Consider the following 173,057-nt stretch of genomic DNA (forward strand, 5'->3'; position numbering starts at 1 on the left):
CCTAACGCAGTGCATAATAGAAAAGGCCAGCTTCGAGAGCTGGCCTAATAACTGTCAACCTATCTTAGGACGGGTCATGTAGTTTATGGATAGTGACTGAAGTAATGAATTATGTGCATGTTTGAACGCTGAGGGCTGTGCTCGGCAGCTATTTGATTTCATTGCACTTTCCATATTAATTTTGAAAAGTATCAATGCAATATAGAATGGGAAACAGGCAATAAAAAAGGCGCTTGAAAGCGCCTTAGTCGTAACTTAATTGGGTTCTAAACAAACATTTGCTTGAAAGCAGCCCATTGTTCATTGAACTGCTCGGTTGGCTTACGCGTAAATCCACTGCGGATAAAGCCATTAATACGGCCATCGGTGTAGCAAATCATCATGTTGGCGATAATCGCTTCATCTGCAGAAAGGGTTTTACCTTCGCGTAGCTTGCGCTCTCTTAGCACTTGTTTAAGCTGCGTTTCTAAACGCTCGAAAAGCTTTGCTATGCGCGCGCGCAACCGGTCTTGTTCACCCATTAAGGCATCACCATTTAATATTCGAGTAATACCCGGGTTCTTCTCAGCAAAGCCCAAAATAAGATGAAGAATAAGCTGACAACGCGTAAGCGAGTCTTTCTCTTCATTCACAATCTTATTGATGCGCGTGAAAAGTGTTTCTTCAATAAACTCGATAAGCCCTTCAAACATTCGCGCTTTACTTGGAAAGTGACGGTAAAGTGCCGCTTCAGACACTCCCACTTTTTCCGCTAATTTAGCAGTAGTGATACGTTGACCTGGGCTGGTTTCTAACATTCCAGCAAGTGCTTGCAGAATTTGAGCTCTGCGATTTGTTTTTTTGACAGCAGGCATGACGAAAGTATTTCCTCCGCTACCGAGTTATAGCAACTCGGGCTCCATGTTAAGTTGGCTTACACCAAAGCGTTTATATTTATCGTTTTTATTATCGACACTTAATAAGCATCTGTTAGTTTTTATTGTTTAAAGCGTAACGCTCTGCAATAAGTGCAAGTAATTGACCCGCTAACTCGCTTTTACTGGTTGCAGGTAATCGTTTATCACCATCTTGCCATATTACGTGCAGTGCATTTTTATCACTGTTAAACCCCAGACCCTCGGCAGTAATATCGTTAGCCGCAATCATGTCTAGCTTCTTTTTGGCTAGCTTCGAGCGCGCATAATCTTCTACATTTTGGCTTTCGGCCGCAAAGCCCACACAAAATGGTCTGTCTTGGCTGGTGGATATAGTTGCTAGAATATCAGGGTTTTTAACAAAAGTAAGTGTTAACTCATCACCGGTTTTCTTAATTTTATTGTCGGCAACGCTCACGGCCTTGTAATCTGCTACAGCAGCCGTACTAATAAATATATCTGTGGAGGCTCTAAGCGTTTGACAAGTATTAAGCATTTCCTCTGCGGTTGTGACATTAATACGGTCACAGCGTTCGGGCGTTTCAAGCGACACAGGACCTGCCACTAAGGTTACATTTGCCCCCGCGAGTGCTGCTGCCTGAGCGATGGCAAACCCCATCTTTCCTGAGCTGTGATTTGAAATATATCGTACAGGGTCCAAAGGCTCTCTAGTTGGTCCCGCTGTTATCGTAATATTCTTTCCCGATAACGCCATTAGCGACGAAGAAAGGGATAAAGCGTTTCTCTCTGCGTCATTTATTACATTGGCAATATCAACAGGCTCAACCATTCGACCTGAACCCACATCGCCACAGGCTTGTTCACCACTTGCTGGGCCAATAAAGGTTACGCCATGTTCTTTTAAAATATCGATGTTGCGCTCTGTTGCTACCGCTTTCCACATTTGCTGATTCATGGCAGGAGCAATAAAGAGTTTCGCTGTTGTTGCAAGGTACAGTGTAGTCAGCAAATCATCTGCCATACCGTGAGCAAGCTTGGCAATAGTGTTCGCAGTTGCGGGAGCGATAAGTAAGATATCGGCCCATTTTGCCAATTCAATATGCCCCATAGCGGCTTCGGCAGCAGGGTCAAGCAGCTGGCGATGCACTGGATTTCCTGACACGGCCTGAAGTGATAATGAACTAACAAACTCTGCAGCAGAGTCTGTTAGAACCACACGCACGTTTGCGCCTAACGCAGTAAGCTTGCGCACAAGATCAGGTGCTTTATAAGCGGCAATCCCGCCAGTAACACCTAGCAAAATATTTTTGTTAGCAATAGACATAGAAGAACACAAAATCTCGAAATTAGCGTTAGCCTACCATGGTGACAAAAAATCGGATAGCTGAACGAAAGTAGGTCTTGTTTCGACAGTGGCATGTAAACAGTGCCTACAGGTGTCAAAAATCAATAATAAACCCGCCTTTTATACAGTCGTTTCTTTGTCACCATTCATCTATAAACAACCTTTTATAGAATAGTCGGGCTAGATGAATGTCGATAAAAGTATGGCCAAAGAATGAAAGGCCAAGAGAAAAATTATTGCAGCACGGGGCTGAAAGCTTAAGTGATGCTGAACTCATCGCTGTCTTGCTGGGAAAAGGTGTGAAAGGAAAAAGCGCTGTGTCTGTTGCACATGAACTTCTCAACGAGCTAGGCTGCTTACGGGGTGTGGTAACAGCAACGAAAGAACGGTTTGCCAAAATAACGGGAGTTGGACCGTGCAAGTATGCGCAGTTTCAGGCGGGCTTTGAAATATTTAAACGCAATTTGGAAATAAAGCTGAAGCGTCAGGACGTTTTTAATAATGTAGATGATACTAAACGTTATCTACAGGCAAAGCTAAGAGACTGTGAACGTGAGAAGTTCGCGCTTTTAATGCTTGATAGCCAACATCAGCTTATTGCTTTTCGCACTATGTTTAACGGTACGATAAACAGTGCAGCGGTCTATCCAAGAGAATTGATCAAACAAGTAATGATCGATAATGCAGCCGCGATCATTTTGGTTCATAATCATCCTTCAGGCGTTGCTGAGCCTAGTCATGCGGATATAAGATTAACCGCAGAGATCAAAAGCGCAATGGCGTCGATCGATGTGCCAGTTTTAGATCATTTTGTGGTTGGTGATAAAGAAACTGTTTCATTCGCACAGCGAGGCTTGTTAAGATAAGAAATCTAAGTCATTTGTCGATTATAATCTAGTCAAATGGTTGAAAATGATTTAGCATAGGATTTAGTGGGTTATTTTATTAAAGGACTGTTATGAAGAAGTCAATCATTGCATTATTTGCAGCTGCAACTATGGTTGCAGGCGTTAACGCACAAGACGGTGAAGGTGGTAGTGGTACTACTGGCATCGGCGGCGTAAGCGGCGGTATGATCGCGTCTGGTGTTGTTGTTGCGGGTATCGTTGCAGGTGTTGTAAACAACAACTCTGCTGATGCACCAGGAAATGGCGGCACTACTCCAGGTCAACCTACTTGTGAAGGTGACGACCAAATCGTTGATGGTGTGTGCGTAGGTACAACCGAAACTGTTACTGTAACTACCTCTGGTTCTGTAACAAAAACCATCACCGTACCTGTTACATTTACTTACGCACCGACCGTACAGTAAATTTAAGAGTATTCGAAAAAGCCGCTTTTTTTAGCGGCTTTTTTTATTTTTATAGCAAAGTTCATTTGTTTTTAGTTTTTGTCGGCGCATTTTAATGAAACTACACACTTTATTTGCCCTTTCGGGTGTTGTTTGCCTTTTTCTTTCCGGATGTTCCACCACGTCACTAGCGTATTACAACACGCTGAAGCTCGCGCTAAAAGATAGAACAGTTAGTTATACCGTTGAAGAGATTGCTGCTAGTAAAGCTGATCTTATGCAAATTAAAGCGGGCGGAAGAGATGCAGCCTCGCTTGCCCTTGCGTATATCGATGGTGAAAAGTACCGGTGGGTATCTGGTGATAAAGTCATCTTCACCATGCACCATGGCATTATCGTTAAAACTGAAGGTTTGGATCACGACCTATACTACACGGGAAATCTTCAGCACAACCCGCTTGCCACCAACAATGTTCTGCCATTCAATTGGAAACGCAAAGTTGATATTGCTTCCATAGGTTACGGTGTGCCGGTTGACTCATCTTGGCGAATAGAAGGGGAAGAAACTCGCGAATATTTAGGTTTTTCTGTTCCGGTAATTAAGGTTATCGAAACCGTAGAATTTTCTGAATACACGCCATTTATCGACGTAGGGTTGTCGTGGGAAAACACGTATTTCTTGCACAAATACTCGAAGGAACTTCTGGCCTCAAAGCAGCAGTTCAGCCCTGAAGGAGACGTTTACGATATGGTTTATTTAAGCCGAGTAGTACGTGAGATGAAGACACAAGGAGCAACGCAATAATGAAGTATATCTATACGCTTTTTATTGCCCTAGGCCTTACTGCAGCTACCAAGTTATATGCAAATGATAACCTTGTTAGTGTCATGATAAACAAGCAAACCTATCAGTTCGACAGGCCGATACGACTATCAAGCGTACTGTCCATTGTCGCTGATAATGGTGATTGGTACTGGCCTTCAGCTTCAGCTTTTGATTTAGCTAACCCTAAAGCTGAAGAAGAGAAAGAGATAGCGCTATCTCAAATTAGCGGGCTGCTCAATCAATTTGATGCCGATTCTGAAACACATAAAGCCCTTCAAAATCTCTATGATCAGGTAAGCTCATGGACGGTGTCTACACGCATAGACATGCCAATTTCCTACAATCGAGCAAGGTTGTTTTTTGAAGACAACCCTATGTTTCAGCCAGGTAAATACTGGATTCGACTAAATGGAAGACCTGACGTTGTGCATTTCTCTGGCGCTGTTGTAAAGCCTGGTGCGTACAAGCATCAAAGCGATACGTCGGTTTATACGGCTGTTCACACGGTGAAAAAAGCGGTTGATGCCGACAGAAGTCATGTCTACGTAATTGATCCAATGGGAAATATTGAAGAAAAGGGTATTGCTTATTGGAATTTAGATTTTGGGCAGCTTATGCCGGGCAGCCAAGTCTATGTTCCTATCTCATCAGAACTCTTTAGCAATAAACTTAAGCAATTAAATGAGCGCGTAGCCGCTTTAGCAGTACATAGGGTTTTACCTCAATGAGTGCGCCACTACTTTCTAAGAAAAAAACACTCGCGCTTGTAATTGGCAGCGCGCTTTCTTCTACCGCTTTTGCTGATACTCAAGTTCGCGTTACTCCTTCGCAGATGGTGCAGGGCGGAAATGGTCTTATTCAAACACCAACGGCTCGTATGCGAGACGAAGGTGGAATGGCCATTAACTATACCGACAACGGCGAATATCGCTTCTGGTCTGTTAACATTCAGCTTTACGATTGGATGGAAGCAACAGCCCGTTACACTGACGTGCGTACAAGACTTTATAGTCAAGTTGAATCATTCAGTGGTGATCAAACGCTGAAAGATAAAGGCTTAGACGTTAAATTCAGATTATGGAAAGAAAGCTACTATTTGCCAGATATCAGTGTCGGCTTCAGAGATTTTGGTGGAACAGGCTTTTTTGAAAGTGAATACGTCAATGCCAGTAAATCTATCGGTCCATTCGACTTTCACCTTGGCTTAGGCTGGGGATATCTTGGTACAGCCGATGACATCAGCAACCCGTTTTGCGAGCTTAAAGACAGCTTCTGTGAACGCCCAGGGGGCTTCTCTGGCCGCGGTGGTAAGGTAGACTACGACCAGTTTTTTAAAGGAACAACCGCATTTTTCGGTGGTGTGGAATACCAAACACCATGGGAGCCGCTAACGCTAAAGCTTGAGTTCGAAGGGAATGACTATTCTCGTGACAGAGCTGGACAGCTAGAGCAAGATTCTCGTTGGAATGTTGGTGCAGTGTATCGTTATAAAGACTTCGATTTCACGTTGAACTATCAACGAGGTAATACCGTTGGTTTCGGCGTTACGTATCGCTTTAATATGAATACGGCTTCGCAAATAAAGTTCGATGAACCACCTAAGAACCTGATGGGAAGAAAGGTGCCACAAGACGTGAAAGATGTTGATAAATCCCGTCTTTACAACGACCTTTACCGGTCGGGGGGCTTTGTACTGTCTGATGCTGAAATTAAAGAGGACAGCGCTACGTTTTACGGTACACAGGTTGCCTATCGTGACCAGGATGAAGCCATTGAGCGAATTGGTCGCGTGGCGGCCTCAGAGCTTCCAGATTCCGTAAAAACCTATCATGTAGTAGACAATCGCGCAGGTCTTCCTTTAGTAGACACGCAGGTGGATGCCGAGGCCTTTATTGCAGCAGCGCGTTACGAATCTGTTGACGCAGATATCACTGAAACCTACGTCAGAACATCACCCTCAAAAGAAGTGCTCGACGCCTATGATCCTGCCAATACATCTGGCTTCTACTACAGCGCAGATTTCTTCTTTACCCAATCATTCGGTAACCCAGAAGATTTCTATCTGTATCAAACCGGATTATTGCTAAACGGCGGTTATGCCTTTAACGAAAACTTCGCAATCATGAGCAGTGCCAGGGTTACGCTTCTAGATAACTTCGACAAGTTTAACTACTTGGTAGATAACGAAGAAGTGTCGCTACCTCGCGTGCGTACTCGAGTTCGTGAATATGTGTCAGCAAACGATGTATGGCTAGATACAACATTCTTACATTACAAAGACACCATTGCAGAAGACCTTTATGCTCAAGCGTACGCGGGTTATCTAGAAACCATGTTTGCTGGTGTAGGCGGTGAAATACTGTATCGTCCCGTTGATAGTAATCTAGCTTACGGACTTGATATCGCTTACGTAAAACAGCGCGATCCTTACAGTCAAACAGGTCTGGAAGACTACACAGCGGTCACTGGACACGCTAGTGTCTATTGGCAGCCAGAATTCTTAGACGACACGCAAATTACCGTAAGTGCTGGACAATTCTTAGCCAAAGATAAAGGCGTGAATATCGATTATGCGAAGCGTTTCGATAGCGGTATCATAGTTGGTGCATATGCGGCATTCACTGATGTATCGTCAGAAGAATACGGCGAGGGAAGCTTCACCAAAGGCTTCTACATTTCCATACCTACAGATCTGTTCTTGTTAGAACCTACCAAAGGTCGCGGATTATTCCCATGGGTGCCGATTTCTCGTGATGGCGGTCAAATGCTGCGTCGACCCACTCGTTTGATTGACATGACTGAAATAAGGTCACCATTTTTTGATTAAATAGTAATACGCCGCGTTCGCGTGGCGTTTATTCTCGTACGGGTATCTTAGATGCTGCAATGCGAATATAAAATTAAAGCGTAGATTGCGTATTTATTCATAGCCTAACCGCTTAGGGAAAAGTACAATACGGGCCGTGAAAAATGAGAGCTGGTAGTTTTTCGAGCAAAAAAAAGCCAAAAAGTAACCTTTTTGTACTTTCTTATTGAAATGATCCTGCCTTTGCTGTATAAAATGCGCCCTCTAATTTATAGTAATACGTCATTTGACCCAACCACTGTTTGAGCGCTTGGGATTAACTGACGCGACAGTTATCGTTGTTCTGGAGACAAATACAATGTCAAGAGTATGCCAAGTAACAGGTAAGCGTCCAACGGTTGGTAATAACCGTTCACACGCAAGAAATGCGACTCGTCGTCGCTTTTTGCCAAACCTTCAAACACACCGTTTTTGGGTTGAGAGCGAAAACCGTTTTGTAAAACTACGTTTGTCTGCAAAAGGCATGCGTATCATCGACAAGAAAGGTATTGATTCAGTACTAACTGACATCCGTACCCGTGGTGAGAAAATCTAAGGAAGCCGACAATGCGTGATAAAATTAAACTAGTTTCTTCAGCAGGTACAGGTTTCTTCTACACTACTGATAAAAACAAGCGTAACATGCCTGGCAAAATGGAGATCAAAAAGTATGATCCCGTTGTGCGTAAGCACGTTATGTTCAAAGAGGCCAAAATCAAGTAATTAGCTTGCTTTTGTCTCCACGAAAACCCAGCCCTTGCTGGGTTTTTTGCTTTTTGAAGAAGATATTTCTACTTCATCACGTCACGATCCCACCAGATCCCATATTCGACTGTCCACGATCCCTTGAGTTTGTCTTGCGATCACTGCTTTCTCCCACTTACTTTTTTCCAGCAGGTCCTAGGTTTTCTTTGAATTGAATTAGCTTATATATTGGCTAGGTATTACTATATTCCTAATTTCAGGACTCATATTTAACGGGAAGTCAGGTGGCTAGAATTTCTCAGCGAGCAATGAATAACGTGGTCATTATTGCTATGCTTATCATGATTGCATTGTTTAACTTAGACAGTCTTGTACCTAAGAAGGACGTTGTTCAATCTCGCAGCCTGCTACCTGAAGACGCTTATGTGTTAAAAATAGAGCACGATGGCCATAGCTTAGAGCGAGTTGGACAGCAGTGGCGCCAGTCAGGTCAAAATACAGTCCTCGCCATCAAGCCGGATGTTCAGTTTTCCCATTGGCAGCGGGCAAGGCTTGAGCCGGCCACTGACGTACCCGAAGCGATTACCAACGTACAGCCTTACATCGTCGTAGTATGGCTCGCAGGCAATAATAACGGCAATGTTTACGCCATCTATCCGAATACATCACCTGTTGTGATCAAATTTGAAAACAATTGGTACACATTAACCAACACCGAACTTGATAATCTTTTACCTTGGATACTGTAAATGCCTGAACTACCAGAAGTTGAAGTAAGCCGTTTGGGCGTTTCTCCACATCTTATTGGCAATACCATTACGCAGGTGGTGGTGCGTGAGCGAAGAATGCGCTGGCCCATTCCACAAGAGGTAGCGAACGTTGAAGGTCAGAGCGTTATTGCTGTAAAACGCCGCGCTAAATATCTACTTATTGAAACAGCTAAAGGCACGTTAATTTTACATTTAGGTATGTCGGGTAAATTACGCGTTATCGATGCGTCGACACCAATTATTAAGCATGACCACGTAGACATTGTTTTAAACACAGGTAAGTGCTTACGTTTTAACGACCCACGGCGCTTTGGCGCAGTGTTATTTCAGGCTCCTGATATGCAAATAGCCATGCTTAATAATTTGGGCCCAGAACCGCTTACAGACGACTTTGACGATAAGCTCTTATTTAAACTATCGCGCAATCGAAAAGGCCCCGTTAAAAACTTCATTATGGATAACGCCATTGTGGTAGGTGTAGGAAACATCTACGCGAACGAAGCACTGTTTTTAGCTGGTATAGACCCGCGAAGAGCCGCAGGCAACATCAGCGCTGCTCGCTATCAGTCGCTAACTGCAACCATTAAGCAAGTATTGGCCAAAGCCATTGAACAAGGTGGCACAACATTAAAAGACTTTGCGCAAACCGACGGTAAGCCTGGGTATTTTGCACAGCACTTGAATGTGTATGGGAGAAAAGGCGAGCCTTGTGAAGTGTGTGGCAAAGCCATTGAAAGTAAAGTTATTGGGCAGCGAAATACCTTTTTCTGTACTCACTGCCAACGCTAATACACTTACTATTGGTGCTTAATCTTTCTTACTCAGCCTGTCTTTTAAAGCATTCTCAACTACTGGGTGGCAAAAGCCACTCACTGCACCGCGGTGAAGAGCGACTTCTTTTACTAGGGTGGACGAGATAAATGAATTCTCCTCAGCAGGAGTAAGAAAGACACTTTCTAGCTTTGGGTTTAAACGGCGATTCATATTTGCGAGTTGAAACTCGTATTCGAAATCAGAAACTGCGCGTAAACCACGAATGAGAATTGTGGCATTTTGTTCGTCAGCAAAATCAGCCAATAAACCAGTAAACCCCACTACTTCAACATTTGGTAAGTCAGCAGTGACTTTTTTTATCATTTCTACGCGCTCTTCTAACGTAAACAGTGGCTTTTTACTTGGGTTAGAAGCAATCGCTACAATCACATGAGAAAATAACTGAGATGCGCGTTCAATAAGGTCGGCATGACCGTTAGTGATCGGGTCGAAAGTACCAGGGTAAAGTGCTCTAGTGTGCATAAAGTCGAATCTTTTCGTTGTAGAGGGTTTATGTGTTCAACGTGGCTAATGTAACACATTATTAGCTTATACCAATCCGCTTACCACATGTGCTTTTATTACTTCACTGCCTCGCGGTAACCATTCATACACGCTGACCAGTCGCTCTCTTGCCAGTGAAAGACAGGGTTCTTCGCTTTCTCTTTATGTAAAGAACGCAGCAGACGGTCTAAATTACCTTGTTTCCAGCTGTTACCTTGACGCTGCTCGCAGCGATCGAAATCAATAAGCCAAATTTGCTTATCGCTATCAATCATGATGTTTCGAACGTTGGCATCATGATGGTACACCTGACAATTGTGCATAGCTGCTAGCGCTCGGCCAACCTCATACCACTCATCTTTATCCAGTGGTTTATCGCACAGTGCGTGGTGTAAATCTTTGCTATTTGGAATACTTAAAGTAATTAAATCGCCGCGGTAAATTAGGCCTCGGCGGTGTATACGCGCCGCAACAGGAACAGGCACAAGAAGACCTTGTGCTCGCATATATTCGAGCAGCCTGAACTCTTCAAACGGGCGAGAACGCTCAACACCAATAAACATATATTGGTCGCTCAGTACTTTGCCCACCAAGCCACCACGTTTGAAATGGCGTAAAACCCAGCGCTGACCCTCATGCTCAATGAAAATGGTTGTACCACGTCCCTTGGCTTGACCTGTTATTTTGTCTTGAAGCTGCCAAAAGTCGGGGGTAAACATCTCCGCGTTGGGATGACTGACTAAAGTGTCGTCGAAAATAAAGTGGTGCCCAGCACCTATGTCTCGTCGTATTGTCGCCATGTCGCCCACAACTTATGGTAAATTCTTTATTCTAATGATTTATTTTAGTTTTTCAGCAACGACCGCGTTTCAGAGGTAAAAAAGTCTGTTTACGCGCTCATAGTTTTTACGTACTAAGATTATTTGTTGAAATAATGAATCTAATTCAACGTCTTAAGTATAAAAACCTAAGTCGTTATGCTCATACGCGAGTATCGTTGACCATATTCATCATTTTGGAATGAGCATGTTAAATTGCGGCGGCCCGGAGAGTTCTATCTGAAAAATAAGCATTTATTTGGCGCGAATAGGTAATACTCGAGCAAATAGGCTTCACCTAGCGCATGCCAAAAGATACGAACAATAGGAAAAAATACTGTTGATAGACCAGGGCACCATTACAAGCTAATTGTCGCTTAATTTACTTAATTGTAAGGTAAAACTATCAACTATTATCTACACTTAGCGTTGCGAAGTGTTCCTTTGAAATAACAGGGAGTCGTTACTGAATGAAAAAGCCCGCTTTGCGATGGCTATCCACTGTTCTTGCTTATACTCAATTTAGACTGGTGCTATTACTGAATATTGCACTGTTTTCAGGCGTGCCTGCAGCACACGCAGCAGAACTAAACGTCATGGTTAATGAGAGTGTCATGGTTTCAGAGCTAAACCGCTCTGAGCTTCGCCAGATATTTACCGGCCATCGTCAATATTGGAGCGATGGTACTAAAATCACGGTATTTGTATTGCAAGATAACGATGAGCTCCACAAGCAGTTTTGTCGTGAAGTACTTCAGATGTTCCCTTATCAATTATCTCGTCTATGGGATCAAATCACCTATTCTGGGCAGGGCGTTACACCCGTTAGGGTCACGTCTTACCAAGCGTTGATAGAGGCGTTAGAAAGTACCACAGGCGCTATCGGCTATGTTGAACATACCGAAATTGTGAAATTAAGACGCGTAGAGGTAGGAACAGAATGAATAAATACATCGCTCTCGCGTTTGGCATGATAAGCATGCCTGTCCTTGCTTCACAAGGAGATTTTTCGTGGCATGGTTATGTCTCTCAAGGCGTTACTCAGTCACATGGAAGTAACTTTATAACTGACGATAACGCAATAACAGGTGAGCTGACCGAAGTTGGGCTAAATGGTTACTATCGAATAGCGGAAAACATCTCTGTTGCCGGGCAAATTAATTATTTAGACGGCGGGAATCGTTTTGAGCAGGGCGCTCGTTTAGATTATTTGTTTATCGACTGGAAATTGCCTGACTTGCCCGGTAAATGGCAAGGACAAGTCCACATTGGTCGCTTCAAAAACCGCCACTGGCTGTACTCAGTGACCAGAGATGTGCCACAAACACGTTACACGTCTGTTCTTCCCCAGTCTGTGTACTTTGACGGATTTCGCGACGTTGCTTTGGGAAGCAACGGTATCCAAACCAGTTTCTCACACTATGGTACTCAGAATATCTGGGAATTAAACTGGAGTTACGGCCGCTCTAATATTAACGACTCCCAGCGAGATTTTTTACTCGGCGACGAAGCAAAAGGCGACATCAAGCAAGACTTTGTTCATCAAGCCAGCGTATTCTGGCAACCGGCTACCATGACATGGAAACTAGGTGCCAGTTGGTTGAATTCTGATTTCAGATACACACCTTCTCAGAATGACAACCGTATTGCAGGTAATGCAGACATAGAGCGTATTATGCTGTCTGCGCAATACTTTGCAGAAAACTGGGAAGTGTCGGCTGAGCTAATTCGAGAAGTCCAGGATAGCAAAGGGCTATTCTTCCCTGGTTTTGCCTTTAAACGCACGGGCGAGGGCGGTTTTGTTCAGTTTAGGTATTTGTTTAATAACAATGTAAGTGGTCTTATTGGCTACGACACATACATTAACGACAGGTCAGATCGAGACGGAAGGCAATTAGAGGCGATGACAGGCGGCGTGATCCCCGCCTACTTTGGCTACCAAGATACATATACCCTAGGCTTGCGTTGGGACATTGCACCGAAGTGGCGACTTCAAGGTGAGTATCATTGGGTTGAAGGTGCGACAAGGGTAGTGAGCTTACTGAACTTAGATGTGGCGTCTCATGCCGATAAGCACTGGGAAATGTGGTCAGTGCAATTGATGTATTGGTTTTAAGGGCATTAGATGAAGGTTCAGGTATCTTTCACCACTAAAACCATCACAATTTTGTTGGCTATGGTATTAACTGTGGCTGTGGTTATATCAACGGTTCTTATTCAGGAGTCTGACGCTCGAATTCTGCTCCAGCAAAGGGAAAACCAAGTTAGTAATCAACGACGGGTTCAGCTTTTTGAAGACATTCTGCACGGCAGAATGATCACGCTTATTGATATCATCAGCCATAAGAGTGGAGGCAACGCAGATAGCCTTGAATCGCTACAACAAACGCTTAGCGGTCTTAGTGAATACCTGACCCTTAACTTTCAAGTTGAATCGCTGTATTTGTTTGACGAACACGGCGTTGTTGGCAACCCGCTACAGCCAGTAAATAAAACCATTGAAAAGCTAGTGAATACCACTCGCGCGTCGTTTGAAAGCCGCTCACTATTGTCCTGTGACTCGGTATGCACACACTACATTTCAATTCCAATCATGGCAAACGGTGAAACTCTGCCCGTCATCGTTGTGTCCACGTCGATGAGAGAACTGCTATACCTGTTTAGTCGCGCTACCGATGTGCACAAAGTTGCTGTTGTCCAGCACAAAGAAACCTCATCTGAGCTGTCAGAATTAAGGGTGGCAAGCCAAGTGTCTGCGGCTAATCGACAGTATTTACAATCTCTATTTGATGCGTTACCCGATAATTGGCGAATTGACGATTTAGTTATTAGAGGCATGAACGTTGCGCTGGAAAATCAGCAGTTGCTGGTTAGTTTATTGCCTTTTAATCACGCATCAGGTGATCATCCTTACTTGCTTATTGTGCAAGACGTGTCGGCCATGGTGCGTCAAAACGAACAATACCAGTACATAGTTATTTCTAGCGCTGTTGCGCTATTTTTTATCTTCTCTTCGCTGCTTTACCTTTTCCTAAATCAATACAGAATACGCTTGTTAGATGTAAGCGAACGTTTGCCTATGCTGGCCGAACACAAGTTTAGCGAGTTTTACACCATTGCAGCTAAACGAAGGAAGTCGCCTATTTTCAAATTCACAGATGAATTGGACGTTGTTGAAGACGCGGCAAATAATCTGGCGCGCCAGCTAGAAAGCTTTGACGGACAAATGGCTATTAACACAGCGAAGCTTGAAAAAATGGCGATGTTCGATGTGTTAACCGGACTTCCCAACCGTAATATGCTGACTTTTCAAATAGAAAAGCAGCTAGCTAGTTCAATTCGCGACGATAGGTTAGTGGCACTGATGTTCATGGACCTTGATGACTTTAAAAAGGTTAACGACAGTCACGGTCATGACGTCGGCGATAAACTCTTAAAAGCTGCTGCTATGCGTATTTCTAAGCCGATTAGAGAGTCGGATATTGCATCTCGATTTGGCGGTGATGAGTTTGTTATTTTACTTTCAAATATCGAAAGCAAAAAGCACGTAGATACGGTAGCCAAAAAGCTGATAGAAGAGTTTAAAGAGCCAATCATTGTAGATGGCGTAACCTTTTACGTTTCCATCAGTATTGGTATTGCTATCACCAACCACTCTCGCGCCACGCCAGTAGAACTGCTAAGGCATGCGGATATTGCGATGTACGAAGCCAAAGCCAAAAAAGGGGCGGAGTATCGCGTGTATGACGCCACCATGAATCTTAAAGTAATGCAGAAGGTTGAGCTGGAGTCAGAGGCGCGTGAAGCCCTCAGAGACAATCAGTTTAGCTTAGCGCTTCAGCCCCAAGTTGAGATGCACACCGGAAGGCTGGTGGGCTTTGAAGCGCTATTGCGTTGGCATCACCCTAAAAAGGGTAATATTTCCCCGGCAGATTTCATACCGCTTCTAGAAAACACGTCATTCATGCTTGAGCTTGATTACTGGGTAATTACGCGCTCAACTTATTTAATTAGAGAGCTTAAAAATAGCGGCTACCCCGACGTGAAGATGGCGATTAATTTGTCAGCGGGTCAGTTCTTAGACCCGAGTTTGCCTGAATTCTTGCAGCAGCAAATTATCAAAAATGACATAGCGCCCGACCAAGTTTGCTTAGAGTTAACCGAAACGGTATTGGTATCAGACATCAAGCGTGCAACCACCATCATGCAAAATATTCGCGACATGGGGTGCATGCTGGCTATCGACGATTTCGGCACGGGCTATTCGTCGTTGAGTTATCTTAAATCGTTACCCGCCGACTACATCAAGATTGACCGCTCTTTTGTGGCGAATATCGCTAGCAGTGCTGACGATAGAAATATTGTTCACTCTACGATTTCTATGGTGCGCAACATGGGAATGCAAGTGGTGGCAGAAGGAATTGAAACCAGTGAACAGTACGAGTTGCTGTGTCATTTCGACTGCAACCTGGGTCAAGGCTACCTTATCAGCAAACCTATTCCCGAGGTTAACATTTGGGACGTGTTAAGCGACAAAGTAGAGTTTGGTTTTTGGAAAGAATCCGCCTAGGGCTACTTTACCGTTTCAAAAGGTGCACGCTTCATCAATGTAGTGTGCTGAATAATTTACAAACTTAGTCGACAAACCCATTAAATACAGCGCAAGGGTGTGTACCCTTTACCGCGCTTTCATTAAACTAACGGTTTTAATATACCTACACTCGGAGAATGGCATGTCTGCGGCATTTATTTCTCATTTGCAATCGCAAATTGAAGCCACGAAAGAAGATGGTTTGTACAAAAAAGAGCGTGTTATCACGTCGCAACAACAAGCGGATATTGGTGTTGCTAACGGCGAGCACGTTATTAACTTTTGTGCCAACAACTACCTTGGTCTTGCAAACAATGAAAGCTTGATTGAAGCAGCAAAGAAAGGCCTGGATAGCCATGGTTTTGGTGTAGCATCTGTACGATTCATTTGCGGTACACAAGACATTCACAAGCAGCTGGAAGCCTCTATCAGCGACTTCCTCGGTACAGAAGACACCATTTTGTACCCATCGTGCTTCGACGCGAATGGCGGTTTATTTGAAACGCTATTAGGCCCTGAAGATGCCATTATTTCTGATGCGTTAAACCACGCCAGTATCATTGACGGTGTGCGCCTATGTAAAGCTAAGCGTTATCGCTACGCCAATAACGATATGGCAGCATTAGAAGAGCAGTTGAAGCAAGCTGACGCCGATGGCGCACGTTTCAAAATTATTGCCACCGACGGTGTGTTTTCAATGGACGGCGTGATTGCCGACTTAGCCTCTATTTGCGACCTGGCCGACAAGTATGACGCCATGGTAATGGTAGACGATTGTCACGCAACGGGCTTCCTTGGCGAAAACGGCAAAGGCAGCCATGAGTATTGTGGCGTTATGGGTCGTGTAGACATCATCACCGGTACTCTAGGTAAAGCACTAGGCGGCGCGTCTGGCGGTTACACCTCGGGTAAAAAAGAAGTCGTAGAGTGGTTGCGTCAACGCTCGCGTCCTTATCTTTTCTCAAACTCGGTTGCGCCACCTATCGTTTCAGCATCGCTCAAAGTGTTTGAAATGATGAAAGAAGGCGACGAGCTTCGCGCTAATCTATGGCGCAACGCCAATCACTTCCGTACGCGTATGGAAGAAGCGGGCTTCACATTAGCTGGTAAAGATCACGCTATTATTCCTGTTATGCTAGGCGATGCCCGTTTAGCTAGCGAAATGGCAGACAAGATGCTTGAGAAAGGCATCTATGTTATCGGTTTCTCTTACCCTGTTGTGCCGAAAGGTCAGGCCCGTATCCGTACGCAAATGTCAGCAGGTCATAGCCTTGAACATGTTGATAAAGCGGTAGATGCATTTATTGAAGTCGGCCGTGAATTGGGAGTAATTTCATGAAGTCGCTAGTTAAAGCGAAAGCAGAAAAAGGCATTTGGCTACAAGACACGCCAGAGCCTGAAGTAGGACACAATGACCTACTGATTAAAATTCGCAAAACCGCCATTTGCGGCACCGACATGCACATTTACAACTGGGACGAATGGTCACAGAAAACCATTCCGGTACCTATGGTTGTAGGCCACGAGTATGTGGGTGAAGTCGTTGGTATGGGTCAAGAAGTGAAAGGGTTTAAGGTTGGCGACCGTGTTTCGGGCGAAGGCCATATTACTTGTGGCCATTGCCGTAACTGTCGTGCAGGTCGCGTACATTTGTGTCGCAACACTGAAGGCGTAGGCGTAAACCGCCCGGGCGCTTTTGCTGAATACTTGGTAATTCCTGCATTTAACGCGTTTAAAATTCCAGACAATATTAGTGACGACCTTGCGTCTATCTTTGACCCGTTTGGCAACGCTGTTCACACTGCACTAAGTTTCGACTTGGTGGGTGAAGACGTGCTGATAACAGGTGCTGGCCCAATAGGTATTATGGCTGCTGCAGTTGCAAAGCACGTAGGTGCTCGTCATGTCGTGGTTACCGACATCAATCCTTACCGTCTTGAGCTTGCTAAAAAAATGGGTGCAACCCGCGCCGTTGACGTAAGCAAGGAAGACTTGAAAGACGTAATGAACGAACTTGGTATGACAGAGGGCTTCGATGTGGGTCTGGAAATGTCTGGTGTGCCGGTGGCTTTCAGAGACATGCTGAACAAAATGAACCATGGCGGCAAAATTGCCATGCTGGGAATACCTCCACAAGATGTTGCCATCGATTGGAACCAGGTTATTTTCAAAGGCTTGGTGATAAAAGGTATCTACGGCCGTGAAATGTTCGAAACATGGTACAAAATGGCGAGCTTGCTGCAGAGCGGCTTAGATCTATCGCCTATCATCACACACACCTTTTCTATTGATGACTTTCAGAAAGGGTTTGATACCATGGGGTCTGGACACTCAGGTAAAGTTATTCTGGACTGGCAATAATGACAACATTCTCACACATTAGCGTAAACGACGTTGCAAACTTTCAAGGTGACGTAACCATTGTGGATATTCGCGATCCTCAATCGTTTGCTAATGGACACATGCCTAACGCAGCGCAGCTGAACAACGACAACTTTGCAGCGTTTATCGACCAAACGCCCAAAGATATCCCAGTGGTTGTAGTGTGCTACCACGGCGTAAGCAGCCAGCAGGCGGCCCAAGTGATTGCACAGCAAGGCTTTGAAACCGTTTATAGTATGGACGGTGGCTTCGAAGCATGGCGACTGGCAAATCCGGTAGTCACGGCATAGCGATTTGATAAAGGTGCACAATGTGCACCTTTATTTTTTGCAGCTACTGCAGTATTTCAGTATAAAGAGGTTATATACTGCGCCCTTGGTATATGTCATATCGCATTCATATTCTTCTGTTTCGGGGTAACAACTAGCTTATGGCTCATCCTTTAATTGCGTTCAATCAGCAAAGTCCTGCACATCTTCTCGCCAATTTTTTAACCAGTCAGCACATTCAGGCCGCTGTAGTACAGCACGATAAAGAGTTCGTGGTGGTATTAGATAATCACGACCATCTCGACCGCGCAAAAGTTATTGCAGATGGCTTTTTGGCAAACCCTACCGATCCGAAGTACCAGCAAGCAGCATGGGATAATGGCAAGAACGTACGGCTGGCGCCTTCGGGTAATGGCTTTTCCATGGGTAATATCATTGCCGATGCTGTGAAAGCGCCTTTTACCTCGGTGGTATTTATTCTGTGTGTTGCGGTTTATTTACTGTCGTTGTTTGGGCTGTTTGCCCCTATCGCACAGCATTTATTGATGCAGCCATTTTCCATTTTGTCGCAAAATCACGAATGGTGGCGATTACTAGGCCCTGCGTTCATTCATTTTTCGGCGCTACACATTATATTTAACCTACTGTGGTGGGGCATGTTGGGAGCTAAAATTGAACGCATCCTTGGCATGAGCATGCTGCTTATAGTGTTCTTAGTGTCGGCCACTATTTCGAACGCCGCACAAGCCCTATTTAGTGACCCTGTGCAAGGCAATCTGTTCTTGTTTGGCGGCTTGTCTGGTGTAGTGTATGCCGTAATGGGCTTTGTGTGGTGGCTAGGCTGGTTGCGACCAAGTTGGGGCTTGTCGCTGCCAAATTCAATTGTAGGCTTTATGTTGGTGTGGTTGGTACTAGGTTATGCCGATATTTTGTGGGTAAACATGGCGAATGCTGCGCATACAGCGGGGCTTATTTCTGGATGTTTGCTCGCCGGAGCCTTAAGTCTTGGGTCGGGTAAACGCTAGTGGCGTTTTATGTAGCTAAAAGGCGTACGTTAGCCTTTTAGCCCGTTATCTACTTTTAACCGCCCTGGTATAAGTATTTGGTGAAGATAACGTTCTTCACCACTTCGCCGCCCGTCTCTTGCTTCATGTGCTCTTGCAACGCTTTAAGAATAGCGCGGCGAATATCTTCACGACCAGTTAGTGATTTAACTTTCTCTGCCGGTTGCTGGCCGAATATTTCAATGGCAGTAGAGCGCAGCAACGGCATATGGTGTTCAGCAATTTCAAGCTGATTAACATCGTGGATCATCAATTCAACTGACACGCGTACATAGCCAAGCTTTTGTGCGCTATCGCTAATGTAGTTGGTAACAATCTCTGGCTCTAAGCCCAAATAAGCATAGTTGGCCTTGTCTTGCGCCACTGCTGCGTTACAACCAAGAACGAAAAAACTAACCGCAAATACGCGTAAAACTAAAGACTTAAGCATAGTGAAGTCCGAAACACCAAAGTAGTAAATTCACTTGGTAGTGTAGCAAAACTCTGATTAAACACACTACTGCAAAAGTTTAACCGAGTGAAAATAATTGAACATGACGTGTTATCATACTAACAGATTCATTATTCGGGCTTTTCGTGTGAGTTTTAATGCCACTTTTCCAGTGGGTTTGGCGGTTGACTGGCAAGCACCTTCTGGCATCACAATTCCTAATGCACAGCTAAAAAACTGGCTGTTAGACACTGGGTCGTTAACCGAGCGAGTGCAGTCTTTAAGCAACCACTTTTCTCTAGAGCTTATTGGCCAGCACGAGCAGATTCCTCACGACAATGAACTGTCGTTGTTACTCGACAACGGTGAAACCCATTATCAAGCGCGAGAAATTCTCCTATGTGGCGATCATAAGCCGTGGGTGTTTGCACGTTCTATCATCCCTCAAGCCTTTGTTGACAGCGAACTTTCAGATCTTGGTCGAGAGCCTTTAGGAAAACGTTTGTTTAACGATAAGCGCTTTACACGCTCAGCGTTTCAACTGTGTACAGTGCCAGCTTCGCAGTTTGGTATTAACAGCAATCAAACCTTGTGGGGCCGGCGCTCGTTGTTTACGTTAGGCAACTACAGCATGATAGTAGCAGAGGTATTTCTTCCGTCCTCACCGGCCTATAGCCGCTCTGCTAAAAACGAAAAGGAAAGCGAAAAGCAATTATGAAGCACAATTGGAACGCCTATGCGCGACTTATGCGCCTTGATAAACCAGTCGGTATTTACTTGCTGCTGTGGCCTACGCTGTGGGCGCTTCTTATGGCTGCACAAGGTTTACCGCCTTTAGGCATTACGCTCATTTTTGTGGCTGGCGTAGTTGTCATGCGTTCAGCCGGGTGTGTGATTAACGATTATGCAGACAGAAAAGTAGACGGTAGCGTAAAGCGAACTGCCCAGCGTCCTCTTGCAACCGGAGAAGTATCGGCTAAACAAGCGCTACAACTTTTTGCAGCGCTTATCGCTTTAGCATTTGTCTTAGTGTTATTCCTTAACTGGCAAACCATTGCGTTGTCGGTGGTAGCCTTACTCTTGGCAGCAAGCTACCCCTTCATGAAGCGTTACACCAATTTACCGCAGGTGGTATTGGGTGCCGCGTTCGGTTGGGCCATTCCTATGGCATTTATGGCTGTGATAGAAACAGTTCCAGCTTACGGCTGGTGGTTGTTTATTGCTAACTTATTATGGACGGTAGCTTACGACACCATGTACGCCATGGTAGACCGCGATGACGACCTACAAATAGGCATCAAGTCTACGGCCATATTGTTCGGCAAAAACGACGTGCTCATAGTCATGCTGCTACAGGCCGCTGCCCTTGCCATTTTGTGGTGTATAGGCTGTGCTATTAACGCAACTTGGCCTTACTACTTAGCCGTGCTGTTTTCGGCTCTGCTATGCGTGCGCCAGTATCAGCTTATTAAACGCCGTCAGCGTGAAGGCTGCTTCACCGCGTTTATTGAAAATCACTATATTGGTTTAGCCATCACGCTAGGAACGGCACTGCATTTTTATTTGGTGTAACAGTAAAAGTAACTAGCCCAATACAAACCATTGTTTATGGTATTCAGCCACAAAAAAAGCGCCATAAAGGCGCTTTTTGAGTTTCTAAAAGCTTTGAACGCCTACTTTTCCGCTAGCTTCACTTCAAGTTCAGCAATGCGGCTTTCCATAGCGTCTAGCTTTTCACGAGTGCGAATAAGCACTTGGCTTTGAATATCGAACTCTTCGCGAGTCACTAAATCAAGCTTAGACAGCTGCGACTGCAATACCGCCTTTACTCGACCTTCGGCTTCTTCAGCCATGTTTTTAACGCCAGGTGGAACGGCATCAGCAATTTGTTTCGCTAAATCTTCGAGTTTCTTCGGATCCAACATGGAATTCCCTTATAATGCGCAGCTCAAATTATGAAAGCTATTCTATCGGTATCGACACGACATGCAATGAAAACTGTGTCGCGCCAAAAATGTACGTTGTTCTAGGTATTAAATGAAACTAAATGAAGCTCAAGAGTCTGCCGTAACCTTTGTGTCTGGCCCATGTTTGGTGCTGGCTGGGGCGGGTAGTGGTAAAACGCGCGTAATTACCAATAAGATTGCTCATTTAGTTAGAAACTGCGATATGCCAGCTCGCTACATTGCAGCGGTAACCTTTACCAACAAAGCAGCACGTGAAATGAAAGAACGTGTAGCGCAGACCTTGGGCAAGCCAGAGGCGCGCGGGCTAAAAGTATCGACCTTCCACACCATGGGCTTAACCATTATTAAAGCGCATGTGAAAGATCTTGGCTTAAAGCCAGGTTTCTCGTTATTCGACGATAAAGACTCGTTCGCGTTGCTTAACGATTTGACGTCCGACACCCTCGATGGCGATAAAGATCAGCTTCAGCTTTTACAAAGCTGTATCTCGAACTGGAAAAACGACCTTATCTTGCCCGATGCTTTATTAAAATCAGCTACCAGCACGGGCGAACGAGAGTTTGCAGAAGCCTACAAGCGTTACCAAGACAACCTTAAGGCATATAACGCGCTAGACTTCGACGACCTAATTTTATTACCTACATTGCTTTTAAAAAGTAGCGAAGCAATAAGAGCCAAATGGCAGAGCAAAATTCGCTACTTGCTGGTGGATGAGTACCAAGATACCAATACCAGTCAGTACGAGTTGGTAAAGCTATTAGTAGGTGAGCGTGCGCGCTTTACCGTGGTGGGCGACGATGACCAGTCTATCTATTCATGGCGTGGCGCTAAGCCACAGAATTTGCACCTATTACAGCAAGACTTTCCGCGCTTAAACGTCATTAAGCTACAGCAAAATTACCGCTCGTCAGGTCGTATTCTGCATTGCGCGAATATTCTTATTCAGAACAATCCGCATTTGTTCGATAAAACCCTGTTCTCAGAGCTGCAGTACGGCGAGCCGCTAAAAGTAATAGAGGCGAAGAACGAAGAGCATGAAGGTGAGCGCGTGGTGGCAGAACTGCTGGCGCATAAGTTCATGAACCGCACCCAGTTTAAAGACTACGCCATTTTGTATCGCGGGAATCATCAAAGTCGTATTTTCGAAAAGCTGTTAATGAGTAACCGCATTCCGTACAAAATTAGCGGCGGTATGTCGTTCTTTGGCCGTGCCGAGGTGAAGGACATCATGGCTTATTTAAGGCTGTTGGTGAACCAAGATGACGATAACGCTTTGCTGCGCATTATTAACACGCCAGGGCGCGGTATAGGCCGCGCTACGCTAGAAAAACTGGGTAACTTTGCAAATAGCTTGGGTGTGTCTATGTTCGAAGCGGCGACGCACCCTAACTTAAACAGCGTGTTGCCAGACAAAGCTTTTCATTCGGTTTCTACCTTTGCCCGCTGGGTAGTGGAGTTGTCGGACAATGCAGAGCGTGGCAACACCGCTGACGCAGTGCGCACCATGATCCGCACTATGGGCTACGAAGAATGGCTATATGAAACCAGCGCCAGCCCCAAAGCCGCCGAAATGGCCATGGCCAACGTAAGTACCTTATTCGGTTGGGTTAACGATATGCTGGAAGGTAATGACCTAGACCAACCCATGACCTTAACCGAAGTGGTGAACCGTCTGATATTGCGCGACATGATGGAGCGCGGCGAAGACGACGGGGAAGGGGATCAAGTTCAATTAATGACGCTACACGCTTCAAAAGGTTTGGAATTTCCTATTGTATTTTTAGTGGGCATGGAAGAAGGCTTATTGCCGCACCAAAGCAGCATTGACGAAGACAACGTAGAAGAAGAACGCCGACTTGCTTATGTGGGAATTACTCGCGCCCAGCGCGAGCTTATATTCAGCCTTGCTAAAGAGCGTCGACAATTTGGTGAAGTGATTAACCCAGAGCCAAGCCGCTTTTTATTCGAACTGCCGCCAGACGATGTACAGTGGGAAAATCAGAAACCGAAGGCGACAAAAGAAGAGCGCCAGCAAAAGGCACAGGTGGGAATTGCTAACCTACGAGATATACTAGGGAAAAAGTAGCCTGCTAATTAAGGCGAGCTTACGCTAGCAAGTAAGTACTAACTATCAGCTTGCTAGCGACGTCATATCCAGCACTTTGGCGTGCTTCAATACTTTGCCTTGGCCATAAATGCATTCAATTTCGTTAAGTGCATCTAGCTGCGCCTGTGAGTCTACGCCTTCAGCAATAACCTGAAACTTCAAATGTTCTGAAATAAGCATGACAGACTGAATAAGCTTTAAGTTTCGTTGAGAGCGAGGCAGTGACTTAACAAAGCGATGATCAATTTTGATGAAGTCGAAGGGGTAGGCAAACAAATAACTCAATGAAGCCAATCCGCTTCCAAAGTTATCCAGCACCAAAGTTACGCCCGCACGTTTTAACTTCTTAATAGCAGGAAGAATGAACTGAGAGCGGCGATTTAAGTCGTTTTCATCAAACTCAAATACCAGCTGGCTAGGCGTAATACCTGATGTTTCAATCACATTAATCATCTGGTTCACCATAGAAGCCTGTAGCAGATGATTAATTGAAACGTTAACCGCTATTTTATTTATCGGGTCGTCGGTGTTTTTATAGTGGTTTAATAGCTCGCAGGCTTTGGTTAGCTGGAACAGGTCTAAATCTAGCGTAAGGCCACTATGTTCTGCCACTTGTCTAAACTGCTCTCTGGCAATCTTGCCGTAGGCAGGGTGCGACCAGCGAATATACATCTCTTTATACAGCGTGCTGTCGTCATTAAGCTTTATAACGGGTTGTAAGAAGTAATCGAATTCTTCTTCACGCAGTGCACGCCTGAATTCATTTTCAAGCTCAAGTTCTTCAATAAGCCTGTCGCGCATGCTCTTGTCGAACATAACAAAGCGTCCGCGGCCTAGCGTTTTCGCCTGATACATGGCTGCATCGGCATCACGAAGCACTTCATCAGCGGCGCGATAGTAGGTTTCTAAGTGCGCAATACCAATACTTGCACCTGAATACATCTCTCGACCATCAAGCAAGAACGGCTCAGAAATAGATGAAATTATACGGCTAGCCACTTCCTCTACGTCTGCTTCATCTTCAAAGTTATCAAGCAGTACAACAAACTCATCGCCGCCTAAGCGCGCTAACAGGTCGTGACCACGAATACACAGCGCAATACGTCTAGCTACTTCAATTAAGAACTCATCGCCGGCATGATGACCTAGGGTATCGTTAATAACTTTAAAACGGTCTAGGTCGATAAACAGCACCGCAAACATGTTTTCGCTGTAACGCTGCTTACTGGCTATAGCCAGCTCTAGGCGACTAGTGAACATGGCGCGGTTAGGCAAATCAGTTAACGAGTCGTGATGCGCGTCGTGAATAAGCTTAAGCTCAATCTCTTTACGCTCTTCAATTTGTTGCTTTAAGAACTTATTAGCACGGTTTAGCTCGGCTGTGCGTTCTTTAACGCGCTCCTCAAGCTCAACGTTATAGCGCTGCATCGACTCGGTATTGCGCTTACGCTCAATGGCTACCGCAATATGGTGTGATACAAAGCGCAAAAGCTCTTGGTCGCGAGAATTATATTTAGCGTGTTTACCGTAAGTTTGTACGGCAATAACACCTGCAATTTCTCCATCTACAACAAGCGGCGAACCTAACCACGAGTTCGCACTATTTAGCATAGTTTGCGCAACCGACACATCTAAATCGCCAGACTCTGCAAGCTCCAATACTCTAGGTGGGTTAACCAGCTCAGCTTGCCCCGTTCGCAATACGAATTCAGTTAGACCAAGCCCTAAAGGCCTTGAACTTATGTTCTTTTCTTGTGCGTCACTAAAATACGGGAATGCGAGTAGCTCTTTTTCCTTATCAAGAATGGCAATGTAACAGTTAGGTGCGCTAATTAGCCTGGCTAAAATTTCGTGCAGACTGGAGTAAAACACATCCATATCGCCTTCAAGGTTAGCGGCCAGCTCAGATATCTCGAATAAAGCTTGCTGTAGCGACTCTACTTTTTGGCGCTCTAATATTTCTTCTTGAAGGTCGTCGTTAATTTTTCGCAGTTGGCGGGTGCGTTCGCGGATGGTGCGTTCAGTGAGCTCACGGTTTTTTACTCTATCAACCGTGGTAACAATGTGTTGAGAAACGAACAGCAGTACTTCTAAATCTTCTTGCGTATAGTGCACTCCCTCATCATAAGTTTGCACTACCATGGCACCTATGACTTGGCTTCCCCGTTTAAGGGGCACGCCCAGCAGCTCAAACGGTTGCGAGCCAACTAGCTTTATATCATGCTGAGAGGCAAAGTTTTCTTCATCGTCACGTTTGTAAAATAGATGATCGCCGGTTTTGAGAATGTAACCGGTCATGCCGTCCATTAACGATTCAGCGGGGAGCTGGCGAACGGTTTGTTCGTCGAATTCGTCAATGAAGTAAGCGAAATCGACAACGTTACTGTCGGGTTCGTAAAAGGCGACAAAGAAATTATCGGCATTCATAAAATCGGCAATGATTTCATGAATAGCGGAATAAAGGCGATTAAGGTGACTTACAGAACTGGCAAGTTCAGAAATGTCGAAAAGCGCCTTCTGAACACGTTCAGCGCGCTTGTACTTGTCAGTGAGTTGCTGAAGCTGCGGTATAAGTTCGCGCAGTTCTTCTTCCGTCAACTCATGTTGCGTCGAATCTTGTGACATTCCGCTCGCCAGTAAAAAAGTAACGTTTCCCCAAAGAGTTAAATTACCCGATTAGAGGGTAAAACGCTACTTTTTCCATCAACTTGTTACGATTTAGCGGGTATTAGATACCTTCAATCATGTACTCGATTGCAGCTTTAATTTCGTCATCAGAACAGTTACCGCATGTACCACGAGGAGGCATAGCGTTAATACCGTTCAATGCGTTTTGCCATACGCCATCAAGACCGCGCTCATCTAGACGTGGTTGCCAGTCTGCTGCAACGTGAACTTTAGGAGCTCCTAAAACGCCTGCTGAGTGACATGCAACACATGCAGAGTTGTAAACGTCTTCACCAGACTTTGCACCGCCAGCTGCGCCAGCACTTCCTTCAGCTGCTGCGCCTGCAACGTGTACCTGACCTACCGGCTTAATGCGATCGGCAATTTCATCGTTACTCATTTCTTGTGCTTGTGCTGCAAAAACAGTTAGCGCAGTGGCAGCAACAGTTAACCAAGTCTTTAATTTCACATCTGTCTCCAGGCAATGATGAATTTGTTTAAAATATAACTGGCCAGATTATAACGGTTAATTGGGGTTGAACAACTATTTGAAGCCAATTACCCATAAAAAGTAAGGATTTTTAACACTTGTTCCAAGCCACCTAAAGAGATTTTAATAAATGAGTTGAAGCCAACCCATCGCGTAAGTATTATTACGCCCCGTTTGCAGCGTACATTTAACTGCGTATTTTTCCTTTGCGAACGTACATGGTTATTACAACCGTAGCACGATCCGCCCTTAGCTCAGCTGGATAGAGCGCGGCCCTCCGGAGGCCGAGGTCAGAGGTTCGAATCCTCTAGGGCGGGCCATTTCCTTTTCTAGTGACCTATGAAGGAATAATCTCCTTCAGCCTTTCTATATCAGAATCGAGCACGCCTACCTTAGACGTGGCTGCAACTCTAACGTCCAATCCAATGCAACATCAAAGTCATTCCAACGCATAGCAAAGTCGTTATACTGTTTTTCACTAGTTCATTTTTAAGCGTATCAACGTGCCAATAATGTCGCCGCAGTCTATTCAACGCCCAAGTTTTACTCAGTCACTACTTTGTTTTGGTGTTATTGTCGCACTAATAGCAGGCGGATTATTTGGCCTGGGCATTAGCCTGCATGCATTACTATTTCTGTGTTTGCTATGGGCTGGTATTAATGCTTTTAGCTTGGGGTACAAGTACCTGCAAATCCGCGATTTAATGACCAGCGCGTTAACCCGAGCCATGCCAGCAATCTATATTTTTATTCTCATTGGTATGGTTATCGCCAGCTTTATGCAAAGCGGCACTATCTCAACGCTAATTTATTACGGTTTAAGTTGGCTAAACCCCAGTATCTTCCTTGCGGTGGGATTAATTTTATGTGCGATAATGTCGGTAGCTACAGGCACATCGTGGGGTACGGTGGGCACTATGGGTGTAGTGCTGATGGGTATTGGCGCTGCCATGAACATACCACTCCCCATTGTGGCAGGCATGGTGGTATGTGGTGCGACGTTTGGCGATAAAATGTCCCCGGTGTCTGATACCACCAACCTCGCATCCATGAGCGCGGGTACCAACCTGTATCGACATATGTATGCCATGCTGCTAACTACACTGCCTAGCTTTCTTCTAACTTTTGTAATTTTCTTGGTAATTGGCTTTAGCTACGCAAACCAAAGCTTAAATGTAGACGAAATAATTGAAATAAAAGCAGCACTTGCCAGTCACTATAATCTTGCACCCTATATAACACTGTTACCGCTGGTGTTGCTTACGGTAATGAGCATCAAGAAAGTGCCGGCTGAAGTAACCATGTCGTGCAGTGTTTTGCTGGCCGTCATCATCGCCATTTTCTATCAAGATACTAATACCATTAGCGTGCTCAACGCGTTGTGGGAAAACACCCCGCAAAATACGGGTATCGCAAATTTAGATGCCTTACTAGGACGAGGCGGTATTAGCAGTATGAGCTGGACGTTGCTCCTCGCCTTAATGGCAATCGCATTGGGCGGCATACTGCATGGTGCAGGCTTTCTAGCTGCGTTACTGACAGGCATTATTGAACGGGTAAAACGCACGGCAACCCTAATTGCCGTGACCATTGCGTCTGGTTTTCTAGGCAATGTGGCCATGGGCGAGGCCTATATCTCTATCATTTTGAATTGCCAGCTGTTTAAACCGAAATATGAACAGCAGAACCTTGACCCCGCTGTGCTATCTCGGTCGGTAGAAGAAGGTGCCACTATGACCACCGGCCTTATTCCATGGACAACGGCTGGTGCGTTTTACTCTGCCACACTGGGCGTTGACGTGCTCGATTACGTGCCCTATGCGTTTTTCAACTATCTAAACGGCGTTATTGCGGTATCTATGGCCGCATTGGGCATGGGCATGCTAACAACCAAAGCACGAATGAATAAACACACATCGCTTTGAAGTAACCCATTAGCGAACACAATTCTGATAAACTGTTTTTTAAGATCGCCCGTTTAAAGCCAAACGTATAAGGCATCTATAAAAACAAAACAAAGGATCGTGTATGAGTAGTAATACCCGAGATGCGGCCTCCTCCAAGGCCATTATTAAACAGGAAGGCGCGTTTAGCGTAATCGACAAGCCCACTTTTTTTGGCTCTCTTTTTCTTCTTCTCTCTGTCACCATTCCTCTAATTATTTGGCCGGACCAAGGCGCACAGTGGGTGGCAGCTGCAAAAGACTTCGTAACCAGTAAACTTGGTGTTTTATATCTCTTGCTTGGCGTTGGCGCCGGTGGGTTCATGGTTTACATCATGTTCAGCGACATCGGGCAAATAAAACTAGGCGACCCGGAAGAGAAACCCGAGTTCTCGCCAGTATCATGGGCTGCCATGCTGTTTTGTGCAGGCATAGGCGCGTCTATTTTGTATTGGTCCATGATTGAATGGGTGTACTACTACCAAGCGCCACCGTTTCACATAGAAGGTGAAACCCCCGAAGCCGCAAAATGGGCTGCAGCCTACGGTATCTTCCACTGGGGCCCGCTTGCCTGGGCAATTTACCTCATTCCCGCCGTACCTATTGCTTACTTCTACTATGTGCGCAATCACAGCGTACTTAAAATCTCTGAAGCCCTTATGCCGGTTATTGGCGAGAAAATGGCTCACGGCTGGCTGGGTAAAATTATCGATATCAGCTTTATCTTCGGAATGTTAGGCGGCGGGGCGACCACGTTAGGTTTGGCTGCGCCTATGATCAACGAAGGGGTGCACGAACTATTCGGCGTGCCTAAATCACTTACCACCCAAGTTCTGGTGCTAGTAACCTGTACAGCTATCTTTGGCTACAGCGCGTATGTAGGTTTAAAGAAGGGCATTAAGCTGCTGTCAGACATTAACTTTTGGCTGGCCATAGGATTGCTACTATTTATATTTGTTGTGGGACCTACGTTGTTTATGGCCAATACCGGCCTAGATGCTTTGGGCCGAGTACTTAGCAACATTATTAAAATGGCTACCTGGCTAGAGCCTTTTGCCGAATTTAATGGCTTTCAAAACACGCATTTCCCTCAAGACTGGACCATATTCTACTGGGCATGGTGGCTGGTATTTGCACCAAGCGTAGGGCTTTTTATCGCGCGTATTTCAAGGGGGCGTACCATTCGTACTATGGTGGCGGGCTCCATGTTCTTCGGCACCATGGGCTGCTTTTTATTCTTCATGGTAATGGGGAATTATGGCTTGTATTTGCAGCTTTCGGGTGAACTAGACGTGGTGAGTATTCTTAATCAAGAAAGCCCCACGGCCGCGATTTTCGCCATGCTACACACGCTGCCATTGGACTACATAGTCATTTTCGTATTCACCTTGTTAGCGCTAATATTTACCGCAACTACCTTCGACTCCATTTCTTACATTCTGGCAGCTGTAGTGCAAAAAGAAGTAGACGAAGAGCCATTGCGCTGGAATCGTTTGTTCTGGGCATTCGCGTTATCGTTTATGCCTATAGTACTTATGTTTGTAGGTGGATTAGAAACGCTTCAAACGGCGTCGATAATAGGGGGCGTTCCGCTATTAGCTGTGGCCTTAATGTTATGTATTGCCATAGTGCGGGCGGCCAATTACGACATGCGTTACCAGCCCGATTACTCGGTAAAAGAAATCAATATAGGGGAATTCCCCGACGACGACCCGTGGAGCGAAGAAGGCACATGGGATATTGATGAAGAGGGCGAAGAGAGTGATGGCGAAACGCCTATTGCCGCAAAGCCTAAACAAAGACCGCCAAAAGGCCACGTTGAGGGCGACCCGCACAGCAGACCGTCGCGGTTGTAGCTTTTATCGTAACTGAATGAAACAAACGCCGCACACAGGCGGCGTTTGTAGGCGTTTGTATTAGCTGAGCACAATTAGCGTACCCTACAAAAGCGATTGTGGTACCGTAATAATCGTTTGCATCCTTTCAACTTTACGTATGTAGCAGTATGTCAGTAAAGAATTATCAAAAATTCTATCAGCCCTTAAATGCAGTACATGCGGCTGACTTCAATCGCTGTATTTTCTGCGGCTGCGAAGCTGCACGGCAAGACTTTATTCCACCCATAAAATTCATTCACGACTGGCAAGACGGACATCTACAGGCCGACTTTATTTCTGTGCCTTCATGCAACGAATGCACTGATCTTTTAAAAAATGAAAACAACGCCACGCTAGAACCCAGAATAACCGTGTTAAAAAAGCGGTTGGCGGAAAAGTACAAAAAGGCCATTCGGGTGTTTAACCACTGGAGTATGGAAGAAATTGAAGAAATGGACGCGGCATTTCAAATAAGCCTAAAAGGCGGCATGCGATTAGGCAAAGAAGCCCTTTCCCGTCTTCAATTTGGTGGGTTCGACTATGAAGTAAACGGCAGCATAACGCGGGTCGCAAAACCACAATGCGAGGTTTTTAAAGTGCTCGACGAAGAGTTTAGCAGTTTTAGAGAAGCACTAGCCTTTGCCAGCGCTACCTACAAAATAAAGAAAAGCCGACTAAGCCAGCTTTATTTCGATAATGACGAAAGCTTTGATAGGGCGATTGAGGCTTTTCATGGGTTGGTTGAGGGTAACCCATAAAGCGCTGATTGGCAGCTTTGCACTTTGGAGTCAGAGGTTCGAATACTATCGAGCCCTCCATTTTTTAGGTTTGGCCGTTAATCCCCAAAAGCAAAGTCGTTCAAAGGTCTAGTATGTGTTGAAAGGGCGCAACCATCATTCTTGCCCGTTTTTTAAAAAATACAATTCAGAAAACCCCATTTTTACAAATTCGGTATCTCTGAAGTTTCTTACGGTTTTTTTGTCTTTACTGATAGCGGAAAGTTGCTGTTCAGTTTGCAGGAACTGGGAAAGATCTATTCCCTCAGCTTCGGCCACGGCTTCATGCATATTTTGATGGCGGCTGTAAGAAAAGTTTATCTCTTTTGCCACACCTTTAAACTTATAACGTACTTTATGGGCCATGTTCTACTCAAGTTGGTCGATGTAATTCAAAAACTGTTTAACCGGTATTATAAACTCAATTAGCGCCAATGATTAGCGTGTTAAAAAAAGCGGGTGGCAAAACCGTAGCGTGAGGTGTCCGATGAAGAATTTAGTCGCTTTAAAGAAGCGCTAGCCTTTTCCAGTGCGACATACAAAATAAAGAAAAGCCGGCTGAGCCAGCTTTATTTCGATAATGACGAATGCCTTGATAGGGCGATTGAGGTTAACCAATGAAAAGCTGAGCAATGGCTTTTCACTCCGGAGGCAAAGGTCATAGGTTCGGTGTAAAAGTCCCTTTATTATCTAGTTAACTGAGAACCCTTTCTTTTTGCATTCATAACGTTGTTTTTTTAGGTTTCGAAGTTGGTTTTTTAGTTGCTCGCCTTCTCTCGTACTGTAACCAGCGCGCATTTTTGAGTTAATGTTGTCGATACGTTGCTCTATGCCTGCGCATCGATATTTAGAGGGGGTAAAGTCAGAGTCAGCCAACGAATATGTAGCTGTTAGTAGTAATGGAAGTAAAGTATACGCCTTTTTCATTATCATCCTTGAAAGCTATATGGGGAGCAATTTTATTGGGCTACTGCGCTATCGTAGCTACGTTTATATCGATATCCTATTGCTTGATATTTTCAGATTGGAGAATAGTTGTCAGGGTTTTTATCTTATAACTATGTATCGAAATTCAAACCTATTCTGCTAACTAAAACTTTGTTTCTTAAATGATGTTGTAGTCTGATTACACGTCTAGGTATATGACGGTGTTGAAGGACTAGCATGGTGAACAGGTATGGAATTGGCGCAAAGTTTTTTATAGTCGCTAGTGTGATAGTTGTTAATAGTATGGGAGTTTTATACTTCGCGCGTGATAGCGTTAATCTACCCCAATTCCTTCATTTCGCTTTCGAGCTTATAGAAGTTAAACTTCAGGGAAAAAGTAATCAAGAAAGCTCTGCATTTAAAACTTTACGTTCAAAATCAGAAGTTTCTATTGGTCAAAATAGTTTAGAGCCTGAGGCAAGTTCTGAAGTCAGATATACACAAAGTACTTCTCGAATAGGTGAGCATGCAGCTCCACACACTCATAAATGTTTAGACAAGATAAAACCACCCGAGAGAAAGATCATTTATACATGGACAGATGGGAAAGGCGTTAAGCATATAAGTGACTCTCCTAGGAAGCTGAACAGTAATACTTCAGTACAAGTAGCCAAAATAATTAACCCAGAGGCTATTTCGCTTAACTTTCTCTCGCATAATTTACCGTTTGACGTTCAGCGCGCGGTACGAGGAAAAGTACAAGAAGCATTAGATGCTTTTGCGCCAGTTACACCTACAGAATCAATGGTTCCTGTTGTAGCTAACATAAGGAGTTTTAGTGATAAAGGTGAGTATGAAAAATACAGTAAGCGTTTTAATCTTTCTACACCCACAAACACAGGCTTTTATTCTTCTGGCAGAAATGAATCTGCCATTTTAATTCGGGATAATAAGGAAACGCTCCAAACTATAACGCATGAGGTAATGCATACCATTAATCGATATTGGTATGGCCAAGTGGCGAAATGGTTGAATGAAGGAATGGCGGAATATTCAGAAACCCCGGGAAGTTTGACTAACAGCGCATGGGTTAATCATTTTAAAAGTAATCAGCCGCTAGCATTGACGACACTCTTTGAAGGGACGGAGAGCAGTTGGCGCAAAGATCCGCATCAATTCTATGCTTCTAGTTGGGCTTTCGTTGCTTTTCTAATGAGCGACAACCAAGACTTTATGAGCCGACTTTTGCTGTTAGAAAGCGAAAATGGCTGTGAAGAGATTTCCATGAGCGATATTCAGCGATTATATGGTAGAGATATCGGAGCACTGAACGGTGATTTTCGACGCTGGCTTAGAAGTAAGTTTCAATAAACTATTTTCCAATGTTATCGCCAATCCTCCAACTGCTGCAATGCCTTAATACGGTCACGTTGCAGAGCGAACGCTTCAAACACGTCATCAAAGTTTGCGTTATTTGGCTTAAGGTTAGGTAGGGCCAAGTTTGCTTGACTGAAAAACTCAGTTTTATTGTTTTGCCAGCCTTGTTTCCACCACGAAATAATTAGGTCGCGAGAGTTGGCAAGCTTCAGTCCTGTGGGTAATTTATCGGATTTGCGAGCGTTTATGCCCGATTGGGTCGGTAGTAAATTCCAAAGGTCGTTATTGGGCCATCTCGCAAAAGGAAATGCATGATCGATAGCGTAGCTAGAAAGTTTTAGGCGCTTTCCAGACCAGCAGCATGCAACGCCTTCATTAGAAAGTAACTCATTAACCCGTTTTCGAATTTTAGAAGTAGAGCGTTCTGGGTCTTCCCACCGAAGGGCATTAAGATAATCGACTTTAGTAAACGGCCTTTGTTTGTTTAAACCATAACCTGCCATTAAAGACGACCACTCGTTAATCAAAGTCGGCTCTATCCACACGCTAAACTGAGTTAATGAATCCCAAATATGCACGGGCACATAGAACTTTCCTAACGAAGACAAAAACTCGAAGTCTAGTAACAAATCGTTTTTAGGTTTTCGAGTTTGATTAAGCTCTACATGAAAAACACCTATATCAGTGCCAGGCAACGTGGTGTGCTTAGCGGGCATGTTTTTTACAGTAGAAGCGATGTCTTTTAGAGTTCGGTAAATCGCTTGCACCGTTGCACTATCTGAATAGTGCGCACCAATATAAAAATCATTACTAGAAAATGCTATAATTTGCTGCCAACCGTCAGTTTTAATAAACCCCAACCCTCTACTAGAGTTGCTGTTTTGTTGCATTTCGAACTTATCAATTAACGGTTTATAAAGCTTCAACCAATAAAGAGCTACTAATCCAACAGGCAGAATAACGTGTTCGTTAGTTTGTTCTATAACCGCGCCCGGATGGCCTTCGGCTATTCTGAGTAGTGTCCGTAAAAGTGCAACCTTGTATGTTGAGGATTTACTGTCGTTTATTACGATGTTTCTAATTAAAGGAAATGCGCCTGTACCGTTATCGGGAAGTGTAAGCAAAACCGTTTGCCATTGAACGTCAGCGCGGCCTAGCTCATCGTTTGACTTTTCAGGAGTAAGCAGTCGATAGGAAAGCCCGAATTGACTTGCAAACTTAGCCAGTTCATCTGCTGAAACAGGGTACATAGTGCGTTCGTCAGCGCAACTGCCATGGCGTAAAGATATAACTAGTTTACCGCTGGGTTTCAGTAAAGAGGATAGCTTTCTAAAAGAGCGCTCTCGCTCCGACGGCGTGATATGCATCCAAACTGCACTTAGCAGGATCAGGTCAAACTTTGTTTGTAAGCGAAAAACTTCGGTCAGTTCAGGTAATGAATCGGATAGCCAGTGAATAGGGTTTGCAACAGTATATTCTTGTGCAATTTCTCGAATACCTACAGCTGGTTCCACAGCAACTACACTAAGGCCTTTCGCAGCTAGATAGCGAGCATCCCGACCGGAGCCTGCACCCACATCAAGTACCATTCCTTCTTTAGGTATAGCCTTTAGCCAGTCTTTGTGAACAGTCTCAAAAGGAACACTGTCGTATTGTTTCACTAATGCTGATGCATTGGCCGAGTAGTACGTTATATTAGTCGTCAAACCTTTAACTTATTCGCAAGTCCATTAAGAACCTCTACTTCTAATTCATTTGTATAGCAAACACAAGCTAACCTTTTCAGCTCAAGTGTATTGGAAAGACGACCTTTACCATTTTGTAAAATCTCTTTTTAGAAACTTAAATAGCAATAATTATCATTTAAATTAGCTTTAATTTATCTTATACTCCCCCGCCGTAAAGTTCTTAACCCTTCATAACCAAATAACAGAGAAAACCATGAAACTAAGCAGTTTATTTGCACTAACGCCTATCGCGTTTGCTTTGTCGGTAAATGCGCAAACAACTCAAAGCGATACAGTAGAAGTTAAAGAAGCAGACGTAGAAAAAATTCGTATTGTAGGTGTTCGCCAAAACCGTGTTAGCCGCGGTGCAACTGGCTTAACCATGGAAATCAGTGAAACGCCTCAGTCTATCAGTATTCTTTCTGAAGACCTTATGCAGTCGTTCGGTGCGTTCAACATTAATGACGCACTAAAGCTAGCACCAGGTATCAATGTAGAAGAGTGGGAAACTAACCGTACTAACTACACCGCACGTGGTTTTGAAATTAAAAACACCCAGATTGATGGTGTAGGCCTGCCTAACGACTGGGGTATTGTTACCGGATCGGTTGAAGCTTACGGCTACGAAGAAATTGAAGTTATTCGTGGTGCGAACGGCCTGCTTACTGGTGTAGGTAACGCGTCAGGCACCATCAACTATGTGCGCAAGCGTCCTACTAACGAAGAAGGCGGCGAAGTGGGTGCAAGCATTGGCTCTTACAACTTCAAGCGCGTTCAAGGCGATTACTCTATGCTGCTTACAGAAGACGGCAGCTGGGCGGCGCGTGTAGTAGGTAGCTTTGAAGATAAAGAGTCTCACCTAGATGGTTTAGAAAACGATCGCGGCTTTGTATACGGCGTTATTGACGGTCAGCTAACGGATAACGCAACGATAACCTTCGGTTTGTCATATCAAGATGCCAATACCGACGGCAACACGTGGGGCGGGCTAGTATTTAACTATACCGACGGTACGCAAGCTGAGTGGGATATTAATGACACCACTACGCAAGAATGGACCAAGTGGGATACTGAAACCACTAACGCCTTTGTTGAACTAGACTATGAGTTCGACAACGATTGGCAATTGCTGCTTAGCTATAACTTCCGTGGTTACGAAGATGAAAGTAAGCTGTTTTATGCTTACGGTGCCATTGATAAAGAGACTGGCCTAGGCTTAGTTGGATGGCCAGGTCGTTACGATTCTGAAATTGACTCTCACCTGTTAGAAGGCCGTGTATTCGGTGATTTCGAGCTGTTTGGTCGCAGCCATGAAGTTAACTTTGGTGTAAGTCACGCTACTAGCGACGACGTGTCTTTTGTTCATGCGTTTGACTACGCTACTACTCCTGCATACGGCCCAACACCAGCATTCCCGTACGGCTTGGATGCGATTGCTGAGCCTGAGTGGTTAGGTGTGTCTGAGTACTCAAATATTGAGCAAACACTAACGCGTTACTTCGGCTCTGCTCGATTCAGCGTAACTGACGCAATGCACATCATTGCTGGTTTTAACGCGATCGACTTCGAACGTACTGGCCAAAACGCGGGCGCGGTTATCGATAACTCAGAAAGCGAAGCCAGCCCTTATGTTGGTGCCACTTACGCGGTGACAGAAGATGTTAATGCTTACGTGAGCTACTCTGACGTGTACCAGCCACAAGAACAGTATGACGTAAACGGCCAATACCTTGACCCAACTAAAGGTAAGAACTTTGAAGCGGGCTTCAAGGCACAGTGGTTCGACGACAGACTACTAACAACTTTCGCTTACTTCACCGCTGAACAAGATAACTTGGCAGCATATGCAGGTACTAACCCTGAAACTCTTCAGTACTATTACAAAGGTGTATCAGTAGAGTCTGACGGTTTTGAAATTGAGCTAGCGGGTCAGTTAACTGATGATCTACGCATTAACGCGTCTTACACCAACATTGATGTAGAAGACGAGCAAGGTAACGACGCTAACTTATGGGCACCACGTGATGTAGTGACGTTCCAACTAGGTTACACCGTACCGCAAGCGCCAGAAATTGAAGTAGGTTTTGGTGGTAGATGGCAGTCTGAAATTAGCAACGTAGACTACAACGTTAAGCAGGGCGCTTACTTCTTAGGCAACCTTTATGCTTCACATGCGTTTACAGAAGATTTCACCGTTCGCATGAACATCAACAATATCTTCGACAAGAAGTACATTAACAGCCTACATACGGTTGGTTACTACGGTGCGGGGATCAACGCTCAGTTGAGTGCATCATATACGTTCTAATATGAACCAAAACATGAATGACAAAAATGCGGCTTAGGCCGCATTTTTTGTTTGTGATCCTTCTTTAATGAAACAGTTTTCCTAGACTCTTAATTTAAATTTTTATTAATTGATTAAAATTGCACCAGTTGCTATTGTTTTAAAACGTTCAGAAGATGGAGTTTCAAATGAATAAACACTTAAACAAAGTGTTCCCAAATGCCATTAAGTTGACAGTACTAACGTTAGGTATTTTTCTTGGCGGCCACCTCGCCGCACATACCGATAAACAAAACTACGAAACAATTGACGTAGTGGGTGAGAAAACTTCTCCCCAACTGAAGCGTGCATTCGACAAGCAGCGTTTCGAGTTCCTAGAGTTGTATAACAGCATTAATGAGGTCGCAAAGTTCGACGTAATCTGTAAATACCACAAGCCAATTGGAAGCCAAATTGCCCGTAAAAGTTGCGAACCGCGCTATGTGAAAGACTTTCGTTCAATGATGATGCAAGTCTCGTCTACTGGCCCGGGAATTGATTTGAACCGCTTACCCAGTGATGATCATATTCGCTTTCTTACTAACGACACGAGAGAAGAGGCATTCGAGCACGTTGCAGCGTTGATTGCCACCCATCCAGAATTATTTGATAGCTTTACTAAACTAGACGCTATTCACCAGCGCATTGAGCAGCGCGAAGAAGGCAACTAGCGCTGTCCAGTTTAGCTGTTTAACCTATAAAAAATGCGGCTTAATGAAGCCGCATTTTTCTTTTCAATTATAACTACTGATATTTCTTAAGCTCTAGTCGTGACACCATGCCTTTATGCACTTCGTCAGGGCCATCAGCTAAGCGAAGGGCTCTTGCACCAGCGGCAAATCGCGCTAGTGGGAAGTCGCTACACATACCCGCACCGCCGTGAATTTGTAGTGCCATATCCACCACGCTTTGTAGCATATTCGGCACCACCACTTTAATGGCAGATATTTCGGTCATAGCGTGCTTTACGCCTAAGTTGTCAATTTTCCAAGCGGCGTGGAGCGTGAGTAAACGCGCTTGCTCAATAGCCATGCGAGCATCGGCCACGCGTTCTAAGTTGCCACCTAAGCGTATGATTGGTTTACCAAACGCAACCCGTTCGTGACCGCGTTTAAGAGCAAGCTCTAGCGCTTTTTCTGCCATGCCGATAGCGCGCATGCAGTGGTGAATACGGCCTGGGCCCAAACGCCCTTGTGCAATAGCAAAGCCTTTGCCTAAACCCATAATTAGGTTGTCTTTGCTCACTCGCACATTATCGAAATGCATTTCCCCGTGGCCGTAAGGCGCATCGTAATCGCCGTAGGCATCTAGCATGCGCTTAATGGTAATTCCCGGTGTATCAAGCGGCACTACGACCATACTGTGGCGACTGTGCTTGTCGTTATCGGGGTTAGATAAGCCCATGAATATAGTTATAGCAGCATTAGGATGGCCTAACCCTGTCGACCACCACTTTTTACCGTTAATGACTACGTTATCGCCATCTTCAATAATGGTGGCAGCCATATTGGTGGCGTCAGACGAAGCAACATCAGGCTCTGTCATACCAAACACTGAGCGTATTTCACCTGCCAGCAATGGTTTAAGCCATTTCTCTTTTTGGGCGCCGCTGCCGAAGTGATACAGCACTTCCATATTGCCGGTATCAGGCGCATTACAGTTAAAAATCTCTGGTGCAAAGAGGTATTTTCCCATGCGCTCTGCCATAGGCGCATATTCAAGCGTGGTAAGGCCCTGGCCTAGCTCGGCATCGGGTAAAAACAGGTTGGCTAATCCTGCTTCACGCGCTTTAGCTTTAAGCGCTTCAGTACCAGGGTGCAGCTTCCAGCTTTTCCAGTCGCCGTGATTATTCTCTTTGTGGTGAAAGTCGTAAACTTCATCTTCAATTGGCGCTATATGCTCGGCTATAAAATTATCGAGCTTCTCTAGTAAGGCTTTGGTTTTGTCGTTATGTGAAAAATCCATAGGGCACCTTTTAACATTCGTTGAATTTGTACTAAATAAATATAGAGAGTATTTGCTTCACATCTCGCACTTCGGTCGCCGCAAGTTAAAATGTAGGGGCTGTCTCTAAAGCGTGCGATAACTGTTTGTTAAACGCATAGTAGAGAAAGTTGTTTAGTGAATGAAATGAAATATAATCCTTAAATGGTGTGAATTTCATTCATGGTAGTGGCAATGTTCGAAAACAGACAATTCGAGAAGTTGGATCTAAACCTGCTAAAGGTTTTTGAAGCGCTTTGGCAGCATAGGAATATGACCCGCGTAGCTGAAGCGCTTCACATTACGCCATCGGCCGTTAGCCATGCCATGCGCAGGTTTAGGGATATTTTGGGCGACCCACTTTTTGTTAAAGAAAAACAAAGCATGTTGCCTACTGCGGCCTGCGAACGGTTAGCGCCCGCTATTCTTAAAGCCCTAAGCGATATCCGAAAAGCATTAGGGGAGTTTACCGACTTCGACCCGTTACATAGCCATCAGCGCTTTGTTATTGCCATGCAAGAGTCTCTTGAATTAGGCGTTTTACCTGTTCTGCTTTCAACCCTTGAAAAACAAGCTCCTAACGTTGAAATAGTAAGCACTCGCTTACATCGAGATGTAATGTTGGCAGACTTAACAAATCGAAACCTCCACCTTGTTATTGATATTGGTCGCGCTGTTGCTGCGCCCATCTCTCACTCTCTATTGCGTCGCGACACCTACAAGGTGCTTATGAATAAGCAAAACCCGTTGGCACAAAATATAGATAAGAAGAAGTATGTGGCGGCACGCCATATAACGGTGTCGAACCGGGCAAAAGGGGCGTCGGTAGAAGAAATTGCGCTGCAGCAGCTAGGTATAAGCCGTCCTTCATTATGGCGTTGCCAAAACTATCGCGCCGCGGCAGATGTGGTGGCTAGCACTAACGCTTTGTTAACTTTGCCAGGCTCTGTGGCTGATGCGGTAAGCGATGATAACCTGATTAGCACCAAGCTGCCGTATCAGCTACCTGCGTTGGAAACACACCTTTACTGGCATAGCCAGCAGGAAGGCGAGCCCGGGCTAATGTGGTTACGCAATTTAATGCTACACTTGTTCGCTGAATCTGGTCTTACCAGATAGGTTCTGATAGGATTCAGCGCTATAGGCATTATCACGCAGCCCACACTTTGCCAGCGATTAGCGGGGTTTAGTGCTAGCGTACATGAGGTATGTCAGATACCGTGGTTGGCGCGTGTTTTGGTGAAAAGGAAGCAGTAATGAATATTCACACACTTGCAGGCTACATACAGCATATTTATCTTGTTGAAGACAGCAAGGGGTTGCTATTGCTTGATGGCTGTAGCCGCGCCGATGTAGACAACGTGTGTCGATACATTACGCAAACCTTAGGTCGTCCGTTAAGTGACTTAAAGCTGATTGTGGTTACACACATGCACCCAGATCACGCCGGAGGCGCCATTAAACTACGTGAACGTACTGGTGCGCAGGTGGCATCTCATCCCAAAGCGATTAATTGGTATGCTGGGTTTGCTGGGCGTACTGCTCACGGCATAGATTTGTTGCTAACCTGGTGGGTGGCCAATCGTATTGGCAAGCCAAGAATGCCTATTTGGTACAATCCAATACTAGCGCCAGATATGACGCTTGCCGACAATCAGTTACTGCCCGGTTTTCCTGACTGGCAGGTTATGTACACGCCGGGTCATACCGACCACGATTTAACGCTAAAGCACATTCCCACGCAGCAGGCTTACATTGCCGATGTATTGGTACAGGTGAAAGGTGAACTAGTACCGCCATATCCGTTATGTCACCCAAACCAATACCGCGAAAGCTTAAAGAAGCTGGCCCAGTCACATATTGATACATTCTTTTGTGCTCACGTTCCGCCCACCAAAAAATCGGATATCGATTTTGAACACGTTATTGAAAACGCGCCGCGAAAACCTAAGAATCACTGGCATTCCAGTAAAAATCGCATAAAGAAAAAGCTATTCAATAAGACTCGCGAGCATTAGTTTATTAGCCGTCGTTAGCGTTACTTATTTACGAAGCGGCGTGTTTAGCTGGCACTGCCCTTGCTTTTCCCCCTTAATAACCACATTAATCCTATAGGCATATCTATAATAACGAGAGGGCAATAATGTATAGGCCGCACTCTCTGGATATTATTTTTAAAGGTTTAGGTTTAAGGGAATAGGAACTGCAAAGGCAGAATACAAACAAAATAATGCAAAAAAATATCGCTACGCTTTTTGACAAGACTCGGGCAATGGCGTCGCTAACTGGCGACAAACTTAGCAGTGTGTTTAACAAAGAAACCCACCGATTCACCATTACCGGGCTAAGTCGAAGCGGTAAATCTATGCTGTTCACCAGCCTTATCACTATGCTGAAAAGCCGTAGTGAAGAGGGCTATGCGTGTTTACCTTTGCTACGTTATTTGCCGCCATCCCAAGTGCTTGATATGCGCATAGAGCCCATTGAAGGCTACAAACCGTTCCCGCATATACATAACATTGCTGATCTTGAAAACGGCCAGTGGCCTAAAGCCACCGAAGAAGCATTCGGTTTTAAGCTGGTGGTGCGTTTAAAAGAAACCGCCTCATTGAAGCGTCATGTATTGCCTCATAGCGATGTGGTGTTTGAGTTTATCGATTACCCTGGAGAATGGGTGACCGACATTCCCATGCTAAGTAAAACCTATGCTCATTGGTCAGACTCTGCGTGGGCTCAGCTTAGCAGTGGGCCGCAGCAGTATTTTGCCAACCAGTGGAAAGCGTTTGTTAATCAGTTTGATTTTGAGCAAGAGCCAACCGAACAGCGTATTCAGCTGCTGGTTAATGCCTATCGCGATTATTTAGTAGAAGCGAAGGCCAACGGCATCTCGCTTCTTCAACCGGGCAGTTTTTTATTGGAATCGAGCGACTTCGATTGGCAGGCCTTTGGTTTTGCGCCGCTTCCGTCTAGCATCACCAGCGATGTATCACATCCTTGGTTTAAAATATTCGACAAGCACTTTGCTAAATTCCAAAGTGGGTGGTTAACGCCGCTAAAGCAGTCCATTTTCAAGGAAACCGACAAACAAATTATTCTAGTCGATTTGTTTGAAGGGCTTAACCACAGCAGACAGCATTTGTATCAGTTAAAAGAAACTCTGAGTCATTTGGCCGACACCTTTGTGTACGGGCAAAGCACGTGGTTTTCACGCAATGTGCTGAAAAAAGAACAAATAGGCAGAGTGGCGTTTGTTGCCACTAAGTCTGATCTTGTGCCTGTAAGTCAGCGCGCTAACTTACTTAATTTACTTACCCAAATTACCGAAGGAGCCAGAGCACGGTTCGATGGTAAACCCATACAATTCGAGCATTTTTTAGTGTCTAGCATGCAAGTAACCGACGAAGGTAGTAACGACGATGCTATTCGTTATAAAGACACTGATGGCCGCTATGTAGAATCTACGTTCGAACCTATTCCCAGCACACTGAAAGAGATGGAAGAGGGCAGCCATTTTCCAGTACCTGATGTGAGTGTGCCTAGTGATTTTAAGGCGCGTATTTTAGCGGGTAAGGGCGTAGATAGATTGCTTCAGTTTTTACTGGGCAAAGGAGAGTAAGAATGAGCGATAAACCTTATACATTTGACGAAAGCCCAGAAGAAACAAGCCAGTCTACGCTAAGACGCGATGCAATTTACGGCGATGCCGGTGAGGAAGATCAGCATAATGCGGTGACTGGATATGGTAAACCTAATAACGACAATGAAAGTGATGCGGTAACAAAACCGCAGTACAAAACCAAAGTTAAAACACAAACCTTAGACATAGCGCAGCCTGAAACCAAACTTCCGCAACAAGTTACCGAGGATGTATGGGAAGTGGATACTAAAAAAGGTGGCCTGTCGTTAGGTGCGGCAACATTAGGGTTTGGCGTTGTTTCATTAATTGGCTTTTTCGTTTTTGAAGCTTATACCACCCTTGCGGCAAACGTTTCTGAGCACCCCATCGGTACAGGTGTACTAGGCGCGCTATTAGTTGGGTTTGTTAGCTGCTTTAGCTTTTTGAGTTTTAAAGAGTGGCGAGGCTACAAGCAAGTAAATACGGCGATGGAAGATGCAAGCGTTATCCGAGACTTGCTGGCTAGCAAGGGAGCAGAGCCTTCAGCGAAACAAAAGCCTTCAGCGCAAACAGAAGCATCGCCACAGAAAATTGATCGCGTGCTAAGCCAGCACGGCAAACGCTTTTCGCGGGGCTCTTACGCAGCGCATTGTTTCGACCGTTATAAGCAGCAGCTTCAAGATGACATGACAGGCTCAGAAAGATTAGGCCTGTACGAAGACACGGTACTAAAACCGGTTCAGGAAAAGGCGCACAAGGTGCTGAATAAAGAGTCGGTGACCGCCGGAAGCCTTGCGTTTATAAGCCCAAATAATCTTATTCAAACTTTTGCTGTGGTATGGATTAGCTTTCGTACCATTCGTCGTATGGCCCGCGTGTATGGACTAAGGCCAAGTACAGCAGGGAACTGGAAGTTGCTTAAAGTGTTGGCGCAAAACATTGCGGCGCAAGGCGTGTTTGACTTAGCTACCGACGAAGTTGCCAATCAAATTGGCGGCAGCTTGTCGGCGAAGTTTATGGAAAATTCTGCTGAAGCGATTGCTGCAGGTGCGCTCAACGCCCGTTTAGGGCGAGCGTTGATCAAGTTACTTAAATAGCGCGTCTTGCCTGCTTGTTAGGCTGCGGTAGTGATTTTGCGCAGCCTAGTGGCACCAGCCGAGCTCTAGCGTGAAACCCTTAGGTTATTGTATTAACGTTATAGTGCCTTTTTGGTGGGCACCACCACGTTAGCAAAGATTAATCCCGCCACTAGCGACATAAAAATAAGAAATACTTCCTGTCCCAAATGGTCTGCCTTCACAAAGTCTTGGCCCGTCATAAACGAGTTCAAGCCAATATAGGTCTTAGACCCCGGCACCAGCACTATAAGTCCGTGCATAGCCACAATGGTCGCGGGTTGGTTAGCAATGCGGGTGAACGCATTAGCAAAAATGCCTAACGCAAATGCACCCACGAATGCACCTAGCCCAGGGCTCATGTAGTCAGAGCTCCATGCGGTAGCACTGTAGGCAATAAATGCTGCTGCCAATGCCCATGGAATGTGTTTAATACGCGTTCTGAATATCGCAACTAGGGCAATACACAGCAAGAATACCGCTAGCCAAGTAGCCCAGTAAGGCAGCGACTCTGCAGGGGTATACACGTTTTCACCAAACGCACTAAAGCCCACTGACACACCCAAAAAAGCACCGAAATATAGCTTAAACAGCTGCATGATGGCGTCCATAGTACGAGCCGTGCCCGACACCATATTTCGCGATGAAAGCTCGGCAAGGCCCATTGTCAGCGCTAGTCCGGGTACAAATACAATCACCGATGAAAGCACAACCAGCGGAATGTTAATGCCCGGGTCAACGTATTGACCAATAGCACAGGCAAGAATGCCGCCAACGAACGCGGTGACAGGCTCTAGCATCAAGTTTACGCGTTTAGACTGCTGTGCCCATAAGGTCCAAAGATAAGCCACAATACCCAAGGCACCCGACCAGCCAATTTCACTCCAGCTCGCACCCATTAGCATAGCAAACGCGCCGGTGGCCATAGCAAAGGCAACGCCTGTAACCCATTTACCATAAGGGCTGCCCATGGCATCTATTTCATTTAAGCGCTTGTCAGCTTCACTTAAGGTTAATTTGCCCGACAGCAGTTCACTGGCCAATTCATCGGTGAGCGACAACGCGTTCATGTCTAGTTCACCAGGAAGCAAACGCGCAGCGTGGTTATATTCGTCTTCGTGACGGTCACTCCAGATAACAAAAGTCAGTGAAGTTGGCGTTGAAATAAATGAAGCGTGTACGCCTAAATACTTAGCGACTTCACCTAGGTAAGCTTCAAGACGGAACGCAGGGGTACCGTACTTGTGCAGCATTTTGCCTAGCTTCACTATAAATCTACGAATTTGAATAAATTCAACGGTATCCAACGCACTGCCCTTTAGTTTTGATAAATCTAATATGAGATAAATGAGACAAAAAAGCCAGACGCATAGGTAAAGTGTCTGGCTAAAATTTGGGCGGATTGTACGGAGGGTTTTGCACGAAAGCAAAACAAATTTTCTCTTATTTTCCCTTACAAAAACTAATCGATTAATCCATTAAAAGTGCGCTCTTTTAGCGCGAGTCTCCAAACGAAAAATACAGGTATTTTTGCGCTTAAACACGTTCTGTAAACGGCATCCAGTCTTTCCATACGGGCTCCAATCCTTTCATTGAAAGTGCGCTCACGACATCTGATACAGATCGGTTGTCGTCAATATCGAATTGATTTAACGCTTTCGATGGGGCGCTGTAACCGCCAGGCTGTGTTTGCGAGGCTGCACTCATAGACGTTATGCCAAGCGGCATTACGCCATCCCGAAATACCGCCGACTCTCGGGTAGACAGCGAGAGTTCTGCTTGCGGGTTAAAAATGCGGTGGGCGCATATTAGCTGCAGCAGATCTCGCTCGTTAGGGAGTTTACTGTTGGTGTGGGCATTGCCCCCGGTGCTGTTACCTTCACAGCTACGAAGGCGCGGAAAAGCAATGGATACACGGCTTTGCCAGTAGTGTTGCTGTATTAACTTGCCGTGAAGGGCGGTCATGGCGCTATCAACCCGCCAGTCGCCTAAACCCAGTAGTGCGCCAATGCCTATTTTATCAATGCCGGCTTTTCCTATGCGATCGGAGGCTTCTAAGCGCCATAAAAAGTCCTGTTTTTTACCTCGAGTGTGGTAATTAGTGTAGTGCTGCGGTGAGTAGGTTTCTTGATACACTAACACTGCGTCTAAGCCCAGGTGCTTCAAGGTTTCATATTGCTCACGCTTTAAAGGTTGTACCTCCATCATAAGGTAGCTCACCTTTTCGCGAATGGCGCTTAGTGTTTGCTCAAAATATTCCATCCCCACTTTGGTTTCATGTTCGCCAGTAACCAGCAATACCTGTGAAAAGCCTAAATCTTTGATGGCTTCAATTTCGGTCAATACTTCGCTTATAGACAGGGTTTTGCGCTTTATTTTGTTGCTCATGGTAAAGCCGCAATAGGTACATTCGTTGGCACACAAGTTTGACAAATACAAAGGCACAAACAGCTGCATGGTATTGCCAAAGCGATGGCGAGTCATTGCTTTAGCGCGATAGGCCATGGCTTCTAAGTACTTAGCGCCAGCGGGAGAGATCAGTGCCATGAAGTCGTCTAAAGAAAGTGTATCTTTACCTAGCGCTCGTTCTACGTCGCCTGCTGTTTTGCTGTTTATCGACATAGCCACATGCGACAAGTCTTGCTGCATTAATGCCTGCGCTACCTTCATACCGCCGGCTCCAAAAAGGCGGTAAGCGGGCTAGAGGCTTGGGCAAAACTGCTGGTAGCACCAAGTCCAGCTTCAAAGGCTTTTCGCCCCGTTTCTACGGCGCTTGCGAAAGCTGCTGCCATAGCAACTGGGTCCTTAGCCGTGGCGATGGCCGTATTTACCAGTACCGCGTCTACTCCCAGTTCCATGGCCGCCATAGCTTCGCTTGGCTTACCAATGCCTGCATCTACAATGACGGGTATCGACGCTTGCTCAACAATAATTTGCAAAAAGGGTTTGGTTTGTAAACCCTGATTACTGCCAATAGGCGCGCCCAATGGCATAACGGCAGCGCAGCCTACCTCTTCTAAGCGTTTACATAAAACGGGGTCTGCTCCGCAGTAAGGCAAAACGTGAAACCCTTTTTTAACCAGTGCCTCTGCGGCAAGCAGGGTTTCGATGGGGTCGGGCAACAAGTAGCGTTGGTCTGGATGAATTTCCAGCTTCACCCAAGGGCTACCTAATGCTTCATAAGCAAGTTCAGCGGCGAATATGGCTTCTTTAGCGTTCTTAGCTCCCGACGTATTCGGCAAAAGCGTAACGCCCAATGCTTTTAATGCCGAAAGCGTTTCATCTTGTGAGCTATGGCTGGCGACACGCTTCATTGCCAAGGTCACCATGCTGCTCTTGGCTGCCTGTACCGCGCTTTTCATGGTGTCTGGGTTACTAAATTTGCCAGTGCCAGTTAACAGGCGGGAAGGGAAGGTGTGATTTGCGAGTGTTAGCATTTTAGCCTCCTGCCACTAGGGTAAATATATCCACGGTATCGTTGTTACTTAAATACGTCGTCGGCCATTCTTGCTTGCTGATAATGGCGGCATTCTTGGCAACGGCAGTGCCTTCGTCTTTCAATTGTTTAAGGGCAATTAATTCACTAAGTGATATAGGAGAAATCACGCTCATTGGTTGATTGTTCACGTTAATGTTAATTTGGGTCATTGGCATACCTCACAAGAAGAAGAGGGGGAAAGCTTGAAACTTTGCAGCGTGCCTTGGCCTGCATGGGCGTTTACGTAGTGGCCCCATTTAATATCGGCATCGAAGCCTCTTGCCAGAAATAACAAGGCTTGGGTAGCTTGGTGGCATGCTGCCATGCCTACTACGGGGCCCAGTACACCTTTGCTAACGCAATCTTCGCGTACGGCAACATTATTCACTAAACACTCGTAGCAACCGCAGGTGGCTGAGTTTTGAGGCAAGTTCAGCGCTTGCCAGGTAAGCCCACTGGCTGCGGCAATAAAAAGCGGAATAGAGGCGCGAAATGACGCCAGGTTTATCTGTCTTCGTACCGTCAGGTTGTCGGTACAATCCAGTACGCAGGTGGCTGATGCAATCAAGGTTGGTAAGTTGTTACTATCAGCAAATAAGCTTTTAAACTGTATGTTTAAATGCGAGTTCACTTTACGCAACTCATTGTAAAGCGACTTGGCTTTAAGCTCGCCTAGGTGCATTTCGTTGTAGCTTATCTGGCGCTGCAAATTACTAATGTCGACGGTGTCACCATCTATAAGTGTAATGTTGCCCACGCCTGCGCCTGCTAAATAGCGCGCGGTTAAGCTGCCCAATCCACCTAAGCCAACGATAACAGCGTGTGCACTCGCCAAATTAAGCTGTCCGTCGTGATCGATGCAATCGAGTAAAAGTTGTCTGCTGTAGCGACGTATATCCTGATGCGCTAACTGCTGGCCCACTGAGTGACTAAGTGAATGAGTAGCTGAATGACTAAGCAAACCCAGCCTCCTGAACCAATGCTTGGTAGGCTTTTAGCGGGTGTGCTGCCTGAGTGATTGCACTTACCACAGCAATGCCGTTAACGCCGGTTTTAGCTACATCGCCTATGCGCGATAAGTTAATACCACCAATAGCAACGGTGGGAATGCCATCGCAAAGCTGCACATACTTTTCTAAACGTGCTACACCTTGGGGCTTCGAAGGCATGTCTTTGGTATTGGTGGGGAAGATATGACCAAGGGCAATGTAAGTCGGGTTTAAAGCGCGAACACGTTGAATTTCAGCGAAGCCGTGCGTCGATATTCCAAGCCGTAAACCCGCACTGCGGATGGCGTTTAGGTCTGCGGTGTCGATATCCTCTTGCCCCAAGTGCACACCGTAAGCCCCGAGTTCTATGGCCAGCTCCCAATAGTCATTAATGAATAATTGGCAGTCGGTGTGTTTCACCAATTCTATTGCCTCTTTTATTTGCTGACGAATGTCTTCTTGGGAGCCTTGCTTAACCCGCAGCTGCATGATTTTTACGCCCGTTGGCCAGAGGCGGGCTATCCATTGCACACTATCCACTACAGGGTAGATGCCTAAATGAGTATGAGTAAGTGCAGGAAAATGAGCTTCTTTACAAGACGAGGCTTCAAGAAGGGTATCCTTATCCCGCTCTTTTTCATTAGCAGTGGCGCCACGTTGCTGAAAGGTCACCAGCGGAAAGCTCTCTGGTTTTGCGGGAAAGCCGTTGGTTCGTGCAAAGTAGGCGGTTAATTCGTTACTTATGGCGTTTGCGTTAGCCGCTGCGCATTGCTTTGGTAGTGTATGGTTGCGAACTTCGCTGACGTAAGCATTAGCAAGAGTAAGTGCGTCTTCAATGCAGTAGTCGTGCACAATGAATGCCGCTAATGCGCTGGCTAACATGCAGCCTGTGCCGCGAAGGTTGCCGTTAGCGTATTTCGGCTGGCTAAAACGAAGAGTGTGAGAGGCGCAAACAAAAATATCGCTCACGTTTTTTTGCCAGTGGGCGTGACCGCCCTTAACGTAAACGCTCTTTGCGCCTTTACCCCTTAGCCGATTGATTGCAGTTAGCAAGCTCGCTTCATCGACAACAGGCAAATGGGTGAGCCACGCAAGCTCATCGATATTTGGCGTAACGATATCTACCGTATTCAACAGTTCGTCAACTACGCTTTCGCTTAACTCACTCAGCACGCCACCTGACGAGGTAGACAGCACAGGGTCCCATACAACGAAGGGGCGAGGGTTAGATGTTTTTTGAATACGTGCACACAACAACAGCGCTTGCTCATCATTAGCAATAGCGCCAATTTTAATAGCGCGTGGTGGGGTATCTTCAAACAGCACCTGCCACTGTTGATTCAATGCCGACGCGCACATGCTTTCCTTACTAAGCATGATTGAGTTGGACTGCACGGTAAGCTGTGTAGTGAGCACACAAGCATGGATGTTCAGATCGGCCAATGTAATGGCGTCGCGGGTAACGCCCGCACCACCGCTACAGTCAACACCTCCCACACACCACACCACAGGAAGTGCAGTGGTGAGGTTGTTGGATGCAGGGCTTATGGACGCTTTCGCCATCATGGTAGCTCTACCTTGCTATCTGCAGTGTGATAAAGCTCTGCGCCAGACTGGTTGAATGCCTGGGCCATCTCTTTCATACCTTTTTCTTTCTCAAACTTTTGCTGCTCTGCTTGTTTAGCCACATCGCGCACTTCCTGAGAAATTTTCATACTGCAAAATTTAGGGCCGCACATAGAGCAGAAATGCGCAACTTTGCCAGACGCCTGCGGCAAGGTTTCATCGTGATAAGCGCGCGCGGTATGAGGGTCGAGAGCTAAATTGAACTGGTCTTCCCATCTGAATTCAAAGCGAGCTTTCGACATGGCGTTGTCGCGAATTTGTGCACCTGGGTGGCCTTTTGCCAAGTCGGCAGCGTGGGCTGCAATTTTGTAGGTGATCAGCCCCTGTTTAACGTCTTCTTTGTTAGGTAGGCCTAAATGCTCTTTAGGTGTTACATAGCACAGCATTGCGCAGCCATACCAACCAATCATGGCGGCACCTATACCTGAAGTGAAGTGATCATAGCCAGGAGCGATATCGGTGGTGAGGGGGCCAAGGGTATAAAACGGTGCTTCGTGGCAGTGCTTAAGCTGCTCTTCCATGTTCGCTTTAATCATATGCATTGGCACATGTCCCGGGCCTTCAATCATTACCTGAACATCGTACTCCCATGCAATTTTCGTCAGCTCTCCAAGGGTACGTAATTCAGAGAATTGCGCGTCGTCGTTAGCGTCAGCTACGCTACCAGGGCGCAGGCCATCACCTAGCGACAGCGCAACATCGTACTTAGCGCAAATTTCGCAAATATCGTGAAAGTGCTCATACAGAAAGCTTTGTTGGTGGTGGCTTAAGCACCACTTTGCCATTATCGAACCGCCGCGCGATACAATGCCGGTTACCCGCTTTGCGGTAAGGTGTACGTACTCAAGCAGCACGCCAGCGTGAATGGTGAAGTAGTCTACGCCTTGTTCGGCTTGCTCAATTAGGGTGTCTTTAAACATGTCCCACGTTAGATCTTCGGCTACACCGTTTACTTTTTCTAGCGCTTGATAAATGGGGACGGTGCCAAGAGGAACTGGACTGTTTCGCAGCAGCCACTCTCGGGTTTCGTGAATGTTTCTGCCGGTAGATAAATCCATGATGGTATCGGCGCCCCAGCGCGTTGACCACACCAGCTTTTCTACCTCTTCTTCAATAGACGAGGTTACTGCTGAATTACCAATGTTTGCGTTAATCTTTACTAGAAAGTTACGCCCTATAATCATTGGTTCTAACTCGGGGTGATTGATGTTGCATGGAATAATGGCGCGGCCTGCGGCCACTTCCTGGCGTACAAATTCAGGCGTGATGGTATCGGGTAAATTCGCACCAAAGTGTTCGCCTTTGTGCTGCTGCGTCAGTTCGGCATCTTTAATGGCTTGGCGCCCCATATTCTCGCGAATGGCAATGTATTCCATTTCAGGGGTAATGATGCCCTGCCTTGCGTAGTGAAGCTGGGTAACGTTTTTGCCTGCTTTTGCTTTTAGTGGTTTGCGGCTGCGAATAAAGCGGAAGTCTTCGGTAAATATGTCGTTTTCACGCTCTTTTGCAAAGCTTGACGAAACGCCCTCTAATTCAAGGGTATCGCTACGCTCTTCAATCCACTTTTGGCGAAGCGGAGCTAGGCCTTTGTGCACATCTATGTTTTCTTGTGGGTCGCCGTAGGGGCCTGAAGTGTCGTAAACAGGAATTGGCGGATTTGGTTCTAAAATAGGGTTGTCTTCTGTTCCACCCACTAAACTGTCGTGTTGGTGAATAAGGCGCATGGCCACACGAATATCGTCACGGCTGCCACACTCGTAGTGGCGTGTTGAATTTGGGTAAGCTTCGCCCGCAAGTTCATTAATGAATTGTTGTGCTTGTTGGCGCTGTTCGCGTCTGTTCGACATAGCATTTTACCTTGTAAATTTAGGTTCTAAAAATGCTTGTCAGGAGTGAAGGAGAATACAAAGTGTAAGTGTAGAAGGGGATAATCCCGTTACTTTAGCGAGATTGTTGGTAAAGGTTCTGGTGATTGCAGCCCTTTACACCGTTGATGATGACTTGGCGATAAACTTAAACAGTTTACCTTGAGTGACGAGCAGCACCGTAATGGGTGTGTTTGTATCATCAACAGCAAAACAACTTCGCTTCACAACGCTAAATCACGATTTAACATTGTGCACATTGTATTTTCTTGTTCCCTTCGCAGGTATTAGCCTGATCAGGTTCTACGGATCCCACTTTCGCGGTCTCAGCTTACTGGATTAACAGTGAAGCACTCCGACAAGTTGTTTAAGTCAATTCGGGTTGTGGTTGAAACAACCCGAATTGAGAATTCCTTTTTACTATATCTTCAATTTTACGGGTAATACAAGTACTACCAGAAAGCTAAATGAATATTCATCTAGCTTGCTAGCTGCTGACCTTCCTTGTAAAGCTGAAGTGCAGTGGCTGTGTCGTGCTTGCGTTCGCTAATTGCAGACAGCAGCAATAAGTCTTCTTTGCGCGACTTCATTTTAGTGGCTTTAAGCAGGGCTTTTTCCGCCAACACATCATCGCCGGAATTGAATGCAACTTGGCCTAGCGTGGAGTATAGCGACACGTTTTCTTCGTCTTGCTTTATCCAGCTTTCAAGCAGTCGTAGTGATGGCGATGCATCAGGAATATTAAGCTGCGTGAACAGCGGAAACAGGGCGCTATTCGGGCCACGTTTTTGCCATTCAACTAGCAAATTCTGTGCGTCGGCATGCATACCTTGGTCAAGCAACTGTTGAATGTAGGCCGCGCGGTAAGCATCGTCGTGACGAAGCTTACGAGGTAGGGTTTCCCAATACGATTTAAGCTCGACAGCGCCTTGTTTGCTGGCAATTTCGGCAAACTTACCCTTGGCGATGCGCTGGCTCCATGTAGTGTAGTCTGCTTTGGGCAATGCTTTACGCCAGCCTGACAAATTCTCTTGAAGTACTTGCCATTTACCTAGCTTGGCAAGAATTTGCGCTTTTAACTGCACAACTTGCTTGTTTTCACGCTCTTGCTCGTCAAGCTCGTTAAGTTTCTCTAATGCCGCATCGTATTTTTCTTCAGCCATATCAATACGCGCGTGCATGACCGTTGCGGCTACTTTCGCTTTTGGAAAGTCAGTTGCCTGAACAAGGAAATAACGGGCTTTGGCTAAATCGTTATTGGCAAAAGCAATTTGCGCTGACGCCAAATAGTTAACGCCTTCGAAATCGCCGTTGGTGGTTTTGCTTAGCGCCTTTTGAGCCGTATCAAAATCACCTGCAGCCATTGCGTGTAAGCCGTCGTAAAACGCACGCTTACGTTTGCGCTCACCTAAGGTGCCGAACCATTTATGTGAACCTGTGATCAGGCTTAACGCCCACAATACCAGTCGAGATAGTACGTACCAGGCAATGACGGCACCTATCACTAAAATACAAAAGCTAATCACCGTCATTTCAACAGCGGTGTTACCCAGTGATATTAGTACGTAGCCCTTATCGCCTAACAACATTGGGCCAACAATTAGTGCAACAACGAATGCGGCTAATACCGCAAGGGCAATAGCTAACCATTTCATAGTGCACTTGCTCCTTGTCCGAACACCTGCTTAACGCGGCTATCCAATAAACGCTCTAGCGGTTTTTGTGACGCTAGCTCTGTAGGTATTGGGCGCGATACATCGGTAGCAATGAGGTTTTGTAGTGCATCTACAAAACCCGTTACCTGGCTTTTTTCGGTGTCGAACTTTTCAATAATTAACGTTTGAGCGTATTGAAGCGACTGGTTGTAAAGCCCTGCATCGCCCTGAAGCGCGGCGGTTTGCGCGTGCATAAGCTGCAGACGAAGCTGCTCTTTTGCTAGGAACTGGGCTTCTAGTGAAAGCACCGGTTCAACCGGGCCCTCAATAGTTTTTATAGTAAGAAAATCGTTCACCAGTGAACGCCACACCTTTGCAAGGTTCTCTTGCCAGTCGTCAGCAGACTCCGATAAGGTTGTGTCTTCTGCATTGGCGTCTTCTGGTTTTTCGAAGGTATCAAGTGGCAATTTGTCAATTTGAGCAATCATACCCGTAAGCGCGAGAGCGATGGAACTTTGTGATACAGGGTTGAGCTGTTGTAAGGTTTGAATATCTTCTGCAAGGTTTGCGCGAACCGGAAGTACCGATGGGTCGGCCAATGACTTTAAGCGTTTATCTGCGTTAACTAGCAGCAAAATTGCTGTGCGTACGTCGTTTTCTAACCAAAGCTTTCTGCCTGCCATGCGAACTAAGTAATCAGCTTCAGCAATGAGCCAGTCTGCCGGGCGGCGACCTTCCATATTATTTAGTTGTTCAAGAGTCGATTCAGCTTGCAGCGTCAGCTTTTCGTTTTGCGCTTTTAACTCGGCTACCGTGCTTTCTAACGTCTGGTTGGTGCGAGCTACTTTGTCGATAGAGGCAACAAGACCAGCGCGCTCACGCTCAATAGTGTTTAGCTGAGAGGTCGTCGTTTGAAGTGCAGATTCAGAGTCCTTGCTTGCCGACTGTTGCTGCATGTAATACCAGTAACCTGCGCCAGCCATACCAAGCACAATAAGGAAAAGGATGATTACAACAAACCACAGTAGACCATTTCCCGACGATTTCTTTTTAGCAGCACCCGATGGTGTTGATTCACTGTGCGTGGCAGAAGATTCGATAACGTCTTTTTTAGCTTCCACTTTCACGAGTTCCTCTTTTTGTGGGCTACTTTCATTGTTGTTGGCCATTCAATACTCCCAGTTATCCTTTACCCAGGCGATGAGTGCCTGATCGGTGGCTCGCTGACAAACCGCTACCTCTTTAATGCCTTGGCTAGTAAGGGTTTTGGCAATTCGGTCGCTCACTGTTAACCATTTAATAGATTTAAGTGCTTGGCCAAATTGCGCAATTAGTTGCAGTGCCATTGCTTCGCTTGTAGCGATAATGCCGCTAACTTCGCCCATTTTCCACCGTTTTGTGTAAATTGGGCTTGTAAGTTGCTCTCTCTTATAAACGCAAAAGCTATTCACTAAAATACCTTTTTCGTCTAATCCAGTGGCTATGGCGTCGCGCCCACCTTCACCCTTAATGATAACGACATGCTGACAGTTTGCCTCATTAAGTTGGTGCATTGCCAGTATACCTTCGGATGTATGGGCTTCGGGAATAGCAACCTGCGCCGATGAAAACGCCTGAAGTCCCGCTTGTAATTTTCGTGCAGTGGCATCGCCCACAGCTATGATCAATGGTAATTCGTTAGCCGTTTCGCGTAAGCCTTCAATAACGGTGTCTACAGCATATACGCTGGTAACAACAATTGCGTTTACTGCATTTGACGCTAAAAATTCTGCAGCAGCTTTTCTTTCAGACGAAATATCAATGATGTTAGACGTGGCAACGCCTACCGCGTCAATTCCGGCTTTTTCAAAGGCAGAAGCACTTGCTTTTAACTTTGGCAGTGGGCGTGTAAACAGCAACATACTATCGAATTTTCATCCTTTTATTTTACTGCGTAAACCTGCACGCATTCGACAAACTATAACTTAGTTATAAAGCGCCTTTAAGATTTCACCGGCACCTTGCTCAAGAAGGGATTCCGCTACTTCAACACCAATATCTGCGGCTTTTTCTCGCGACGCTGTAGCAGAAGCAAAGAGCAGTTCTGAACCATCTGGCTTACCAACCATGCCGGTTAGTGTCAGCACATCGCCATCAAGCGTGGCAAAGCTACCAATAGGTACTTGGCAGCCGCCTTCCAATCTCTCGTTCATGGCGCGTTCCGCAGTAACGCGTGTATTGGTGTCCGTATGGTTCAGCGCCTGTAGCAACTTAATTAGCTCTTCATCGTCGTTACGGCACTCAATACCTACGGCACCTTGTCCAACGGCGGGTAGTGAAATATCAGCGGGTAACGGCATGCGAATACGAGATTCCATTTCAAGGCGAATAAGGCCAGCAGAAGCTAAGATAATGGCGTCGTACTCATCTGCGTCTAGCTTGGCTAGACGAGTATTCACGTTTCCGCGCAGGTCCTTGATGATAAGGTCAGGGCGATACTTGCGAATTTGGCACTGTCTGCGAAGGCTAGACGTACCTACTACTGCGCCCTGGGGTAGGGCATCTAAACTGTCGTGGTTATTTGAAACAAAAGCGTCGAACGGGTTTTCTCGCTCACAAATAGCGTGAAGGCCAAAACCTTCAGGAAATTCAACCGGTACGTCTTTCATAGAGTGCACGGCAATATCGGCACGGCCTTCAAGCATGGCAATTTCAAGCTCTTTTATGAAAAGTCCTTTACCACCAATTTTCGCCAGAGGTGTATCTAAAATTTTGTCGCCCTGCGTGCTCATAGGCACAAGCTCAACGGTCATTGACGGATAATGCTCCAACAATTTTGCCTTCACATACTCTGCTTGCCAAAGCGCTAAAGCACTTTTTCTAGTAGCAATTCGAACGGTGCGGGTAGTGTTGAGGTGACTCATGGCTATTCCAAACTATATTAAAAGAAACTAAAACGATGTATCACAAAACGTCATACGATATACCCCGTAGTATACGCATTTTCTGTATTAATGTTTGAAATTAGGCGCAGTTTTCTCCTTGGTTATTATTAGACATTCAGTCTATGCTGAAAGGAATAATGGTCAATTAGTTTTAAATGCGGAGATAAGTCTTTTTATGGACAGTTCGTCGTTGCGTCAATTACTTAGAAGTGCTCAGCAAGATGAAGCGGAAGCAAAACGAAGGCGCTTAACGCTATATTTCATATCTTATGTTGGTGGCACCATTATGGCGTTTATGGCGTGGATCAACATGGGCACAAACAACCCATTGCTCGTTGGAACGCTGGCGGGGTCAGCTGCTTTTGTGTACGCCAATGTGGCGTTATCCCATATGTTCCCTCGCGTCGATGTCTTCTATTATTTAGCAGGCTTAGTGGTAGCATTTACCATAAACGGCTTGGTTTATACCGGCGGGCTCAATAACACTGGGCTTTATTTTATTTTTCCCCTGCTTTTTATTCAGATAGTTGTTGTGCGTTTCAAGCCCGCCATGGTTTACGTAGCAGTAACCATGGGTATCGCTATTTTTATGCTCTACAATCAAGAAAAAATAGTGGCTGAGTACCCAGCAGAGCATGTTTCCCGCTTCTTAATCGCTACGTTCTGTTTTATTTGCGTCGCCTTTATAGGTGAAAATTTCTGGCATCAAAGCAGAAAAGAAATGCTGCGTGAAAATTTAGAGCGCATGCGTCAGGCTAATACCGATCCGCTTACAAAACTTCCTAACCGGCGATTCCTTGAGGCTGTTTTTTTTGAACGCGCAATGCAAGATCCCGGTGCTCATTTCCCTTTAAGTGCGGTGGTGGTAGATATTGACCATTTCAAAACAATCAACGATACCTATGGCCACGATATTGGTGACGAAGTGCTTATACATATCACTCGCCTAATGAAAGAAGCAGTAAGAACTACTGACGTGGTGGCAAGAACCGGTGGTGAAGAGTTTTTGGTCTTATTCCCTCATGCGACGTTGAGCCAAGCGGTAAAATTAGCAGAAAAAATGAGGAAGGTGGTTGAAGCTAACCCGTTTGTAGAAGGTGATGTTAATCACTCGATAACCGCAAGCTTTGGTGTAGCCACAGCGCTTACTGATACAAACTTGCACGCTTGTTTGAAGCAGGCCGATGACAACCTTTACAAAGCTAAAAATGCGGGGCGCAACAGAGTCGTCGAATAGTTTTGGAATAAACGTGAAATAAAGAAGAGACGGAAGGCGCGACTTTTTAATCGACAGACGTGTACCCACTCACGCTAAGAAGAAAGCTGGCTTTTGTTGCTGCACCAGCTTTTTCTTTTGTTTAAATACCAGAGGCTGTTGATCTTTATTATATGAACGTAATTTGCAGCAAGGGCCAACAGGCTCTTAAGGCATTACCCTAGAACTTTTTGAAGCCACGCACTTATGTCGTTAAGCTCTTGCATACAAACATTGTGCTGCATGGTGTAAGTCTGCCACGTGGCATTAAAGCCACTTTCGCTCAGCGTTTTGAACGCAGCATTGCCCATAAATACCGGCACCACTTCGTCTTGCTCACCATGTGCCATCATAATTGGCGTTTCGCGGTTTGTGTCTTTTGCTTCGCTTCCAAGAAGTGATGGCTCGCACATATAAGTAGATAGAGCGATAACACCTGCAAATTTATTGGCATATCTAGGTGCTAAGTGCAGAGCAATAACACCGCCTTGAGAAAATCCTGCAAGTACAATACGTTCGCTAGGAATGCCACTTTCAATTTGTGCTTCGATAAGCGCTTCTACCTGAGCAGCCGACTCTTTTACACCCTCTAAGTCCGCACGGCTTTCAAAATCTAACGATTTGATATCGTACCAAGCGCGCATTCTCATGCCGCCATTGATAGTCACAGGGCGTTCTGGAGCGTGAGGAAAGAGAAATTTAACCGCCATTGATTCGGGCAGTTTTAGCTCGGGCACAATAGGCGCAAAACCATGGCCTGAATCGCCAAGACCGTGAAGCCAGATAACGCAGGCATCAGGCGTAGTGGATGGGTTTATCTCTACGCACGGCAGAAGTTGCTGAGTCATGCTTTATTTCCTAGTTTTGGGGTCAGAGTACATTTAGGGCCAGAAAAAGTACTCTGACCCCATTAATTTTTGCTGTGGTAACCCATCGGCATAAGCTTGATGAGAGTGAACCAAGTTTTCACTATGCAATGAAAGGTACGGCACAACCGCTTAATATGCTATCATTGCCACTTGAAATCACCACATTTTGAAAGAATTTTAATACCCTATGGCTTCACTACTCGGCAACTTATTCATTCTTGCAGCTCCTTCTGGAGCAGGAAAATCAAGCCTTATAAAGGCGCTAATGGAAAAGTATGAAAGCAATACAGCTACGCCAATGCAGGTGTCTGTATCTCATACAACACGTCAACCTCGTCCGGGTGAAGTCGACGGTGTGCACTACCATTTTGTGAGTCGAGAGCAGTTTGAAGCGCTGATTGAACAGGGTGTGTTTTTTGAATACGCAGAAGTATTTGGCAATTATTACGGCACATCCCGCGTGACGATTGAACAAACTTTGCACCGTGGTATTGACGTATTTTTAGATATCGATTGGCAGGGCGCGCGCCAAGTCAAAAAGCTTATGCCAGACACATGCGGTATTTTCATTCTTCCGCCTTCACTCGACGTGCTAGAGCAGCGTTTAAATAATCGCGGTCAAGACAGTGAAGAAGTCATTGCAGGGCGTATGGCGCAAGCTGTAGCTGAAATGTCTCATTTTAATGAATTTGATAGTGTAATTATCAACGACGACTTTGCGACTGCGTTAAACGATTTGGAAGCCATCGTTACAGCACAGCGACTTCGCACGGGAAAACAACAAATGCGCCATCAAGTGCTATTGGACGAACTGCTCGGTAGCGCGTAAGCTTAACTTAACAATACGTGTTTTGTTTTAGCATCGAACGATCGCTGCATAAATTGCATGATCTGACTGCTTCAAATTCAAACAAAACGCTAGGATCGCGCCACGTATCTGTGTATACTACGCGGCCGTTTTTTGAATAACTTGCTCAACCTAATTTTCGGAGAAATACATGGCTCGCGTAACTGTAGAAGATGCCGTAGATAAAATTGGTAACCGCTTTGACCTAGTGCTTGTTGCTGCACGCCGTGCACGTCAAATTGCCACTGAAGGCAAAGATCCTATGGTTGACGTTCAAAACGATAAGCCAACTGTTACAGCACTTCGTGAAATTGAAGAAGGTTTGGTAACGGCTGCTACGCTTGAACAAGCAGAACTTCAAGCTCAAGAGCAGCAAGAACATGCTGAATTTACATCAGTAGCAAACATCCTATCTGATCAATAAAACCTCTTTTTAACGGTTTTATCGGTATTTTAGCGCCAGTGCTTTGAAAAAAGCACTGGCGCTTTACTTTTGGCGTATTGGCTTCTTGCACAATTAAACGTATTCTTAGGGTTGTAACGTTAGATAAGGGTCACGCTTCACTGTGTATTTGTTTGAAGGTTTAAAGCAGAAAGTTTTAGAGTACTTACCAGCCGACCGCGTTCAGTTGGTACAAGAATCTTTTGTGCTTGCGCAAGAAGCGCATGACGGACAAATGCGTTCAAGCGGCGATCCGTACATTACTCACCCAGTTGCCGTCGCCGGTATTTTGGCTGACATGCACCTTGATCACGAAACGATCATGGCAGCACTCCTTCACGACGTTATTGAAGATACCCATTACAGCAAAGAAGACTTAGCCGAAGCTTTTGGCGATACCGTTGCTGAACTGGTAGAAGGGGTAAGTAAGCTAGATAAACTCGCGTTTAGCACTAAACAGGAAGCGCAGGCGGAGAACTTCCGTAAAATGATGATGGCCATGGTGCAAGACATCAGGGTTATTCTTATCAAGCTTGCTGATCGCACGCACAACATGCGCACACTCGGGTCATTACGACCGGACAAGCGCCGCCGCATTGCGCTAGAAACGCTAGAAATCTATGCGCCAATTGCCCACCGCTTGGGTATTCACGATATTAAAAATGAGCTTGAAGATTTAGGCTTTCAGGCCATGTATCCAATGCGCCATCGCGCACTAAAGTCTGCTGTGCGCCAGGCCCGCGGTAATCGTAAAGAGATTATCGAAAACATTCGCGAAGAGCTGAACACTCGTTTAGACGCCTATCAAATTGAGTCGAATGTACTGGGTCGCGAAAAACACTTGTATTCCATTTACCGCAAAATGAAAAACAAAGAACTGATGTTCAATGAGGTAATGGATATTTATGCGTTTCGCATCGTTGTTCAATCGGTAGATAACTGTTATCGCGCCCTTGGTGCTATGCATGGGCTGTACAAGCCTATTGAAAACCGTTTTAAAGATTATATCGCTATCCCTCGAACCAACGGCTATCAGTCGTTGCATACGTCATTAATTGGCCCGCACGGCATTCCTGTGGAAATTCAAATTCGAACCCAGGAAATGGACCAAATGGCAGATAAAGGGGTAGCGGCGCACTGGCTTTACAAAGAACCTGGCGATAATGGCACCACTGCACAGCTTCGAGCGCGCAAGTGGATGCAAAGCCTGCTTGAGCTTCAGCAGTCGGCCAGCTCATCCTTTGAATTCATCGAATCGGTAAAAACCGATCTGTTCCCTGATGAAATTTACGTATTTACTCCAGACGGGCGAATTATTGAATTACCGACTGGTGCGACCGCTGTCGACTTTGCCTACGCCGTACACTCTGATGTAGGTAATACCTGTGTAGGTGTGCGCGTAGAGCGCAGAAACTTCAGCTTAAGTAAGCCGCTTGAAAACGGTCAAACCGTGGAAATTATTACCTCGCCGAAAGCGAAGCCAAATGCGAACTGGCTAAACTTTGTGGTGAGCGCTCGTGCGCGTACCCGTATTCGCCAGTATCTGCGTAAACAGCATTCTCAAGAAGCGGTGAACATGGGTAACCGTCTACTTCGTCATGCGTTAGGCAGCGTTAAACTAGACGATATTCCAAACGAAGATATCGAACGTGTGGTGGCCGAAACTAAGCATGCTAATTTTGACGATTTGCTAGTAGATATCGGGCTTGGTAACGAGCTAAGCGCAATTGTAGCGCGCCGTTTATTGGGTGAAAGCACAACAGACTTATCAGACAAGAAAGGTAATGTGGCTATTCGCGGCACAGAAGGCCTGCTTGTTCACTATTCTCGTTGTTGCCATCCTATTCCAGACGATGAAATTGTAGCGGTTTTAAGCCCCGGTCGCGGTATGACTATTCACCAAATTGGGTGTAACAATATTCGCAAGCTTACGCGAGAAGAACCTCAGCGCGTGCTGCCCATGCAGTGGGACGACAACCCGCAAGGCGAATTTAAAGCGTCACTGCGTATAGAGTTGTTTAACCATCAGGGCACACTGGCAACTTTAACGAACACCATTTCAGGGTGCGATTCCAATATCATTGGTCTGCAAACTGAAGAGAAAGAGAGTAATATCTACTTTATTGACCTTGAACTTACCACGCACAACCGTGTGCACTTGGCTCGCGTAATGAAGAAAATACGTACCATGCCGGAAGTTCAAAGAGTGTCTCGTCATAGTCAATCACGACACTAATTACTACACTATTTAGGAACTACTATGTCTAAGTCTATTATTCAGACCGATAAGGCACCTGCTGCTATTGGTACTTACAGCCAAGCGGTTAAAGCAGGTACTACCGTTTATCTTTCAGGTCAAATTCCTCTTGTTGCTGAAACTATGGAAATGGTTTCTGACGACTTTGAAGCGCAAGCTGTACAAGTTTTTGAGAACATTAAAGCGGTGTGTGACGCTGCGGGCGGCACTACAAATGACTTAGTGAAGGTGAACATCTTCCTTATCGACCTAGGTCACTTTGCAACGGTTAATGAGATCATGAGCCGTTACTTTACCAAACCTTACCCAGCGCGCGCAGCCGTTCAGGTGTCTGCATTGCCTAAAGGTGCACAAATTGAAATTGATGGTGTAATGGAACTGCCGGAGTAAGCCATGTCACCTGAGCGTTACCAGCGCATAAGACAAGTGCTGGAAAGAAGGCAAACTGATCTTACGGTTTGCCTTGAAAATGTACACAAGCCGCATAACGTATCTGCAGTAGTGAGAACCTGTGATGCAGTGGGTATTCATCGCGTTCACACCGTGTGGGAAAAGAAATACCAGTTTCGTCGCGGCACCGCTATGGGAAGCCAACAATGGGTGCGTCAAACCAATCACGATAATATCAACGACGCGATGGCTGAATTAAAAGGCCAAGGTATGCAGGTGCTGGTAACCCACTTATCTGATACCGCTGTCGATTTTCGTGATATTGATTACACCAAGCCTACGGCTATTTTGTTTGGTCAAGAGAAATACGGTGCCTCTGATGAGGCGAAAGCCGTTGCCGATCACGACATTGTTATTCCTATGATGGGCATGGTGCAGTCGTTGAACGTATCGGTAGCCGCAGCGCTAGTACTTTACGAAGCCCAGCGCCAACGTACTATTGCAGGTATGTATAACACCCAGCAGTTACCAGAAGAAGAGTGCCAAGCATTGGCCTTTCAAAATGGTTACCCGCGTTTGTATAAACTTTGCCAACGCAAAGGTTTGCCTTTGCCTGCTATTAACGCCATTGGTGAAGTGGATGCCGACGATAGCTGGTGGAAAGAAATGCAGATCACAAAAGCAGAAGCAAACGCGCTAGAGGCCGACTAGGGCCTAACCTATTGGTAGCACTTTTAGTTTTGCTCGTACTTGTATAGGGGCCAGCGTAAAAAACTGGCCTAAAGCGTACTCGCCAACCCCTCAACAATCCTTTACACTTCTTTTCCTATAACATGTTGAATAACACCAGCTTGTGCCAATTCAAAGGTTAAATAGTTAATGTTCCAAAAGAAGGATATCGCTTGATGCAAGCACTGGCCACTACACCCATTACTGCGCTTAAAGGCGTAGGCGCAAAGGTGGCAGAAAAGCTTAACAAAATAGGTTTGTTTACCCTTCAAGATATTCTGTTTCATCTTCCTCACCGCTACGAAGACAGAACCCGTATTTATAGCGTGGCAGAGTGCCGCCCGTTTACTCATGTAAGCGTGCAGGGCCAGGTAATGAGCGCCGACATTCAATATGGCAAGAAGCGCATGCTGGTGGTCAAGCTTAGCGACGGTACTGGTACCATAACCTTACGCTTTTTCCACTTTGGTGCGGTGCAGCGTTCAATCATGACACCAGGCAACACGGTGCGCTGTTTTGGAGAAGTGCGTACTGGCAAGTGGGGCATTGAGATGATGCACCCAGAGTTTAAGCTTGTGGATGAAGACGCGCCACCATCAGAAGAATCACTAACCCCGGTTTATCCCACTACCGACGGTGTAAAACAGCTAACCCTTCGTAATTTGACTGACCAAGCTTTAAAGCTTTTGGATAAAGGGGCGCTGGCCGATTTGCTGCCCGACGGTATTTACGATAATCAAATAAGCCTGAACGAGGCCCTTCATCTGGTACACAGGCCGCCGCCTGATGTCGACGTTCACGAAATGGAAGAGGGGTTGCACCCTGCCCAGTATCGGTTAATTCTGGAAGAGCTGCTGTCTCATCACCTTAGTGTGCTTAAAGTGCGAAAGCTATCAGATGCGCAGCCTGGCATTCCCATTAAGGTGAATCAGCCGCTTATCGATAAAATGCTTGCCCAATTACCATTTTCACCAACGGGTGCTCAGGCTCGCGTGGTACAAGACATTCAAAAAGATATGCAGCATGCGCGACCCATGATGCGCTTGGTTCAAGGAGACGTTGGCTCAGGTAAAACCTTGGTTGCCGCACTGGCAGCGTTATCAGCCATTGGGGCAGGGCATCAGGTAGCGTTAATGGCGCCCACAGAGCTATTGGCAGAACAGCACGCCAATAACTTTCGCGGATGGCTAGAGCCTTTGGGAATAGAGGTAGGTTGGCTTGCCGGAAAGCTTAAAGGCAAAGCCCGTAATGAAGTATTAGCGCGGTTAGAAGCCGGTGATATTCAAATGTTGGTGGGTACCCATGCTATTTTCCAAGAAAGCGTGAACTACCAGCAGTTAGCGCTGGTTATTGTGGATGAGCAGCACCGTTTTGGCGTGCATCAACGGTTAGCCCTTCGTGATAAAGGTGAGCAACAAGGCCGCTATCCTCACCAGCTGATCATGACGGCAACGCCTATTCCAAGAACGCTGGCCATGACGGCCTATGCCGATTTAGACACTTCGGTTATTGATGAATTGCCACCGGGCAGAACACCGGTACAAACTGTGGTGCTGCCGGATACACGCCGCGCTGATGTGATAGAGCGAGTGCGTCAGGCCTGTAAAGAAAATGGTCGGCAAGCGTATTGGGTGTGTACGCTTATTGATGAGTCGGAAGTGTTGGAATGTCAGGCAGCAGAAGACGCTGCGGTTACCCTGCGTACCGCGCTGCCAGACTTACACGTTGGCTTGGTACACGGGCGATTAAAACCCGCTGAAAAAGCGCAGGTTATGGCTGACTTTAAAGACGGAAAGCTGGATTTATTGGTCGCAACTACCGTCATTGAAGTAGGCGTAGATGTGCCCAATGCCAGTATCATGATTATTGAAAACCCTGAACGCTTGGGCCTAGCGCAGCTTCACCAGCTTAGAGGGCGAGTAGGGCGTGGTGCGGTAGAAAGTCAGTGTGTACTTATGTACCAAAGCCCACTATCGAAAACCGCTACTCAGCGCCTTGGCGTATTGCGTGAGTCTAATGACGGGTTTTATATTGCCCAGCGAGATTTGGAAATTCGTGGTCCGGGTGAGTTTATGGGGACAAAACAAACCGGAATGGCCGAGCTTAAAATAGCAGATCTTGTGCGCGACGCCGCTCTTATTCCTAAGGTTCAGGAAATTGCCTATACCCTTTGGGACAAGTATCCCTCTCACGCTCAAGCCATCATTAATAGGTGGATAGGGCACAAGGAGCAGTACGGTCATGCTTAATCATGTGCCTTTAATCATTTGTGATGACGCCAATAGCGATGACGCTAAATTAATTAGTGCAATCAGTGAGAAGTGGGGTTTTCCTGTTGTCAGCAGCAGTGAAAAGCCTACCGAAGGCCTGTATCTACAGGTACAAAACGGCGTGCTAGGCCTTGCCGACGCAGGCGAGAAAAAAGTGAACCCAGTAGAGGTTGATTTTGCATCGCCCGCTAGTTTGTATCGCAAGCAGCACGGTGGCGGGCGCAAAGAACCTATTGTTAAAGCCATTGGCCTTAAAGGTAACGAAGCGTGGCATGTGGTAGATGCAACACCTGGGCTAGGTCGTGATGCCTTTGTTTTGGTAAGCGTTGGCTGCAAGGTCACTATGATAGAGCGATCGCCAGTTGTTGCCGCTTTACTCGAAGACGGTATTCGCAGATTAGCGCTTAGTTTTCCAGAACTTGCAGCTAAAATCTCGCTTCAACATGGAAATAGTGCTGAGGTAATGCAATACTTCACTGGTGAGAATGTGAACGCTATTTACTTAGACCCCATGTTCCCACATAAAAAGAAGTCAGCCTTGGTGAAAAAGGAAATGCGGCTGTTTCAGCAACTGCTTGGTCACGATCCAGATGCAGATGCGCTGTTACCGCCAGCACTAAAGCTAGCCACGCACCGGGTAGTGGTTAAACGCCCAAACAGTGCAGACGTGCTGGCAGGAGAGAAACCCTCCATGGCAATAGAAAGTAAAAAACATAGATTTGATGTGTATTTGTGTCAAAAACCCTAGGAGAACAACATGATACAAGTTGGTAGCACCTTGCCTGAAGTAGATTTTAGCCTTTTAGAAAACGGCGAAATAACCAACCCAGGAACGAACGAACTGTTTTCGGATAAACGCGTTGTATTGTTTGCGGTACCCGGTGCATTTACACCGACCTGTTCTCAAGCCCACTTACCGGGCTATGTAGCGCTTGCTGATAAGCTTAAAGCCAAAGGTATTGATAGTATTATTTGCTTAAGCGTGAACGATGCATTTGTTATGGATGCATGGGGCAAAGCAAGCAATGCTGAAGAGATCATAATGCTGGCAGACGGCAATGGTTTCTTTACCAAGCAAATTGGCTTAGACATGAGCACGGGCAATTTTGGCGGCTTGCGTTCGTTACGTTATTCAATGCTTGTGGAAGATGGCGAAGTGAAAAAGCTAAACGTTGAAGACCCAGGTCGTTTCGACGTTAGCGATGCGCAAACCATGCTAGATAGCCTGTAACACCGAAAATACGGCGTTAATAATATCAAGAGCCCGCAACTAAGGTTGCGGGTTTTTTTCGTTTAGATGTTTGTGAATAGGTTAATTGACTTAAGCGTATACTTGGTTGCCATTTTCATTAAAATGTAACCTATGTATGATCTGGCGCTCTGTAAATAGCGTTGAATATCAGTACGTTCAGTGAAGGTTAATGAACTAACATGCAGTATTCTGTGTTGAAAGTGCAGAAAAAATAGGGGCTAACACACTACGTTACTTAGCATGTGGGCTCGTTCAGTTACCTTTACTTGCTTAATGATAATAAGTATCATTTGCGTGAAAAGACAAACGTTTTAGGAATAATTATGACAACAACACTGAAAAAAATGAGTGCTTTGGTACTGGCTTCTGCGGTCACTTTCTCGATGCTATCTTCTCAGGCGCTTGCTAACGGTGCCATTGGCGATCACGTGAACAATCTTCACGCGCACATCGGCGAATATACGGAAGAGGTACATTGGTTAGAAAGCAAGTTTGGCAGTGTTGTTGATGCATATGAAGCAAAAGATAAATCGCTTAAGACCGATGCACTGATTGAGTATTGGGAAGAGGTGGATTTTCACTCTGCTATTGAAACCCAGTATGTGCCTATTTACGCCTCTATTTGGCAAGGTATTTATGGTGTGAAAGTCGCCATTGATGAAGGTAAGGCTGTTGCAGACGTGCGCGTAGAGCAAGAGAAGCTAAATCATGCCTTGTGGCAGGCGTTAGGCGCAGTTAAACTTGCGTCCCAGTATCAAAAGAAAGGCTTAGTGAACAAGGTTCAAACCACCGAAAAAGAACCTACCACAGGCCCTGAAGTTATCGACGATATTAAAACACGTCTTGATCGTGTTGTTGCTAAGTACGCGGAACAGCTTCACGAAGTAGCAACTACACTTGTTCACGATACTTACCTTCAACGATTTGAAGGTGTGGAAGGTGATTTGATTGCGAAAAACGCAGCTTTGGTTGAAGACTTGGAGAAAGACTTTAACGTAACGCTTCCACAAGCTATCTCAAAAGACACTGGCGTTGATTCAGTTCGTAAGGTCGTAGAGTCTATGCAGGCCAAACTTGATCGCGCTCGCGCACTTTTGGTTGAAGTAGAACAAAGTCGTAAAGACGTATTTTAAGGAAGGTGTATGCAACGTAGAACATTCTTACAAGGCTTAGCAGCGGCCGGTGCATTATCTGGTTTGCCGTTTAGTTTTGCTCACGCTATGACACAAACAGGCAGTGTGTCAGTTGAGTCACTGCCTAAATTGGAAGGTGATCTCACACTTTACTTAGGTCGTGGTGAAGGTGGCTTGTACGAGAATGTTCTAAAGGCCATCGAAAAGCGCAATCCAAAGTTTAATCTTAAAATAAGACGCGGCGGCTCTGCGGCATTAGCCAACACCATCGTAGCTGAGACTAAGGCAGGCGTTAAACGCGCCGACCTTTTCTGGGCCGTAGACACGGGCTCTATTGGCATGGTTACTGATGCTGGCGCGGCTAAGCCGTTGCCAGACGACCTTACTGCGCAGCTGCGTGAAGATTTTCAGTACCCGAGCTGGTCTCCGGTAACAGGTCGTGTGCGTACACTGCCTTATAACACTGAGCGTGTTAAACCGGAGCAAATCCCTGAAAGCGTGATGGCATTAGCCGACAGCGATTTAAAAATTGGCTGGGCGCCAGCCTACTCATCGTTTCAGTCTTTTGTCACTGCAATGCGCATTTTAGAGGGTGATAAAGCCACTAAATCATGGCTTAAAGGCATTAATAAGCACGCAAAAAAGTACGCCGGTGAACTTGGTGTAGTGATGGGCGTTGAACGTGGTGAAGTCGATATTGGCTTCGCGAATCACTATTACACACTTCGCCTTAAATCGGGTAAGCCGAACGCAAACGTAGCGCTTGCGTACAGTAAAGGCGACGCAGGTTGCCTAGTAAATGCGTCTGGTATTGTGGCATTGAGCGACGGTGACTTGCCGGTTAACTTTATTCGTTACCTGCTTTCGCACGAAGTTCAGTCTTATCTTGCTCGCGAAGCCTACGAAATTCCTCTGGTTCAAGGGGTTGAACAGCCGCAAGGCTTAGCTGACCTAAGTACGCTGTCACCGCCTGAAATGGACCTTCGTAAACTGGCTGACTTACGCCCTACACTTAATCTTATGAGGGAAGTTGGCGTACTGTGACAAATTGGCCAAAGTCGTATCCACTGGCACTTCTTATCGCGCTGATGGCTTTATTGCCCGTCGGCGTTTTGTTTTCTCTAGCTCAAGATAGTGCGCAACTTTTCGATACCCATAACCTAAGGGTACTAGCGAACACGGTGTCATTGGTGGTACTTACCATTATTGGCTCTGTACTTATCGGAGTGCCGCTTGCCTTTTTAACCGCTTATGTGCAGATGCCATTTAAGCGGTTTTGGCTCATTTTACTTGCCGCGCCATTAGCACTACCAAGCTACATTGGCGCATTTGCGATGTACTTTTCATTTGGCACAGGTGGCGAAATTGAAAATGTGCTGGGAATTAGCACTCCACCTATCAGCGGCCTTTGGGGCTCTGCGCTGGTCATGAGCCTTTATACTTATCCATTCGTCATGATGACAACCCGTTCAAGCTTACTGAGTTTAGATGCAAGCTTGGTTAACGCGGCGCGTACGTTAGGGTTAACCTTAGGCGCAAGCTTATGGCGAGTGGTTTTACCGCGTGTTGTGAATAGCGTTGCCGCAGGGGCACTCCTTGCTGCACTTTATGCGTTATCCGATTTTGGTACGCCTGCAATAATGGGCTTTGACACTTTTACCCGTGTTATCTTTGTTGAGTATAACGCCTTCGGTCTTAGTCAAGCCGCCATGCTGAGCCTTCAGCTAATGGTTATTGTTGGGCTTATTCTATTTATAGAAAGCCGTATTAGTGGCGCTCAAGAGCGCCCAGGTAAGCATTTATCGTTGTTTCCTGCTCGCTGGCAGCGAAACCTAATGTTGCTGGCTACTATGCCGGTGGTATTTATGGCTATTGTACTTCCCCTTGCTATTTTTACGCTGTGGTTAGTGCGAGAAGGCGCCGGCGGTTTTGAATTTAGCTATGCGTGGAACTCAGCTCATGCGTCATTTATTGCAGCAATTGTTGCTGTATTACTAGCCATTCCGGTGGCTCACGCCGCTATTGCCGGAAAAGCTGGACGTTTTATGGAGCGCATTACTTATTTTGGCTTTGGGGTTCCGGGTATCGTAATGGGGACAGCCCTTGTTTATGTTGGCCTGCAGTTGCCCGCGCTCTATCAAACGTTAAGTCTGCTTGTGATGGCTTATGTACTGCGCTTTATCCCACTTGCTGTGGGAAGTGTAAGAAGTACGGCTGAGAATATTGATTCAGGTCTGGTAAAAGCTGCTCGCGTGCTGGGCGCTAGCCCGCGTGAGGCATTTATGCGAATTACGCTGCCGTTAACCCTTCGTGGTATGATTGCGGGTGCAGCGCTTGTGTTCTTAGAAGCCATGCGCGAACTACCTGCAACGCTTATGTTAGGACCTACAGGATTTGAAACCTTAGCTACCTATATGTGGCGAGTTTACGAAGCGGGTTACTTTGGCCGCGCAGCCGTGCCAGGGCTTTTACTTGTTTTATTATCAGGTGTGGGATTAATTCTCATGCTGTCGGGCGAAAGAAAAGCCCAGTTTACCGTTACCGAGGATGATCGTTCGTAATGCTTAGTGTAAATAATTTGTCTGTGAATTATGGGTCTACCCGCGTTGTCGACAAGTTAAATCTTGAGCTTGGACAAGACGAAATCCTGATGCTGGTGGGGCCAACCGGCTGCGGTAAAACCACCATTTTGCAAGCGTTGGCTGGGCTTATTCCTATTTCAGAAGGTGCGATGAGCCTAGGTAAATGGGAGAGTACAGCAAACAAACATGTTCCGCCTGAAAAGCGTAACGTGGGTATGGTGTTTCAAGACTTTGCATTGTTTCCTCATCTTACCGTTCAGCAGAACGTTTGCTTTCGTTTAAAAGACACTAAGCTTGCCGATCATTGGCTTCAATTATTAGGCTTAGATAATTTTCGCGACGCCAAACCTGCACGTCTTTCTGGCGGTCAAAAGCAGCGCGTTGCGCTAGCAAGAACGCTAGCTCACGAGCCTTCCTTTGTATTGCTTGACGAACCCCTTTCAAACCTTGATGCTGCGCTAAAAGACAGCTTGCGCTGGGAAATTCGCGATGCCTTAAAAAAAGCAGGTGTACCTGCTATTTGGGTAACGCACGATCAGGAAGAGGCGCTAAGCGTTGGCGATAGAGTGGGTATACTTAATAAAGGTGTGCTTGAGCAATTAGACACACCTGAAGCCTGTTACTCTTCTCCTGCCAGCCGTTTTGTGGCGCGTTTTATGGGCGAGGCGAGCTTCTTAAGTGCGACGTTCGATAGCAGCGCAGCAAATACAGACAAAACAGTGGTTACTGATATTGGTAATGTGCCAGGCACACCGCTTCAAGGTGCAAGCGGCAACGTAGACTTGTTGGTACGCCCTGACGATTTAAGCTTAGATGCTACACTTAGTGAAACTAACTGTACGGTTGAATGGGTACGCTACGAAGGCGAAAGTCGGCTTTACGCGGTTGTCTTGGATTGCGGCGACGAGCTTAAAGTACGAGTAAGCCACGAAAATGCTATAAAGCCCGGTACTCGCGCTTTCGTACAGCTAATAACCACACATCCATTGGCCGTTTTTCCTAGAGGTTAATTGTGATCAAGCGCGATGTAATTGTTATTGGTGCAGGAGCTGCAGGGCTTTTTTGTGCGGCGCAGGCCGGCGCGCGCGGACGCAGCGTAGAAGTGCTCGATCACGCTAAAAAAGTGGGCCGAAAAATCCTGATGTCAGGAGGTGGCCGCTGTAACTTCACTAACATGTATGCAGGCCCTGAAAACTTTCTTTCGCAAAACCCTCACTTTTGTAAGTCGGCACTAAGTCGCTATACTCAATGGGACTTTATTGGCTTGGTTGCCGAGTATGGCATTGCCTACCATGAAAAAACCTTAGGCCAATTGTTTTGTGATGATAGCGCCAAAGAGATCGTCGATTTACTGCTTAATGAGTGCAACAAAGCGGATGTGACGATTACTACTCGTTGCGACATTCTAGGTGTCGAAAAAACTGAAAGTGGGTACTCACTTACAACCTCGAATGGCGAGTATGAATGTGAATCCCTTGTAATTGCTACCGGCGGTTTAAGCATGCCAAAGCTAGGAGCCACGCCATTTGGCTATAAAATAGCGCAGCAATTTGGTCTTAACGTTTTACCTACTCGCGCAGCACTTGTTCCCTTTACCTTGCACGATAAAGATAAAGACACACTGGCAGAGCTTAGCGGTATCGCAGTTGATGTATATGCCAGCTGCAACAATACTACGTTTAAAGAAGCGATGTTGTTTACCCACCGAGGGTTGAGCGGCCCTGCCATGCTCCAAATTTCCAGCTATTGGGAAGCGGGTGACAGCTTAAGTATCAACATGCTACCTAATGATGATGCTACTGCGGTTCTACAGACTGCACGCACAGAGACGCCAGACGCATTGCTTGCCACCTGTTTAAATAAAGTATTTCCAAAGCGTATGGTACAGAGCCTTATTGAGTATCATAGTTGGCGCAACGTGCCGGTGAAACAGCTGACTCACGGCGAGTGCGACGCCATTGCTGACACCCTAGAGAATTGGCAAATAAAGCCAAACGGCACAGAAGGATATCGCACCGCCGAGGTTACTATAGGCGGTGTAGATACCAATGACCTATCATCAAAAACCATGATGGCGAAAAATGTCGAAGGCCTGTACTTCATTGGCGAAGTGGTTGACGTTACCGGTTGGCTCGGTGGCTTTAATTTCCAGTGGGCATGGAGCAGTGGTTGGGCGGCAGGGCAGGTGGTTTAGAACCTCACCACCCTCAAATTGTCGTACACTTTGCGGAAATCTAAGAATTAAACGGTTACCTAAAACCGGTAACCTAGCGAAATAGCATAGACAAAGGGGTCTATTTCAATAGCGCTCACAGAGCCCCGGGTATCACCTAGGTTGAAGCTTGCTTCTGTGTCTATATCTATCCAACGAACGGCGGCATTCAAAAACCATCTTTCGCTTAACTGATAGTCTATTCCCACTTGTGCGGCTAAGCCAAACGAGTTATCTAGAGATAAGTCACTAAGCCCTGCCTCTTCATTAGCTCCCGTAAATTGCTCGTCATAAATAAACGTATAGTTTAGGCCCGCACCCACATAGGGCTGAAAAGCACTTGATGGATCGTTAAAGTAATAGTTAACCGTCACTGTGGGCGGAAGGTGGGTTACTTCGCCTAGCTGGTTACCTGTTCCTAATGGGTTATCGATAGCGAAATTAACGTCATGTGTGAACGGTGTTGCGGTTAATACTTCTACGTTAACTCTATCCGTGATGAAATAGGCCGCGGTGAGGCCCAATTGCGTGTTGTTATCAATGGTCAGGCCAAAGCCCAAGTCGTCCCCCACGTTAATGTTTGAAGACGATTCATCAGGTGCAACCGTGGCAAAGCCACCTCGGACGAGAATGTCGCCTTTTTCAAATGCAACTGCACTGGATGCTGAAGCAATAAAGGGAAGGGCGGTTAGTGCTAAAGCTAAGTTTTTCATCGTAGTCTCTCAGTCTGATAATTGAACACAGATAAGACTAAACAGACTTACTTAAAAAGAACTTTCTAGAAGATTAACGTTAGATTAAAAGCCTTCGTCATATAAAAAGCTAAAAACGGCGCAGAATTGCGCTGTAATCAAAACGACATACCAATTGCCAAACCAGCAACCACTGCACTTTTATTATTTCGATGATAGTCGTAATGAAGCTGCGGCGATATGGTAACCCCCAATACTTCAAACTCATACAAAAAGCCTAACCGGGCCACCTCCATTTTATGGCTGCCGTGAAACTCAACGCCGGGGCCTATTTGTGCAATAAAATTATTGGTAATGTGCAGGTCAGCAACAAGCAGGTAGGTGTAAGCGTCTAAGTCTTCAAACGCGTATTCAGCCACAAAGCCTACGCCTAAAAAATCGCTCACACGGTATTCGTAATCGATACCTAGTGTAAAAGCGTTTCCGCACTCTTTTGTGTAAGTGGTACCTACCAATGCAGATAAATGATGGGGTGACGTTTCCCAATGATGAGCATTTCCCTTTGCAACAACAACGGGGGCAAATACCAAGGCAGCAACCAAGCCTAACGCTATTTGAACTCGCATAGTGATGCTCACATAAATTTAACGGTGACTACCTAGAAAGTTTCTTTCTAGCACTAATGAGAGCGTAGGCATCAAACGGCTATTTCACCAATGAACTTTAGTTGAAGTAATCAATTGGCCCAACTTAGTCGGCGTTAGGCGCATAGTTAAGCTTACATCTACCCATAACATCAAAATCTCGCTAAGGTGTCTGAATACAAGCCACCGAAGGAAAGAATAAGATAATGATTGATGAGAAACAGAAGGTACGTTTTTTAGATGCTTGTACCGAACAGCTTATCGCGCTTTATACAGCCAGCAAAAACGGTAAAAAGGTCGATGCTGAGAAATATCGGGTACAAGGATTTATGCACGCTGGCGAGCTTCTAGGGATAATTACCAATGAACAGGGCAAGGCGCTGATTGCCGACTTACACGTACAGGTTTTTGGTGAAACTATTGATGAGCGAGCGACAAGAAAACGTAAACTTAATGCGCTAAAAGAATCTGATCCCGATGCATATATTGAGATTCCCGCCATTGAAAGACGTTAATTTAAGTTAAGCAAAGTTACCTAAACCGACTTTGCGAGATTCTCGTTTCTAAGACTATACTTTGCCCCACACTATGAAAAGAAAGCTGTAAAAAGAGGTTGCAGCTAGTTCGAAGCAGGGATGAAAACAAAGTTTAATAAGAGGCAACCCGTGCTCAAGCAGTTAGTTTACAGAAGTCAGTCGACGGTAAAAATTGATGAAAATGAACTTCTTAAAATAACAAACGATTCACTGCCATTTAATGCGAAAAACCACATTACAGGTATTCTTTTGTTTGATGGGGAATACTTCTTTCAAGTGCTTGAAGGAAATTGTGAGAAGGTAAACGCGCTTTTCGAACATATAAAAACAGACAGTCGTCACAGCAACATTATGAAAGTGACCGAAATGGTCATTCACAAACGCGATTTTGGAGATTGGCATTTAAGAACGCTTTCTGTCGCGGAAGGAAGCCGCTGCTATTGGTTACCTTCGGACATTAATATTAGCCGGGAAAGCCGGATATTTGCGCTTCTCAACAGCTTTGCTTCTGGGAAATGGCGAACTTGTTTAAGTGATAACGCGCGCAAAGACGTAAGAGCTAACGTTACGACGTCAGAGAAATCAGTTAAACCCTTCGAAAACTCTGACATCCAGTTTGCCTTTCAGCCTATTGTGGATACCTTCAGAGCTCGTGTTTCTTCAATTGAAGCCCTAATCAGAAGTAACGATGGGAGATATCCTGAGACTATTTTGGAGGAACTGGTTGGGCTGGAAAAGTACGATTTTGATCTAAAAAGCAAAGCTATAGCAATTAAGCAAGGCGCTGCGTTGCTATCTTCAGACCAGTCTTTATCCATCAATTTATGCCCCGGAGCGATTACCTCCACCGTCAACGTCGCAGACTACCTTCACGAATTGGTTAAACTAAATAAATTGAAACCACAGCAGCTTGTTATCGAAGTTACCGAAACAGAAATAATCAGCGAAAGTGACACATTTTACCAAGCAATAGAGCAGATCCGTTCACGAGGCATGAGAGTCGCTATAGATGACTTCGGCGCAGGGTACGCAGGGTTATCATTACTCGCAGACTTCACACCAGACAAAATTAAATTAGATAGAAAAATAACGACAGGCATTCACGAAAGCGGGCATCGACAAGCAATAACCGAGGCTGTACTCGAGTTTGCCAACTCTATGGGAATTCCCTTGGTGGTAGAAGGCGTCGAAACGATTGATGAGTGGCTGTGGTTGCAACATGCGGGTGTACAAAGATTTCAGGGGTTCTTGTTCGCAAAGCCCAAATTAAATGGTGTTAGTGGTATTGATTTTTCCTTCGACGGCGCTAGCAGCTAACTCCGCATAGGAAAAATATATATTTCTTGTCATTCCGCAGGATATTTTTCAGCGTTCTCACATTTTTAAACTAAGCTTAATGGGTGTGAGTTTTTATACCAGAATATAAATACTCATAACTCATCTTTGTGTAATAGCCGTACAGGGATATTTTTGCTACACGGATTTAGCTGCGGTACCAGTAGGAAGCAAATCTATGGCATGTGGAGTGTCGCTTAATTTTGTTCGCTTGTTGTTTGGGTTGATTTTGCTGACGTTCGGCACGTTTGCCAATGCAGCGTGCGTCATTAATGCTGAAAATGGTACTTCTGATACTGATACCGATAGTGCTCTGTCTATCGTACTTAAAGAAGGTGCACAGCGTCTTTCGTTAAGCTGCGATGTCAACGCGACTCACGTTCTCTATTTCCCAAGAAACTACCTTTCTTATAATCAGCTGTATGACAGCGAGATGCAAAAAGTCCCCAAGTTAACCGGCGCATTTGAGTCCTATGCAATAGATAATACCCATAAGCGTCTATTTTTGGATATTAACTCTCAGGTAGAGCGACCTGTCAGGCTAAATATCGCTACGTTAAATGATTTTCAGACGTTGGCGTCAATACATACCTTCACATTAAGCTTGTTCATCGGCTTTTGCTTAGCGTTAACCTTGTACGTAGGAATGCTGGGAACGAGTATGCGCAACTACGGCTTTTACTCCTACAGTTTCTATGTGCTCAGTGCGGCAATTTTCTTTTTGCTTCAAGAAGGGTTACTGAACATTGCGTTTCCCCATGTCGCCTTTTTCTCGAACTTTAAACTGCATCTGTTATTCGCAGGGATCACGGTATTTGCTGCGGTAAAGTTTCTTGATCAACTACTCGATTTCAAAGCACTGCTAAAAGTATGGCAGCGCCAGTTTATCCTGGGAATGGCGTGTTCGGCACTGGCACTTTCATTTGTGCAGATCATTCTGTCCACTTCTGATGCGATGAGAGTAAATAGTACGCTAAGTCTTATCACGCTGATAACAATGACCTGTACGCTATCAAGCTGTGTTTATGCCGCCTACCGCAAAGTACATTGCTCAAACTTAGTATTAATGGGTATTGCTGTCATGGTGTTTTCCATGATGTTTCGATTGGTTTTTTCAGACGTGTCAGCGTTTATGTACCGCTACGGACTTATTGTGGGAATAACTATTGAAGCGTTTATTTTTGCTATTGCCACGTCGAGAAAGGTAAAAAAGCTCGATGACGACAGGCTTAGTGCATTCAAACGTGCGTCTACAGATTCCTTGTGTAAAGTGCTAAACCGCAGTGGATGGGAAGGGATAGCACAAAGCCTGCTTACTAACTTCAACAAGGAAGGAGGATATTTGACCTTGCTATTTATCGACGTTGATAACTTCAAGGAGATTAATGATCATTACGGGCACCATTGCGGCGATAAAGTGCTGCAGGTTATTGCTAAAATTCTGCTGAGCCGATGCCGAGACCAAGATGCAGTAGGGCGCCTTGGCGGCGATGAATTTGTGGTGCTAAGCCACTGTTACAGTGAAGGACAATCTGAGCGCTTGGCTGCGCGCATAGAAGCCAGTCTTCTGGAAAGGGATATTAGAACCGATAACGTTGTTATTTCTGTTACGGCAAGCGTAGGCACATACATCACAAATGAACGCTGCAAAGATCTCACCACTCTGTTAAATAAAGCAGATAAACTGATGTACAGCGTTAAGGAGAAGCATAAGACGGCTCAATTGGCGTCTTCTTAATTAACCTTCCAGCAACGTATCACACACGCAGTGTATTAGGGTCATTTAAGCTGCGCTTTCGCTATATTCTTTACGGCTTTGGTCAAGTCGGCAAGCGCTGCCGATTCAAGGGTTGTCCAGTGCCAAAATAACGGTACACCAAGCTCTTTTTGAGGAAATAACGGAACGAGATCGCCTTCGTTAACCTCTTGTTCAACTTGAAGCGTGGGTAGCAAAGCCCACACCACGCCATCTAGTGCCATTTTGACAAAGCCATGAGACGATGGATACCAATGACAAGTTGTAAAAGAGGGGGCTATGTTTAAACACTCTCGTTGATAATCAGTCAGCAAAGTCACATCGTATTCGTCGTACAGCAAACCCGGTGTACTCATCACGCTCTGGGGGGATGTTTCTTTATGCAGGTATCGCTCAATGAAGCGAGGCGATGCATAAAGTTGATAGCGCATAGTTCCCAGTCTTATAGATTGCCCACCGGTAACGGGTGTACCTGTTTGGCTAATGCAAGCCATTACACGGCCTTGCTGTAATATGTCTCGGGTTTGAGTTTGATCCGCATTAACAATATGAATCGGGTTGGCACGCTTATCACTAAACGCGGCCATTACTTGCGAGAACCAGGTAGCCAGCACATCGTTATTCACGGCAACGCTTATAGGTGCAGCCGACGCTTCTAATCCACTTTGTATATTCAGCGCTTCTTCTAATACGCTTACTTTTTGAATATGCGCCAGCAGCTCTTTTCCCAGTGGCGTAGCGCGAAGCGGCTTAGTGCGAACCATCACTGGGCCGCCGACACTCTGCTCTAGCCGTTTTATTTTTTGCGATACCGCCGACTGGGTGAGGTTTAGGGCCTGTGCACCTTTTTCAAATCCGCCGTAGCGTAACACTTCATGAAAGCATCGAAGCGCGTCGTAATCCAACATTAATGACTACCTGTGAAAAGAAGGTTATAAGTATTAATTTTGCTTATTCAAAACAAATATCATTAATTTAATTTAGTCTTTCAAGGTGTATAAAATCAAGCCAATTATTCAGCATGTAACCTTAAACCGCGTTACAGCTACGGCGTTTGAACTTATTTACACTAAGAGGCATTTATCATGTTGGCGGCAGCAACAAGTGGTTTCGTGATGGGCGGTACCTTAATTATTGCAGTAGGCGCACAAAACAGTTTTTTGATTGAGCAATCGATGAAGCGACAGTGGACAACCTTGTTTGTCCTGCTGTTTATCCTAAGCGATGCTATCTCAATAAGCTTAGGTGCGATGGGCTTTGGCTTGCTATTGCAGGAATACCCAATGCTGGTGTCTATCACCAAGTGGGCTGGTGTTGCGTTCTTACTGTGGATTGCTTTTAACAAAATAAAATCATCTTTGGCCAACGACGCGCTTGTTTTAGAAATGGCGAAAAAGCAACTGTCGTTCAAAAAAGCACTACTCATTGCGTTGGCAGTAACTTGGTTAAACCCCCACTTTTACCTAGACACTTTACTATTGATGGGAAACTTAGCGAGTCAGTGGCAAGAAAATAAATGGTGGTTTGTGGGTGGAGCTATTGGTGCATCGGTGGTTTGGTTCGTAGGTTTGAGTACCTTAACCGCACGTTTTGCACACCATATGCAGCGCCCTAATTTCTGGCGTTGGTTTAACCGTCTTAATGCTGCGGTATTAGGTATGGTAAGTATTCAGTTGGCGAGTTTGTAAGGCAAAAGCGCTAAATAGCAAAATATTACGACGCGTCGAGTACGCTTTATGATTTAAGACGGTACGCTACGCATCTGTGATAGTTGACAATGAGCGCGAAGAGAGGGATAGACTGGTGAGCTGGATTTATTTGATTGTGGCGGGCCTTCTGGAAATTGGTTGGCCTGTTGGACTAAAAATGTCACAAGAGGCGGAAACCCGCGTAATGGGTATTTTACTTGCGGTTGGGTTTATGGCTGCCAGTGGTTTTTGTTTATGGATGGCGCAAAAACAAATTCCAATTGGAACGGCGTACGCTGTGTGGACAGGAATTGGCGCCGCGGGCACATTTTTAGTGGGTGTTATGTTTTATGGCGACCCCTCGTCATTGGCACGATATTTCGGCGTAGCGCTTATTGTTGCAGGAGTCGTTGTCTTAAAGTTGGCCCACTAAAGTTAGGTCCAATTACAAAAAAGCCCGTTAGCTTAGTGCGAACGGGCTTTGTTTTTTAAGCGGGTGGTCAGATTTTAGTGATATCCAAGTTGGTTTCTAAGCTCTGCCATAAAGGTTTCGATACGTTCAGCATTCTTGCCTAAATCACTTTTCCCTACTCGTGATTTGCTGCGGATATCAACCAGTGTGTCATCGCTTTTAGCGGTTAGACGAATAACTACGTCGTCTTTAAAACCAAACCACGCTGTGGTGTCGGTGGCTTCCAAGGTGTTCGGCAATGCGCCGTCGTTAACGCGTTCCCATCCAAGCGCCTCTATGGCTTTTTCTGCAGCGATGTAGACCTCATTTGCGGGTTGCGGCAGCAATTGAGTTTTAATTTCAGGGTAAGCTTCTAGTTGCTGCTTAGTGACTTCACCGCCTTCGTAAGCGATGGAGTTAGGCGCACCTTCGCGTAGCGGAGCAATTGCAACGAACTCCGGCGGATTAGTGACATCGGTAGTAATGTCATGGATCGGAGGAACTGCGCTGGCTTTGCTCATCATGCTCACCGGCATTCCTACAGCAACCAGGGCAAGAATGGCACAGATAAAGGTGCTTCCCCAGCTAACGTTTTTACGGTTAATCAAAACCTGCAAAATAATGAGTATCAACGCTGCGCCGCCCACATACACGCCAAATCGCAGTGAAGTAAATGCGGTGCCTAAACTCACACCGGCATACTGATAAAGGGGGCCGGGTAATACCACCATAAGAAAACCGACAATACTGGTAAGGGCAATGAGTGCTTTCAAGTGAACTCCAAAGTTATTATTTTATTTTTACTAAGCTACTTTAACAGTGAACGTTGCGTTTTGGATTACTTTCTAGCAATAAAATCGGTACTAGGCCAATATTTAACATGTTTGTACACTAGGGCTGTTGGTCTTTAACGTACATCAAAGACCAGCAGGCCCTGGATGAACCCTATTTAAAGCAAGGTAATTAGTTTTGCAAAATCAGCCTGATGCCAGCGAAGCTTACGTGCTTCAAGCCGAACTACTTGTTGATACGTTATCGACACAAAAGCCGCTTTTTCAACGTGGTGTGAGCGAGTATGAGCTCATTGAGATTTTGAAAAAAGCGCCATATCACTTTTTTGATGACGCTTCGTTACGAGAGCCTTTAATGCTCTTTAAAACCCATTTCATTGTGTTTCACGCCCTTTATCAACTTAAACGTCGTTGGATAGAGCAGGGCGAAGGCGTGCTAGACATTCATACTCTAAATATTAAGTTAAACCAAGAAAGTGCCCACAGCGACAAAAATAGTACCCACAGCGACCATAATAGTGCCCACGGCGACAATGATAAAGAAAGCCAGGATAAGGTTGGAGCAATAACCGAAGCTGATACCTTAGCTGAATACTACTTGGACTGGGGCAATTTTGAGAAGGCCGACAGAAAAAGTGTAGATGCACTGCTTAATGCGTTTTGGCATCGCATGGCCTCAGGAAACGCGCACACCGTTGAGCAGGAAGATATTGCCGATGCCCACGCGCTTCTGGGCCTACCCCAAGATGAACATGTTTCTTTGTCGGTACTAAAACGAGTATATAAAAAAGCCCTGCAGTTGGTTCACCCTGATAAGGGAGGAACGCAACAGGAAGCCCAAGACGTCATTCACGCCTACCAGTTATTGCTGGGGTATTATTCGTTAAAATAGAACGTTAAGTGCGCTGTGATTTCGCTTTATTCGTATAACGTATACACGCTCAGGTATTTGACCGACAACTTCAGTAATTTCAACTTCATTGACTTTTATTATCATCTATAAATGCGCACAATATGACCTATAAGAGCGTAGATCCGTATCAATGATCGCTTAACTATGCCACTTCAAAACCAATTATCGCAGTTTCAGGCTTTGAAATGCGCTAGATAATTCGGTGCACCGGAAGCAATAAGCTTTAATTTTAAAATTGGATATGCAGAGCAAAGGCCGTGTTCTGTACAAAAAGTTATTGGGAAATAGAAAATTTATGAGTCGCATTTTTTATGTTACTGCAGCATTAATAACCCTTGTCGGCGTTATTGGGTGTTCGAATGAAGGCGAGCAAGCACAGCAAGGTGCTCAGCAAGGTATGCCTGCACCCTCAGTATCGGTAGTTACACTGAAACAAGAACCTGTAGTACATGAAATGGTGTTACCGGGCCGAGTAAGCCCGTCTCGTCAATCTCAGGTGCGTCCTCAGGTAGATGGTGTTATTACGGAGCGCTTGTTTGAAGAAGGCGCACATGTAGAAAAAGGACAGCAGCTTTATCAAATTGACGAAGCCCGTTATCTAGCACAGTTAAATAGCGCAAAAGCCGATTTGAAAAGTGTTCAAGCGAACCTTAAAACGTTGGAAGCAAAGGCGCGACGCTATGACGACCTTGTTGCGCAAAACGCGGTAAGCAAACAAGAATATGACGACGTAATTGCTCAGAAAGATCAAGCGCAAGCGGCAATTAGCGTAGCTGAGGCAGCTGTTGACGTAGCGAAGGTTAATATGGGTTACACCAAAGTGTACGCCCCAATCAGCGGACGTATTAGCCGCTCTTTTGTTACTGAAGGTACCCTTGTTACTACGAACCAATCTCAGCAACTTGCAACCATTACACAGCTTGACCCAGTTTTCATTGATATGCAGGAGTCAGGTGCGTCAATTATTACGCTTCGTCAGTCAATGAGAAACCAAGGTTCAATGGATGTTGAATTAACGGTAGATGAAGTAACAGGCAAGCGTTACGACCAAACAGGCAGCGTTAAATTTTCTGAGGTAACGGTTGATGAGACCACTGGGTCGGTAACACTTCGTGCTGAAATGCCAAATCCAGATGGTGTATTGCTGCCTGGCTTGTTTGTGAAAGGCCACGTCATTACTGGACGCGAAAATGCGCTGCTTGTTCCTCAACGCGCAACGACACGCCAACCAGACGGTTCGCTTTCAGTTTATGTTGTTAACCAAAACAACGAAGTTGAAGGTCGTACCTTGGAAATAGGCAAAATCTATCGAGACCAATATGTTGCCCTAAGCGGTGTGAGCGAAGGCGAAAAGGTAATTGTAACTGGATATCAGAAGGTGAAGCCTGGCGCGAAAGTTAATCCGTCAGAGTGGCAACCATCATCACGTGGCTCACGATAGCAAACAAGGGATTTAAGTAATATGGCTCGTTTCTTTATAGACAGGCCCGTGTTTGCATGGGTGCTGGCAATTATCACAATGATGGCGGGTGTGTTGGCAATTACCTCACTCCCCATTGAACAATATCCCAAGGTGGCACCGCCCTCGGTGACTATCTCAGCAACGTATCCTGGAGCATCTGCAGAAACCGTAGAGAACTCGGTTACTCAGGTGATAGAACAAAGCCTGACGGGAATTGATAACCTACGTTATTTCTCGGCAAGCAGTTCGAACAGCAGCATGTCTATTACGCTCACTTTTGAGCCAGGTGCTGACCCTGATATTGCGCAAGTACAAACTCAGAATAAGGTACAGGGTGCACTGCCGCTGTTGCCTACTCAGGTACAGCAACAAGGGGTAACCGTAACTAAAGCAAATAGCGCATTTGCATTGGCAGTTGGCTTCTATTCTGAAGACGACTCAATGACGCAATATGACCTGAGCGACCTGTTAGTTTCTCAATTTCGCGACCCGATTTCCCGTGTTAATGGTGTAGGAAATGTACGGGTATTCGGTGCGCAGCGTTCAATGCGTATATGGTTAGATCCAGATAAACTGTACAGCTACAATCTTACACCTACTGACGTTCAAGGCGCCGTTCAGGTACAAAATACAGATGTGTCTGCTGGTCAATTAGGTGGCATGCCTGCAATAGAAAATCAGCAAATTAACGCGACTATTCAAGCGCAAAGTCGCCTTCAAACCGTTGAAGATTTCGAAAACATCGTACTTCGCGTAAATACCGATGGTTCTCAGGTTCGCGTGCGTGACGTTGCGCGTGTTGAACTGGGTGCGCAAAGCTACGACGTTATTGTTCGATACGATCGCAAGCCTGCATCAGGTATGGCGATAAGCCTTGCCTCTGGCGCAAACGCACTAGATACCATTAAGGCAGTAAAAGCCCGAGTTGAAGAACTGCGCTCGAATTTGCCAGATACAGTTAAAGTGGTTTACCCGGTTGATAGTTCTCCTTTTATCGAGCTGTCTATCGAGTCGGTAGTACATACGCTTATTGAAGCGGTAGTACTGGTATTCTTGGTGATGCTACTGTTCCTTCAAAATTGGCGTGCAACGTTGATCCCTACCATTGCGGTACCTGTGGTATTGCTCGGCACCTTTGCTGTGCTACTGGCATTTGGCTTTAGTATTAACGTGCTAACCATGTTTGCTATGGTACTTGCTATCGGTCTGCTCGTAGATGATGCCATCGTGGTGGTGGAAAATGTTGAACGTATTATGGAAGAGGAAGGTCTCTCACCTGCCGAAGCCACTAAAAAGTCGATGACTCAAATCACAGGTGCACTTGTTGGTATTGCGGCCGTGCTTTCAACGGTATTTATTCCAATGGCGTTCTTCAGCGGCTCAGCAGGCGCTATTTATCGTCAGTTCTCGGTTACTATCGTGTCGGCTATGGCATTTTCGGTATTGGTCGCCATTGTCCTTTCACCGTCTTTGTGCGCCACGTTATTGAAAAAGCATCCGGAAAACCATGACAAGAACAAAGGCTTCTTTGGCTGGTTTAACCGCACGTTTAACAAAGGCCGCGATCGCTATCAAAAGACTACAACTCATATGGCGCAACGCTTTAAGCGCTATTTCGTTGTTTATGGTTTGCTGGTAGGTGGTATGGCATTTATTTTCAGCCAGCTTCCTGGTGCGTTTCTTCCAGATGAAGACCAAGGGCGTATGATGGTGTTGGTAAGCACACCGCCTGGTGCAACGGCTGGCCGTACGCTCGAGTCTATCAAGCAAGTGGAAGACTATATTCTTGAACAAGAACAAGACGCGGTTAACGGCATGTTCGCGGTTGTGGGCTTTAGCTTTGCGGGTCAGGCGCAAAACGCGGGTATGGCTTTCTTAAACTTCAACGACTGGAGTGTAAGAGACGAAAATAATTCTGCGTTTGCAGTGATGAACCGAGCTTTCGGAGCATTTAGCCAAATTCAAGATGCCTCAGCCTTTCCTATAGTGCCTCCGCCTATCATGGAACTAGGTAATGCAACAGGTTTTGATATGCAGCTGGTTGACCGTGGTGGAAATGGTCACGAAGCGCTGATGAACGCGCGTAATCAGCTGTTGGGCATGGCGGCACAGAACCCCAAACTGGCGGGCGTTCGCCCTAATGGACTAAGCGATGTTCCTCAATTTAAAATCAATATTGATAGTGAAAAGGCGTCAGCTCTTGGCTTGAACTTAAGTGAAATTAACAGTGCACTACAAATTGCCTGGGGTTCAAGTTATGTTAACGACTTTATTGATAAGGGGCGCATCAAGCGGGTTTATATGCAAGCCGACTTACCCCATCGTATGACACCAGAAGACCTTGATAAGTGGTTCGTGCGCAATAGCGATGGTGAGATGGTTGCCTTCAGTACCTTCTCTACCACGGAGTGGGTATATGGTTCGCCCAAGCTAGAGCGCTTTAACGGTGTTTCATCTGTGAACATTCAAGGTAGCGCTGCGGAGGGCGTATCGTCAGGCGAAGCAATGGCTGAAATGCAAAAGCTCGTAGAGCAATTGCCTCCTGGTTTTGCAATTGAATGGGCTGGATTATCGTTTGAAGAGCAGGAAGCTGGCTCGCAAGCTCCTTTGCTTTATACCCTTTCAATTTTGATTGTTTTCTTGTGTTTGGCAGCGTTATACGAAAGCTGGTCTGTGCCATTTGCTGTAATGTTGGTCGTACCTCTAGGCATACTAGGCTCGGTAACAGCAGCATTTATCTTCAACTTGCCGAACGATGTATACTTACAAGTCGCGTTTTTGACAACGGTTGGCTTGGCGGCGAAAAACGCCATCCTTATTGTTGAATTTGCGAAAGAGCAATATGAAAACGGCGAAGATTTAATGACTGCAGTATCGAATGCGGCTTCTCAGCGTTTCCGTCCAATACTGATGACATCAATGGCGTTTATTCTGGGGGTAACCCCGCTAGCGCTGGCTAGTGGTGCTGGTGCAGCCAGCCAAAATGCGATTGGTATTGCAGTTATGGGCGGCATGTTTGCTGCTACATTCTTGGCAATTTTCTTCGTGCCTATGTTCTACGTGATGGTAGAAAAACTCTTTCACAGGGAAGACAAGTAACAAGCAAGTGCGCTAGAGTGGGGGAAAACATTTCATTTTTGTATAGGGATATAGGTAATGACTACCGTTGTTTTTTCTCACGGCAAAGAAAGCGGTCCATGGGGCAGTAAAATAACAACGCTTTCAAATGTAGCGAGCGATATGGGCTTTGGCGTCGAGAGTATTGATTATCAAGATCTCGACTGCCCAGAAGCACGCCTAGCTCGCCTTAAAGAATTTGTCGCTGAAAAGTGCAATGATGTGGTTTTGGTTGGCTCCAGTATGGGTGGCTATGTTTCACTCGCTGCGGCTAGCCATATCTCCGCCAGGGGCGTATTTCTTATGGCCCCTGCGTTATATTTGCCGAACTACAAGATTCAACGTTTCCCCTACGACGGCTATGTGAGTTTAGTGCATGGCTGGAATGACGATATCGTGCCTATTGAAAACAGCTTAAAGTACGCGCGTCATCAAAAAGCTCAGCTCTTATTGCTTAATGACGGCCACCGCCTTGCAAACAGTAAGTCTGTTATTTCTCCGTTTTTCAGAAATTGGTTGGAAAAATTCCGATACTAAATCTTCGATAGTAGGGCTTGCTGGTTCAATAAGCCTACGACCAATCGCTTATAGCTCACGCTTACGCAAATGCGGGAAAGCACCTGTTTTTATGGCATGATGAGACATTGCTTAAAACAGGGCAGATGGAAATGACATTTAGTTTACCTCAAGCGCCACAATGGTCCTCGCTGATAAAGTCTGGTTGCCGTGTCTTTGTTGGCGGAAATGCCTCAGTGCCGCACGCATTGGTGCAGCATCTTATTGATAACAGCGAAGGGTTTAGCGACATCGAGCTGGTTCATATGCTGGCGTTAGGTGATACCCGATGGGTAAAGGAAGAGTATAAGAACCTTTTTAAAGCCAACACCTTCTTCATTGGCGGTGAAGCCATGCGTAAGGCAGTAGACGAAGGTCGCGCTGATTACACCCCCGTTTTCTTGTCTGAAATATCAAGCTTATTTAGCGACGGTACGCTGGCACTGGATGCTGCGCTGGTTAACGTAAGTCCTCCAGATGAGTTCGGCTACTGCTCGCTAGGCCCGGCTGTAGATATAGCTATGTCAGCAATCAGACAAAGCAAAAAAGTGATCGCTCAAATTAACCCTCAGGTGCCAAGAACCGCCGGGCATTCGTACATCCATATTAGTGAAATAACGGCCTGCATCGAAGCCGAAGAGCCACTTGTTGAAGTATCGCCGCCGCCTATCGATTCGGTGGCAGAGCGAATTGGTCAGTATGTTTCAATGCTGGTGGACGATGGCGCAACGCTGCAATTTGGTATTGGGAAAATACCGAGTGCCACCCTTAAATATCTGTGTAACCACAAAGACCTGGGTATTCACAGCGAAATGCTCACCGACAGTATTATTGAACTGTTGGAGTCTGGCGCTATCACCAACAAGAAGAAGACTTTCCACCCCGGTAAAATTGTTACTAGCTTCGCTATTGGCACCCGCAAGCTTTACGACTTAATTGATAGTAACCCTCACATCGAGTTTTACCCGAGTAGTTATGTAAACAAGCCCACCAATATTGCCAAGAACGACAATATGGTCGCTATAAACAGTGCACTTGAAGTGGATTTAACCGGTCAGGTGGTGGCCGATTCACTGGGCTATGACTTTTACAGTGGCATAGGCGGGCAAGTAGATTTTGTAACTGGTGCGTCTATTAGCAAAGGTGGGAAAGCGATTATAGCGCTGCCTTCTACTGCAAGGAACGAAACCATTTCTCGTATTACACCGCGCATAAGCGAAGGGGCGGGGGTTGTGACTTCGCGAGGCAACGTGCAGTACGTGGTGACCGAATACGGCATAGCGTCGCTTAAAGGTAAGAGTATTCGAGAGCGAGCACTGGAGCTTATTCGTGTGGCACACCCGAAATTCCGTGCAGCGCTCTTAGAAGAAGTAAGACAGCATTATTGGGTGCCCCATTATCAGGAAAAGTACCCGACCGACATTCCAGAACTGGGGGCAATTCAGCTCAAAAAGCTAAATATTCAAGGGGAAACCTTTTATATGCGCCCGCTGAACCCAGCCGATGAACGGCGTTTGCAGGAATTCTTTTATTCCCACACTAAAGAAACGCTGAGGCTGCGTTATAACTACGACCCGAAACAAATGTCTCGTGAAAAGTCGTGTAATTTGGTGTCGGTGGACCAAAGCTCTGATGCGGCGTTGTGTATTGTAAGGCAAGAAGGCTCCCGAATTACCATTCACGCTGTGGGGCGGTTTTACTTCAATCCTGATGACAATACCTGTGAAGCCGCGTTTGTTACCCGTGAAACCCAGCAGGGTAAGGGTATGGCAAGCCGGTTGTTAAACGAGTTAATCAACGTGGCAAAAAAGAGGGGGATTGCGAAGATGATGGCCTACGTACGCGGCGATAATAGCCCGATGATTGCCATTTTCGAGCAAGCGCAATTTAAGCGGAAGTTTACTGGTGACCCCAGTGACATAGAGTTAGTACTAGATTTGGCATCACTCGCATGACAATTAAAATTTTTCGCGGCAAACACGGCACTAAACACGACCTGGGGAAAGATCACCCCGAGTCACCGGATCGCTTGTTCGCCATTGACGACCAATTACTGTCTTCTGGACTCGATATGGTATGTGAGCATGCCGATGCCACGCCTATTGCCGAAGCCTATCTCAAACTAGCCCATGACCCTTACTATGTGAAAAGTGTGTTTGAGCATGCGGCTCAGTCCATATTTAGCGACCATGAAAAAACGCTCTATTCGGAAAACAAGGATAACGTGGCCTGGTTAGACGAAGATACTGGCTTAATGCGACACAGTTTAAATGCAGCGCTGGAATCGGCAGGTGCGGGATGTAACGCCGTGGACTGGGTCATGGAAGGTAACGACAGGCAGGCATTCTGTGCGACCAGGCCACCGGGGCACCACGCTACCTACGATAGCGCCATGGGCTTTTGCATTTTTAATAACATTGTTATTGCCGCGCGCTATGCGCTTCAAAACTATGAATTAAAACGTGTTGCCATTATCGATTTTGACGTACACCACGGTAACGGTACTGAGCAAATTGTTGCTGGCGATCAGCGCATTATGCTGTGCAGCAGCTTTCAGCATCCCTTTTATCCTCACAGCGGGTCGCCGGTATCTGCAAGTAATATTCTTTCGGTACCGCTTGAAGCGGGAACTACGGGTAAGGTATTTCGAGAAAAAGTACAACATTGGTTTGATGCATTACGCAATTTTCAACCGGAGCTGATTCTTATTTCTGCTGGTTTTGATGCCCATGCCGAAGACCCTATGGCCCATTTGCGTTTGGTGGAAGACGATTATTTTTGGATAAGCCAACAGCTTCGCGCTGTGGCAGATGAATGCTGTCAGGGTAGAATAGTGAGTATGCTAGAAGGCGGCTACGATTTAAGTGCATTAGGTCGTAGCGTAGTGGCGCACCTTAAGGGAATGAGCCGCCCTATTGAATAATCTCAACAGGGCAGCATTGCACGTAAGTTACAGCGCCGGTAACCACATCAGAAAATCAAAGTCATAAAATTGTTTCAGTATCGGCGTTTCAGCTTTGTTTTGCTTAGGCTATCCATTTCGTAAGCATATATAGACCAGCACCTAGCATGGCAAGGTTTTCGGTAAGCGATATAAACCCAAGAGGTAGATCTGAGTTACCGCCAACACATGCGCATTTAAGTTCACGGTTATCAATATATACCGCTTTAATAACCGATACTGCTCCTATTGCACCGATAAATATAGAGACGGGCGATACCAATATTGCTGGTAGGCCAGCCAACATACCAAGTCCTGCAAAGGCTTCTGCGAAAGGATAAACATAGGCGTATCTAACGTGCTTCATTGCCAGCAAATCATAAGTAATGAACTGATTTGAGAACGCTACAATGTCCTGAAGTTTTTGTAGTGCGAGGATCACCATGGTGACACCGATAAAATTCATTACAAAAGGTTCGATACCAGCTGGTAAACCCCCTTTGAGCATAAGTGCCAATACCATGAGTGCGGCCAACGAAAAAATTACGATGATTGGTGTGTAGCGCGACCCAAACTCACTTTCTTGCTTTAAATTGAAGTAATCTCTTAAGTCGTCATAGCCACCAATACGTTTATCATCGATAAACGTTTGCGGGGTGGTTTTTACATTGTGTTTTTCTTTAAAGGCGTCGGTTTCACTTCTGCTGGACAAGTGATGGTCTTCAACGTCGTAGCCCTTTCTTTCGAGTAAATCTTTTGATTTAAGACCGAAGGGGCAAATGTGTTCCGATGTAACCATGCGATAAAGTACGGCGCGTTTTGACATTGTGGACTCCTTGTAAACCTTTCAGGAAACAAACGTAGATGAGCAAAAAATGCACGTTTTTTGCCCACATTTAAGTGATATTACGTATTACAGAGAAAGATTACAGAATTCGTGCCAGTGGTTTAGCAGAAGCAGCCTAGTGCGTCAGTATTGATCACCGCACCACGGTAAGGCAGGTGTGAGGTATAACCCACCACCTGGTCGACAAGGTTGTTGCCAGTAAAGCAGCCATAGCCCGTAGCGTAAGGGCCTAAATAGCGAAGTTGCGCTTGCTCATCTAACACAATTAATGCTGGGACGGCGTCGAGCATAGCTTCTAGCTTCGGTACGTCTTCCACATTAAGTCTGACTTGATGAAAGTCGTCACCTAGTTTCGCAAGCAGTTGAGTTTGGTGAGGAGTAGTAAGCGTTTCACAATAGCAGCGGGAACGCGTACCCACATGAATAATAGAACCTGCGCCGATGCCCTGTTCCTTTAACAGCGCTACAAGCGAGGCATCGAAGTCTGGTGCTGTGGTGCGATGCAGCAATTCGCCATTAGGGTCGAAAGCAGAGAGCTGACGTTGTCCGTATACTAACAGGGCGGTGAGTAAACTTACCGCCCAAAGCATAAGTAGTAGCCAGTTTGTCTTTTTTTGCATTAGGCAAAGGCCTACATTCGTGCGCGATAGAGACAGTTAAAGCTCAAAGCGTTCAATGGCGCTGCGCATGCGCTGCGATATTTGTGATAACACTTCAACCTCACCCGCAAGCGATTGAGCAGTAGCTAGCTCTTCTGAAGTAAACTCGCTCAAACGCGCCGTACTTTGCGCAATTGAAGATGATGCTGTTTCCTGCTCAACTGCTGATGTTGCAATTTCGGTCATGCTTTCACTCGCTTCACGAATTTGCGTCATGATCTCTGTCATGGCTGAGGTTGCGTTATTACTGGAGATAACGGCTTCGTCGACCAACTGAATACAGGTTTGCATTTGCTCAACTGAGCTGGCGGTTTGAGCAACAAGTTGTTCGGTGATGCTTGTGATTTGATCAGCACTTTCTTTTGAACGAATAGCCAGCGTGCGTACTTCGTCTGCGACCACAGCGAAACCACGACCGTGTTCACCAGCCCGGGCGGACTCAATAGCAGCGTTCAGGGCAAGTAAGTTAGTCTGTTCCGCTACTGCTGTAATCGAGCGCATGGCATCGGAAATATGTGAGCACTGCTCATTTAGAGCAGAATTTGTTTTGGCCGCTGTATTTAGCGTATTGCGCAGTGAGTCAATAGTGCGGCTTGTATTAGAAATTGAGTCGCGTGTTGTCTGGGATGCACTTTGTGCTGCTGTGGCTTTATCGCTGGCAAGGGTTGTTTGCTCTGTCGACAACTGCATAGTTTGCGCAATTTCTTCTGACGATGCCGATACCATAGCAATTTCTTGATCGGTGTTTTTGCTAATTTCAAACATATTATGTGCCGCTAATTCCATCTTACCGCAACCGCGAACGACTTCGTCAGTTAGGTTAGAGGCAAGCTCTATTAACGATTTCACTTGGTCAATAAGCTCGGCAAACGGCTTAACGATTTTGTTTTCGCGGTTAAGCTTCACGGCCAAATCTAGTTTGCCATCGGCTTTTTGCATGGTGTCGATCGCTAAGCGCAACTCAGCTGCGCCAGCACCTTCTTGGTGACTTTGCTTAGCCATATACATCAATACGCCTCCTTCTGAGAGCGCGAAGACCGCATGCATTAACAATATGGGGAAAGTAACGTGACCCTCTTCAAAAATGAATAAGGGGGCGCCGCCCGCTTGTAAAAAGAAAAACGAGATGTGGTGAACGGCAACAACTGCTGTACCTGTAGCAACCACTTTCCAGTCTCTGAAATATGAAAGGAAAGCAAGGAGTACAAATATTTCAAAGTGTATTTCTATTAAGCCGAACGACTGGTGAATGTGAAGGGCAGTAAGCAGTTGTGCGCCAATTGCCATCGCGTGACGACTAATTGCCGAGTAGGGATTTTGAATGCTAAGTACTAACGGTACAATTGCAATGGGAATACCAAAGACAAATGCGGGAAGAAGTTCGCCTGTATACAGCCCAATAGCAACCGCTAAAAGCAATTGGATAGCAATAACGACACGAAAAATCTTGTGACCTTCTAGGAGCCAAGGGTACTGCATGCCAATCTCCGACAAGTATTTTGGGTTAAGTGTAGGTTAAAAATTTGGGCTGTGCTAATTTCGCGAAAGTCTACGTAAGTTATTGTATTTACGCCATGCAACTTTTAGCTTAATGAGCTTATATTAAAAAAGTTTAATATAATGTTAGTCCAAGGAATAAAATATGCCATCTGTCTCATTTCTTTCTACCGATAACCTCGAAGATTTCTTTGTGTACGATGAACTTTTGATTCCTTACTTCAACGACTGCGATTGGTCAGTTGAAACTATATCGTGGCATAAGAAGGCGGAAAATTGGGATAGATTTGACTATGTGATTGTTCGCAGTACGTGGGATTATCAGCAGCACGCCGAGGCTTTTCTGGCTTGTTTGGAAGAGATTGAAGCGTCAACAGCCACTTTGCTTAACCCGTTGTCTCTTATTCGTTGGAATATTGAAAAACACTACCTTAAGGACTTGCAAGACAAAGGTGTTCCCATCGTAAAAACACAATGGGAGAGTGCGTATGATAACAGTGTTATAAATGACGCTTTTTCTAGTTTTAAGTGCGATACCCTAGTGGTTAAACCCACACTTAGTGCAAATGCAGATGACACATTTAAGCTCTCACAAGCTGATTGGCACGAACAGCAGCAGGTTCTCTCTGATACATTCAACCAGCGCGATTTCATGGTTCAGCCATTTTTAAAGAGTGTGGTTGACGAGGGGGAGTACTCCCTGTTTTATTTTGATGGGAAATACAGTCATGCGATAAAGAAGGTGCCGCAACAAGGCGATTTTCGTGTACAAGAGGAGCACGGGGGAAGCTTGCATCTGATTTCAGCAGATCACGAACAATTAGAAATTGCCCAAAAAGCATTGTCAGCGATGCCTTGCAACGCGCTCTATGCGCGGGTTGATTTAGTTAGGCAAGATAACCAGTGGGCAATAATGGAACTAGAACTTATTGAGCCTTCACTGTATTTCAACCTAGACGAGCAATCTCCACTTCGCTTTGTTGAAGCTTTAGTAAGCGTTCATCAGGCTGGCATTGAGCACTAAAAAAAAGGCTGGAAAAATAAGTCTTTGCCAGCCCTTTTTAGCTTAAGCGTTGCTAACTCTTTATCGCTGAAAACGATGCTTAGTGTTTGACGCTATAAATTCTCGATGCAACTTTGAAAAAGCCCCCACGATAGAAGTAATATTTAGCAAACTAGTGCTTATAGCTCGTACCTTTCGAAATGCTCCTTTCTACGCGAGACACCTGCCTTTGGGTCTTCTCGCTACGGGCAGATCTCATCTCACTGCGTTTGTTTACTTCAGCACTTCGTGCTTGAACACGGTTTTCAGTTCGGAAACTACCTCGCTCAATGCGTTCAGGTTTACTGCTTTCGCGAGCAAACTGTCGGTCTTGCGGACTGGTTTTTTCAAGGCGCTCCCTAGAATCAATTTGCTTGCTTGAACGCAGTGGTGTCTCTCCCCGGTTAGCGAACCGTTTTGATTCTGCGGGTGATGTTAATCGAGCAGGCTTATCTCGCTTTAATTGCTGTAAAGTGTTGTCTCTTGTTAGCCTTTCATTTTTGGCTACCGCTTGATTGCGTTTTAACGCGTGTTCAATCGATTGCTTACGTTTAACAGTATCTTGTCTGTTAGGTAGACGATTTTCTCTGAGCGGTGTTACTTGCTTAGGCTCAATCGTACGTTTCACGGGATTCGCTTCCCCTCTTCGCACCATTGTTTTTACAGCGCGTTCACCGTCGTGACGGGCCGGTGAGTTCGTCGGTGTAAGCCGCCTATCTGACAAGTGCTTTGCCCGCGTTACACTGCCATGTTCGTAGCGCGTAGGCGCACTATGGACCACGCGGTTCGAGTAACGTGCACGACGACGTACAGTGTTGTGCTCCCAGCGGTAGTAGTCTCGACTTATTACTCTTTTTCTAGGACTACCGTGATAATACCGGCGAACAGGTTCGCGGTGAATCACTACATGACGATTATGCCAGTGCACGCTACCAAAGAAAAAGAACGTAGAAAGATGAATACTAGGAGACCAATAAACATTGCTATGTTGATGGTAGCTAACGTGATGACGCCAGTGCACTGGGGTAGTAGCATGCCACCAATGGCCGTATACAACCAATGGGTCGTAGTAGGGTACGTAGACCACTTCCCGCTGACGCGGCTCAATGTAAATTATTTCACGAGTAGATTCGCGTTCTCTTTCAACTTCAATATAGTCATTGGTCACCAAGTTACCGGTGTTTAGCGCGTGCTGGCGAAGCACTTGAACTCGGTCTAGCACGCGACTTTGGTCAATCAAGACACTATCACCAAGCTGCTGTAACCATTCAAGATCATTTGCCATTGTATTCAGTAGATCTGTAAATGGAGCGAGCGCTTTTACGCTCGGGTCCCAGCCAACACTCTCTAAAACATTTTCCACTTGTTCAGGGGTTAAATGCTGATTGCTTTGACGCCAGCGATCCGCGGCTACCACATCTAATGGATAGGTAGCAGCAATCAGTATGTGGGTGAGAAGGGTGTCAGGGTAAAGTGCAATAGGCGCAAGTACACTGTCTAGTTCAGCGTCAGAATATTGCTGAGTTGACGCTGTAACCGGTGCAAGACTAGCGTTAGATTGAGCTAACGCTGGCAACGCCGACGCACTTGAAAGTGCAATAATCACAGATAAGGTTATGTTTTTCATACATTCTCCTTACATTGCTATGCTGGTGACCAGCTGCTTTTCGCGCGCAATGTGGTAAGTCTATATATGTTATAAACTGCGTATGATTAACCTAAGCTGAATAGAAAACGCCCACAACAGTGGTGGGCGCTTTAAAAATGGGTGAACGGTTCGTAACTATTTGAAAACGTGTGGATCGAACGCGTGACCAAGTTTTTCCGTTTTCGTTTTAAGGTAGTGTTTGTTGTCTTTCGTAATGCCGTGGTCAATTGGCTTTCTCGCAACCACATCGATGCCAAGTGCTTTAAGTGCCGCCAGCTTTTTCGGATTGTTTGTCATAAGCTCAACGTGCTTAACATTAAGGGTATCTAGCATCAGTTTGCAGATATCGTAACTTCTAAGGTCTGCATCAAAGCCAAGGTGTTCATTAGCTTCTACTGTATCCATGCCGCTATCTTGAAGGTTATAGGCGCGAATTTTATTCAAAAGACCGATACCGCGTCCTTCCTGACGCAAATAAAGCAGCACACCGTGACCGTTATCCACGATGTTTTGCATGGCTTTTTCTAGCTGAAAGCCACAGTCACAACGGGTGCTAAATAACGAATCGCCCGTTAAGCACTCTGAATGTATACGAATTGGAACAACGTCGTCTTCTTTCCACTCTCCATAAGAGAGAGCAACGTGCTCTTGGCCGCTGGCTTCGACAAAGCCGTGGATCTTAAAATCGCCCATTCGAGTGGGTAATTTAGCGGAACTGACATATTCGTATTTAGGCTGTTTGCTACTCATGTTACTTCTACACTTTGGACAGTAGGCAATAAGTGGGGGTGACTTCTTTTTTTGCAAGTCTACCACTTTATTATACGCGAGTTGACGGTTGTGCTATCACTTTTTTCGTAAGACGTGCATTAAGTGCAGTTATTAAAGCGGTGTAAACTCATGTAGAGGGGCAGGCTTGGCAACACCGAACCCTTGGGCAAAATCAACGCCCATTTTGCCTAATTGCGCCATAGTGCCTTCATTTTCAACAAATTCGCCCACGGTCTGCATACCCATGGCTTTCGCTACATCATTAATTGAGGCGACCATAGCCGTATCTACACTGTCGTTCAGCATATCTTTAATAAACATACCGTCAATCTTTACCTGGCTCACGGGCAAGCTTTTAAGGTAACTGTAAGAAGAGAAGCCACTGCCGAAGTCATCTAACGCAAATGAACACCCAAGGCGATTAAAGGTGCGCATAAAGGCAAGGGTATCCTCCATCTTTATAATCGCTACCGACTCGATAACTTCAAAACAGATTTTGTTATACGGAATATTAAAAGTTTCGAACGCATTCAGAATGAACAAGGTGAAATCTCTATCTGCCAGAGAGTGGCAGTTAAGATTAATGCTGCATCGCTTCAACTCTGCGAGGTGATCAGGGTGTTCAGACAGCCATTTAAACGTGTTAGTAACCACCCATTTGTCGACATTGACATTCATTTCAAATCGTTCTGCGGTGGGCAAGAAATTAGCGGGCTCTACGAGCTTGCCGTCTTTTTCCCGAAGTCGCAGTAATACTTCGTAATAGTGCCCATCGCTGGCCTTGCTCAAGGGTCTAAGTGATTGGTAGAAAAGTTCAAAACGGCCTTCTTCAAGTGCGTTGTTAATAGAGGAAACCCAGTCCAGTTCACGCTGATAACGCTGCATGCTCTCGTCATCTTTATTGTATCTATGAACCTGGTTTCTGCCTTGCTCTTTGGCAAAGTAACAGGCAGCATCGGCCATACTTAGATATTGGCCTGAGCTTGTATCGCTATCATCACATACGACCATACCGATACTTACGCCCAAATTAAAAATGCGGTTGTCCCACATAAACCGATACGCTTGTACTGCATTTAGTATTTTTACAGCGTTGAGGTATACCGCGTCTGCATCTAAATTCGAATAAATAACACCAAATTCATCTCCCCCGAGTCTAGCTAACTGGGCGCTGGGAAGTAACGCGTTTTCAATCAGACGTGCCACGTCTTTTATTAAAACATCCCCGGCTTTATGACCGCAGGTGTCATTGACGACTTTAAATCGGTCTAAATCTAAAAACAGCAAACACACAGGTAGTTCGCTGTGGTTATGCACTTTTTCCTTAAAGACAGATTCAAACTGCCGTCTGTTATAAACACCTGTGAGTGAATCGTGAGTGGCTAAATACTGAAGGCTTAAATCTGATTGCTTTTTCTCCGTGATATCGATGATGGAGCCATAAAGGTAGCTACCCTCATCGTTTTCTCGAATTTGACAAGAAAGCGAAAACCAAAACTCTGTGTCGTCTCGTCGCTTTCCTCTAATTTCTTTTCTGGTGACATGACCTTGCTGAGATATCTCGCCTAGTAACACATGCCTGTCTTGGGGAGACGCATAAAACACTTTCGTATTTGCGCCCTCAGTTAGCATCTCCTCTTCATCTTCGTACCCAAATACCTTACACATGGCAGGGTTTACCGAAATAAGCTTACCGTCCCATGTCGAGGTGTAGTGGCCTTCCGTTGAATTTCGAAACAAGTCATAAAAGTGATTTAAGCTAGAAATAGTTTCAGCCTGAGTGAAAAGCTTATGCTGATTGAGCACGTGCTCCTTTGTAATCACTGCAAATCCGAAGCATAAGAACCCCAAGGTTAAGAAAAACAGCATCCCCATAGCCACTTCAACAGTGTAAATGAGGTCGCCAAAGAGGTTTTGCGTGACTAATGCGTAAAATGCGAAGAAGGATAGCCAAGCCAAGGTGTAAGTTGTGCTGACTACTCCACTGCCTTTGTCTTTAAAGACAAGAGCTAAGGTAACGTGATACAGGCCCATTGTCGCTGTAAGGACTAGCAGCGTAATAGTGACCATATAGGCGTTAACGGTAAAGCAGTAAATGGTGGCGGCAATAGGTACCGCATAATTAAGAAGCCTTAAAACCAACGGTACGCGAGCAAATAAGTGATGCGTCACTTTAGCGATGCATAGCAACAATACGCCAAAACTAACGGCGTAAAACTGTTCGCTGGCGTTGGTGAGGCTTGGCCAAAGTGCAAGGCCACCCTCTGTGATAAACAGCAGCGCAATTAGTACCAGTGACGACATGGTTAGCCAAAAACGGGTGGGTATGCGCTGATAGAAATAGGAAAACAGAAAATAGAAGGCTATTAGCATCATTACGCCCGATACTGCACCAAATAATGTCAGCATATTTGTATCGTGTTGAACTAGAAGATCACGCTCCCAAAGGGAAATAGGAAAGTACTTAAGCCCCTCGTCTTTAACAGCAACGAGCAACCTGGCGTCTTGGTACGGCTGTAGCGTAAAGGAAAGCCTGATATTGGGAAGCGGTTGCCTTAACGAATAGTCTCCCTTTCCTGCTTGATAGCGGTACGATTTAATAATTCGCTGGCTGCCGTCTAAGAGGTAGATTTGTAGATCGTCGACGTTCAAACGGTCGATGTTCAGTACTAATGGAACGGGGCTATAACCTGTATGGACAAGCTCTGTGGAATACCACACTCGCTCGTTGGAGGAGGGCGCTACTGAGGAAGACTTGCCCGAACTCCCGCTAATAATATCAAAATACGTTGCGCTGTTTGGCGCCAGTGATATCCGAGCATGATTATTGATGATTTCCTTTTCAAAAGACTCATCGATGCTTAAGCGCGGGGTGGCGAGAACGCTTGTGCTCAACACTAGCCAACTAATGAGCAAAGCTAAAACGTACTTTGTTAGCCGGGTGATTGGCACTAGCATGATCCTTGAAGCGCTAATTATGTGTTTTCAATAGAATAATACTAGTCTGCGCCAAAAGCCAAACAGAAAGAAAAAGCGCGAGAAAACCTAAGCACTTTGCAGATAGCGATAAATCGCGTCGGGCGATTGCTGAGTGCCGATTGGCTCTAGCCAAATCGCTTCGCACAGCCACTCTACACAAAGCATGCATTGAAAATGTGTATCGTTGGATTGGGTGGTAACAAGCGCCTGAAAGCGATCAGCACCCCAATCGGTATCAGATAGTGAAAAATGAAACAATTCACAAAACTGCTCTACCCACTGCTGAGTTTTAAGAGGTGTTGATGGTAAGGCAAGGCGAATTTCTACGCTTTGTTCGTTAACCACGGCCTGCTGTTGAATATCACTTTTTGTAAAAGGTTGCATAGAACTCATCAATTTACTGGTTTTGTAAACCCGCTCGCTTTAAAAAGCGTATATAGTACAACACAAAAACAATAGCGTTAATTCAAGCGTATTAAGGACGGGGTATGCTAACACTTCACCATTTAAACAACTCTCGCTCACAGCGAATTCTGTGGCTCTTAGAAGAGCTAGGCGTAGAGTACAAAATAGAATTTTACCAACGTGATAGTAAAACTAACCTAGCACCAGATTCGCTGCGCGCTGTTCATCCGTTGGGACGCTCTCCGGTGCTTACTACGCCGCACGGTGCCATTGCCGAGTCTGGTGCTATTGTGGAATACCTTGTTCGACACCACGCTACAGACGCATTTTCTGTACCTCAAGACCCAGAGACACTTCAACAGTATTGGTTCTGGTTGCATTTCGCTGAAGGCTCGTTGATGCCGCCATTGGTGGCAAACTTGGTGCTGGAAAAAGCGCGCCAAAAAGGTTCGAAGCCCTTCTTTATCAAGCCAGTTACTAACAAGCTGATAGACGGTATTTTAAATGCTTATTATGGCCCTAATTTAGCGCAGAGTTTACGCTATGTGGAATCCTACTTAGCGAAAAACACCTGGTTTGCGGGTGACGCGCCTAGTGGTGCTGATGTTCAAATGATATTTCCGTTAGAGTCGCTGGTGGCGAGCGGGCGAGCGAAAGATTTTACAGCCATTCAAGGTTACGTTAAGCGTATTCATGCCAGAGATGCCTACAAGGCTGCACTTGAGAAAGGCGGGGAATACGCTTACGCCTAGCGTAAATATCTTAAAGCGTGGACGTTTACTTAATGTCATATTCTTCGACCAGCAGGGTATAAACCTCAGTTGGTCTACAGCGACTAATGATCGCGATTTATATAGTCGTCAATAAGCTGGATAAAGGCCTCGCCATAGCGTTCGAGTTTGGTTTGGCCTACGCCGCTTACATCAAGCAAGGTGTTGCGCGTAGTGGGGAGTTTACACGCCATATCCACTAAGGTGGCGTCGCTAAATACCACATACGGCGGCACTTCATTTTCTTCGGCCAACACTTTGCGTAAGTGCTTAAGACGGGTGAACAACGTTCGGTCGTAGTTAGCAGGCGCTTGTTTTGCTTTTTTCTTGTCGGGCTTAAATTCAAGTCGCGGAACGGCAAGCTGAACCGCTACTTCACCTTTTAGCACAGGCCGAGCGGCCTCGGTTAAGCGCAACGCGGCATGCGCGGTAATATCAACGCGTATAAGGCCTTTATGAACAAGCTGGTTGATAATGTTGTGCCAGTAGCTATCCGATTTATCTTTACCTATGCCGTACGTAGAAAGCTGGTGGTGACCTGCTTCCTGAAGGCGCCTAAGCTGCTTGCCTCGCAAAACATCAATAACGTACTGGCTGGAGGCTTGTTGTGAGAGCCGAAGTACACACGACAGAACTTTCTGAGCAATCACCAAACCATCTATCATCTTAGGTGGGTCTAGGCAGATATCACAGTTGCCACAGGCGCTGTCGCTAAACTGAGAGAAGTAGTTTAACAATACTTGTCTACGGCAGGTTTGCGCTTCTGAAAAGGCTTCCATAGCCGCAAATTTTTGTAACTCTATTTGGTTTCGCTCGGCTATTTCACCTTGCTCTATCCATTGTTTTACACGGGCTGCGTCTTTTTCGTCGAACAATAGTAAAGCTTCAGATTCCAGGCCGTCTCGCCCAGCTCGGCCGGTCTCCTGATAATAGCTTTCAACACTGCGCGGAACATCGTGGTGAACCACATAACGCACGTTCGATTTGTTGATACCCATGCCAAAGGCAACGGTGGCCACCACAATATCAATTTTATCGTTAAGGAACTGGCGTTGTACCAGCTCTCGTTCGTCGTTATCCATTCCCGCGTGATATGCCGCACAGCGAAAACCTTGTCTGAATAATTTAGCGTGCAGGTCGTCAACTTTCGCGCGACTGTTACAGTAAATAATACCGCTACCTTCTTGTTGTTTTACGTAAGCAACAACTTGATCAAAGGCTTTGTACTTGCTCATTACGCGGTAGCGAATATTAGGTCTGTCGAAGCTGCCCTTATAAACCAGCGGGTCGTTGAGGTTGAGTTGCGTCAGTATGTCTGCTTGGGTGGCTGAATCTGCAGTAGCTGTTAATCCAATAACAGGAATAGAGGGAAAGCGAGACTTTATTTGCCCCAGAGCGCGATAATCCTGCCTGAAGTCATGCCCCCAGTGGGAGACGCAGTGCGCTTCATCAATGGCAAATAGGGCAATGTCGGCATGTGCAAGCGACTGCTGAAAATAATACTGCATTAAACGCTCAGGCGACACGTAGAGCAAGTCCAGCTTTCCTGCTTGCAGTGCGTCATTTATACGCGCTTGTTCGTCTACTTCCAGCGTTGAATTAAGATAGGCAGCGTTTACACCCAGCGCTTTAAGCTGCTCTACTTGGTCCTGCATAAGCGATATAAGCGGTGACACAACAATAGCGGCGCCCTGGCGCACTAACGCAGGAATTTGATAGCACAGCGACTTACCTCCACCTGTTGGAAGCAAAACAAGTGCGTCTTTACCTTCACATACTTGGTGAATGACTTCGCCTTGACCGTCGCGAAAAGCATCGTAACCAAATACATCTTTTAAGACGGTTTCTGGTGTTTTTACACGTTGCGTTTCTGGCGCTAATTCTGATGGAGCTATTGCAGTTGTCATGGCGCTGGATTTTACGCGTTTTTGCCGATGTCTTCACGGGGCAATTTAAAAAACTAGACTAAAATTCAGCAACCGCCCTTATAAGAGGGGCAGTCGCCCTCATAATTTATTTTGATTTATTATCATTGGTTGGATGAATTTCCGTCAAACTCACGTTCAGTAGTAATGTTCCTATTCAGAAGCACTTCAAACGTCATTTCACTAAGGAAAGCGAGTGGATAAAAATACGACCAATAAACGACAAGCGAACGGTAGTGAAACGCTGAACCATCAACTAATGATTAAACATGTAATTGGGCTTTTTCGTGATACTATGCCTTTTAACCAGTTGCTGGGCTTGGAATTTGTTACTGAGGGAGAGGGACTGGAGACTCAGGTTTCCCTACATCTTGATTGGCAACCAGCGCTTACCGGCAACCCAATGCAAAAAATCCTACACGGCGGTGTAACAGCGACTATGCTAGACACCATTGGGGGGTTAGTTTCAATTGTAGAAACCATCAAACAAACCGCACATGAGCACCTTGAGGATCTTCAGGTTAGATTACCCACTATGGGAACAGTCGATATGCGCGTTGACTACCTAAGGCCGGGAAGAGGTGAGCGTTTTATTGCAACAGCGATGATTATACGCAAGGGCAGTAAATTAGTGGTTTGCAGAATGGAATTGCATAACGAAAAAGGCGACCATATTGCCTTTGGAACAGGTACATACATGCTGGGGTAGCAACCAAGCTAATTGGTTTGCACCATCCCATCACGCCTGTTTTCAAGCTGTGCAAAGGAAGTGAGCGGTATTAACGGGAGGTGTAGCATGGCAGAGCCATTACCAGATTTAATTGAAGAGATTGTTACCGAAAGCATGGGTGATGATCCGGCGACCTTGTTAGCCACTCTTGCGGGGCAAGACGAGGTGTACATCGCATCACTGTTAGAATCGCTGCCCGTAGAAAAACGTTTGGCGGTGTGGGAAGGCATTCCTCGCGACCGTAAGCTCGACGTATTGGTTGAGATGCGTAGCGACCCCCGTGAAATCCTTATCGACAATACGCCGCACGACGAATGGACGTCTATTTTTGCTGATATTGATGCAGAGGATTTACTAGAGCTACTTGATTCATTGCCAAAGCGCTTAGTCGATATGGCCTATGAATCACTTGATTCCAAAGAGCGAAAGTACTTCAGAGAAGCCACACAATTTCCAGATAACCAAATCGGTCACTGGGTTAACCACGAGCAGTTAGTGCTGCCTTCGAACGCGAAAGTGCGAGAAGGATTGCGCTTGCTAAGACGCGACATTCCTCAGCACTGTGACAGCATTTTTTTGGTGAATCGCTCAGGTCAGTTTTCCGCTCTGGTTAAAATTAGCCACCTTTTCAATGCGCAAGATCACGTGTCGCTATTCGATTTGTCGGAAGAAAGTGTGACGACCATTCAAGGGGCTGACGACACAATGAATGCCTCGCTTCTTGTTCAGCGCTCAGGACTGGCATCGTTGCCAGTAGTTGACGAAAACAACAAGCTTCTCGGACGATTAGACGTGACCTCGGCTAGTGAGTTGGTTAATGAGTTTTACGAACGCCAAGTGATGGCTTCGGCGGGTATGGATGAGGACGAAGATTTGTTCTCGCCTGTGGCCAAAAGTGCGAAAAATCGTGCCCTTTGGCTTGGCATTAACTTGCTTACCGCATTTTTAGCCTCGTGGTTTATTGGATTGTTCGAAGGCACCCTTCAACAAGTGGTTGCCCTTGCGGTACTGATGCCGGTAGTGGCAAGTATGGGAGGCATTGCAGGTAGTCAAACGCTAACCCTGATTGTACGCGGCTTGGCGTTGGGGCAGGTCACGCCTGCCAACTTACGGGCGCTGATGGTGAAAGAGCTTAAAGTAGGCGGCGTTAATGGCGTGATTTGGGCCTTGGTAATTGGCGTTGTTGCTTATTTCTGGTTTACCGATGCCATGTTAGGGTTGGTTATCTGTTTGGCCATACTGTTCAACATTGTAGCCGCCGCACTTGCAGGCGTGTTTGTACCTGTAATATTGGACAAGCTGAAAATAGACCCAGCACTGTCGGGGTCGGTCATTTTGACTACCGTAACCGACATTGTAGGCTTTGTAGCCTTCTTAGGTTTGGGCACACTGTTTCTGCTGTAGCACCATTCCCGCGATAAACCTTGTCCTGTTTTTTCATGACGAACGCATCTTAGGCCCCATTGAATGAGCACATTTAGTGGGGCTTTTTCATTTTTTGTTAATTGCGTTTCATTAATTATGCCGCTTGTTACACGTCCTTTGCCGCATTGGAAAGCGTTAAGGGTTGTGAATTCACCTAACCTGATAAACAATACGCGCCTTCTTCCCCCGAATTTCGTTGGAGTCAGTCTTGTCTAAGCAAGCCAGTGCCGCTCAAGTCGGCGTTATTTGTGCAATTGCCGCATATAGCATGTGGGGTGTCGCACCTGTTTATTTCAAACAGTTGATGGTATTGCCGGCAGCTGAAATCCTGATGCACAGGGTAATTTGGTCTGTGGTGCTTTTGGTTGGGCTTATAGCCGCGCTAAAGCAGTGGCCCAAAGTGGGCGCCGCCTTTCGCAATAAGCGCGTTATGCAGATTTTATTCGTTGCAGGGTTGTTACTCGGGGCGAATTGGCTCTTGTTTATTTGGGCAATTAATAACGACCATATTCTTGATGCAAGCCTTGGCTATTACATCAACCCTCTTATCAACGTATTTTTAGGGCGACTTTTCTTAGGTGAAAGGTTGCGTAACTTACAGCGTGTAGCCGTTGGGCTTGCCGTTATTGGCGTGGCTATTCTTATTTTCTCTTATGGCCACGTGCCGTGGATTGCCCTGGTGCTTGCGGGAAGTTTTAGTGTGTATGGCTTATTGCGCAAGCAAGTGGCTGTAGACTCGCTACCCGGCCTATTCATTGAAACTTTAATGCTCTCGCCATTCGCTATTATTTACTGGGTCTTCTTTGGCTCTGAGTACAGTAACTTATTTAATAACGACGCCACGCTAAATACCCTTATTTTAGCGGCTGGCATTGTAACTACCGCGCCACTACTTTGTTTTACCGCTGCAGCAAGGCGCATAATGTATTCAACGCTGGGCTTTTTTCAGTACATTGGCCCAACGCTTATGTTCATTCTGGCGGTTTACCTGTACGGCGAACCGCTTGAAGAGTCGCGCTTGGTGACCTTCGGCTTTGTGTGGTTTGCGCTTATCTTGTTTAGTGCAGATTCGCTAGTTAATTACCGCAGTCAGCGTAAAGCGCGAAAGCTAGCGGTGGAGTAGGGGCTTTTGCGCACCAGTCTTTAATTAAACGTCGGACAGCTAAGCGGCAGTTGATTGAGTGAAAAGCTAAAGCAGTGAAGCTTGCTCTTGCTGAGGAACATCTGGTGGTTCGCACTTCACTTGGTTACGCCCACTATTTTTGGCGGCGTAAAGCTGCTTGTCGGCAAGGCTTAGTAGCTTATCTACGCGCTGAGTGTGGGCGCCACTTACCCCAATACTGCAGGTCACTTTAATGTCGCTTTTAGGCAGTTGAATAATTTCCGCTTCCACCACTTTTCTGAAGTCGTCTAGACGCTCACAGGCTTCTTTTAGTGGTGTTGACGGCATGTATATACAAAACTCTTCGCCACCAAAGCGGGAGATAATTTCGTCCGGAAAATAAAACTCAATAAGGGCCGCCATGGCTTTTAGCACAATGTCACCTGCGTCATGGCCATGGGTATCGTTTATCGATTTGAAAAAGTCTAGGTCAATAAGGGCGAGAGCGTGATCCTCAGACAGGTTTTGGTGTTGTACAGTAACCATGTAGAAGAAGTGGCGCCTGTTAGGCAAACCTGTTAAATAGTCGGTGTTGGCCACACGACGAATTTCTTCAACGCTCTCAATATATTCCACGTTCTGCATCACGCGACACAAGAACTCTTCATGACAGTAGGGCACTCGCAAGAAGTCATTTGCACCACTTTTAATAAAGTGCGCAGACATTAACATGCCTTTGCCTCCAGCAACGCCCATAATTGCCAGCTGCTCTTTCGAAAAGGCTTTTCTTAAACTGGCGACAAAGTGCGTGCCTGTCATATCAGGCAACGTGTTGTCAGTGATAACAAGACGTACGTTTTTGTGTTCAGACAAGCATTGCATAGCGTCTGTAGCCGTTAGGCATTCAAACGCAATAAAATTATGGCGCTGAAGTAATGAAACGGTTTTTGAGCGCAACACCCGATTAGTGCTTACCACGACGACACCAGTAGACTTGTTTTTTTCTAATCGGCTAATAAGACGATTGAGGTAGTCGTAGTTCTGCGAATTTTCTTTGGGAATGTAATCGACAACGTCACGTTCTAGGACTTTATCGCGAATAGCGCTATCTAAACTTTCTGTTGTAGCAATGGTGGGAATGAAAGACTCAACAGTAAAGTCGATGGCTTCGCCTTTTGGTGCATCGGGAAGCGAGTATGCAACAATAGCACACAGAAAGGTTTCCGGCATATTTTGCGAAAACCGTGCTTTGCCTTCTGTCAGCGACGTTGCGCCAACGGGGGTAAGACCAGCCCGGCGTACTAATTTCGCTATAAGTTCAAGGTTGCCTTCACCATTTTCGATGATCAGCACGTGTTGCTGCATACATTTCAACTTAGGTTTAGGCTACCTTGCCTATTAATAATGTTACGCTTTCTCCAGCTTTGCGTAAGCAAGTACCAGCCATTTGCTGCCAAATTCGTCGAAGTTTACTTGAACTCGACCGTGCTCACCACTCCCTTCGTAGTTAAGTACGATCCCTTCGCCAAATTTACGGTGTACAACTCGCTCACCTAAACTAAAGCCCGTTTCTTCAAAACTGGCGTGCGACGTCGCTTGGCTAAAGCGGTTGTGCACGGGCCGCGAAATAGTCGATTTCAGTCTAACCTCTTCAACGCAGTCTGCTGGCATTTCGCGAATAAATCGAGAAGCAGTATGATACTTATCTTGGCCATAGAGTCGACGACTTTCTGCATAAGTAATATACAACTTTTGCATTGCTCTGGTCATACCAACATAGCAAAGTCTGCGTTCCTCTTCCATTCGACCTGGCTCGTCGTTAGTCATTTGGCTAGGGAACATGCCTTCTTCTACACCTGCTAAGAATACCAGTGGAAATTCAAGGCCTTTAGCGGTGTGAATGGTCATCATTTGCACGGCATCCTGGTCTTTATCCGCCTGGGTTTCACCTGCTTCCAGCGACGCATGAGCTAGAAAGGCTGCCAGAGGCGACATTTCTTCGGCTTCTTCAGGCACGATAAAAGTTTTACATGCAGTAACCAATTCTTCTAAGTTTTCTAGACGTGCTTGGGCCTTTTCTCCGCGCTCTGCTTGGTACATGGCGTACAGACCAGACTGGCGAATAGCCTTATCGGCTTGTTGGTCAAGGGGCTCATCTAACGTGGATTGCTCTAGCTCAGTAATTAGCAACACGAAGCTTTGCATAGCATTTAGCGCGCGGCCTTTAAAGCCACCTTCATTAATGAGCAACTGACACGCCTGCCACATTGAACAGTTGTGCATTCGCGCGGTGTCGCGCACTTGCGATAAGGTTTTCTCACCAATACCGCGACTTGGGGTGTTTACTACACGCTCGAAAGCTGCATCGTCGTGCGGGTGGCTCACCATACGCATATAGCCAAGGGCGTCTTTAATCTCTTGGCGTTCGAAGAAGCGCAGACCGCCGTATATGCGATACGCCAGCCCTTCGTGCAGCAAGGCTTCTTCCAGTACTCGAGACTGGGCGTTGTTTCGATAAAGAATAGCGGTATCAGTAAGGGCGTTGCCTTGATTAAGCCAATCTTTGATTTTCGAAACAATAAAGCGCGCTTCATCTAGCTCGTTGAAACCCGCATATACAGAAATCAGCTCGCCTTGCGCGTCTTCCGTCCAAAGTTCTTTCCCTAAACGGCCCGTATTGTTGTCGATAACCGTGTTCGCCGCTTTAAGAATGTTTCCTGTAGAGCGGTAATTCTGCTCAAGGCGAATAGTAGTAGGCTCGTTGAAGTCTTTCAGGAAGTGCTGAATATTATCTACGTTCGCGCCGCGCCAGCCGTAAATAGACTGATCGTCGTCGCCAACAATCATAATGTTATTATTACCACCACTACACAGCATACGAAGCCATGCGTATTGGATATTGTTGGTATCTTGGAATTCGTCTACTAACACTGCACGGAAACGACGTTGATAGTGGGCTAATACTTCTGGGTTTTTAGCCCATAATTCATGTGCGCGTAGCAACAGTTCAGCAAAATCTACCAAGCCTGAACGGTCACAAGCGTCTTGATATGCCGCATAGACTTCGCGCATGGTCTTTTGAATATGATCGCCGTGGGTTTCAATGTGCTGAGGGCGCAAGCCTTCGTCTTTGTTGCCATTTATGTACCACTGAATTTGACGAGGCGCCCAATGCTTTTCGTCTAGGTTCATGGCCTTCAGAATGCGGCGAATAAGTCGATACTGATCATCCGAATCAATTATCTGAAAATTCTCAGGCAAGTTGGCTTCTGCATGATGCGCGCGTAACAGGCGGTGTGCAAGCCCGTGGAAGGTACCAATCCACATATTGTGCAGGCTGCGACCCATCAACGACTCTATTCGGCCGCGCATTTCTTTGGCTGCTTTATTGGTAAAGGTCACTGCCAAAATAGAAAAAGGGGCGATGTTTTCGACTTCCATTAACCACGCAATGCGATGCACTAATACGCGGGTTTTACCACTGCCCGCGCCAGCCAAAACTAGGGCGTTAGATAGTGGGGCTGCTACTGCTTCACGCTGTTTGTCGTTTAGCTCGTCTAGCAGTCGAAATACATCCATAGTGTGGTACCTGTTAGTTGATAGTGTTATACATTCAGCAGCGCGCTATTATGCCACCTGCCTGTTAATTTATACAGTCCAGTTTTTCCCAGTGAAGATAAATTTCAACGGCATTATACGTTCGTGTGCAATCATGATTTTAAGTATTATTTAATGAAAGATACGAGCGCTCTGAACGTTCTATTAAATTAATGGAAGCACTCAGTTAGACGCAGCGAGAGAGCAGAGTGCTTTAACGATGTGTACATGTACGATACGGTTATTAGCTATAACGAATTAATTCGATAAATTGATCGAATTATGCGCTTGGTCGGTATCACATCGGTATTGCATCACATCAAACTCAGGTAAACTTTTACGCGTTCCCTTTTGTCAGCATAGATATGCCCAGCAAGGAACAAGTTTAGATCGCTTACCCAATTTTCTGATAGAACACAGCATTTTTATATAACGGGACATGCTCATGACCGCACTTACAACGCCCATCGATTTTTGGTCTACGCTAAAACAAGAAGCGCAAGTTGTTGCTGAAAAAGAGCCTTTGCTGTCTAGCTATGTGCATGCCAGTGTTCTTGCACATCACAACTTTGAATCGTCGCTTAGTTTTATTCTGTCGAACAAAATGGCAGACGACGTCATGCCTGCGCTCGCCATTCGCGAAGTTTTCGATGAAGCTTACTTACTTGAGCCAGGCATCAGCGAAGCGGCTATTGCTGACATTCTAGCGATTAAGGCGCGGGATGCGGCGGTCAACGATTACCTTACTCCCTTACTTCACTTTAAAGGTTTTCATGCTGTGCAAGTACACCGCATGGCGCATTACCTTTGGGTTCATGGGCGTCATCAGCTTGCTTTATTCTTACAAAGCCGCAACTCGGCAAGCTTTGGTGTAGATATCCACCCTGCTGCGCGTATAGGTAAAGGCGTCATGTTTGACCATGCAACTGGCATTGTAGTGGGCGAAACTGCAGTGGTTGAAGACAACGTATCTATTTTGCAGAGCGTTACATTAGGTGGTACCGGTAACGAGTCGGGCGACCGCCACCCTAAAATTCGCCAAGGCGTGTTAATTGGCGCTGGCGCCAAGATCCTTGGAAATATTGAGATAGGTGAAGGCTCAAAAGTAGGCGCTGGTAGCGTTGTACTCAATAGTGTTCCAGCTCACGTTACTGTGGTGGGTGTTCCAGCTAAAGTGGTTGGGAGACCGGTTTGTCAAAGCCCATGTGAATCCATGCGCCAAAACGTACTAGAAGATAACTCCCACGTATAAAATTGGGGTCAGAGTACATTTCTGCTTTCGTAATAATGGGGTCAGAGTACATTTTTGTCTTCAGCGTATTTGAGCGATTAAATGTACTCTGACCCCATTATTTGAGGGTTATTGTGTTGCCGCCTTTTTCTTTTGATGCGTAGAGTGCCCGATCGGCGCGCTGAATGAGCGTCTCGAGTGTATCGCTTTGCTGCATAAGAGTGACGCCGAAGCTCGATGACAATGACACTTCTGAAATAACGATTGCGTTTATACCTTCACGTACCTTTTCCACCAAATTAAGGGCGTTTTGCTCGCTGATATTAGGCAGAAGCAGTACAAATTCGTCGCCGCCGAAACGGGCAAAAACATCAGCTTTACGCACAATATCCTTCGTCACCTGACTTAATCGGCGCAATGCGTTGTCGCCGTCTACATGGCCTAATTCGTCGTTAATACGTTTAAACTTATCTAAATCAAACATAACGAAATAAAGCGAGCTTCCAGATTCACGGCTCTGAGCCATTTCTAGTGCGCTGCGCTGGGCCAAATACTCCCGCGTATAAGCTTGGGTTAAGGTATCCACAAAAACACGGTCTTTGAGCAGAGCATTGTCTGCTTGTAACTGAGGAATGGCTATACCAAACAACGCGTTGGCTGCAATAACGTTGAGTGCAAACTGATACACTTTGACGTAATCCATTAAGGCGAATATATGCACCAGCAAAACAATGCATAGGCTGCTTATTGCAAGGCTTATAACATTGCGCTTTGTACTTTCAGTACACGCTATCCACATGTGGGTAATGGCGAGAAAAAAGATAGCAAATGCACTGTCACGAGACTGGGTAAGTTTTGCCAATAACATGACGAATAGTATGAGGGCCAAATTGATTGCCACTTTTTTAAAGTAGCTGTGTAAATCGGATGAAGCGCAGTTAGAAAATGCCAAGAGGTCTATTTTAGAAGCCGCACTTATTTTTACTAACAAGCCAGCAAAAAGAGGTGCAAGCACAACAACACCAGCCATATCCCCTATCCAAAAGGGCAGCATCGCATCTTTAATATCCGCCGCTGACATCTGATTAGTGAGAACAAGTGAACCAATGACTAGTTGCGTAGCAACTAACGACGAAATACAGCCGATGATTAAGAACGAGACGATTAATTGGGGTGTGGTGACGTCGGGCTTTCTCAATAGATGGCCGAGAACACTGGCTCCTGCATAGTAAGGGAGCATATGTGCAACGCCGAATAACACGCCGCCCCACATCATTTCTACGTTACTTAACGGCAGCAAGTAGTTATGACCATTCCAGACGGTAATCGCAATGGCGGCCACCATAATAGGCACTACCGCGCGCCAACCTAAAACTAAGAAGCATGCAAGGGTGTAGCCTGCCGCAGGAAACCAAACACTGGCGTGTTCAGTGTATTCAACAATGCGTCCAATTTGCCATATGGCAATCCAAGACAAGATAATAAATACATCTTGATACAAGCCAGACAGTGGCTTAAACGGCCAAAAAGAGCGACCTGTCTCGGCATGTTCATGAACATTCGAGGTTGGCTTATCTACCTTGGACGCTTGTTGCGACCTTGACTTCGAGATAGCAGGTTTTTCCATGAGGACACAAAAACTACGACTCCAGTTTTCAGTGTATAACGAGTGAGCGTTAAAATCTATACGCCCTAAGTGCGGCTCTCTAGACCTTTAAGAATGCGGCTTACTCAAAGGTTAACATCTCGCAAAAGAATGAGTAGTAAAGGTCTGTATTTTCGAGATAAATAGCGCCTAGACAAATTGAATAAGCTCTTCTAATGAATCAAGCTGAACGTGTGGAAGTACTGAAACGGGTTCAAATTTCAACTGCATTGGACGATTACATGCAAACCAAGCCGACTGATAGCCGGCATTAATGGCACCGAACACGTCTTTAATAATATTATCGCCCACATGTAAAATGTGCGACGGCGTTACCTTTACCAGTGAGGCCGCTTCATCAAACATGTTTTGAGCAGGCTTCATGGGCCGTTCCACACTGGCGTGCAAGATCGCCGTGAAATAACGGTCTAACCCTACTTTTTGCGCGTTTACATTGCCGTTAGTAATACCAACGAGCGGTAAATGCTGGCTAAGTTTATCGAGGGTGTGGTGAACATTACTGGCTAATGCAAAATCGCTTCTTGCGTCATAAAAACAATTAAAGCAGCTGTCTACAGCAGCACGTAATGCAGTGTCTTCTGTGGGGACTATTGATAACTGGTTTGCTGGCGTGCCAGATAGTGCAGCGCTTAAAACAACGCGACGAAGCTGCCCCATATCAGAAGCCAATCGCGCGTCTTTGGCGATAGCCGCACGTTTAAGCTGTAGCCAATCAAGTGATGTTAGCTTAGCTGCCAGGTGGTGATGTTCAGCAATATGCGCTTGAAGGGCTTGCTCTGCGCGTCGAATAATAGGTTCATTATTATAAAGGGTGTCATCAAGGTCGAAGGTCATAGCCTCGACGTTATTGATAGACCTGAAAAACTGCATGGGGAAACCTTCTAGTAGCGTTATTTCTTGTGTGCGCGAGGGTGAGCCGCGTCATAAACCTTAGCGAGATGCTGAAAATCCAGATGGGTATAAACTTGTGTTGTTGACAAGTTAGCATGACCTAATAGCTCTTGAACCGCACGCAAATCTCCGCTGGATTCTAATACGTGCGTAGCAAAGGAATGGCGCAGTTTGTGAGGGCTTACTTTTTGTGACAGCGACTGTTCGCTTGCCATTTTATCGAGGCGATTAGCGACTTGTCGATTGGATATGCGGGTTTTGCGCTTACTCACAAAGACCGCACTTTCGTAAGGTGATGCGTAGGCAGGGCGTACCTTTAACCACGCGTTAAGTGCTTTTTGTGCGTGTCGGCCTAACGGAAGTATTCGCTGTTTACTTCCTTTACCCATGACCTTCACGGTACCGTCCTTTAGACAGTCGGCCAAATTAAGCCCAGTCAGTTCGCTCAAGCGCAGTCCACAGCCATAAAGTAGCTCAAACATAGCCACATCACGTAATTGCATACCCTCATCGTCGTCACTGCTTCGGGGGGAGGCATTAAGAAGCTGCTGCATTTCATCTACGCTTAGTTGCTTAGGCAATGGCTTCCCTTGTTTTGGAGCTTGAATACCCTCTACAGGGTTGCTGAATAGTTGCTGATGATCGATAAGATATTGGCAGAAGGTTCTAAGTGCCGATAGGCGCAATGCTATACTGCGCGGGCTGTGCCCTGACATCTTTGCATCAGCCATTACCCGCTTTATGTCGCTTGGCGTTAGTCCCGACCACTCGTAAAGCCCAAGTAGCTTTGCAACTTCGGTAAGCTGGCGCTGATAATTTTTGATAGTGTGAAGAGATAACCCACGTTCTACCTGTAGATGTAGCAGAAACTTATCTAGCCATTGCTGGCAAGGTTCGCTTATCAATGCGTCCGTAGACACTACACCTAATATCCCATCATTTCAGGCAAGATAATATTAAGCACTTGCTGAAGCTGTTGAAGTAACAAGGTGTCCATATCTGGGGTGAAGTGGCTGGCGTCACTGCTGCTAATACCTAAAATACCGAGTTCACGGTTGTCACCAAGCAGCATTAGCGCTACAGACTCCGCAGGGCTTTCTCCGAAAAGAAGCTGGCGTTCGTGTTGAGATAATCTGCCAAAGAAAAAGTTGGTATTTTTAAAACGTTTTTCAGTAAATAAACGTTGCTGTAGTTCGGGGATCGCGTGGGGACCTTTAAAGCTTTTAATGACCGCCGACGACAATTGTAAACGCTCTTGAAGCACATCTTCCAAAGTAAACTGAACTTCGGCAACACTTTCACAGCGCAGAAGCTGCACGTTTAAATCGGTGTAAACGCGATATATTTTTTCGTTTTGTTTAGCGATGCTCACCAGCTGATTGAGTTTAAAATTAAGCTGCCTAACTTTCTTTCGAAGCTGATCGCTTTGAATTTCTACCAGTGAAACACTGCCTTTCTGCTCGTGGGGAAGCTTAATTTTTTCAAGAAGGTCGGAGTGCTCGGCAAAGAACTCAGGGTTTTGTAACAAGAACGCGCGCACATCGGCACTCGACAATTCCGTTGTGTCGTTAAATGGCTCAATCAATTGCGTAGCGTTAGACTGCCCTGATAATTCGCTCATAGATTTATATGTCCGTCGTACACGTGCTCAGCAGGCCCTGTCATTTTTAACACGTTATCTGGGCCAGGCCAGCGTATACGTAAACTGCCTCCGGGTAAGTCCACCCGCACGTCTTTTCCTAATTTACCCTGAACCTGGCCAATTGCAACCGCTGCACAAGCGCCGCTACCACAGGCCAAGGTCTCACCTGAACCTCGTTCAAATACGCGAAGTTTAATATGTGACTCATTGATTATTTGCATAAAGCCAACGTTTACGCCTTCAGGGAAGCGTTCGTGCTTTTCAACAAGTGGACCAATCTCGGCCACATTAGCAGTATCAACGTCGTCGACTTCCATCACGCAATGTGGGTTACCCATCGATGCCGATCCAATGAATAGCGTGCTCTCGCCGACTCGCAATATGTAGGTGTTTTCTTGCTTATTGGCTTTAAGTGGAATATTCGCAGGTTCGAATTCAGGTTTACCCATGTTCACAGTAACCTGACCATCTTTCTCAAGATACAGCACCATTTTTCCAGCTTTGGTGCTTACGACAATTTTGTTGCGATTAATGAGACCTTTTTGCTTAACAAAACGTGCGAAGCAGCGCGCGCCATTGCCACACTGCTCTACTTCCGAACCGTCCGCGTTGAAGATACGATAGTGGAAGTCTTGTTCAGGATCGTAAGGCGGTTCCACCATCAACAGCTGGTCGAAGCCAATGCCGAAGTTTCGGTTAGCCAGTTGCTGAATTTTTTCTTTAGAGAAAAAGACGTTCTGAGTAACGTTATCAATAACCATGAAATCGTTACCCAAACCGTGCATTTTAGAAAATTGAACCTGCATTAAACGCGCATCTATCTTGTTAGTTTGTCTCTAGTTTACGGAAGTTTGTACTCACCTTGCCAGAGATCTTTTTGTTTTTCTCTTTCACGAACCACAATTGCTTTGTCACCGTCTACCATAATCTCGGCTGGACGACAGCGACTGTTGTAGTTTGACGCCATAACAAAACCATAGGCACCGGCGCTGCGAACTGCAAGTAAGTCTGTTGGTTCAATGGCTAATTCACGATCTTTTCCTATAAAGTCACCAGTTTCACACACAGGGCCTACTACATCGTAAATACGTGGTGTTGCCGTAGTTTCTTCTTTTACAGGAATAATTTTTTGCCATGCTGAGTAAAGTGCAGGGCGTAACAAGTCGTTCATTGCAGCGTCGACAATGGCGAAGCTTTTTTCTTCACCTTCTTTAATGAATTCAACTTCGGTAACTAAAATACCGGCGTTTGCTGCAATAGCGCGGCCTGGCTCAAGAATAAGCTTTAGGTTTTCACGGCCTACCATTTTTTCAGCCATGGCTTGTGCATAGGCTTTAGGATGAGGTGGTTGCTCGTTGTTATAAGTAACACCAAGACCACCGCCCACATCTAAATGTTCAATGATAATGTTGCGTTCAGCTAATTCATCAATAAGCAGAAGCAAGCGCTCCAAGGCGTCTACAAATGGGCCGATTTCTGTGAGCTGCGAGCCGATATGGCAGTCCATACCAACAACATTTAAATGAGGTAGCGATGCGGCCAATTCATAGGTAGCAAGCGCTCGCTCACGAGCAATACCGAATTTATTTGCCTTCAAGCCTGTAGAAATATAAGGGTGAGTTTTGGCATCCACATCCGGGTTTATGCGCAGTGAAATAGGGGCTTTCACGCCCATTTCGCCCGCAACCTGGTTAATTCGATGAAGCTCTGGCTCTGATTCTACGTTGAAACACATGATGCCTTGTTCTAGCGCATAGCGAATTTCATCATGCTTTTTACCAACGCCTGAAAATACTACCTTACTTGCATCGCCACCGGCCTCGATTACGCGAGCGAGTTCACCTGCTGAAACGATATCAAAGCCTGAACCTAATTTGGCTAGAACGCTTAATACACCGATGTTCGAATTCGCTTTTACCGCGTAACACACAAGGTGAGGATGCTCACCAATGGCATCATTAAATGCGTGCCAGTGACGCTCTAATGTTGCACGTGAATAGATGTAAACCGGCGTTCCATGCTGGGCTGCAATATCAGAAACAGCCACTTGTTCAGCATGAAGCTGACCTTGGCTGTAGGCGAAATAATCCACTAGTTCAGCTCTCCAGAAGTAGTTGCGGGTGAAGTGTTATTGGTGTCAGAGTCGGCGCCGGTTTCTGCATTTTCAGAAGACGCTGGTTCAGCAGACGTGTTTTGTGCAGGCGCGTCAGGAATGTAGAGCGCCCCTTTGTAACCACAGCCACATAATGCTGTGAGTGTTAGCAAGAAAACAACTGACTTTTTAAGCACGAAAAATCCCGCGAAGAATACGACAAATGCCGCTATCATCGCATTGCGGCGTTAAATTGCAAGAGCCAATAATCGTTCTTGTGTTTTATCGCCATATCGAACGTTTTTCCAAAGCGCATCGCACAGGCTTTGCGTATCAGAAAAGTCTTTGTTTTTAAGCCAATCGATAAGAATGTTGGGGTTGTCTGGAAAGGCAATTGCTTCGTTGTCGGGAGCTTCTAGCCACTCTTCAACAATGTCGGTATCAAGTTGAAACAGGGTGTGGCATAAATCCAATTTATTTAATGTAAGCACATTCGATAGTTGCTCAAACTGGCCGTGTAAAGGTTTTATAAGCAGCTTCTTGCCCAGTTGAAGTGCCTCACTCGATAGCTCAAACCCCCCATTGGCGATTACGCCACTGGCGTGCTGTAGGGCTTTTTGAAAGTGCTTCTTAGATGTAGGGTGCCAATGAATATGTCCCACTTCTTTCGCTTCATCGATGTTCGGGTGAAAGCATTCGAAAACCTGATCGCTTAGGGGTTCCAACATTTGTTGAACATCTTCAATATCTTCAAAAGGTAAGTAAACCAGAACGTGACCATTTCCCGAAGACACAATCGGCTTTTCTGCAACGAATGGCGGAATAATCGGTTGATTGAAGTGATACCAGTGCACACCTAGTTGAATCTCTGTTGGTGCAAACACTTTCATTAGCAAGGAGTCGAAAATCGTGTTGCCACTTTTAGGGACGTCGTAGGCAAATGCAGCCTGATGGCTAATCGAAATAGAAGATAGACCTTGCTGTTTAGCTGCCCACGCCGTAACGGGCTCAAAGTCATTGACTAGCAAATCGTAGTTGCTGGTATCAAAGGCTTTCACGTCTTTTATAAACTGGCTTACATTTGCATCTTTAACGGTCGCCCATTTATCAACCCGGCCTCCTTTGGTGATAAAGCTCAGGCCAGTAAAGGTTCGGTATTCTCCGAATATTTCCATGTCGAAATACTTCTCAGGGGGACGACCAGTAAACACAAAGTCAACGTTAATGTCATCGCGCTGTGCCAGAGCTGCAGCCATTATTCGCGCACGGGCGATGTGTCCGTTACCGGTGCCTTGCACACCATACAGTAATCTCATGCTACCCCAGAATAGAAATGCTCAACGTTGCTATTGTAACGCCTAGAAGCGTCCCTGCGATCACGTCTGACGGGTAATGAACACCCAGTAACACACGTGAAAGACCAATTAACGCGGCCCAGCTGTAAGCCAATACCGCAAACGACGGATAATAATGAGCCACTATGCTCGCCATCAATGTGGCTGCTGCCGTGTGGCCTGAAGGAAGAGAGAATTTATCCGAAGGCGTGACATGTGCTGTTAAATTCATTAGAAAATCGCAAGGGCGAGGGCGCTTGAACATTTTCTTAAGCAGCACATAAATGGGTAATTCCAGCGCATAAGCCATCAGCGCTGTGTAGAGGAAAAGCTCACCGTGTTCAGGCTCAAATGCCCAAAGCAGCGCACCGATAACAAGGTACAGGTAACCATCGCCGGTTTTCGACAGCCAGATAATACTTCTGCAGTCTCTTTTTTGCGTCAGTTTGTACAGGCGATAAAACAAGTCAGTATCGTATTTGGTCAAGGATTTAATCAACATCGCCTTGTCCCCTATCGGTTAATTACTGCACAGGCTAAAGTTCATCTGTGACCAGTGGGTGACGAAAAAAAGAAACTTTTTTGACAGCGAGCTTCGCTTTTACTTTTTCTTTTGTCCTGGCGAACAGATATTGGGAATGGCTGTAAAAGATAAAAAGCTAAGCAAAATATGTGCTCATTTGGGGGAGGGGAGAGCAAGTTTTGATGAGTTTTGAAAAAAGTAGAAAATTCGACGAAAGGCGTTAAATCAAACGTTTGCATTGCCACATTTAATGCTATGCTAGTTTTAGAAGCGTAAGCAGCGCTTTGTTTTCACTTAATTTTAGTCTTCTCAATTTTAGTAAGGCAGAACGATGGAATACAACACATCTGAATTATGCGATTTGTTTGCTGATAGCGTAGACGTGGTAGATCCAATTTTCGCGAGCTTTGGTGGCCGGTATTCTTTCGGTGGTGAAATTACCACAATTAAATGCTTTGAAGACAGAGGCCTTATCGACCGAGTACTTGCTCAGCCCGGTGCTGGAAAAGTACTGCTTATTGATGGCGGTGGTTCTAGCCGTCGTGCACTGTTCGATGCATCCTCTGCTCAAGTTGCAATCGATAACGATTGGGAAGGGGTTGTGATATACGGCAGCGTGCGAGAAGTTGATAGCCTTGCCGAATTAGATATCGGTGTTTTGGCGGTAGCCGCCATTCCAGTAAATGCTGAGTGTGAAAGTATTGGTGAGGTAGACGTGCCCGTTAACTTTGGTGGCGTTACGTTTTTACCAGAAGATCATTTGTATGCTGATAGCACGGGCGTTATTCTCTCTCCTGAACCTCTCGATCTGGACTGAGTGCCATAAATAGCGCGTAATTTTAGGGGCGCACCTGGCGTTTATTAACCGATAAGTTCTGCAAACTCAGTTTAAGCAGGGGCTTTTGGTGCGAGCAATTTACGGGTTATATCCTTTTTGTCTTACCGTTTTTTTGGCTATGTTGGCGTTGCCCTCAAAGGCAGAGACGCTTACTGTCGGATGGCTGAATGATAACGTTAACGAACGTTACTTAATCTCTGACATTGAGCAAGAATTTGCCAAAATAGCGCCTGATATTACGCTCAATGCGGTGGGCGTACATACCGATAAGTATAAGCAGCAAGTTCTCAAATGGCTTAAAACGGGTGAAGGGCCAGACGTACTTTATTGGTATGGCGACGAGCGGCTGCTCGACCTTGTTCGCAGTGGATGGGTGAGCGACATAAGTGACGTTTGGCAAGCACAGCGACTAACAGATGCGTTTAGAGTGTCGGTGTCCTCTCAAGTTAGCCTTAATGGCCGCTTCTACGCTATTCCGGTATCCCATTATCCGTGGTCCTTTTTTTATAATGCCGAGCTTTTTGATTCTCTGGGACTTGCTGCACCAAATACGTGGGACGAATTTCTTCACCTCTGTCAGGCTTTAAAAGAGAAAGGTATTACGCCCATAGCCATTGGGTATGATGCGCCGTGGGTATTAACAAGCTGGTTTGAATTCATTAGTTTACGGCTTTATGGAGAGTCCTTTCACCACGAACTGTTATCAGGCCGTGTCTCATATAAAGATGAGCGAGTCGTACAGGTTTTTCTTCTGTGGAAAGTACTCATTGATAAGGGCTATTTCATGGATACGGGAGAGAACATGGACTGGTATGACCCCATGCCTTATCTATACCGAGGCTTGGCAGGTGTTACGTTAATTGGACATTTTCTAAGCTCTCGTATTCCTGAAAGTGCAGAGTCAAAAATTAGGATATTTTCTTTCCCAGAGCTCAGTCCCGGTCAAGAAACCATTGAGCTAGCTCCTTTGGATGTGTTTTTTATTCGGGCTAGTTCTTCGAAGCAAAAAGCGGCGCGACAATTTTTGTCGTTCATGGCTACACACAAGGCCCAGTCGCGATTTAATCTTCACGCAGGGGGATTTTCTCCTTTGGCGGGAAGTGAGCATTTTCCGAATTACTTTAATGATATGGGCGCTAAGCAGTTAAATACGGCGGAAAGCACAAGTCCATATTTCGATAGGGTCGTGCCTCACGAATTCGCAGAACCTGCCATGACACTGTTGAGAGACTTTATGAAATCAGCAGATGTAGGTAGTACGACAGAGGCTCTTGAAGCGCTAAGGTTGGAAGTGTATCAGCTCGATTAACTATGAGATGCTAATCGAGCTCAACTTTTGACTAGTGCTCTGCTTCGTCAAACACGTTGTTCAAATACATGGCAATGCGAATTCCCGCCATCTGCAAACGCTTTTTAGCAGTAGGCAGGTGGTTGTATAAGTAGTCATAGCTCATATTGTTTGCGTCATCAGGATAAATGGTATCGCGAATAGCGGTGCTTTCTTCAATCCACACCATAGGGTCGGTGGTGGCCCAACTACGAATATCCTTAGCCGTAATAGCTTTTGTTAACCAAGACGTCCACTCCGAATAAGACAGGTCGCGCTGATCTAGCATTTGCGAGTCCCACACGCGATGTAAGTTAGAGTCTTGCCAGAAGAAGCGCACTTTTACATCGTTACCGCCACGATCAGTTCCGTTTCCGGCATGAAGCGGCTGATGAAGGTCGCCAATAATATGCACAATGAACTGAAGGGCCAGACGCTTTTCTTCAATGGTGGCGGTGTCGCTTTTTAACGTTTCAGTAAACTGCTTTAACGCGGTAACCGCATCACCTTGCTTTGGTGCGCCAACTTCTTCGTAGGTCTTTCCTTGAGGTACAGATACATAGTGCCAAGGGCTAGCGGTTTTCTGCCAAAATTCGCTTGGGTCAGAACGCATTTCGTCAGCGTGAGTTGAGGCTTCAGCCAACGAACCGTGTGGTAATAACTCCATTAGTGCAGCTTGTGAAAGAGGGCTAAGATATTGCTCGGCAATAGCGCCAGTCACTCGGTGACCGGTTTGCCCCCATCCGAAAGCGGGTGATGAAATACACAATGTAAATAGCGTGCTCAGCGCAACTGCGCAAATCCTGTTTGCAAACGCGAACATGGTTAATCCTCAGAATGTTTGGAAGACTGGTAGCCCCATCTTGCGACAAGAGACTGCTCAATACCTAGGTGGTCTAGTATGCGCGCCACCACAAAATCTACCAAGTCATCGATAGTTTTAGGATTGTGATAAAAGCCAGGCGCTGCAGGCATAATAGTAGCACCCATTTGCGAAAGCTTGAGCATATTTTCTAGATGAATAGAAGAAAGTGGCATTTCACGAGGCACCAAAATAAGTTGTCCACGCTCTTTTAGAACGACATCAGCTGCGCGCTCAATAAGGTTGTCGCTAGCGCCAATGCTAATGGCCGAAAGCGTACCTGTAGAACACGGGCAAACCACCATTTTTGCGGGGGCCGCTGAGCCTGAAGCTACCGGTGAAAACCACTCTTCTTTTCCAAATACCTTGATTTGGTCAGGTTTTGCATTGCAATGCTCGGTAAAGAACGCAGCTGCATCTTCGGGACGCCCGGGTATCTTGACGTTCTCTTCGGTGGCAAACACCACTTTGGCAGCGGAAGAGATTAATACATACACTTGGTAATCGGCGTTAACTAGCGATTTCAATAGTGTAAGCGCATAAGGCGCGCCAGATGCGCCTGTGATAGCAAGCGTGACTTGCTTGTCATGTTTCATTGTATAGCCTCTGTAGATGACAAGCATAATGCGCTTGTCTATCGGGTAACACTTCGTTTTATTCTGTCTATTTACAATTTGGACTTCATTTTTAGGGCGTCGAGTATTCGGCCATGAATGCCTTCAAAACCGCCGTTACTCATTACAAGAATATGATCGCCCGGTTGTGCTACGTTGCAAACGCCTTGAACGATCTTCTCTACATCTCTGAAGCAGTGCGTAGGCGCGTTGCTGTGCGCTACCGAATCGACTAACGACCAGTCCATGCCTTCAGGTTCATAAAGGTAAACCTTATCGGCTTTCTGCCATGAGTTTGCCAGCGTATCTTTGTGCACACCCATTTTCATCGTGTTAGAGCGCGGCTCTAGCACAGCCAAAATACGGGCATTACCCACTTTCTTGCGCAGTCCATCAAGTGTAGTCGCAATTGCAGTAGGGTGGTGTGCAAAGTCGTCATAAAGGGTGATGTTGTTTACTTCACCCTTTACTTCCATGCGACGCTTAACATTCTTAAAAAATGATAAGGCGTCTATGGCATCAGGTAAGGTAACACCTGCATGGTGGGCGGCAGCTATGGCCATTAAAGCATTGTCCACATTGTGTTGACCAACCAAAGCCCAGGTTACCGTTCCAGCTATAACGCCGTTATGTAATACATTGAATTCACTGCCGTCTTTCTTTAACAGTTCCGCATGCCACTCTTTGCCCAACGATTGGCGAGAAGACCAGCAACCTTTCTTGAGCATATCCTCAATTGTGGGCGTATTGTTAGGTGTAAGAATAAGCCCGTTTTCTGGCACCATGCGAACCAAATGGTGGAACTGGGTTTGAATAGCCCCAAGGTCAGCAAAAATATCTGCATGGTCAAACTCAAGGTTGTTAATTACCAAGGTTTTTGGACGATAGTGTACGAACTTAGAACGCTTATCGAAAAATGCGCTGTCGTATTCGTCAGCTTCAATGACAAAAAAGGGGCTTTCACCCACGCGAGCCGATACGCCAAAATTCTCTGGTACGCCGCCAATCAAATAACCAGGGTTAAGACCAGCGTGTTCTAAAATCCACGCGACCATACTGCTAGTAGTCGTTTTACCGTGGGTACCTGATAACCCAATGACCCAACGATCTTTTAGTAAGTTATCAAGCAGCCATTGGGGGCCGCTAGTGTAAGGCAGGTTTCGGTTTAACACGTATTCAACGGCGGGGTTACCGCGCGACATCGCGTTACCAATCACTACCATATCTGGCGCTGGATCAAACTGGCTTTCGCAATAACCTTCGGTCAACTCAATGCCTAATGCTTCAAGCTGGGTGCTCATGGGCGGATAAACGTTTTTATCAGACCCTGTTACTTTGTGGCCGAGTGATTTAGCAATAGCGGCGATGCCGCCCATAAAACTTCCACAAATGCCTAAAATATGTACATGCATAGCGCATTCTCAATGAATTATCATGTTATTGGGGTACTGTATCAGAACCCCGTGGCCTATAGATAATTCAATTTTAATCATTCAATAAATGCCTTAAGCCGTTGTAATACGCTAAACACCTATGAATCTATGATGTGCAAACTGGTATGGTGTGTGTATGACATTTTACGGGCGTGTTCCACTTACCCAAGAACACGGTTACAATCTAACCACAGGTTTAAAACCTGTGTGTGCTTCAGACAAACGCCGGTAAGGAAAGCTGAGCGACTGGTAGCACAACACCCTACACACGAAAAAAAGGCTTACATTCAATGAAACGTTTAAATTCCCAATTGCAACAAGACGGTGCACCGCTTGAGTTAATTTTACTCATTCGTACACTGCTAGCGGGCTGTAAAGAAATTTCTTTCCGCGTGAGTCAAGGCGCACTTGCTGGCGTGCTCGGTTCAACCCTTTCAGAAAACGTACAGGGCGAAACACAGAAAAAGCTCGACGTTATCTCTAACCACATTTTAAAAGACACGCTAAGGGAATCTGGCTACGTAAAAGCCATTTCTTCTGAAGAAGAAGATGACGTTGTGCCGTGTAATCCAGACGGTAATTACTTAGTAAGCTTCGACCCGCTAGATGGGTCGTCAAACACTGAAATTAACAGCCTAATTGGTACTATTTTCTCTATTACCCATGCGCCACAGTGGATGAAACCAGATGATCCGTCTGCTTTCTTACAGCCTGGAACGCAGATGGTAGCTGCAGGCTATGTGCTGTATGGCCCGTCTACTATGCTGGCGTTGACGACGGGGCGCGGCACGCATATTTATACGCTTGATAAAACCCACGGTGGTTTCCTGCTTACTCACCCTAATATTCAAGTACCTGAGCAAACGTCAGAGTTTTCGATTAATGCGTCGAACCAGCGTCATTGGGAACCTGCAATGCAGGCATACATTGCCGACCTTCTAGCAGGTAAAGATGGCCCTAGAGGCAAAAACTTTAATATGCGCTGGGTAGCGGCAATGGTGGGTGATATTCATCGTTTGCTTTGTCGCGGTGGCATCTTTATGTATCCATTCGATAACAGGGACCCGTCTAAGCCAGGTAAATTACGCTTGCTTTACGAAGCTAACCCGATGGCATTCTTAATGGAGCAAGCAGGTGGAAAAGCAGAAACAGGCACTGGCCGAATTCTGGAAGTTATGCCTGAAGAAATTCATCAACGTGTACCGTGCATTATCGGCTCTAAAGAAGAAGTTGAGATGTGCTTGAGCTACAACGACAACGCGAAATAGCGAAAAAGCAGCAAAATTTAACGAAAAATAAAGAGATTAGTACGACATGGGTCGTAAAGCGTTTTTATTTTGCTGCTGTCACCGTATACTTAACCCAAAATTTCTTATACATCATTGAAAGGACCAAAGAATGAGCTTGAGTGCTATTTCTGCTGGTAAAAACGTACCAGACGAAGTAAATGTGATCATCGAAATTCCAGCACACGCTGACCCGGTGAAGTACGAAGTAGACAAAGACACAGGTGCACTATTTGTTGACCGTTTCATGGCAACTTGTATGCACTACCCAACTAACTACGGTTACGTGAACAACACGTTGTCTGAAGATGGCGACCCAGTTGACGTTCTAGTAATGACTCCGTTCCCACTACTTGCAGGTTCTGTCATTAAGTGTCGTCCAGTTGGTGTACTAAACATGACTGACGAGTCTGGTAAAGACGCAAAAGTACTAGCGGTACCAGTAGACAAGCTTTCTACTATCTATCGTGACGTTAAAGAAATTGCAGACGTACCTCCGCTTCTTCTTAAGCAAATTGAGCACTTCTTCGAGCACTATAAAGATCTTGAAGAAGGCAAATGGGTGAAGATTGACGGTTGGGCAGACGCTGCCGCTGCAAAAGAAGAAATTACCGCAAGCATCGCGCGTTTCGAAGCAGAATAATTCACGCTGCTTTAAATTGATGATACAAAGGGCTGGTGTAATACCAGCCCTTTTTGTATGTGGCTAAAAAGTGAAGATTGAAAACGACAAGCAAAAGCCGATACAAAAAAGCGAACAAAATACTCAACGATAGAGAGCAGTATGATTCACCATAAATTATCCATGACTTCATTGTTTGCTGTAATAATGATGGTTGTAACTTTTAACTCTTTGGCAGATGAAACTCCTACTGAAGTATATTGGGAAGACCTAGTGCCCGAGGGCTTTAATGAGCTCGCGCCACCTTCAGTTCAACACAATGGCGAGATGAGTCAGCTTCAGCCTGACGCACCCGTTGTCGATACCTTTGATGGTAAACGGGTGAAAATCCCGGGTTTTGTTGTGCCGCTAGAAGGTACGGCAGAGCTAACCACTGAGTTCTTACTTGTTCCATATTTCGGAGCCTGTATTCACGTACCACCGCCGCCGTCTAATCAAATTGTTTACGTAAAATTTGAAGAAGGTGTGCCCATAGATAATATTTACGATGCAATTTGGGTAACCGGCGAACTGTCGACTGACGGTTGGAAAGGCGACATCGCGTCTGTAGGTTACCGTTTGAAAGGCGAAGCCGTAGAAGGGTTTTAAGCATAAAACGTTTAAAAAGGATATCAGGTGTTTACAGGATTATCAGCGTTTCCCATTACTCCATTCAAACAAGAAGCTATTGATTACAAAACATTTAAAGGGCTTGTTGAGAATTTGGCTTCGGCGAATGTAGATTCAATTTGCGCGATAGGCTCTACTGGGCTGTATCCTTATCTAACGCGAGGGGAAAAGTACGACGTAGCCAAGCTCGCCGTCGACCACGCAAATGGCATTCCTGTTATGGCAGGCGTTGGGGCGCTGAGAACCTATGACGTGCTAAAAAACGTTGAAGCTGTGCAGCAAGCAGGTGTTAATGCTGTGCTGTTAGCACCCGTTTCCTATCAAGTGCTTAACGAAGAAGAAGTGTATGGCCTCTATGAGGCAGTGAGTCACGAGGTATCTGTGCCTATCTGCGTTTACGAAAATCCTCGTGTGACTAATTTTACCTTCAGCGAAGATTTATACCGCCGCATAGGCAAATTGCCGAATATCGGGGCGATTAAAATACCCGGTACTCCGTTTGCCAAGAGCTCAATGGATAATAGTTCGAGCAAGGATATCCCACCCTCTGAAGTAAGCAGTAGCGAAGGCGCTCGTCGATTAGCATCATTACGAGAGATAATGCCTGCACACATTGCTATAGGCGTGAGTGGTGATAGTTTTGGCGCAGCAGGAATGAGTGAAGGTTGTGACCTATGGCTCTCTGTTATAGGGGGAATATTCCCGCGAACCGTAATGCGTATTATCGACGCCGCTCAGTCTGGTAATGCTGTGGATGCACAGGCTCAGTCGCAAGAGTTAAACGAAATATGGAGCATGTTTGCGCGCAATGGCGGTGGTTTGCGTGTGGTTGCTGCCGCGGCAGAAATTTTGGGCTATTGTGAAACGCCTAGCTTGCCTGCACCCTTCTTACCTATCGACAAGAAAGAGTACAGCGAGCTAGAACGTATTATCGCGCAGTTGTCGTTAAGCTAGCCCTGCGTATATATCTGCTCAGCGCGGTTAAATAGAAGCCACGACGTTAAAATGTACTTGTCGTTACTTTTTGGAATTTGGCCGCGATGCGTGTGAGTAAAATAGGCAGGCGCAATCACCATTCTGCCTGCTTTGGGCTTAACCGCGCGGTTTTGATAATAAAACTCCGTCTCGCCGCCTTCTTCCACATCGTTTAAGTAGTACATAAACAGCAATACGCGGTGCAGTGCATCGTTATGTTGAAGCTGTGGATAGACTTCTGAATGCCAGTACGGGTAGCCACCATTGCCTGCGGTGTAGCGCTGTGCATTTACATCGCCGACCCGAAACAGGTAATTCACCAAATTTGCCAAATTGGGTTTACCCACTTCATCAAAATTTTCACCTGTTACTTTTACCGGTTCACCAGTTTTGGGATGGCGTACGGTCAAGCCTATAGGCCCAACAAGTGCAAAATAGTACTTTTCAATGTAGGAGACCAGCTGCCGGCCAGTGTGCTGCATCACTTGCTGAAATAGGTCTTTAAATTCCGGGTTGCGGCTTATCGACACATCCATGCTGCGTTTTTTATCTAAGTCGACGCCGCCGCCAGTACGGCCTTGAGACAAATTAGGGCTGCTTTCAAAGCGTTCCATGAGTTGTTTGCACAGCTCTGGTGGTAACACATCATCAATAACTTCAATTAAATCGCTCATGGAGACCTCGTACTGCGCTTTATTACTGAGTTGGTACTTCTTTAAAGTGTGACTGTAGTTCTGATTTCACTTCATCCGGTATAGGCGCAGAGCGCTGTGTTTTATAGTCAAAATGTACCATGGTGGTAATGCCTGTTGAGCACAGCTTATCGTCTTGCCATAACTCTTGAAACACGTCGAATGCACTGTTGCCTAGCCGGCTAATGTAGGTTTTAACCGTCACAGGTTTGCCATAAAAAATTTGAGCTAAAAAATCGACTTTGTAGCTGGCTAAAATTAGCGGCCAATTTTGTAAGTCTAGCTCAGGGGTAAACATTCTGAAAATAGGCTCTCTGGCTGCTTCAAACCAAGCGACTAATGCTGTGTTACTTACATGCTGTAAGGCATCTGTTTCACAAAAACGTACGTCGAATGACGTAACTAATGGTACTGAATGGCTCATATTTTTTAGTAGGGTTCTTTGTTTATTTAGCTTTCACTCTAGCATTATGCCGCAGCTATTTCAGTCATTTATCAAACAGTAATTGATTCGGTTGGAAAACATTTTTAACACCTAACCAAAATATACATATTCAAAAATAAGTTGATTTGTGAAAATTTTTGCGCAAATATTTGCATAAATGAGTTTGAAGAAAAATCACAAGGTGCCTATTTATGATCAGAAGTCCTCAGTTTGGCGCGATACTGTTGCGTGCTAGCGAGCTTATTGCAACTCAAGGCCAAGAGGTATTTGAAGCGCTTAATATTAGTCTACCTGCAAATCGTATTTCTCTGGTACTGGCGATTCATACTCAAGGGCCTCTTTCGTCAACTGAGCTAGCAAGTCACATTGGTCTTTCACGTCAACTTATTGAAAGTCGGTTGAAGCAAAGTGTTGCAGACGGCTTTTTTGTTTCTGTGCCCGATGAACGAGACTCGCGAAAGCGCGTATACGATATTGCGCCTAAAGCAAAGGCCGAGGCGGCGCAGATAGTGACGATAATGCAAGAATTTGAAGACGTATATGATGCCCTTTGGGAAGAGATAGAGGTCAATCTTGAAGCCTCTCTCAAAAGCATGGAGCAGGCGCTAAAAAAACAATCGCTTCTTACGCGCTTAAATGAACAATTTCCTTATCACTCCAATTCATAATAGGGAACATTATGATTTATCGAATTATTATATTGCTGTCATTACTCCTTCCGCTAAGCAGCTGCGCACAAAGCCAGGGTTTCAATACGAAAGAAAGCTGGCAAGCCTTTGTTCAAACTGTTGAAGATAACTACGCCTACTTAGATACGGCACCTACCGACTGGGAAGCTTTAAAAGCGTACTACCAACCCCTTGCAATAAACGCGACAACGCAAGAGGAATTTGTCGACGTATTGCAGGTGGTGAAGCAGTTTTTTATCGACCCGCATTTTAACGTATCACCGCTAAACAAAGCGGACTACAGCGTCACGCCAACGGGGTCTGATATTTGGGTGGAAAAGCAAGGCGATGACTTTGTTATAACACGTATTAAAGCGGGCAGTGCTGCTGCCAAAAGCCAGTTAGCCTTAGGTGACATGATTGTAGGTATTGACGGCGAGTCTACAGAAGCCGCAATACAACGCGTTTTTGGAAACACATCGCTACCGCTTACTGACGCACATAAGACGTGGGCGGTTAATGTGGCTTTAGGTGGGCGTCGCAATCAAGAAAGACACATTGAAGTGGCGTCTGATTTTGATGATGCCAAACGCGTGCAATTAGCAGCTAGTTACGATGCTATTAATCTACTTCGAACAAAAGCTCCTCTGGTAGTTAAGCAGAAAGAGGGAATAGGGTACATCCGCTTTAATAATAATCTAGGTAATTCTGAAACCGTTCGTGCGTTCAAAGAAGCCCTTGAGTCACTTGAATCAACCCAAGGGTTGGTGATTGACCTGCGCAATACGCCAAGCGGGGGAAACACTGGCGTGGCTGAGCCTATTTTGGGGCACTTTGTAAATGCCAATACCGCATATCAAGGTTACAAAATTCAAAATGCGGGTAAACCCTACCAAGAAGCAGAGCTACACATGGCCCATGTTACCCCTTCATTACCTTATTACAGTAAGCCAGTAGTGGTACTCGTTGGCCATTGGACCGGCAGTATGGGAGAAGGTATGGCTATTGGCTTTGATGCCATTGGTGCAAAGGCGGTAATCGGCACACCCATGGCTGATTTGCTTGGCGGGATAAATCAATTTCAATTACCTGATTCGACCATAACTTTAGAGCTGGGTTTTGAACGTCTTTACCATGTGAACGGCTCATATCGAGAGGACTTTGTGCCCCAGGCGGTATCTTGGGACGGGCATACAGCCAGTGACTCAGAATTAAATGCTGCAATAGCTCTGTTAAAAGCAATATAGCTCAATTACATACAAAGCTAGAAAGCACTTTCGTATTTACTTACAATCCGCTTCTAACTTTTTGAGCGAACATACTATGACTGCGATTGGGATTGACTACGGTACATCAAATTCTGAGGTTGTGTATTTTGATGGAACGTCCCATCAGCACATCAAACTCGACCCGTTAGATAAGAAAGGCAATAAAATCCGTTCTTCGGTGTTCATCTATTTTGAAGATGAACTGCCGCCGCCTCCTGATGCCATGGTTGAAGCGAAAGTGGCGCAGTTACAGCGCGTTATCAGTGAGCAAATAGATAAGGCGAAGGACGGCTATTATTCGGCAAAAGATCCAAAAGAACAGGCGATGTATAGCGACCGTATCGACTCGCTGCGCGGTGATTTGCACAACAAGCCTGCATTACAGCGTAAAGCTATTGCACAATTGATGCATGCCATGTCGCTAGACGAAATCCCTTTGCTGCGCTTAGTAGAGCACGGCAAGTTTGCGTTTGGTGAAGAAGGGTTTAGGCGCTTTCTTAAAATGCCGGACAAAGGCCGTCTTATTTATTCACCTAAGAACTTTCTAGGCGCCTCGCTAGATGGTGACCAAAAACAAGCATTCATCGGTATTATTGCTAAGCAGTTGGCGTACTTTAAACAGTGTGCAGAGCAGCAGCTAGGCAAGGCTGTTAATAATGCGGTAATTGGCCGTCCAGTTAAGTTTCACGGTACCCGCGGTGAAGAAGGGAACGCGCAGGCCATTCAAATAATGACTGAAGCGGCGACGAAAGCTGGGTTTTCAGGGGTTAATTTCCTAGATGAACCTATCGCAGCGGCGTATAAAATTGAGCAAACCCTACCAAGGGATACCACTACGTTGATTGTCGATATTGGTGGGGGTACCACGGATATTTGCTGTATTAAGCTTTCTCCCGAGCGTTCCAATCAGCTTGATCGCAAAGAGGATGTTCTGTCGGTAACAGGCAGGCGTTTAGGCGGCATGGATTGCGACAAAAGCTTGGTGCTAAAGGCTATTGCCCCAGAAATGGGAATGGGCCTTAAGATGATTAACGGGCTTCCTGTTCCTCCCACGTACTTCTCTGACATGTGTGCGGTTGATAACATTCCTGCTCTTACTCGCTTTTTCTCTGACGATTACGGGTTAGATATTTCTCAAACCATGTCTGTGATTAAAGAGCCAGCCCAACTAGAACGCTTGCTAATTGTTCAGGAAAACAAGTTGTCTGCCCGTGTGGTGAACTCGGCCCGGTTAGCCAAAGAACTACTGTCGAGTAAGCAGAATATCACCTTGCCGCTACACTATATCGAAGATGATTTTGATGTGGAGATTTCGCAAGAGTCACTTAAAAAGGCGTTAAAACCTTGGCTTGATAAAGTGAAAGCGCTAGTGGTGGAATGCTTGGAAAACAGCAGTGAAAAGCCAGAAGTGGTAATGATCACAGGTGGTATGAGTTTATCGCCAATCGTGGTTGATGCGCTATATGAAAACCTACTTACCGGTTTACCTCGATTAGAGAATGACGCTTTCAACTCGGTGTGCGAAGGATTAGCTATTCAAGCGGCGAAACACGCGTAAAATCGCGCACTTTGTTTAGATAAGAAATGCTAAGCCTTAGCGTAGTAACCCATACTACGCTAAGGCTTTTTTGATCAGTGCTTAAGGATATTGTGTTCTTTTAGATAAATCGCGATGGCCTCAGGCGACTCGAAGGCTTTTAACAGCATTTCTTGTGCGCGTGCTTTCACATCATTGTCTTCTGATGATGACAGTAGGTGATACCATGTTTTCACTAAGGCTAATGGCGGCGTTTGGTTCATTAGATGTCGCTCCAGCAATTCTTACTGCAAAAATACACAAAAATCATCGTAACGTATGATTTGCCAATACAAGCTCTGACCAGCAAGGAAAAACGTATAAATAAACGTCAACGAGCACTTCTTACAAGCTGCTGTGTAAATTACACAGCAACAAAATAGAAAACGAGTGCGCTTTACGCTAACGGATTTACCTCGTTACCGGCTCAAGCTTGTGTGAGCATGGGTTTCAGGAATCGACCTGTATGTGAAACTTCTTGTTGTGCCACATGCTCAGGTGTTCCCTCTGCAATAATCTGGCCACCTCCGGATCCACCTTCCGGTCCAAGGTCAACAATCCAGTCTGCGGTTTTAATCACATCTAGGTTATGCTCAATAACCACAACGGTATTACCGTGATCGCGCAGTCTGTGAAGGACGGCTAATAACTGTTTAATATCGTGGAAGTGCAACCCGGTGGTTGGCTCATCCAAGATATAGAGTGTTTGCCCAGTGTCTCTTTTTGACAACTCTTTCGCCAATTTCACGCGCTGCGCTTCACCACCTGATAAGGTAGTGGCTGCTTGGCCTAGTCGAATATATGACAAGCCCACGTCCATGAGCGTCTGCAATTTACGCGAAATAGCCGGGATAGCATCAAAGAACTCACGGGCATCTTCCACTGTCATTTCCAACACTTCGTGAATGTTCTTATCTTTGTACTTTATCTCAAGGGTTTCACGGTTATAGCGTTTGCCCTGACACACATCACAAGGCACGTACACGTCTGGTAAAAAGTGCATTTCCACTTTAATTACGCCGTCACCCTGACACGCCTCACATCGACCGCCTTTCACGTTAAAGCTAAAGCGGCCAGGCTTGTAACCTCGTGAACGCGACTCTTGTGTGCCGGCGAACATTTCACGAATTGGAGTGAAAATGCCAGCGTAAGTCGCTGGGTTAGAGCGCGGTGTTCTGCCGATAGGGCTTTGATCAATATCGACCACTTTGTCGAGCTGGTCTAATCCGGTCATCGACTTATGTGGTGCCGGTTCAGACGTGGTCGCCTTGTTCAGCTCGCGTTGCGCAATTTTGTAGAAGGTGTCATTAATCAGCGTTGATTTACCCGAGCCCGATACACCAGTTACACAGGTCATTACACCAGTAGGTATGCGTAAATCAACAGACTTCAAGTTGTTGCCGGTAGCGCCTAAAAGCTCTAGCCACTTGTCGTCTTTTACCGGCGTGCGTGTTGCAGGGATATCAATCTTCTCTCTACCAGATAAGTATTTTCCAGTAAGTGAGTGTTCACTGTTTTTAATATCTTCAAGCGAGCCTTCGGCGATAATCTCACCACCATGCACACCCGCCCCCGGGCCGATATCTACAATGTAATCGGCTTCGCGAATGGCATCTTCGTCGTGTTCTACAACTAACACGGTGTTACCTAGATCGCGCAAGTGCGTAAGCGTGCCAAGTAAGCGTTCGTTATCCCGTTGATGAAGACCGATAGAGGGCTCATCCAGCACGTACATAACGCCCACTAAGCCTGCGCCAATTTGACTTGCCAGTCGAATGCGCTGAGCTTCACCGCCCGATAGGGTATCGGCGCTGCGCGACATAGAAAGATAGTTAAGACCTACGTTTACCAAGAAGCGCAAGCGGTCCATGATTTCTTTCAAAATCTTTTCGGCTATCTGAGCACGTTGACCTTCAAGTTTCAGTGTCTCGAAGAAGCCGTACGCATCGGCAATCGACATATCAGCAATGGCTGGCAGGTTGGTGTCTTGTATAAATACATTACGTGCTTCAACACGCAGACGCGTTCCGTTACAACTGCTGCAGTGCTGCTGGCTTAAATATTTTGCTAGCTCTTCACGCACCGAATTCGACTCGGTCTCGCGATAGCGACGTTCCATATTAGGGATAATGCCCTCAAATGGATGCTTACGCTCCATCACGTCGCCACGCTCGTTTATGTACTTAAACGACAGCGACTTGCCTTTAGACCCGTAAAGCACAATGTCTTGGTGCTTTTTATCGAGCTCTTCGAATGGCGCGGTAAGGCTAAATTTATAATGGTCTGCTACTGCCTGTAGCATTTGAAAATAGTAATAGCTGCGCTTGTCCCATCCGCGAATAGCGCCGCCAGACAGACTCAATTCTGTATTGCCGACTACGCGTGCCGGGTCAAAGAACTGTCTTGTGCCTAAGCCGTCACAGGTAGGACAGGCGCCCGCTGGGTTGTTAAAAGAAAACAGGCGCGGCTCTAGTTCGCTAATGCTGTAACCACAATGTGGGCAGGCGAAATTAGCAGAAAACACAATTTCTTCTGCGTCTCTATCGTCCATATCAGCCACAACCGCGTTACCGCCAGCAAGGCTCAGCGCCGTCTCGAACGATTCCGCTAAACGCAGCGCCATGTCATCGCGCACTTTAAAGCGGTCGACCACAACTTCGATGGTGTGCTTCTTGTGCAAATCGAGAGGAGGCGGATCGGATAGATCACACACTTCACCGTCGATACGCGCGCGAATAAAGCCTTGAGCAGATAGGTTTTGCAGCGTCTTAACGTGCTCGCCTTTACGCTCTTTAACAATAGGTGCTAGCAGCATTAGCTTGCTGCCCTCGGGCATAGCTAATACTTTATCGACCATTTGGCTGACCGTTTGTGCATCTAGCGGCACATCGTGGTCAGGACAGCGTGGCGTGCCCACTCGCGCGAACATCAAACGCAGGTAGTCGTATATTTCAGTGATGGTACCCACCGTTGAGCGGGGGTTATGCGATGTTGATTTCTGCTCAATGGATATTGCTGGTGATAAACCCTCAATATGATCAACATCTGGTTTTTCCATCATAGATAGAAACTGACGGGCATAAGCAGACAAAGATTCAACGTAACGACGCTGACCTTCTGCATATAGCGTGTCGAAAGCAAGAGACGATTTACCCGAGCCTGAAAGGCCGGTTATCACCACCAGTTTGTCTCGTGGCAGTGTTAAATCGATGTTTTTCAAGTTGTGGGTGCGAGCACCGCGAATTTCGATTTTATCCATTGAAGCCTAAATGAGAGAAAAAGAATCAGTATGCCATAGGTGTCAAGTAAAGTGATATGACATTCAAGTTATACTGTAAGCGGAGTAAGCAGATCACCTCACGGACATAAGCTTACGATTAGTTCTCGCTTAACGTCATTGCAAAGTGGTGATTTTATCCCCACTTTTAAACCCCTAGTAAGAAAAAGGGTAGTGTGAGAGGGCTAAATCTACCTCGCGAGCAGAAGAAAATACCAATTGTATTATGCTACACTTCGCGACCTTATTCTTAATGCAGCAGAAACAGGTGTTCTCTGCGCGCTTTTTTATTTTTTGATTTTATCTATTGAGGGAAACAGACGCTTTGAACGCTTTGGAATTACGCGCCGCGCTTGCACTCGCCTCCGTTTACGTATTACGCATGATGGGGCTGTTCATGGTTATGCCCGTGTTGGCTGTAGCCGCGATGGACTACCCGGATTACTCGCCTCTGTTGGTAGGGCTTGCCGTGGGAGGATATGGCTTAACCCAGGCTGCGCTGCAAATTCCTATGGGCATGATGTCTGACAAATGGGGGCGTAAACCCGTTATTTTGCTGGGGCTTGCTGTATTTGCATTAGGAAGCTTTGTAGCAGCAAACGCCGACAGTATGGCCATGATGATTGTTGGGCGTATTCTCCAGGGCGCTGGGGCTATTGCAGGTGCGATAATGGCGCTGGCTACGGATGTCAGCCGGGAAAGTCAGCGTGCCAAAGTGTTAGCTATCATAGGCATAGCCATTGGCTTTTCATTCTATTTAGCGGTTATTTTAGGGCCACTTATTGCTAACAGCTACGGACTTACCGGTGTGTTTGGTATTACTGGTATTTTGGCCATTCTTTGTATGCCGCTGGTTAAATGGGTAGTGCCAAATGGTGTGCAGCTTAGCAGTGGCGATACACTGCCACAAAAAGACCAGCTGAAGCGCTTAATCTTTTCTTCTCAGTTATGGCGTTTAAATATCAGCGTGATGATTCTACATATGATGATAACGCTGTTGTTTGTTCAACTGCCCGTAACGCTACTGAACTTTGATATGACGCTAGACAGTCACTGGACGGTTTACTTACCCGTCTTAGGCGCGTCTATTGTAGGTCTGATTATAATGATGGGAGCAGCAAGAGGCCGTACGCCTAAATCACTCCTTGTAACTGGTGTTGTATTAATGGGCGGCGCGTTTTTGGCGCTGAGTCTAGAAGACCATAGCTGGTGGTGGGTTTGTGCTGCCGTGGTACTTTTCTTTACCGGCTTTAATTATTTAGAAGCGAATTTTCCTGCATTGGTGTCGAGCATTGCGCCTGCGGGACAAAAAGGAACGGCCATGGGCCTCTACGCTAGTTTTCAATTTTTTGGTGCGTTTTTGGGCGGTGTAATTTCAGGTTTAGTCACAGATATTTGGTCGCAAGAGTTGGCTTATGGCATTGGCGCTGCTAGCACTTTGCTTTGGCTGTTCATTATTTTTGGGGTTAAAGAAGTGAGCCGCGTTAAGCGCGTAATGATGCATGGTGAATTTAACGGTTCAAATGTTTCCACTATCGAAGCTGAATTGATGTTAGTACCTGGTGTATTAGAAGTGACACTAAACAGTCAAAATAACGCGGTATACCTAAAAGTAGATCGTGATTTCGATGCAGTTAAAGCGCGAGATGTGTTGTCAGTATAATTGCTCATCGCATTGCAACCATGAAGGGCTAGCACTACACCATTTTTAAAAGGAAGCGAACACCATGATTGACCTAAGCCGCTATAAAGCCATTATTTTTGATATGGATGGCACTTTGGTCGATTCTATGGGGGCGCATATTGATGCATGGCAGCTTACGTGCACCGCGTTTGGCTACCCTTTTGACCGAGACTATCAATACAGTTTAGGTGGTGTTCCTACCTTTGAAACCGTACATCTTATGAATGCCAAATATGGCAAAAACCACGATCCAGCAGAGGTTGCTTCATATAAAAAACAGGCTTTCGAAGGGCTAGATCATGTGCCAAGGCTTATTCAAGATACCTTTAACGTGTTTAATCACTATAAGGGAAGTATGCCCATTGCTGTGGGGACGGGCTCAGATAGGCAGCACGCGCAAATGGTGTTAAATGAACACGGCTTGCTAGCCCAATTATCTGCGCTAGTTACAGCCGATGACGTAACTCAAGGTAAACCTCACCCTGAAACCTTTGTGCGTGCGGCAGAATTAATGGATGTAACACCACAGCATTGTGTGGTGTTTGAAGACACCGACATGGGCCGAAAAGCGGCGGTTGGCGGCGGCATGGCGTGCTTTATGGTCGATAATGGGCGGCTTATCTACTAAATCTTACGCTGAGTGAGCCTTCGAGCTTAGCGCTAACGCTAAATCAATCGCGCTCACTCTATAATTTCTTAGGCTTATACCGCCTCTATTTCGCCGAGAGCATCGCTGCAATTATGCAGTAGTGAAGACTTAATGCGTTTGGTGGCATCATCTATGGCCGTTTTCATTGCATCAATGGCAATTTGATTGCTCTGTTCTTCGCTGATATTGGCATTCACATTCATGCTTTGCCCTCTAAAGGTTGTAGCAGGTGAATACTCATCCGCATAGTCTGGCTTATACCTTACTTTAAGCACAACGGTGGCAACCATATTACTTCCCAAGCTTTTTATAAACGCTCGGTTTAATACCACTTTTACGCTATTAGCTGCTTCAATATCTGGACTAACGTTCATATCCTCTAAGCTTTGTTGTAACAGCGTATAGAGCGTATCTTCCGTTACATTACTGTTCCCAACTAATAGGTCCTTGCTCGAACGTATATCGCTCAGTTCAGCTAAGTTTATAGGACATGCTTTCGCTTTAGACATAGTTAGTTGGTAGTCTTTTCTTTGTGATGCAGGAATTAAGGACGAGTCCATCTCAGGCGGAGTCGATTCACAGGCAATCAGCAAAGGTAGGGTGCAGCAGGCAATAAAAAGTCGCGCTGGTGATTTAAGGCAAGGTATAGAAAATATTTTACTTTTCATTAAATTATTTTTGTTTTAAGCAGATAGATTATGCAAGTAATATTGACCGAGTATAAGTAAGTTTGTTCCGCTAAGAAATAGAACAACTGTTGCAAACTGTTACAGCTCGTTTAGCCTAAGTGAGGAACGGTCCATTTTGCTATACGGATTTTTGATAGCGACACGACCACTAAGCTTTAATAACCAAAATATAAATTTCGCCATAACCATTCAACACGGACAGTTCTTAAATGATGACTTTTAAAAACGCAGTAATCAGTGTAGTCGCCAGTGTGTCACTCATAGGGTGTGCGATTAACGTGTCGCCGTCGGCCTTTTTTTATCAAGATGCTCAGCAAAAGCCCCTCGATACCACAAAGCTGCATGCCGCTATTCAAAAAGATAAAACCTCGGCGGGCATAACCCGTGTTGAAATAAAAAATGAGACAGGATTAACCTTAAGAGGGGTAGCCGTGTCTTACCCCGATCCTATCGTTAACATCGTTTTCTTTGCAGACAATCGTATGCCTGTTAGCGAGAATAATAGTGTTATTCATAGGTTGGGTAAGCTGCCTGCCAACATTCTGTGGCTCGATTATCAGGGAGTTGGGGCAAGCGATAAAGCTAAGGATTTAAGTATTAACGCGATTAAGCAAGACGCATTGACACAGTTTGATTATGTACAGAGTGCTTTTGATGCTTCAATTCCCACCGTTGTTCATGGTCGAGGTATAGGTAGCTATTTTGCAAGCTATGTTGCTGCAAATAGAAAGATCGACGCTTTGGTGTTAGACGGTGCTTTCAACAACATTTCTGATTTAATTGCCAACATGGTGCCGGGTTTCTCTAATTCTTTCACAAGCATGAAACTTCACGATGAAGTTCATAGTATGCAAATTGCTCCAATCTTACGTCATTACGAAGGGCCGCTTTGGCTGGTGGTAGGTGAAGAGGACAAAATAACGCCTTACCCAATTAGCCAACAGTTGTTAGAAGACGCATCAAGCAGTGAGAAGTATATTTCTGTTATTCCAGGGGCAACGCACAATGCAACGCTAAAAAGCGATTATGCCATACAGGAGTACAAACAATTTTTAGCTAGATTTGCTCAGTAATTGAAACCTTGCACGCTGTGGATAAGTGGTGGAAAACCTTGTTGGTAAGTCTGTTAATAGCCATATAAAACAATAGATCACGATCTCACAGTTGCTTTCTGGTCGGATCACGAAATATCAGTTAAATCAAGCGCTGTAGAGCAATTACTTCCGATCTTAATCTTTTTTGATCGTAAAGCTGTGCAGGATCAGGCATTTTTCCTCATTGGGGATAAAAATCTGAGGCGAAACGATCAAGTGGTTATTTTTGTCAATAGTTTCATGTCATGAAATTTTTAGAACACAGTTGCACAGTAATACATCGAATTACGATTAATCGTCCATCAAACTGGCTTATAAGTGATTAAAAAAATACCCGCCATAGGCGGGTATTTTTTTGGTCTATTAATTTCTGAAAGGAAAACGAACAGCTAAACCCTAACCATTGAATCTCGTTTTACTACTGTAGGAGTATATTTAAAGGTAAGCCCATCTTCTGGTTTGCTTCCCGATGCATACTTCAATGCAAGTTCCGCCGCTTTTGCTGCCATCATTTCTACTGGATAACGCAGAGTCGTTAATTTAGGACGACAGTACTTTGCTAACAGCACATCATCGTACCCCATCACAGAAACTTGTTCTGGAACTGAAATACCATGGTCCTGCAGCATGGTCATAGCACCAGATGCCATAGCATCGTTATAAGCCAAAACAGCAGTGAATTTTGCACCAGTAGCAAGCAAGTTTTGCATTGCCAGTTCACCACCTTCCTGATCGGGCGTAGCATACTCAATCATGCTTTCAGGCAAGCTTAAATTCGCATTGTTAACTGCGTTTCTAATCCCTTCGAGGCGATGATTAGGATCGTCTATGCGATACTGACTGCTTATCACCGCGACATGTTCATGGCCTTGGTTGATGGCATATTCCGCCATAAGGCGACCACCGGTTACGTTATCAAGCCATACACAACGATTTGCTATCTCTGGTATATAGCGGTTAATTAATACAAAGCCTGGAACTTGGTTTGCAAAACCGATCAGGGTCTCGTCATCAAGTGCTTTGCTGTGCACTACCATGGCTTCTACTCGATGCTCTAGCAGTGTTTCAATAGCGCGAAGTTCAGTCTCTTTTTCAATAGAGCCGGCACTTAATAAAATTTGAACGTTATTTTTGCGGGTAATGGACTCCACTCCGTGGGCTAACATAGCGAAAAATGGGTCGTGGAGCTCAGCAATGACAACGCCTAAAGATGCGCTACGTTTGGTTACAAGTGCCCGCGCATTAGCGTTGGGACGATAACCCATTTCTTCCATGATTTTTTTGACACGCTTGCGAGTATCATTGCCCACTTTAGGACCATTATTTATAACTCTTGATACGGTCGCTAATGAAACGCCAGCGGCTTGGGCGATATCTTTTATTGTTGCCATTTTCTTTCAAACTTCGTTTTATTGCGTGGAGTGTCGATTGACCTGATTGCCATAGCGTACATTATATTTACAAAAAAAGATAAAATTCTAACGCTTAGCTTGTGGTGTCTTTTACGGGGCTGAGATGCATTAGAGAGATGAAGAGCGTTAGATTACCTAAGTGGTTTTACCTTCTATGATTGTTAATCAAACCGCTGTAAAAAAGAATGGAAAACGTATAACCTCCTAGACATTCTGAAAGATTGCATTATTCATTAATGTATAAAAAATGTGTGGTAGGTTGGAAAGCGTCAGTTTACTAAGCACGTCTTAAGGTAAAAATTTTGTTATGAAAATAAATGTATCTGCATTTGGTGAAGTAGAAGGCGAAGTCATAAACGCCTTTACGTTAACTAACGACAACGGCATGTCAGTTACCTTGCTTAACTACGGTGGAATTATTAAAGAAATTCACTTCCCAAATGCAGAAGGTGAATCGGTAAGTTGTGTCCAAACTTTCGAGACTCTACAAGACTATATAGATGACCCGAGCTATCGCGGTGCGATCGTAGGACGCTACGCAAACCGAATTGGACATGGCTCGTTTGCGTTAAATGGAACAGAGTACACCTTAGATAAAAATGGCGGTGAACATAATCTACACGGCGGTCTAGCCGGGTTTCATAAGAAGGTTTGGGCGGCAAGCGTCCAAGAGACGACAGACAGTGTGGCTGTAACATTTACCTTAACTAGTCCCGATGGGGAAGGTGGCTTTCCCGGTACTGTTAATGTAGAGGCATGCTATTCCCTTGATCAAAACAATGAGTTATCTCTTGTGATCACCGCAAACACAGACAAAGAAACCCCGCTTAGTTTCACGCAGCATGCTTACTTCACGTTGAGCAACGACCCGCAAGTGGGTAATACATTGCTACATATAGATGCTGACAAAGTCACGGACGCAGATAGCACCTTGCTGCCAACTGGAAAACTGGTCGAAGTTGCCAATACTCCCTTTGATTTCACGAAACCTACAGCAATAAAAGAAAGGGCAGAGCAATCTAATTCCCATCCATTATTTGATAGGGTGGGAGGCTACGACCACAACTATGTACTCCGTGATACGCCTGAGCATACCCCACAAGCAACCGTAAAGGCACTTGATACTGGTATTGCTATGTCGTTATTTACTAACTTGCCGGGTTTGCAGTTTTATACTGGCGGGTTGAAAACCGACGATCAGCTTGGTGCCTTGTGCTTAGAACCACAGCATTTCCCGGATGCACCCAATAAGCCCGAGTTTCCAAACTGTTTCGTAAAAGCCGGGGAAACCTTCAAAGCAAGTATGCGATACAAGTTCAGCGCATAGAAATCGTTATGTAGTGACAAAAGAAAATTATTTGTTATCAATTTAACAATTAATTTTCTTTGTTACGCAATTGATAAACGTAGAAGCTTGCTATATCATTATCAGGGTAAACGTTTAACCCTATTTGATGTTGCGCATTAGAGCGTAGCAGGCTAATTCAGAGAGAGTGATTATGGGAACCCCTTTCGACCCTACCAACGATCCACATCGCCGTTACAACCCTTTGTTGGGTGAGTGGGTGTTAGTGTCGCCTCACAGAGCGAAGCGCCCTTGGCAGGGAGCCTCAGAAGAGCCAAACAACGAACAAAAGCCATCTTACGACTCTACGTGTTATTTATGTCCAACAAACACCCGCGTGAATGGTGAAGTTAACCCTGATTACAAAGGTACGTTTGTTTTTCAAAACGATTTTGCTGCCCTTAAGCAAGATACAGAACAAGCCAGTGAGAAAAAGGGGCTGTTTCAGTTCGAAACTGAGCAAGGCTGCAGTCGTGTTATTTGTTTTTCCCCTGATCACAGCAAAACGTTACCTGAGCTTTCCGATGAAGAACGCGTAGACGTAGTCAACACGTGGAAAGCACAAACCGCTGAACTTGGTGAAACCTATCGCTGGGTACAAGTTTTTGAAAACAAAGGCTCAATGATGGGGTGTTCAAATCCTCACCCTCATGGTCAAGTATGGGCGCAGCAGCATGTGCCTACCGACCCAGCGAAAAAAGTCGTGCAGCTACAGCAATACTTTGGTGATAACGGCACGCCTATGCTGTTGGACTATGCCGAACAAGAAGTAGCGAAGCAAGAGCGAGTCGTGTGTCAAAATGATGATTGGGTTGTAGTTGTACCATACTGGGCCGCTTGGCCTTTTGAGACGCTACTGTTACCCAGATTTGACGTGCAATCTATGCACATGCTCTCGGATTCTCAGTCGCTATCTCTTGCTAAGATCATTGGCGAAATTACAGCGAAGTACGACAACTTATTTGAAACGTCTTTCCCATACTCTATGGGATGGCACAGTGCCCCATTTGATAGTGAAGCGCACCCTGAATGGACGCTACATGCGCATTTCTTCCCACCACTTCTGCGCTCAGCAAGTGTACGCAAGTTTATGGTTGGGTACGAAATGATGGCAGAGGCACAGCGAGATTTGACCCCTGAACAAGCGGCAGACAGATTAAAAGCACTATCCACAGTGCACTATAAGAAACGTGAGAATGCGAATGGATAATCAAGTACTTTCTTCTAATTTTGAAACGCATTACGGCGAGGCGCCAGCGTTAATCGCACATGCGCCGGGTCGAGTGAACATTATTGGTGAGCACACCGATTATAACGAAGGGTTCGTATTTCCGGCTGCAATCAACTTTGGAACGTGGGTTGCGGCAACAAAGCGCGCAGATAACGACATCGTGGTTACCGCGATGGACTACGAAAATCAGCAAAACCAGTTCTCGTTGTCAGACATTAACTATGACGAAGAACAAGGGTGGGCAAACTATGTTCGCGGCGTAGTGAAAGTACTTAAAGAGGCCATTCCAGATTTTGGCGGCGCTAACTTATTGGTTACGGGCAATGTGCCACAAGGCGCTGGGTTAAGCTCTTCGGCATCTTTTGAAGTGGCTATATTAAAAGCGTTAAGCGCGCTGTATGAGTTGCCCCTCGATGGCGTACAGGCTGCACTGTTAGGGCAGAAAGCCGAGAATACGTTCGTAGGCTGCTCATGCGGAATTATGGATCAGTTAATCTCTGCTATGGGTAATGAAGGCATGGCAATGCTGCTTGATTGCCAGTCGCTAGCCATTGAGCATTCACCACTACCAGACTCGCATCAAATCGTTATCATCAATTCGAATGTTAAACGTGGTTTGGTTGACAGTGAATACAACTTGCGTCGTCAGCAGTGTGAACAAGGCGCGTCGTTATTGGGTGTGTCATCGTTACGCGAAGCAACTATGGAAATGTTAGAAGGCGCTAAAGCACATATGCCAGAGGTGGTTTATCGCCGCGCGAAGCATATTGTTACCGAAAACGCTAGAACACTGGCAGCAAGCCAAGCCTTAAAAGCTGGCGACATCGAAACGGTTAGTGAAGCCATGGCGCAATCTCACATCTCCATGCGTGATGACTTTGAAATTACCGTTCGCCCAATCGATTACTTGGTTGAGATCATTGGTGAAGTGCTGGGTAAATCGGGTGGTGTTCGCATGACTGGCGGTGGATTCGGCGGCTGCGTAGTGGCCCTTGTACCTACCGACAAAGTTGAAGCGGTGAAGCAAGTCGTGGCCGACAAGTACTCTGATGAAACAGGGTACAGTGCTGATATTTATGTGTGTACGGCTACACAGGGCGCGTTCGCCTAATTATCGATTTAAATACAGCCTTTATGCACAAACCTCTCCCCTTTCTAAACAATCCTATTCTTTAGAATTGTTTGTGTCCCTTAAGCCGCATCCATTGGTTGCGGCTTTTTTTTTACAAAAAGTGCACATTTCTAGTTAAAAAAAGTAAACAAAGTGTGATACTAATACTACCCGCAATAACGCGATAAGTTTAACGGTGAGTTTTTCACCCATTTATGATTTATTGTGCTTTGCGAAACGCGTTTTAATAACGTGACACTGGTGTGGCAACAACCAATATAATAATAAAAACAATTTTTCACCTGTGTACCCTGCATAACAATCGCCGCACCCAAAATAAGAACTTTGGGAAAAACTATGAAATTAGCATCAATAGATATCACGTTGTTCGTGGTATACGTCGTCGCGCTTGTCGGAATTGCGTGGTGGGTTTCTCGCGAAAAGCAGGGTCATCAAAAAGATACAAATGATTACTTTCTAGCGGGCTCAAGCTTGCCATGGTGGGCAATTGGCGCATCACTCATCGCTGCCAATATCTCTGCCGAACAAATCATCGGCATGTCGGGGTCAGGTTACCAGTTGGGGCTTGCCATTGCGTCTTATGAGTGGATGGCCGCCATTACGCTGCTTATTGTCGGCAAGTTCTTCTTACCTATCTTTCTTAAGCATAAAATTTACACCATGCCTCAATTTCTTGAGCAGCGATATGATCATCGCGTTCGCAAGGTAATGGCAATATTCTGGCTAGGTGTTTATGTTTTTGTAAACCTAACTGCTGTGCTGTGGTTAGGTGCATTGGCCATCAATACCATCGCGGGTGTTGATATGGTTTACGGCATGATGTTCTTAGGCCTTTTCTCGTTAACCTATTCACTTTACGGCGGCTTGAAAGCGGTAGCACTCACCGACATTATTCAAGTCGTGTTGTTGGTTATTGGTGGCTTGTTCCTGTCGTATACGGCGTTAAACCTAATCAGCGACGGCAATGGTGCCATCCAAGGTTTTGTTGACCTTACTAACAAGCTCCCTGAGAAATTCGACATGATATTGTCAGAAGACAACCCGCACTATATGGACTTGCCGGGCATTTCTGTATTGATTGGCGGTATGTGGATCATGAACCTATCGTATTGGGGCTTTAACCAGTACATCATTCAGCGCACGTTGGCGGCAAAGAGCGTTCAAGAAGCGCAAAAAGGTATTGCGTTTGCGGCTTTCCTAAAACTGCTAATGCCGCTAATTGTGGTATTGCCAGGGATTGCAGCAGTGCTAATTGTGCCAGACTTAGCTAAACCGGACCAAGCATACCCAAGCCTAATGACGCTGATGCCTGTTGGCCTTAAAGGTATTATCTTCGCAGCCTTGGTGGCGGCGATTGTGTCCTCGCTAGCGTCGATGACAAATAGCGTTTCTACTATTTTTACCATGGACCTTTATAAAGATAAGCGTCCAAACGAGTCGCAGCAGCATTATGTGAAAGTGGGTCGTATCGTTAGCTTGGTCGCGCTAATCATTGCTATGGTGGTGGCCAAGCCGCTGTTGGGTAATTTCGATCAAGCATTCCAGTATATCCAGGAATTCACGGGCTTCTTTACACCAGGTATCTGCGCATTGTTCGTTTTAGGTATGTTCTGGAAGAAAACCACAGCAAACGGTGGTCTGTTGGCCGCATTAGGCTCATTTGTTTTAAGCATTGTATTTAGACAATTCTGGCCTGAACTGCCGTTTATTGACCGTGTTGGTCTTGTGTTCCTGCTTTGTGTCGCTTTAGCTGTGGTTGTCTCTTTGCTAGAGAAAAAAGGTGTCAGTGAAAACGCTGTCGACCTAAACGAAGTGCAGTTCAAAACCACAAGCGGATTTAATGTAGCATCTATCGCTGTAGTTATCCTTACAGCAGCGTTTTACATTACGTGGTGGTAGCAGACAAGGAAGGGCGTTTTTAATCGCAACGCCCTTGCTAAAATTAGCTAAAAACAACGCGAAAGTTCAGAAGACGCTGACAATAAATTTTGTTAAGTTCTAGAACGTGTTGCAGTTAGTAACGTAAACCTGTGGTGAAAAACTTCAATTTTCCCTCATAAAATACGGTATACTAACCGGCTAATATTCGATGAACTTTCGCGCTTGCTGATGTCTTACTAAGAAGAGTTATACAGCAAGCCACTAAAAACGTTACAGGAGACATCAATGGCAACGAAAGGCGTTAATAAGGTTATTCTTGTTGGAAACCTTGGCAATGATCCTGAAGTTAGATACATGCCTAACGGAAACGCCGTTGCGAACTTAAGCCTAGCAACTAGCGAAAGCTGGAAAGACCAACAGGGTCAGGTTCAAGAGCGCACTGAGTGGCACCGCCTTACAATGTACCGTCGCTTAGCAGAAATTGCCGGAGAGTACCTGAAAAAGGGCTCGCAAATTTATGTTGAAGGTAAATTGCAGACGCGTAAGTGGCAAGATCAGCAAGGCCAAGATAAATACACCACTGAAATTATCGTAGACCAAATGCAAATGCTTGGCGGTCGCGGCGGTGAAGGCGGTGGCGGTAACGGTGGTTACCAACGTCCTCAGAACAACCAAGGTGGTTACAACCAGGCGCCTGCACAAGGCGGTTATAACCAAGCGCCACAGCAAGGTGGTGGTCAGCAGGGCGGCTACAACTCAAACCAAGGTGGTGGCTACAATCAAGCGCCTCAGGGTGGCAATCAAGGTCAGCCAAAGAACCCACCAATGGCTGAGCCAGATTTTGACTTCGACGATGACATTCCGTTCTAAGCAAAAACAGTTCACGTGTTGAAAATATTCTAAGAGCCGCTTTAATAGCGGCTCTTTTTTTAAGCTAAGTTCGCCCAATTATGAGATTGGTGCCCGCCATTCTTCCCCCGATTACCTTAAAATAATTTCATCATATTCCCATTGTTGTTTTCCCATAAACGCGATGAGTGAGCTTTAAGAATTACGTGTAAAAGGTTGGGTTTTTGCAGTGTCAGTAGTAGTAACCTTGGTGGCTTTTGTTTTGTTGTGTCTTAAAAGCAGCGTGCTGTTTGCGCAAACAGACGGCGAATGTGAAGGGGAAAGCTGCGCCTCCAAAAAGCCTACAGTAGTATGGTTGCGACCACCCGAGCTTGGAATTGAAGGCAGTGGTGTCAGTATCACTTCAGGGCCCATCTATGATGTCATGGCGTACCTCTCTACACACCTGCATAACTATGAACACCAATTTGAAGCTTATCCGGTTAAACGCGCATGGTCGTTGGTACAGCATCAACAATCCGCACAAAAAGTGTATTGTTTTTATGGCGCCGCTTACCAAGAAGAACGCGCTGAGTGGGGATATTACTCCCAGCCAACCTCTATAAACTTACCGCTACTCATTGTTGCAAGAAAAGCGCTTCAGCCTTCATTGAAAAATGAATTAGATACCGCGCAGTCTCAGCCAACGCAGGGATATTTTGAGTCCATTTCTTTACGCGCTCTGCTTCAGCAAAATTTGAGAACGGTACTCTACAACGATGTGAATAACGTATACGCCGATACTGTTGAGCAATGGGCTACAAAAAACAATGTGGTTCGTTTAAATGGGTTAGGCAAAGACTTAGGCATGCACACCATAGCCCTACTGGAAAGTGGAAGAATAGACTTTGGCTATGTAGGGCACCGCGAGCTTTCAGCATTACCAGAAGAAGAACTCGATGCGCTTAATGTTTATCAAATCAGTGAACTGTCACAGCAGCTAAGAGGAACAAAGCGCTTACTGTGTTCTAAGAGTGAGCTAGGACAAGCGGTAACGAGTGATCTAGACAGCGCGCTAACTCACATTACATCCACGCCTATGAAAAGCCAAACCTTAAGAGACATTAACTTTGTGGCAGATGGATACCCTTTATTTCTTAAACCGCTTTTTGATGAAAGGTGGAAGCAATACCTTTCAAATTAAAGGCTTTCAAGGTGTTACGTTTTACCATTACTTTCATGACAATTCATGCTTAAAGCGCCCTGTTTTATTACCGCCCCTTATTCTTCTTAATCAACAATAATAATAGTGTTTGGCTTGTGCGATACCCGTGACGAGGTATTATGAATTTGCCTGTTAATAACGAGAAAATTACCCAAATTATGAAAACGTTATCCCTACTTTTTGGCGGTGCTGTTCTGGCTTCAGCGACCGCGGCCATATCTCCTTCGGTATCAGCTGCTCAAACGCTTTATAAGCCGTTTCCAGCCGACGTAATGCCATCGTTAAGTGACAAAGGTAACTATGATGTTGGCGTAAAGACAATCGAAGCGGCTTATCCTGTTAAAGTAAAAGACATTGCTGGTAATGAAGTCGAGCGATCACTTACTTTGGAGGTTTGGTATCCTGCAGCAAGCTCGGCTCAAAAGGCCACGTACATTAATGAAACAAGAAGTGGTCAGGTGTTTGAGGTACAAGCTGATGCAAGCCGTGATGCGCCTATAGCCGCTGCTGACACTGATTTTCCGGTAATAGTTATCTCTCATGGTTATACCGGTTACCGCACCCTTATGTTTTATTTAGGCGAACACCTCGCGTCTCACGGTTATGTAGTAGCGGCAATCGACCACACAGATTCCACAAACAAAGATGTTAATTTTGCAGAAAATCCGTATTCAGGTTTTCCAAGTACGTTATTAAATCGTTCACGAGACCAAGTTCTTACATTGAACAGCATCAGCGAAAATACCTTTTTTAAAGAGAGTGTGGATGCAAGCAAAGCGGGAGTGATTGGCTATTCAATGGGGGGCTACGGCGCAGTTAGCACGGTAGGAGGATGCTATGCTTTTAACGACCAAACCGCCGCAACCTTCACTGGTACACAAGATCCTAAAACGGCGGCGTTAATTAAAGAAGCGCTTAACACCTGCGCAGGTGGCAAGGCCAGTAGCGAAGAAGCATTACCAGCCTGGAAAGCGGCGCTAGCACTTGCGCCATGGGGCGGGCAACATCAGCTATTTGATGTGCAATCGCTAAACAATATTAAAGTTCCTGTTCTTTATGTTGCTGGGGATAACGACGATATTTCTGGCTACGACGGTATAAAGTGGTTATTCGATAATACCGGCAGTAAAGAATCTAAGTTACTAACCATCAAGAATGCACGCCACAATGTTGCACCTCACCCTGCACCTAAAGAAGCTTATGGCAGTGAATTTGATTTGGGAAGTTACATTGAGCCAGCATGGGAAGTGCAAAAGCTTAATGCCATTAACGAGCATTTTGCGCTTGCGCTTATGAACTGCCATGTGAAAGGTTTAAAAGATGATTGTGAATACCTGAACGTGAGTGGCAGTAGTGCCCAAGTACCCGTAGATGGCAAAAAGCCAGAGCCTTGGAAAGGGTTTGACGATCGCTGGGCGTTAGGCTTGGAGATGCAAAGCAAGTAAGCACCACAAAAAAGCGAGCAGCGGCGTAACACCGCTTAGCTCGCTTTAGCTTCTAGCTTTCGAGTCGAGTCTTCAGCTCTATACCGCTTTAACGGTATAAATTAGTGCAGTTTGCGGGAACAATACCGGCAGCTGCATGCCGTATTTCATCAATACTTCACCTGAGAATACTTGGCCATCAGTTTGTTGCAAAATAGACGGGGTGTATTCTTTTAGCTTTTCAGGCCATACACGCTCAATGGTGTATTGTTTATTAGCATCAAGACCTGCAAAGTAGAAGCGGTTTGGCGTAGTGCGAACAGTTTCCAAAACGCTGTTATATGCAAAAATACCTTCTTGCTTGTCTTTAGATACATAACCAAATTTTACGTTCATGCCGTCATCGTCCATGCGGAATAGATCGCCGCCGTGGGTGATATGACGATACTTTTTGTAAAGTGAAATAGCATCAGTAAGCACGCTTTGCTCGTGGTCAGTAAGTTCACGTGGGTCCATCTCTATACCCATATGGCCAAACAAGGCTACTGCCGAACGTATCTCAATAGGTAAGTGTCTACCCGTTATATGGCAGTCGCGCGGGCCAACGTGTGCGCCCATTACTTCAGCCGGGAAGAAATAAGAACAACCACGCTGAATATACAAACGGTCTAGTGCGTCGTTAGAATCCGACGTCCAGAAACGATCTGTGTGTGGCAAAATACCTAAATCTACACGGCCGCCGCCTGAACAACAGCTTTCTATCTCAATGCCTGGCTTAGCTGCCTTGACGCGGTCTATTAAGCTGTAAAGCGCAGCCATTTGACCATGCATCGCAGGTTTACCGTGAAGGTTGCCGGGGTGGTTTACGTCGCGGTTCATGTCCCATTTGATGTAGCTGATTTTGGGGTACGCCTTCAGTACATCAGTAATCACTTTGTAAAGGTACTCAACCACTTCGGGGTTGGTTAAATCCAATACGTACTGATTTCTGAAAGGGACGTGGGGGTTATCCTCGGTTTGCAGCGCCCACTCAGGATGTGCGCGGTACAGGTCACTGTCGGGGTTTACCATCTCTGGCTCAAACCAAATACCGAATTCCATGCCAAGGCCAGTAACATGGTCAATGAGCCCGTCTAGTCCTTCAGGGTAGATAGCTTCATCAACAAACCAGTCGCCAAGCCCAGCCTTGTCGTTTCTGCGCCCTTTAAACCAACCATCATCTAACACAAAGCGCTCAATGCCCAGTGGTGCAACTTTATCGGCTAAGGCTTTAAGTTCATCTTCGTTATGATCGAAATAAATACCTTCCCAGGTGTTGTAGTGCACCGGGCGAGGCTTCGATTCAGCACTGTGGTTTAGCACGTTGCTGCGAATGAAGTTATGGAACTGTTGTGATAGCGAAGAGAAACCTTCACAGCCATAGCCTGTGTAAAGCACGGGGGATGTATAGCTTTCGCCAGCGTTAAGTACCACTTCACCTGGAAATAATAACTCACCAAACTGCACATAGCTTCTGCCATCAGCCATTAGCTCAGCGCGAAGCTTGTGGTTTGCAGAAGCGCCAAGGTGATAACCATAGCACTCACCGTTAAGTTCACCCGTGCCTTGAGGAAATGCAATCAGGCCAGGGAAGGTGTCGTGAGATGTTTTGCCTCGGCGATTTTCACGTACATAACTTCCAAAGAAGAGGTCGTGATCTTTGGTTTGAAACTCTGCTGACCAGCGGCCTTCAAATGTTTTAATTTTGCTTACGGAAGTAGGCAAGGGCAGGCTAGCGGCATTCAAATAGCCTAAATTGAGCGGTGTTTCGCCACTGTTTTCGAGACGAGAAACGTATTTTACTACGCTCGTTTTGTTATCGAGCTCAACAGTTGTGATAAGACGCATACCGCGGCGAGCGTCTTCGCTTACGAAAGCAACAGACTGTGCATCTTCATTTATTTCGGTCAGGCTAAAGCCTGCTGACCACTGGTCGGCATCGCCCGACACTTCAAGACCTGGCTGACCCGTCCAGCCGTCACCGTGAGTCGGTACCAACGTAATCGGCGGTTCAATTACGGGTGCGCATTTGGCTTCTTGACGGGTGTTTAAAACGCTCAGCATTTCTGGTGTTGTACTGTCACTTAATGGCGCACCATAGTAAATGACTTTGGGCATACGACCCTGGCAGTCGAATATTAATGTGGCTTTCTCGTTCGACAAACGAACGAATGATGTGAGTGACGACATAAAAACCTCATTTTACATGCCTAGATGTTTATAGCGCATGTTGTTAAAAGAAAAGATGACTGAAAAGTACAGAAGGAACATCCGTACGGTTTTATGATTTTACAACGGTTTATCGAGCTTAATACCTGCTTTCTTGCACGGTCGTCGAGTGATTAAATCTGTTTCAATCACGCTTACAGAGTCTTCTCCCTGCTTTCATCTACTTCACAGCGTGTGGCGGAACAAAAGTACGCAACAAACCGTACTTTTGCTCCGCCACAACCGTAGTAATCCTAGTTATCTGAACCAGCCAATATATGGCTGACCTTATTAGCCGTGTGCTTCTTCGCTCTCTATCAAACGACCACGCCATTCTGCCTTTTGCTTAAATACAACCCGATTTAAGACAAGGGCGAGGGCAATACAGCAAACCAATGTGACCAACATCAGGTGAATGTAGTGCAGGCCGAAAGGAGCGTGCACAAAGCTAAAGAAAGCGTATAGACCCACACCAAAGACAACTGCCGCTATTCCCGCGTTGGCGTTTACGTTATTAAATAGTAATCCAACAATAAAGATGGAAAGAATAGGCATACTTAACAACCCGAAAAGTTGTTGAAGCAAGTTGATGATGCTTTCTGCTTGCGCGTACACAGGAACCATAACTAGCGATACAATAGTAAGCGCCGCGGTCACAAAGCCGCTTAAGCGTGCAACGTTTGGCTTCTTCTGAAAATACGCCTCGTGTATATCGCAAACATAAAGTGCAGTCGCAGAGTTGAGGTTACTGTTGTAAGTAGTGAGTACTGCGGCAGCGAGGGCCGCTGCAAATACACCTGATAGCCAGCTAGGTAAAACATCACCTACCAACGTACCGTAAGCGGCATCGTTGATATCGCCGTACAGCTTATACGAAATGATACCTGGAACTACGATAATGGTAGGAACAACGATAAAGCGGATGATCGCTGCAGCGTATACGCCTTTCTGTGCTTCCTTTAAATTAGGTGCAGCCATGGCGCGCTGGGTGATTACCTGATTCGTACTCCAGTAGAAAGTCTGGATAAACACCATACCGGTTAATAACGTGTGCCATGGTAGAGGTGAATCATTATCGCCAATTAGGGTTAAGCGTTCGGCAGGTATGCCCGAGAAATCAAAATCGATTGCGAATAGTGCAAGAACGACAACAACAATCGCCATAGTCAAAAGCAATACGCCAGAATAGGTATCTGAAACTGCAACCGCGCGAAGCCCACCAAAGATAGCGTAGAAGGCACCAATCAATGCAAAAGCGGTGGCAACATACATAAGTGGAATGTCTACATTGAACATGTTAATCATGAAAAGCGAGCCGGTGTAGATTACGGCAGGCATGAAAATAAGGCTGCTACCTAGGAAGAAAAGAAGACCTATTAGTGCTCTTATATGCTTGTTGTTATAGCGCATTTCCAGCAATTCGGTGGTTGTGGTGCACTGATAATGATAATAGACGGGAAGAAAAACTCGCGCGAGAATGATAAGGCCCGCCACTGCGGCAAATTCCCACCACGCAAGCAGTGCCATTTGGTTACCGTTCATCCCTACAAGTTGATCGGTACTTAAATTAGTTAACGTTATTGAGCCCGCGACGTATATCCATGTTAGTCCGCCGCCAGCTAAGAAATATTCTTTGTTTTCGTTGGCTTTACTATGCCCATGACCGCGACACTTTAAATAGGTAAGAAGCCCGATAAGTGCGGTGATGAAAATAAAAACGACAAGTTGGGTTAAGCTGCCTGACACGAAAAACTCCTCAGCAGAATAAAGACAAAAGGGGGCAACAGCGCCCCCTTGATAGACTAGTTGTTATTAGAAGCTAGCACGAACACCAACAGCGTAACGAGCACCGTCAGCAACTTGTTGAACGAAATGTTCTGATAAGCGACCGCGACGCGTTAGCTCTTCGTCAGTAATGTTAATGCCTTCGAAGAATACCGTAAGAGACTCAGTTACATCGTAACTTACACTCATATCAACTTGGGTGTAAGTCTCAGTGAAACGAGGCTCGGTACCACCAAGAGTACTTACCGCTTCTTGCATAAAGGTTTCACGATTGTTCAGTGCAACACGCGCTTGGAACGCATCTTTTTCGTAGAACAATGTAATGTTTTGTGAGTTTCCTAAACCTGGTAGGCTAAATTCTGCATCTGAGTTAACGATAGTAGCATTAGCTTGGATACCGAAGCCGCTTTCAAGCGTGTGCAACCAAGCAAGCTCTAAACCTTCAACTTCAAGCGTATCGCCGTTACGAGGGCGCAGAACGCTAAATACATACTCGCCACTTTCTAAGAAAAGAGACTCATCAGCAACATCACCTGCAATGAAGTCTTCCACTTCTTTGTTAAAGGCTGCAGCTGAGAAGTAGCTAGTATCGTCGTAGTACCATTCTAAAGATACATCCCAGCTGGTGGCTTTATATGGCTTAAGTTCAGTGTTACCCGCTTGTGCTTGCAAGTTACCCGGACGGCTCACAGTAACATTAAATACAGGCACTAAGTCATCCATCATTGGACGCGTTAGCGTTTCAGAAAACGCATAACGTAGGTATAAATCGTCAGTTAACTGTAGCTTAACATTTAAGTTAGGAAGCAGCGAAGAGTAGCTGTTTTTCTCGTTAACCGGCGCACCTACTTCTGTTTCATAAACTACATTAAGGTCTGACGGATCGTTAGGGATTGGCTGAAGATCTCTTACAATCTGACTTGTCCCGTCTACTGAAGTGTCAGTTTCGCTGTAGCGGAAGCCAAAATTCACATCAAGTGGCATCTCTGAGATTTCAGTAGTGAAGTAGAATTGTGCGTACGCACTTAATACTTCTTCGCTCACTACGAATGAGTCATTGCTTGGCTGTGGGTTGCCGATATTTGTTGCATCAATCGCTGCGCGAACGTCGTCAAACGATTCACCTGTAGCGTCTGCAATTTGCTGTACTGCTGCATCAGATGTTGCGTAGTCAAAGAACGCTTCAGGGTCATAAGTTAGCCACTGATTAGGCACACCGCCGAAGTAGTTTTGTGCAGTAAATACACTTAGAAGCTCGTCAGGAAGATCGAATGTGTAGCCGCAATAAATGTCACAACCAGAAGCGAACAAGCGAGTATTAGATTTTTCACGATCTTGGAAATAGATACCGAAATCTGCTTTGTAGAACGCATTGTCTGAATCAGGTACCCAAGAGAAGTCTGCACGGTACTCACTGATGGTATCTTCCGTGTCAAAACCGTTGCGCTCATTGTAGTGCATACGACCTAGTGAAGGTGTTTGTAAAGCGGCATCACCACCGGCAACAGTCAATGATGGAGTAGCACCTGTGAAATCTACACTGTATTCATTGTTATAACCCACAACAGTGAAGAAGTTGTCACCGCCACTGCTGTCTTCGGCAGTTGAAGTTGAGATATCAATGTTTGCAGTTAAGTTGTCGTTTACTAACCACTCAAAGTTTGCACCGAAAGCCTGGATTTCAACATCTCGGCCGTAGCGGCGGCGAATAAAGTCAGTCGCACCACCAACACCGTCTACAACGGTGCTTGTTACACCTGATAGGCTACCGTTGTCAGTGAAAGACATGTTGTCGAGGTTGCTATCAGAGAACCAGTGGCCAACACTGTGTGCGTCTGAGTCAACTTCAAATTTAGAGTAAAGACCATCTAAAGTAAGCGTCATGTCATCGTTAGGAGCATACTGAACAACAAGGTTACCAGATGTTCTTTCACGATCGACTAAATCAACGATTTGGTCAAAGTTCTGCGGAATGTACACACCGTTGAACTGGGCATTGTCAGCGTAATCAGGGTTATCTAGCTCAGAACGATTGGTTAGGCTTACTTCAGGACGCCAGTAGCGCGTTTCTAGCATGTTTGTTTGTAGCTTACGCTGTTGGAACGATGCAGCAGCTAACACACCTAGTTTACCATCCATAAAGGTATTGGTAATTAAGCCCGACATTTGTGGCGTTGTTTCTTCAGAAATGTCTTCGTACATGCCTTTTACACTTGCAACGGCCTTGAAGCCGTCAAATGCGAATGGGCGAGCAGTTGTGATTTCTACGGTTGAACCGATACCACCTTCTTGCATAGAAGCGAGAGGGCTCTTGTAAACTTTTGCACCGCTAATAAGTTCAGCTGGAAGCGTATCGAAACTAAAAGCACGACCTTGGTTTTCTGTAGCAATCTGGGCCGAAACCACGCACAGTAATAAATTGACCTTCACCACCTGAACGATCAATGGCAACACCAGTAATTCTTTGTAGTGATTCAGCTACGTTTTGGTCTGGAAATTTACCTAGGTCTTCAGCCGTAATACCGTCGTAAACAACATCAGATGCTTTCTTATCTAGCATTGATGCTTTCAGAGAGCTGGTAAAACCTTTAACTTCGATAACTTCCACTTCTTTATCAGTAGCAGTAGTTGCTTCCTGTGCCAGTGAAATAGGGGCATGTAGGGCAGAGGCGATAGCAACACCTAAAAGTGAGCGTTTCGCGATAGGGCCTAACTGTGATGTGTTAATTTTATGTGTCACTGTGTTTTCTCCGTGAGTAGGCTACGTTTTAACGTACTTTGCACTTAAATTACGTTTTTAGTATGTGCGGATCAAGCTTATTAACAATACTTTTACACATTTAACGTTATATTTTCGTGATTATTATTTGTAACTTTATGAAAAATATAGCGTTTCTGATTTAAGGTAAAAGGTGAAATGTTTACCTTGGATCCAATACTAGCACAAAATGACAATGTAATTACAATGTTATAAAAAATTTTTTTGTATAAAAAAAGTGCGGTCTATAGCCGCACTTTATTAACAATCAGAAAAATAAAGGAAAATTAGCTGCAGCGGATACGGTCGACGGCGGCTTTCCAACCATCATAGGCTTGATCACGTTCTTGCTTGGTCAATCTTGGAGTGAAAACGCTATCACTCTTCCAACAATGGGTTAAATCGTCGATTGAATTGAAGACACCAGCCTGTAATCCTGCTAAGAAGGCAGCACCAAGAGCGGTGGTTTCCGTAATCTCAGGGCGCTCTACTTCAGCGCCCAATATGTCTGAAAGAAAGCCCATAACCCAATCATTACGCGACATACCGCCATCTACACGAATAGTTGTGGGGCGAGCGCCATCGCTTTCCATTGCTTTTTGCAGGTCCTTAGTCTGGTAGCAAACAGACTGAAGTCCCGCAGCAACGATTTCGCTAATGCCTGTGTCGCGGGTTAAACCTAAAATTGCGCCACGGGCATCTGGATCCCAATAAGGTGCGCCTAAACCAGTAAATGCCGGGACAAGGAACACGCCGTTATCTTGTCTTGCTCGCTGTGCAAGTGCCTCCGATTCGGCGGCATCGTCGATAAGCTTCAGGCCATCTCTGAGCCATTGAACGGTTGCGCCGGCCATAAAAATACTGCCTTCAAGCGCATAAGTCGTTTTGCCGTTTAAACGATACCCAACGGTGGTGAGTAATCGGTTTTTCGATTGCAAAGGGGCGTCACCAGTGTTCAATATCATAAAACAGCCGGTACCGTAAGTGCTTTTGGCCATGCCTTTTTCAAAGCATGCTTGGCCTACTAATGCTGCTTGCTGGTCGCCTGCTACGCCTTGGATCGGAATAGCTCTGCCTATGATGTCTTCTTTCGTTACACCAAAGTCAGCCGCACAGTCCATCACCTCGGGTAGCATTGAGCGTGGGATATTGAATTTATCAAGTAACTTCTCATCCCAGCATTGGTTATTGATGTCGAACAGCATTGTACGCGAGGCATTGGTGGCATCAGTTTTGTGTGACTCACCACCCGTTAAGCGCCATATAAGGAACGTGTCTACGGTTCCAAACAGCAGCTCTCCGTCCTCGGCTTGCTGTCTTGCACCTTGTACATTGTCTAATATCCAAGCTACTTTAGTGGCAGAGAAATAAGGGTCTAATAGAAGCCCTGTCGATTCAGTAATGTGTGAAACGAGTTCTTCGTCTTCGCTTAAATCACGACAAAGCTGGGCTGTGCGTCTGTCTTGCCAAACGATTGCCGGGTAGACAGGCTCGCCAGTGTTTTTATTCCACACTAACGTTGTTTCGCGCTGGTTAGTGATACCAACGGCTGCGATATCTGATGGTGTTAATGAACATTTCTTGAAAACTTCTTTGAGGGTAGAGACAACGCTTTCCCAAATTTCCTCTGGATCATGCTCAACCCAGCCATCTTTCGGATATTTTTGAGAGAACTCCTGCTGTGCAATAGCGTCTATACTGCCCTTTGGAGAAAAAATGATGCTGCGAGAGCTTGTTGTACCTTGGTCAATGGCAAGGATATGTTGTCCCATAAGGTCACTCCTGAAGATAGTTTTCATAGAGTTTGCATCATTTACACAGGATTAACAATGCTATATTTTCGAAAACGAACATTGGCGTTTCGTTTTGTTATGGGAACATTGAAGTTAAGCACGTATAATTGGTGTAATTTTCTAATTCTGGGGACTCGCGATGAATCAAACGCAAAGACACGAAAAAATTGTTGGGCTTATAAAGCTACATGGTTTTATGTCCATTGATGATTTGGTCAGTGCATGCGAAGTTACGCCGCAAACAATCCGTCGAGACCTAAACCAGCTTGCTGAAAATGGTGTGGTGAGCCGCTATCATGGTGGTGCTGGCCTTAACAGAAGTTGGGAAAACACGCCATATCAGGAAAGGAAAACCCAAAACAGCGAAGTCAAAGAGAAAATTGCTGAAGCAGTGGCTGCAATGATCCCTGACGGCGCATCGTTGTTCATTAATATCGGTACGACGACGGAAATGATTGCAACTAAGTTGCTCAACCACAAAAATCTTCACGTGGTAACCAACAATATTCACGTTGCTACCATTCTTTCGGCTAAAGAGGATTTCTCCGTCATTATTGCTGCCGGTGAAGTTCGCTATCGCGATGGCGGAATCATTGGCGAGGCAACCTGCGATTTTATAAGCCAGTTCCGCATGGATTACGGCATTATCGGTATCAGTGGTATTAGTTCGGACGGTGCACTACTTGACTTTGATTTCAGAGAAGTGAAAGTGTCCCAAGCCATTTTGGAACATACTCAACACGTTATATTAGCTGCGGACTACAGTAAGTTTGAACGCCGCGCAATGGTGGAGCAGGGGCACATTTCACAGGTTGATTGCTTGGTTTGTGATAAAACGCCGCCGCCCAGCATAAGCAAGATAATCGAACAAAATAACATCACCTTTGTCAAAGCGTGACCATCTATTTACCATAGTTTTCCACTACTCTTAAACCTGTTCTCTGTTTTGGTCGCATTCTACTTTGTGGCAGTCTTCTTTAAATATTACGCACTGTTGCCGCAAACGCTCTTACACACCACGTATTTTTCAATGTAAATCAGTCAAATATTGTTGCGATTGGATTTGTTCATTCCTTTTAATTACGAATTTTAACTTTCTTTAATGTTCGTAAATGTTCGTTTTGTGTTGACATGTTTTCTTTTTGCTTGTCAAATAGACAACCATATGAGGATATCCATATAAATACCACTAGAGGCAATGTATGAATCAAAGCAATCAAACTGAACAGACAGTCGACGTTTTAGTCGTTGGCGGCGGTGTTAACGGCGTAGGCGTCGCGCTTGACGCTGCGGGACGCGGGCTTTCGGTTGCTTTGTGCGAGAAAGGTGACCTCGCAGGCGCAACGTCTTCTTCTAGCAGCAAATTGATTCATGGTGGGCTTAGGTATTTAGAACATTATGAATTTCGCTTAGTGAAGGAAGCGCTGGCAGAACGTGAAGTGTTGTTGAAGAAAGCGCCTCACATCATGTGGCCGCTACGTTTTCGTTTGCCTCACCAAAAGCATTTACGCCCTGCGTGGATGATACGAATTGGTTTATTCCTCTATGACTCGCTGGCTAAGCGCAATATGTTGCCGCGCTCACGTAAGCTAACGACCACCAGTGAAAGCCCGCTGGTTAGCGATATTTCAACGTGTTTTGAATACTCAGATGGTTGGGTAGATGACGCACGCTTAGTGGTACTAAATGCACTAGCTGCCCAAGATCAGGGGGCGAAGATATATACGCGTACTGAATGCGTTAAAGCTGAAAAGTTAGATAATTTGTGGAATGTGGAGCTTAAAACGTCTCAAGGGAAAACGTTTACAGTCAAGGCCAAATCAATTGTTAATGCGGCTGGACCGTGGGCAGTATCGTTTCTAGATCGCTTGGTAAATATTCACAACCCCAATGCGATGCGCATGGTAAAGGGAAGCCACTTTGTCGTTCCCAAGCTATATAACTCTGATGAAGCGTACATTCTGCAAAATAAAGACGGGCGTATTGTATTCGTGATCCCTTACGAAGGTGATTTCTCACTTGTGGGCACAACAGACGAAGACTTTAAAGGTAATCCGTCTGACGCTGCAATTTCAAACGAAGAGACTGATTACCTAATTGAAGTCGTAAACAACTACTTCAAGTCCAAGATAACACGCGAAGATATAGTCCATACTTACAGTGGCGTGCGCCCACTCTTAGAAGAGAAAAACGCGTCAGCACAAGAACTTACTCGGGACTATAAAGTAGAGCTTAAGGGTGAGGCTGGAAAGCCCGTATTACTTAATATCTTCGGCGGCAAAATTACAACCTATCGAAAGCTTTCAGAGCACGCGGTAGATAAACTTGTCTCATGTTTCCCGAAAGCGAAAAAAGCGTGGACCAAAGAAGTACCGCTACCAGGTGGTGCATTTGAGAGTCAAGAATCGCTAGTTGCTCAACTAACTTCCGAGTTTTCTTGGCTGGACAGCGCTATCGCTGAACGCTACGCAAGACAGTATGGTTTGCTATGTTATAAGTTTCTTAAAGGTAAAGCGTCAGTAGATGCTATGGGGACTCATTTCGGGGCTGGTATGTATCAGGCAGAAGTTGATTACCTTATAGAGTGCGAGTGGGCTTGTTGTCTAGAAGACGTGATTTGGCGCAGAACAAAACATGGATTACGCTTGGACAAAGCACAACAGGAAGTGCTGTCCTCTTATATCTCAACGAAAGTTTCTGGCGCAGTTCAATCGGATGAGTCTGTGGATGCTGTATTGGCAAGCGCCTAACCCGTGAAAAGGTACGCATTAGAAGGAGCCATCTTTGCTTGAAAAGCGATAAGGTGGCTCAATCGCCATTGATTAGCTAGCCCAACAGGATAAAGTAGACGACTTTAAATGAACATGGACGTGATAAACAATACTTCCGTCAAGGAAGTCGTACTTATTAGACACGGTAAGCCTCTCTCGGCGCATAATGACAAAGTAAACGCAGCTCAATATGCTCAGTGGGTGCGTAACTATGATAAATCGATACTCGATCCAACAAGTCACCCAAAGCAGAAGACCCATATCGACGACAGCTACATTGTGGTTAGCCCGTTACTAAGGGCTAAATTGTCTGCGGCTTATTACGGCGCGACTCAAATTGATGAAGAGTTGCCCTATCTTAAAGAAATGGATATTCCTTACTACAAACTTCCGTTCACCTTGCGCAGTTGGCACTGGGTCGTCTTAAGCCGTGCATTATGGTTCATAGGATTTAAAGGTCGATTTGAAAGTTTCAAAGCTGCCAAGCAAAGGGTTAATCTTGTTTCCGAGCGTATTGAAAAACTGTGTGAGAAACACGAGCGGATAGTGCTATTCGGGCATGGTATGACTAACTATTACACCCGAAAAACACTCATAAAAAATGGCTGGCAATTAAAGCAAAAAGACGGTGATTTTTGGGGAATTACGATATTGCACAAGCCGTTGCCATAATGCTGAGTCTTCGTTTTTTAACCAGAAATTCTTAAGGTTTATTTATACCTACTTCATTTTTTCTTCAAAATGTCGATAAAATAGAACAATGCCTAACAAGCGCTAACGACTTGAACAAAGGCATGGGGAATCGACAATGAATAAAACCAACAAAAAGAAACCTTCCACGTCTAATGTTTTTAAGGCGGCTATTTCAGCTATTTTTGCAATTACCCTTGGCGTTACTATCAACTTTCTTCATACCGACGAGAAAGACACCACAACAATCGCCTTTGCACTAAACCTAGATACGTTTAAGCGTCACGTCGTCTCGTCTCACTGGCAATGGCGAGTCCGCCAACCCACTACTATGATAATGCTAATTCACTACAATGAGTCGGGCAAAGAAACGAACCGTACTCCGGTGCGAATGAATCACAACGGATGGCCGACCGCTGAGCTTTCTAGTGAAGGGTGTGAAAAAATATGGACGTCGCTAGTGGCGACACCACTGCGCGTGGACGGCTTTAAGATCCATGCCGACTACTATGCTGAACTTGAAGAGAACGAAGACAACTATTGGTGTCGCTTCAGCTTAAGTAGCGGCGCGTATTTCGACTATTTTCCTGCAAACGGAACAGTAACAAATTTAAGCGATTAAACTGGCCACATAAACGAGGGTGCACAATATAGGCCTATGCTTATATAGGTATTTGTTCTATTTAGATAATTAGTCTACTTTTGAGTTAATGCCATGTTACTTATTGGCGCCATAAGGTATTGTTGATTATAAGATAATACTCGGCATTAACGAATTAAGTAGATATATGCTTTCACGCTTATTTTCTTCGAAAAGTAAAAAAACTAGCGTCACTGTAGGCGTATCGGTCTGTGCTTCTGAGCTACACATTGTGGCTATAGAGCGCAGTGGCGACGCTGTTTCACTTAATTCTGTTTCTTCAATTCCCTATGATCAGCATCAGCCTCTTAAGCAACAGCTATCGGCGGCGTTAAGCCCGTTTGCTAAGTCGACCTGTAATGTTTCTATAGTGCTTTCACAGCATATGTACCACATGGTACAGGTTGATAAGCCAGAAATGGCAGAAGAGGATATTACAACAGCGTTACCGTGGACTCTCGGAGAGCTGGTTCCCTATGACTCCAGCAACATGGTTTTAGACTATGTCGACTACCCGGTTAAAAGTCGGAGTGGCGGCCAAAAGATAAATGTATTCGCTGCCGAAAGGTCCTCACTTGCTGCCGTCGCAGCGAGCATGGCAAAAAAGAAAGACAAGCAGCTTACACATATCCACACCAAAGAAGTGTTAGCAACTGAAATGGTGCCAAATGATGACTATGCGCGACTACTCATCATCCAAGAGCCCAACAGTGAACCGTTTTTAATGATAGTGCGCTCTCAGGCTATTTGGTTGGCACGTCGCTTACGTGGATTTGTAAGCAAAGTTAATGAGCAGACAGACCTGTCACAGCTAAGTGATACTTTGGGATTAGAAATTCAACGCTCAATGGATTTCTATGAGTCGCAACTTAAGCAGCCGCCTTTAAAAGAAATTCTGTTTAAAACTCAATTTGACTGTGTGCCAGTGATCGAACGGCTGAAGCCGTTTCAGCCCGTTGCCATGAATGTCTTTACTTCACAGCTTAATTTAGCCGATGTAGTTGAACCTGCCTGCCACTTTGCGTTAGCAAGTGCACTTGTTGCAGCGAGAGAGGTGGCATGAAAAGAACGATAAACCTCTATCAGGACTCTCTTAAACCAAAGAAAGAGCGGTTACCATTCTCGAAGGTACTTTGGCTTAATGGCGCGGCAATAGGTGTCATGTTGGTGGTGGTAATCGCGCTCAATATTACGTTGGGGGCGAAGCAGAAAAAGTTAAATGAAAAAACAAACGCGATTAGCCAACTGAATAGCGAAATTAAAACCTTAAGCGCTGCACTCGAGAAGAAACGAGACACCCAGTCGCTTCAGCAACAGCTTGAAAAGGTGAACGCCAAAATTGAAAACCGAAGACGTCTGTTAGCGTATCTTGATAGCGGAGAGTTGTCATTTGACGCAACAAAGTACGGCGAGGTTATGGACGATTTGGCTAATTTCCACAATCAGAGCCTATGGCTGACGAGTATTGATATCGATACACAAACCATTCGCCTGTCAGGCCAAACCTTGGCGCCTTCATCTATACCTGTGTGGCTTAAAAAGTTGCAGCAGTCTCCGTTTTTCCAAGGTAAGTCATTTTCTTCAGTGCAGTTTGATGAAGTAGACGGCAAAGAAAACGTGAAACAATTCTTGATATCCACAGATTTTGAAGGAGACGCTGATGAATCAGTACCAGCAGCTCTCTGAGAAATTCTCCGCTCTTGAAAGCAGAGAAAAACAGCTAATTACATGGGTGAGTTTTGCTCTCATTATCTATCTATTCTTCTGGTTCGGTGTTTCGCCTGCACTTGATGACTTGTCTGCAACCGATAAAGCAGTCATCAGAAAGGAGAGCGAGCACAAAGCATTGGTCATTCAAAGAGATGCTATTCAAGAAGCGCTAACCATCGATTATACAAAGCGCACGCAGCTAGAACTCGATAAGGCCAGAAAAGACCTACTATCAATTGATGAGGCACTACTTTCACTTAATGAAGGGTTTGTCGCAGCCGATCGAATGCCCGAGCTGCTTATGACGCTTCTAAACGAAGAAGACAACGTACGTTTAGTGAATTTTAAGGTCGAGCCTACCGAAACAGTACGCTTTGGTGACGGTGAGTCTCAAAGCACCCCGTTTTACCGTCATAACATGCGCTTAATTATTGAGGGAAGTTACTTTGACCTGCGTAGCTACCTAGCGCGCCTTCAAGCCGCGCCTGAAAAAGTCGTAGTAACAGATTTTGCTTACAACGTTGAAGCTTACCCAAGTGCCACGTTAGCACTGGGGTTAGCAACGGTAAGCAATAATGAAACCTTTATCTCGCTGTAAGGAGAGAGTGTGAAACGGTTAAGAATTGTGGTCACAGCTTTAGCGATAGCAACATGCTTACCTACAGTTGCGTCTGTCGACCCGACTAGGCCTGCAATCGCCAGTGCATCAGTGTCTAGCAATGATGATGCTGTAGCAGGAGAACTAGCACTTCAATCTATCTTTAAACGCAGTACAGGTTATAGCGCCATCATATCGGGTAAATCCTACCGCGTGGGCGACACACTTAACGAATACACCGTATCAAAAATTAACCCCAAGAACGTGGTTATCACTGACGGACGTCAGCAGAAAATACTAAGAATGTATGCATATGAAATTAAAAAATAGCCTCATTGTTAACACATTGGTTTTGTCTGCAGCGTTAGTTGTGGCAGGTTGCCAATCTTATGGTGTTGGCGAGGAAGTAAAACCTCATATTCGCGATGAACTAGCACGTTCTCAGAATACGACATCAAGTAAACCAACACCGCCCCCGCAGCTTAATCAAGAACTGCTGGCAGAGGTTGCCCGTTATCAAGCGTTACCTGCGCCAACATCACAGAAAATGTTTGCAGTTTCTGCTAACAATGTAGACGTGCGTCCGTTTTTCGACGCGTTAGTTGAAGACACACCTTACAGTGTCGCGGTTCATCCAGCCGTGTCGGGGCAAATTAGCTTAACGCTCAAAGAAGTGGCGTTAGAAGATGTATTAACCATTATTTCGAGAATGTATCCGTTAGACGTGTTTTTGGAAGGAAAGGTAATTCAGGTTATGCCTTCTCAACTAAAGACGGAATCGATCCCGGTTAACTTTCTTATGATCAAGCGCTTCGGTGTATCTAACGTAAGCGTTATTGCCGGTGGGGTAAGTGAGCAAGACCAAAACAATGGTGGCAACAACGGTGGAATTAACGGCAATAACAACATTGGCGGGAACGCGCTAGGTGGTCAGGGTGGTTTTGGAGGCCAAGGCGGACTTGGCGGCAATAACATCCAGCAGCTCAATGGCTCAAACATTCAGACCACCAGTGAGAACGACTTTTGGAGCGATTTAAAAGAGGCACTAAAAGTACTGGTCTCTTCAACAGAAGGTCGCCAAGTTGTGGTTTCACCCCAAGCAGGCTTAGTGACCGTTCGAGCATTGCCCAGCGAAATCGCAGTGGTGAAAGACTTTTTAAACCAAAGCCAAGAGAGCTTACAGCGACAGGTGGTATTAGAGGCGCGCATTATTGAAGTCACGCTAAACGACGGCTATCAGCAAGGCGTGCGCTGGGATCGCATTGCAAGCGGCTTGACGGGCAGCGTGAACTTTGGCTTCAGCGGCGGAGCTATAGCGTCAAACTTTGCTGCAAATACCGCTGCAGGTATAGATCCAGCCATAAATGCAGTTAATGGCATAGGGAACTCAATCTCTACAGATATTGGCGGCGTTTCTACTTTGAGAATTTCCCGAGGTGACTTTGACGGCGTTATCAATATGCTGCAAACCCAAGGTGATGTTCAGATGTTGAGTAACCCCAGAGTGACCGTCACTAACAACCAGAAAGCAGTGATTAAGGTCGGTCAGGACGAATACTTTGTCACCGATGTGTCGACCAGTGAAGATCAAAGCGCGACTCAAACCGAAAACGAAAATGACATCGAACTTACCCCGTTTTTTTCAGGTATTGCCTTAGATGTTACTCCTCAAATTGATAGAAGCGGCTCGGTTATATTGCACGTTCACCCATCAGTAACGGAAACGGCAGAGCAGACTAAAGTCATTCAGGTGGGCGATCAGCAAATCTTGCTGCCACTGGCACAAAGTAATATCCGAGAGTCAGATACGGTAATTCGTGCCCGCGATGGAGAAATTGTCGTGATTGGCGGTTTGATGGAAACCGTTACCAGTGAGCAAGAATCAAAAACGCCTTTGTTGGGTGACATTCCATTCATTGGTAACGCGTTTAAAAACAAAGCCAAAACGCAGAGTAAGCGCGAGCTGGTGATCTTGATACGCCCATCAGTTGTGCAACCGGACACGTGGGAAAAACAGCGCCTTCGCACTCAGTCATTACTTGATCAGTGGTATAGAAACTAATTATGTATCAGGGCTTTTTTCACTTCACAGATATGCCGTTTTCGCTTACCCCGAATACGGATTTCTTTTGTGCGCTTGCGCCACACAATGAAGCGTTGAAAGTCATTTTATCAGCATTGAGTATGTCTGAAGGCTTTATAAAAGTAACCGGTGAAGTCGGTACAGGTAAGACATTGTTATGCCGTAAATTGATAAATCATCTGTCTGATAAATTTGTAGCCTGCTATTTACCCAACCCATACCTTTCGCCTGATGAATTACGCCAAGCATTTGCGAGAGAGTTAGGTATTGTTACGGAAGGAAATAGTGATAATCAAGGCTTGCATAATGCAATAGAGACAAAGCTATTAGCCCTTAAAAAAGAGGGGCGACAAGCGGTATTAATCATTGACGAAGCGCAGTCGCTGAGTTGGGATGCTCTTGAGATGCTGCGTCTTTTTAGCAATTTGGAAACGGAAAAAAGTAAGCTGCTTCAAATTGTCTTGTTTGGACAGCCTGAACTTGATGACAACTTGGCAAACCCTAAAGTAAGACAAATACGCCAGCGAATAAGTTTTTCTTACACTTTACGCACAATGACGTCAGCCGAAGTCGATTACTACATTGGTCACCGGTTGACGACAGCAGGTGGTAACGAGCAGTTGATATCTAGAGGACTGCGCGCATTTATAGCGTTGGTTACCAAGGGTACGCCTCGCTTGGTTAACATAGTTTGTCATAAGATTCTTTTGCGCGCATATGGTCAGGGCAAGGCGTCGGCGACCTGGTCACATACCCTAAGCGCCGTTTTCGATACACATGACTGTAAACGCAGACTTGTCCCAAGGCAGAGTCTTGTTATTTTGTCGCTTGCTGTGGTGGCAGTTGCAAGTGTACTACATGTATACGGCGCAGGTGGCATATGAGTATTTTGAATGACACCTTAAAGTCACTGGATGAACGCAATAAAAGTGAAGACTTTGGTTTGCCGCCAACCGTTGAAGTCAGTCAACGTCCAGTATGGCCAAAAGCGCTCATAATCATCGCCGTTTTGGTGTTTGTAGTGTGGTTAGGAATTACACTTTTATCTGGTACTTCTCATCGCGAAAAAAATGAAGATAGATTAAGCACAACGGCCGTTTCAAGTGCCCCGAGCGTTAACAACCCGTCTGCTGAAAGTACAATATCAGAGCGTGTTGCCGATAGCACAGCAGATATAAATGCGCCGTCACAAGGAATGCAATCAACCCCGTTATCTGAAAGTGATATGGCGCTACAAAACCGTGCGTCAGATGTGGCTGAGCTGGTTTTCAATACCGTTGATGAGTCATTAGAAGATGATGAAGCTCAATACAGAAAAAGGGTTACAACTACGGTATCAGCAACCAGCACAGCTGATGATGTGAATGCGTCAAGCGTCAATAACAGCGCAAACGCCAGTAGCCCTCAATCAGAACTGTCTGCGGCAAGCAAGGCACAACCCGCAAGCTCGAAGACCGCAGAGCCTAAACCCACAAATATCATAACCAGAGAGCCTGTAGTTGAGGTAGCACCTAAGTCACCTGAACAACAAAGTGCTGTGCATTTAGAAGCAGGACATAAAGCGTATAACTTTGGCATTTTTGATGAGGCTCAAAAAAGCTTCACGCTAGCACTGGCAACCTTTCCGCAAAATGACGAGGCGCGCAAGCAGCTGGCTGCACTTTATTTTGGACAAAACAATAATTTACAGGCTCTGCAGGTACTTTCAGAGGGCATTGTGATCTCGCCTAGCGAATTAATTTGGCGAGAGCTAATGGCCAAAATTCTGGTGCAGGAAAGCCGCTTCGAAGAAGTATTGAATTTGATGCCTGATAGCTTGGATGCTAAAGCGTTAGCCGAAGGCCGTGCCGACTATCTAATTTTAAAGGGCACCTCTGCTCAAACCATCAATAAGTCAGAGCAAGCGATATCAGCATTCAGCGCTATGACATCGCTACAGCCTAATAATGCGAAATGGTGGTTGGCACTAGGGGTGAATTATGACGCATTGGCAGATGAGCGCCTGGCGATATCATCTTATTCCAGGGCACTCGCCATTGGCGGGCTTTCCTCTGCATCTGCACAATATGCAAACTCGCGTCTAACTGATTTACAGGAGCAGCCTTAATGCGACCTCGATTAAAGATGCGCCTTGGCGACTTACTCGTTCACGAAAACATTATCTCCAGTGAGCAGCTTGACAATGCGCTTGCGGCGCAGCGAACGTCAGGGCGCAAACTGGGGGATACACTTATCGATTTGGGCTTTATCGGCGAACCGCAGCTCCTTCGCTTCTTGGCACAGCAGCTAAATATTCCTTTCTTAGATATAACACAGCGCCGTATAGACCCAGAGCAAGCTCAGCTTATCCCAGAGACTTACGCACGTCGCTATCGTGCCTTGGTGTTAGAAGCGGACGACGATGAAGTGCTGCTGGGTATGAGCGACCCAACGGACTTGGGAGGCTTAGACCAGCTGGGCCCGTTAGTTGCTCCCCGAACCATTGAGCTGGCTATCGTACAAGAGAACCAAATGCTAGAGGCATTTGATTCTGTTTACCGCCGTACCCAGGACATCGCGTCGTTTGCTGAAAAACTAGGTGAAGAGTATGCAGACGAGGCTGATTTTGAGTTGTCAGCACTTGATGACACCACCTCGGATGCTACGGTCGTTAAGCTGCTTCACTCCATATTTGAAGATGCCGTTCAAGTTAGGGCATCAGATATTCACATCGAGCCCGATGAAAAAATCCTGCGCATTCGTCAACGTGTCGACGGCGTTTTGCAAGAAAACACGCTCAACCAAGTGAAAATAGCGTCGGCGCTGGTACTACGCCTCAAACTCATGTCTGGCTTGGATATATCTGAAAAGCGAATTCCACAAGACGGACGATTTAATATTAAAGTGAAAGGACACACCTTAGATGTGCGTGTGTCGACCATGCCGGTAGCCAATGGAGAAGCGGTAGTTATGCGTTTATTAGACCAGTCTGCTGGCCTTCTAACGCTAGACCAAACCGGTATGCCCGATGCTATGGCAGAGAAATTTAGAGCTGCCATTAATCGTCCCCACGGTATGATCCTGGTAACGGGGCCTACGGGTTCCGGTAAAACTACGACTCTGTATGGGGCACTTAGCGAACTCAATAAGCCTGACCTTAAAATCATAACGGCTGAAGACCCCATTGAATACCGTCTACCGCGAATCAACCAAGTTCAGGTTAATGCCAAAATTGGGCTGGACTTTGCCGCCATTCTTCGCACTACGTTACGTCAAGACCCCGACATTATCATGGTGGGGGAAATGCGTGACCAAGAAACCGTAGAGATTGGTCTTCGAGGTGCATTAACCGGCCACTTGGTATTAAGTACGCTTCACACCAACGACTCAGTAACCAGCGCTATTCGCCTTATCGATATGGGCGCGGCGCCGTATTTGGTTGCTACTTCATTACGAGGAGTGCTTGCACAGCGTCTGGTTCGTAGGGTGTGTGAAAACTGTAAAGAAGAAAAGCCTGCAACCGCCCAAGAACAAGCGTGGGTTGGCTTCTTGAAACCTGAGTTAGCCTCTGCCACCTTCTATAAAGGGCGCGGGTGCAACAGTTGTAATCACACAGGATACAAAGGCCGGATAGGTGTTTTTGAATTTCTGGAAATGAACGAGGACATGATGGAGGCCTTGCGTGAAGACGACACGCAGGGCTTCGTAGATGCGACTAAGGCGAATAAAGACTTTGTTCCTTTATCTCACATGGCACTGGACTACGCAGCTCAGGGCAAAACTTCTTTAGATGAAGTGTTCAAAGTCGCTGAATTTGTTCCTGAAGTGGTGAATCACTAATGCCACAGTTCAAGTACGCAGGTAAGTCAACGCAAGGCGGGCCTCAAAAAGGGGTTATTGAAGCCGCGTCAGCGCAAGCCGCAGCACAAGCCTTGCTGTCACAAAACATTGTGCCTCTTACCATTGTTGAATCAAAAAAGCGCAGTGCAGAAAATGAAGGAGACGGCTTCGATATCACGCGTTTATTTCAACAAAAGGTGGGACTGGATGAAATGATCATTTTTTCCCGCCAAATGTACTCATTGTTAAAGGCCGGTATTCCCATTATTCGCGCCATTAAAGGCCTAAGCGAAAATGCATCGCACAAACGCTTTCAAGAGATTTTGAAAGATATTGCAGACCAGTTAGAGCAGGGACGAAGTCTGTCTTCTTCCATGGCTAAATATGAAAAGGTGTTTACGAGACTTACCATATCCGTGGTGGTGGTAGGTGAAAATACCGGTAAATTAGACGACGTATTCCTACAGCTTGCCCTCTATTTCGAACGCGAGCAAGAAACCCGCAAGCGCATAAAATCGGCGCTGCGCTATCCCACTTTTGTGTTAATTGCGCTAGCAATTGCCATGTTTATTTTAAATCTATTTGTTGTGCCAGTGTTCACCCAAATGTTTGAGCGCTTTGACACTGAACTTCCAATTATGACCCGCGTGTTAATTGGTACTTCCAATTTCTTTGTGAACTATTGGTGGCTGCTAATTATTGTGATTGTGGGAGGGATTTTCACAGTTAAACAATACGTTAATTCGACTAATGGACGACTCAAATGGGACAAATTTAAACTAAAGTTGCCTGTCGTGGGCGGCATTATTGAGCGATCATTACTTTCAAGATATAGCCGAAGTTTTTCAATGATCTTGCGTGCAGGCGTGCCGTTAACCGCAGGCCTTTCACTTACTGCCGACGCCGTTGACAACGCGCACATGCAAAAGCGCATTAAAGAAATGCGGCAAGGGATCGAAAAAGGCGAAAGTTTGCTGAGAGTTTCGAAAAATAGCGAACTGTTTTCTACACTTGTACTACAGATGATTGCAGTAGGTGAGGAGACGGGGCGACTAGAACCGTTGTTAGAAGAAAGTGCTGACTATTACGAACGTGAAGTCGACTTCGACTTGAAAAGTTTAACGGCCAAAATCGAACCTATTTTGATTGGTTTTGTTGCGGTAATGGTATTGATCCTGGCGCTTGGCATATTTACGCCAATGTGGAACATGATGTCGGCGGTGAAAGGCGGCTGATAAAGCGCTTTATAACTGGGGAAAAGCGTGGCAAGCACCAAAACGGGGTTACTTAATTTTGTTGTTATAGGCGTATTGCTTGCTGTTATTGGGACAACATACGTGTTTTACGCGACACCAATTATTGATGAAGCGGAAAAGGTTAACAAAGAGAACGCGGTTGCACAGTTTCAGCGAGTGGTGATGTTAGCCAGGGCACAATGGATAAAGACTAAGCAAGATACTGTGCTTATTTACGAAACTGAGTTTGACGCTGGTGGCAAAGTTAAACAGCACAAAGATGTGGCGGCAGAGCTATACATTAATGAAAAAGGCTGGCCCGAAGGACTTGAAAAAGAACAGGGGAATGCGTGCGAATACATGCTGACACTTGCAACCTTAAGAGAAGGTGAAGCGCTGTCAACAGTGACCGTAAGCGACCAGTATGCAAACGGTTACTTACAATGTGCATTCTTTTGGGGAAAAGAGATTTGGTTTGAATATAACGCTGGTAGCGGCGTTGTCAGGCAAAGAAATAGTTGATTAAACGGCGGCACAATTCGCCTTATCGTCATCAAGGAGATGTTATGAACACCAAACAACAAGGCTTTACGCTAATCGAGCTGATAATTGTTGTAATCATTCTAGGGTTGCTTGCGGCCACAGCATTACCACGCTTTATAGATGTTACTGATGAAGCTCGGGAAGCAAGTGTTGAAGGTGTCGCTGGTGGTTTTGCCGCAGCGGTAGGTCTTGTAAGAGCGCAGTGGGAAGTTGAAGGCCGTCCGAGCGGAAACAATGGAAACGGGAACGGCACTGTAATCACTTACGATCAGACGCAAGTAGGGGTAGACGGCACCATCGGTTATGAGCCTGTAACAGATTCTGTGTAACTGCCATTAGTTAATATGCTTTTCGAGGCGTTCCTCGAACTCGATAATAAAAC

General features: G+C 45.6%; 153 protein-coding genes, 1 tRNA gene, 1 pseudogene and 1 riboswitch. Of the genes and pseudogenes, 95 read left to right on the forward strand and 60 right to left on the reverse strand.

Translation table 11 applies throughout. The features are described from left to right. Positions 1 to 266 precede the first annotated feature (266 nt). Both slmA and coaBC read right to left on the reverse strand, forming a co-directional pair. Entirely contained in the window at positions 267 to 854 is a 588-nt protein-coding gene (gene slmA / locus WA381_RS05805) for a nucleoid occlusion factor SlmA (RefSeq protein WP_012516568.1), read from the reverse strand. Between the two features lie 115 nt (positions 855 to 969). Then, on the reverse strand, positions 970 to 2,199 hold the full coding sequence (gene coaBC, locus WA381_RS05810; RefSeq protein ID WP_014977883.1) for a bifunctional phosphopantothenoylcysteine decarboxylase/phosphopantothenate--cysteine ligase CoaBC: 1,230 nt from the start codon (positions 2,197 to 2,199) through the stop codon (positions 970 to 972). Between the two features lie 209 nt (positions 2,200 to 2,408). Between coaBC and radC the strand changes: the two genes are divergently transcribed. The 9 genes from radC (at position 2,409) to mutM (ending at position 9,446) form a co-directional block, all read left to right on the forward strand. Beyond that, entirely contained in the window at positions 2,409 to 3,086 is a 678-nt protein-coding gene (gene radC, locus WA381_RS05815; protein WP_014947752.1) for a RadC family protein, read from the forward strand. A gap of 92 nt (positions 3,087 to 3,178) precedes the next feature. Then, a complete protein-coding gene (locus WA381_RS05820; RefSeq protein ID WP_014947753.1) occupies positions 3,179 to 3,532 on the forward strand; it encodes a hypothetical protein in 354 nt (117 codons plus the stop codon). Positions 3,533 to 3,626: 94 nt separating this feature from the next. Beyond that, positions 3,627 to 4,316: a YjbF family lipoprotein gene (locus WA381_RS05825; protein WP_014947754.1), complete on the forward strand. Its 690-nt coding sequence runs from the start codon at positions 3,627 to 3,629 to the stop codon at positions 4,314 to 4,316. Beyond that, a complete protein-coding gene (locus tag WA381_RS05830) occupies positions 4,316 to 5,065 on the forward strand; it encodes a capsule biosynthesis GfcC family protein (RefSeq protein ID WP_039236677.1) in 750 nt (249 codons plus the stop codon). The genes WA381_RS05825 and WA381_RS05830 overlap by 1 nt, the downstream gene beginning before the upstream one ends. Next, positions 5,062 to 7,164: a YjbH domain-containing protein gene (locus tag WA381_RS05835; RefSeq protein WP_014977887.1), complete on the forward strand. Its 2,103-nt coding sequence runs from the start codon at positions 5,062 to 5,064 to the stop codon at positions 7,162 to 7,164. Before WA381_RS05830 ends, WA381_RS05835 begins: the two co-directional genes overlap by 4 nt. Before the next feature lie 337 nt (positions 7,165 to 7,501). Beyond that, complete coding sequence (gene rpmB / locus WA381_RS05840; protein ID WP_014947757.1) at positions 7,502 to 7,738, forward strand: 50S ribosomal protein L28; 237 nt, start codon at positions 7,502 to 7,504, stop codon at positions 7,736 to 7,738. A gap of 11 nt (positions 7,739 to 7,749) precedes the next feature. Next, positions 7,750 to 7,905 carry a 50S ribosomal protein L33 gene (gene rpmG, locus WA381_RS05845; protein WP_012516577.1) on the forward strand — a complete coding sequence of 52 codons (156 nt, stop codon included), beginning with the start codon at positions 7,750 to 7,752 and terminating at the stop codon, positions 7,903 to 7,905. A 266-nt stretch (positions 7,906 to 8,171) separates the two neighbouring features. Then, entirely contained in the window at positions 8,172 to 8,636 is a 465-nt protein-coding gene (locus tag WA381_RS05850; protein WP_039226967.1) for a hypothetical protein, read from the forward strand. Next, positions 8,637 to 9,446, forward strand: a complete 810-nt coding sequence (mutM, locus tag WA381_RS05855; protein WP_061438898.1) for a bifunctional DNA-formamidopyrimidine glycosylase/DNA-(apurinic or apyrimidinic site) lyase — start codon at positions 8,637 to 8,639, stop codon at positions 9,444 to 9,446. It abuts the gene before it with no gap. An 18-nt stretch (positions 9,447 to 9,464) separates the two neighbouring features. On the opposite strand, the gene coaD is transcribed toward mutM, so the two are convergent. After that, on the reverse strand, positions 9,465 to 9,953 hold the full coding sequence (coaD, locus tag WA381_RS05860; RefSeq protein WP_061438900.1) for a pantetheine-phosphate adenylyltransferase: 489 nt from the start codon (positions 9,951 to 9,953) through the stop codon (positions 9,465 to 9,467). Between the two features lie 98 nt (positions 9,954 to 10,051). Further along, positions 10,052 to 10,783: a 3-deoxy-D-manno-octulosonic acid kinase gene (locus WA381_RS05865; protein ID WP_061438902.1), complete on the reverse strand. Its 732-nt coding sequence runs from the start codon at positions 10,781 to 10,783 to the stop codon at positions 10,052 to 10,054. 479 nt (positions 10,784 to 11,262) lie between these two features. Between WA381_RS05865 and WA381_RS05870 the strand changes: the two genes are divergently transcribed. The 7 genes from WA381_RS05870 (at position 11,263) to glpG (ending at position 19,059) form a co-directional block, all read left to right on the forward strand. Beyond that, entirely contained in the window at positions 11,263 to 11,736 is a 474-nt protein-coding gene (locus WA381_RS05870; protein WP_039226966.1) for a hypothetical protein, read from the forward strand. Further along, positions 11,733 to 12,908: a hypothetical protein gene (locus WA381_RS05875; RefSeq protein ID WP_156085697.1), complete on the forward strand. Its 1,176-nt coding sequence runs from the start codon at positions 11,733 to 11,735 to the stop codon at positions 12,906 to 12,908. The genes WA381_RS05870 and WA381_RS05875 overlap by 4 nt, the downstream gene beginning before the upstream one ends. 9 nt (positions 12,909 to 12,917) lie before the next feature. Next, positions 12,918 to 15,362 (forward strand): bifunctional diguanylate cyclase/phosphodiesterase, encoded by a 2,445-nt coding sequence (locus WA381_RS05880; RefSeq protein ID WP_156085698.1) that lies wholly within the window; start codon positions 12,918 to 12,920, stop codon positions 15,360 to 15,362. A 163-nt stretch (positions 15,363 to 15,525) separates the two neighbouring features. Continuing rightward, positions 15,526 to 16,722 (forward strand): glycine C-acetyltransferase, encoded by a 1,197-nt coding sequence (locus WA381_RS05885; RefSeq protein ID WP_014977894.1) that lies wholly within the window; start codon positions 15,526 to 15,528, stop codon positions 16,720 to 16,722. Then, positions 16,719 to 17,744, forward strand: a complete 1,026-nt coding sequence (gene tdh / locus WA381_RS05890) for an L-threonine 3-dehydrogenase (protein ID WP_014947766.1) — start codon at positions 16,719 to 16,721, stop codon at positions 17,742 to 17,744. Before WA381_RS05885 ends, tdh begins: the two co-directional genes overlap by 4 nt. After that, positions 17,744 to 18,055, forward strand: a complete 312-nt coding sequence (gene glpE, locus WA381_RS05895) for a thiosulfate sulfurtransferase GlpE (RefSeq protein ID WP_014947767.1) — start codon at positions 17,744 to 17,746, stop codon at positions 18,053 to 18,055. The genes tdh and glpE overlap by 1 nt, the downstream gene beginning before the upstream one ends. Positions 18,056 to 18,195: 140 nt before the next feature. Next, positions 18,196 to 19,059: a rhomboid family intramembrane serine protease GlpG gene (gene glpG / locus WA381_RS05900; protein WP_156085699.1), complete on the forward strand. Its 864-nt coding sequence runs from the start codon at positions 18,196 to 18,198 to the stop codon at positions 19,057 to 19,059. Between the two features lie 55 nt (positions 19,060 to 19,114). Here the strand turns inward: glpG and WA381_RS05905 are convergent, their stop codons facing one another. After that, positions 19,115 to 19,528, reverse strand: a complete 414-nt coding sequence (locus tag WA381_RS05905) for a flagellar basal body-associated protein FliL (RefSeq protein ID WP_014977897.1) — start codon at positions 19,526 to 19,528, stop codon at positions 19,115 to 19,117. Positions 19,529 to 19,676: 148 nt separating this feature from the next. Here WA381_RS05905 and WA381_RS05910 point away from each other — a divergent pair, with 148 nt between their 5' ends. Both WA381_RS05910 and ubiA read left to right on the forward strand, forming a co-directional pair. Continuing rightward, complete coding sequence (locus WA381_RS05910; RefSeq protein WP_041693341.1) at positions 19,677 to 20,246, forward strand: chorismate--pyruvate lyase family protein; 570 nt, start codon at positions 19,677 to 19,679, stop codon at positions 20,244 to 20,246. Next, entirely contained in the window at positions 20,243 to 21,100 is an 858-nt protein-coding gene (ubiA, locus tag WA381_RS05915) for a 4-hydroxybenzoate octaprenyltransferase (protein ID WP_039226953.1), read from the forward strand. Before WA381_RS05910 ends, ubiA begins: the two co-directional genes overlap by 4 nt. 101 nt (positions 21,101 to 21,201) lie before the next feature. Here the strand turns inward: ubiA and ubiK are convergent, their stop codons facing one another. Further along, positions 21,202 to 21,453: a ubiquinone biosynthesis accessory factor UbiK gene (ubiK, locus tag WA381_RS05920; protein ID WP_014947772.1), complete on the reverse strand. Its 252-nt coding sequence runs from the start codon at positions 21,451 to 21,453 to the stop codon at positions 21,202 to 21,204. Positions 21,454 to 21,565: 112 nt separating this feature from the next. On the opposite strand from ubiK, the gene rep reads away from it, so the two are divergent. After that, complete coding sequence (gene rep, locus WA381_RS05925) at positions 21,566 to 23,581, forward strand: DNA helicase Rep (protein WP_039226949.1); 2,016 nt, start codon at positions 21,566 to 21,568, stop codon at positions 23,579 to 23,581. A 45-nt stretch (positions 23,582 to 23,626) separates the two neighbouring features. Here the strand turns inward: rep and WA381_RS05930 are convergent, their stop codons facing one another. Both WA381_RS05930 and WA381_RS05935 read right to left on the reverse strand, forming a co-directional pair. After that, positions 23,627 to 26,227 carry a sensor domain-containing phosphodiesterase gene (locus WA381_RS05930; RefSeq protein ID WP_014947774.1) on the reverse strand — a complete coding sequence of 867 codons (2,601 nt, stop codon included), beginning with the start codon at positions 26,225 to 26,227 and terminating at the stop codon, positions 23,627 to 23,629. 103 nt (positions 26,228 to 26,330) lie between these two features. Continuing rightward, positions 26,331 to 26,738, reverse strand: coding sequence for a c-type cytochrome (locus WA381_RS05935; protein WP_014947775.1), 408 nt, complete (start codon positions 26,736 to 26,738; stop codon positions 26,331 to 26,333). A 264-nt stretch (positions 26,739 to 27,002) separates the two neighbouring features. Here WA381_RS05935 and WA381_RS05940 point away from each other — a divergent pair. The 4 genes from WA381_RS05940 (at position 27,003) to WA381_RS05955 (ending at position 31,336) form a co-directional block, all read left to right on the forward strand. Then, positions 27,003 to 27,079: transfer RNA gene (locus WA381_RS05940), tRNA-Arg, on the forward strand. 192 nt (positions 27,080 to 27,271) lie between these two features. Further along, positions 27,272 to 28,684: a Na+/H+ antiporter NhaC gene (gene nhaC / locus WA381_RS05945; protein ID WP_156085700.1), complete on the forward strand. Its 1,413-nt coding sequence runs from the start codon at positions 27,272 to 27,274 to the stop codon at positions 28,682 to 28,684. A gap of 103 nt (positions 28,685 to 28,787) precedes the next feature. Continuing rightward, positions 28,788 to 30,557, forward strand: a complete 1,770-nt coding sequence (locus WA381_RS05950; protein WP_156085701.1) for a BCCT family transporter — start codon at positions 28,788 to 28,790, stop codon at positions 30,555 to 30,557. A gap of 149 nt (positions 30,558 to 30,706) precedes the next feature. Further along, positions 30,707 to 31,336 (forward strand): hypothetical protein, encoded by a 630-nt coding sequence (locus WA381_RS05955; RefSeq protein WP_156085702.1) that lies wholly within the window; start codon positions 30,707 to 30,709, stop codon positions 31,334 to 31,336. Between the two features lie 135 nt (positions 31,337 to 31,471). Here the strand turns inward: WA381_RS05955 and WA381_RS05960 are convergent, their stop codons facing one another. Continuing rightward, positions 31,472 to 31,720 carry a DUF2960 family protein gene (locus WA381_RS05960; protein ID WP_156085703.1) on the reverse strand — a complete coding sequence of 83 codons (249 nt, stop codon included), beginning with the start codon at positions 31,718 to 31,720 and terminating at the stop codon, positions 31,472 to 31,474. Positions 31,721 to 32,518: 798 nt separating this feature from the next. Here WA381_RS05960 and WA381_RS05965 point away from each other — a divergent pair. Next, positions 32,519 to 33,652 (forward strand): DUF4124 domain-containing protein, encoded by a 1,134-nt coding sequence (locus WA381_RS05965; protein WP_156085704.1) that lies wholly within the window; start codon positions 32,519 to 32,521, stop codon positions 33,650 to 33,652. A gap of 14 nt (positions 33,653 to 33,666) precedes the next feature. Here WA381_RS05965 and WA381_RS05970 read toward each other — a convergent pair whose 3' ends face one another. After that, on the reverse strand, positions 33,667 to 35,364 hold the full coding sequence (locus WA381_RS05970; protein ID WP_156085705.1) for a class I SAM-dependent methyltransferase: 1,698 nt from the start codon (positions 35,362 to 35,364) through the stop codon (positions 33,667 to 33,669). 235 nt (positions 35,365 to 35,599) lie between these two features. Between WA381_RS05970 and WA381_RS05975 the strand changes: the two genes are divergently transcribed. Then, positions 35,600 to 37,693: a TonB-dependent siderophore receptor gene (locus WA381_RS05975; RefSeq protein WP_156085706.1), complete on the forward strand. Its 2,094-nt coding sequence runs from the start codon at positions 35,600 to 35,602 to the stop codon at positions 37,691 to 37,693. 167 nt (positions 37,694 to 37,860) lie between these two features. Next, positions 37,861 to 38,382, forward strand: coding sequence for a hypothetical protein (locus WA381_RS05980; RefSeq protein ID WP_156085707.1), 522 nt, complete (start codon positions 37,861 to 37,863; stop codon positions 38,380 to 38,382). 73 nt (positions 38,383 to 38,455) lie between these two features. Here the strand turns inward: WA381_RS05980 and WA381_RS05985 are convergent, their stop codons facing one another. Next, a complete protein-coding gene (locus WA381_RS05985; protein WP_156085708.1) occupies positions 38,456 to 39,676 on the reverse strand; it encodes an acyl-CoA dehydrogenase family protein in 1,221 nt (406 codons plus the stop codon). A gap of 213 nt (positions 39,677 to 39,889) precedes the next feature. On the opposite strand from WA381_RS05985, the gene WA381_RS05990 reads away from it, so the two are divergent. The 4 genes from WA381_RS05990 to WA381_RS06005 all read left to right on the forward strand — a co-directional run bounded on the left by WA381_RS05990 (position 39,890) and on the right by WA381_RS06005 (position 44,407). Continuing rightward, positions 39,890 to 40,813 (forward strand): LysR family transcriptional regulator, encoded by a 924-nt coding sequence (locus tag WA381_RS05990; RefSeq protein ID WP_156085709.1) that lies wholly within the window; start codon positions 39,890 to 39,892, stop codon positions 40,811 to 40,813. 137 nt (positions 40,814 to 40,950) lie between these two features. Further along, positions 40,951 to 41,712 carry an MBL fold metallo-hydrolase gene (locus WA381_RS05995; protein WP_014947788.1) on the forward strand — a complete coding sequence of 254 codons (762 nt, stop codon included), beginning with the start codon at positions 40,951 to 40,953 and terminating at the stop codon, positions 41,710 to 41,712. Positions 41,713 to 41,924: 212 nt separating this feature from the next. Then, entirely contained in the window at positions 41,925 to 43,310 is a 1,386-nt protein-coding gene (locus WA381_RS06000; protein WP_156085710.1) for a YcjX family protein, read from the forward strand. Between the two features lie 2 nt (positions 43,311 to 43,312). Next, positions 43,313 to 44,407, forward strand: a complete 1,095-nt coding sequence (locus tag WA381_RS06005; protein ID WP_156085711.1) for a YcjF family protein — start codon at positions 43,313 to 43,315, stop codon at positions 44,405 to 44,407. 98 nt (positions 44,408 to 44,505) lie between these two features. Here the strand turns inward: WA381_RS06005 and WA381_RS06010 are convergent, their stop codons facing one another. The 11 genes from WA381_RS06010 to hemC form a co-directional block, all read right to left on the reverse strand. Further along, positions 44,506 to 45,732 carry a threonine/serine ThrE exporter family protein gene (locus WA381_RS06010; protein WP_014947791.1) on the reverse strand — a complete coding sequence of 409 codons (1,227 nt, stop codon included), beginning with the start codon at positions 45,730 to 45,732 and terminating at the stop codon, positions 44,506 to 44,508. A gap of 229 nt (positions 45,733 to 45,961) precedes the next feature. After that, positions 45,962 to 47,095 (reverse strand): 2-iminoacetate synthase ThiH, encoded by a 1,134-nt coding sequence (thiH, locus tag WA381_RS06015; protein WP_156085712.1) that lies wholly within the window; start codon positions 47,093 to 47,095, stop codon positions 45,962 to 45,964. Next, positions 47,092 to 47,862 carry a thiazole synthase gene (locus WA381_RS06020; protein ID WP_061438943.1) on the reverse strand — a complete coding sequence of 257 codons (771 nt, stop codon included), beginning with the start codon at positions 47,860 to 47,862 and terminating at the stop codon, positions 47,092 to 47,094. Before WA381_RS06020 ends, thiH begins: the two co-directional genes overlap by 4 nt. Before the next feature lies 1 nt (position 47,863). After that, entirely contained in the window at positions 47,864 to 48,073 is a 210-nt protein-coding gene (thiS, locus tag WA381_RS06025; RefSeq protein WP_131137848.1) for a sulfur carrier protein ThiS, read from the reverse strand. Next, complete coding sequence (locus WA381_RS06030) at positions 48,070 to 48,864, reverse strand: HesA/MoeB/ThiF family protein (protein ID WP_156085713.1); 795 nt, start codon at positions 48,862 to 48,864, stop codon at positions 48,070 to 48,072. Before WA381_RS06030 ends, thiS begins: the two co-directional genes overlap by 4 nt. Further along, positions 48,857 to 50,458: a thiamine phosphate synthase gene (gene thiE, locus WA381_RS06035; protein ID WP_156085714.1), complete on the reverse strand. Its 1,602-nt coding sequence runs from the start codon at positions 50,456 to 50,458 to the stop codon at positions 48,857 to 48,859. The genes WA381_RS06030 and thiE overlap by 8 nt, the downstream gene beginning before the upstream one ends. Continuing rightward, positions 50,455 to 52,365 (reverse strand): phosphomethylpyrimidine synthase ThiC, encoded by a 1,911-nt coding sequence (gene thiC, locus WA381_RS06040; RefSeq protein ID WP_156085715.1) that lies wholly within the window; start codon positions 52,363 to 52,365, stop codon positions 50,455 to 50,457. Before thiC ends, thiE begins: the two co-directional genes overlap by 4 nt. Before the next feature lie 274 nt (positions 52,366 to 52,639). Beyond that, positions 52,640 to 52,751, reverse strand: a riboswitch (TPP riboswitch). A gap of 111 nt (positions 52,752 to 52,862) precedes the next feature. Further along, the gene (locus tag WA381_RS06045) at positions 52,863 to 54,038 is read right to left on the reverse strand and encodes a heme biosynthesis HemY N-terminal domain-containing protein (protein ID WP_039226928.1); all 1,176 of its coding nucleotides are present in this window, start codon (positions 54,036 to 54,038) and stop codon (positions 52,863 to 52,865) included. Further along, on the reverse strand, positions 54,035 to 55,207 hold the full coding sequence (locus WA381_RS06050; RefSeq protein ID WP_156085716.1) for a uroporphyrinogen-III C-methyltransferase: 1,173 nt from the start codon (positions 55,205 to 55,207) through the stop codon (positions 54,035 to 54,037). Before WA381_RS06050 ends, WA381_RS06045 begins: the two co-directional genes overlap by 4 nt. Beyond that, positions 55,208 to 55,939 carry a uroporphyrinogen-III synthase gene (locus WA381_RS06055; RefSeq protein WP_014947800.1) on the reverse strand — a complete coding sequence of 244 codons (732 nt, stop codon included), beginning with the start codon at positions 55,937 to 55,939 and terminating at the stop codon, positions 55,208 to 55,210. Between the two features lie 63 nt (positions 55,940 to 56,002). Beyond that, a complete protein-coding gene (gene hemC, locus WA381_RS06060) occupies positions 56,003 to 56,941 on the reverse strand; it encodes a hydroxymethylbilane synthase (RefSeq protein ID WP_156085717.1) in 939 nt (312 codons plus the stop codon). A gap of 196 nt (positions 56,942 to 57,137) precedes the next feature. On the opposite strand from hemC, the gene WA381_RS06065 reads away from it, so the two are divergent. Next, positions 57,138 to 58,199, forward strand: coding sequence for a GGDEF domain-containing protein (locus WA381_RS06065; protein ID WP_049587575.1), 1,062 nt, complete (start codon positions 57,138 to 57,140; stop codon positions 58,197 to 58,199). A gap of 194 nt (positions 58,200 to 58,393) precedes the next feature. On the opposite strand, the gene WA381_RS06070 is transcribed toward WA381_RS06065, so the two are convergent. Continuing rightward, complete coding sequence (locus WA381_RS06070) at positions 58,394 to 59,065, reverse strand: alpha/beta hydrolase (RefSeq protein WP_014977932.1); 672 nt, start codon at positions 59,063 to 59,065, stop codon at positions 58,394 to 58,396. A 208-nt stretch (positions 59,066 to 59,273) separates the two neighbouring features. On the opposite strand from WA381_RS06070, the gene gmk reads away from it, so the two are divergent. The 13 genes from gmk (at position 59,274) to WA381_RS06135 (ending at position 73,182) form a co-directional block, all read left to right on the forward strand. Then, positions 59,274 to 59,915, forward strand: a complete 642-nt coding sequence (gene gmk / locus WA381_RS06075) for a guanylate kinase (RefSeq protein WP_014947804.1) — start codon at positions 59,274 to 59,276, stop codon at positions 59,913 to 59,915. Positions 59,916 to 60,084: 169 nt separating this feature from the next. Then, a complete protein-coding gene (gene rpoZ, locus WA381_RS06080; RefSeq protein ID WP_156085718.1) occupies positions 60,085 to 60,357 on the forward strand; it encodes a DNA-directed RNA polymerase subunit omega in 273 nt (90 codons plus the stop codon). Positions 60,358 to 60,499: 142 nt separating this feature from the next. Then, entirely contained in the window at positions 60,500 to 62,611 is a 2,112-nt protein-coding gene (spoT, locus tag WA381_RS06085) for a bifunctional GTP diphosphokinase/guanosine-3',5'-bis pyrophosphate 3'-pyrophosphohydrolase (RefSeq protein WP_061093918.1), read from the forward strand. 24 nt (positions 62,612 to 62,635) lie between these two features. Beyond that, the gene (locus WA381_RS06090) at positions 62,636 to 63,022 is read left to right on the forward strand and encodes a RidA family protein (protein ID WP_014975316.1); all 387 of its coding nucleotides are present in this window, start codon (positions 62,636 to 62,638) and stop codon (positions 63,020 to 63,022) included. 3 nt (positions 63,023 to 63,025) lie between these two features. After that, complete coding sequence (trmH, locus tag WA381_RS06095) at positions 63,026 to 63,733, forward strand: tRNA (guanosine(18)-2'-O)-methyltransferase TrmH (RefSeq protein ID WP_014975317.1); 708 nt, start codon at positions 63,026 to 63,028, stop codon at positions 63,731 to 63,733. 194 nt (positions 63,734 to 63,927) lie between these two features. Next, positions 63,928 to 66,000: an ATP-dependent DNA helicase RecG gene (gene recG, locus WA381_RS06100; RefSeq protein ID WP_049587128.1), complete on the forward strand. Its 2,073-nt coding sequence runs from the start codon at positions 63,928 to 63,930 to the stop codon at positions 65,998 to 66,000. Next, positions 65,993 to 66,769, forward strand: coding sequence for a class I SAM-dependent methyltransferase (locus WA381_RS06105; RefSeq protein ID WP_156085719.1), 777 nt, complete (start codon positions 65,993 to 65,995; stop codon positions 66,767 to 66,769). The genes recG and WA381_RS06105 overlap by 8 nt, the downstream gene beginning before the upstream one ends. Positions 66,770 to 66,778: 9 nt before the next feature. Then, the gene (locus tag WA381_RS06110) at positions 66,779 to 67,252 is read left to right on the forward strand and encodes a peroxiredoxin (protein WP_156085720.1); all 474 of its coding nucleotides are present in this window, start codon (positions 66,779 to 66,781) and stop codon (positions 67,250 to 67,252) included. Positions 67,253 to 67,596: 344 nt separating this feature from the next. Further along, on the forward strand, positions 67,597 to 68,406 hold the full coding sequence (locus WA381_RS06115) for a hypothetical protein (RefSeq protein WP_156085721.1): 810 nt from the start codon (positions 67,597 to 67,599) through the stop codon (positions 68,404 to 68,406). A gap of 9 nt (positions 68,407 to 68,415) precedes the next feature. Further along, on the forward strand, positions 68,416 to 69,450 hold the full coding sequence (locus tag WA381_RS06120; RefSeq protein ID WP_156085722.1) for an extracellular solute-binding protein: 1,035 nt from the start codon (positions 68,416 to 68,418) through the stop codon (positions 69,448 to 69,450). Then, positions 69,447 to 70,967 (forward strand): ABC transporter permease, encoded by a 1,521-nt coding sequence (locus tag WA381_RS06125; RefSeq protein ID WP_014975321.1) that lies wholly within the window; start codon positions 69,447 to 69,449, stop codon positions 70,965 to 70,967. The genes WA381_RS06120 and WA381_RS06125 overlap by 4 nt, the downstream gene beginning before the upstream one ends. Next, positions 70,967 to 71,998 carry an ABC transporter ATP-binding protein gene (locus WA381_RS06130; RefSeq protein ID WP_156085723.1) on the forward strand — a complete coding sequence of 344 codons (1,032 nt, stop codon included), beginning with the start codon at positions 70,967 to 70,969 and terminating at the stop codon, positions 71,996 to 71,998. Before WA381_RS06125 ends, WA381_RS06130 begins: the two co-directional genes overlap by 1 nt. 2 nt (positions 71,999 to 72,000) lie before the next feature. Then, complete coding sequence (locus WA381_RS06135) at positions 72,001 to 73,182, forward strand: NAD(P)/FAD-dependent oxidoreductase (protein WP_014975323.1); 1,182 nt, start codon at positions 72,001 to 72,003, stop codon at positions 73,180 to 73,182. A 59-nt stretch (positions 73,183 to 73,241) separates the two neighbouring features. Here WA381_RS06135 and WA381_RS06140 read toward each other — a convergent pair whose 3' ends face one another. Together WA381_RS06140 and WA381_RS06145 are read right to left on the reverse strand one after the other, a co-directional pair. After that, complete coding sequence (locus WA381_RS06140; protein WP_156085724.1) at positions 73,242 to 73,913, reverse strand: OmpW/AlkL family protein; 672 nt, start codon at positions 73,911 to 73,913, stop codon at positions 73,242 to 73,244. A 137-nt stretch (positions 73,914 to 74,050) separates the two neighbouring features. Continuing rightward, positions 74,051 to 74,518: a hypothetical protein gene (locus WA381_RS06145; RefSeq protein ID WP_156085725.1), complete on the reverse strand. Its 468-nt coding sequence runs from the start codon at positions 74,516 to 74,518 to the stop codon at positions 74,051 to 74,053. Positions 74,519 to 74,742: 224 nt separating this feature from the next. On the opposite strand from WA381_RS06145, the gene WA381_RS06150 reads away from it, so the two are divergent. The 3 genes from WA381_RS06150 (at position 74,743) to WA381_RS06160 (ending at position 78,145) form a co-directional block, all read left to right on the forward strand. After that, a complete protein-coding gene (locus WA381_RS06150; protein ID WP_014975326.1) occupies positions 74,743 to 75,051 on the forward strand; it encodes a hypothetical protein in 309 nt (102 codons plus the stop codon). Positions 75,052 to 75,201: 150 nt separating this feature from the next. Further along, positions 75,202 to 76,389, forward strand: coding sequence for a diguanylate phosphodiesterase (locus WA381_RS06155; RefSeq protein WP_156085726.1), 1,188 nt, complete (start codon positions 75,202 to 75,204; stop codon positions 76,387 to 76,389). 208 nt (positions 76,390 to 76,597) lie between these two features. Continuing rightward, complete coding sequence (locus WA381_RS06160) at positions 76,598 to 78,145, forward strand: GGDEF domain-containing protein (protein WP_231506381.1); 1,548 nt, start codon at positions 76,598 to 76,600, stop codon at positions 78,143 to 78,145. 41 nt (positions 78,146 to 78,186) lie between these two features. On the opposite strand, the gene WA381_RS06165 is transcribed toward WA381_RS06160, so the two are convergent. After that, positions 78,187 to 79,071, reverse strand: coding sequence for an ArgP/LysG family DNA-binding transcriptional regulator (locus tag WA381_RS06165; protein WP_156085728.1), 885 nt, complete (start codon positions 79,069 to 79,071; stop codon positions 78,187 to 78,189). 177 nt (positions 79,072 to 79,248) lie between these two features. On the opposite strand from WA381_RS06165, the gene WA381_RS06170 reads away from it, so the two are divergent. Then, on the forward strand, positions 79,249 to 79,851 hold the full coding sequence (locus WA381_RS06170) for a LysE/ArgO family amino acid transporter (RefSeq protein ID WP_014975330.1): 603 nt from the start codon (positions 79,249 to 79,251) through the stop codon (positions 79,849 to 79,851). 115 nt (positions 79,852 to 79,966) lie between these two features. Continuing rightward, complete coding sequence (locus WA381_RS06175) at positions 79,967 to 80,284, forward strand: DMT family transporter (RefSeq protein WP_014947823.1); 318 nt, start codon at positions 79,967 to 79,969, stop codon at positions 80,282 to 80,284. Between the two features lie 74 nt (positions 80,285 to 80,358). On the opposite strand, the gene WA381_RS06180 is transcribed toward WA381_RS06175, so the two are convergent. Continuing rightward, the gene (locus tag WA381_RS06180) at positions 80,359 to 81,075 is read right to left on the reverse strand and encodes a DUF1499 domain-containing protein (protein WP_014947824.1); all 717 of its coding nucleotides are present in this window, start codon (positions 81,073 to 81,075) and stop codon (positions 80,359 to 80,361) included. Positions 81,076 to 81,271: 196 nt separating this feature from the next. On the opposite strand from WA381_RS06180, the gene WA381_RS06185 reads away from it, so the two are divergent. The 6 genes from WA381_RS06185 (at position 81,272) to WA381_RS06210 (ending at position 90,063) form a co-directional block, all read left to right on the forward strand. Next, complete coding sequence (locus WA381_RS06185) at positions 81,272 to 81,985, forward strand: DNA-J related domain-containing protein (protein ID WP_156085729.1); 714 nt, start codon at positions 81,272 to 81,274, stop codon at positions 81,983 to 81,985. 316 nt (positions 81,986 to 82,301) lie between these two features. After that, positions 82,302 to 83,447, forward strand: coding sequence for an efflux RND transporter periplasmic adaptor subunit (locus WA381_RS06190; protein WP_014947826.1), 1,146 nt, complete (start codon positions 82,302 to 82,304; stop codon positions 83,445 to 83,447). Between the two features lie 21 nt (positions 83,448 to 83,468). Beyond that, positions 83,469 to 86,567: an efflux RND transporter permease subunit gene (locus WA381_RS06195; protein ID WP_156085730.1), complete on the forward strand. Its 3,099-nt coding sequence runs from the start codon at positions 83,469 to 83,471 to the stop codon at positions 86,565 to 86,567. 57 nt (positions 86,568 to 86,624) lie between these two features. Beyond that, complete coding sequence (locus WA381_RS06200) at positions 86,625 to 87,122, forward strand: alpha/beta hydrolase (RefSeq protein ID WP_076012076.1); 498 nt, start codon at positions 86,625 to 86,627, stop codon at positions 87,120 to 87,122. A gap of 131 nt (positions 87,123 to 87,253) precedes the next feature. Then, positions 87,254 to 89,095, forward strand: a complete 1,842-nt coding sequence (locus WA381_RS06205) for a bifunctional acetyl-CoA hydrolase/transferase family protein/GNAT family N-acetyltransferase (RefSeq protein ID WP_156085731.1) — start codon at positions 87,254 to 87,256, stop codon at positions 89,093 to 89,095. Beyond that, the gene (locus WA381_RS06210; RefSeq protein ID WP_156085732.1) at positions 89,092 to 90,063 is read left to right on the forward strand and encodes a histone deacetylase family protein; all 972 of its coding nucleotides are present in this window, start codon (positions 89,092 to 89,094) and stop codon (positions 90,061 to 90,063) included. The genes WA381_RS06205 and WA381_RS06210 overlap by 4 nt, the downstream gene beginning before the upstream one ends. Before the next feature lie 103 nt (positions 90,064 to 90,166). Here WA381_RS06210 and WA381_RS06215 read toward each other — a convergent pair whose 3' ends face one another. The 3 genes from WA381_RS06215 to WA381_RS06225 all read right to left on the reverse strand — a co-directional run bounded on the left by WA381_RS06215 (position 90,167) and on the right by WA381_RS06225 (position 93,066). After that, positions 90,167 to 90,907: a MauE/DoxX family redox-associated membrane protein gene (locus WA381_RS06215; RefSeq protein WP_156085733.1), complete on the reverse strand. Its 741-nt coding sequence runs from the start codon at positions 90,905 to 90,907 to the stop codon at positions 90,167 to 90,169. 122 nt (positions 90,908 to 91,029) lie between these two features. Continuing rightward, on the reverse strand, positions 91,030 to 91,548 hold the full coding sequence (locus tag WA381_RS06220; RefSeq protein ID WP_156085734.1) for a DUF6436 domain-containing protein: 519 nt from the start codon (positions 91,546 to 91,548) through the stop codon (positions 91,030 to 91,032). A 36-nt stretch (positions 91,549 to 91,584) separates the two neighbouring features. After that, positions 91,585 to 93,066, reverse strand: coding sequence for a methyl-accepting chemotaxis protein (locus WA381_RS06225; protein WP_156085735.1), 1,482 nt, complete (start codon positions 93,064 to 93,066; stop codon positions 91,585 to 91,587). A gap of 163 nt (positions 93,067 to 93,229) precedes the next feature. On the opposite strand from WA381_RS06225, the gene WA381_RS06230 reads away from it, so the two are divergent. Then, entirely contained in the window at positions 93,230 to 94,108 is an 879-nt protein-coding gene (locus tag WA381_RS06230) for an ATP-grasp domain-containing protein (RefSeq protein WP_156085736.1), read from the forward strand. Positions 94,109 to 94,259: 151 nt separating this feature from the next. On the opposite strand, the gene WA381_RS06235 is transcribed toward WA381_RS06230, so the two are convergent. The 4 genes from WA381_RS06235 to WA381_RS06250 all read right to left on the reverse strand — a co-directional run bounded on the left by WA381_RS06235 (position 94,260) and on the right by WA381_RS06250 (position 99,908). Further along, the gene (locus WA381_RS06235) at positions 94,260 to 95,753 is read right to left on the reverse strand and encodes a DUF3300 domain-containing protein (RefSeq protein WP_156085737.1); all 1,494 of its coding nucleotides are present in this window, start codon (positions 95,751 to 95,753) and stop codon (positions 94,260 to 94,262) included. Between the two features lie 156 nt (positions 95,754 to 95,909). Next, positions 95,910 to 96,524, reverse strand: a complete 615-nt coding sequence (gene ribA, locus WA381_RS06240; RefSeq protein ID WP_014996890.1) for a GTP cyclohydrolase II — start codon at positions 96,522 to 96,524, stop codon at positions 95,910 to 95,912. A gap of 132 nt (positions 96,525 to 96,656) precedes the next feature. Beyond that, positions 96,657 to 99,497, reverse strand: coding sequence for an EAL domain-containing protein (locus tag WA381_RS06245; RefSeq protein WP_156085738.1), 2,841 nt, complete (start codon positions 99,495 to 99,497; stop codon positions 96,657 to 96,659). A 93-nt stretch (positions 99,498 to 99,590) separates the two neighbouring features. Beyond that, complete coding sequence (locus WA381_RS06250) at positions 99,591 to 99,908, reverse strand: hypothetical protein (RefSeq protein WP_156085739.1); 318 nt, start codon at positions 99,906 to 99,908, stop codon at positions 99,591 to 99,593. Positions 99,909 to 100,012: 104 nt separating this feature from the next. Between WA381_RS06250 and WA381_RS06255 the strand changes: the two genes are divergently transcribed. Next, on the forward strand, positions 100,013 to 100,681 hold the full coding sequence (locus WA381_RS06255) for a glutathione S-transferase (RefSeq protein WP_156085740.1): 669 nt from the start codon (positions 100,013 to 100,015) through the stop codon (positions 100,679 to 100,681). Between the two features lie 83 nt (positions 100,682 to 100,764). On the opposite strand, the gene recQ is transcribed toward WA381_RS06255, so the two are convergent. Beyond that, positions 100,765 to 102,606 carry a DNA helicase RecQ gene (gene recQ, locus WA381_RS06260; RefSeq protein WP_156085741.1) on the reverse strand — a complete coding sequence of 614 codons (1,842 nt, stop codon included), beginning with the start codon at positions 102,604 to 102,606 and terminating at the stop codon, positions 100,765 to 100,767. 214 nt (positions 102,607 to 102,820) lie between these two features. Between recQ and WA381_RS06265 the strand changes: the two genes are divergently transcribed. The 3 genes from WA381_RS06265 (at position 102,821) to rarD (ending at position 105,902) form a co-directional block, all read left to right on the forward strand. Next, positions 102,821 to 103,333: a thioesterase family protein gene (locus WA381_RS06265; RefSeq protein ID WP_014996896.1), complete on the forward strand. Its 513-nt coding sequence runs from the start codon at positions 102,821 to 102,823 to the stop codon at positions 103,331 to 103,333. An 87-nt stretch (positions 103,334 to 103,420) separates the two neighbouring features. Further along, on the forward strand, positions 103,421 to 104,758 hold the full coding sequence (locus tag WA381_RS06270) for a magnesium transporter (RefSeq protein ID WP_156085742.1): 1,338 nt from the start codon (positions 103,421 to 103,423) through the stop codon (positions 104,756 to 104,758). Between the two features lie 229 nt (positions 104,759 to 104,987). Next, positions 104,988 to 105,902 carry an EamA family transporter RarD gene (gene rarD, locus WA381_RS06275; RefSeq protein WP_014947843.1) on the forward strand — a complete coding sequence of 305 codons (915 nt, stop codon included), beginning with the start codon at positions 104,988 to 104,990 and terminating at the stop codon, positions 105,900 to 105,902. 66 nt (positions 105,903 to 105,968) lie between these two features. On the opposite strand, the gene WA381_RS06280 is transcribed toward rarD, so the two are convergent. Continuing rightward, positions 105,969 to 107,246, reverse strand: a complete 1,278-nt coding sequence (locus WA381_RS06280; RefSeq protein ID WP_014977963.1) for a GGDEF domain-containing response regulator — start codon at positions 107,244 to 107,246, stop codon at positions 105,969 to 105,971. Between the two features lie 42 nt (positions 107,247 to 107,288). Beyond that, positions 107,289 to 109,460, reverse strand: coding sequence for a DNA helicase II (gene uvrD, locus WA381_RS06285; RefSeq protein WP_156085743.1), 2,172 nt, complete (start codon positions 109,458 to 109,460; stop codon positions 107,289 to 107,291). A gap of 463 nt (positions 109,461 to 109,923) precedes the next feature. On the opposite strand from uvrD, the gene cysE reads away from it, so the two are divergent. Then, entirely contained in the window at positions 109,924 to 110,730 is an 807-nt protein-coding gene (gene cysE / locus WA381_RS06290) for a serine O-acetyltransferase (RefSeq protein WP_014947845.1), read from the forward strand. Positions 110,731 to 110,827: 97 nt separating this feature from the next. Here the strand turns inward: cysE and WA381_RS06295 are convergent, their stop codons facing one another. From WA381_RS06295 to WA381_RS06335, 9 genes are all read right to left on the reverse strand, one after another. Next, a complete protein-coding gene (locus tag WA381_RS06295; RefSeq protein ID WP_069943525.1) occupies positions 110,828 to 112,336 on the reverse strand; it encodes a sensor domain-containing diguanylate cyclase in 1,509 nt (502 codons plus the stop codon). Positions 112,337 to 112,504: 168 nt separating this feature from the next. Then, positions 112,505 to 113,245 carry an HAD-IA family hydrolase gene (locus WA381_RS06300; protein ID WP_156085744.1) on the reverse strand — a complete coding sequence of 247 codons (741 nt, stop codon included), beginning with the start codon at positions 113,243 to 113,245 and terminating at the stop codon, positions 112,505 to 112,507. 20 nt (positions 113,246 to 113,265) lie between these two features. Continuing rightward, positions 113,266 to 114,186, reverse strand: a complete 921-nt coding sequence (gene xerC / locus WA381_RS06305) for a tyrosine recombinase XerC (protein WP_014947848.1) — start codon at positions 114,184 to 114,186, stop codon at positions 113,266 to 113,268. Between the two features lie 5 nt (positions 114,187 to 114,191). After that, positions 114,192 to 114,887: a DUF484 family protein gene (locus tag WA381_RS06310; RefSeq protein ID WP_014975351.1), complete on the reverse strand. Its 696-nt coding sequence runs from the start codon at positions 114,885 to 114,887 to the stop codon at positions 114,192 to 114,194. After that, positions 114,884 to 115,714, reverse strand: a complete 831-nt coding sequence (gene dapF / locus WA381_RS06315) for a diaminopimelate epimerase (protein ID WP_156085745.1) — start codon at positions 115,712 to 115,714, stop codon at positions 114,884 to 114,886. The genes WA381_RS06310 and dapF overlap by 4 nt, the downstream gene beginning before the upstream one ends. Before the next feature lie 35 nt (positions 115,715 to 115,749). Then, positions 115,750 to 117,000: a diaminopimelate decarboxylase gene (gene lysA / locus WA381_RS06320; protein ID WP_014975352.1), complete on the reverse strand. Its 1,251-nt coding sequence runs from the start codon at positions 116,998 to 117,000 to the stop codon at positions 115,750 to 115,752. Next, positions 117,000 to 117,236: an LPS translocon maturation chaperone LptM gene (lptM, locus tag WA381_RS06325; protein ID WP_069943528.1), complete on the reverse strand. Its 237-nt coding sequence runs from the start codon at positions 117,234 to 117,236 to the stop codon at positions 117,000 to 117,002. The genes lysA and lptM overlap by 1 nt, the downstream gene beginning before the upstream one ends. 12 nt (positions 117,237 to 117,248) lie before the next feature. Then, positions 117,249 to 118,316, reverse strand: coding sequence for an MJ1255/VC2487 family glycosyltransferase (locus WA381_RS06330; protein WP_156085746.1), 1,068 nt, complete (start codon positions 118,314 to 118,316; stop codon positions 117,249 to 117,251). Position 118,317: 1 nt separating this feature from the next. Then, positions 118,318 to 118,836: a phosphatase PAP2 family protein gene (locus tag WA381_RS06335; RefSeq protein ID WP_014947854.1), complete on the reverse strand. Its 519-nt coding sequence runs from the start codon at positions 118,834 to 118,836 to the stop codon at positions 118,318 to 118,320. 352 nt (positions 118,837 to 119,188) lie between these two features. Here WA381_RS06335 and rraA point away from each other — a divergent pair, with 352 nt between their 5' ends. Both rraA and WA381_RS06345 read left to right on the forward strand, forming a co-directional pair. Next, entirely contained in the window at positions 119,189 to 119,674 is a 486-nt protein-coding gene (gene rraA / locus WA381_RS06340; protein ID WP_014947855.1) for a ribonuclease E activity regulator RraA, read from the forward strand. Between the two features lie 88 nt (positions 119,675 to 119,762). Further along, the gene (locus WA381_RS06345; RefSeq protein ID WP_014975355.1) at positions 119,763 to 121,004 is read left to right on the forward strand and encodes an ABC transporter substrate-binding protein; all 1,242 of its coding nucleotides are present in this window, start codon (positions 119,763 to 119,765) and stop codon (positions 121,002 to 121,004) included. A gap of 31 nt (positions 121,005 to 121,035) precedes the next feature. Here the strand turns inward: WA381_RS06345 and WA381_RS06350 are convergent, their stop codons facing one another. From WA381_RS06350 to mpl, 3 genes are all read right to left on the reverse strand, one after another. Then, positions 121,036 to 121,845 carry a S1/P1 nuclease gene (locus WA381_RS06350; protein WP_014975356.1) on the reverse strand — a complete coding sequence of 270 codons (810 nt, stop codon included), beginning with the start codon at positions 121,843 to 121,845 and terminating at the stop codon, positions 121,036 to 121,038. A 2-nt stretch (positions 121,846 to 121,847) separates the two neighbouring features. Beyond that, positions 121,848 to 122,480 carry a flavin prenyltransferase UbiX gene (locus tag WA381_RS06355; protein ID WP_014975357.1) on the reverse strand — a complete coding sequence of 211 codons (633 nt, stop codon included), beginning with the start codon at positions 122,478 to 122,480 and terminating at the stop codon, positions 121,848 to 121,850. Between the two features lie 71 nt (positions 122,481 to 122,551). Further along, positions 122,552 to 123,910: a UDP-N-acetylmuramate:L-alanyl-gamma-D-glutamyl-meso-diaminopimelate ligase gene (gene mpl, locus WA381_RS06360; RefSeq protein WP_156085747.1), complete on the reverse strand. Its 1,359-nt coding sequence runs from the start codon at positions 123,908 to 123,910 to the stop codon at positions 122,552 to 122,554. Between the two features lie 311 nt (positions 123,911 to 124,221). Here mpl and WA381_RS06365 point away from each other — a divergent pair, with 311 nt between their 5' ends. From WA381_RS06365 to WA381_RS06380, 4 genes are all read left to right on the forward strand, one after another. Beyond that, positions 124,222 to 125,199, forward strand: coding sequence for a class 1 fructose-bisphosphatase (locus WA381_RS06365; protein ID WP_014947860.1), 978 nt, complete (start codon positions 124,222 to 124,224; stop codon positions 125,197 to 125,199). A gap of 130 nt (positions 125,200 to 125,329) precedes the next feature. After that, positions 125,330 to 125,860: an inorganic diphosphatase gene (gene ppa, locus WA381_RS06370; protein ID WP_014947861.1), complete on the forward strand. Its 531-nt coding sequence runs from the start codon at positions 125,330 to 125,332 to the stop codon at positions 125,858 to 125,860. Between the two features lie 141 nt (positions 125,861 to 126,001). Continuing rightward, positions 126,002 to 126,487, forward strand: coding sequence for a DUF3299 domain-containing protein (locus WA381_RS06375; RefSeq protein WP_156085748.1), 486 nt, complete (start codon positions 126,002 to 126,004; stop codon positions 126,485 to 126,487). 27 nt (positions 126,488 to 126,514) lie between these two features. Beyond that, complete coding sequence (locus tag WA381_RS06380) at positions 126,515 to 127,462, forward strand: dihydrodipicolinate synthase family protein (RefSeq protein ID WP_156085749.1); 948 nt, start codon at positions 126,515 to 126,517, stop codon at positions 127,460 to 127,462. Here WA381_RS06380 and WA381_RS06385 read toward each other — a convergent pair. Together WA381_RS06385 and WA381_RS06390 are read right to left on the reverse strand one after the other, a co-directional pair. After that, complete coding sequence (locus tag WA381_RS06385; protein ID WP_156085750.1) at positions 127,459 to 128,157, reverse strand: 2OG-Fe(II) oxygenase; 699 nt, start codon at positions 128,155 to 128,157, stop codon at positions 127,459 to 127,461. The two genes, WA381_RS06380 and WA381_RS06385, sit on opposite strands and share 4 nt — an antisense overlap. Positions 128,158 to 128,179: 22 nt before the next feature. Continuing rightward, the gene (locus WA381_RS06390; RefSeq protein WP_014975361.1) at positions 128,180 to 128,599 is read right to left on the reverse strand and encodes an acyl-CoA thioesterase; all 420 of its coding nucleotides are present in this window, start codon (positions 128,597 to 128,599) and stop codon (positions 128,180 to 128,182) included. Between the two features lie 212 nt (positions 128,600 to 128,811). Between WA381_RS06390 and WA381_RS06395 the strand changes: the two genes are divergently transcribed. The 3 genes from WA381_RS06395 (at position 128,812) to WA381_RS06405 (ending at position 132,114) form a co-directional block, all read left to right on the forward strand. Beyond that, complete coding sequence (locus tag WA381_RS06395; protein WP_014947866.1) at positions 128,812 to 129,288, forward strand: MarR family winged helix-turn-helix transcriptional regulator; 477 nt, start codon at positions 128,812 to 128,814, stop codon at positions 129,286 to 129,288. 11 nt (positions 129,289 to 129,299) lie between these two features. Further along, on the forward strand, positions 129,300 to 130,535 hold the full coding sequence (locus WA381_RS06400; protein WP_156085751.1) for a S41 family peptidase: 1,236 nt from the start codon (positions 129,300 to 129,302) through the stop codon (positions 130,533 to 130,535). 76 nt (positions 130,536 to 130,611) lie between these two features. Next, positions 130,612 to 132,114 (forward strand): Hsp70 family protein, encoded by a 1,503-nt coding sequence (locus tag WA381_RS06405; protein WP_156085752.1) that lies wholly within the window; start codon positions 130,612 to 130,614, stop codon positions 132,112 to 132,114. Positions 132,115 to 132,188: 74 nt separating this feature from the next. Here the strand turns inward: WA381_RS06405 and WA381_RS06410 are convergent, their stop codons facing one another. Both WA381_RS06410 and uvrA read right to left on the reverse strand, forming a co-directional pair. Then, positions 132,189 to 132,356, reverse strand: coding sequence for a hypothetical protein (locus WA381_RS06410; protein WP_012516741.1), 168 nt, complete (start codon positions 132,354 to 132,356; stop codon positions 132,189 to 132,191). A 203-nt stretch (positions 132,357 to 132,559) separates the two neighbouring features. Continuing rightward, a complete protein-coding gene (gene uvrA / locus WA381_RS06415) occupies positions 132,560 to 135,391 on the reverse strand; it encodes an excinuclease ABC subunit UvrA (RefSeq protein WP_156085753.1) in 2,832 nt (943 codons plus the stop codon). Positions 135,392 to 135,734: 343 nt separating this feature from the next. Between uvrA and WA381_RS06420 the strand changes: the two genes are divergently transcribed. Together WA381_RS06420 and WA381_RS06425 are read left to right on the forward strand one after the other, a co-directional pair. Continuing rightward, the gene (locus WA381_RS06420) at positions 135,735 to 137,072 is read left to right on the forward strand and encodes an MFS transporter (protein WP_156085754.1); all 1,338 of its coding nucleotides are present in this window, start codon (positions 135,735 to 135,737) and stop codon (positions 137,070 to 137,072) included. Between the two features lie 64 nt (positions 137,073 to 137,136). Then, positions 137,137 to 137,721 (forward strand): HAD family hydrolase, encoded by a 585-nt coding sequence (locus tag WA381_RS06425; protein ID WP_156085755.1) that lies wholly within the window; start codon positions 137,137 to 137,139, stop codon positions 137,719 to 137,721. Between the two features lie 74 nt (positions 137,722 to 137,795). Here WA381_RS06425 and WA381_RS06430 read toward each other — a convergent pair whose 3' ends face one another. Then, positions 137,796 to 138,410, reverse strand: a complete 615-nt coding sequence (locus WA381_RS06430) for a hypothetical protein (RefSeq protein ID WP_156085756.1) — start codon at positions 138,408 to 138,410, stop codon at positions 137,796 to 137,798. A gap of 230 nt (positions 138,411 to 138,640) precedes the next feature. Between WA381_RS06430 and WA381_RS06435 the strand changes: the two genes are divergently transcribed. After that, positions 138,641 to 139,504, forward strand: coding sequence for an alpha/beta hydrolase (locus WA381_RS06435; protein ID WP_156085757.1), 864 nt, complete (start codon positions 138,641 to 138,643; stop codon positions 139,502 to 139,504). A 410-nt stretch (positions 139,505 to 139,914) separates the two neighbouring features. On the opposite strand, the gene WA381_RS06440 is transcribed toward WA381_RS06435, so the two are convergent. After that, complete coding sequence (locus tag WA381_RS06440; protein ID WP_014947876.1) at positions 139,915 to 140,916, reverse strand: LacI family DNA-binding transcriptional regulator; 1,002 nt, start codon at positions 140,914 to 140,916, stop codon at positions 139,915 to 139,917. Between the two features lie 328 nt (positions 140,917 to 141,244). On the opposite strand from WA381_RS06440, the gene WA381_RS06445 reads away from it, so the two are divergent. The 7 genes from WA381_RS06445 to WA381_RS06475 all read left to right on the forward strand — a co-directional run bounded on the left by WA381_RS06445 (position 141,245) and on the right by WA381_RS06475 (position 150,024). Next, entirely contained in the window at positions 141,245 to 142,264 is a 1,020-nt protein-coding gene (locus WA381_RS06445; RefSeq protein WP_156085758.1) for an aldose epimerase family protein, read from the forward strand. Positions 142,265 to 142,436: 172 nt separating this feature from the next. Next, entirely contained in the window at positions 142,437 to 143,492 is a 1,056-nt protein-coding gene (locus tag WA381_RS06450) for a UDP-glucose--hexose-1-phosphate uridylyltransferase (protein ID WP_014947878.1), read from the forward strand. Continuing rightward, positions 143,485 to 144,624, forward strand: a complete 1,140-nt coding sequence (gene galK / locus WA381_RS06455; protein WP_014947879.1) for a galactokinase — start codon at positions 143,485 to 143,487, stop codon at positions 144,622 to 144,624. Before WA381_RS06450 ends, galK begins: the two co-directional genes overlap by 8 nt. Positions 144,625 to 144,981: 357 nt before the next feature. Then, positions 144,982 to 146,544: a sodium/sugar symporter gene (locus tag WA381_RS06460; protein ID WP_014975374.1), complete on the forward strand. Its 1,563-nt coding sequence runs from the start codon at positions 144,982 to 144,984 to the stop codon at positions 146,542 to 146,544. Positions 146,545 to 146,811: 267 nt separating this feature from the next. Beyond that, entirely contained in the window at positions 146,812 to 147,396 is a 585-nt protein-coding gene (locus WA381_RS06465) for a single-stranded DNA-binding protein (RefSeq protein WP_014947881.1), read from the forward strand. A 208-nt stretch (positions 147,397 to 147,604) separates the two neighbouring features. Then, the gene (locus tag WA381_RS06470; protein WP_156085759.1) at positions 147,605 to 148,558 is read left to right on the forward strand and encodes a hypothetical protein; all 954 of its coding nucleotides are present in this window, start codon (positions 147,605 to 147,607) and stop codon (positions 148,556 to 148,558) included. A 140-nt stretch (positions 148,559 to 148,698) separates the two neighbouring features. Further along, positions 148,699 to 150,024 carry an alpha/beta hydrolase family protein gene (locus WA381_RS06475; protein ID WP_014947883.1) on the forward strand — a complete coding sequence of 442 codons (1,326 nt, stop codon included), beginning with the start codon at positions 148,699 to 148,701 and terminating at the stop codon, positions 150,022 to 150,024. A 78-nt stretch (positions 150,025 to 150,102) separates the two neighbouring features. On the opposite strand, the gene WA381_RS06480 is transcribed toward WA381_RS06475, so the two are convergent. From WA381_RS06480 to glpK, 5 genes are all read right to left on the reverse strand, one after another. Beyond that, on the reverse strand, positions 150,103 to 152,232 hold the full coding sequence (locus WA381_RS06480) for an alpha-galactosidase (RefSeq protein WP_014947884.1): 2,130 nt from the start codon (positions 152,230 to 152,232) through the stop codon (positions 150,103 to 150,105). 309 nt (positions 152,233 to 152,541) lie between these two features. Continuing rightward, entirely contained in the window at positions 152,542 to 153,996 is a 1,455-nt protein-coding gene (locus WA381_RS06485) for an SLC5 family protein (protein WP_039217377.1), read from the reverse strand. A 66-nt stretch (positions 153,997 to 154,062) separates the two neighbouring features. Next, the gene (locus WA381_RS06490) at positions 154,063 to 156,489 is read right to left on the reverse strand and encodes a TonB-dependent receptor (RefSeq protein WP_336148486.1); all 2,427 of its coding nucleotides are present in this window, start codon (positions 156,487 to 156,489) and stop codon (positions 154,063 to 154,065) included. After that, on the reverse strand, positions 156,395 to 156,775 hold the full coding sequence (locus WA381_RS06495) for a TonB-dependent receptor plug domain-containing protein (protein ID WP_336148485.1): 381 nt from the start codon (positions 156,773 to 156,775) through the stop codon (positions 156,395 to 156,397). The genes WA381_RS06490 and WA381_RS06495 overlap by 95 nt, the downstream gene beginning before the upstream one ends. A 305-nt stretch (positions 156,776 to 157,080) precedes the next feature. Then, positions 157,081 to 158,565 carry a glycerol kinase GlpK gene (gene glpK, locus WA381_RS06500; protein WP_156085760.1) on the reverse strand — a complete coding sequence of 495 codons (1,485 nt, stop codon included), beginning with the start codon at positions 158,563 to 158,565 and terminating at the stop codon, positions 157,081 to 157,083. A gap of 160 nt (positions 158,566 to 158,725) precedes the next feature. Between glpK and WA381_RS06505 the strand changes: the two genes are divergently transcribed. The 15 genes and pseudogenes from WA381_RS06505 to WA381_RS06575 all read left to right on the forward strand — a co-directional run. Next, on the forward strand, positions 158,726 to 159,484 hold the full coding sequence (locus tag WA381_RS06505) for a DeoR/GlpR family transcriptional regulator (protein WP_156085761.1): 759 nt from the start codon (positions 158,726 to 158,728) through the stop codon (positions 159,482 to 159,484). Positions 159,485 to 159,788: 304 nt separating this feature from the next. After that, positions 159,789 to 161,336, forward strand: coding sequence for a glycerol-3-phosphate dehydrogenase (gene glpD, locus WA381_RS06510; protein ID WP_156085762.1), 1,548 nt, complete (start codon positions 159,789 to 159,791; stop codon positions 161,334 to 161,336). Between the two features lie 108 nt (positions 161,337 to 161,444). After that, positions 161,445 to 162,029, forward strand: a complete 585-nt coding sequence (locus WA381_RS06515) for a phosphoglycerate mutase family protein (RefSeq protein WP_156085763.1) — start codon at positions 161,445 to 161,447, stop codon at positions 162,027 to 162,029. A 136-nt stretch (positions 162,030 to 162,165) separates the two neighbouring features. Then, positions 162,166 to 162,669, forward strand: coding sequence for a hypothetical protein (locus WA381_RS06520; RefSeq protein WP_156085764.1), 504 nt, complete (start codon positions 162,166 to 162,168; stop codon positions 162,667 to 162,669). Positions 162,670 to 162,835: 166 nt separating this feature from the next. Beyond that, positions 162,836 to 163,750, forward strand: coding sequence for an agglutinin biogenesis protein MshI (locus WA381_RS06525; protein WP_156085765.1), 915 nt, complete (start codon positions 162,836 to 162,838; stop codon positions 163,748 to 163,750). Continuing rightward, the gene (locus tag WA381_RS06530; protein WP_156085766.1) at positions 163,747 to 164,373 is read left to right on the forward strand and encodes a PilN domain-containing protein; all 627 of its coding nucleotides are present in this window, start codon (positions 163,747 to 163,749) and stop codon (positions 164,371 to 164,373) included. Before WA381_RS06525 ends, WA381_RS06530 begins: the two co-directional genes overlap by 4 nt. Next, on the forward strand, positions 164,348 to 164,995 hold the full coding sequence (locus WA381_RS06535) for a type II secretion system protein M (RefSeq protein WP_061439059.1): 648 nt from the start codon (positions 164,348 to 164,350) through the stop codon (positions 164,993 to 164,995). Before WA381_RS06530 ends, WA381_RS06535 begins: the two co-directional genes overlap by 26 nt. A gap of 9 nt (positions 164,996 to 165,004) precedes the next feature. After that, the gene (locus tag WA381_RS06540) at positions 165,005 to 165,325 is read left to right on the forward strand and encodes an agglutinin biogenesis protein MshK (RefSeq protein ID WP_101563273.1); all 321 of its coding nucleotides are present in this window, start codon (positions 165,005 to 165,007) and stop codon (positions 165,323 to 165,325) included. Then, positions 165,309 to 167,057 carry a pilus (MSHA type) biogenesis protein MshL gene (gene mshL / locus WA381_RS06545; RefSeq protein WP_156085767.1) on the forward strand — a complete coding sequence of 583 codons (1,749 nt, stop codon included), beginning with the start codon at positions 165,309 to 165,311 and terminating at the stop codon, positions 167,055 to 167,057. The genes WA381_RS06540 and mshL overlap by 17 nt, the downstream gene beginning before the upstream one ends. Before the next feature lie 2 nt (positions 167,058 to 167,059). Next, positions 167,060 to 167,962, forward strand: a complete 903-nt coding sequence (locus WA381_RS06550) for an ExeA family protein (RefSeq protein ID WP_156085768.1) — start codon at positions 167,060 to 167,062, stop codon at positions 167,960 to 167,962. Continuing rightward, positions 167,959 to 169,185 (forward strand): tetratricopeptide repeat protein, encoded by a 1,227-nt coding sequence (locus tag WA381_RS06555; protein WP_156085769.1) that lies wholly within the window; start codon positions 167,959 to 167,961, stop codon positions 169,183 to 169,185. The genes WA381_RS06550 and WA381_RS06555 overlap by 4 nt, the downstream gene beginning before the upstream one ends. Further along, positions 169,185 to 170,897, forward strand: coding sequence for a GspE/PulE family protein (locus tag WA381_RS06560; protein WP_156085770.1), 1,713 nt, complete (start codon positions 169,185 to 169,187; stop codon positions 170,895 to 170,897). The genes WA381_RS06555 and WA381_RS06560 overlap by 1 nt, the downstream gene beginning before the upstream one ends. Further along, on the forward strand, positions 170,897 to 172,132 hold the full coding sequence (locus WA381_RS06565; protein WP_156085771.1) for a type II secretion system F family protein: 1,236 nt from the start codon (positions 170,897 to 170,899) through the stop codon (positions 172,130 to 172,132). Before WA381_RS06560 ends, WA381_RS06565 begins: the two co-directional genes overlap by 1 nt. Before the next feature lie 27 nt (positions 172,133 to 172,159). Further along, positions 172,160 to 172,654, forward strand: a complete 495-nt coding sequence (locus WA381_RS06570) for a hypothetical protein (protein WP_014975387.1) — start codon at positions 172,160 to 172,162, stop codon at positions 172,652 to 172,654. A 44-nt stretch (positions 172,655 to 172,698) separates the two neighbouring features. Then, positions 172,699 to 172,980 (forward strand): annotated as a pseudogene (locus WA381_RS06575) (prepilin-type N-terminal cleavage/methylation domain-containing protein); the annotation flags it as partial. Positions 172,981 to 173,057 lie beyond the last annotated feature (77 nt).

The sequence above is a fragment of the Alteromonas sp. CH_MED4-4 genome (assembly GCF_037029575.1).
GTDB classification, from domain to species: Bacteria; Pseudomonadota; Gammaproteobacteria; order Enterobacterales; family Alteromonadaceae; genus Alteromonas; species Alteromonas macleodii.

What these genes read in the sequence shown, in the direction of transcription:
- radC (WP_014947752.1), top strand. Translation starts at nt 2,409, where the DNA reads ATGTCGATAAAAGTATGGCCAAAGAATGAAAGGCCAAGAGAAAAATTA.
- glpG (WP_156085699.1), top strand. Translation starts at nt 18,196, where the DNA reads ATGGCTCATCCTTTAATTGCGTTCAATCAGCAAAGTCCTGCACATCTT.
- WA381_RS05875 (WP_156085697.1), top strand. Translation starts at nt 11,733, where the DNA reads ATGAATAAATACATCGCTCTCGCGTTTGGCATGATAAGCATGCCTGTC.
- WA381_RS05955 (WP_156085702.1), top strand. Translation starts at nt 30,707, where the DNA reads ATGTCAGTAAAGAATTATCAAAAATTCTATCAGCCCTTAAATGCAGTA.
- WA381_RS06295 (WP_069943525.1), bottom strand. Translation starts at nt 112,336, where the DNA reads ATGGAAAAACCTGCTATCTCGAAGTCAAGGTCGCAACAAGCGTCCAAG.
- thiS (WP_131137848.1), bottom strand. Translation starts at nt 48,073, where the DNA reads ATGACCCAAATTAACATTAACGTGAACAATCAACCAATGAGCGTGATT.
- coaD (WP_061438900.1), bottom strand. Translation starts at nt 9,953, where the DNA reads ATGCACACTAGAGCACTTTACCCTGGTACTTTCGACCCGATCACTAAC.
- recQ (WP_156085741.1), bottom strand. Translation starts at nt 102,606, where the DNA reads ATGACAACTGCAATAGCTCCATCAGAATTAGCGCCAGAAACGCAACGT.
- WA381_RS06145 (WP_156085725.1), bottom strand. Translation starts at nt 74,518, where the DNA reads ATGCGAGTTCAAATAGCGTTAGGCTTGGTTGCTGCCTTGGTATTTGCC.
- glpE (WP_014947767.1), top strand. Translation starts at nt 17,744, where the DNA reads ATGACAACATTCTCACACATTAGCGTAAACGACGTTGCAAACTTTCAA.
- WA381_RS06090 (WP_014975316.1), top strand. Translation starts at nt 62,636, where the DNA reads ATGTCTAAGTCTATTATTCAGACCGATAAGGCACCTGCTGCTATTGGT.
- WA381_RS06115 (WP_156085721.1), top strand. Translation starts at nt 67,597, where the DNA reads ATGACAACAACACTGAAAAAAATGAGTGCTTTGGTACTGGCTTCTGCG.
- hemC (WP_156085717.1), bottom strand. Translation starts at nt 56,941, where the DNA reads ATGAGTCACCTCAACACTACCCGCACCGTTCGAATTGCTACTAGAAAA.
- rpmB (WP_014947757.1), top strand. Translation starts at nt 7,502, where the DNA reads ATGTCAAGAGTATGCCAAGTAACAGGTAAGCGTCCAACGGTTGGTAAT.
- WA381_RS06190 (WP_014947826.1), top strand. Translation starts at nt 82,302, where the DNA reads ATGAGTCGCATTTTTTATGTTACTGCAGCATTAATAACCCTTGTCGGC.
- mutM (WP_061438898.1), top strand. Translation starts at nt 8,637, where the DNA reads ATGCCTGAACTACCAGAAGTTGAAGTAAGCCGTTTGGGCGTTTCTCCA.
- WA381_RS06450 (WP_014947878.1), top strand. Translation starts at nt 142,437, where the DNA reads ATGGGAACCCCTTTCGACCCTACCAACGATCCACATCGCCGTTACAAC.
- WA381_RS05960 (WP_156085703.1), bottom strand. Translation starts at nt 31,720, where the DNA reads ATGGCCCATAAAGTACGTTATAAGTTTAAAGGTGTGGCAAAAGAGATA.
- cysE (WP_014947845.1), top strand. Translation starts at nt 109,924, where the DNA reads ATGACCGCACTTACAACGCCCATCGATTTTTGGTCTACGCTAAAACAA.
- WA381_RS06230 (WP_156085736.1), top strand. Translation starts at nt 93,230, where the DNA reads ATGCCATCTGTCTCATTTCTTTCTACCGATAACCTCGAAGATTTCTTT.
- trmH (WP_014975317.1), top strand. Translation starts at nt 63,026, where the DNA reads ATGTCACCTGAGCGTTACCAGCGCATAAGACAAGTGCTGGAAAGAAGG.
- WA381_RS06505 (WP_156085761.1), top strand. Translation starts at nt 158,726, where the DNA reads ATGAATCAAACGCAAAGACACGAAAAAATTGTTGGGCTTATAAAGCTA.
- WA381_RS06065 (WP_049587575.1), top strand. Translation starts at nt 57,138, where the DNA reads ATGGACAGTTCGTCGTTGCGTCAATTACTTAGAAGTGCTCAGCAAGAT.
- WA381_RS06440 (WP_014947876.1), bottom strand. Translation starts at nt 140,916, where the DNA reads ATGGCAACAATAAAAGATATCGCCCAAGCCGCTGGCGTTTCATTAGCG.
- WA381_RS05885 (WP_014977894.1), top strand. Translation starts at nt 15,526, where the DNA reads ATGTCTGCGGCATTTATTTCTCATTTGCAATCGCAAATTGAAGCCACG.
- WA381_RS06070 (WP_014977932.1), bottom strand. Translation starts at nt 59,065, where the DNA reads ATGACTCAGCAACTTCTGCCGTGCGTAGAGATAAACCCATCCACTACG.
- WA381_RS06355 (WP_014975357.1), bottom strand. Translation starts at nt 122,480, where the DNA reads ATGAAACATGACAAGCAAGTCACGCTTGCTATCACAGGCGCATCTGGC.
- WA381_RS06410 (WP_012516741.1), bottom strand. Translation starts at nt 132,356, where the DNA reads ATGAACCAAACGCCGCCATTAGCCTTAGTGAAAACATGGTATCACCTA.
- WA381_RS06530 (WP_156085766.1), top strand. Translation starts at nt 163,747, where the DNA reads ATGAAAAGAACGATAAACCTCTATCAGGACTCTCTTAAACCAAAGAAA.
- WA381_RS06280 (WP_014977963.1), bottom strand. Translation starts at nt 107,246, where the DNA reads ATGCAGCAACACGTGCTGATCATCGAAAATGGTGAAGGCAACCTTGAA.
- WA381_RS06375 (WP_156085748.1), top strand. Translation starts at nt 126,002, where the DNA reads ATGATTCACCATAAATTATCCATGACTTCATTGTTTGCTGTAATAATG.
- WA381_RS06425 (WP_156085755.1), top strand. Translation starts at nt 137,137, where the DNA reads ATGATTGACCTAAGCCGCTATAAAGCCATTATTTTTGATATGGATGGC.
- WA381_RS06465 (WP_014947881.1), top strand. Translation starts at nt 146,812, where the DNA reads ATGGCAACGAAAGGCGTTAATAAGGTTATTCTTGTTGGAAACCTTGGC.
- lptM (WP_069943528.1), bottom strand. Translation starts at nt 117,236, where the DNA reads ATGATAGCGGCATTTGTCGTATTCTTCGCGGGATTTTTCGTGCTTAAA.
- tdh (WP_014947766.1), top strand. Translation starts at nt 16,719, where the DNA reads ATGAAGTCGCTAGTTAAAGCGAAAGCAGAAAAAGGCATTTGGCTACAA.
- WA381_RS05820 (WP_014947753.1), top strand. Translation starts at nt 3,179, where the DNA reads ATGAAGAAGTCAATCATTGCATTATTTGCAGCTGCAACTATGGTTGCA.
- WA381_RS06310 (WP_014975351.1), bottom strand. Translation starts at nt 114,887, where the DNA reads ATGAGCGAATTATCAGGGCAGTCTAACGCTACGCAATTGATTGAGCCA.
- WA381_RS06300 (WP_156085744.1), bottom strand. Translation starts at nt 113,245, where the DNA reads ATGCAGTTTTTCAGGTCTATCAATAACGTCGAGGCTATGACCTTCGAC.
- WA381_RS06235 (WP_156085737.1), bottom strand. Translation starts at nt 95,753, where the DNA reads ATGAAAAACATAACCTTATCTGTGATTATTGCACTTTCAAGTGCGTCG.
- WA381_RS06430 (WP_156085756.1), bottom strand. Translation starts at nt 138,410, where the DNA reads ATGAAAAGTAAAATATTTTCTATACCTTGCCTTAAATCACCAGCGCGA.
- coaBC (WP_014977883.1), bottom strand. Translation starts at nt 2,199, where the DNA reads ATGTCTATTGCTAACAAAAATATTTTGCTAGGTGTTACTGGCGGGATT.
- recG (WP_049587128.1), top strand. Translation starts at nt 63,928, where the DNA reads ATGCAAGCACTGGCCACTACACCCATTACTGCGCTTAAAGGCGTAGGC.
- WA381_RS06390 (WP_014975361.1), bottom strand. Translation starts at nt 128,599, where the DNA reads ATGAGCCATTCAGTACCATTAGTTACGTCATTCGACGTACGTTTTTGT.
- WA381_RS06460 (WP_014975374.1), top strand. Translation starts at nt 144,982, where the DNA reads ATGAAATTAGCATCAATAGATATCACGTTGTTCGTGGTATACGTCGTC.
- WA381_RS06250 (WP_156085739.1), bottom strand. Translation starts at nt 99,908, where the DNA reads ATGCAACCTTTTACAAAAAGTGATATTCAACAGCAGGCCGTGGTTAAC.
- dapF (WP_156085745.1), bottom strand. Translation starts at nt 115,714, where the DNA reads ATGCAGGTTCAATTTTCTAAAATGCACGGTTTGGGTAACGATTTCATG.
- ribA (WP_014996890.1), bottom strand. Translation starts at nt 96,524, where the DNA reads ATGAGTAGCAAACAGCCTAAATACGAATATGTCAGTTCCGCTAAATTA.
- WA381_RS06005 (WP_156085711.1), top strand. Translation starts at nt 43,313, where the DNA reads ATGAGCGATAAACCTTATACATTTGACGAAAGCCCAGAAGAAACAAGC.
- ppa (WP_014947861.1), top strand. Translation starts at nt 125,330, where the DNA reads ATGAGCTTGAGTGCTATTTCTGCTGGTAAAAACGTACCAGACGAAGTA.
- nhaC (WP_156085700.1), top strand. Translation starts at nt 27,272, where the DNA reads ATGTCGCCGCAGTCTATTCAACGCCCAAGTTTTACTCAGTCACTACTT.
- ubiA (WP_039226953.1), top strand. Translation starts at nt 20,243, where the DNA reads ATGAAGCACAATTGGAACGCCTATGCGCGACTTATGCGCCTTGATAAA.
- WA381_RS05905 (WP_014977897.1), bottom strand. Translation starts at nt 19,528, where the DNA reads ATGCTTAAGTCTTTAGTTTTACGCGTATTTGCGGTTAGTTTTTTCGTT.
- WA381_RS06475 (WP_014947883.1), top strand. Translation starts at nt 148,699, where the DNA reads ATGAATTTGCCTGTTAATAACGAGAAAATTACCCAAATTATGAAAACG.
- WA381_RS06445 (WP_156085758.1), top strand. Translation starts at nt 141,245, where the DNA reads ATGAAAATAAATGTATCTGCATTTGGTGAAGTAGAAGGCGAAGTCATA.
- WA381_RS06350 (WP_014975356.1), bottom strand. Translation starts at nt 121,845, where the DNA reads ATGTTCGCGTTTGCAAACAGGATTTGCGCAGTTGCGCTGAGCACGCTA.
- WA381_RS06435 (WP_156085757.1), top strand. Translation starts at nt 138,641, where the DNA reads ATGATGACTTTTAAAAACGCAGTAATCAGTGTAGTCGCCAGTGTGTCA.
- WA381_RS06520 (WP_156085764.1), top strand. Translation starts at nt 162,166, where the DNA reads ATGAATAAAACCAACAAAAAGAAACCTTCCACGTCTAATGTTTTTAAG.
- WA381_RS06205 (WP_156085731.1), top strand. Translation starts at nt 87,254, where the DNA reads ATGACATTTAGTTTACCTCAAGCGCCACAATGGTCCTCGCTGATAAAG.
- WA381_RS06220 (WP_156085734.1), bottom strand. Translation starts at nt 91,548, where the DNA reads ATGCAAAAAAAGACAAACTGGCTACTACTTATGCTTTGGGCGGTAAGT.
- WA381_RS06150 (WP_014975326.1), top strand. Translation starts at nt 74,743, where the DNA reads ATGATTGATGAGAAACAGAAGGTACGTTTTTTAGATGCTTGTACCGAA.
- WA381_RS06165 (WP_156085728.1), bottom strand. Translation starts at nt 79,071, where the DNA reads ATGTTGGATTACGACGCGCTTCGATGCTTTCATGAAGTGTTACGCTAC.
- WA381_RS06515 (WP_156085763.1), top strand. Translation starts at nt 161,445, where the DNA reads ATGAACATGGACGTGATAAACAATACTTCCGTCAAGGAAGTCGTACTT.
- gmk (WP_014947804.1), top strand. Translation starts at nt 59,274, where the DNA reads ATGGCTTCACTACTCGGCAACTTATTCATTCTTGCAGCTCCTTCTGGA.
- rraA (WP_014947855.1), top strand. Translation starts at nt 119,189, where the DNA reads ATGGAATACAACACATCTGAATTATGCGATTTGTTTGCTGATAGCGTA.
- WA381_RS06200 (WP_076012076.1), top strand. Translation starts at nt 86,625, where the DNA reads ATGACTACCGTTGTTTTTTCTCACGGCAAAGAAAGCGGTCCATGGGGC.
- WA381_RS06395 (WP_014947866.1), top strand. Translation starts at nt 128,812, where the DNA reads ATGATCAGAAGTCCTCAGTTTGGCGCGATACTGTTGCGTGCTAGCGAG.
- WA381_RS05880 (WP_156085698.1), top strand. Translation starts at nt 12,918, where the DNA reads ATGAAGGTTCAGGTATCTTTCACCACTAAAACCATCACAATTTTGTTG.
- WA381_RS05975 (WP_156085706.1), top strand. Translation starts at nt 35,600, where the DNA reads ATGAAACTAAGCAGTTTATTTGCACTAACGCCTATCGCGTTTGCTTTG.
- mpl (WP_156085747.1), bottom strand. Translation starts at nt 123,910, where the DNA reads ATGCATGTACATATTTTAGGCATTTGTGGAAGTTTTATGGGCGGCATC.
- WA381_RS05990 (WP_156085709.1), top strand. Translation starts at nt 39,890, where the DNA reads ATGTTCGAAAACAGACAATTCGAGAAGTTGGATCTAAACCTGCTAAAG.
- WA381_RS05930 (WP_014947774.1), bottom strand. Translation starts at nt 26,227, where the DNA reads ATGTCACAAGATTCGACGCAACATGAGTTGACGGAAGAAGAACTGCGC.
- WA381_RS05980 (WP_156085707.1), top strand. Translation starts at nt 37,861, where the DNA reads ATGAATAAACACTTAAACAAAGTGTTCCCAAATGCCATTAAGTTGACA.
- WA381_RS05835 (WP_014977887.1), top strand. Translation starts at nt 5,062, where the DNA reads ATGAGTGCGCCACTACTTTCTAAGAAAAAAACACTCGCGCTTGTAATT.
- WA381_RS06535 (WP_061439059.1), top strand. Translation starts at nt 164,348, where the DNA reads ATGAATCAGTACCAGCAGCTCTCTGAGAAATTCTCCGCTCTTGAAAGC.
- WA381_RS06045 (WP_039226928.1), bottom strand. Translation starts at nt 54,038, where the DNA reads ATGAAATGGTTAGCTATTGCCCTTGCGGTATTAGCCGCATTCGTTGTT.
- WA381_RS06255 (WP_156085740.1), top strand. Translation starts at nt 100,013, where the DNA reads ATGCTAACACTTCACCATTTAAACAACTCTCGCTCACAGCGAATTCTG.
- WA381_RS06105 (WP_156085719.1), top strand. Translation starts at nt 65,993, where the DNA reads ATGCTTAATCATGTGCCTTTAATCATTTGTGATGACGCCAATAGCGAT.
- WA381_RS06480 (WP_014947884.1), bottom strand. Translation starts at nt 152,232, where the DNA reads ATGTCGTCACTCACATCATTCGTTCGTTTGTCGAACGAGAAAGCCACA.
- WA381_RS06110 (WP_156085720.1), top strand. Translation starts at nt 66,779, where the DNA reads ATGATACAAGTTGGTAGCACCTTGCCTGAAGTAGATTTTAGCCTTTTA.
- WA381_RS06210 (WP_156085732.1), top strand. Translation starts at nt 89,092, where the DNA reads ATGACAATTAAAATTTTTCGCGGCAAACACGGCACTAAACACGACCTG.
- WA381_RS06400 (WP_156085751.1), top strand. Translation starts at nt 129,300, where the DNA reads ATGATTTATCGAATTATTATATTGCTGTCATTACTCCTTCCGCTAAGC.
- rpmG (WP_012516577.1), top strand. Translation starts at nt 7,750, where the DNA reads ATGCGTGATAAAATTAAACTAGTTTCTTCAGCAGGTACAGGTTTCTTC.
- rpoZ (WP_156085718.1), top strand. Translation starts at nt 60,085, where the DNA reads ATGGCTCGCGTAACTGTAGAAGATGCCGTAGATAAAATTGGTAACCGC.
- thiH (WP_156085712.1), bottom strand. Translation starts at nt 47,095, where the DNA reads ATGAAGGTAGCGCAGGCATTAATGCAGCAAGACTTGTCGCATGTGGCT.
- WA381_RS06270 (WP_156085742.1), top strand. Translation starts at nt 103,421, where the DNA reads ATGGCAGAGCCATTACCAGATTTAATTGAAGAGATTGTTACCGAAAGC.
- WA381_RS06195 (WP_156085730.1), top strand. Translation starts at nt 83,469, where the DNA reads ATGGCTCGTTTCTTTATAGACAGGCCCGTGTTTGCATGGGTGCTGGCA.
- WA381_RS05825 (WP_014947754.1), top strand. Translation starts at nt 3,627, where the DNA reads ATGAAACTACACACTTTATTTGCCCTTTCGGGTGTTGTTTGCCTTTTT.
- WA381_RS05830 (WP_039236677.1), top strand. Translation starts at nt 4,316, where the DNA reads ATGAAGTATATCTATACGCTTTTTATTGCCCTAGGCCTTACTGCAGCT.
- WA381_RS06365 (WP_014947860.1), top strand. Translation starts at nt 124,222, where the DNA reads ATGAAACGTTTAAATTCCCAATTGCAACAAGACGGTGCACCGCTTGAG.
- WA381_RS06130 (WP_156085723.1), top strand. Translation starts at nt 70,967, where the DNA reads ATGCTTAGTGTAAATAATTTGTCTGTGAATTATGGGTCTACCCGCGTT.
- WA381_RS06550 (WP_156085768.1), top strand. Translation starts at nt 167,060, where the DNA reads ATGTATCAGGGCTTTTTTCACTTCACAGATATGCCGTTTTCGCTTACC.
- glpK (WP_156085760.1), bottom strand. Translation starts at nt 158,565, where the DNA reads ATGGGACAACATATCCTTGCCATTGACCAAGGTACAACAAGCTCTCGC.
- galK (WP_014947879.1), top strand. Translation starts at nt 143,485, where the DNA reads ATGGATAATCAAGTACTTTCTTCTAATTTTGAAACGCATTACGGCGAG.
- uvrA (WP_156085753.1), bottom strand. Translation starts at nt 135,391, where the DNA reads ATGGATAAAATCGAAATTCGCGGTGCTCGCACCCACAACTTGAAAAAC.
- ubiK (WP_014947772.1), bottom strand. Translation starts at nt 21,453, where the DNA reads ATGTTGGATCCGAAGAAACTCGAAGATTTAGCGAAACAAATTGCTGAT.
- WA381_RS06000 (WP_156085710.1), top strand. Translation starts at nt 41,925, where the DNA reads ATGCAAAAAAATATCGCTACGCTTTTTGACAAGACTCGGGCAATGGCG.
- WA381_RS06225 (WP_156085735.1), bottom strand. Translation starts at nt 93,066, where the DNA reads ATGCAGTACCCTTGGCTCCTAGAAGGTCACAAGATTTTTCGTGTCGTT.
- WA381_RS05870 (WP_039226966.1), top strand. Translation starts at nt 11,263, where the DNA reads ATGAAAAAGCCCGCTTTGCGATGGCTATCCACTGTTCTTGCTTATACT.
- mshL (WP_156085767.1), top strand. Translation starts at nt 165,309, where the DNA reads ATGAAATTAAAAAATAGCCTCATTGTTAACACATTGGTTTTGTCTGCA.
- WA381_RS06140 (WP_156085724.1), bottom strand. Translation starts at nt 73,913, where the DNA reads ATGAAAAACTTAGCTTTAGCACTAACCGCCCTTCCCTTTATTGCTTCA.
- thiE (WP_156085714.1), bottom strand. Translation starts at nt 50,458, where the DNA reads ATGATGGCGAAAGCGTCCATAAGCCCTGCATCCAACAACCTCACCACT.
- WA381_RS06215 (WP_156085733.1), bottom strand. Translation starts at nt 90,907, where the DNA reads ATGTCAAAACGCGCCGTACTTTATCGCATGGTTACATCGGAACACATT.
- thiC (WP_156085715.1), bottom strand. Translation starts at nt 52,365, where the DNA reads ATGTCGAACAGACGCGAACAGCGCCAACAAGCACAACAATTCATTAAT.
- WA381_RS06385 (WP_156085750.1), bottom strand. Translation starts at nt 128,157, where the DNA reads ATGAGCGATTTAATTGAAGTTATTGATGATGTGTTACCACCAGAGCTG.
- WA381_RS06120 (WP_156085722.1), top strand. Translation starts at nt 68,416, where the DNA reads ATGCAACGTAGAACATTCTTACAAGGCTTAGCAGCGGCCGGTGCATTA.
- WA381_RS06050 (WP_156085716.1), bottom strand. Translation starts at nt 55,207, where the DNA reads ATGGCCAACAACAATGAAAGTAGCCCACAAAAAGAGGAACTCGTGAAA.
- WA381_RS06525 (WP_156085765.1), top strand. Translation starts at nt 162,836, where the DNA reads ATGCTTTCACGCTTATTTTCTTCGAAAAGTAAAAAAACTAGCGTCACT.
- WA381_RS05950 (WP_156085701.1), top strand. Translation starts at nt 28,788, where the DNA reads ATGAGTAGTAATACCCGAGATGCGGCCTCCTCCAAGGCCATTATTAAA.
- rep (WP_039226949.1), top strand. Translation starts at nt 21,566, where the DNA reads ATGAAACTAAATGAAGCTCAAGAGTCTGCCGTAACCTTTGTGTCTGGC.
- WA381_RS05995 (WP_014947788.1), top strand. Translation starts at nt 40,951, where the DNA reads ATGAATATTCACACACTTGCAGGCTACATACAGCATATTTATCTTGTT.
- uvrD (WP_156085743.1), bottom strand. Translation starts at nt 109,460, where the DNA reads ATGGATGTATTTCGACTGCTAGACGAGCTAAACGACAAACAGCGTGAA.
- WA381_RS06565 (WP_156085771.1), top strand. Translation starts at nt 170,897, where the DNA reads ATGCCACAGTTCAAGTACGCAGGTAAGTCAACGCAAGGCGGGCCTCAA.
- WA381_RS06405 (WP_156085752.1), top strand. Translation starts at nt 130,612, where the DNA reads ATGACTGCGATTGGGATTGACTACGGTACATCAAATTCTGAGGTTGTG.
- WA381_RS06020 (WP_061438943.1), bottom strand. Translation starts at nt 47,862, where the DNA reads ATGCTAACACTCGCAAATCACACCTTCCCTTCCCGCCTGTTAACTGGC.
- WA381_RS06055 (WP_014947800.1), bottom strand. Translation starts at nt 55,939, where the DNA reads ATGTTGCTGTTTACACGCCCACTGCCAAAGTTAAAAGCAAGTGCTTCT.
- WA381_RS06555 (WP_156085769.1), top strand. Translation starts at nt 167,959, where the DNA reads ATGAGTATTTTGAATGACACCTTAAAGTCACTGGATGAACGCAATAAA.
- slmA (WP_012516568.1), bottom strand. Translation starts at nt 854, where the DNA reads ATGCCTGCTGTCAAAAAAACAAATCGCAGAGCTCAAATTCTGCAAGCA.
- WA381_RS05965 (WP_156085704.1), top strand. Translation starts at nt 32,519, where the DNA reads ATGGTGAACAGGTATGGAATTGGCGCAAAGTTTTTTATAGTCGCTAGT.
- WA381_RS06170 (WP_014975330.1), top strand. Translation starts at nt 79,249, where the DNA reads ATGTTGGCGGCAGCAACAAGTGGTTTCGTGATGGGCGGTACCTTAATT.
- WA381_RS06560 (WP_156085770.1), top strand. Translation starts at nt 169,185, where the DNA reads ATGCGACCTCGATTAAAGATGCGCCTTGGCGACTTACTCGTTCACGAA.
- WA381_RS05985 (WP_156085708.1), bottom strand. Translation starts at nt 39,676, where the DNA reads ATGGATTTTTCACATAACGACAAAACCAAAGCCTTACTAGAGAAGCTC.
- WA381_RS06335 (WP_014947854.1), bottom strand. Translation starts at nt 118,836, where the DNA reads ATGTTGATTAAATCCTTGACCAAATACGATACTGACTTGTTTTATCGC.
- WA381_RS06330 (WP_156085746.1), bottom strand. Translation starts at nt 118,316, where the DNA reads ATGAGATTACTGTATGGTGTGCAAGGCACCGGTAACGGACACATCGCC.
- glpD (WP_156085762.1), top strand. Translation starts at nt 159,789, where the DNA reads ATGAATCAAAGCAATCAAACTGAACAGACAGTCGACGTTTTAGTCGTT.